This is a genomic window from Bacillus sp. AK25 (assembly GCF_048270685.1).
Classification (GTDB): Bacteria; Bacillota; Bacilli; order Bacillales; family Bacillaceae; genus Bacillus; species Bacillus altitudinis.
Genome location: NZ_JBLUWC010000001.1, coordinates 2,880,621 through 3,111,306 on the forward strand (window position 1 = coordinate 2,880,621; position 230,686 = coordinate 3,111,306).

General features: G+C 41.7%; 227 protein-coding genes, 1 tRNA gene, 1 other RNA gene and 2 riboswitches (2 of these 231 only partly in view). Of the genes, 54 read left to right on the top strand and 175 right to left on the bottom strand.

Annotated features, from left to right (window positions below; genetic code table 11):
- The 22 genes from ACNO7B_RS15050 to ACNO7B_RS15155 form a co-directional block, all read right to left on the bottom strand.
- Positions 1-842, bottom strand: the 5' end (the start) of a protein-coding gene (locus ACNO7B_RS15050) for an alpha/beta fold hydrolase (RefSeq protein ID WP_417901661.1). It extends 1,015 nt beyond the left edge of the window; the window shows 842 of its 1,857 coding nt (coding positions 1-842); its start codon is at positions 840-842; the stop codon falls past the left edge of the window.
- 57 nt (positions 843-899) lie between these two features.
- Positions 900-1,466: a TetR/AcrR family transcriptional regulator gene (locus ACNO7B_RS15055; RefSeq protein ID WP_414834929.1), complete on the bottom strand. Its 567-nt coding sequence runs from the start codon at positions 1,464-1,466 to the stop codon at positions 900-902.
- A 146-nt stretch (positions 1,467-1,612) separates the two neighbouring features.
- Positions 1,613-2,215, bottom strand: coding sequence for a DUF3885 domain-containing protein (locus tag ACNO7B_RS15060; RefSeq protein WP_035389337.1), 603 nt, complete (start codon positions 2,213-2,215; stop codon positions 1,613-1,615).
- A 406-nt stretch (positions 2,216-2,621) separates the two neighbouring features.
- Positions 2,622-4,019 (bottom strand): Fe-S cluster assembly protein SufB, encoded by a 1,398-nt coding sequence (gene sufB / locus ACNO7B_RS15065; RefSeq protein ID WP_007500362.1) that lies wholly within the window; start codon positions 4,017-4,019, stop codon positions 2,622-2,624.
- A gap of 17 nt (positions 4,020-4,036) precedes the next feature.
- A complete protein-coding gene (gene sufU / locus ACNO7B_RS15070; protein ID WP_046526626.1) occupies positions 4,037-4,483 on the bottom strand; it encodes a Fe-S cluster assembly sulfur transfer protein SufU in 447 nt (148 codons plus the stop codon).
- On the bottom strand, positions 4,473-5,693 hold the full coding sequence (locus ACNO7B_RS15075) for a cysteine desulfurase (protein ID WP_007500359.1): 1,221 nt from the start codon (positions 5,691-5,693) through the stop codon (positions 4,473-4,475). Before ACNO7B_RS15075 ends, sufU begins: the two co-directional genes overlap by 11 nt.
- Positions 5,693-7,006, bottom strand: a complete 1,314-nt coding sequence (gene sufD / locus ACNO7B_RS15080; RefSeq protein ID WP_046526628.1) for a Fe-S cluster assembly protein SufD — start codon at positions 7,004-7,006, stop codon at positions 5,693-5,695. Before sufD ends, ACNO7B_RS15075 begins: the two co-directional genes overlap by 1 nt.
- Before the next feature lie 18 nt (positions 7,007-7,024).
- Positions 7,025-7,810, bottom strand: coding sequence for a Fe-S cluster assembly ATPase SufC (sufC, locus tag ACNO7B_RS15085; RefSeq protein ID WP_007500355.1), 786 nt, complete (start codon positions 7,808-7,810; stop codon positions 7,025-7,027).
- A 211-nt stretch (positions 7,811-8,021) separates the two neighbouring features.
- Positions 8,022-8,159 carry a hypothetical protein gene (locus ACNO7B_RS15090; protein ID WP_162835676.1) on the bottom strand — a complete coding sequence of 46 codons (138 nt, stop codon included), beginning with the start codon at positions 8,157-8,159 and terminating at the stop codon, positions 8,022-8,024.
- Between the two features lie 215 nt (positions 8,160-8,374).
- Positions 8,375-8,743 (bottom strand): carboxymuconolactone decarboxylase family protein, encoded by a 369-nt coding sequence (locus tag ACNO7B_RS15095; RefSeq protein ID WP_024719777.1) that lies wholly within the window; start codon positions 8,741-8,743, stop codon positions 8,375-8,377.
- 103 nt (positions 8,744-8,846) lie between these two features.
- Complete coding sequence (gene metQ / locus ACNO7B_RS15100; protein ID WP_007500351.1) at positions 8,847-9,668, bottom strand: methionine ABC transporter substrate-binding lipoprotein MetQ; 822 nt, start codon at positions 9,666-9,668, stop codon at positions 8,847-8,849.
- Positions 9,669-9,682: 14 nt separating this feature from the next.
- Positions 9,683-10,351: a methionine ABC transporter permease gene (locus tag ACNO7B_RS15105; RefSeq protein ID WP_025207943.1), complete on the bottom strand. Its 669-nt coding sequence runs from the start codon at positions 10,349-10,351 to the stop codon at positions 9,683-9,685.
- On the bottom strand, positions 10,344-11,369 hold the full coding sequence (locus tag ACNO7B_RS15110; RefSeq protein ID WP_017359288.1) for a methionine ABC transporter ATP-binding protein: 1,026 nt from the start codon (positions 11,367-11,369) through the stop codon (positions 10,344-10,346). Before ACNO7B_RS15110 ends, ACNO7B_RS15105 begins: the two co-directional genes overlap by 8 nt.
- 155 nt (positions 11,370-11,524) lie before the next feature.
- A riboswitch (SAM riboswitch) is annotated at positions 11,525-11,633 on the bottom strand.
- 102 nt (positions 11,634-11,735) lie between these two features.
- Positions 11,736-12,077, bottom strand: coding sequence for an SCP2 sterol-binding domain-containing protein (locus ACNO7B_RS15115; protein WP_008347033.1), 342 nt, complete (start codon positions 12,075-12,077; stop codon positions 11,736-11,738).
- A 120-nt stretch (positions 12,078-12,197) separates the two neighbouring features.
- Positions 12,198-12,500, bottom strand: a complete 303-nt coding sequence (locus ACNO7B_RS15120; RefSeq protein ID WP_007500346.1) for a thioredoxin family protein — start codon at positions 12,498-12,500, stop codon at positions 12,198-12,200.
- 11 nt (positions 12,501-12,511) lie between these two features.
- Positions 12,512-12,856 (bottom strand): toprim domain-containing protein, encoded by a 345-nt coding sequence (locus tag ACNO7B_RS15125; protein ID WP_008347035.1) that lies wholly within the window; start codon positions 12,854-12,856, stop codon positions 12,512-12,514.
- Between the two features lie 131 nt (positions 12,857-12,987).
- Positions 12,988-13,224 (bottom strand): YusG family protein, encoded by a 237-nt coding sequence (locus ACNO7B_RS15130; RefSeq protein ID WP_008347037.1) that lies wholly within the window; start codon positions 13,222-13,224, stop codon positions 12,988-12,990.
- A gap of 44 nt (positions 13,225-13,268) precedes the next feature.
- Positions 13,269-13,652, bottom strand: a complete 384-nt coding sequence (gene gcvH, locus ACNO7B_RS15135) for a glycine cleavage system protein GcvH (RefSeq protein ID WP_008347039.1) — start codon at positions 13,650-13,652, stop codon at positions 13,269-13,271.
- A 66-nt stretch (positions 13,653-13,718) separates the two neighbouring features.
- Complete coding sequence (locus tag ACNO7B_RS15140; RefSeq protein WP_008356673.1) at positions 13,719-14,075, bottom strand: arsenate reductase family protein; 357 nt, start codon at positions 14,073-14,075, stop codon at positions 13,719-13,721.
- Positions 14,076-14,185: 110 nt separating this feature from the next.
- On the bottom strand, positions 14,186-15,967 hold the full coding sequence (locus tag ACNO7B_RS15145) for an acyl-CoA dehydrogenase family protein (RefSeq protein ID WP_017359285.1): 1,782 nt from the start codon (positions 15,965-15,967) through the stop codon (positions 14,186-14,188).
- Positions 15,968-15,981: 14 nt separating this feature from the next.
- Positions 15,982-17,157 carry an acetyl-CoA C-acetyltransferase gene (locus ACNO7B_RS15150; RefSeq protein WP_019743167.1) on the bottom strand — a complete coding sequence of 392 codons (1,176 nt, stop codon included), beginning with the start codon at positions 17,155-17,157 and terminating at the stop codon, positions 15,982-15,984.
- A 12-nt stretch (positions 17,158-17,169) separates the two neighbouring features.
- Positions 17,170-19,557: a 3-hydroxyacyl-CoA dehydrogenase/enoyl-CoA hydratase family protein gene (locus ACNO7B_RS15155; RefSeq protein WP_019743166.1), complete on the bottom strand. Its 2,388-nt coding sequence runs from the start codon at positions 19,555-19,557 to the stop codon at positions 17,170-17,172.
- Between the two features lie 199 nt (positions 19,558-19,756).
- Here ACNO7B_RS15155 and ACNO7B_RS15160 point away from each other — a divergent pair, with 199 nt between their 5' ends.
- The 3 genes from ACNO7B_RS15160 to ACNO7B_RS15170 are packed head-to-tail and all read left to right on the top strand — an operon-like array spanning position 19,757 to position 20,516.
- Complete coding sequence (locus ACNO7B_RS15160; protein WP_008347049.1) at positions 19,757-19,894, top strand: YuzL family protein; 138 nt, start codon at positions 19,757-19,759, stop codon at positions 19,892-19,894.
- A 10-nt stretch (positions 19,895-19,904) separates the two neighbouring features.
- A complete protein-coding gene (locus ACNO7B_RS15165) occupies positions 19,905-20,156 on the top strand; it encodes a hypothetical protein (RefSeq protein WP_060698253.1) in 252 nt (83 codons plus the stop codon).
- 12 nt (positions 20,157-20,168) lie between these two features.
- The gene (locus tag ACNO7B_RS15170; protein ID WP_417901662.1) at positions 20,169-20,516 is read left to right on the top strand and encodes a spore coat protein; all 348 of its coding nucleotides are present in this window, start codon (positions 20,169-20,171) and stop codon (positions 20,514-20,516) included.
- A gap of 31 nt (positions 20,517-20,547) precedes the next feature.
- Here the strand turns inward: ACNO7B_RS15170 and ACNO7B_RS15175 are convergent, their stop codons facing one another.
- The 3 genes from ACNO7B_RS15175 to ACNO7B_RS15185 all read right to left on the bottom strand — a co-directional run bounded on the left by ACNO7B_RS15175 (position 20,548) and on the right by ACNO7B_RS15185 (position 22,294).
- On the bottom strand, positions 20,548-20,799 hold the full coding sequence (locus tag ACNO7B_RS15175) for a YusU family protein (RefSeq protein WP_035389350.1): 252 nt from the start codon (positions 20,797-20,799) through the stop codon (positions 20,548-20,550).
- Positions 20,800-20,871: 72 nt separating this feature from the next.
- Positions 20,872-21,702 carry an ABC transporter ATP-binding protein gene (locus ACNO7B_RS15180; RefSeq protein ID WP_035389352.1) on the bottom strand — a complete coding sequence of 277 codons (831 nt, stop codon included), beginning with the start codon at positions 21,700-21,702 and terminating at the stop codon, positions 20,872-20,874.
- Between the two features lie 145 nt (positions 21,703-21,847).
- Positions 21,848-22,294: a YusW family protein gene (locus ACNO7B_RS15185; RefSeq protein ID WP_171465740.1), complete on the bottom strand. Its 447-nt coding sequence runs from the start codon at positions 22,292-22,294 to the stop codon at positions 21,848-21,850.
- A gap of 113 nt (positions 22,295-22,407) precedes the next feature.
- Between ACNO7B_RS15185 and ACNO7B_RS15190 the strand changes: the two genes are divergently transcribed.
- Entirely contained in the window at positions 22,408-23,250 is an 843-nt protein-coding gene (locus ACNO7B_RS15190; protein ID WP_057079106.1) for an oxidoreductase, read from the top strand.
- A gap of 243 nt (positions 23,251-23,493) precedes the next feature.
- On the opposite strand, the gene ACNO7B_RS15195 is transcribed toward ACNO7B_RS15190, so the two are convergent.
- The gene (locus ACNO7B_RS15195; protein WP_008347064.1) at positions 23,494-24,864 is read right to left on the bottom strand and encodes a S1C family serine protease; all 1,371 of its coding nucleotides are present in this window, start codon (positions 24,862-24,864) and stop codon (positions 23,494-23,496) included.
- A 337-nt stretch (positions 24,865-25,201) separates the two neighbouring features.
- Between ACNO7B_RS15195 and ACNO7B_RS15200 the strand changes: the two genes are divergently transcribed.
- The gene (locus ACNO7B_RS15200) at positions 25,202-25,876 is read left to right on the top strand and encodes a response regulator transcription factor (RefSeq protein WP_008347066.1); all 675 of its coding nucleotides are present in this window, start codon (positions 25,202-25,204) and stop codon (positions 25,874-25,876) included.
- Positions 25,873-27,204: a HAMP domain-containing sensor histidine kinase gene (locus tag ACNO7B_RS15205; protein WP_007500323.1), complete on the top strand. Its 1,332-nt coding sequence runs from the start codon at positions 25,873-25,875 to the stop codon at positions 27,202-27,204. The genes ACNO7B_RS15200 and ACNO7B_RS15205 overlap by 4 nt, the downstream gene beginning before the upstream one ends.
- Positions 27,205-27,225: 21 nt before the next feature.
- On the opposite strand, the gene spxO is transcribed toward ACNO7B_RS15205, so the two are convergent.
- A complete protein-coding gene (gene spxO / locus ACNO7B_RS15210) occupies positions 27,226-27,390 on the bottom strand; it encodes an anti-adapter protein SpxO (protein ID WP_008347070.1) in 165 nt (54 codons plus the stop codon).
- A 191-nt stretch (positions 27,391-27,581) separates the two neighbouring features.
- Here spxO and ACNO7B_RS15215 point away from each other — a divergent pair, with 191 nt between their 5' ends.
- Entirely contained in the window at positions 27,582-28,460 is an 879-nt protein-coding gene (locus ACNO7B_RS15215) for a TetR/AcrR family transcriptional regulator (RefSeq protein ID WP_017359276.1), read from the top strand.
- A gap of 113 nt (positions 28,461-28,573) precedes the next feature.
- Here the strand turns inward: ACNO7B_RS15215 and fumC are convergent, their stop codons facing one another.
- Positions 28,574-29,968, bottom strand: coding sequence for a class II fumarate hydratase (gene fumC / locus ACNO7B_RS15220; RefSeq protein WP_017359275.1), 1,395 nt, complete (start codon positions 29,966-29,968; stop codon positions 28,574-28,576).
- Between the two features lie 87 nt (positions 29,969-30,055).
- A complete protein-coding gene (locus tag ACNO7B_RS15225; protein WP_003213147.1) occupies positions 30,056-30,223 on the bottom strand; it encodes a YvzF family protein in 168 nt (55 codons plus the stop codon).
- A 115-nt stretch (positions 30,224-30,338) separates the two neighbouring features.
- Between ACNO7B_RS15225 and ACNO7B_RS15230 the strand changes: the two genes are divergently transcribed.
- From ACNO7B_RS15230 to ACNO7B_RS15245, 4 genes are read left to right on the top strand one after another with little or no spacing between them, the layout of a single operon-like run.
- Complete coding sequence (locus ACNO7B_RS15230) at positions 30,339-31,763, top strand: spore germination protein (RefSeq protein WP_417901663.1); 1,425 nt, start codon at positions 30,339-30,341, stop codon at positions 31,761-31,763.
- Entirely contained in the window at positions 31,750-32,844 is a 1,095-nt protein-coding gene (locus tag ACNO7B_RS15235; RefSeq protein WP_417901664.1) for a GerAB/ArcD/ProY family transporter, read from the top strand. The genes ACNO7B_RS15230 and ACNO7B_RS15235 overlap by 14 nt, the downstream gene beginning before the upstream one ends.
- Complete coding sequence (locus tag ACNO7B_RS15240; protein WP_394157042.1) at positions 32,841-33,959, top strand: Ger(x)C family spore germination protein; 1,119 nt, start codon at positions 32,841-32,843, stop codon at positions 33,957-33,959. The genes ACNO7B_RS15235 and ACNO7B_RS15240 overlap by 4 nt, the downstream gene beginning before the upstream one ends.
- A 40-nt stretch (positions 33,960-33,999) precedes the next feature.
- Entirely contained in the window at positions 34,000-34,368 is a 369-nt protein-coding gene (locus tag ACNO7B_RS15245) for a hypothetical protein (RefSeq protein ID WP_007500307.1), read from the top strand.
- A gap of 42 nt (positions 34,369-34,410) precedes the next feature.
- Here the strand turns inward: ACNO7B_RS15245 and ACNO7B_RS15250 are convergent, their stop codons facing one another.
- From ACNO7B_RS15250 to ACNO7B_RS15275, 6 genes are all read right to left on the bottom strand, one after another.
- On the bottom strand, positions 34,411-35,046 hold the full coding sequence (locus ACNO7B_RS15250; protein ID WP_007500305.1) for a response regulator: 636 nt from the start codon (positions 35,044-35,046) through the stop codon (positions 34,411-34,413).
- Positions 35,043-36,107: a two-component system sensor histidine kinase LiaS gene (liaS, locus tag ACNO7B_RS15255; RefSeq protein ID WP_060781391.1), complete on the bottom strand. Its 1,065-nt coding sequence runs from the start codon at positions 36,105-36,107 to the stop codon at positions 35,043-35,045. The genes ACNO7B_RS15250 and liaS overlap by 4 nt, the downstream gene beginning before the upstream one ends.
- Positions 36,104-36,868, bottom strand: a complete 765-nt coding sequence (gene liaF, locus ACNO7B_RS15260) for a cell wall-active antibiotics response protein LiaF (protein WP_224559410.1) — start codon at positions 36,866-36,868, stop codon at positions 36,104-36,106. Before liaF ends, liaS begins: the two co-directional genes overlap by 4 nt.
- A 30-nt stretch (positions 36,869-36,898) precedes the next feature.
- Positions 36,899-37,768 (bottom strand): DUF4097 domain-containing protein, encoded by an 870-nt coding sequence (locus tag ACNO7B_RS15265; RefSeq protein ID WP_108610962.1) that lies wholly within the window; start codon positions 37,766-37,768, stop codon positions 36,899-36,901.
- A 111-nt stretch (positions 37,769-37,879) separates the two neighbouring features.
- Positions 37,880-38,545, bottom strand: a complete 666-nt coding sequence (gene liaH / locus ACNO7B_RS15270; protein WP_255234048.1) for a stress responsive protein LiaH — start codon at positions 38,543-38,545, stop codon at positions 37,880-37,882.
- A 15-nt stretch (positions 38,546-38,560) separates the two neighbouring features.
- Positions 38,561-38,956, bottom strand: coding sequence for a membrane protein (locus ACNO7B_RS15275; RefSeq protein ID WP_008347092.1), 396 nt, complete (start codon positions 38,954-38,956; stop codon positions 38,561-38,563).
- A 277-nt stretch (positions 38,957-39,233) separates the two neighbouring features.
- On the opposite strand from ACNO7B_RS15275, the gene ACNO7B_RS15280 reads away from it, so the two are divergent.
- The 4 genes from ACNO7B_RS15280 to ACNO7B_RS15295 all read left to right on the top strand — a co-directional run bounded on the left by ACNO7B_RS15280 (position 39,234) and on the right by ACNO7B_RS15295 (position 43,764).
- Positions 39,234-40,028, top strand: a complete 795-nt coding sequence (locus ACNO7B_RS15280; RefSeq protein WP_342498635.1) for an AraC family transcriptional regulator — start codon at positions 39,234-39,236, stop codon at positions 40,026-40,028.
- A 263-nt stretch (positions 40,029-40,291) separates the two neighbouring features.
- Entirely contained in the window at positions 40,292-41,596 is a 1,305-nt protein-coding gene (locus ACNO7B_RS15285; RefSeq protein WP_417901665.1) for an NtaA/DmoA family FMN-dependent monooxygenase, read from the top strand.
- Positions 41,597-41,637: 41 nt separating this feature from the next.
- A complete protein-coding gene (locus tag ACNO7B_RS15290) occupies positions 41,638-42,624 on the top strand; it encodes an ABC transporter substrate-binding protein (protein ID WP_410684544.1) in 987 nt (328 codons plus the stop codon).
- Positions 42,625-42,714: 90 nt separating this feature from the next.
- Positions 42,715-43,764 (top strand): NAD(P)/FAD-dependent oxidoreductase, encoded by a 1,050-nt coding sequence (locus tag ACNO7B_RS15295; RefSeq protein ID WP_417901666.1) that lies wholly within the window; start codon positions 42,715-42,717, stop codon positions 43,762-43,764.
- A gap of 90 nt (positions 43,765-43,854) precedes the next feature.
- Here the strand turns inward: ACNO7B_RS15295 and ACNO7B_RS15300 are convergent, their stop codons facing one another.
- Entirely contained in the window at positions 43,855-44,424 is a 570-nt protein-coding gene (locus tag ACNO7B_RS15300; RefSeq protein ID WP_410684540.1) for a cob(I)yrinic acid a,c-diamide adenosyltransferase, read from the bottom strand.
- A 189-nt stretch (positions 44,425-44,613) separates the two neighbouring features.
- Here ACNO7B_RS15300 and ACNO7B_RS15305 point away from each other — a divergent pair, with 189 nt between their 5' ends.
- Positions 44,614-45,360, top strand: coding sequence for an SDR family NAD(P)-dependent oxidoreductase (locus ACNO7B_RS15305; RefSeq protein WP_410684538.1), 747 nt, complete (start codon positions 44,614-44,616; stop codon positions 45,358-45,360).
- Between the two features lie 36 nt (positions 45,361-45,396).
- On the opposite strand, the gene pdxA is transcribed toward ACNO7B_RS15305, so the two are convergent.
- The 20 genes from pdxA to ACNO7B_RS15405 form a co-directional block, all read right to left on the bottom strand.
- A complete protein-coding gene (gene pdxA, locus ACNO7B_RS15310) occupies positions 45,397-46,401 on the bottom strand; it encodes a 4-hydroxythreonine-4-phosphate dehydrogenase PdxA (RefSeq protein ID WP_417901667.1) in 1,005 nt (334 codons plus the stop codon).
- Entirely contained in the window at positions 46,377-47,723 is a 1,347-nt protein-coding gene (locus ACNO7B_RS15315) for a four-carbon acid sugar kinase family protein (RefSeq protein ID WP_417901668.1), read from the bottom strand. The genes pdxA and ACNO7B_RS15315 overlap by 25 nt, the downstream gene beginning before the upstream one ends.
- A gap of 25 nt (positions 47,724-47,748) precedes the next feature.
- The gene (locus ACNO7B_RS15320) at positions 47,749-49,533 is read right to left on the bottom strand and encodes a PrpR N-terminal domain-containing protein (protein WP_417901669.1); all 1,785 of its coding nucleotides are present in this window, start codon (positions 49,531-49,533) and stop codon (positions 47,749-47,751) included.
- Positions 49,534-49,679: 146 nt separating this feature from the next.
- Positions 49,680-50,855 (bottom strand): sialidase family protein, encoded by a 1,176-nt coding sequence (locus ACNO7B_RS15325; protein ID WP_417901670.1) that lies wholly within the window; start codon positions 50,853-50,855, stop codon positions 49,680-49,682.
- Positions 50,855-52,258: a sodium:solute symporter family protein gene (locus tag ACNO7B_RS15330; RefSeq protein ID WP_065461051.1), complete on the bottom strand. Its 1,404-nt coding sequence runs from the start codon at positions 52,256-52,258 to the stop codon at positions 50,855-50,857. The genes ACNO7B_RS15325 and ACNO7B_RS15330 overlap by 1 nt, the downstream gene beginning before the upstream one ends.
- Positions 52,259-52,329: 71 nt before the next feature.
- Positions 52,330-53,502, bottom strand: coding sequence for an iron-containing alcohol dehydrogenase (locus tag ACNO7B_RS15335; RefSeq protein ID WP_417901671.1), 1,173 nt, complete (start codon positions 53,500-53,502; stop codon positions 52,330-52,332).
- Positions 53,503-53,506: 4 nt separating this feature from the next.
- Positions 53,507-54,409, bottom strand: a complete 903-nt coding sequence (dapA, locus tag ACNO7B_RS15340; protein WP_417901672.1) for a 4-hydroxy-tetrahydrodipicolinate synthase — start codon at positions 54,407-54,409, stop codon at positions 53,507-53,509.
- 178 nt (positions 54,410-54,587) lie between these two features.
- Positions 54,588-55,874 carry a heme ABC transporter ATP-binding protein gene (locus ACNO7B_RS15345; protein ID WP_410684529.1) on the bottom strand — a complete coding sequence of 429 codons (1,287 nt, stop codon included), beginning with the start codon at positions 55,872-55,874 and terminating at the stop codon, positions 54,588-54,590.
- Complete coding sequence (locus ACNO7B_RS15350) at positions 55,871-56,929, bottom strand: FecCD family ABC transporter permease (protein WP_417901673.1); 1,059 nt, start codon at positions 56,927-56,929, stop codon at positions 55,871-55,873. Before ACNO7B_RS15350 ends, ACNO7B_RS15345 begins: the two co-directional genes overlap by 4 nt.
- Positions 56,895-57,845, bottom strand: coding sequence for an ABC transporter substrate-binding protein (locus tag ACNO7B_RS15355; RefSeq protein WP_417901674.1), 951 nt, complete (start codon positions 57,843-57,845; stop codon positions 56,895-56,897). The genes ACNO7B_RS15350 and ACNO7B_RS15355 overlap by 35 nt, the downstream gene beginning before the upstream one ends.
- A 171-nt stretch (positions 57,846-58,016) precedes the next feature.
- Positions 58,017-59,408 carry a glycoside hydrolase family 28 protein gene (locus ACNO7B_RS15360; RefSeq protein WP_417901675.1) on the bottom strand — a complete coding sequence of 464 codons (1,392 nt, stop codon included), beginning with the start codon at positions 59,406-59,408 and terminating at the stop codon, positions 58,017-58,019.
- A 20-nt stretch (positions 59,409-59,428) separates the two neighbouring features.
- Complete coding sequence (locus ACNO7B_RS15365; RefSeq protein ID WP_268449746.1) at positions 59,429-60,922, bottom strand: UxaA family hydrolase; 1,494 nt, start codon at positions 60,920-60,922, stop codon at positions 59,429-59,431.
- Positions 60,919-62,370, bottom strand: a complete 1,452-nt coding sequence (locus ACNO7B_RS15370; protein WP_417901676.1) for a tagaturonate reductase — start codon at positions 62,368-62,370, stop codon at positions 60,919-60,921. Before ACNO7B_RS15370 ends, ACNO7B_RS15365 begins: the two co-directional genes overlap by 4 nt.
- A 57-nt stretch (positions 62,371-62,427) precedes the next feature.
- Positions 62,428-63,438, bottom strand: a complete 1,011-nt coding sequence (locus ACNO7B_RS15375) for a substrate-binding domain-containing protein (protein WP_125589660.1) — start codon at positions 63,436-63,438, stop codon at positions 62,428-62,430.
- A gap of 67 nt (positions 63,439-63,505) precedes the next feature.
- Positions 63,506-64,942 (bottom strand): glucuronate isomerase, encoded by a 1,437-nt coding sequence (gene uxaC, locus ACNO7B_RS15380; protein ID WP_125589658.1) that lies wholly within the window; start codon positions 64,940-64,942, stop codon positions 63,506-63,508.
- 136 nt (positions 64,943-65,078) lie between these two features.
- Positions 65,079-66,833: a sensor histidine kinase gene (locus tag ACNO7B_RS15385; protein ID WP_417901677.1), complete on the bottom strand. Its 1,755-nt coding sequence runs from the start codon at positions 66,831-66,833 to the stop codon at positions 65,079-65,081.
- Positions 66,834-66,836: 3 nt separating this feature from the next.
- Positions 66,837-67,559, bottom strand: a complete 723-nt coding sequence (locus ACNO7B_RS15390; RefSeq protein ID WP_017359250.1) for a response regulator transcription factor — start codon at positions 67,557-67,559, stop codon at positions 66,837-66,839.
- 178 nt (positions 67,560-67,737) lie between these two features.
- On the bottom strand, positions 67,738-68,553 hold the full coding sequence (locus ACNO7B_RS15395; protein ID WP_007500265.1) for an ABC transporter ATP-binding protein: 816 nt from the start codon (positions 68,551-68,553) through the stop codon (positions 67,738-67,740).
- Positions 68,554-68,574: 21 nt separating this feature from the next.
- Positions 68,575-69,597: a FecCD family ABC transporter permease gene (locus tag ACNO7B_RS15400; RefSeq protein WP_142155976.1), complete on the bottom strand. Its 1,023-nt coding sequence runs from the start codon at positions 69,595-69,597 to the stop codon at positions 68,575-68,577.
- Positions 69,598-70,650: a FecCD family ABC transporter permease gene (locus ACNO7B_RS15405; RefSeq protein WP_008347113.1), complete on the bottom strand. Its 1,053-nt coding sequence runs from the start codon at positions 70,648-70,650 to the stop codon at positions 69,598-69,600.
- Positions 70,651-70,909: 259 nt separating this feature from the next.
- On the opposite strand from ACNO7B_RS15405, the gene ACNO7B_RS15410 reads away from it, so the two are divergent.
- Positions 70,910-71,848, top strand: a complete 939-nt coding sequence (locus ACNO7B_RS15410) for an ABC transporter substrate-binding protein (protein ID WP_058213612.1) — start codon at positions 70,910-70,912, stop codon at positions 71,846-71,848.
- A gap of 37 nt (positions 71,849-71,885) precedes the next feature.
- On the opposite strand, the gene ACNO7B_RS15415 is transcribed toward ACNO7B_RS15410, so the two are convergent.
- The 3 genes from ACNO7B_RS15415 to ACNO7B_RS15425 form a co-directional block, all read right to left on the bottom strand.
- On the bottom strand, positions 71,886-73,295 hold the full coding sequence (locus ACNO7B_RS15415; RefSeq protein WP_025207968.1) for an amino acid permease: 1,410 nt from the start codon (positions 73,293-73,295) through the stop codon (positions 71,886-71,888).
- 192 nt (positions 73,296-73,487) lie between these two features.
- Positions 73,488-73,666, bottom strand: a riboswitch (Lysine riboswitch).
- A 122-nt stretch (positions 73,667-73,788) separates the two neighbouring features.
- Positions 73,789-73,932: a small acid-soluble spore protein SspJ gene (sspJ, locus tag ACNO7B_RS15420; protein WP_008347117.1), complete on the bottom strand. Its 144-nt coding sequence runs from the start codon at positions 73,930-73,932 to the stop codon at positions 73,789-73,791.
- Positions 73,933-74,014: 82 nt separating this feature from the next.
- On the bottom strand, positions 74,015-74,443 hold the full coding sequence (locus ACNO7B_RS15425; RefSeq protein ID WP_410684516.1) for a MarR family winged helix-turn-helix transcriptional regulator: 429 nt from the start codon (positions 74,441-74,443) through the stop codon (positions 74,015-74,017).
- A gap of 171 nt (positions 74,444-74,614) precedes the next feature.
- Between ACNO7B_RS15425 and ACNO7B_RS15430 the strand changes: the two genes are divergently transcribed.
- The 4 genes from ACNO7B_RS15430 (at position 74,615) to modB (ending at position 78,637) form a co-directional block, all read left to right on the top strand.
- On the top strand, positions 74,615-75,106 hold the full coding sequence (locus ACNO7B_RS15430) for a metal-dependent hydrolase (RefSeq protein ID WP_417901678.1): 492 nt from the start codon (positions 74,615-74,617) through the stop codon (positions 75,104-75,106).
- Positions 75,107-75,229: 123 nt separating this feature from the next.
- A complete protein-coding gene (locus tag ACNO7B_RS15435; RefSeq protein ID WP_035389390.1) occupies positions 75,230-77,080 on the top strand; it encodes an LTA synthase family protein in 1,851 nt (616 codons plus the stop codon).
- A gap of 115 nt (positions 77,081-77,195) precedes the next feature.
- Positions 77,196-77,972, top strand: coding sequence for a molybdate ABC transporter substrate-binding protein (gene modA, locus ACNO7B_RS15440; protein ID WP_417901679.1), 777 nt, complete (start codon positions 77,196-77,198; stop codon positions 77,970-77,972).
- Positions 77,973-77,977: 5 nt separating this feature from the next.
- A complete protein-coding gene (gene modB / locus ACNO7B_RS15445) occupies positions 77,978-78,637 on the top strand; it encodes a molybdate ABC transporter permease subunit (protein ID WP_417901680.1) in 660 nt (219 codons plus the stop codon).
- A gap of 180 nt (positions 78,638-78,817) precedes the next feature.
- Here modB and ACNO7B_RS15450 read toward each other — a convergent pair whose 3' ends face one another.
- The 7 genes from ACNO7B_RS15450 to ACNO7B_RS15480 all read right to left on the bottom strand — a co-directional run bounded on the left by ACNO7B_RS15450 (position 78,818) and on the right by ACNO7B_RS15480 (position 87,296).
- On the bottom strand, positions 78,818-79,663 hold the full coding sequence (locus ACNO7B_RS15450; protein WP_017359243.1) for an aldo/keto reductase: 846 nt from the start codon (positions 79,661-79,663) through the stop codon (positions 78,818-78,820).
- A gap of 68 nt (positions 79,664-79,731) precedes the next feature.
- On the bottom strand, positions 79,732-80,601 hold the full coding sequence (locus tag ACNO7B_RS15455) for an ROK family protein (protein ID WP_224564130.1): 870 nt from the start codon (positions 80,599-80,601) through the stop codon (positions 79,732-79,734).
- Between the two features lie 63 nt (positions 80,602-80,664).
- Complete coding sequence (locus ACNO7B_RS15460; protein WP_039963778.1) at positions 80,665-82,680, bottom strand: Na+/H+ antiporter; 2,016 nt, start codon at positions 82,678-82,680, stop codon at positions 80,665-80,667.
- Between the two features lie 320 nt (positions 82,681-83,000).
- Positions 83,001-83,612 (bottom strand): trimeric intracellular cation channel family protein, encoded by a 612-nt coding sequence (locus tag ACNO7B_RS15465; RefSeq protein ID WP_410684509.1) that lies wholly within the window; start codon positions 83,610-83,612, stop codon positions 83,001-83,003.
- Positions 83,613-83,957: 345 nt separating this feature from the next.
- Complete coding sequence (locus ACNO7B_RS15470) at positions 83,958-84,371, bottom strand: disulfide oxidoreductase (RefSeq protein WP_007500241.1); 414 nt, start codon at positions 84,369-84,371, stop codon at positions 83,958-83,960.
- The gene (locus tag ACNO7B_RS15475; protein WP_410684507.1) at positions 84,368-85,054 is read right to left on the bottom strand and encodes a DsbA family protein; all 687 of its coding nucleotides are present in this window, start codon (positions 85,052-85,054) and stop codon (positions 84,368-84,370) included. Before ACNO7B_RS15475 ends, ACNO7B_RS15470 begins: the two co-directional genes overlap by 4 nt.
- Before the next feature lie 142 nt (positions 85,055-85,196).
- Positions 85,197-87,296: a heavy metal translocating P-type ATPase gene (locus tag ACNO7B_RS15480; protein WP_335352111.1), complete on the bottom strand. Its 2,100-nt coding sequence runs from the start codon at positions 87,294-87,296 to the stop codon at positions 85,197-85,199.
- Positions 87,297-87,719: 423 nt separating this feature from the next.
- Between ACNO7B_RS15480 and ACNO7B_RS15485 the strand changes: the two genes are divergently transcribed.
- Genes ACNO7B_RS15485 through ACNO7B_RS15495 form a run of 3 tightly spaced genes read left to right on the top strand, consistent with a single transcriptional unit; the run spans position 87,720 to position 90,287 of the window.
- The gene (locus ACNO7B_RS15485; protein ID WP_024719815.1) at positions 87,720-88,463 is read left to right on the top strand and encodes a metal ABC transporter ATP-binding protein; all 744 of its coding nucleotides are present in this window, start codon (positions 87,720-87,722) and stop codon (positions 88,461-88,463) included.
- Positions 88,463-89,335: a metal ABC transporter permease gene (locus ACNO7B_RS15490; RefSeq protein ID WP_007500236.1), complete on the top strand. Its 873-nt coding sequence runs from the start codon at positions 88,463-88,465 to the stop codon at positions 89,333-89,335. Before ACNO7B_RS15485 ends, ACNO7B_RS15490 begins: the two co-directional genes overlap by 1 nt.
- A 13-nt stretch (positions 89,336-89,348) precedes the next feature.
- Entirely contained in the window at positions 89,349-90,287 is a 939-nt protein-coding gene (locus ACNO7B_RS15495; RefSeq protein WP_025207974.1) for a metal ABC transporter substrate-binding protein, read from the top strand.
- Positions 90,288-90,325: 38 nt separating this feature from the next.
- Here ACNO7B_RS15495 and ACNO7B_RS15500 read toward each other — a convergent pair whose 3' ends face one another.
- A complete protein-coding gene (locus ACNO7B_RS15500; protein ID WP_025207975.1) occupies positions 90,326-90,874 on the bottom strand; it encodes a hypothetical protein in 549 nt (182 codons plus the stop codon).
- Positions 90,875-90,962: 88 nt separating this feature from the next.
- Here ACNO7B_RS15500 and ACNO7B_RS15505 point away from each other — a divergent pair, with 88 nt between their 5' ends.
- Positions 90,963-91,571 (top strand): TetR/AcrR family transcriptional regulator, encoded by a 609-nt coding sequence (locus ACNO7B_RS15505; RefSeq protein WP_025207976.1) that lies wholly within the window; start codon positions 90,963-90,965, stop codon positions 91,569-91,571.
- Positions 91,572-91,791: 220 nt separating this feature from the next.
- Here ACNO7B_RS15505 and ACNO7B_RS15510 read toward each other — a convergent pair whose 3' ends face one another.
- From ACNO7B_RS15510 to ACNO7B_RS15555, 10 genes are all read right to left on the bottom strand, one after another.
- On the bottom strand, positions 91,792-92,727 hold the full coding sequence (locus ACNO7B_RS15510) for a response regulator (protein WP_017359238.1): 936 nt from the start codon (positions 92,725-92,727) through the stop codon (positions 91,792-91,794).
- On the bottom strand, positions 92,724-94,040 hold the full coding sequence (locus tag ACNO7B_RS15515) for a sensor histidine kinase (RefSeq protein ID WP_417901681.1): 1,317 nt from the start codon (positions 94,038-94,040) through the stop codon (positions 92,724-92,726). The genes ACNO7B_RS15510 and ACNO7B_RS15515 overlap by 4 nt, the downstream gene beginning before the upstream one ends.
- Before the next feature lie 117 nt (positions 94,041-94,157).
- Complete coding sequence (gene aspA, locus ACNO7B_RS15520; protein ID WP_007500224.1) at positions 94,158-95,603, bottom strand: aspartate ammonia-lyase; 1,446 nt, start codon at positions 95,601-95,603, stop codon at positions 94,158-94,160.
- Between the two features lie 16 nt (positions 95,604-95,619).
- Positions 95,620-96,897, bottom strand: a complete 1,278-nt coding sequence (locus tag ACNO7B_RS15525; protein ID WP_007500222.1) for a cation:dicarboxylate symporter family transporter — start codon at positions 96,895-96,897, stop codon at positions 95,620-95,622.
- A gap of 256 nt (positions 96,898-97,153) precedes the next feature.
- The gene (locus ACNO7B_RS15530; RefSeq protein ID WP_144739553.1) at positions 97,154-97,351 is read right to left on the bottom strand and encodes a hypothetical protein; all 198 of its coding nucleotides are present in this window, start codon (positions 97,349-97,351) and stop codon (positions 97,154-97,156) included.
- Positions 97,348-99,783 carry a heavy metal translocating P-type ATPase gene (locus ACNO7B_RS15535; RefSeq protein WP_417901682.1) on the bottom strand — a complete coding sequence of 812 codons (2,436 nt, stop codon included), beginning with the start codon at positions 99,781-99,783 and terminating at the stop codon, positions 97,348-97,350. The genes ACNO7B_RS15530 and ACNO7B_RS15535 overlap by 4 nt, the downstream gene beginning before the upstream one ends.
- An 84-nt stretch (positions 99,784-99,867) precedes the next feature.
- Positions 99,868-100,074 (bottom strand): copper chaperone CopZ, encoded by a 207-nt coding sequence (gene copZ, locus ACNO7B_RS15540; RefSeq protein ID WP_017368060.1) that lies wholly within the window; start codon positions 100,072-100,074, stop codon positions 99,868-99,870.
- A gap of 82 nt (positions 100,075-100,156) precedes the next feature.
- On the bottom strand, positions 100,157-100,462 hold the full coding sequence (locus ACNO7B_RS15545; RefSeq protein ID WP_008358331.1) for a metal-sensing transcriptional repressor: 306 nt from the start codon (positions 100,460-100,462) through the stop codon (positions 100,157-100,159).
- A 97-nt stretch (positions 100,463-100,559) separates the two neighbouring features.
- The gene (locus tag ACNO7B_RS15550; RefSeq protein WP_410552041.1) at positions 100,560-101,015 is read right to left on the bottom strand and encodes a DUF6376 family protein; all 456 of its coding nucleotides are present in this window, start codon (positions 101,013-101,015) and stop codon (positions 100,560-100,562) included.
- Positions 101,016-101,269: 254 nt separating this feature from the next.
- Positions 101,270-102,868: a histidine kinase N-terminal 7TM domain-containing protein gene (locus tag ACNO7B_RS15555; protein WP_417901683.1), complete on the bottom strand. Its 1,599-nt coding sequence runs from the start codon at positions 102,866-102,868 to the stop codon at positions 101,270-101,272.
- A gap of 232 nt (positions 102,869-103,100) precedes the next feature.
- Between ACNO7B_RS15555 and ACNO7B_RS15560 the strand changes: the two genes are divergently transcribed.
- Positions 103,101-103,349, top strand: a complete 249-nt coding sequence (locus tag ACNO7B_RS15560) for a hypothetical protein (RefSeq protein WP_417901684.1) — start codon at positions 103,101-103,103, stop codon at positions 103,347-103,349.
- A gap of 47 nt (positions 103,350-103,396) precedes the next feature.
- Here ACNO7B_RS15560 and ACNO7B_RS15565 read toward each other — a convergent pair whose 3' ends face one another.
- From ACNO7B_RS15565 to ACNO7B_RS15600, 8 genes are all read right to left on the bottom strand, one after another.
- Entirely contained in the window at positions 103,397-105,670 is a 2,274-nt protein-coding gene (locus ACNO7B_RS15565; protein ID WP_417901685.1) for a CDP-glycerol glycerophosphotransferase family protein, read from the bottom strand.
- Positions 105,671-106,100: 430 nt separating this feature from the next.
- Positions 106,101-106,464, bottom strand: a transfer-messenger RNA (tmRNA) gene (gene ssrA / locus ACNO7B_RS15570).
- A 181-nt stretch (positions 106,465-106,645) separates the two neighbouring features.
- Entirely contained in the window at positions 106,646-107,116 is a 471-nt protein-coding gene (gene smpB / locus ACNO7B_RS15575) for an SsrA-binding protein SmpB (protein ID WP_008347658.1), read from the bottom strand.
- 139 nt (positions 107,117-107,255) lie between these two features.
- Positions 107,256-109,595: a ribonuclease R gene (gene rnr, locus ACNO7B_RS15580; RefSeq protein WP_017359227.1), complete on the bottom strand. Its 2,340-nt coding sequence runs from the start codon at positions 109,593-109,595 to the stop codon at positions 107,256-107,258.
- 19 nt (positions 109,596-109,614) lie between these two features.
- Positions 109,615-110,361 (bottom strand): alpha/beta hydrolase, encoded by a 747-nt coding sequence (locus tag ACNO7B_RS15585; RefSeq protein ID WP_008347663.1) that lies wholly within the window; start codon positions 110,359-110,361, stop codon positions 109,615-109,617.
- A gap of 123 nt (positions 110,362-110,484) precedes the next feature.
- Positions 110,485-110,718: a preprotein translocase subunit SecG gene (secG, locus tag ACNO7B_RS15590; protein WP_003212746.1), complete on the bottom strand. Its 234-nt coding sequence runs from the start codon at positions 110,716-110,718 to the stop codon at positions 110,485-110,487.
- Between the two features lie 187 nt (positions 110,719-110,905).
- Positions 110,906-111,196 (bottom strand): AbrB/MazE/SpoVT family DNA-binding domain-containing protein, encoded by a 291-nt coding sequence (locus tag ACNO7B_RS15595; protein ID WP_017359225.1) that lies wholly within the window; start codon positions 111,194-111,196, stop codon positions 110,906-110,908.
- A 37-nt stretch (positions 111,197-111,233) separates the two neighbouring features.
- Entirely contained in the window at positions 111,234-111,467 is a 234-nt protein-coding gene (locus ACNO7B_RS15600; RefSeq protein WP_008347669.1) for a helix-turn-helix domain-containing protein, read from the bottom strand.
- A gap of 155 nt (positions 111,468-111,622) precedes the next feature.
- Between ACNO7B_RS15600 and ACNO7B_RS15605 the strand changes: the two genes are divergently transcribed.
- The 3 genes from ACNO7B_RS15605 to ACNO7B_RS15615 all read left to right on the top strand — a co-directional run bounded on the left by ACNO7B_RS15605 (position 111,623) and on the right by ACNO7B_RS15615 (position 112,962).
- Positions 111,623-112,027, top strand: a complete 405-nt coding sequence (locus ACNO7B_RS15605) for a helix-turn-helix domain-containing protein (protein ID WP_007500204.1) — start codon at positions 111,623-111,625, stop codon at positions 112,025-112,027.
- 130 nt (positions 112,028-112,157) lie between these two features.
- A complete protein-coding gene (locus ACNO7B_RS15610) occupies positions 112,158-112,559 on the top strand; it encodes a helix-turn-helix domain-containing protein (RefSeq protein WP_008347673.1) in 402 nt (133 codons plus the stop codon).
- An 82-nt stretch (positions 112,560-112,641) separates the two neighbouring features.
- Complete coding sequence (locus ACNO7B_RS15615) at positions 112,642-112,962, top strand: winged helix-turn-helix transcriptional regulator (RefSeq protein WP_007500199.1); 321 nt, start codon at positions 112,642-112,644, stop codon at positions 112,960-112,962.
- Between the two features lie 81 nt (positions 112,963-113,043).
- Here the strand turns inward: ACNO7B_RS15615 and ACNO7B_RS15620 are convergent, their stop codons facing one another.
- From ACNO7B_RS15620 to ACNO7B_RS15635, 4 genes are read right to left on the bottom strand one after another with little or no spacing between them, the layout of a single operon-like run.
- The gene (locus ACNO7B_RS15620; protein WP_008347676.1) at positions 113,044-113,733 is read right to left on the bottom strand and encodes an ABC transporter permease; all 690 of its coding nucleotides are present in this window, start codon (positions 113,731-113,733) and stop codon (positions 113,044-113,046) included.
- A 21-nt stretch (positions 113,734-113,754) separates the two neighbouring features.
- Complete coding sequence (locus tag ACNO7B_RS15625; protein ID WP_008347678.1) at positions 113,755-114,672, bottom strand: osmoprotectant ABC transporter substrate-binding protein; 918 nt, start codon at positions 114,670-114,672, stop codon at positions 113,755-113,757.
- Positions 114,673-114,685: 13 nt separating this feature from the next.
- The gene (locus tag ACNO7B_RS15630; protein ID WP_410684449.1) at positions 114,686-115,339 is read right to left on the bottom strand and encodes an ABC transporter permease; all 654 of its coding nucleotides are present in this window, start codon (positions 115,337-115,339) and stop codon (positions 114,686-114,688) included.
- Positions 115,340-115,352: 13 nt separating this feature from the next.
- Positions 115,353-116,501 carry a betaine/proline/choline family ABC transporter ATP-binding protein gene (locus tag ACNO7B_RS15635; RefSeq protein WP_008347682.1) on the bottom strand — a complete coding sequence of 383 codons (1,149 nt, stop codon included), beginning with the start codon at positions 116,499-116,501 and terminating at the stop codon, positions 115,353-115,355.
- A 269-nt stretch (positions 116,502-116,770) separates the two neighbouring features.
- Between ACNO7B_RS15635 and ACNO7B_RS15640 the strand changes: the two genes are divergently transcribed.
- Positions 116,771-117,307 (top strand): GbsR/MarR family transcriptional regulator, encoded by a 537-nt coding sequence (locus tag ACNO7B_RS15640; RefSeq protein ID WP_017359221.1) that lies wholly within the window; start codon positions 116,771-116,773, stop codon positions 117,305-117,307.
- Positions 117,308-117,361: 54 nt separating this feature from the next.
- On the opposite strand, the gene ACNO7B_RS15645 is transcribed toward ACNO7B_RS15640, so the two are convergent.
- Positions 117,362-117,997: a MarC family protein gene (locus ACNO7B_RS15645; RefSeq protein WP_202734219.1), complete on the bottom strand. Its 636-nt coding sequence runs from the start codon at positions 117,995-117,997 to the stop codon at positions 117,362-117,364.
- 118 nt (positions 117,998-118,115) lie between these two features.
- Between ACNO7B_RS15645 and ACNO7B_RS15650 the strand changes: the two genes are divergently transcribed.
- Both ACNO7B_RS15650 and ACNO7B_RS15655 read left to right on the top strand, forming a co-directional pair.
- Positions 118,116-118,580 carry a hypothetical protein gene (locus ACNO7B_RS15650; protein WP_048001980.1) on the top strand — a complete coding sequence of 155 codons (465 nt, stop codon included), beginning with the start codon at positions 118,116-118,118 and terminating at the stop codon, positions 118,578-118,580.
- A 15-nt stretch (positions 118,581-118,595) separates the two neighbouring features.
- Positions 118,596-119,060, top strand: coding sequence for a GNAT family N-acetyltransferase (locus ACNO7B_RS15655; protein WP_017359218.1), 465 nt, complete (start codon positions 118,596-118,598; stop codon positions 119,058-119,060).
- A gap of 20 nt (positions 119,061-119,080) precedes the next feature.
- Here the strand turns inward: ACNO7B_RS15655 and ACNO7B_RS15660 are convergent, their stop codons facing one another.
- The 13 genes from ACNO7B_RS15660 to ACNO7B_RS15720 form a co-directional block, all read right to left on the bottom strand.
- A complete protein-coding gene (locus ACNO7B_RS15660) occupies positions 119,081-119,362 on the bottom strand; it encodes a hypothetical protein (RefSeq protein ID WP_410684445.1) in 282 nt (93 codons plus the stop codon).
- On the bottom strand, positions 119,363-119,728 hold the full coding sequence (locus ACNO7B_RS15665; protein WP_146270561.1) for a hypothetical protein: 366 nt from the start codon (positions 119,726-119,728) through the stop codon (positions 119,363-119,365). It lies immediately after the preceding gene.
- Entirely contained in the window at positions 119,725-121,122 is a 1,398-nt protein-coding gene (locus ACNO7B_RS15670) for a hypothetical protein (RefSeq protein ID WP_331832504.1), read from the bottom strand. Before ACNO7B_RS15670 ends, ACNO7B_RS15665 begins: the two co-directional genes overlap by 4 nt.
- Positions 121,094-121,861, bottom strand: a complete 768-nt coding sequence (locus ACNO7B_RS15675) for an ATP-binding cassette domain-containing protein (RefSeq protein ID WP_008347699.1) — start codon at positions 121,859-121,861, stop codon at positions 121,094-121,096. Before ACNO7B_RS15675 ends, ACNO7B_RS15670 begins: the two co-directional genes overlap by 29 nt.
- 59 nt (positions 121,862-121,920) lie before the next feature.
- Positions 121,921-122,190 carry a hypothetical protein gene (locus tag ACNO7B_RS15680; RefSeq protein ID WP_008347702.1) on the bottom strand — a complete coding sequence of 90 codons (270 nt, stop codon included), beginning with the start codon at positions 122,188-122,190 and terminating at the stop codon, positions 121,921-121,923.
- Between the two features lie 280 nt (positions 122,191-122,470).
- The gene (eno, locus tag ACNO7B_RS15685; RefSeq protein WP_003212752.1) at positions 122,471-123,763 is read right to left on the bottom strand and encodes a phosphopyruvate hydratase; all 1,293 of its coding nucleotides are present in this window, start codon (positions 123,761-123,763) and stop codon (positions 122,471-122,473) included.
- Positions 123,764-123,792: 29 nt separating this feature from the next.
- Positions 123,793-125,328 (bottom strand): 2,3-bisphosphoglycerate-independent phosphoglycerate mutase, encoded by a 1,536-nt coding sequence (gene gpmI / locus ACNO7B_RS15690; protein WP_017359214.1) that lies wholly within the window; start codon positions 125,326-125,328, stop codon positions 123,793-123,795.
- A complete protein-coding gene (gene tpiA, locus ACNO7B_RS15695; RefSeq protein WP_417901686.1) occupies positions 125,321-126,082 on the bottom strand; it encodes a triose-phosphate isomerase in 762 nt (253 codons plus the stop codon). The genes gpmI and tpiA overlap by 8 nt, the downstream gene beginning before the upstream one ends.
- 30 nt (positions 126,083-126,112) lie before the next feature.
- Complete coding sequence (locus ACNO7B_RS15700) at positions 126,113-127,297, bottom strand: phosphoglycerate kinase (RefSeq protein WP_017359212.1); 1,185 nt, start codon at positions 127,295-127,297, stop codon at positions 126,113-126,115.
- Between the two features lie 213 nt (positions 127,298-127,510).
- Entirely contained in the window at positions 127,511-128,518 is a 1,008-nt protein-coding gene (gap, locus tag ACNO7B_RS15705) for a type I glyceraldehyde-3-phosphate dehydrogenase (RefSeq protein ID WP_012011304.1), read from the bottom strand.
- Positions 128,519-128,549: 31 nt separating this feature from the next.
- Positions 128,550-129,587 (bottom strand): sugar-binding transcriptional regulator, encoded by a 1,038-nt coding sequence (locus ACNO7B_RS15710; RefSeq protein ID WP_008347711.1) that lies wholly within the window; start codon positions 129,585-129,587, stop codon positions 128,550-128,552.
- A gap of 288 nt (positions 129,588-129,875) precedes the next feature.
- On the bottom strand, positions 129,876-131,261 hold the full coding sequence (locus ACNO7B_RS15715; RefSeq protein WP_417901865.1) for an amino acid permease: 1,386 nt from the start codon (positions 131,259-131,261) through the stop codon (positions 129,876-129,878).
- A 137-nt stretch (positions 131,262-131,398) separates the two neighbouring features.
- A complete protein-coding gene (locus tag ACNO7B_RS15720) occupies positions 131,399-132,592 on the bottom strand; it encodes an ornithine--oxo-acid transaminase (protein WP_417901687.1) in 1,194 nt (397 codons plus the stop codon).
- 209 nt (positions 132,593-132,801) lie between these two features.
- Here ACNO7B_RS15720 and ACNO7B_RS15725 point away from each other — a divergent pair, with 209 nt between their 5' ends.
- The gene (locus ACNO7B_RS15725; protein ID WP_082114292.1) at positions 132,802-134,244 is read left to right on the top strand and encodes a sigma-54 interaction domain-containing protein; all 1,443 of its coding nucleotides are present in this window, start codon (positions 132,802-132,804) and stop codon (positions 134,242-134,244) included.
- Positions 134,245-134,271: 27 nt separating this feature from the next.
- On the opposite strand, the gene ACNO7B_RS15730 is transcribed toward ACNO7B_RS15725, so the two are convergent.
- Positions 134,272-135,009 carry a FadR/GntR family transcriptional regulator gene (locus ACNO7B_RS15730; RefSeq protein WP_410684439.1) on the bottom strand — a complete coding sequence of 246 codons (738 nt, stop codon included), beginning with the start codon at positions 135,007-135,009 and terminating at the stop codon, positions 134,272-134,274.
- 173 nt (positions 135,010-135,182) lie between these two features.
- Complete coding sequence (gene rpoN, locus ACNO7B_RS15735) at positions 135,183-136,481, bottom strand: RNA polymerase factor sigma-54 (protein WP_410684437.1); 1,299 nt, start codon at positions 136,479-136,481, stop codon at positions 135,183-135,185.
- 70 nt (positions 136,482-136,551) lie between these two features.
- On the opposite strand from rpoN, the gene yvfG reads away from it, so the two are divergent.
- Positions 136,552-136,767: a protein YvfG gene (yvfG, locus tag ACNO7B_RS15740; RefSeq protein WP_017359206.1), complete on the top strand. Its 216-nt coding sequence runs from the start codon at positions 136,552-136,554 to the stop codon at positions 136,765-136,767.
- A gap of 24 nt (positions 136,768-136,791) precedes the next feature.
- On the opposite strand, the gene ACNO7B_RS15745 is transcribed toward yvfG, so the two are convergent.
- The 19 genes from ACNO7B_RS15745 to ACNO7B_RS15835 all read right to left on the bottom strand — a co-directional run bounded on the left by ACNO7B_RS15745 (position 136,792) and on the right by ACNO7B_RS15835 (position 157,107).
- The gene (locus ACNO7B_RS15745) at positions 136,792-138,117 is read right to left on the bottom strand and encodes an MATE family efflux transporter (RefSeq protein ID WP_076821127.1); all 1,326 of its coding nucleotides are present in this window, start codon (positions 138,115-138,117) and stop codon (positions 136,792-136,794) included.
- 63 nt (positions 138,118-138,180) lie between these two features.
- Complete coding sequence (locus ACNO7B_RS15750) at positions 138,181-138,996, bottom strand: ABC transporter ATP-binding protein (protein ID WP_144739579.1); 816 nt, start codon at positions 138,994-138,996, stop codon at positions 138,181-138,183.
- A gap of 13 nt (positions 138,997-139,009) precedes the next feature.
- Positions 139,010-139,825, bottom strand: a complete 816-nt coding sequence (gene nikD, locus ACNO7B_RS15755) for a nickel import ATP-binding protein NikD (RefSeq protein ID WP_410684435.1) — start codon at positions 139,823-139,825, stop codon at positions 139,010-139,012.
- 4 nt (positions 139,826-139,829) lie between these two features.
- Positions 139,830-140,663, bottom strand: a complete 834-nt coding sequence (gene nikC / locus ACNO7B_RS15760) for a nickel ABC transporter permease subunit NikC (RefSeq protein WP_410684433.1) — start codon at positions 140,661-140,663, stop codon at positions 139,830-139,832.
- Positions 140,660-141,604, bottom strand: a complete 945-nt coding sequence (gene nikB / locus ACNO7B_RS15765) for a nickel ABC transporter permease subunit NikB (protein ID WP_410684432.1) — start codon at positions 141,602-141,604, stop codon at positions 140,660-140,662. Before nikB ends, nikC begins: the two co-directional genes overlap by 4 nt.
- An 18-nt stretch (positions 141,605-141,622) precedes the next feature.
- Positions 141,623-143,242, bottom strand: a complete 1,620-nt coding sequence (nikA, locus tag ACNO7B_RS15770; RefSeq protein WP_417901688.1) for a nickel ABC transporter substrate-binding protein — start codon at positions 143,240-143,242, stop codon at positions 141,623-141,625.
- Between the two features lie 164 nt (positions 143,243-143,406).
- Positions 143,407-144,570: a DegT/DnrJ/EryC1/StrS family aminotransferase gene (locus ACNO7B_RS15775; protein WP_410684428.1), complete on the bottom strand. Its 1,164-nt coding sequence runs from the start codon at positions 144,568-144,570 to the stop codon at positions 143,407-143,409.
- Positions 144,567-145,256: an acetyltransferase gene (locus ACNO7B_RS15780; protein WP_410684426.1), complete on the bottom strand. Its 690-nt coding sequence runs from the start codon at positions 145,254-145,256 to the stop codon at positions 144,567-144,569. Before ACNO7B_RS15780 ends, ACNO7B_RS15775 begins: the two co-directional genes overlap by 4 nt.
- Positions 145,219-145,812 (bottom strand): sugar transferase, encoded by a 594-nt coding sequence (locus ACNO7B_RS15785; protein WP_061420206.1) that lies wholly within the window; start codon positions 145,810-145,812, stop codon positions 145,219-145,221. Before ACNO7B_RS15785 ends, ACNO7B_RS15780 begins: the two co-directional genes overlap by 38 nt.
- A gap of 20 nt (positions 145,813-145,832) precedes the next feature.
- On the bottom strand, positions 145,833-147,362 hold the full coding sequence (locus tag ACNO7B_RS15790) for an MATE family efflux transporter (RefSeq protein ID WP_113746965.1): 1,530 nt from the start codon (positions 147,360-147,362) through the stop codon (positions 145,833-145,835).
- A gap of 28 nt (positions 147,363-147,390) precedes the next feature.
- Entirely contained in the window at positions 147,391-148,419 is a 1,029-nt protein-coding gene (locus tag ACNO7B_RS15795) for a polysaccharide pyruvyl transferase family protein (protein ID WP_410684422.1), read from the bottom strand.
- Positions 148,419-149,447 (bottom strand): glycosyltransferase family 2 protein, encoded by a 1,029-nt coding sequence (locus ACNO7B_RS15800; protein WP_410684420.1) that lies wholly within the window; start codon positions 149,445-149,447, stop codon positions 148,419-148,421. The genes ACNO7B_RS15795 and ACNO7B_RS15800 overlap by 1 nt, the downstream gene beginning before the upstream one ends.
- 27 nt (positions 149,448-149,474) lie before the next feature.
- A complete protein-coding gene (locus tag ACNO7B_RS15805; RefSeq protein WP_024719852.1) occupies positions 149,475-150,578 on the bottom strand; it encodes an EpsG family protein in 1,104 nt (367 codons plus the stop codon).
- Positions 150,579-150,592: 14 nt separating this feature from the next.
- A complete protein-coding gene (locus ACNO7B_RS15810; RefSeq protein ID WP_368004343.1) occupies positions 150,593-151,723 on the bottom strand; it encodes a glycosyltransferase family 1 protein in 1,131 nt (376 codons plus the stop codon).
- Entirely contained in the window at positions 151,716-152,555 is an 840-nt protein-coding gene (locus ACNO7B_RS15815; protein ID WP_017368088.1) for a glycosyltransferase family 2 protein, read from the bottom strand. The genes ACNO7B_RS15810 and ACNO7B_RS15815 overlap by 8 nt, the downstream gene beginning before the upstream one ends.
- A 2-nt stretch (positions 152,556-152,557) precedes the next feature.
- Entirely contained in the window at positions 152,558-153,697 is a 1,140-nt protein-coding gene (locus ACNO7B_RS15820; protein ID WP_410684418.1) for a glycosyltransferase family 4 protein, read from the bottom strand.
- On the bottom strand, positions 153,663-155,537 hold the full coding sequence (locus ACNO7B_RS15825; protein WP_417901689.1) for a polysaccharide biosynthesis protein: 1,875 nt from the start codon (positions 155,535-155,537) through the stop codon (positions 153,663-153,665). Before ACNO7B_RS15825 ends, ACNO7B_RS15820 begins: the two co-directional genes overlap by 35 nt.
- 165 nt (positions 155,538-155,702) lie before the next feature.
- Positions 155,703-156,386 (bottom strand): CpsD/CapB family tyrosine-protein kinase, encoded by a 684-nt coding sequence (locus ACNO7B_RS15830; RefSeq protein WP_008347761.1) that lies wholly within the window; start codon positions 156,384-156,386, stop codon positions 155,703-155,705.
- Positions 156,376-157,107: a YveK family protein gene (locus ACNO7B_RS15835; RefSeq protein WP_007500132.1), complete on the bottom strand. Its 732-nt coding sequence runs from the start codon at positions 157,105-157,107 to the stop codon at positions 156,376-156,378. Before ACNO7B_RS15835 ends, ACNO7B_RS15830 begins: the two co-directional genes overlap by 11 nt.
- A gap of 257 nt (positions 157,108-157,364) precedes the next feature.
- Between ACNO7B_RS15835 and slrR the strand changes: the two genes are divergently transcribed.
- Complete coding sequence (gene slrR / locus ACNO7B_RS15840) at positions 157,365-157,835, top strand: HTH-type transcriptional regulator SlrR (RefSeq protein WP_045034019.1); 471 nt, start codon at positions 157,365-157,367, stop codon at positions 157,833-157,835.
- 88 nt (positions 157,836-157,923) lie between these two features.
- On the opposite strand, the gene ACNO7B_RS15845 is transcribed toward slrR, so the two are convergent.
- The 4 genes from ACNO7B_RS15845 to ACNO7B_RS15860 all read right to left on the bottom strand — a co-directional run bounded on the left by ACNO7B_RS15845 (position 157,924) and on the right by ACNO7B_RS15860 (position 161,275).
- A complete protein-coding gene (locus ACNO7B_RS15845; RefSeq protein WP_008347764.1) occupies positions 157,924-158,148 on the bottom strand; it encodes a phage holin in 225 nt (74 codons plus the stop codon).
- Positions 158,149-158,293: 145 nt separating this feature from the next.
- On the bottom strand, positions 158,294-159,190 hold the full coding sequence (locus ACNO7B_RS15850) for an iron-hydroxamate ABC transporter substrate-binding protein (protein WP_007500130.1): 897 nt from the start codon (positions 159,188-159,190) through the stop codon (positions 158,294-158,296).
- Positions 159,191-159,206: 16 nt separating this feature from the next.
- Positions 159,207-160,208, bottom strand: coding sequence for a FecCD family ABC transporter permease (locus ACNO7B_RS15855; RefSeq protein ID WP_017368092.1), 1,002 nt, complete (start codon positions 160,206-160,208; stop codon positions 159,207-159,209).
- Positions 160,205-161,275 carry a FecCD family ABC transporter permease gene (locus ACNO7B_RS15860; protein WP_417901690.1) on the bottom strand — a complete coding sequence of 357 codons (1,071 nt, stop codon included), beginning with the start codon at positions 161,273-161,275 and terminating at the stop codon, positions 160,205-160,207. Before ACNO7B_RS15860 ends, ACNO7B_RS15855 begins: the two co-directional genes overlap by 4 nt.
- 310 nt (positions 161,276-161,585) lie before the next feature.
- On the opposite strand from ACNO7B_RS15860, the gene ACNO7B_RS15865 reads away from it, so the two are divergent.
- Positions 161,586-162,995 carry a polysaccharide deacetylase family protein gene (locus ACNO7B_RS15865; protein ID WP_417901691.1) on the top strand — a complete coding sequence of 470 codons (1,410 nt, stop codon included), beginning with the start codon at positions 161,586-161,588 and terminating at the stop codon, positions 162,993-162,995.
- Positions 162,996-163,011: 16 nt separating this feature from the next.
- Here ACNO7B_RS15865 and abc-f read toward each other — a convergent pair whose 3' ends face one another.
- From abc-f to ACNO7B_RS15905, 8 genes are all read right to left on the bottom strand, one after another.
- A complete protein-coding gene (gene abc-f / locus ACNO7B_RS15870; RefSeq protein ID WP_417901692.1) occupies positions 163,012-164,571 on the bottom strand; it encodes a ribosomal protection-like ABC-F family protein in 1,560 nt (519 codons plus the stop codon).
- 338 nt (positions 164,572-164,909) lie between these two features.
- The gene (locus ACNO7B_RS15875) at positions 164,910-165,680 is read right to left on the bottom strand and encodes an ABC transporter ATP-binding protein (protein ID WP_410684411.1); all 771 of its coding nucleotides are present in this window, start codon (positions 165,678-165,680) and stop codon (positions 164,910-164,912) included.
- Complete coding sequence (locus tag ACNO7B_RS15880; protein ID WP_410684409.1) at positions 165,674-166,492, bottom strand: ABC transporter ATP-binding protein; 819 nt, start codon at positions 166,490-166,492, stop codon at positions 165,674-165,676. The genes ACNO7B_RS15875 and ACNO7B_RS15880 overlap by 7 nt, the downstream gene beginning before the upstream one ends.
- Complete coding sequence (gene opp1C / locus ACNO7B_RS15885) at positions 166,455-167,342, bottom strand: nickel/cobalt ABC transporter permease (protein ID WP_046527393.1); 888 nt, start codon at positions 167,340-167,342, stop codon at positions 166,455-166,457. Before opp1C ends, ACNO7B_RS15880 begins: the two co-directional genes overlap by 38 nt.
- A 5-nt stretch (positions 167,343-167,347) precedes the next feature.
- Positions 167,348-168,277, bottom strand: a complete 930-nt coding sequence (gene opp1B / locus ACNO7B_RS15890) for a nickel/cobalt ABC transporter permease (protein WP_410684408.1) — start codon at positions 168,275-168,277, stop codon at positions 167,348-167,350.
- Positions 168,278-168,292: 15 nt separating this feature from the next.
- Entirely contained in the window at positions 168,293-169,936 is a 1,644-nt protein-coding gene (nikA, locus tag ACNO7B_RS15895; protein WP_417901693.1) for a nickel ABC transporter substrate-binding protein, read from the bottom strand.
- A 124-nt stretch (positions 169,937-170,060) separates the two neighbouring features.
- Complete coding sequence (locus ACNO7B_RS15900) at positions 170,061-171,230, bottom strand: macrolide family glycosyltransferase (protein WP_243824547.1); 1,170 nt, start codon at positions 171,228-171,230, stop codon at positions 170,061-170,063.
- 166 nt (positions 171,231-171,396) lie between these two features.
- Positions 171,397-172,287 (bottom strand): ABC transporter substrate-binding protein, encoded by an 891-nt coding sequence (locus ACNO7B_RS15905; RefSeq protein WP_410684634.1) that lies wholly within the window; start codon positions 172,285-172,287, stop codon positions 171,397-171,399.
- A 239-nt stretch (positions 172,288-172,526) separates the two neighbouring features.
- Between ACNO7B_RS15905 and ACNO7B_RS15910 the strand changes: the two genes are divergently transcribed.
- The gene (locus ACNO7B_RS15910) at positions 172,527-174,233 is read left to right on the top strand and encodes an alginate lyase family protein (RefSeq protein ID WP_148942776.1); all 1,707 of its coding nucleotides are present in this window, start codon (positions 172,527-172,529) and stop codon (positions 174,231-174,233) included.
- Positions 174,234-174,350: 117 nt separating this feature from the next.
- Here ACNO7B_RS15910 and ACNO7B_RS15915 read toward each other — a convergent pair.
- Positions 174,351-174,426 (bottom strand) — tRNA-Arg (locus ACNO7B_RS15915).
- A gap of 253 nt (positions 174,427-174,679) precedes the next feature.
- Here ACNO7B_RS15915 and clpP point away from each other — a divergent pair.
- Positions 174,680-175,276 carry an ATP-dependent Clp endopeptidase proteolytic subunit ClpP gene (gene clpP, locus ACNO7B_RS15920; RefSeq protein ID WP_007500118.1) on the top strand — a complete coding sequence of 199 codons (597 nt, stop codon included), beginning with the start codon at positions 174,680-174,682 and terminating at the stop codon, positions 175,274-175,276.
- A gap of 55 nt (positions 175,277-175,331) precedes the next feature.
- Here the strand turns inward: clpP and ACNO7B_RS15925 are convergent, their stop codons facing one another.
- The gene (locus ACNO7B_RS15925) at positions 175,332-175,910 is read right to left on the bottom strand and encodes a TIGR00730 family Rossman fold protein (protein WP_041091288.1); all 579 of its coding nucleotides are present in this window, start codon (positions 175,908-175,910) and stop codon (positions 175,332-175,334) included.
- Positions 175,911-176,046: 136 nt separating this feature from the next.
- Here ACNO7B_RS15925 and ACNO7B_RS15930 point away from each other — a divergent pair, with 136 nt between their 5' ends.
- Complete coding sequence (locus ACNO7B_RS15930; RefSeq protein ID WP_410684404.1) at positions 176,047-176,388, top strand: MazG nucleotide pyrophosphohydrolase domain-containing protein; 342 nt, start codon at positions 176,047-176,049, stop codon at positions 176,386-176,388.
- Positions 176,389-176,620: 232 nt separating this feature from the next.
- Here the strand turns inward: ACNO7B_RS15930 and ACNO7B_RS15935 are convergent, their stop codons facing one another.
- Positions 176,621-178,243 (bottom strand): SulP family inorganic anion transporter, encoded by a 1,623-nt coding sequence (locus ACNO7B_RS15935; RefSeq protein WP_410684402.1) that lies wholly within the window; start codon positions 178,241-178,243, stop codon positions 176,621-176,623.
- Positions 178,244-178,280: 37 nt separating this feature from the next.
- Positions 178,281-178,862, bottom strand: a complete 582-nt coding sequence (locus ACNO7B_RS15940) for a beta-class carbonic anhydrase (protein ID WP_116306263.1) — start codon at positions 178,860-178,862, stop codon at positions 178,281-178,283.
- An 87-nt stretch (positions 178,863-178,949) separates the two neighbouring features.
- On the opposite strand from ACNO7B_RS15940, the gene ACNO7B_RS15945 reads away from it, so the two are divergent.
- The 3 genes from ACNO7B_RS15945 to ACNO7B_RS15955 all read left to right on the top strand — a co-directional run bounded on the left by ACNO7B_RS15945 (position 178,950) and on the right by ACNO7B_RS15955 (position 181,071).
- Positions 178,950-179,105, top strand: a complete 156-nt coding sequence (locus ACNO7B_RS15945; RefSeq protein ID WP_193744063.1) for a hypothetical protein — start codon at positions 178,950-178,952, stop codon at positions 179,103-179,105.
- Positions 179,106-179,426: 321 nt separating this feature from the next.
- Entirely contained in the window at positions 179,427-180,404 is a 978-nt protein-coding gene (locus ACNO7B_RS15950; protein ID WP_410684400.1) for a 2-hydroxyacid dehydrogenase, read from the top strand.
- Between the two features lie 178 nt (positions 180,405-180,582).
- Positions 180,583-181,071, top strand: coding sequence for a ribonuclease (locus ACNO7B_RS15955; RefSeq protein ID WP_394157099.1), 489 nt, complete (start codon positions 180,583-180,585; stop codon positions 181,069-181,071).
- A 166-nt stretch (positions 181,072-181,237) separates the two neighbouring features.
- On the opposite strand, the gene ACNO7B_RS15960 is transcribed toward ACNO7B_RS15955, so the two are convergent.
- The 20 genes from ACNO7B_RS15960 to ACNO7B_RS16055 all read right to left on the bottom strand — a co-directional run bounded on the left by ACNO7B_RS15960 (position 181,238) and on the right by ACNO7B_RS16055 (position 201,201).
- Complete coding sequence (locus tag ACNO7B_RS15960) at positions 181,238-182,479, bottom strand: dicarboxylate/amino acid:cation symporter (RefSeq protein WP_136944568.1); 1,242 nt, start codon at positions 182,477-182,479, stop codon at positions 181,238-181,240.
- Between the two features lie 13 nt (positions 182,480-182,492).
- Positions 182,493-183,803, bottom strand: a complete 1,311-nt coding sequence (locus ACNO7B_RS15965; RefSeq protein WP_411230005.1) for an aminotransferase class V-fold PLP-dependent enzyme — start codon at positions 183,801-183,803, stop codon at positions 182,493-182,495.
- A gap of 576 nt (positions 183,804-184,379) precedes the next feature.
- Positions 184,380-185,252, bottom strand: coding sequence for a MurR/RpiR family transcriptional regulator (locus ACNO7B_RS15970; protein WP_171465798.1), 873 nt, complete (start codon positions 185,250-185,252; stop codon positions 184,380-184,382).
- A 248-nt stretch (positions 185,253-185,500) separates the two neighbouring features.
- Positions 185,501-186,253: an arylamine N-acetyltransferase family protein gene (locus tag ACNO7B_RS15975; protein WP_410684396.1), complete on the bottom strand. Its 753-nt coding sequence runs from the start codon at positions 186,251-186,253 to the stop codon at positions 185,501-185,503.
- 38 nt (positions 186,254-186,291) lie between these two features.
- Positions 186,292-186,549, bottom strand: a complete 258-nt coding sequence (locus ACNO7B_RS15980) for an HPr family phosphocarrier protein (RefSeq protein WP_008348124.1) — start codon at positions 186,547-186,549, stop codon at positions 186,292-186,294.
- A 26-nt stretch (positions 186,550-186,575) separates the two neighbouring features.
- Positions 186,576-187,526 (bottom strand): DNA-binding protein WhiA, encoded by a 951-nt coding sequence (whiA, locus tag ACNO7B_RS15985; protein WP_008348125.1) that lies wholly within the window; start codon positions 187,524-187,526, stop codon positions 186,576-186,578.
- 17 nt (positions 187,527-187,543) lie between these two features.
- Entirely contained in the window at positions 187,544-188,503 is a 960-nt protein-coding gene (locus ACNO7B_RS15990) for a gluconeogenesis factor YvcK family protein (RefSeq protein ID WP_410684394.1), read from the bottom strand.
- A complete protein-coding gene (gene rapZ, locus ACNO7B_RS15995; RefSeq protein WP_410684633.1) occupies positions 188,504-189,391 on the bottom strand; it encodes an RNase adapter RapZ in 888 nt (295 codons plus the stop codon).
- A gap of 39 nt (positions 189,392-189,430) precedes the next feature.
- Positions 189,431-189,895: an 8-oxo-dGTP diphosphatase gene (locus ACNO7B_RS16000; RefSeq protein WP_008348133.1), complete on the bottom strand. Its 465-nt coding sequence runs from the start codon at positions 189,893-189,895 to the stop codon at positions 189,431-189,433.
- A 356-nt stretch (positions 189,896-190,251) separates the two neighbouring features.
- Entirely contained in the window at positions 190,252-191,202 is a 951-nt protein-coding gene (gene trxB / locus ACNO7B_RS16005) for a thioredoxin-disulfide reductase (protein WP_024719880.1), read from the bottom strand.
- 234 nt (positions 191,203-191,436) lie between these two features.
- Positions 191,437-192,810: an NlpC/P60 family protein gene (locus ACNO7B_RS16010; RefSeq protein WP_171465800.1), complete on the bottom strand. Its 1,374-nt coding sequence runs from the start codon at positions 192,808-192,810 to the stop codon at positions 191,437-191,439.
- A gap of 364 nt (positions 192,811-193,174) precedes the next feature.
- Complete coding sequence (locus ACNO7B_RS16015; RefSeq protein WP_411230597.1) at positions 193,175-194,635, bottom strand: tetratricopeptide repeat protein; 1,461 nt, start codon at positions 194,633-194,635, stop codon at positions 193,175-193,177.
- A gap of 130 nt (positions 194,636-194,765) precedes the next feature.
- Positions 194,766-195,395: a bifunctional phosphoribosyl-AMP cyclohydrolase/phosphoribosyl-ATP diphosphatase HisIE gene (hisIE, locus tag ACNO7B_RS16020; RefSeq protein ID WP_411230596.1), complete on the bottom strand. Its 630-nt coding sequence runs from the start codon at positions 195,393-195,395 to the stop codon at positions 194,766-194,768.
- A complete protein-coding gene (gene hisF / locus ACNO7B_RS16025; protein ID WP_417901694.1) occupies positions 195,392-196,150 on the bottom strand; it encodes an imidazole glycerol phosphate synthase subunit HisF in 759 nt (252 codons plus the stop codon). The genes hisIE and hisF overlap by 4 nt, the downstream gene beginning before the upstream one ends.
- Positions 196,147-196,884 carry a 1-(5-phosphoribosyl)-5-[(5-phosphoribosylamino)methylideneamino]imidazole-4-carboxamide isomerase gene (gene hisA, locus ACNO7B_RS16030; protein ID WP_417901695.1) on the bottom strand — a complete coding sequence of 246 codons (738 nt, stop codon included), beginning with the start codon at positions 196,882-196,884 and terminating at the stop codon, positions 196,147-196,149. Before hisA ends, hisF begins: the two co-directional genes overlap by 4 nt.
- Positions 196,881-197,519 carry an imidazole glycerol phosphate synthase subunit HisH gene (hisH, locus tag ACNO7B_RS16035; protein WP_417901696.1) on the bottom strand — a complete coding sequence of 213 codons (639 nt, stop codon included), beginning with the start codon at positions 197,517-197,519 and terminating at the stop codon, positions 196,881-196,883. Before hisH ends, hisA begins: the two co-directional genes overlap by 4 nt.
- Complete coding sequence (hisB, locus tag ACNO7B_RS16040; protein WP_017357901.1) at positions 197,519-198,103, bottom strand: imidazoleglycerol-phosphate dehydratase HisB; 585 nt, start codon at positions 198,101-198,103, stop codon at positions 197,519-197,521. Before hisB ends, hisH begins: the two co-directional genes overlap by 1 nt.
- On the bottom strand, positions 198,100-199,389 hold the full coding sequence (hisD, locus tag ACNO7B_RS16045; protein ID WP_417901697.1) for a histidinol dehydrogenase: 1,290 nt from the start codon (positions 199,387-199,389) through the stop codon (positions 198,100-198,102). The genes hisB and hisD overlap by 4 nt, the downstream gene beginning before the upstream one ends.
- Positions 199,386-200,033 (bottom strand): ATP phosphoribosyltransferase, encoded by a 648-nt coding sequence (gene hisG, locus ACNO7B_RS16050; protein WP_007500071.1) that lies wholly within the window; start codon positions 200,031-200,033, stop codon positions 199,386-199,388. The genes hisD and hisG overlap by 4 nt, the downstream gene beginning before the upstream one ends.
- Positions 200,026-201,201: an ATP phosphoribosyltransferase regulatory subunit gene (locus ACNO7B_RS16055; protein WP_410684387.1), complete on the bottom strand. Its 1,176-nt coding sequence runs from the start codon at positions 201,199-201,201 to the stop codon at positions 200,026-200,028. Before ACNO7B_RS16055 ends, hisG begins: the two co-directional genes overlap by 8 nt.
- 230 nt (positions 201,202-201,431) lie before the next feature.
- On the opposite strand from ACNO7B_RS16055, the gene ACNO7B_RS16060 reads away from it, so the two are divergent.
- On the top strand, positions 201,432-202,223 hold the full coding sequence (locus tag ACNO7B_RS16060) for a C39 family peptidase (protein ID WP_017368114.1): 792 nt from the start codon (positions 201,432-201,434) through the stop codon (positions 202,221-202,223).
- Between the two features lie 31 nt (positions 202,224-202,254).
- On the opposite strand, the gene ACNO7B_RS16065 is transcribed toward ACNO7B_RS16060, so the two are convergent.
- The 7 genes from ACNO7B_RS16065 to hprK form a co-directional block, all read right to left on the bottom strand.
- Complete coding sequence (locus tag ACNO7B_RS16065) at positions 202,255-202,896, bottom strand: NAD(P)-dependent oxidoreductase (RefSeq protein WP_017357897.1); 642 nt, start codon at positions 202,894-202,896, stop codon at positions 202,255-202,257.
- A gap of 87 nt (positions 202,897-202,983) precedes the next feature.
- A complete protein-coding gene (locus ACNO7B_RS16070) occupies positions 202,984-203,412 on the bottom strand; it encodes an Rrf2 family transcriptional regulator (RefSeq protein WP_410684383.1) in 429 nt (142 codons plus the stop codon).
- Between the two features lie 69 nt (positions 203,413-203,481).
- The gene (locus tag ACNO7B_RS16075) at positions 203,482-204,000 is read right to left on the bottom strand and encodes an acyltransferase (RefSeq protein WP_035701530.1); all 519 of its coding nucleotides are present in this window, start codon (positions 203,998-204,000) and stop codon (positions 203,482-203,484) included.
- A gap of 1 nt (position 204,001) precedes the next feature.
- Entirely contained in the window at positions 204,002-204,652 is a 651-nt protein-coding gene (gene ppaX, locus ACNO7B_RS16080; RefSeq protein ID WP_181891316.1) for a pyrophosphatase PpaX, read from the bottom strand.
- A complete protein-coding gene (locus tag ACNO7B_RS16085) occupies positions 204,649-205,593 on the bottom strand; it encodes a nucleoside recognition domain-containing protein (protein WP_007500055.1) in 945 nt (314 codons plus the stop codon). Before ACNO7B_RS16085 ends, ppaX begins: the two co-directional genes overlap by 4 nt.
- 16 nt (positions 205,594-205,609) lie before the next feature.
- On the bottom strand, positions 205,610-206,434 hold the full coding sequence (lgt, locus tag ACNO7B_RS16090) for a prolipoprotein diacylglyceryl transferase (protein ID WP_007500053.1): 825 nt from the start codon (positions 206,432-206,434) through the stop codon (positions 205,610-205,612).
- 11 nt (positions 206,435-206,445) lie between these two features.
- Positions 206,446-207,378 (bottom strand): HPr(Ser) kinase/phosphatase, encoded by a 933-nt coding sequence (hprK, locus tag ACNO7B_RS16095; RefSeq protein WP_003212943.1) that lies wholly within the window; start codon positions 207,376-207,378, stop codon positions 206,446-206,448.
- Positions 207,379-207,554: 176 nt separating this feature from the next.
- Between hprK and nagA the strand changes: the two genes are divergently transcribed.
- The 3 genes from nagA to ACNO7B_RS16110 are packed head-to-tail and all read left to right on the top strand — an operon-like array spanning position 207,555 to position 210,214.
- The gene (gene nagA / locus ACNO7B_RS16100; protein ID WP_417901698.1) at positions 207,555-208,745 is read left to right on the top strand and encodes an N-acetylglucosamine-6-phosphate deacetylase; all 1,191 of its coding nucleotides are present in this window, start codon (positions 207,555-207,557) and stop codon (positions 208,743-208,745) included.
- Positions 208,745-209,470, top strand: a complete 726-nt coding sequence (nagB, locus tag ACNO7B_RS16105) for a glucosamine-6-phosphate deaminase (RefSeq protein WP_046527618.1) — start codon at positions 208,745-208,747, stop codon at positions 209,468-209,470. The genes nagA and nagB overlap by 1 nt, the downstream gene beginning before the upstream one ends.
- Positions 209,471-209,488: 18 nt before the next feature.
- Positions 209,489-210,214 (top strand): GntR family transcriptional regulator, encoded by a 726-nt coding sequence (locus tag ACNO7B_RS16110; protein ID WP_417901699.1) that lies wholly within the window; start codon positions 209,489-209,491, stop codon positions 210,212-210,214.
- A gap of 26 nt (positions 210,215-210,240) precedes the next feature.
- On the opposite strand, the gene ACNO7B_RS16115 is transcribed toward ACNO7B_RS16110, so the two are convergent.
- From ACNO7B_RS16115 to ACNO7B_RS16135, 5 genes are all read right to left on the bottom strand, one after another.
- A complete protein-coding gene (locus ACNO7B_RS16115; protein ID WP_417901700.1) occupies positions 210,241-214,095 on the bottom strand; it encodes a metallophosphoesterase in 3,855 nt (1,284 codons plus the stop codon).
- A 94-nt stretch (positions 214,096-214,189) separates the two neighbouring features.
- Positions 214,190-214,576, bottom strand: coding sequence for a phage holin family protein (locus ACNO7B_RS16120; RefSeq protein ID WP_007500042.1), 387 nt, complete (start codon positions 214,574-214,576; stop codon positions 214,190-214,192).
- The gene (locus ACNO7B_RS16125) at positions 214,577-214,771 is read right to left on the bottom strand and encodes a PspC domain-containing protein (protein WP_008348183.1); all 195 of its coding nucleotides are present in this window, start codon (positions 214,769-214,771) and stop codon (positions 214,577-214,579) included.
- A gap of 6 nt (positions 214,772-214,777) precedes the next feature.
- A complete protein-coding gene (locus ACNO7B_RS16130) occupies positions 214,778-215,869 on the bottom strand; it encodes a DUF4097 family beta strand repeat-containing protein (RefSeq protein ID WP_048003033.1) in 1,092 nt (363 codons plus the stop codon).
- An 11-nt stretch (positions 215,870-215,880) separates the two neighbouring features.
- Positions 215,881-216,216, bottom strand: a complete 336-nt coding sequence (locus ACNO7B_RS16135) for a hypothetical protein (RefSeq protein ID WP_008348186.1) — start codon at positions 216,214-216,216, stop codon at positions 215,881-215,883.
- A 197-nt stretch (positions 216,217-216,413) separates the two neighbouring features.
- On the opposite strand from ACNO7B_RS16135, the gene ACNO7B_RS16140 reads away from it, so the two are divergent.
- Entirely contained in the window at positions 216,414-216,644 is a 231-nt protein-coding gene (locus ACNO7B_RS16140; protein WP_008348188.1) for a hypothetical protein, read from the top strand.
- 32 nt (positions 216,645-216,676) lie between these two features.
- On the opposite strand, the gene uvrA is transcribed toward ACNO7B_RS16140, so the two are convergent.
- The 3 genes from uvrA to ACNO7B_RS16155 form a co-directional block, all read right to left on the bottom strand.
- Positions 216,677-219,553, bottom strand: coding sequence for an excinuclease ABC subunit UvrA (gene uvrA / locus ACNO7B_RS16145; RefSeq protein ID WP_048001943.1), 2,877 nt, complete (start codon positions 219,551-219,553; stop codon positions 216,677-216,679).
- Positions 219,554-219,560: 7 nt separating this feature from the next.
- Complete coding sequence (uvrB, locus tag ACNO7B_RS16150; RefSeq protein ID WP_113746940.1) at positions 219,561-221,546, bottom strand: excinuclease ABC subunit UvrB; 1,986 nt, start codon at positions 221,544-221,546, stop codon at positions 219,561-219,563.
- Positions 221,547-221,836: 290 nt separating this feature from the next.
- On the bottom strand, positions 221,837-222,082 hold the full coding sequence (locus ACNO7B_RS16155) for a CsbA family protein (protein ID WP_008348197.1): 246 nt from the start codon (positions 222,080-222,082) through the stop codon (positions 221,837-221,839).
- A gap of 284 nt (positions 222,083-222,366) precedes the next feature.
- Here ACNO7B_RS16155 and ACNO7B_RS16160 point away from each other — a divergent pair, with 284 nt between their 5' ends.
- From ACNO7B_RS16160 to ACNO7B_RS16190, 7 genes are all read left to right on the top strand, one after another.
- Entirely contained in the window at positions 222,367-224,898 is a 2,532-nt protein-coding gene (locus ACNO7B_RS16160) for a PEP/pyruvate-binding domain-containing protein (protein ID WP_417901701.1), read from the top strand.
- 90 nt (positions 224,899-224,988) lie between these two features.
- Complete coding sequence (locus ACNO7B_RS16165; protein WP_008348201.1) at positions 224,989-225,561, top strand: TetR/AcrR family transcriptional regulator; 573 nt, start codon at positions 224,989-224,991, stop codon at positions 225,559-225,561.
- Between the two features lie 40 nt (positions 225,562-225,601).
- Entirely contained in the window at positions 225,602-226,936 is a 1,335-nt protein-coding gene (locus ACNO7B_RS16170; RefSeq protein ID WP_410551871.1) for an MFS transporter, read from the top strand.
- Positions 226,937-227,204: 268 nt separating this feature from the next.
- Entirely contained in the window at positions 227,205-228,188 is a 984-nt protein-coding gene (locus ACNO7B_RS16175) for a YncE family protein (RefSeq protein ID WP_417901702.1), read from the top strand.
- Entirely contained in the window at positions 228,185-228,871 is a 687-nt protein-coding gene (locus ACNO7B_RS16180; protein ID WP_138826513.1) for a response regulator transcription factor, read from the top strand. The genes ACNO7B_RS16175 and ACNO7B_RS16180 overlap by 4 nt, the downstream gene beginning before the upstream one ends.
- On the top strand, positions 228,868-230,286 hold the full coding sequence (locus ACNO7B_RS16185; RefSeq protein WP_138826515.1) for a HAMP domain-containing sensor histidine kinase: 1,419 nt from the start codon (positions 228,868-228,870) through the stop codon (positions 230,284-230,286). Before ACNO7B_RS16180 ends, ACNO7B_RS16185 begins: the two co-directional genes overlap by 4 nt.
- A gap of 148 nt (positions 230,287-230,434) precedes the next feature.
- Positions 230,435-230,686 carry the start of an ArnT family glycosyltransferase gene (locus ACNO7B_RS16190; RefSeq protein ID WP_417901703.1) on the top strand. 1,872 nt of this gene lie beyond the right edge of the window, so only the first 252 of its 2,124 coding nucleotides appear in the window; it begins with the start codon at positions 230,435-230,437; the stop codon falls past the right edge of the window.

A 230,686-nucleotide genomic window follows, 5' to 3' on the forward strand; every position in this document is an offset into this window, starting at 1 on the left:
GGTGCCTTCATATTCATACTTTCTGACATCATACTTAATAGTCCAGCAACGTTCTGATCGTGCTCTTTGTCTTCAACAAGTGTATATGTTTGAATAGCCGGCTGCTCCAACTTGAAAACCTGTACAATACACTTCGAAAACTCATCGTTTGAAATAAGTGGTAACCGATAGTCCTTACCTCCAGGAATCACCGGCATGAGCCCTCTTCGCATACTCTTTACAAGCAAACCTAATCCTGCAATTTGCTCTGTACTCCCTGTTTGACTACTTCCAACGACAGTTGGCGGATTAATGATAGAAAGCGGATAACCTACTGCTGATGCCTGTTGACGAATATAAAGATCTGCTAAAAACTTTGTTCTCTCATAAGGATTTTTTATTTTCAAGTAATCGTTCCCTTCTTCGAACACGTCGATGGCAATCTTGCTATTTTGATCATCAAAGGGGCTCATATAACCGACAACATGAATAAATTGCTGTAAACCCTTCGATTGATGAATACTTTTAGCTAACTCACTAATGTGTTTGGCGCCATTCAAAAAGACAGAAGCTGCCTCTTTACTGGTTGCTTGAATATCCATCGGGCCTCCTGCGTGAATGATCACATCCGTTTTCAATACCCTCTCCTGATCTTCAGCACTTAGACCCAAATCGACTTTCGTCAAATCACCTTCAACAAAGTGCATCACTGACTCTTTTAAAATACCTCTTTCTTGAAAAATGCGTGTCGCTTTACTTTTCGACCTCACTAAAAGAAGAATCTTCACATCCTCTTTCGCTAATTCTTCGACTAATTGCTTTCCGATAAACCCTGTTCCACCCGTTAAAAATACTGTTTTCATGTGAAATCTCCTTTTTAGTACTATTCAGTACTAATTTGATGTAAAAAAAATGCTTCTTTATCGAAGCAAGTTAAATAAATGATCTGCTGTTTTTGTGATGACAGTTGCATCCTTCAATGTTTCTGAAATAAATAACGCTCCTTCAAGATTTGTCATAAAAAGTGATGCCACCTCATCAATCTGAATCGAATCTCTGAATTCCCCGTTCTCTACACCTTGTTTCAGTAACAGAGAAACTTTCTTTTGTAATCCTGTGAAAAAAAGGCCTATTTTTTCTTTTATTTGTGTGGCCTTTGCAGGACTTTGAATATAAAGAGTAATAAATGGACAGCTCCCCTTATACTCTCTCGACTGAACGCCTTGTGATAATTGCTTTAAAAACAGTTGAATACGATCTTCAACTGAAAATTGGGTCTGAGACAGTACGTCATCCATTGCAGCTTGATACATATCAATCCAATAATCAACGACCCCTTCTAATAATTCTTCCTTATTAGAAAAGTGATAATACACATTAGACTTTGACACTTTGCTTACACGAACTAATTCATCCATACTTGTATAAGCAAACCCTTTTTCTAAAAATAAAGTTGCAGCTACTTCAAGCACACGTTTTTGATTCATTAATTTTATCTTTGTCATGATTAGAACTATACAGTACTAAATTATATGTTGCAAGTATTTATGATCATTTAGAAAAGAGTTTGATGAAAAAGTTTTCTCAATGCGGTCAAACGCAAATGAGGAAACTAACAATAAGAGAGTTTCTTTTAATTATAATCTTCTCCTACCAGTAAAGTACTATACTTTGTTTTAAATTTTTCATGCTTTCTCTCATCTTTAAATAATAAGAATGCCCCTCTGTCATCATAAATATGATAAATAAAATCTTTATTTATAAAGAATATTTCAGGATAACTACTATATTTGTCATTGAACCTCGGAGCCATACTTTTAAAATCTTGATTACATATTGCCTTGATTATTTTCTTGTACTCTATATGCTGTTTTTTTGTTTCTAAAGAATATTGAATGACTTTTCCATTCTCATCTTTAGAATTTTTTACATTGAGTCTATATTTATTAATTTTTTTTGAATACTTACTATATACTCCTATCGGCCTCTGTAATGAATGCTCGCTTCGAACAATTGTGACGACGAACAATAAATCGTTCTCCCCAAAAAGTTCATCAAATATACTTATTGCAACATTATAAACCTTATTAAAATATTGAGGATTTAAATTGCCTTGATCATTAAACTGATACATTTCTTTTTCGAGTTGAATATGAAGGCTTAGAGGTAACTCGTCAAAGGAATCATTAATTAAATCAATATTGAATTCACTTTGTAAATAATCTAGGTGAACCATTTCTCATTCTCCTTTCATTCTTTTATGTACAATTTTTATTTTCTGAATACTCGACCACTTTTATTTAGTGTAGCTATACGCTCTCCGGATTTATTCATTAATTTGTAGTAACTTCCTCCATGAGCATTCCCTTTCCCAAGATCTCTTGAAATGGATCAACCAGATGTAGGATCTTTCCACTCTTGTTTACCTTTAACCTTCTTAATGAAAAGAGAAATCTTAACTCCAGTATCATTCAATAAAGATTTTTTTACATTTTTTTATTCATAGTCAACTTAGATGTAACCAATGAAATAGAAAAAGACGAACTTAAAAAGTTCGTCTCCTACACTAAAAGGTCTCTTGACCGGCACAAATTCGGCACGCTTCATCAACCTCTTATATCAATCATTTTCAATCCTCTGTATTAACCAATAGAACCTTCCATCTCAAACTTAATCAAACGGTTCATTTCAACGGCGTATTCCATTGGCAGTTCTTTTGTGAATGGTTCGATGAAGCCCATGACGATCATTTCTGTTGCTTCTTCTTCAGAAATTCCGCGGCTCATCAAGTAGAATAGCTGCTCTTCTGATACTTTTGATACCTTCGCTTCGTGCTCTAATGAAATGTTGTCGTTTAAGATTTCATTGTAAGGAATCGTATCAGATGTTGATTTATTATCCATGATGAGTGTGTCACACTCGATGTTTGAGCGTGCACCCTCTGCTTTGCGTCCGAAGTGTACGATTCCACGGTATGTGACTTTACCGCCTTGTTTGGAAATCGATTTCGATACGATCGTTGAAGATGTGTTTGGTGCAAGGTGAATCATTTTTGCACCTGCATCTTGGTGCTGACCTTTACCTGCTAGGGCAATACTTAATGTCATACCACGAGCGCCTTCACCTTTTAGGATGACCGCTGGGTATTTCATTGTCAGCTTAGAACCGATGTTTCCATCAATCCATTCCATTGTTGCATTTTCTTCACATACTGTACGTTTCGTCACAAGGTTGAAAACGTTGTTTGCCCAGTTTTGAATCGTTGTATAACGGCAGTAGCCGCCTTTTTTCACGATAATTTCAACAACCGCACTATGAAGTGAGTTTGTTGTGTAAACTGGAGCTGTACAACCTTCTACGTAATGCACATGTGCGCCTTCATCAACGATGATCAGTGTACGTTCGAACTGACCCATGTTCTCAGAGTTGATTCGGAAGTATGCTTGAAGTGGTGTATCTACTTTTACGCCTTTTGGTACGTAGATGAATGAACCACCAGACCATACAGCCGAGTTAAGCGCAGCAAATTTGTTGTCAGTCGGAGGAATGACTTTTGCCCAGTGCTCACGGAAGATGTCTTCGTTCTCTTTTAATGCACTGTCTGTATCTTTAAACACAATGCCTAAATCTTCAAGGTCTTGCTTCATGTTGTGATACACAACTTCAGATTCGTACTGAGCAGATACACCTGCTAAGTACTTTTGCTCTGCTTCAGGGATTCCAAGCTTATCAAAGGTTTGTTTGATTTCTTCTGGTACTTCATCCCAAGAACGCTCAGAGCGTTCTGATGGTTTTACGTAGTACGTAATTTCATCAAAGTTTAATGCATTTAAATCTCCGCCCCATTGTGGCATCGGCATGTTGTAAAAGTGCTCAAGAGATTTCAAACGGAAGTCGAGCATCCACTGAGGCTCTTCTTTCATACGAGAAATTTCTTCAACGATCTCTTTTGTCAGTCCGCGCTCTGAACGGAAAATGGAAACGTCTTTATCAGAAAAGCCGTATTTATATTCACCAACATCTGGCATTTTTTTAGCCATCCATTTTCACTCCAATCTTATGATTTGCCGTTATTTTCGGCAGATGCGCCTTTTTCAAGCGCCTTCCAGGATAATGTTGCACATTTGATGCGCGCTGGGAATTTTGCGACTCCCTGCAGCGCCTCAATGTCACCAAGATCAATGGAATCGTCGTATTCTTTTCCTAGCATCATATCGGAGAAAATCTGAGACATTTTCAAAGCTGTTTCAATATCTTTCCCTTTAATCGCCTGCGTCATCATAGAGGCAGATGCCATCGAAATCGAGCATCCTTCTCCTTCAAATTTCGCATCGATGACTTTTTCGTCTTCGATTTTCATCGTGAGACGAATGCGGTCACCACACGTTGGGTTGTTCATATCGACGACAATGCTGTCGTTTAACACACCTTTGTTCCTCGGATTTTTATAATGATCCATAATCACTTGTCTGTACAGTGTGTCTAAGTTTACATTAAAAGACATTCGTAAAATACTCCTTTGTCTTACGGAGCGCTGCCATGAGCTCGTCAATCTCCTCTTCTGTGTTGTACAGATAGAAGCTTGCTCTTGCAGTCGCTGATACACCAAGCCATTTCATGAGCGGCTGTGCACAGTGATGTCCAGCACGAATGGCGACACCTTCCGTATCTAGAACAGTTGAGGCATCATGAGGATGGACGTCGTCTAAGTTAAACGTCACAAGTCCAGCTCGGTGCTGCGGTCCGTAAACCGTGGCACCTTCAAGCTCCTTAAAGCGCTCAAGTGCGTAAGTCGCAAGCTGATGCTCGTAACGGCTGACTTCCTCCATACCGATGTCATTTAAGAAATCAATCGCTTTTCCGAGTCCAACTGCTCCTGCAATAATCGGTGTTCCCGCTTCAAATTTCCACGGCAGCTCTTTCCATGTAGAATCATATAGATCCACAAAGTCGATCATTTCACCGCCAAACTCAGCAGGCTCCATATTATTCAAAAGGTCCTTCTTCCCGTAAAGAACACCAATGCCAGTCGGTCCACACATTTTATGCCCAGAGAAGGCGAAAAAGTCGCAATCCAAGTCCTGAACATCAATTTGCATGTGCGGGGTGCTCTGGGCACCATCGACGACGATAATTGCACCGTGATCGTGAGCAATCTTTGCGATGTCTTTAATTGGGTTGATGGTTCCTAATACGTTTGAGACATGTGTGACAGCAACGATTTTCGTTTGATGTGTGATGGTTTGCTTCACATCTTCAAGCGACAGCGTGCCGTCTTCCTGTAACGGAATATATTTCAATGTGGCGCCAGTTGCTTTTGCTGCCTGCTGCCAAGGGATGATATTCGCATGATGTTCCATATGCGTAATGACGATCTCATCGCCTTCTTTAAGGTTTGCTCTAGCATAGCTGATTGCCACTGTGTTCAGTGCTGTTGTTGTACCTCTAGTAAAAATAATCTCCTGGACAGAAGAAGCGCCAATGAATGCTCGAACTTTTTCTCTTGCACCCTCGTATGCGTCCGTTGCTTTTGTGCCAAGGGTATGAACACCCCGGTGGACGTTCGAGTTGTAAGACCGGTAATACTCATTCATTGCATCAATGACAACTCGTGGTTTTTGAGATGTCGCTGCACTGTCCAAATACACCAAATCATGTCCGTTCACTTGCTGATGAAGGATTGGAAACTGCTCACGAACGTCTTTGATATTCATTATTTTACTTTCCTTTCAATCACAGAAACGAGCTGCTTTTTAACTCCTTCAATCGGCAGTTCTTTGACGACTGGATTTAAGAAGCCATAAATGACAAGTCTTTCTGCATCTTCTTTGGAAATCCCACGGCTCATGAGGTAATAGAGTTGAATTGGATCCACACGCCCAACAGACGCAGCGTGTCCTGCTGTTACATCATCTTCATCGATTAAAAGAATTGGGTTAGCGTCACCGCGTGCTTTCTCACTCAGCATGAGAACACGAGATTCTTGCTCTGCATTTGACTTCGTTGCGCCATGCTCGATTTTACCAATTCCGTTAAAGATAGAGGATGCTTGATCCTTCATGACACCATGCTTCAAGATATACCCTTCAGAGTTTTTACCGAAGTGGATGATGCTTGTTGTGAAGTTTTCCGTTTGATTCCCGCGGCCAACAACAACTGATTTTGTATCACCGAATGTACCGTCGCCCATAAGCTTTGTGATGTTTTCAGACACGACGTCTCCATCATTCATCAGGCCAAGCGCCCATTCGATTTTACTGTCACGACCATTTGCCATACCACGTCTATTCACATAGACTGTCACACCTTCTGCAAGGTTATCCACTGCACCGTAAGTGACGCGGGCATTTGCACCTGTGAAGACTTCAGACACGATATTGAAGATCGCTTCTTCTGGTGTTGCCGTACTGATGTAGTTTTCTACATATGTCACAGCACTATGATCGTCTGCTACAACGATGACATGGTTAAACAACGTTGTTTCGTCATTTTCATGAAGATAAACGGCTTGGATTGGTGCTTCTAGCTCTACGTTTTTCGGTACATAGAGGAAAGCTCCGCCATTCACTAAAGCAGCATGTAAAGCTGTTAGTTTGTGCTCATCCACTTTCACTGCATCAGTCATGAAATATTTCTTCACTAGCTCTCCATGTTCGCGAATCGCTGTATGGATATCAGTGAAGATCACGCCTTTGTCTTTTGCTTCAGTAGAAAGAGACAAGTATGCTGGCGTTTGATCACGCTGAATATAGACTGTCTTATCTGTGTCCTCTAAATCAATAAGAGACTTCACTTCTTCAGGAAGCTCTTCTAAAGATCCAAATGGCGCACTTTCGACTGTATGCTGTTTGAAATTGGTTAAATTCCATTTAGAAATATTCGTTTTGTCAGGCTTTGGCATTGGAAGGTCTTCTGCTTTTTCAAGAGCCTGTAAGCGAAGGGAACTCATCCATGCCGGTTCCTGATGCTTCTCGGAGAAGCTTTTGACATAATCTTGATCTACTGATAATTTCGTTTCTAATGTCATCAATAATCCTCCTAACGCTTACGCTTCTTGACCAACAGTTTCGTCTTCAATTCCTAACTCTTTTTTAATCCAGTCATAACCTTCTGCTTCTAGACGCTGTGCGAGTTCTGGTCCGCCAGATTTCACAATACGTCCTTGCATCATGACATGAACGTGATCTGGTGTGATGTAGTTCAATAGACGCTGATAGTGAGTGATCATTAAGCAGCCGAAGCTTTCGCCGCGCATTTTATTAATTCCTTTAGAAACAACTTTCAGCGCATCGATATCAAGACCAGAATCGATTTCGTCAAGGATGGCGATTTTTGGTTCAATCATCATTAATTGAAGAATTTCGTTACGTTTTTTCTCCCCGCCTGAGAAACCTTCGTTTAGGTAGCGCTGTGCCATATCTGGGTCCATTTCAAGGAATTCCATGTTTTCGTCCATTTTGCGGATGAATTTCATGAGAGAGATTTCATCGCCTTCTTCTCTGCGTGCGTTAATAGCCGAACGAAGGAAGTCTGCATTTGTTACACCACTAATTTCAGATGGATATTGCATTGCAAGGAAAAGACCCGCTTGAGCGCGCTCATCTACTTCCATTTCAAGAACATCTTCGCCATCAAGCAAGATACTGCCTTTTGTCACTTCATACTTAGGGTGGCCCATGATAGCAGCAGATAAAGTAGATTTACCTGTACCGTTTGGTCCCATTACTGCGTGGAATTCTCCACCTTTTATTTCTAGGTTTACACCTTTTAAGATTTCTTTCCCTTCAATCTCAACGTGCAAGTCCTTAATTGTTAATGTCGAAGCAGTCATATATCGATACCTCCAAAATAATCATTATTCTCAATTTATTCTCATTCTAATTTTATAACAAATTAAAAGTGAATACAACACATTCACGACAAGCGTGAGAGGATGCTCTCAAAATTCTAACAAAAAATACAGGTAGATAAAAGGATTTATGTCGAAAAGACTGTTTTCATAAAGAAAGGACGGGAAACTATTCTCCCCGTCCCTTAGCTATTTAATAGCCTTGTATATTCATTTTTGCGAGCTGTCTTTTCTCATCTCGATAGGACTGCTCTCGTTTATATTCCACTTTCATCCTTAAGTCATGGTCTCTTTCGTACTCTGCATAGCTCATGCCATGAGCCTTATGCATGGCCTTTTCCATCTCGGCGGTATAATCCAATCCCAGTGTACTATGGTCCGAACAAATAATAAACCATTCCCTTCTCTGAGTGTAGCTCCATTGTATCAAAGGCATGCTGCTTCACTCAAAAGGGATATAACACGCTATGCTGGCATATTTTCTCACACAACCGGCTGAGAACGACTCAACTCCCTGATATGGAAAAATACCATCTTATCCTTCCCTTAATGCGTCTGTCCTCCAAATTCATCGATACATTGCTGAACAACTGTGATGCCTTGACTTAGCGCAGCACCGCCGCCAAACGCTGTCGCCACACTGACGACCTCTAGCAAATTCTCTTCGGTTGCGCCTTGATCGAGCGCTCCCTTTGTATGATAGATCATGCAATATTCATCCTGTGCATGAATGCTGATGCCGAGGGCAATCATTTGTTTTTCTTTTTGTGTTAATGAATCACTCTGAAAGCACTGCTCCGTAAATTCATTAAATTTCTTGCCAAACACCGGCATTTTCTTCTGAAATTCACCCATTGCCGTTTTATAATCCGTCAGTGATTGTTGCATCGATCCGCTCATATGTTGTTCATTCATCTTCATTCCATCCCTTCAAGTCATTTGTTCGTTTTTATTATGAGCGAGATTTGAAAAAATACACAAAAAAACCTCGCTTTCATGAAGCGAGGTTTACAAGTTGTTATTCAGATACAGGCAATACTGCACCATCATACTTTTTGTCGATGAATTCTTTGATTTTATCAGAGTGAAGAACTTCCATTAATACCTTGATCTTCTCTGATTTTTCGTCACCTTTGCGAACAGCGACGATGTTTGCATACGGGTTATTTTTCGTTTGCTCAAGTTCGATTGAATCTTTTTTCGGATTCAATTTATTTTGGATCGCATAGTTAACGTTGATAAATACTGCATCGCCTTCACTGTTTTCATAAGCTTTCGCTGTTAGTTCAGGAGCGATTTTTTTGAATTTTAGGTTCTTCGGGTTTTCTTTGATGTTTTTGACTGTTGCGTTGATTGTATCTACTTTTGGATCAAGCTTGATCACACCAGCATTTTGTAATAGGGCAAGCATACGTCCTTGCTCAGCTACGTTGTTTGTCATGATGATCGTGCCGCCGTTTGGAATATCTTTTACTGATTTGTATTTCTTAGAGTAGATACCGAAAGGCTCAAGGTGAACGGCACCAGCACTCACTAAGTTGTAATCTTTGTTTGATTTATTTTCTTCGTTCAAGTAAGGGATATGTTGGAAAAAGTTCGCATCCACTTCTTTTTCAGCTAATGCTTTGTTGTACATTTTATAATCGCTCAGTACTTTCACTTTTAGATCGTAGCCTTTTTCTTTTAGAAGTGGTTTTGCTTCTTCAAGAATCTCGGCATGTGGTGTTTTTGAAGCGGCAACCGTGATGGTTTTGTTATCGCTTGCGTTATTTGATGAACCGCAAGCAGCTAAAATGCCTGCAAATGCTAGAAATAGTGCACTTAAAATCAATTTCTTCATGAATAATTCCTCCCTTAACGTTTATCAATTTTATTTGTAATCAAATCACCGATTATTTGAATGATAAAGACGATGATCAGAATAAACACAGTGGCTACAAGTGTGACATCTGTATTACCAGATTGGTATCCTTCTACATAAGCAAGGTCACCAAGTCCGCCTGCTCCAATTGCTCCTGCAATCGCAGTAGAGCCAATCAGAGCAATCGCTGTTACAGTAATTCCTGAAATAAGGGCTGGCAGTGATTCTGGAAGCAATACTTTGAAAATAATGGTCGACGTTTTTGCTCCCATAGATCGTGCTGCTTCAATGACTCCTTTGTCTACTTCACGCAGTGCAATTTCGACAAGACGTGCGTAGAAAGGGGCTGAGCCAATGACAAGGGCTGGTAATGCTGCATTTGGACCTAATATCGTGCCCATAATTAGTTTAGTAAATCCTAATAATAGAATGATTAATATGATAAAGGGAATCGATCTGAAAATGTTGACTACTGCGCCGATGACAGCATTAATTGGTTTGTTTTCCCACAAACCGCCTTTACTTGTCAAAAAGAGCAACAGCCCAAGGATGATGCCGATAGCAAAAGCAAACGCTAATGCAATGAGTGTCATATAGACCGTTTCACCCGTCGCGTTCCAAATAACCTCTAGATCAACGTTCGGAAACCATTTCTCAAACATGTGTCATCACCTCGATTTCAACCTGTTTGCTTTGGATATAGGCGATGGCTTTTTCAACTTCGTTCTCGTCTCCATTAATATGGATAAAGAGTGTTCCAAACGCGCCTTCCTGCGTTTGAGAAATCTTTCCTTGCAGGATGTTCACATCGACCTTGAAGGATCGAATAATTTCCGTGATCAGCGGCTGTTCGGCAGAATCTCCAATAAAGGACAACCTGACGACCTGACCTTCTTTTACTCTCTCTAGGACGTGCTCGATCGTTTCTTTTGCTTCTTCTGGTTCAGCAAGCTGTTTCACGAATCGCTTCGTCATTTCTTCTTTCGGCTGTCTGAAGACACGTAATACTTCGCCTTCTTCGACAATACGGCCATTCTCCATCACTGCCACACGGTGACAAATTTTGCGAATGACGTGCATTTCGTGTGTGATCAATACAATGGTGAGTCCTAGTCGTTTATTAATATCGGCTAAAAGCTCAAGGATGGAATCCGTTGTTTGTGGATCAAGCGCAGAAGTGGCTTCGTCACATAGCAGAACTTTTGGGTCATTTGCTAATGCTCTCGCAATCCCTACACGCTGCTTTTGCCCGCCGCTGAGCTGAGAAGGATATGCATTTTCTTTTCCTTCTAAACCGACCAATTTAATCAGTTCGTTTGCACGAGCTCTCCGTTTTGACGTTGGTACACCTGCGATCTCGAGCGGGAACATAATATTTTGTCTCACTGTTCTTGACCAGAGCAAGTTAAAGTGCTGGAAAATCATGCTGATTTCTTGTCTTGCTTTCCGAAGTTTCGCATTCGATACTTCATTGATCCGGTTGCCTGCCACTTCAACGATTCCTTCTGTTGGCAACTCCAGACCGTTTAATAGGCGAATCAGGGAGCTTTTCCCAGCGCCGCTATACCCGATAATTCCGAATATTTCACCTTTATCGATATCCAAGTTGACGTCTTTCACGGCATCAACATTTCCGCTTTTTGAAAGATACGTTTTTGATACATTCTGTAAATGGATCACAGTCTGTTCACCTGCTTTCTTGCTGAATCTATAGGTTGCCATCACATACGTTCAATTATTCTTCCGACTGTTATGACGCTAGCCTGACGCAAGGTCAGTAAAAAAGACCTAACTGCAACGCAAGCAGAAAGGCCTTTTATATCAAATACGCCTTTCTCTCATCTTTCAAAGCGTTGCGGCTTTGAGTGAATTGGCACCAATTTCAGCTATGCTGACGGTTGCCGGGTTTCATAGGGCACGTCCCTCCACCTCTCTTAATAAGAGAAAATATGTTGTTTTATGTGATGTTCATGTTTTTACTAACGTAGAATATCATGCTATCTGAGATATGTCAACGCTGTAAATCGCTAATTTCCAAGTAAACGACTACGTTATCATTTTTCGAAAAAAACCGTTCGTCAGCCAAAGTACCGCTTCTAGTCTTAGAAGAGCTCGAAATGAGCCTTTCACTTTCACTTGTCCTCTGCTGATCAGCTGCTGTAAGGACATGTCTCCATCTAATAATTGCAAAATCTCTTTTCGCTCACCATAAAAGATGAGATCCGATAACTCAATTGCAGGTAGTTTCTTCACTTCACCACGTTCATCCACAATCAATGTACAAGAGTCCGTTTCCGCCTCAAATGTAATCTTCAAGGATGATGATGAGAGCAACGGCTTTAACAATAATCGCTGCCCTGCACTTCCATGGGCTTTCACATTTTCCACATGTATAACCTCCCTGTCATTTGGTTATACATAACATTTCTCTACAAACATCGGCTTGTCCTTTATAAATAGCTCGACAAATTTTCAAATGAATTGCTTGAAATATGACAAAAAACCGCTTTATTTAGCGGTTTCAATCATTTCGTGAAGATATGGAACGGAGTGAAAGGCATAGCCTTTTTGCACGATTTCACCCTTTTTAAACAGGAGAAAGCAAGGGACACTTTCGATCTCAAATGCTTTTGCAAAACTTGGCGAGTAATTTAAGTTATTTTCATAAAAAGGAACTTCCGGCTGCATGGCATCAACCACTGCCAGCATCTTCTTTGCCAGCTGGCATGTTCCGCAAAATGGTGTATATAAGTACAAAAGAAATAAATCGTCCTCTATCTCCTTGAATTCATGCTCTTCAATCTCTTTCATATACGTCACCCTTATAAATATTTCGAATGAACATCAATGTTTGCAGCTAATAGAATAGATGCAATGTGGGCTGACGGTGAAGCGGCCACTTCGCGGTACGTTCTGTCGACAAAAAGATGCAGTGCTTCAGGGAATTCTTTTCGGAATTGCTTCCGCAGTTTGTCGCCAGCATCGTCACTGTCTGCTAATATGTAAACGTCTTTCCCGAATAAATCGTCCACAAGCTGATCCAGCTTCGATGTACTGATCGTGCCATTGGTGCAAATGATGGTAACAGGTTCACTTATGACTTCTTTTAGCTTCTGTTTATCTGATTTACCTTCTACAATGATGACCTTTTCTATCTCGACATTCATCACGATCACCTGGCCCTTTTGACGTTGATTCACTTCTTCCTTAGATTACAATCTTTCATTCGGGTTGTAAAGATTGGGCACTTGATCAACAAAAAGGCTGTAGCATTCACTCACTACAGCCTTATCTGTGATTAGCACCAGCCATTTTCATCGTCACAGTCTACATATTTTTCAGTCCCATGGGTCAACGTATCTGACAGACGATAAAAACGGTTTTGATCATAGGAATAACCTGATTTTAATTCATATTGATTTTCACTAATCATCGTGCCAATCTCTTCGTTTTGATGGTAAAGCACCATGCCGCTCTCTTTGAATCGTCCAGTGACATGCTCTGTTATATCCACCTGTTCTTTTTGAAAAGACAAATTGGACACCCCCCATAAAGGTAGAGTGTCCAATTTCACATGAATTAGTCTTCTTTTGTCATTTCTTCATATTGCTCAGCTGTCATTAAGTTCTCGATTTCAGACGCATCCGCTGGCTCTACTACGATCATCCAAGCTTTTTCGTATGGAGAGTCGTTGACGAACTCTGGACTGTCATCAAGCTCATCGTTCACTTCAACGATTGTGCCGTTAATCGGTGCGTATAGTTCAGAAACTGTTTTGACTGATTCTACACTTCCGAAAGGCTCGTCCGCTGTGATTTTGTCTCCTACTTCAGGAAGCTCAACGAACACGATATCCCCTAGCTCAGATTGAGCAAAATGCGTAATACCGATACGCACCTTATCTCCTTCTACTTTGACCCATTCATGTTCTTCTGAATAACGTAAATCTTTTGGTGTGCTCATTTCATACCCCTCCAGTCTTTTCTTACAATCTATATTGAAGATACCACAATCTGAATGAAAGTTACATCATTTCCAGACGCTTTTAAATGTATCTTCATTAAATCCAACTGTCACTCGTTTGCCGTCTGTTGTAATTGGACGCTTGATTAGCATTCCGTTAGACGCAAGTAATTCAAGCTGCTCGTCCTCTGACATTGCAGGAAGTTTATCTTTCAGCTGCAGCTCTCTGTATTTCTGACCGCTCGTATTAAAAAATTTCTTCAGCTCTAAACCGCTTTTTTCGTAAAGGGCTTTTAATGTTTCTTTATCAGGCGTCTCTTCGACGATATGTATGCTGTTGATGTCTTTATTGTGTTCTTCCAGCCATTTCTTTGCTTTTCGGCATGTACCGCAAGATGGGTATTCGTAAAAATCTAAAGCCACCATTTTCACCTCCTGCAAATAGTGACAACATTTTATCACAAAACATATGAAAAACCTAAATGTATGCTTACAAAAAGGTGCGGCATGATATCCGCACCTTTTCAGCCGTCTTATACGATATATTTCTCTGCTTCAAAGATTCGTTTCGCCACCTCACGCTTTTTCGCAATGACATTCATTGGCGTGAATCTTGTCAGCTTGCGAAGGGCTGACAGACTCATACGGAGTGAATCTCCTTCTTCCATGGCAATCAATGATTCTTTCGCATGAGCTTCAATTTTTAAAAAGGCTTCCTGCGTGAAAATTTGTGTATACGCAAGCTTTTGTGCATTTTTTTCTGTGCCTGATGCTGCGATTGCTTTTTCCGTACGCAAGACCGCCGACTCAGCAGCAAAGAGTTCATTGACGATATCTGCTATATTCACAAGGATTTCTTGCTCTTTGTCTAATGCTTTCCCATATTTCATGGCGGCCATACCTGCCACCATCAAGGCGATCTTTTTCGCATGGGCAAGTAAGTATTTCTCTTGATCAAGCGGCTGATCACCCGGCTCTTCCGGCATCATCATCATTAGCTCTTCCTGTAGGGTTTGCGCTTTTTGAAGAAGCGGAAGCTCTCCTTTCATCGCTTTCTTCAAGAAGGTGCCTGGCACAAGCAATCGGTTAATTTCGTTCGTTCCTTCAAAAATACGGTTAATTCGTGAGTCGCGATAGGCTCTTTCGACTTCGTATTCTTGCATGAAACCATATCCGCCGTGAATCTGCACACCTTCATCCACAATATAATCGAGCGTTTCAGAGCCAAGCACTTTACAAAGAGAGCATTCAATCGCATATTCTGCAATGGATTGCGCAATTTGTTTCCCATCCTTTTGCTCCTCGTCACTTAACAGACCCATTCTTTGTTCAAATAACCCGACTGTGCGGTATACAGCACTTTCCATGGCATAAAGCTTTGCCGACATGTTGGCTGCTTTTTCGCCAATTAAGCTAAATTGAGAAATTGGTGTTTTAAACTGCTTGCGCTGATTGGCATACTCTGCCGATAATTGAATGACTCGTTTTGATGCTCCGATTGTCCCTACAGCCAGCTTATAGCGTCCAATGTTCAAAATGTTAAAGGCAATGACATGACCTCTGCCTGCTTCACCAAGCAAATTCTCCTTTGGCACTTCGGCATCTTCAAGGATTAACGTTCTCGTCGATGACCCTTTAATGCCCATCTTTTTCTCTTCAGGTCCTGTTTTGACTCCAGGAAAATCCTTTTCTACGATGAAAGCAGAGAAGTGTTCACCATCAATCTTCGCATACACGACAAACACATCGGCAAATGCGGAGTTTGTGATCCATTGTTTTTCCCCATTGAGGACATAATGTGTTCCAGCTTCATTCAGGACTGCCGTTGTTTTCGCACCTAGCGCATCAGAACCTGACCCTGGCTCTGTTAGGGCATAGGCCGCAATTGTTTCTCCAGAGGCGAGTCCTGGCAGGTACTTTTCCTTTTGCGCTTGATTGCCGAACAGCACGATCGGCAAAGAACCGATCCCAACATGGGCGCCGTAAGAAAGAGAGAAGCTGCCTGCTCTTGCAAATTTTTCAGTAATGATGGCTGAGCTGATTTTATCTAGCCCAAGCCCGCCAAATTCCTCAGGAACATCAGCACCAAGCAGGCCAAGCTCTCCAGCCTTTTTCAAGAGACGAACAGAATGCTCGAATTCATGATTTTCAATTTGATCGATGTGCGGAACGACATCTTGTAAAATGTAATCTTCTGTTGTTTTCCCGATCATTTGATGTTCATCAGAGAAATCCTCTGGTGTAAAGATATGCTCATAATTCGTCTCATCAATTAAGAAACTGCCACCCTTTTTTACTTCTTCCATTGCTTTCATCCTGTTTTCCCCCTTTAGATCAATTCAAAAATGCCTGCTGCTCCCATGCCCCCGCCGATACACATCGTCACAATACCAAATTGTTCATTTCGCCGTTTCATTTCATGAATGAGGGACAGCGTGAGTTTCGTTCCTGTACAGCCTAGCGGATGTCCTAATGCAATGGCGCCGCCGTTGACATTTACCTTCTCTTCATCGATCCCTAAATGACGAATGACTTGAATCGCCTGAGAAGCAAATGCTTCATTTAATTCAAACAGCCCGATGTCCTTCAGCTCTAGACCAGCGATTTTCAGCGCACGCGGAATGGCTTCAACCGGCCCAATTCCCATGACTTCAGGTGGTACACCACCAACAGCAAACGCTCTGAACTTGGCGAGCGGCTGAAGAGAAAGAGAAGATGCTTTTTCGCGATCCATCATCATGACACATGCCGCTCCATCACTCGTCTGCGAAGAGTTTCCTGCAGTCACTGTGCCTTTTGTTGAGAAGGCAGGTCGTAACGTTGAGAGAACCTCCTCTGTTGTGCCCGCTCTGACACCTTCATCTTGTGAGAACGTAAATTGGCGTTCTTCTAGTTGATTCTGCTCTCCTACCCGTCTTTCTGTCACATCAACGGGAACAATTTCATCTGAAAATTTCCCTTCTTGAAGTGCCTTTGCTGCCTTTTGATGGCTCCTCACCGCAAAAGCATCTTGATCTTGCCTTGTGACCTGATACTTTTGCGCCACTTGCTCCGCTGTGTGGCCCATGCTCATATAGTATTCAGGCGCTTGCTCTGTCAAAAGAGCGTTTGGACGAATGGAGTGACCCATCATTGGGACTTGCGACATCGATTCGACGCCTCCGGCCAAAATGGTTTCTGCCTGCCCAAGCATAATTCGTTCACCTGCATAAGCAATTGACTGCAGACCAGAAGAGCAATAGCGGTTAATGGTAATAGCAGGTACTGTATATGGCAAACCTGCTAATGCCCCAATATTCCGGGCCACATTCAGCCCTTGCTCTGCTTCTGGTGTCGCACATCCGATGATTAAATCATCGATTGTTCCATCATAATCACCGGCACGCTTTAGCGTTTCTTTTACACACAATGCGCCCATATCATCAGGTCTGACATGTTTTAATGATCCCTTTTTGGCTTTCCCTACTGGTGTTCTTGCGCCAGCTACAATCACTGCTTCTCTCATTTTGACTCCCCCCTAGTTACGTAAAGGTTTTCCTTTAACGAGCATGTGCTGCATGCGTGCCTGAGATTTGACTTCCCCTACAAGACTTAAAAAGGCTTCTCTTTCAAGCTCTAATAAGTATTGTTCATCCACCTCTGTACCAAATGGCAATTTGCCGCCAGAAATGACATGTGCTAGTTTTTTCGCAATGGTCATGTCATGGTCTGAAATGTATCCAGACAATCTCATGTTTTCAGCAGCCAGCACCATTGCTGCGTAGCCTGTTTCCCCCATCACGGGCACCTTTCGCTTCAGAGGTGCACGATAACCCGCTTCATCAAGAGAAAGAACGAGTTGTTTCGCATCATGGATTAAATGATCACCATTCATGCTGATCCGGTCATTCACTCGGAGCATCTTCATATCACGCGCTTCCTCTGCTGATGTAGATACCTTTGCCATCGCAATGGCTTCAAAGGTTTGTAGCGTAGCATCTTGGATCGCAGTTGCTGATGGCTTTTCCGCTCCTTGCAGATGGCGAATATAGAGTTCTTTGTTTCCGCCTCCGCCCGGTATGAGTCCGACCCCCGCTTCGACAAGCCCCATATACGTTTCACTGGACGCTTGGATAGCGGCTGCTGGTAGACAAAGCTCCGTCCCTCCGCCAAGTGTCATACCAAATGGTGCAGCCACAACTGGACGGTCACTATACTTCACCTTCATCATCGCCTGCTGGAACCTGCGAATGACAAAATCAATTTCAAAGAAGTTGTCGTCCTGTGCTTCCATTAAAATTAAGGCGAGATTCGCACCAACACAGAAGTTCTTTCCTTGGTTACCGATGACCAGCCCTTTATAATTCTTTTCCGTTTCATCTACAGCACGATTGATCATATCAATGACATCAAGCCCAATGGCATTACTTTTCGAATGAAATTCAAGCAAGACAACATCATCCCCGATATCGATCAAGCTTGCACCTGTATTTTTAAAAATGACATCGTGTTTCTTTTTCAATCTAGCTAACGAAATATTCTTGTCGTTTCCCTTTTCCTGTTCATAAGCACCATTCTGATAAAATGCACGGTCTCCTTCGGCATTTTCTTGATAGAATGTGTCATGTCCTTGTGAAAGCATATCTCGCACCCAGGTCGGGATGCTGTGCCCTTCCGCTTCCATTCGACTGACGGCTTTTTTCACGCCAATCGCATCCCACAGCTCGAACGGGCCATGCTGCCAGCCAAATCCCCATTTCATGGCGTTATCGATGGACTGAATATCATCCGCAATGTCGCCTTTTAGTTGAGCTGAATAAAGAAGAACAGGTGCGGTCATATTCCAAAGCAATTGCCCAGCACGGCCGTCTTGATAAATAAGCGCTTTCAATTTCGCTTTTGTCCCCTTTTGCTGCTTGGCAATGTCAATGCCCGGATCCTTCAGCTTTGTCCGTTCTCCGTATGTGAGTGTGACAGGATCAAGCTCTAAAATGCTCTTTCCGTTTTTTTGATAAAATCCTTGCCCTGCTTTGCTGCCGATCCACCCTTTTTCGAGCATTCTTTCCATAAACTCAGGCAGCTGAAAAATATCTTTTTCCTTTCCTTCTACCTGTTCATACACATTGCGGGCTACATGAGAAAATGTGTCGAGTCCCACCACATCAAGTGTGCGGAAGGTCGCACTTTTCGGTCTGCCAATGAGTGGACCTGTAACAGAATCGACCTCTCCGATCGTGTATTTGTTCTCAAGCATTTCACGCACTGTGACAAGAAGCCCATAAGTGCCAATTCGGTTGGCAATAAAGTTCGGTGTATCTTTTGCTTCGACCACACCCTTGCCAAGTACATCTTCACCAAATGTTTTCATATATGAGAGTACTTCTGGATCTGTTTCTTGAATAGGAATTACTTCTAACAGCTTTAAATAACGAGCTGGGTTAAAAAAGTGAGTGCCTAAAAAGTGGCGTTTAAAATCAGCTGATCGGCCTTCTGCCATTTTTTCAACAGAAATACCGGATGTATTGCTGGATACGATGCTGCCTTCTTTGCGGTGTTCGTCGATGAGAGAGAATACGTGTTGTTTAATGCTGAGCTTTTCAGTGACGACTTCAATGATCCAGTCAGCATCGTGTAATAAGGAAAGGTGATCTGTGAGATTTCCGGGTGTGATGTATGATAGGTTTTTGGCTGAAGTAAGAGGTGCTGGCTTTTGCTTTAACAATTTTTTCATTGCGTCTTGGCTTAATCTATTCCGAACACTAGGGTGATCAAGCGTTAGCTTTTTTGCCGTTTCTTCCTTTGTCAGTTCATGTGGCACAATATCTAGCAATGTTACTGGTATCCCGATATTGGCTAGATGTGCAGCAATGCCTGAGCCCATGACACCTGAACCAATGACAGCCGCCTTGCGAATATGTTTGCCCATAAATATCCCCCTAAACATTTTGAATGAACAGTCATTCATTTTTTGTCCAAAAAAAAGCAATGCCTCTTTCTTTATCTTAAAAGATTTTCCGAAACAGTTCAATAGCAGATTTCAAAAATTTACACATTCTCATGCGACTTTCTTTACAGCGTATGAATTAAAGACGAGGGGGAATTGTAAGAATGGAGGTGATGTCCACATGTCTCGTTTGCAAAAGAACCCATCAAAAGCAGGCGTAAGTGCTGCAAGTGTGAAAGGAAACGCAGGTCCATCACAAGAAGCAGACCTAGGTGGTAAAAAGACCAGTCAAAATCAGCAATATAAAAAGAAATCGTAAGGAGGAACACATCTTGAACAACCAGCAAATGAATATGCCCCCACAGGTGATTTCAGTAAAAGATTCCTTGTACCTAGAGGATATGCTGAACTGGAATTTGATCGCCATGAAAAAGGCTCATTTTATGGCCGAGCATTGTCAGGATCAAACATTGAAACAAGAACTCAATCAAGTTGGCCAAATGCATCATCAGCATTACACACAAATTCTTCAGCATTTAGGCAGCTCAGGGCAAGGCCAGTCTTCTGGCTTTATGCAATAGGAGGTAACAGACATGGAACAGCAAAACCAACAAAAAATCGGGAATCCACAAACGCCGGTTCCAACAACGACAAACATGAACGATCGCGACTTTGTCACAGACCTTTTGTCGACTGAAAAATATATGACAAGCGGATATAACACAGCGCTCAATGAATTCAGCCATGAATCTCTTTACCAAGATATTCAGCGAATTGCGCTAGAAACACAAAAAACGCAAAGACATTTATATGATGTCATGTTCAAATATGGCTGGTACTCTGTCCAAGCCGCTGACCAGCAGAAGCTCCAGCAGGCACATCAAAAGTTCCAGCAAACACTGACAGATCAATCACCGTACGGATCATCACCCATGTCATAAAGAAAAACTGCCAGTTTGAGCTGGCAGTTTTTTAACGGTCTTTATTCGCACGATGAGCTTCATTTAATTGCTTGATCCGCTGAATCATTTCTTTGATGTCTTCTTTTGCCTCTGGATACATGTCATTAAAATGCTTGGCTAAAGGCGGCATGCTTTTGGCAATATGAGAATAGATGATCCACTGCGTGACCTCTCTTTTCAGTTCCTCATTCGTTTCACCAAGCAGCAGCTCTGTATATTTATCAAGCAGGCCTTCGAGCTTTTCATCTAATTCATTTCCCATTGGTATTCCGCTCCTTTTTTCAGAAAAAAGCCTGACTCTGCATGTAACAGATGTCAGGCTTTTCACATACGATTATCTTGCAGCAAGAAATGTCTCAGCTTGTGCCTGTTGGACAATACAGCGTCCTCTGCCGTGCGGAATACATAACGGCGTTCCGAATAAAGGATCTGTTGTGACTTGGCAGTTCATATCAAAAACATTTTTCACAAGATCACAGTTAATGACAGTTTCCGGTCTTCCTTCTGCATAAATCGCCTTGTCTTTAATGGCCACAAGGTGATGCGCATATCTGCAAGCGAGATTGAGGTCATGCAGAACCATGACAATCGTGCGCTGCTCTTTTTCATTTAAATCAAAAAGAAGATCCAGGATTTCAATTTGGTGCGTCATGTCTAAATACGTTGTTGGCTCATCTAATAGAATAATATCCGTCTCCTGAGCCAGTGTCATCGCAATCCATGCACGCTGCCTTTGTCCACCTGATAATGAATCAACCGTTCGATCAGCAAGGTCTTCCATCTTCGTTGACTTTAGTGCGCGATTAACCGCTTCTTCATCTTGCTTTGACCATTGCTTCAGCCAATTTTGATAAGGATATCGCCCTTGCTTGACGAGCTGATGCACCGTTAATCCTTCTGGCGCTTCTGGTCCTTGCGGAAGAATGGCGAGCTGTTTCGCCACTTCCTTTGTTGGTAATTTTGCAATGGAATGACCTTCAAGAAGGACAGAACCACCCATTGGCTTCATGAGACGGGCCAAAGAGCGAAGTAGCGTGGATTTACCGCATCCATTGCTGCCAATAAATACTGTGATTTCACCCTTAGGGATTGACACATTTAGTTCGTCTATGATCATTGTTTCTCCGTAACCTAAGCTTAAACCTTCAGTAGAAATGGCACTCATTCCGCTCAAACGCTCCTTTTCTCATCCAAATTTTTTATATTGAATATCGTCTATGTAGACGTCAAAGATCACTTATCTCAATTTAGTGTATCAGATTTAAGTGATCTTGAAAATCATTTTCAATTAAAAAATGAGAAAGTCTCGTTTACTTTTTCTTTTCGAATGCACGTTTTGTCCCATCTTCGAGCTTGATATCGACTCGTATCCGCTGATAATCATCATCTAAATTAAAAGCAGATAATAACTCATTGACATATGTTTCATTCAGCTTTGCACTAGGAATCGACATATCATTGAGCTTCATTTTCATTTCACGTAAAGCTTCTTCCCCTTCATAGCGGACACCATTCATATGATCTCGAATCAGTGCTTCTTCTCTTCCACCAGCTTGACGATAGGTAGCTTCATATAATTCGCTTTTTTGTCCATATTGTACGTGCAATTGCAAATGCTGAAATGGCAATTCCTTCATTTGAACAGCTGACAGACTTTCAGCTTCTGCTTCATGTGGATGTTGTATTGGTTCGATTGAACGACAGCCAGACAGCATAAAGAACAGCACTCCTAGCAGTCCCGCCTTCTTCCAGCACATCATGTGTTTCCTCCTATTTCATAGCATCGTTTTTTATTCTTCTCCAAGCCCCTTTTGGTTATTCAATAAAACAGCAGACTATGGTAGATTAAAACAAAAAGGAGAACCGGAAGATGAATAAAACAGCCATTGTGACTGGTGCCAACAGCGGTTTCGGAAAGCTCATCACACTGCGTCTCGCTCAGCAAGGGTACACTGTGATTGCTGGCGTAAGACAGGAAACCAATGCGAAAAAGCTTGCCGAAGAAGTAAAGAACGCCGCTTTATCCGAATCAATACATATTGAAGCATTAGATGTGACAGATACACAGTCCATTCAAGCATTTCAAAAAAGGCTTAATGCCTATGCTCCCATTCACCTGCTTGTGAACAATGCGGGAACGGCCTATGCTGGTTTTGCTGAAGAGGTGCCTGTTGATCAGTACCGAGAGCAATTCGAAGTGAATGTCTTTGGTGTGATAGAAATGACACAAGCAGTCCTTCCGTTGATGACGAGCGGTGCAAAAATATTGAATATGAGCAGTATCAGCGGACTCATGGGAATGCCCGCACTCTCTCCATATGTATCGTCAAAGTTTGCGCTAGAGGGCTATACAGAGAGTTTGCGAATTGAGCTGGCTGCGTTTGGCATTCAGGCCGCTTTGATTGAGCCGGGTTCTTTCCAAACGAACATTTGGAACACCTCCATGAATGAGCAAATGACGCCGCCTGCAGAAGGTTCTAAATACACAGCTATTTATCAAAAGATGATGTCCTATATAGAGGCTCAAAAAAACAACTATGGAGATCCCGGCGAAGTTGCAGAGCTTGTGGTTTCGCTTGCAGAGAAGAAGCGGCTAAAGAAGCTAAGGTATCTTGTCGGGAAAGGTGTTCGTCTTTCATTCATAGCAAAGCAGCTCCTGCCTTGGAATGTATGGGAAAACATTATTTTACGGACACTATCCTCAAAAAAATAGGCACAAAAAAACAGGTGGATCGCTTATCCACCTGTCAGCGTGTAGACAAACCTTCGCATTCTTTGTCATCCTGCGTGCTGGTGCTCACGAATGTCAAATTCGCTCCGCGCCAGTACTCGTCCTTCCTAGACTTCAAAGGTTTTCTATCACGCTGAAAAAAAGAAGACAAAGGGCTAAAATCAAGTTCATTTTAGCCCTTTGTCAACAATCTAACAGGTGGATCTTTTATCCACCTGTTTTCTTTTATTCGTTATCAGACTGCCCAAGGGTAATATCAAGATTTTTATTCTTTCCATCACGAATGACAGTCATTGTCGTTTTATCGCCAATTTTTGTTTCTTTATAAAGGATTTCTTTCAGCTGTGAGCTGTTCGCTACATCTTTTCCTTTGAACTTGATGATGACATCTCCAGACTTCAAGCCTGCTTTTTGTGCAGGAGATCCTTTTGAAACATCTTTTACATAGATGCCTTTACCGATTTGTTTATCAAATAGGCCAAGTGTATTTTCCTGATACGTTTCAGGCACTTGCTCAAGGTCAATCATTTGTACGCCAAGGTAAGGACGTTCGACTTTTCCATTTTTCAACAGCTGATCTACGATCGGTTTTACATCGTTACTTGGGATCGCAAATCCGAGTGATTCTACTCCGCTTTCGCTAATTTTCAAGCTGTTGATGCCGATGACTTGACCGTCTGTATTGATCAGCGGACCGCCACTGTTTCCAGGGTTAATGGCTGCATCTGTTTGAAGTACATTCATCTCAACAGTTCCAGATGATGTATTGGCTTCAACGGTACGATCGAGACCACTAATAATCCCTTCTGTTACTGTACCAGAGAACTGCGCACCGAGCGGGTTCCCGATTGCAATGACTTTGTCTCCAGCACGTAGCTTAGAAGAATCTCCAAAACTTGCAACTTTATCAATGCCGTCAGCATTTATTTCCACGACAGCTAAATCTGTCATTACGTCACTGCCGACAAGCTTCGCATCTTTTGTTTTCCCATCGTATAGTGTGACCTTTAATTTATTGGCACCCTCGACTACATGGTTATTTGTGATAATGTATGCTTTTTTTCCATCTTTTTTGAAGATGACACCAGAACCCGTTCCAGCTTCTGCTTCAGTTGAATCACCGCTAAGACCGAACGAGTTTTGTGTAGATTGATAGTTTGAGACCCCTACAATCGTCGGCTCTAAATCTTCTACCATATCAGCAACATTCGTCGCATTGGTGATTTGTTTTGTTGAGAAATTTTCAGATGAAGCCGGTTCGCTTGATGCTGTTTGGGTTTGAGTGTTTGCCGCTGTATCTTGTGACTGCGGTAAAAGCGGTGTAATGCCAAGCACAAGACCGCCACCAATAATCCCTCCAAGAATCGGACTTAGCCATGCAGCCTTTCGTTTTTTCTCCTTTTTAGACGAACGGTCATCAATCACTTGAGGAGACCCATTTGTCACCCTCTCCTGAGAGGCAGATGCTTCGTTTTCATGATGGTGAAAAACGAGTTCTTTCTCTTTTTCTGGTTCTTCTATTTGTTTCTCATTCTCTTGATGTGTGTGTTCTTGATCATTCATTTTTTTCTCTTCATCTTCTCTTCGAAAATCCATCGCTTGCACTCCTTTGCATCATTTTCATGAAATGCTTCATTCATATGTCTAGACAGGACTCATGTCCTCTTAATGGCAATATCATTGAAAAATTCTTTATGACAATATGTCAAATTATATAATACTTATTCATAGAAAAAAAGCAAGGTGTGCACATTGGTGAAAAGCACCTATTCATTAGCCTTTTGTCTATGCCCTTTTTTCCCTTGAGCTTATCATAAACAAACATTATGGGATAATAATGAGAAGAATATGTGAAATTGTGAAAAAAGCGTGTGATTGTTGACATGCCGCCTTTGTATCCCGTTATAATGACGTTGAGAGGATGTGGAAGACTTTGTCGTACACCATTTATTTAGTTGAAGATGAGCAGAATTTAAATGAACTGTTAACCAAATATTTAGAGAGTGAAAATTGGAATGTGTCCTCTTTTTTAACCGGAGAAGCGGCACGCGCGGCCATGAACAAGCCACCGCATCTATGGATTTTAGATATTATGCTGCCTGATACGGACGGCTACACACTCATTAAAGAAATCAAAGCAGCCTCGCCTGACGTACCGGTCATTTTTATTTCGGCACGTGATGCAGATATTGATCGTGTGCTTGGCTTAGAACTCGGGAGCAGTGATTATATTGCGAAACCCTTTCTTCCGCGCGAGCTGATCATCCGCGTGCAAAAGCTGCTGGAGCTTGTATATAAAAACAGTGACACACCTCAGCAAAGCGTCACACCCGTTTCTTCCTATATCATTCACGAGGACGTAAGAGAGGTGTATGAAGGAGATCAGCTGATTAACTTAACGTCTAAGGAATTTGATTTGCTGCTCTTATTTACCCATCATCAAGGACATGCCTTTTCCCGGGAAGATATCCTCGTCAAGATCTGGGGGCACGATTACTTCGGGACAGATCGTGTGGTCGATGATCTTGTCAGACGGCTGCGAAAAAAAATGCCTGACTTAAAAGTCGAGACCATTTATGGATTTGGCTATAGGATGCTAAAAGGATGAAGAACAAACCACTCGCTTTTCAAATTTGGGTTGTCATCTCTGGCATTTTACTCACCATCTCGATTGTCCTGATCATTTTATTTTCAAATACATTACGCAGCTTCTTTACGAATGAAATTTATAAAAACATCGAAAACGAGCAGCAAGTGTTAACAGAATACCCTCTGAATCGAGACGGCTCACCAAAGTCGACACCAGAAAACCGCTCGGTTCAGCACATTCTGATTCCGTCAGATGAATTAAATCAAATGGCTCAGTTTTTCCCGCATGCCTTTATTGAAAAAGTGCAGTCCTTTGTTAAAAAACAAAAAAGCGCAACAAAACGCTATTCTGAAGAAGTGAATGGCCAGCATATCTTTTTTGTGATCAAAAAAGTCTCAACTGGCAATACACAATATATTCTCTTGTCATATGCACCCGATTCTTATCGAGATGACTTGTCCTTTACACTGTTTAAACAGCTGATTTTCATCTTAGGAACTGTTATTTTACTAAGCTGGATTCCATCGATTTGGCTCGCCCGCTACTTATCACGTCCAATCGTCGCGTTTGAAAAGCACGTCAAGCGCATTGCACAAGAAGACTGGGACGATCCTGTGATGGTTGACCGGCAAGATGAAATTGGCAAGCTGGGGCATACGATTGAAGAAATGAGACAAAAGCTCATTCAAAAGGATGAAACAGAACGAACGCTTTTGCAAAATATATCACACGACTTAAAAACACCTGTGATGGTCATCCGCGGTTATACGCAGTCTATTAAAGATGGAATTTTCCCTAAAGGAGATCTTGAACAAACGGTGGAAGTGATTGAAGGCGAAGCGGAAAAGCTTGAGAAGAAAATCAAAGATTTGCTGTATTTAACAAAGCTTGATTATTTATCAAAACAACATCCGGCGCATTCTCCCTTCCTTGTGAGTAATACAATGCTGGAAGTGGTTGACCGTTTACGCTGGTCGAAAAATGAATTGCAGTGGAACGTGGACTTAGATGATGAGGCTGCACTTGAAGGCGATCCAGAACAATGGAGCAAATTATTTGAAAATGTATTAGAAAATCAACTTCGCTACGCAAAAAATAAAATTGATATTCATATGAAGCAGGAAGAGGATCAAATTCGCATCGTCATTCGTAATGATGGCCCTCCAATTGAAGAACACATGCTATCCAGCCTATACGAACCTTTTAGTAAGGGAAAAAAGGGCGAATTCGGCATTGGATTAAGCATTGTCAAACGAATTCTTTCGATGCATCAAGCGTCCATATCAATTGAAAATGATGAACTAGGTGTACGCTATACGATCACTGTTCCAAAGAAGAGGCTGTAGGTTTTACACCGCAGTCTTTTTTTAGATGAATGAATACCCATTGAAATCACGGTATGTGGCTTTGATCTTCTTGCCAGCTTGATACATCCATTTCTTTTCAATGGTTGTCTCTTTCGGCATTTTGACTTTTTCTACTTGAATTCCTTTTGCTTTCAAGCGTCTAATCATATCATCAATTTCTCTCATGGAACATCATCCTTTCACATTTTTGACCGGTTGGTCACCTTACTTTATAATATAAAGAATTACACTGTAAAAAACAAGTTACAATCTGATTAATTTTTGAAAAGTTTTGTCGTTTATGACCGATAAGTCACATCTCTTTGCGCACGTTTCCTAAGACATTTGTCGCTCGGTAAGAAAGGATGACATTCATATTGAAAAAGAAAGAAAAAATGATTATTGAGGCTGGTATGAAGTTATTTGCCAGCAAAGGCTATAATACAACGTCTGTTCAGGAAATTGCGGATGAATGCCACATGTCAAAGGGTGCGTTTTACCTTTATTTCAAATCGAAGGAAGCACTACTTATTTCGATCTTGCATTACTATTACGATAAGGTATTTACCCGGATTCATGAGGTTCAAACAGAGGGCGGCACACCAAAAGAGGCCTACCGGAAACAGCTCACTGTCTATTACGATAATATTTTGCAGCAAAAAGATTTTATTAAAATGCAGCTAAGCGACAGGGCGCTCCCATTGAACGAAGAAACGCAACAGCTCGCAAAGCAAATTCGACTTGCGACGATTCAGTTGCACATTGATAACATTAAGCAAGTGTATGGAGATGCGGCCATTCCTTATATGGCTGATCTATGTTTAACGATTGAGGGCATGAGTCACGTTTACTTTGAGCTTGCCATTTTATATGATTTTCAGCTCGAAGCAGAGGAGCTTGCCGCAACAATGATTCACCGTATCGATGATCTAATGGGCGGTATGATGAAGCGCAATGACCATCCACTCATTTCTGTGGACCAAGCAAGCGACTGGTTCGGCCCGATTTATGAACGATCATTTGACCCGCTCACAGAATCTCTATTAAAAGAATTAAGAGAGCTGGCAGAAGCACATTATGAAGTGAAAGACGAGCCAGATTTATTTGAAGCGCTTGGCATTTTAGAAAACGAGTTAAACAAACAAAAACCAAGACAAGTCATCGTCAAAGGCATGCTTTATCAATTGAAATTATACACACCGCTTCAGCCGGTCTCCGGCTCCTTATTACGCATTCTAAAAGAAGATCATTTATAAAACCCAGGGCTTGCTTGCCCTGGGTTTATGATTGTGACAAACAATCAAACTTCTTTTCTGTGATTTCAGGAAGTTTCCATAAAAAAACCAGAGGCACAGAGGCCTCTGGTGTCTTATTTTGCTTTCGGTGTCACCATTTCTTCTGGTTTCACAAACTCTTCAAACTGCTCTTCTGTTAATAATTCTAATTGAAGGGCAGCTTCTTTTAGCGTTAATCCTTCTTTGTGCGCAAGCTTCGCAATTTTCGCTGCATTTTCATATCCGATGTGCGGGTTGAGTGCCGTCACAAGCATCAATGAATTGTTTAGGTTTTTCTCGATCGTTTCTAGGTTTGGTTCAATTCCAACGGCACACTTGTCATGGAATGAGTTCATACCATCAGCAAGCAATTCAACTGACTGCAAGAAGTTATAGATGATGACCGGCTTAAATACGTTCAGCTCGAAGTTTCCTTGGCTTGCGGCAAAACCGATTGTTGCATCATTCCCCATGATTTGTGCGGCAATCATTGTTAAAGCTTCACTTTGAGTTGGGTTGACTTTTCCTGGCATAATGGAGCTGCCTGGCTCATTTTCAGGAATGATCAATTCACCAATTCCGCAACGAGGACCACTTGCAAGCCATCTCACATCATTGGCAATTTTCATTAAGTCAGCTGCAAGTGCTTTAAGCGCACCGTGTGCATATGTGATTTCATCATGGCTTGTCAGCGCATGGAATTTGTTTGGTGAAGAATTGAACGTTTGACCTGTTAACTGGCTGATTTCTTCTGCCACGTATTTACCAAACTCAGGATGTGCGTTAATTCCCGTACCAACAGCTGTTCCGCCAATGGCAAGTTCTCTCATTTTTTCAGTAGATTCTAAAATCATTTCTTTTGAACGATCAAGCATGTACACCCAGCCGCTAATCTCTTGGCCCACTGTAAGAGGTGTTGCATCTTGCAAATGCGTACGGCCAATTTTCACGATCTCTTGGTATGCTTTTGCTTTCTCATCAAGCGTCGCTCTTAACTGGTCAATCGCAGGCAATAGCTTTTTGTACACAGCTAAAACAGCTGCCACGTGCATAGCCGTTGGGAATGTATCATTTGAGCTTTGGCTACGGTTGACATCGTCATTCGGGTGAATGCTGAATTCACTATTTTTATCTTTCAAGTAAGCAGTTGCTCTATTTGCGACGACTTCGTTCATGTTCATGTTACTTTGTGTTCCACTTCCTGTTTGCCATACAACAAGCGGGAAATGCTCGTCATACTTACCACTGATGATGTCATCACATACAGCAGCAATCGCTTCAGCTTTTTCACTTTCTAAGTTGCCAAGACGTTCGTTCGCAATCGCTGTGCTACGTTTCAAAATTGCAAACGCATTCACAACTTCCTTTGGCATTTTCTCAGAACCGATTTTGAAATTTTCTTTACTTCGTTGTGTTTGTGCACCCCAGAACTTGTCCTGTGGCACCTTGATTTCGCCCATTGTATCTTTTTCGATTCTAAATTCTGTCATTATGTATCCCTCCATAGCTTCATCACTCAACTCTATTCTATACAAAAAACGAAAATCCTTTAAGCGTTTTCAATTAAAATTTTATCTTTATTTTAATTTTAGTTCAATATAAACACGAACATCTTTGGAATATTTGTATTTCGGATTTGTTTTTCCGTAATCTTTTGACGTATAAGTCACCTCATAATGCTTGTCAAACGACTGTAGAATACGGTCGATCTCCTCTTTTGTTCCTGCTAAACGAATTTGCGCCATCTTCTCTTTCCTCCAACACCGTGATTCTTTCATATACCACAAAATAATGTAACACAGAATATTGTTTTTTCAAGCAGGTAATGCTAAGAAAAAGAAATTGAGGCGGGTGATCCTTTTGAATCAAACTCCATTGAAAGAGCACTTATACGATAATCTCTCTGTCATTCTCCCTCAGTTAAAGGACATGGATGATTTGATCCATGAGAAAAAAACATTGCCTCATGGACAGGTTGTTTATTATTTATACATTAAAGAAATGAACGAAGCGATGCAGATTCAAACCTTCTTAAAGCTGCTATTGCAAGATCATGCCTCTCTGACAAAAGAGAAGCTAGAATCCAATTTATCAATGATGACAACTCGTACGGTGAAAACCTCTGAAGAGCTGGTAGATGCCATTTTTCAAGGACATTGTGTCGTACTGATTAATGGATTTCAGCATGCTTATATTTTAGAAACACACGGAACGAAGAAACGTAATTTAGGAGATGCTACATCTGAAACCGTCGTAAGAGGACCAAAAATTGGTTTCATTGAAGATATCAACACGAACTTAGCTCTCGTCAGACAGCGTTTGAAAAACCCTGATCTCAAAACAGTAGATATGAAAATCGGCGAAAAGAAATACACCCAAGTATCGATCATGTACATTGATGGTATCGTTGAGCCCTCTGTTTTAAAAGAGGTAAAAAAGCGTCTCAAACAAGTCACCATAGATGATATTCAAGACTCAGGCGTTCTTGAGGAGCTGATTGAAGACAATGTGTATTCTCCTTTTCCGCAAATTCAAAACACAGAACGGCCTGATAAAGTGGCATCTGCTTTAAACAATGGACGCGTCGCCATCTTTGTTGATCATTCACCTTTTATCTTAATTGTCCCTGCTTCCCTCGCGACGATTATGCAATCACCTGATGATTATTATGAAAGATGGGTCGCCGCCTCTCTGATTCGTTTGCTGCGTTTTACGTCCATCTTTCTCACATTGTTTTTATCAGCCATTTATATTGCCCTTGTGTCCTTCCATCAAGGTCTTTTGCCCACAACTTTAGCTATTTCCATCTCAAGCACACGTGAGAATGTCCCCTTTCCTCCTATTGTGGAAGCACTCATCATGGAAATGACCATTGAACTGCTGCGAGAGGCTGGGTTAAGGCTTCCTAATCCACTTGGACAAACAATCGGACTTGTGGGCGGTGTTGTCATTGGGCAGGCAGCCGTACAAGCCCATATCGTCAGCTCCATTATGGTCATTATTGTCAGCGTCATTGCACTTGCATCCTTTACCTTTCCTCAATATGGGATGGGGATATCATTTCGTGTCCTTCGCTTTGTGTCCATGTTTGCTGCAGCTGCATTCGGTTTATATGGACTTGTCCTGTTTATGCTCGTCTTACTCACTCATTTGACAAGACAAAAAAGCTTTGGCACCCCATATTTTTCACCAGATTTTGTGTTCAGCTATAAAAATGAGGACAATTCCATCATCAGATTGCCTTTGAAAAATCAAAAGAAAGGGGAACGACATGGTCAATCATAAAGAGTCGATCTCAAGCTATCAGGCAAGTGCCATTATCGCCAATACCACGCTAGGCGCAAGTATGATGATTCTGCCAAGATCAATGGCTCAAGCTGCGCCTACACCTGACGGCTGGATTGCACTCTTACTTATGAGTGTAATATACATTGTGTTCATTTTTGTCAATGTGCTCATGATGAAAAAGGTCTCCTTTTCTTCCTACTATGACTATACAAAAGAAGGACTTGGGAAATGGATTGGCTCACTTGCCAACCTGTTGATTATTATTTACTTTCTCGGCGTTGCCAGCTATGAAGTACGAGCCATGTCTGAGATGGTGAAATTCTTTCTACTTCAAAACACCCCTGTAGCCGTGACGATGATCAGTTTTATTTTGGTTGGTTTTTATCTCGTAGTTGGCGGAATTGGTGATTTTGCCAGACTGTGCCCATTTTTCCTCATTGTCACCCTAATTATCTTATTTCTTGCATACGGACTCAGTGTGCAAGAATTTAAATTAGATAACTTAAGGCCTGTATTAGGAGAGGGATTCTCCCCTGTCTTCAAATCCTTGAACGCATCAGCCATTTCATTTGTAGGTATTGAAATGATGCTGTTTATGCCTGCCTACATGAAAACGCAAAAACACACTTTTGCTTATGGCGCAATCGGCTTTTTGGTTCCTGCGATCATCTATATTTTCACCTATATTCTTGTGGTTGGTGCGTTCACGGTGAAAGAAACAGCGACTTTGACTTGGCCGACGATTGCCTTATTTCAATCGTTTGATATACAAGGGATTTTTATTGAACGGATTGAATCCTTTTTGCTCATCGTTTGGCTTGTCCAGCTTTATACGAGCTTTGTAGGATATACGTTTTTTGCTGCAATGGGCGTATCCAAACTGACTAAATTCCCTAAAAAGGTCGTGCTCGCGTTGATGGGAATTGTCATCTACATTGCCGCAAGTTTCCCAAAGGATGTTGATACAGTACGTGATTATTTAACCTATGTGAACCATTTATTTTTCCTTTTATTCGGTATTCTCCCGTTTCTCTTATTTATCATCGTGTTTTTGAAAAGGAGGCGGAAAGCTGCATGAAAAAGCACGCAGCCTTTGCAATTATGACCCTTGTTCTATTAAGTGGATGCTGGGATAGTACTAATATTGAGGAGCTCAACATGGCGATTGGTTACGGCTTAGATAAAGGCGATGACGGTCATAAACTTAAAATATCTATGCAGGTCCTTGTCCCACAAAAAATTGAACAAGAATCCAGCGTGAAAGACCCAACAAAGATTATTGAAACTAGTGGAGATTCCGTGCATCAAATTTTCCGAACAACGACACTGAAAAGTCACCGTATTTTCGCCCAGCAGTTGAGGGTGTATTTATTTTCTGAGGAGCTCATCAATGAGAATAATTTCGACTTGGTCATTAATCAATTCATTCGAGACAATGAAACACGGAGAGGAAGCCTCGTCTTTATGACCTCTGAGAAGCCAGGGGACTTGCTGAAAATCAATGACGATGGACAGCCAGCTTCTTCTACATTATATGATATTTCTGGGAATACAAAATCAACCATACGTATGTTAAAGCCCGTTTCATTAGGAGACATTTCTTCTGCTATGCAAAACAATGTATCTTTTGCTGTTCCGAAAGTCAGTGTAGATCAAGGGAAATTAATGCTCGACGGTGCCTCTATTATTAAAAACAAACGATTTCTCACCAACATCTCTCCGTTAGCCGTGCAGTCATACAACCTGTTGACTGGGGACGGAAAAGGCGGAGTCGTTGAATTTAAATATGATCACAGTATCTATTCTTTTGAGATATTTAAACTGAAACACAACATTGAAACAAATAAAACAGCCAGCGGAAGATATCAATTTAATGTGTCAGTGGAGCTTGATGGAAGATTGTCTGAGGATTGGAATGAGCGGGAGAACTCATTTAATGAAAAGTATCTTCAAGAAATTGAGCGTGCAGTGGAGCGTCGATTAGAGAAAGATGCAAAAGATTTCATTGAGGAATTACAGCACGAGATCAAAGCAGATATTTGTGGGTTTTATCAAAAAGCAAGCATTGCATATCCGAAGGACTATCGAAAAGAAGCAAAACATTGGGATGACATTTTTAGTGAATCGGATATTCGTTACAAAGTAAATGTGAAAATCCGTGACTTCGGGACTAAGGGCGCAACACAATCCTAATAGAGTATGTTAAAATGGTAAGAAAAAAAGGGTGTCAATCATGAAACGAGCTTTACTTTCGGCCGGCATTCTATTTTTGATTCTAGGAATACTTCTGTTAGTCGTGGTATTCATGCAATCAAAAGAAGATTTCTTCATTGAAGCCGACAGCTTTTCAAGCACATTTTTGATCGTGATTTATTATGGACAAACCCCTGCGCTCCTTCTGATTGGAGGCGGTTTATTTGTTGGACTTTCACAGATCATTGATTTGCAAGAGAAAAAAGCGGCAGTGGCAAAGGAAAGCGTCAAGCTGCTTTCCGAGATGAAGAAAACCCTGGAAGACAAATCGGCCGAGGAGCAGGAGGCTTTTCCAGTTCCTGAGCTCCATCAACTATCCGAACGTCCAATCACAGGACAGAAGGACTAAATTTGCGCATGTTCCAGCAGCTTTCATTTGAAAGCTGTTTTTTTATTGAATCAGCTTATGGCGATGTGCATACACGGCCGCTTGTGTGCGGTCTTCTACATCAAGCTTGGAAAGAATGTTAGTAATATGCGTCTTGACGGTTTTGATGGTAATAAACAATTCCTCAGCAATGACCTTATTCGATTTTCCATCGGCAATCAGCTTTAATATTTCCATTTCTCTTGCGGTTAACGAATCGTGCAGAATGGACCCATTTGATGAATGGCGGAGTTTGTTCATGACCTTTCCAGCTACTTTTGATTCAAGTCTTGGTTCGCCGATACTCGCAGACCTGATGGCATCAGCAATTTCTCCTGCTTTCGATGTTTTTAAAAGATAGCTTAAAGCACCAGCCTCAATCACTGGATACACTTTATCATCATCAATAAAGCTCGTCAGTACAATAATTCGGGCATCCTCTATTTCCTGACAAATTCTTTTCGTTGCTTCAATGCCATCCATGCCTTCCATAACAAGGTCCATTAAAATCACGTCTGGCTTTAATTCAACCGCTAGTTCTACACCTTTTTGTCCATCTGACGCTTCACCGATGACTTCAATATCCGCCTGTGCCTCTAAAAAAGCAGCAAGACCCATTCTCACCATTTCGTGATCGTCAATTAAAAGCACTCGAATCATCGAACGTTCTCTCCTTTTCCTTCATCAAAAATGGGAACCTTCACATCAATTTGTGTGCCTTTTCCCTCAAATGACATAATCTCTGCGACACCGCCTACTTCACTTGTTCTTTCTCGTATCGATTCAAGTCCGTAGGAAGCAGTCTTCACATGATCTGTTTGAAAACCAATCCCGTTGTCGATAATTTTCAACTGAACTTGACGGTTCCGAATAAGCAGACGTACTGTCACCTTTGTCGCCTTTGCATGCCTAAACACATTGGAAAGGGCTTCTTGCACAATTCGGAACAGATGGTCCTCCACCCCTTTAGACAGCGGAACATCATCTTCTATTTCCCAATCAATATCAATTGGCTGCTTTGCCTGAAATTCATTGAGTAGCTCAATCAAGCCTTTTTTCAAGTCTTTTCCTTCAAGGGTGATCGGTCTTAAATGCAGAAGGAGTGCACGCATCTCATTTTGTGCATCGCCAGCCATTCGTTCCACAAGACGCATTTGCTTTAAAATCTTTTCATCCTTTTCCTTCATCCCTTCAAGAATCGCAGACGTCATCATCGAAATGGCGAATAGCTGCTGGCTGACTGCATCATGCAGCTCACGCGCTAGACGCTGACGCTCTTCTGAGACAACCGATTTTTTCATTTGAACCTGCCATTCAGCTCGCTCATTTGAGAGCTTTTGTAAGGAGGCTACTTGCCCTTCCACTCGTTTCGCCATTTCATTTAATTGATCTGCCGCCAAACCAATTTCATCATCACCTAGAGAAGGCAGTCTATAGGCAAAATTCCCATTTTCAAACTTCAAAATCGACTCTACAAGCTGATCTAGCCGCTTCTTATGCTGATAGCCAAACACATGCCCCGCTGATACACCAATGGCGAGACTAATAATGAGTAAAATACAAAAAAACGGGATGCCGAACCACCGCGTAGACAGCAAAATCATGGGATCAAGCTGGTAATAAAAAAACATCGGGAGTGTCGTCATGATGACAACACCAAGCGAGATACCGACTGCAAGACGAACAGATTGCCACTGGATGCCTAAATGCAGTTTCCTCATAAGTACCTCACATCCACATCCCCAATCAGGAGAGAAATGGAGATTTTCACTTTTCGCTTGCTTTCGTCATAATCATTTGTCATGACATACACTTTACTGCCGAACCCGCTTCTTTTTTCATCAATGATTTTCATATCACCAATCGCGGCCGAAGCACTCACACATACTTCAATATCCTGAGGTACATAAATATCGACATCTCCGATGAGTCCACTAATGACGATCGTACTCTCTTCCTCTGCAATGATGGCCTTTGATAAGTCGATTTTGACATCGCCAATAAAACCTGAAATGGTCAAATCGCTTAATTGAAATGGTTTTTTCATCAGCCTGACTTCACCGATAAAGAAATCATGTTCTTTGCGCGGCTTTGTCTGGCTTTTTGTTTTCTTCTGATCGCCCTCTTTTTCAAGATTGACTTTCAGTGAAGGCTTTCCATCGTCTGATGATTCCTTTTTATCGACATCAAAAACAGGTTTGTTTTTCAATAAACGATAGCCCGCATAGATCAAAAAGGCAGCAAATAAATACCCAGTCAAACTAAACGTGATATTTAGTAGAAACTTCAAGAAGAGAAAGCCTGCAAAAATATAGGAAACCGAACCGAGCCAACGTTTAGATCGAGAGTGCAGCCAATAACCAAATAGAGCAAAAAACACTGGCCAAAATAGGTCTGCCCCAATCCCAATAATTTTGAGAAAAAGATTAATACCAAAAATCACCACAATGATGCCTAAAATTTGATTTCTAGAAAAACGCAGTTGACTCGCCTCCTTCCTTTTTACGTTTGTTTACCGCAATTTTAAGTTTCCGCTTGTCATCTCAATATCGACTAAGTGTGTCCCTTTCCCATGCGTGCCTGTAAAACCTCGGCCTTCACTATCCGCTTGGTCAAAATCATACGAATGATCAATACTTCCACTCGTTTTTTTCACTTGGACTTTGAAATCTCCCTCATCTGGCAAGTTCAATTTCGCACTGCCTGATGTCATGTGAAAGTCGACTGGTGAATCAATTGTATCAAAGCTTGCTGTCAGCCTGCCGCTTGTCATGCCTAATTGCAGCTTTCCTTTTACATCTTGAATATCAGCACGACCAGAAGTGGCACCAATATCACTTTCCTTCGCATCAATATGAGACACTGAGAGTCTGCCAGAAGTCGCCTTGATTTCCACTCGATTTGCTGAGAAGTTCTCAGCTGTGAGGTTTCCGCTCGTTGATTTGAGCGTCACATCTTGAAGAGACAGCTTTCCTTCGCCATTTACTTCGCTCACGCCGATTCCACCTGTTATTTTCACATCTTTATGATAATCTGTTGGAATTTTGACTAAGAGTTCTCCTTTTTCAAATGCAGAGAAAAACAAAAATCCTTTATTTTCAGCACGGACTTTGAATGTTCCGCCTGTTTGTTCCGCATACATTTTCCCTTTTCCATTCACAACCATCACAGAAATATCCGAACGATCTTCCGGCTCCACCTTGATGCGAAATCCAGAAAGAGAGATATCTAATTGTTCAACCTCATCCTTTTTCGCTGAAGCTGTTGTGACCGCTTTATCACGAGAAAAGCTCAAATGAAAGAGATCTCCATTTTTGAAAAGCATCCCAATCATCAAAAAAACACCAACAAGTATACAAATTAGACCAATGAACCGTTTCATTTATATCATCCCTTTATCCTTTGACCTTTTTATTATAAGGAAAAGCGAAACAGAAAGAAATCAAATAACGGAAGAAAAATCCTGTTTTTCTTCCGATTTGACACATTTCCATTAGTTTGCCGGCTGTTTCTCAGGCTTCTTTGATAGTTGAAGCTTTTGCCATTCCTTTTCAACCTCATCAGCGTAATCAAGATGAGCATAAGCACCCTGATCGGCAAATTGTGCATAACTACCCGCTTTTGTCTCCATTTCCTCTATACGATTCTCCATGCGTAGAAATTCTTTATAAGCACTTTCACTATCAACCTTATTCATAGATTCATTCATATGCTGCTTTGCCTGTGCGGCATTGGCTCTTGCAATCAGCGCTTGCTTCTTGTCTTTAACATCACGCAGCTTTGTTTCTAGATGCTGCAACTGTTCTTTCAGCTCTTTCAACTGTTTAACAGATTGCTGGTAGGCTTCTTGATATTCGTTGTGCTTTTCTTCAAAATACTTCATTTCAGTCAGTGCTTTCCGTGCAAGTTCTTCTTCTCCTGCATGAAACGCCAGCTCCGCCTGTTTCTTTCGCTTATCAGCAAATTCTTCTGTTTCTTCTGCTTTTCTCAAGAAACCTTGCTGAATGGTTTGCTGTTTGATAATCGCATGCTTCGCTTTGGCAATATCGTCCTCCATATCACGAACATATTGATTCAGCATGACACGCGGATTCTCCAATTTATCTAAACCTTCATTGACTGTTGCAACAAACATATCACGTACTCTTCTTAATACCATTTCATATTCCTCCCTTTATTTTTTCTTTAAAAAGTCTTCCCATTCTTGATCAAATGACGTGTGCATCGGTTCTTCCATGTTCGGTGCCGTGTTTGGCTCCATATAGGATGATCTGCCGGATGATTCCTTTGCAGATTCACCATTGATCATCTTCCAGCCAAAGTAGAGAAGTACTCCAGCAAATGCGATTCCGAGTAAAAATGGCAGCGACTGCACGACGAGCAATACACCGATAATAGAGAGAATGACCCCTGTTGTCTTACTGCCTTTATCATATTTTTTGACACCTACATAAATGAGCCACGCCCCAATCAAAGTCGGGATCAGCCCGCCCAATGAACCACCAAAGAAGATGGATAAACCGATAAACATCAGGATTGAACCGATGATGGTTTTACTTGTTATTTTCATCTTCATGCCTCCTTTCTTGCTCCTTGCTTTAACTATAGTCAAAAAAGGAAGCCGGCAAAACGTGTCGTAGATTGATCTTTGGTTGCGACCAGAGTCGTAACATGGCTCAGACTGAACGGTTGAATCAAACAAAAAACACTCTTCGAAAAGAAGAACATCAACATGAAGACAAAGCCGCTCACTTATTTACCATTTCTAGCTCTTGTGGGTGCTAAACGTATGGTAAAATCACAAAATAAGTAGTATATAGATTAAATAAATAGGCAGGTGTCGTACATTGATCAATAGAGATCAACTAGCTGATCTATTTGCTAGTCATTCTTTTCACATACAAGAAATCTATCGTTTAGTCATCCAGCCCCATAGTACATTAAGTGAATTTAAGACAGAAAGTGCTGGCTTTCTTTTCAGCATTCGTGGAGAAGCTAGACTGAATATCAATGGAAAAATTTACAATTTGCAGCCAGGATCTGTCATGCATGTAACACCGGGATGCCAGCTTGCCTTGCAGGTAATCAGTCAATCAGAATACGAATACCATTCACTTTTTTATCATTTGAATTGTGATAAAGAATCTGACTTTGACAATACTTTCAAGCTGGAAACGGGAGCAAATCCGAGAATCATAGAAATACTCACCATGCTCCATCAAAATATCCATACACCTGGTGGGATGGGAAAACTTCGAGTCAAAGAATTATTTTTGCGTCTCCTATATCAAATTCTAATGGGCTGTAAGCAGAAAGATAGCTCTCCTAATGAAAGGGTCATCGAGGAAGCTGTCGCTTATATTAGAGGACAATATATGAATCCATTAACACTTCAGGATCTCGCTGAATTGTGCGATATGAATCCCAAAAGCTTCTCATATTTTTTTCACAAATATACCGGACTTCACCCAATTGACTATGTGATCCAGTATCGTATGGAAAGAGCGCGTGAAATACTTAAGACAGGCAATATTCCGATAAGTGATGTTGCTATGACTGTCGGTTACCCTAATCCGCTCTATTTTAGCAGAGTATTTAAAAAGAAATTCGGAGTGCCACCTAGCGCATATACCGTTAGATAAATCTGTCGTATTTCTTCTCAAAACGATGGATGTCAGCCTCATTCCTTAGAGGGTTTCTACAGCTCTCTATGAAACAACCAGCCTAACTGCCTCAGAAATAGATCATCTCTCTTCTGTCAGCCCTGATTAGATAATAATGCATGTGATATTCGTTATTTGTGTATTCGCATTTCACGAGGTCCTTGCTATACTATTCGATGATAATGATTATCAATATCAATTATTGCTGAGTGATATTCAGCAACGACAGGGAGGCAGATGATGTGAACAAAAAAAGGCAGCTTTGTATCGGATTGTCCTTGTCAGCGACCTGGCTGAAGGGAAAAGGCTGGCAGCATCCAAACAGCATGGTAGAACACTTATTCTCAACCAACTTCTACGTCGAGCTTGCAAAGAGAGCAGAGATGGCCAAGCTTGACTTTCTTTTTAAGCCGGATGCGCTGGTCCTCCACATAGAGTCTTTGGATCATTCCCCTGGCTTTGGAGGTCTTGATCCAACGGTTCTACTTGCTTCGATTGCACATGAGACGAATCAAATTGGACTTGTTTCAACCGCTTCGACTACGTTCAATCCTCCATATGTAGTGGCAAGACAGATTCAATCCTTGCACTCGATCAGCAATGGACGTGCCGGCTGGAATATTGTCACTTCGATCGACGGAGCCGATCATTTTAGCCATTCACCCATGCCATCATCAGAGGAACGATATAAGAAAGCGATGGAATTTACGGATGTTGTACGCAAGCTTTGGGAGAGCTATCCAAACGAGGCGCTACTCATCAATCGGACGACAGGACAATTTGCTGACAAGAAGAGAATTTCTTCTATTCAACATGAGGGGCATTTCTTTCATGTTAAGGGTCCGCTCAATGTGCCGGCCCATCCGTCAGGAACCATTCCTTTGTTTCAGGCAGGTGCTTCGGAAAAGGGGCGTGATTTTGCCGCTTCAACTGCAGATGCGATGTTTGCATCCACCCCTGATATGGCCTCAGCTATTCAATTACGGAAAGACATGAGGAGAAGAGCATGCAAGCATGGCCGCCAGCCGGATGACATCCGTGTGCTGCCTGGCTTGTACTTTTTTTTAGGAAAAACACGTGACGAGGCGCATGAAATGTATAGAGAGGCACATTCCCATCTAAGCACTGCACAAGGTTATGCAGCAATTCAATCGATTCTAGGTCTCGATATTCGCCATCTCCCTTTAGATCAACCCGTTCCTGCCGATATGCTACAAGGATTGGATGAGCAGGTACGCAGTCAGACCCATGCTGATTTGCTGCGCAGGTTGATTGTACAAACGCAGCCTACCGTAAGAGAACTACTCTCTAGGCCTGAGGTCATTGGATCGGCACACTGGGTAATCGTGGGAACAGCTGAGGATGCACAGAAAGAAATAACCAGATGGTTTGAAACAGGTGCTTTAGACGGATTCATTGCACTTCCGGGCTCAGTACAATCACTAGAACTATTTTTTAACGAATTGGTCCCTTTACTTGTCCAGCATGGCTTGTTTAGGAGTGAATATACAGGATCCACCTTGCGTGAACATTTGGGGATGAAATAAAGCACGACCACAATAGACAGTTTGAGAGGAGTTTTGAAAAGATGAATAAAAAATTAATGATCATCGGCTTCATTTCCTTACTGATGCTGATCATGGCGGCTTGCGGTGGCGGAGACAAACCTAAGCAATCAACTATGGCCTCCGAAAGCAAAAATATCGGAATTGAAGATTCAGGAGATGCTGCTACGAAAACAATAGAGTATCTTGGGAAAACGTATACTATCCCGAAAAAAACCGAAAAAATCGTCATTACTGGGGCGATGGAAGCGATGGAAGATGCACTTGTACTTGATGTTCATCCAACAGGGGCAATATCAGTAGGAGGAAAGTTTCCGAAAATATTTGCTTCGATCACAGGCGATTCCGAATCAATTGGGGAAAAACAGCAGCCGAATTTTGAGAAAATATTGAAATTGAAACCTGACGTTATTTTAGGTTCCTCTAAATTTCAACAAGTCGTACTAAACAAGTTAGAGAAAATTGCTCCGACCATTCCAATATCCCATATCGCGACAAATTGGGAGGCTAATTTAGAGCTAATGGCCGATTTAACAGGGAAACAGACGAAAGCAGACAAAATCCTCACTCAATACAAAACAGATGTCAAAGACGCAAAAGCCTCGTTAAAGGAGAAGCTCAAGAATAAAAAAGTAGCCATCATTCGAATTCGGGGAGCACAAGCCTACGTATATCCAGAAGATGTGTATTTCAATCCTGTCTTGTATAACGAATTGGGTCTTGCCGTTCCTGAACCGATTAAGTTGGCAAAGACGCAAGAAGCAATCTCTGTCGAGCAACTAGGGGAAATGAATCCTGATTATCTATTTGTACAATTTTCTACGGATGAAAATCAAGAGGCACAACATGCATTTGATGACATGAAAAAGAATCCTGTTATTCAAAATATGACTGCCTTTAAAAAGGATCAGGTCTATATCAATGTAGTGAATCCACTTCTTGAAGGAGGACCTGCTTATAGTCGCATCCATTTTTTAGAAGTCTTGCAGCAGCAATTAGAAAATAGATGAGACTGGATCATAGGAATTCAAAGCATTTGACTAGGCATGGATCAGGTATGAAATCATTTTTAAAGCAAAAGAAGTGAGGCGACGTGTGCGATGAAAGACATGGAAGTATATGATGTAACAATTATTGGCGGTGGACCTGCTGGATTGTTTTCCGCCTTTTATAGTGGATTGCGTGAAATGAAAACGAAGTTGATTGAATTCCAGCCAGTCCTCGGGGGAAAGGTTCATGTTTATCCAGAAAAAATGATCTGGGATATAGGAGGATTAACGCCTGTTCCAGGCTCACAGCTAATTGAACAGATTGTTACTCAAGGACTGACCTTTGAACCAAAGGTCGTACTCGGAGAAAAGGTTACCTCTATTTCTCAAGATGAAACAGGTCACTTTGTTCTTCACACCGCCTCCAATCAAAAACATTACTCTAAAACCGTCATTTTAGCTGTTGGAGGAGGGATTCTCAAGCCGATTAAATTAGATATTGAGGGTGCAGAACGATTCGAGGTTCAAAATTTGCATTATACGGTCAAATCCCTTGAACGCTTTAAAGATAAAACCGTGTTGATCTCAGGAGGTGGGAATTCAGCCATTGATTGGGCAAATGAGCTGGAGCCAATTGCCAAACAAGTGTATTTGACCTATCGGAAAGATGCCTTGAAAGGACATGAAGCTGAAATATCGCGCCTGAAAAACAGCTCTGTCCAATGTTTGCTTCATACCTCGATTGAAAAGCTCATTGCAGCAGACGATCATGAGCGGATTGAAACGGTTGTCCTCAAAGAGCATCAGGACGAGACTTTATTTGAGCTAGCAACAGATGAAGTTATTATCAATCATGGATACGAGCGAGACAAAGAATTACTTACGAATAGTACCATTAAGCTAGAACAGAAAGATTATTGGATTGCAGGAACTCCACTGAGTGAGACGTCAGTTCAGGGCATTTATGCAGCAGGCGATATTTTGCATCATGAAGGAAAATTGCATTTGATTGCTGGGGCTTTTCAGGATGCCGCAAATGCGGTAAACCAAGCCAAACAATACGTAATGCCCGATGCAGGTGCTCATGGGATGGTATCTTCGCACAATGACATATTTATTCAAAAAAATAAAGAGCTGATGAAGCATTTGTATACGAAATAAAGTGTTCATTGAAAAAAAGTGACTTAGAATTCCTTCTCTACTTACAGAAGGAGGACGTTTAGCACTCTTCCATTTGAAGAGTGCTTTTCCTCATTTAGACCGAAACACAAGCGCACTTCGTTCATATTCAACATCCGCTTCACCAAGCCGATGATTCACAATACGGGCGGCAGCAAATAAATAATCGGATAGACGGTTCACATATGTGAGCGTAACTGCTGGAATCTCCTCCTGCTTTGCGAGTGTCACAATATGCCGCTCGGCTCTCCTGACGACTGTTCGCGCTACATGTAAGAGGGCAGCACCTTCCTGGCCGCCAGGTAAAATAAATTTAGTCAGCGGCGTGGCTTCTTCTACATACACGTCCATTCGCTTTTCAAGGACTGTGACAGATTCTTCTTTTAACTTGCCTTCTTTCGGTGGTTTCACCGCTGCTAAATCACCGCCGCAGTCAAACAGTTCATGCTGAATGACCATCAGCTCAGATAGAATATCTTGAAACAATTCGCCATGCTGCCTTAAGTTTGCATGGGCTAGTCCAATCAAACTATTCGCCTCATCTAATGTACCGTACGCTTCTACTCTTGCGTCATCTTTATCAGCTCGCCCGCCAATCAAGCCTGTTTGACCTTGATCTCCGGTTTTTGTATAAAGTTTCAATGAGGTTCCCCCTTATCCATTGCTTGTTCCTTTTAGTATACCCTGAAGTGGAAAAGATGTATTTGTTTTATTATGAAACACTTTTATTCAAAACCTATTCATCCCCACTTTATATGTTGAATGATGAAACATCACATTTTATAATAAATGAAAGCGCTTTTTAATTATGACAGATGGGTGGGATGATAGATGACTTTACAAAACAAAGTAGCAATCATTACAGGTGCAAGCAGAGGGATTGGCTGCGCCATTGCGGAGGCATTTGTCTTTGAAGGAGCTAAAGTGGTGCTGAACGGAACGAATGAAGTGCTATTGCAAGACGTTTGCTCCTCTCTGAATAAAGAAGAGACACGCGCTGTTTCTGTCGCTGGTGATGCTAGTTTACCAGCGACAGCTGCCTCCCTCGTTGAGAAGGCAAAAAACCATTTCGGACAGATTGATATATTGGTCAACAATGCTGGGATCAATTTGCGGAAATCAACAGTCGATACATCTGTTGATGAATGGAAAAGACTAATTGATATTAATTTGACGGGTACGTTTCTCATGTGTCAAGCAGTCATTCCTGACATGATCAAACAGCAAGGCGGGAAGATTGTCAACATGAGTTCAACTACTGGCAAAACCCCTCATCACAATGCATCACCTGCTTACGGCGTTTCAAAGGCAGGTATCAATTACTTAACGATGCATCTTGCCAAAGAATTAGCAGCACATCACATTCATGTAAATGCTGTCTGTCCTGGGCCAATTGAGACAGACATGAGCAAACAGTGGAGTGATGAATACCGTAGATCTGTTTTAGAAAGAATTCCTCTGAAAACAATTGGAACACCGCAGCAAGTCGCAAACGCCGTTACCTTTTTAGCCTCTGATCAGTCAGATTTCATCACAGGGGAAACCATCAATATGAATGGCGGAACGTATATGAACTAAAGAAAGAGCCTCCATTGGAAGGCTCTTTCTCTTTTACTATCGGTTCTCTCTCGTACCAGAAAGCATGATTGCCTGCCGAATGGCTTCTTCCATACTCGCAGAATCAGCCTTTCCTGTTCCTGCAATATCAAATGCCGTCCCATGATCGACACTTGTACGGATTATAGGCAATCCAACTGTAATGTTCACGCCTGATTCTAAGCCAAGCACCTTGATTGGTCCATGCCCTTGATCATGATACATCGCCACAACGATATCAAAGTCGCCTCTTGTCGCCCTAAAGAACAGTGTATCAGCTGGTAGCGGGCCAAATACTTGAACCCCTTCATCCTGTGCTCGTTCTACCGCTGGAATGATCTTCTCCTCTTCTTCTCCGTTTCCAAACAGACCATTCTCCCCGGCATGTGGATTAATCCCGCACACAGCAATTCTAGGTGCAGGGATACCAGACCGAACGAGGGTATCATGAGCCAGTTTAATCGTTGTGTATACACGCTCAGGATTGATTTTTAAGATGGCATCCATTAATCCGATATGTGTCGTCACATGCACCACTTTTAAATTAGGAGCTGCCAGCATCATGGCATAATCGTCCGTACCTGTCAGGTCAGCTAAAATTTCTGTATGCCCTGGATACATATGACCAGCCTTATGAAGTGCTTCCTTGTTTAACGGTGCTGTACAAATGCCGTCAATTCTACGGTCATTCGCAAGTGTAATGGCTTTTTCAAGATATCGAAAAGCGGCATTCCCTGCTTCTTTTGAAATCTCTCCTACTGGAATATCACTTGTTAATAGATGAAGATCAAGACAAGGAACGGTACCAGCTTTTACTTGTTCCGCTTCCTCCGGTTCTTTAATACTGACAATCTCCACATCTGTATTCACAAAATCTTTCGCCCTATTTAATATATAGGTGTCTCCAATGACAAATAGAACGGCTTCTTCATGTAAACGGCTTTGCTGGAAGGCTTTTAAAATAATTTCAGGACCAATCCCAGAAGCATCTCCCATCGTTACAGCAATGATTGGTTTTGCCATTCGTCTACCTCCTCTATGTTTTTCAACACTTCAACCGCATGGAGCACAGAATCTTTTTGACCATATGCCCCTGCTTTTGTGACCGCATATACACTCGTATCAACGAGCCGCCCAAGCGGGATGCCGGGTTCAATTTCTTTCAACAGCTGAATCCCGCCTGCTCCAAGCTCATGGCATATCGCACGCGCCGTATCTCCACCAGTTAAAAAAAGGCGTTTCACCCCTGTTAATTCAACAATGTCTTTTGTGATCTTACCAAGACAGACAGATAAGGTACTTCCTACTTCTTGTCTTGTCATGCCATTCGCTTCACCGTATGCCAACATCTGTTCAACCATTTCTGGCCTTGCGTCTGTATAAAGGAGAATATCTTCATCCTGACGCATGAGCAGCTGATCCATGACTGATTTCCTTTCCCATGCTTCACGGCCGTTTAATACATTCAACGGGTTCACTTTCACCTCGAGACAATCGTGCTTTTCTCTTAAAAAAGCAAACTGCTCAATTGTTTTTTGAGAAGCACTTCCTGAAACGATGAGAACAGATTCATGCTTTTTTGCATGAGAAAGATTGCGGTGTTTCGCAACATAGGATGATAATGCGCCAGCAAGTCCAGCTGACCCGACCCAAAGCACTCTTTGATTGATCTTCATAAACAAATCAACGATCTGTGTTAAATCATTGTTCGTTTCTGCATCACACACAAACCATTGATGACCATGTTTTAATAAAGATGAAACGTCATGACTCGTTTCGTTTAGCTCTGAATAGACCGCTTGCTTCGAAAGATGTTTTGGCTTGATGTTTGTCTGCTCGTCAATTAAGTCTGAAATACTGGATGTCAGGACAGGCGTTTTTGGGTCCTTCGCTGCTTCTGATAGATGAACAGGCACACCCTCCACATAATGAATCCCATAGGCCGTAGATCTATTCGCATCGGGGTAAGCGGGGGCAATGACTGCCGCATCAAACCGGCCAAGATCCATTAGTGCCTGAAGCTCTATTCCTATATTTCCTCTTAACGTTGAATCTATTTTTTTAAAGAAAAGGTGTGAATCTCCTTGTAGAAACGGCTGAACCATTTGACTGACCTCATTATACGCTCTTTCAGAAGACATACTTCGCGAGTCTGTATCGACAATCAGTACATCTTCCTCCTTGTACCGGCTCATATCCTCAAATGACGGCTGGAACAGCACAGAGGCTTTTAAACCGGCCTTCACAAATTGAACACCTGTATCACTTGCGCCTGTTAAATCATCAGCCACAATGATCACCTTTTGCTCTAAGTTCGCTCCTTTTTTTAATAGATCGTTTGTCATTTAGACACCTCGGTCTCATTGCATATTATTCCTTTAACTTTCTCCACAGCGTCGTGCGGTTAATATTCAGCCGCTTTGCTGCTTTTGATTGATTCATATTTTCTTCTTCCAGTACCGTCCGAATGATTCGTCTTTCAATCTCGTCAAGCGTGCCATGTAAATAGCTGGACAGCTGTTTTTCTTCATTCTCAGAAGCAAGTTGCTCAATTGCCGGCTTTGCTTTACTCAACGTGATATATCCACTTTTTGTTGTCAGCACCAGTTCCTCCATAATCCGCTTGAACTGCCGGACATTTTCTCTAAATCGCTCGTTTTGAAAGGCTGCAATCACATCTGCTGACAGCCCAACAACCTGAGTCCCATAAAGAGAATTTAATTCAGCTATAAATAACCGGCTCATATCCTCAATATCTTCTGCCCGTTCAGATAACGGCGGGACATGAATGACGAGCTCCTGCAAACACGTATATAGGTCTTCATGAAACGCCCCAGATTGCATCAATTTGAACAAATCAACCGTAGATGCAGCCATCCAGCGAATGTTCTGCTGATGATGAATAAGCTGCTCGGCCATAATGGGCTGCATAGCCATTGGGACACGATCAATATCCTTCAGAAAGATCGTCCCTTTTTGATGCACCGGAATTATGTTTACATCATCTAATTCAGTCAAACGGCTGCAATGCACCGTCATAAAGCTCTCATTTTTCCTCTCGCTCATTTGGTGAATAGCAAAAGCAAGGCTTGATTTACCAGTTCCTTGTTCACCATAGAGACAAATCGATCGATCTGTTTGGCTGAACGCCTTTGCCCTTTTAATCACATCTTTCATATTTGAACTCTGCTCAGTAAAAAGAGCAAATGGATGTGCTGAATGAACAGGTGCAGCCAGCGTCCATATACGCTGCCCCTCCCTATTAATCACAGCAGAAGGCTTCTCAATCGTCAAAAGTAGCTCACCTTTAGATAATAAGCTTCCTTTGACATGCCACACTTGCTGCTGAAAGGAGATTTGAGAATATCCATTTTGTTTTCCTTCTCGAACTGCTTTTACTGCTGGTTCAAGCGCCGGGCACCAATCCATCACATCAACATGAGACGTAAACGGTGCAAATAACCCTTTTTCTGTCCATTCTTTCATTTGCTGATTGATAAAATAAAGCTGATTGTGCTGATCAATGATCAGCATCCCTTTTGACTCTTGGTCAATCATTTCACGAAAGAGGCGCTGCTCAGCTGTCGCCTCTTTATATAAACGGTACATTTGTTTTGCTTGATGAAACGCTTCTTTGACAGATTCACGTCCTGAGGTAATGAGCATGCTTTGCATCCCCAACTCCTTGGCCGCTTTATCTGTAATCACATCACCCAGTACAACCTGTGTCCCTTGCTCCTGTAACTGCTGTAATAGATCCCACACTTCTTCCTCTTGCTGTATCGTATAAATATCAATTTTGATCCCGTATAACTCTCCAATAGTGCGTACACCTTGTGTAATATTTTCAAATCCAACTACTGCTTTTTTCCCTTGGTAATCTTTAATCAGCGTGAGGGCACGAAGCAAGTCGTAGCCTGACACAGGGATATCCACCACTGGAATGTTGACATGTTTTTGAATAAGCGCAGCTGTCCCCCCGCGGCTCATAATAATATCCATTCCTTGAGCCTCGGCCTGTTCTGCCAGTGCAACACCAGACCTAAGATCTCCGACTTCAAGCTGGAATGTGATGCTTTTTTCGTCTTTGGCAAGGTCGATTAATACATCGCCTAATCCTTTATACGGCGCAATACCTAATACTTTTATATTCATGAAAAGGACCCCCATTTTTTATCTCTTCATCGTGAGACATACGTTGAGGGAGTCCAAATGTTAGCAAATTGAGACAACCCTCCAAACATCAATTATAAATGAAGAAAATGAGGGTTACAATTCACGGAAACACTGATCCCTTGCGGTTAAGACGTGTGATGAGTCCATTCTTCACACACACACACATACTTGATGGCCTGCCGGTAAAAAGTAAACGCAATGTGCAGACTACCATCTTTTCCTTCTGTGATGGATGGATAGGAATACTCTCGATTCAATTTGTCCTTTGAGTTGTTTGTCATGGCATATCCATCGCCAATTTCAAGGTTACGTCTGACGGGCCATGTCGCACCGTCATCCGTCGAGATGGCAAGTGTCATTGGCGCACGCGGTGTTCCCCAAAAGGCTGGACGCGCCTCTGTATCAACAGCCGTTCGTGTATCGCCTTCATCCTCAATTTCATCATACAAGGACGCTCTTCTTTCTGTTTGATCATCCGCGTTGATATGGTTATAAACGAGGGCAAGATGACCATTATGGAGCACCGTAAATTGAATGGATGAGTTATTGTTTGGCAGCTCTGTTGCTCTTGGCTCAGACCATGTCCGTCCATGATCCACTGAACGGCTCATATAAATCGAATCAGCAAACCGGCTTCTAAAGAGGGCAAGCAGGGAACCATCCGCACATTTTCCGATATTCATATGAACACAGCCAGTACTGTTGGGCACAGTGACCTCTTCCCAGGTCTTCCCTTGATCTGAGGAAATCTTCACAGCACTGACATCACGGTTTCCTGTCCATTTTACACCAGGAATCGTTTTACAATAGAACACCGGAAGGAGCCAATCATCATTATCCAATACAACAATAGGCTGTCGTATAAACGTCCCCGGCTGATCAAATAAAGTACCAATCTCTCCCCAAGTCTCTCCTCTATCCTCCGATAAACGATATCTCACAAGAGCTGTATCTTGATTGCCAGAAAGTTGTGCGGTATAAAGCAGCCACAGCCTGCCATCTTTCTCTTGAAAAAGAACTGGATTTTGTTCAGATCTTGTAGAATCATCAGACAGCTTCACAGCCTTCGTCCATTGATTACTTCCTTGCTTGAGCCTTGACATATAGATAGAGATATCAGGAATTCCTTCTTGCGTACCGCCAAACCATACACACAGCAAATCTCCATTATCCAGCTCGATGAGATTAGCCGCATGGTTTTGCACGCAATCTGTTGGTAGAAAGGCTTCTTTTCTTGCTGCGTCTTGTTCATTTTGTCGCAATTTTCCATCTATTTTGATCATGATGTCTTCATTTGTCATCATAATTCTCCTTTCAATGATTGATCCTTTTTAGCTGGCGGGCTGATCCATCGATCCATCACCAGAACTAGGAAAGGAATGATAATGGCCACATACATATTATCGATTCCAAATGGATTATCGAGTAAATACCACACCGTCGTGGCGATGCCTGAAGCGGCAAGACCAATGGTTGCTCCTCTATTTGAATTAAAGTATGGCAAGTAAAAGCCCATTGCTGCTACAACTGCAATCGATGTTCGAAGTGCTCGTGTAAAAAAGGAAAGTGACAGCAACTCTGGTGCAAGTGCGACCCCCACAAGCGGCACAATCCCAACCATGACAGCTACATACCGAGTCACCTTCATACGCTGCTCTGGTGATGGTTTCTTTTTCGGTACATAAAAGTCATCAATAATCAACGTGGTTGTAGCAAGTGCAACCGTCGAGACACCAACAAAAATGGATGCGACAAGCGATGTTGCCACAATAGCGCTCAAAATCGGATTCATATGCTGTAAAAAGACAGGGAAAGCATAAATAGGGTCAATGTCTGGATACAAATAACGGGCTGAGACACCGATGATCCCGATCGCAATGGCAAGCGGCAAACAAAGGAGTGCTGCATACAGGGTCGATTTTTTCGCTTCTCGCTCACTTTTCGACGAGGTGATCGCTTGAATGATAAACTGCGTCGCAAAAATGGCCCCCATGTTTCCTATAAACCAAGCTCCAATCGTTCCCCAACCGATGGTCCCATCCCATGTAAAGAAATGGTCGGGTAATGTTTGTTTCATTGGCTCAAAGCCTTTTGTTAAATAAAGGGCTACCCCTAGTGTAATTAAAATCCCCGCATACTTCACAATTGAATGAAGGATCGTGACCCATGCAACCCCCTTCATTCCTCCGAAAGTAAAATAAAATGTACTCACAACCGCCGTGATGATGGCACAGGTCATTAAAGGAAGGCCAAGAATGGATGCAATGGCAGCTGAACCACTTAAATAGTTTCCTAGATTCACTAAGAGCAGGGCTGCAATCATAATGACAGAGACAACAAGCTTTGTTGATTTCCCAAATTTTTGATCAATAATACCTGAAATCGTGTATTGTCCTGTTCGATAAAACTTTCCCACTAAGAAAAAGGAAAAAATAAAAAAGGCAATAGCAACTGTGATAATAGACCATGAAGCGGAAAGCCCATGTGTAAAAGCAGATTCAGCTGTTCCGACAGTTGACTTCGTCCCAATGAATTCACTCATTAACAAAATACCGACCACAATAGCTGGAAGTGACTTAGCGGCATTGTTAAATTCTGAGTTAGACTTACTGCGGAAACGCATCGTCAGCCAGGTCGTAAACAGAATATAGAGAATAATGACGATTAAAATAAATGTGATGACAGAACTGCTTAAGACATTCACTTAAAATCCCCCTTTGTGTGCAAGCCGTATGAAGCAACTTCTCATGTCCCATCCCAGTGACGTATGAAGTGTTAAACGTGGAGCAGTTTCATGTAGATCTGTTCAATATCAGAGACAGACATCGGCTTCGGGTTGTTATCCATTAATCTTTTCACCTCCGAAGCAGCTTCAGCAAGTGCCGGCACATCTTCTTTTGACACACCGAAGGCTTTGAGTTGTTGAGGAATGTGTAAATCCGCTGTCCACACTTCAATTTGACGAATCACTTGCTCTGCAAGCGTATGCTTTGAGCCTTTCTCTTCGATCCCTATCACTCTAGCAATATCTTCAAGACAATCTTTGATATGGTCTGCATTAAACGCCGTAACATGAGGAAGCAGCATGGAATTAGCGACACCGTGTGAAATCTTGTATTTCCCCCCTAACGGATAAGCCATTGCATGAACAGCAGCGGTTCCAGCACTTGTGAGCGCCATCCCGCCATACATGGCACCAACCAGCATATCTTCCCTTGCTGTCATGTTATCCCCGTGATGATAGGCCTCCTGAATACTTCCTGAAATGAGCCTCATCGATTCGAGTGCAAACATATCACTAAATGGATTGGCTTTATTTGAAATATACGATTCAAGCGCATGCGTAAAAGCATCCATCCCTGTAGCTGCGGTAATGGCTTTTGGCAATTTGAGTGTCAGTGCGGGATCTAAGATCACAAGATCAGGCAAAAGGTATGGGCTGACCATGCCAATTTTTAATTCTTTTTCCGGAAAGGTAACAATCGCGTTTGGTGTCACTTCTGATCCCGTACCTGAGGTTGTTGGAATGAGAATCGTTGGAACTCCTCTTTTTTTAACAAGGTTCGTGCCAACGAGATCAGAAATTGGCTGATCATTCGTCTTTAGAACAGCTAATATTTTAGCCGCATCCAGCACACTCCCGCCACCAATCCCAATAATGGCTTCATGCTCCCCTTTTAAAAATATCTGGAATACGTCCTCGATATTTTCTTCCGTTGGTTCAGGCTTAATCTCTGTGCTGATCTCACTCGCAATCCCTTTTTTTGCAAGTTCTGTTTTGATTTGATCTGCGTAACCAAGAGATACGATGGATGGCTGCGTTAAAATAAAGATCGATCTCAACTTACTTAGTCCTAATAGCTCTAGTTTCTCCCCAAGGAGCTCTAGAGAGTGGGCGCCAGAAACAATGTGTGATGCCGTTTGAAAGTGATAATGTGATATTGTCATCTCTTCACGACTCCTTTGCTGCTTTTGCTTGTATCCGATAATTCTCCATCATGTTCGCCACAGCTTCTAAAGCCTCGCCGGATAATGCTTTGACCGGGCTTTTTGGCGGACCTACAGGAATCCCTGAAAGTTCAGCTGCTTTTTTCAAAGGTGCTGGTAACGTTCCTAATGTGAATGTCGCTCTTAACGGCTGCAGCTGCTGCTGACATTGCTCACTTTGGTCAAGATTTCCTTGCTGAAACGATTCATAAATGCCAACGACGGTTTTGGGAAGCACATTTGCCGTTGCCGCCACTGCACCTGTTCCGCCTAACTTCAATGTCTCTAAAATGAGGGAATCCGTTCCTGCAAGCACGACAAACTCTTCATCCTTTGTGACATCGAGATACGCTTTGATATTGGCAATATCTCCACTACTGTCTTTAATACCTAACACATTCGGTAGGACGCTGAGCCTTGCAACCGTCTCTGGCGCAAGTGACACACCTGTTCTTGATGGAATGTTATAAAGTAAGATGGGGATGGTCACATTTTCTGAAATATCACGAAAATGCTCATACAGCTCCTCTTGTGATGGCGCAACAAAATAAGGGGTGATAACCGACAAGACATCTACGCCTAAATCTGCGAACTTGTTTGACAGCTTAATGGTTGCATCAGTGCTATTCTCACCTGCTCCCATGTATACAGGCACCCTGCCGCCCGCAGCCTTTACAACAGTTTCAGCAATTTGAAGCTTTTCTTCCTCTGAAAACAAATGAAATTCGCCGTTTGTCCCTAAAGCAAAGATGCCGTGCACACCTGAGTCGATTAAATGATCAATAAGTTGCTTTGTCACTTCTGGATGAAAATGCTCTTCTTCTGTAAGCGGTGTCAAAATAGCTGGAATGATTCCTTGAATGTTCAAATGATCCTCCCCTTCCGATTGTTGCATTTTTAAACAATTAATTATTAAAACGCTTTCATTATTCTTATTATAAAAGCAATATGATTTATTTAGCAACATATTTTTCGTTTTTTTCAAATATTCAGTGGATGACATAAGTAGATGTTGATGTTTTCAACAAAAAAGTGAACCAGCCGGTTCACTTTTTCATTGCATTTAATGTATGAAGAAGATGCTTCACTTTCAGTCTGACTCTTTCATGTAAATGAGCAGTATGCTCCTTTTCTTCTGCATTGGCAGCAGCGATACAAAGATGATGTACCTGGATACTTATCTCTTGTTTGATGAAGTGCATCAGCTCGCCCATTAGCTGGACAGACGCACCATCTGATATCGTTCCTTTCAGCACAAGCCAAACGGACAGCTCTCCTTCTTGATGCATCCCATAAAGAAGGACATCTTCCTCGTCATCTTCAGCGGCGTATTGCTTCGGCCCATCAGATTGACCAAGAAAGAAGTACCCTTCCTCATCATCCAGCATGTCATGGAGTGCTTCAGTTCCCGTTCCAAGGGACCGTGTCCAAAAGAAACCCCCACTTTTCTCATGTGATGAAAGGATACGCAATGGCTGATGAGTAGAAAATGTCATTCCGTTTGCGCCATATGTTTTCCACCCATCTGCTAAGTTCAACCTTGAATGTTCAGAGATGGACGCAGGTTCAATTACCAGCTGAGGGTTTGCCCGCAGTGGATGTTGGAGAGGTGTTACATTTGTTTCATACACCCGGTTCACCCGTTCGGTGGTCAACACATGATGCGGTTCTCCCAGCATGTCCGTCTTTCCTTCATTCAGCAAAAGCAAACGGTCACAATACAAGCTGGCAATGTTCACATCATGAAACACACCGATCACCGTTAAGTTAGAGGAAGTGGTCTCTTGTTTAATCAAATCGAGTAACTCTTTTTGATAAGCTAAATCAAGAAAACTGGTTGGTTCATCCAGCAATAAATAGTCAGGGCACTGAGCCAGCGCTTGAGCTAAGTAAACCCGCTGCTGTTCTCCACCGCTTAACTCATGGATGGATTGATTCTTAAATTGAGCAATATCTGTTTGGTCCATCACCTTGCTGACAATCTCGATATCTCCTTTTGTAACAGATTGTAGCCACCCTTTCTGATAGGGATAACGCCCAAACTGGACCGTTTCTTCCACTGTAAATGAAAAGGCTTGATCGGTCTTCTGGGGGAGAACCGCCAATTTTTGCGCAAGTGCCTTTGCCCGGTAGGATTGAACTGGATGACCACTTAGTGTTACTTGGCCGCTCTCAGGTGCTAAAATACCTGCGATCATTTTAAGCAGTGTCGTCTTACCGCTCCCATTTGGACCAAGAATGCCGAGGAATTCCCCTCGCTCCACTTCAAAACTCACGCCGTGAATGACCTCTTTTTCACCATATCCTCCTCTAACTTCCTTCACTTGAATCATAGATGCGTCCCTCCTCTATATCTGCGGATGAGGATGATGCCAAAGACAGGAGCACCAATTAACGCCGTAATGATGCCAATAGGCAATTCAGTCGGTTCAATGATCGTACGGGAGAGCACATCTGCTAAAACGAGAAAGGAAGCACCATTCAGCATCGACAAAGGCAGCAAATGACGATGATCCGTAATGGATAAAAGACGGATAAAATGTGGAATCACCAGTCCTACAAATCCGATCGTTCCTGACACAGCCACCGCACTGCCAGTCAGAATCGAACCAGCAAGCAACACCACATATTTGCTCCGTTTCACATGCACCCCTAACAGTTTTGCCTTTTCTTCGCCATATGTCATCACATTTAAATCTCTTCCCATCAAGATCAGTGCAAATGTACCAATGAGGAAAAAAGGAAGGAAAAGAGCAATATATCGCCAACCTCTCATAGACACACTGCCTAGAAGCCAATGAATAATCTCTTTTAAATCATCACCTGTTAACGCAATCATTAATGAAATGAGGGCTCCTAAAAAAGAGCTAAAGATGACCCCCGTCAAAATTAAAGAAGAAATGCTCATTCCTCGGTGAACCATACGGGCAAAAAAGAGGACGAGACATAGTGTGACAAGCGCTGTTGTCATACTCAAAAAAGGCAGTGTAAAACTGCCAAGCAAGGGAAACTGCAAACTGAAAAACAATGTGGCTACAGCCCCCACAGATGCCCCTTGAGATACCCCAAGTGTATAAGGGTCAGCGAGAGGATTTTTTAATAAACCTTGAAAGGCTGCACCAGATAACGCCAGAGCTGCTCCGACTAACGCCGCTAATATCACTCTCGGCAGCCGGATATTCATCATAATATTGCGGTCAATTGGATCAATCGTTCCGGCCTGAATTCCAAATACTTCATGAACAAAGATCCGAAGTATAGAAGGAATGGGAACCCCTAAGCTGCCAAATGAGATTCCCATTCCAATGCTCACGACAAGAAGTAAAGCGCTTGCTGTGTATGCGATGATGATTTTATTTGAACGTGTCAGGATAGATGCTTTTCGCAAGAGCCTCCACTCCTTCAACCAATCGCGGTCCCGGTCGTGATGCCAGATCCGTATTCAATTGAAAGACTTGTTTTTCTTTGACTGCTTTGACCGCCTTCCAGCCGTCTCTTTTTTTCAGATCAGCTAAACTTGCGCCATCAATCGTAACGATGGCATCAGGATTTCGTTTAATAATTGATTCTTCCGTCATTTGCACCCAGCCTGTTTGGTCGCCAGCAGCATTTTTTGCATGAATGACAGACAACATTTCGTCCATAAACGTTTGTTTACCTGTTGTATAAATTTCAGGCGCACCTGATACTTCGACAAAAACTGTTTTTTGTTTGTCTTTGGAGATGGATTCTGCTTGTTTTTTGATGTCATTCAGTTTTGATTTCATCTCATCTACAAGCTTCGTTGATGCCTCTTTTACGCCAGCTGCTTCACCAATCATATGGATAGACTTATACACATCTTTGAAAGAGGCTGCATCATTAACAGTCAGCACTTGAATACCTGCATCTTCAAGCTGTTTAAATCCGTCTTTTGAGCTCATTTGTGATGCATGTGCTAAGACAAGATCAGGTTTTAAGGAAATAACCTTCTCTACATTGAAATCAAGACCGCCAATCTTCTCGACCTTTTCTACTTCCTTTGGATAGTTGTCAAAGTCTGATCTACCAACGATTTTATCTCCAAGACCAAGGGCATAGGCAACCTCTGTATTACTTGGAATTAACGAAACAATTCGTTTAGGCTGTTCTTTGATTTCAACTGTTTTACCAGCTGCATCTTTGATGGATACAGGAAATGCCGCAGCCGCTGTCTCTTTAGGCTTTGAACTGTTTGTTTTTTGGTCCGTTTCCGCACCTGCACACCCTGCTAAAACACCGATCACAAGTAACAATGATAGCCAAATACCAGTTAACTTCTTCATCAATAAACCCCCTGCTTTATGTACTGCTTGACGTCATCTCTTTCGTCAATTCTTTTCTAATTTCGGGAATATTATACTACAGTGCAGATAGGTTGTATATGTGATTCCGAATACGTCTTGTCTGTCCTTATAAAAGAAAAACAGCCTTTGACGTGGCTGTTTTCACTTCCGCTATTGGTTGATATGTTCACCATTAATGACAACTTTCTGAAATGAAGGAGATACTGCATGTTCTAATGAAAGAGGGTACGTGACATCGTCAATGACACAGTCTTTCATTTTAAAGTGTGTGACCGGGGAATGTGAGTATGCGGCGATCTTGACACCATATCGCCCTCCGCTGCTTTTTAACCCTTCTACTTCAATATGACGAACTACAGGCCTATGCGGACCGGCATCCCCTTCCTCATACATCATGTCGATACAGACCACCTCATGCTTTAAGCTTTTCACTAGATTGTTTTTAAAATAGATGTGTTCAATGGTACCGCCCCTGACAGAGTTGGTCTTAATGCGCAATGCCCTGTCGAGGTTCGGACTGTCCATGACATTATCCTCTGCATATACATACTTGACGCCTCCAGAGATTTCACTCCCGATCGTTACTCCGCCATGACCATCACGCATCGTATTTCTACGAATGACGATGTTTTCAGATGGAACACCGATTCTCCGGCCGTCCTCATTTCTGCCCGATTTAATCGCAATACAATCATCGCCATTATCAAAATAACAATCTTCAATGAGCACATGTCGGCACGACTCTGGATTCACACCATCTGTATTTGGGCCATGACCGATGATATTCACCCCGCGGACGATGACGTTTTCACTTAACACCGGATGGACTTGCCACATCGGTGAATCCTTTACGGTTACTCCTTCAATGAGAATGTTTTGGCAATTGTATGGCTGGATAAAGCTTGATCTTAAATAATGTCCTTCGCCAAACACTCTTTCTTCCACTGGTATTCTTTTTTCAGCCATTTCAAAAAGAAGCTGACGATCCCGATCTTGAGAGGGTTGACCATTTGTTCCATACTTCCAAGGCCACCAGTGGTGTTCATCCCCTCTCCCGTCCAGCGTGCCTGCTCCTGTAATCGCGATGTTTTCTGCATGATGGGCATAAATAAGTGGTGAATAATTATAGAGCTCAATGCCTTCATATCTTGTTAGAACAAGCGGGAGATAATCACGTGTATCTTGGCTAAAGGCCACATAGGCGTTTTCATGAAGATGAAGCTCTACATTGCTTTTCAATTCTAAAGCGCCTGTCAAAAATGTCCCTTCAGGAATCAGCACACGCCCTCCTTTCAAACGATGTGCATCATCGATGGCAGACTGAATAGCATTTGTCGAAAGCTCTATCCCTTTGTTATCTGCACCATAATGAATGACATTGAATTCACGATCTGGGAACTTTGGTGCTTTTATCTGCTTTAACACCTGATCTATGCCATTTGTTTCTTTGTCTTTTTTCCCTTGCTTTGCTAAACGTGCGAGTCCAATTCCTGTTAGTACTGTTCCTGCTGTCACATACATCAAATTCCGTTTTTTAGACATTTCCTTATCCCCCAGACGCCTTAAAGTGTCACACCTGTTTTAAAAATAGCCAACTCTCTAAAATTGTTTTTTTCATGATTTAACAGCTTTCCACTCGCCACATCAATCACCGTGGCAATGAATTTCTCTAGCACCACATCTTCTGGTACATCTTCAAGCAATTCCCCCGCATTAAAGTCGATCCAATGTTTTTTTGTTTCATATAAAGCGGTATTGGTCGATACCTTCATCGTTGGAACAAATGTGCCAAACGGTGTGCCTCTGCCTGTTGTAAAGAGGACGAGCTGACAGCCAGACGCTGCGAGAGCAGATGAAGCAACCAAATCATTCCCAGGCGCACTTAATAAATTCAATCCTTTTCGTTTTAGCAGCTCCCCGTATGTTAAAACATCCTTTATAACGGAAGTACCCGCTTTTTGTGTGCAGCCGAGTGATTTATCTTCTAATGTCGAAATTCCTCCTGCTTTATTTCCCGGGGAAGGATTTTCATATACTGGCTGTCGATGATCCATAAAGTATTGTTTAAAATCATTGATCATCTGCACAATATTGTCGAATGTCGCTTTTGATTCCGCTCTCTCCATTAAGATCGTTTCAGCCCCGAACATTTCCGGCACTTCTGTTAAGACGGTGGTCCCTCCTTGAGCCACAATAAAATCGGACAGTCTGCCTAAAAGTGGATTTGCGGTAATGCCTGAAAACCCATCTGATCCTCCGCATTTCAAGCCAATTTTCAGCTCAGATAACGGAATGTCTTCACGCTGATCTTCTTTCGCTGCGTCATAAATTTCCTTGAGCAAAGCAACACCTGTCTCAATCTCATCCCCTACTTCTTGGCTTCTTAAAAATTTCACCCTCGTCTGGTCATACTCCCCTAATGTAGCTTTAAAATCCTCAATGTCATTGTTTTCACAGCCGAGACCTAGAACGAGAACCCCTCCAGCATTTGGGTGCTTTACGGCATTTTGAAGAATGGTTTTTGTGTTTTCATGATCATCCCCAAGCTGTGAGCACCCATAATTGTGCTTTAATACGAGAGCCGTTTCAAAAGGATGGATGTCTCCACCCATTTCAGCGGTAAATATTTGAATGATTTGATCGGCAATGCCATTGACACACCCAACTGTTGGGACAATCCAAAGCTCATTTCGTATACCACTTGCGCCATTTTTTCTTTTATACCCTTTGAATGTCAGATTCGTTTTTTCATAGGGGTTTTCTGTTAAAGAAGGTCGGTATTCGTAATCGAGCTTACCTGATAAATTCGTTTTGATATTGTGCGTATGCACCCATTCTCCAGCAGAAATCTTAGTGGCTGCATGACCAATGGGGTAGCCATATTTGATGATATTCTCTTTTTCTTTGATCTCAACCAATGCAAATTTATGACCTTTAGCAACGGTTTCTTTTAAAATGATTGTATGACCTTGGTGCTGAAGCTCTTCGCCTTGCTCAAGCACTTTTAAAGCGATACCAACATTATCTGAAGGATGAATCACAACAAAGTCCCTCATGCCTTCTCCCCCTGACTTTCATATTGAAGTATTTGGTGAACAGCAGCTCTCATGCCATTTTCATGTATGCAGGTGAGTTGCTCGGCTACTGCATCCTTCAGCCCTACGATCTTCGTCAAATCCATCCCCCATAAAACTTCGTTTGAAAGAAGTTGATCGACCCTTAATTCATAGGAATGGTCCACTTCCTCCCATGCTTCCTTCATGAATGTCATCACAGACTCATCATCCTTTATTTGATCTGCATGGACTTGATAAAAATAAATCAAACTGCTCAGTGAGAACATAAGCTTCGTAGGCAACTGTTTTTTTAGCTCTATATAATCTAGAAGAGACGGGAGAATACGCGCCCGAAATTTAGATACACCATTTAAGGCAATATCGAGTAATTGATGTTTGACAAAAGGGTTGCAGAATCGATCCCAAACGGATTGTGTATAAAGAAGAAGCTCTTCTTCAGGAAGTGGCAAACTTGGTAGCACTTCCTCCTCAAGCATGCGGCGAATGAACACACCAACATGCTCATCATCCACCGCTTTTTTGACAGTATCCAAGCCACATGCATATGCAATCGGCACCATCGCTGTATGCGCACCGTTTAAAATGCGAACCTTGCTCATACGATAGGGAGCGATATCATCCACAAAAAGTACGTTTAACCCTGCTTCTTGAAAAGGAAGCTCTTTTTGAACAAACGCAGGTGCTTCAATGACAAACAGGTGATAATATTCTGCCGTGACAAGCAATTCATCGATATACCCCTCTTCTTTTTGAACAGTCTCCGCTGCTTTCTGAGAAAATCCTGGGACAATCCGATCAACTAACGTATTACAGAACGTGTTGGCTTCCTTGACCCAAGCCACAAAATCAGGCGGAAGATTCCACTCAGCTGCCATTGTGATCACATATTCTCTTAATCGATCACCGTTTTGTTCAATCAATTCACAAGGTAAAATGATCAAGCCCTTTTTCTCATCTCCAGAAAAAGCTTTGAAGCGGTGATACAAGAAGGCTGTCAGCTTTCCTGGAAAACTTACTTGCGGCCGATCTTCTAATCGGTCCTCTTTTCTTAACACAAGTCCTGCCTCTGTTGTATTAGAAAAGACAAAGCGCACATCAGGACTTTCCGCTACATGTAAAAAGGCTTCATAATCTGTATATGTGCTGATTCCCCTGCTGATGGATTGAATGACGATCCGTTCGTTCATTTCTTTTTGGTCATGAAATCCTTGAATACATAAAGTGTACAAACCATCTTGTTCATTTAGAGCAGTCACTGATCCTTTTCGAGGAGGAACAACCACTGCTCTTCCTTTAAAATCTGTACAGTCGTTTAGCTTCTGGATCTGCCAATTTATAAATCCCCGCATAAAGTTCCCTTCGCCAATTTGTAGAATGGTTTCAGGATATTCAGCCACTGGGTACACATCTTTGGATAATCGTCTCAAACGCTTTTCCTCCTCGCATTTTTGCACACGTGAACATTTTTATTTAAAAGATGCTGATTACTGCACCTTTTTTACTGAATCTCTAATCATCAGCTCTGTGTGGACATACACTTTTTCCAGATGATCGTCTTCTTGCTTTTCACCGTTGATGACTGAAAGAATGGCTTCTGCTCCAAGCGCACACATTTTTTCAATTGGCTTTTTGACTGTTGTAAGGGCAGGCGTTGTATAAGATGAAAATGAAATATCATCAAAACCAATAATAGAGAGATCATCAGGACACCTTTTACCTTTTGCAAACAATGCATTCATCGCACCAATCGCCATATCATCGTTTGAGCAAAAAAGGGCAGTTGGCGGAACATCAAGAGTGAGTAAGGCTTCCATTGATTCATAGCCGCTCTTCATATGATAGTCGCCTGTGATCATGTATTCTTTCTTCATGGGTACATGATGGTCAATGAGTGCTTGCAGAAAACCAGCTTTTCTTTCTTGTGTGGATTTAAATCCTTCTTTCCCTTCAATAATGGCAATTTGTTTATGCCCCTGCTGAATGAAATAGTGTGCAGCTTGGTATGCCCCTTCACCATCATCCGCTAATATATTCATCACTTGATTACTTTCTACACGGCGATTCAGTACAATAATGGGAATGCCCTGTTTTTTCACATGATGGATAAACGCTTCATCATGCTCGCTTTGGCTCATGAGCAAAATACCATCATACCGCTGTTTATGAATGGTTGTGTAATCATGAAAATCGTCAATTCCTCTTACAACCAAATGATAGTTTTCTGTTATCACACTGTTGACGCCTTTTAATGCATCAACAAAGAAACTTGAGGATGTGCCTTCTGTTAAACTCGTAAAAAACAGACCAATTGTAAATGATTTTTGCGAGACAAGGCCTCTGGCATGGACATTCGGTGAGTAATTCAGCTGTTTTGCAATCGACAAGATGTTTTGTTTTGTTTTCTCTTTAATAAAAGGACTGTTATTCAAAGCCCTTGATACTGTGGTATGAGAAACGTTTGCCAATTTTGCTATATCTTTGATTGTGACTGTCATGCTATTCCGCCTTTTATGATTTTTTATCATCTTATCATAAAAACGCTTTCATATTCTTGCTTTTTGTTCATATCATCTTGCTTTTATGCGATAGCTCATTTGCCCGTTCAAATTGAAAATACTGCTTTGCATTTTCATAGCTGATTCCTTTTACCATTCCCCCTAGCAAATTGAGATCATTAGGCGCTTCACCTTTTTCCACCCAATCTCCAATGATGTCACATAACAGTCTACGGAAATATTCATGTCTTGTGTAAGACAGGAAGCTTCGTGAATCTGTCAGCATCCCAATAAATCGGCTGATCAGTCCGATACTGGAAAGTGCCATCATCTGCTCTGTCATTCCCTGCTTTGTATCATTAAACCACCAAGCGGTTCCATGCTGCATTTTCCCAGGAGTCTTTCCATCTTGAAAACTTCCAGCTATCGTTGAAATCACCACATTGTCCCTTGGATTCAAGGAATAGAGGATGGTTTTTGGCAATGCATGTGCTTGTTCTAACCGATCTAATACGCGGCAAAGAGGTTTTGCAATGTCTTCATCATTCATTGCATCATATCCGGTATCTGGTCCAAGTCGCTTAAACATTTTCGAGTTGTTGTTTCTGAGCGCATTGATATGAAGCTGCATCGCCCATCCCCGCTGAGCATATGCCTGACCTAGTTCAATGAATGTGTGCGTTTTAAATTGAACCTTCTCCTTTTCCGTCAATGGATGTCCAGACATTCTTTTATGAAAAATGATCGTAGCTTCTTCTTCCGTCGTGTCTTCGTACGTCATTTCGTTGATGGCATGATCTGAAATCAAACAGCCCTGTTCATGAAAGAAATCGATTCGCATATGAAGTGCTTTTATGAAGTCTTGATAGGATTCAATCGGGATAGATGAAACCTCCGCCAGCTGATGAACATACTCGATAAACAAGTCATTTGTGACATCTAATGCCTTATCTGGCCGAAACCCAGGCAGCACTTGCACAGAAAAGCCTTCTTCCCGCAGTTGTTGGTGATAAATCAACGAATCAACCGGATCGTCTGTCGTCACAACCGTTTCAACATTTGATTTCACAATGAAATCTCTCGCACCAAATCCGTCTCCTTGCAACTTTTCATTTACTTTTTTCCAGATGATGTCTGCGCTTTCTTCATTCAAAAGTTCTTCGACATCAAAATATCGTCTTAGCTCTAGATGGGTCCAGTGATAGAGAGGATTTCCAATCGTCATCGGAACGGTTTTCGCCCATGCTAAAAATTTCTCATAATCTGAGGCATCTCCTGTGATATGTGTTTCAGGTATCCCATTTGCTCTCATGGCGCGCCATTTGTAATGATCTCCGTAAAGCCATGCTTCGGTTATATTTTGGAACGTTTTATTTTCATAGATTTCTTTTGGACTTAAATGACAATGGTAATCAATAATCGGAAGGTTCTTTGCAAACTCATGGTATAGCTTTTCCGCCGTTTGACTGTTTAATAAAAACTGCTCATCTAAAAAGGCTTTCATCAAACTCCCCCATCTCTTATAATGATGAAAATCAATTTGTTCACGTTAACAATTTTATTGTAATCGTTTACAAAATTGATTTCAATCCTAAAACAAGAAAAAACGATCTCCTTTAGAAAAGAAAATCGTTTTTTGGTTATTTTACAGATGGTGTTTTCTTTAGGATAATCGCAATAGTTGTTCCTTGACCTAATTCACTTTCTACTTGAATATCGCCATCGTGCAGCAAGACAAGCTCTTTTGCAATCGCCAGTCCTAATCCTGTTCCATTTGTTGGATCATTCGTATTTGTCCCTCTATAGTAACGATTAAATAAATGATCCACCGTTTCTTGCGCCATTCCGCGTCCGTTATCTTTCATTTCGATTCGAACTTCATCATTTGTTTCAGATAGAACAGCTTGAATAAGAGTACCTTTCTGGTTATGCTTCACTGCGTTCGCCAGCAGGTTCTCAATGACTCGTCTAAACCAGGCTTTATCGATCTCAAACATGACACCCTCTGTTTGATTTTCAAAGGATGATAAATAATCTTCTGAAAGCGTGCTTCTTGAAAACTCGTCCATAATGGAGGCTAAAAATTCACCAAGTTCAACAGGTTTTCGATTAATAGGCAATGCACCATTTTTCAATCGATACGTGAGGTTTAAATCCTCAATCAATGTCGACATGTATTCTGATTTCTCACGAATGACTTGTCCCATTTCCATGACTTCTTCCTTGGACCATTGGTATTGATCTGATTCTAGCATTAATCCATAGCCGTAAATCGTGCTAAGAGGCGTTTTTAGATCATGAGACAGCCCTGCGATCCATTCTTCCCTTGTGGTTTGAATTTTTCTTCGGTTTGCTTCATTCTCTTTTAACGTATTGGTGAGCTGATCCATTGTTTTGAGGATATCCTCAAACAGCCTGTACTCCCGCTTAATACGGCCCTTTTTATTTTTACTTACTGGAATACCTTTTCTATTTGTTGGCTCCTGCAATTTATTTCTTGATAAGAAAATCAGCCAGCGGATAATGTGATAGATTGGTAGCCCATAGCGATACGAGTACCATAAAGTCATAACGATAATAATCGTGAGCGCAAGACCTGCAATCAAGAGCGTTGTATATTGGTTTAAAGCCTCTGTCTCCTTATCATAAAGCTCGTCTGGGCTGTATACTTTGTTTGGCACCGAAACAATCATATACAGATCCTTATTCACTTTGATATAAGACAGGTCGCTTCTAAACTCCCAAGGCTTCGATTGATACTTGAGCAGTTCAACATCCGTTACGTTATTTTTCAAATTACTTTTGGCTCGGATACCTTTTAAGTATTTTCCTTCTTCATTAAACAGATGCACCGATCCATTCATTCTTTTCAAAAATTCTTTTGTTTCAACCGAATATTGAGACAATGCAGCTAGATTTTTCTCATGCTGCTTGAGATAATTGGCTACCTTTGTGCTGTTCGTTTTAAATCCATATAAGACGATAAAGCTTTCTTGATCAATCTCAATTGGCCAGAAGTACATCTTGTAATCTTTAAATTGTCTTTTTTCAAAGATTTTGATCATTTCATCCTTTTGATAAGATGTTGGAATGTTTTTAGGGAGTTGATAGCTATAGACGTTGTGTTTTTTGGAATCAATCACTTGTAGCCAGCCATCACGTTTTTCCACTGCTTGTTTGAGCTGATCATCGGCTTCCATTTTTCCATCCTCGTTAAAATAAAGCCAGCTCATGAGTGTATCTCCATCTGCCTTCGTTAAACCAGTTTCAGTCATATTCTCATAGCGCTTTTGAAAATAAAGATTTTCAGAGAATGTTTGCCCGATCGTCAGAATGACGATGACAATAAACATTTGTCCGACAAAGTGAAAGAAAAGTTTTGTTCGTAAATTCATAAACTATTGAAGAACCTTCACAGGTTGGGGAATGAACTTATAGCCCATACCACGGATCGTCACAATATATTCAGGCTGACTTGGATCTAACTCTATTTTTTCTCTCAGCTTTCGGATATGAACCATGACGGTGTTGTTGTCACCATATGACGGTACACCCCATACTTTCTCATAGATTTGATCTTTTGAAAGTACCACATTCGGATGATCACAAAAATACTTCAGCAAGGACAAAAGTTGAGCTGAGCAAGCCGTCACCTTTCCCCTTACTTTCAACTCTGCTGCATGAGGATGGTACGAGAAATGAGCATATTCATATTGACTGTGCGCTTCTTCCTGCTCCTCCTGTAAGGAGATATATGTTCGGTTTAAGTGCGCCTTAATTCTAGCTACTAGCTCTAACGGATTAAATGGCTTTGTGATGTAATCGTCTGCACCTTGTGCAAATCCAGTCAATTTGTCTACATCAGACGTTCTTGCTGTTAAATAGAAAATTGGTGCCTTCGTCATTTTCCTGATGTCAGGCAGAACATCAAAGCCAGACTTACCGGGCATCATCACATCTAGAAGTAAGAGGTGGATGTCCTCGTTTTTGACAATATCTAATGCTTCATCTGCATGATAGGCCTTATAAATATGTTGAAACCCTTCTTTTTTTAATACGCGTTCAACCATTTTTACAATTGCTTCTTCGTCATCTGCAATCAATATTTTTGCTGTTTCCACGCATCTCTTTCCTTTCTAGCTATGATCTCTAACCGTATATTACCATTGTCCAAAGTAAAAAAGTACCTCTTTTCTGCATAAAAGCGAAAAAAGATCAACTGGAGAAAATGGCATAACAAGGTAATATCAAAAAATGCAAAAAAACCCGGTCATACATACCGAGTTTTTTGTCCATCTATTATCCGTTCACAGCTTCAAGTTTTCTTTCATGATTCATTAAGTCATATGTTAAACAGATCGGCTTATTCGTTCTCGGATCAAGAACAATTTCTGCATCGATGTGGAACACCTGACTGAGTACCTCTTTTGTCATGACCTCATGAGGTGTACCCTCTTTAATGACTTTCCCTTGATTGAGGGCAATCATGTAATGCGAAAAGCGTGCAGCATGATTCAGGTCATGAATCACCATCAGCACCGTTCTGCCCTGCTCTCTGTTTAAGCGTTCTAATAGCTGAAGGATCTCCAGCTGATGAGCAAGATCTAAATACGTCGTTGGTTCGTCTAATAAAAGCAGCTCTGTTTCCTGAGCGAGTGCCATCGCAATCCATACCCGCTGACGCTGTCCACCGGAGAGTGCTTCAATTGGCCGGTCATGAAATGCAATCATTCCCGTCTCCTCAAGTGCCCATCTGATGATTCGTTTGTCCTCATTTGATAAACGGCCAAATCCATTTTGATGCGGGAAACGTCCATATGACACAAGCTCATAAACGGTCAGACCACTTGGTGCCTCAGGCGTCTGCGGTAAAATGGCCATTTGTTTTGAAATTTCTTTTGTTGGTGTTTGATGGATCGCCTGGCCATTTAAATAAACAGCACCTTGATGGGACTTCATAATACGAGACATTGTTTTTAAAATCGTTGACTTCCCGCACCCATTCGGTCCAATTAATGTCGTCACCTTGCCTTTTGGGATGCTGATATTTAAATCGTCTACAATCAAACGGTCATGATAGCCAATACAAAGCTTTTCTGTTTCTAGTGAATTCATCTGTTATACTCTCCTTCCTCATTAGTTCGTTTTCATCAATAAGTAAATGAAGTAAGGTGCGCCTAAAGCAGAAACGACAAGTCCAACGGGCACCTCTGATGGAGCAAGTATGACACGCCCAAGTGTATCTGCAAGTAATAACAGCAGTGCACCAATCATAGCGGACGCCGGGATCATTCCTTGATGTTTCGGACCAACTAGCTTTCTTGCGAGGTGTGGTGCCGCTAATCCTAGGAACGATATACTCCCTGCAACAGCGACACTTGCACCGGCTAATGCAACTGCAATCAGCATGAGAAAACTTCTTTCTTTATGAACTGAAATCCCTAAGCCATAAGATATCTGATCACCCAAATTCATGATATTTAAGTAGCGTGCCCTCACCATCGCTAATACAAGAAAAATCAGCATCCACGGCACGACTGATAAGACATATGTCCAACTTGAGCCCCAAATACTTCCTGACAGCCATACAATGGCTTGGTTAAAATCATTTGGGCTCATCTTTAATTGAATAACCACAATCGCTGCTGAAAATGCAGCATTGATCCCAATACCAGTTAAAATCAATCGAACAGGTGTAATGCCCTTTTTCCACGCTAGCACATAAATGAGAAATGCAGCAAAGGCGGCACCTACGAAAGCGAAAAGCGGCAGTACAAATATCGAAAAATCACCTAAGTTCGACATCGAGCCCTGAAAGGCAAAGATAAACAAAACCACCGCAAAGCCTGCACCCGCATTTACACCTAAAATGCCGGGATCAGCTAAACCATTTTGAGAAACACCTTGCCAAATGGCACCTGATACAGCGATAGAAGCGCCAACAAGTAAAGCGATGACCATCCTTGGTAGTCTGAACTCGAATAATACAAGCTCATCCATTTCACTTCCGAGTCCAAAAAATGTTTTGAATGTATCCATTGGAGAAATCCGAATCTCTCCGGTATTTAAACTAATCATGAACACAGCCACGATCGCTAAAAAGATCATGAGCATCGTTCGTTTGTATTTCTTTTTCTTTGCCTGCTGCACCATTTCCATTTAAATTCCGCTCCTTTCACGTCTCGCTAAATATAAGAAGAAAGGAACGCCTATAATGGCTGTAATGGCACCAACTGGCGTTTCAAACGGCGCATTGACAAGCCTTGCCGCAATGTCTGCATAAATGAGCAAAATAGCCCCTAAAATAGCTGAGCAAGGAATAATCCAGCGATAGTCAACGCCGACCAAGAAACGCGTAACATGAGGAATCACAAGCCCGATAAAGCCAATAGAACCTGCAACTGACACGGCTGCACCTGTTAAAAGGATCACGACCAATATGCCAAGTACCTTGACTGTTCGTGTATATTGTCCAAGCCCTTTTGCTAATTCATCACCTAAGCTTAAAACCGTGATGGAGCGGGCAAGAATCATTGCGATGATCAGTCCTACAGCCGCAACTGGAATGATGATCTTAATATTGCTCCAATTCACACCAGCCACACCACCTGCGTACCAAAAACTCATATCTTGCGCGACGTCAAATCGAATGGCAATCGCTGAGGAGATTGAGCTTAAAAGTGCGCCAACAGCCGTACCGGCTAATGCGAGCTTCACAGGAGTAAGTCCTCCTTTTGAAAGGGTTCCAACCCCAAATACAATAGAGGCGCCAAGTGCTGCACCCAAAAATGACCAAAGAATTAATGTAAAAGAAGATTGGCCTGGGAAAAAAGCAAATGCAATGGCAATCGCAAATGCAGAGCCATTTGTCACACCCATGATTTCAGGAGACGCAAGCGCATTTCTTGTCATGCCTTGCATGATGGCACCCGATACTGCTAAAAAGGCACCAACAAGTGCGGCACCAACTGTACGCGGTAACCTCAGTTCCCTAATGATTTGATGTGAGGTTTGTTGTGAATCAAAATGAAAGACGGCTTCCCATACCGTGTGTAAATGAATGTTTGCCGCTCCTAGCGATACTGATAAAAAAAGACCAAATGCTAAAGCAATGATTCCTATGATGACAACAGCTGCTGTACCAAAAGGCTTTGTCACAATATCTATCGCATCATCTTTAGCTGACAGCTGTTTATTCGATTGTGAGCCCAAAACCAGTCTCTTCCTTTCCGTTCATATCTATTCGTTATTAGTGATAATGATTATCAATCTCGGAGTCTAGTATATCACTTTCTTCACGTTTTGAAATCCTTGTTCTGATAAATTTCTTTATTTTCATCAAAAAACCGGGAGAATTTCACCATTTTCATTTTGGTCATAAAATAGCCGATGCATTTTTTCTTCTATCATGTTAAGATATAATCGCGAATGAGAATCATTATCATAAGCAATTGAATAGGAGCGAACTTTTGTGAAAAAACGAACTGGACTTCTTTTGATTTTCTTCATGACCCTTATGATTTTTACTGCTGCTTGCGGCAGCACTTCCAATAAAGAATCGGGAGCCAAAAAAAATGCCACGATCACCTATCAAGATGTAAAGGGTGAAGTGAAACTGCCTCAAAACCCACAACGAATTGTGCTTCTGGCGGAAAGCTATTACGGGGATCTCGTCACACTCGGCAAAACCCCAATTGCTGCCACTGCGCCCATCTTTAAAAACCCTTTCTATAAAGGAAAAACAGACGGAGTGAAAAATATTGGAAAATCCCCCTCTGTTGAGAAAGTAGCCTCTTTGAAGCCGGATATGATCATTGCTTGGGGAGAAGATGAGAAATTTGATCAATACAAAAAAATTGCCCCTACAGTTGCCATTCAATACAATCAATATTCGTTTAAAGACCAGCTAAAAGAATTCGGTAAAATGACAGGCACATCAAAAAAAGCAACGGATTGGATCACAAAATGGGATGCCAAAATTGCTGAAGTGAAACCAAAAGTAACAAAAGCTGTAGGAAACAAAACCGTTTCGATCGTATCACCATTCGATAAGGGCATTTACATTTTCGGTAACACTTTTGCACGCGGTGGTGAAATCATTTATGACGAGCTGAAATTAAAAGCTCCGAAGGCTGTCCAAAAAGAAGCCATCGACAGTGGTGTCGGTTATGCAAACATTTCTCTTGAAAAGCTTCCAGAATTTGCAGGCGATTATATTTTCACAAGCCCATGGAGCGGTTCAAAAAGTAATGGCGATCAAGTGTATAAAAGCAGCATCTGGGCATCACTTCCTGCTGTGCAAAACAAACGCGTATTTGAAACAGATACAGTCGGTTACTTCTTTAATGACCCTGTGTCACTAGAAGGTCAGCTCGAATTTATTGTGGATCGATTAACATCTGCCTCATAAAAAAATACGTTTCTCCAATGCTGGAGAAACGTATTTTTTAAACTGTACCTTTGGCAAATTTTTTGGACATGAATGGGTAGAGTAAAATGCCAACTAAGAACAATCCAATACCAAGACCAAATGTTTTTAAATCAGCTGTACCTGAAATAATGACCCAAGCAGAATACCCCATAGCCACAAGCGCAATGATCCCGTCTCTTGTCCGGTTTCCTTTTTGGAGCTCATATGTGTCACCTTGCATGATGACCTTAAAGCTGTAGATCGACGACACGATATACGGAATGAGATACGCAAGTGTCGCTGATGTTGTTAAGAAAGTAAAGGCTTCATTAATCGTACGTGACATGACTGAGAAAATAAACAGCTGTGACATGATATTTGTGACAGTCAAAGCAAAAACAGGACTGCCTTTTTTGTTTGTTTTCGCAAACACTGCTGGGAAATCGCCAGCTTTTGCTGCTTGATAAGGGACTTCAGAACCAAGCAAAATCCAGCCAAGCATCGAACCAAATAAACAAATGATCGCAAGAAGTGCCATGACAATGCCGCCAGCCGGTCCGATAATGAGCTGAAGCACGTCTACGAATGGTTTATCAGAACCTTGCAATTGATCATGCGGCAGAACGCCCATTGTAATCAAGGTAATAATCATATAAATAGACAGTGCTATTAAAAGTCCTGTAATCGTCGCACGTTTGACATCACGCTGCGAGGAAGCTCTTCCTGATAAAATGACAGCAGATTCGATGCCGATAAATGCCCATAGTGTGGAAATGGCTGCATGATGAATTTGGCCTCCAAGTCCGAGCACTCCTTCACCACTTGCTGCTTCAACAGGGAAGTAATAATGTTCAAATAATGCTGTTTGGAATGCAAATAAGCCTGCGACAATAAAAAGGACGAATCCAAGCACCTTTGAAAAGGTCGTAATAAAGTTCAGCTTACTTGCTGCGCTTAAGCTTGTAATTAAAATCGTATGAGTCCCCCATAGAAGGATTGTACATACGATAAACGTTGTGAGCTGACCAAGTGTGATCGCTTCTTTTCCAAAAGTAAAGACCTCCGTTTTCACGGTTAAAATTGGGAAAAAGGTTGTTAAATAACCAGCTAGGCTTGTGATAATGGCGACATTACTAATCCAGCTTGCCACCCAATATCCCCAAACCATTGTAAAACCGGCTGCTTTTCCTTTTTTCGGATCTTTAAAAAGCGCTCTTGCATAGCTTTGTGGTCCAGCTGTTAGCTGCGGTTTATGAATGGACAAATGTCCAAACACAAAGGCAATCATCAGTACGCCGCCACCTGTGACAAGCCATGCCATCGTCACACCTAAAGGACTTGCATGCTGGGCAAGTGTACTAGGCAGCATAAAGATGCCTGAACCTACCATATTTCCGACGACAAAAGCCGTCAATAACCAAAAACCCCATTTTTTTGTCTGTTCCATTTTCGTACCTCCGTTATATTCACTTTGGACCAGACCCGGCAGTATCTTCATTGATATATTTGTGAAGCAATGACTTGCATTCTTTATGTTCATGTTGGGTCACTTTCTTACCAGCATACCCTTTTCTTAGGCAATCAGAACATAAAAAAAAGCCTGAACAAAAGTCCATGCTTTTCAAAACATACACCTTGATCTCCGGATAGCCCTCCACGCTTCAAAGACGTGGCAGTCCTGCATTTGTTCAATGCAGACCCAGCATAAAGAAAGTTGGAGCTCTCTCTACACTTCGGCGCTGATGCCTTTTTTCTCATGATCAACGATTCCATCTCTCCCATGAGTGACTCATCATCCGCGCAACCTCTACCTCACTGAGACATAGCGTGAGGATTTCTATTCATTTTTACTACACGAAGGTTATCAAACATTCTCATATCTGTCAAAGGGAAAAACATAGAAAAAAGGCAGAGAAATGATTCTCCGCCTTTTTGTCAGCTTATTGATGGTTGTTTTTCTTCTTTTGGACAGCTTCTTGAAGCGGATCGCCTGCTAGTTCTTTACTTGCTTCTTCTAACAGCTGATCTACCTGCTGATGGTCTTTCTCGCTTTTCGCCTTTTTATCCTTTTGGAAAAATGACATCGCTATTTCCCCCCTTTTCATAAAATGCCTTTGCCTGTTTAATTTGTGCTACAGCGCTCAGCATTATACAAAGAGGAGCGGTTCATTCATCGTGAAAGGTCTGTCTCATTTTTTGCAAATACGTTAGAAAGGTCTTTAAGTCTTCCTCTGTGAAGTCTGACATCATATGCTGAATCACCTTTCCAAAAAGACGTGTATGCTTTTCGTAAATAGCCACCCCTTTTTCCGTGGCTTCTAGCCGGACAAGGGAATGATCGTCCTTGTCCCTCTCTCTCTGAATGTAGCCTTGCTCACATAATTTATTGAGGGCAATGGAAGCGGCACCTGGGTTGAGAGAGAGTCTTTGTTTGAGATCTTCAGCATGTGATACTTTTCCTTGTATCAATATAGAAAGAGCATATATCTGTGGAGGCGTGATGTCTTTTTCTAACTCAAGTAACTTGCGGTTTAATTTACGGCTGACTTCATAATGTACAAGAACAATTTCTTTTAAAATGTCTGCATTACTCATCCGAATCGCATCCTTATCGTTAGTGTCAACATGACTTCCTTCTTATTATAGAATGTTTTTCTAAACAGCCAACTATTTTATCCCATTTTTCTTTAGAAATAAGCCTTGCTGAATGAATTCACCCTTGATATAGTGAGTACTTGAACAAAAAACAGAACAGGAGTACGCATCATGACAGGAAAAACACATATTATGGGCGGAATTGCCGCCTCCACAGCCGTCGCCTATTATTACGGATTCGAACCAGTGACGATGGCTGCTGCTGGATCAGTAGGTGCCCTCATCCCAGATCTATGTCATACGAAAAGCAAAATCGGCAGGAAATTCCCGCTCCTTTCCACACTGATCAGTAGTCTATTCGGGCACCGCACCTTTACACATAGTTTATTATTTCTGCTGATCATTTATTTTATTGCGACAACATACATTCCAAATGACAGCCTCAGTACCGGGTTACTAGTTGGGATGGCAAGCCACCTCATCCTTGATGCAGGCACAGTGAACGGTATTAAATTTTTGTTCCCTGCAACCATGAAAGTACGTCTCCCCTTTTATGTCAAAACAGGCAGCACAGGAGAACAAGTCGTACTAGCTGCTCTCACCATTGTCACCTGCTATTACATGGCTGTCATTTGCGGAATATCCATCCCATTGCCGTTTTAGAAAAAGAAAAAAGAGTTTTGCAAAAAAGCAGGATATGAATTGATCATTCCTCATTTTTTTAGTAGTTTTAAGATAAGTGTTTTTGCCTTGCAGCTGAATACAGAATGGTGAGGAGTTACATAAATGAAAGCGTTTTTCAAAAATCACTGGTTTTTAGTGTACTCCATCCTCTTTATGTGGATGAAAACATACATCATTTATCAATTCGGATTTCATATACGAACGGCCAATCTGTTTCACGAATGGCTGCTTTTGATCAATCCACTTAGCTTTTTGCTCCCTTTGTTTGGGATTGCTCTTTTCTTAAATGAAACGAAACAAAAGGTCTTTTTATTGACCACAAATTTTATTTTGACAGCCATTTTGATATCGAATACGATCTTTTACGGTTTTTATATTGATTTCATTACCATTCCTGTCTTATTTCAAGCAAAGAACATGGGAGATATGGGCAGCAGTATGACTGAATTGTTTCATCCGCTATTTATACTCATGCTGATTGATTTTGTGGTGCTGGCATGGCTCTTAAAACGGAAACCGCTATCACCAAAAGCGTCTTTTAAGACGATCAAAACATACTATGTGGTTTGCTGCAGCTTGCTATTGTTCCATGTCAGCTCAGCTTTGATGGACCACCCTCGATTTTTGACAAGCTCATATGATCGAGAAGTCATTGTACGAAACCTTGGGCTGTTTCAATTCCATTTGTATGACGGTGCCGCTCAAACAGCACGAATTGGACAAAAAGCCTTTGCTGACGAAGATACACTTTCAACAGTGGCAAACTACACAAAAGCTGATTACAGTGCACCGAATGAAGACTACTTTGGACTTGCTAAAGGCAAAAATGTCGTGTTCATTTCACTTGAATCAACGCAGCAATTTGTCATGAATCAAAAGGTGAATGGACAATACATCACACCATTTTTAAATCAACTTGCCAAAAAAAGCTTCTATTTTGATGAATTTTATCAGCAGACAGAGCAAGGCAAAACGTCGGACTCAGAGTTTATCGTCGCAAACTCCCTCTATCCATCTAGCAGTGGCGCTGTCTTTTTCACAGCGAGTGACAACGAATATGACACACTGTACAAGCAATTGAAAAAAGAGAATTATCAATCCGTCCAATTTCATGCGAATAATAAAACGTTCTGGAATCGTGATGTGATGTATGAATCTCTTGGGATTGACCGCTTTTATGATGTCGATTCATTTGATGTCAATGAACAGAATTCGACTGGCTGGGGCTTAAAGGATATCGACTTTTTTGACCAATCCATTGATTATTTAAAAAAGCTGAAGACGCCTTATTACAGCACGTTTATTACCTTAACCAATCACTTCCCATTTGAAATTGATCCAAAGGATCAGTTCATTGATGAATACGATTCGACTAGCACCATTTTAAACCGATATGTGACCACCGTCCGCTATCAAGATGAAGCCATCAAAAGGTTCTTTGAACGAATGAAAGAAGAAGGACTATATGAAAATACAATGTTTGTCCTCATGGGAGACCACTATGGCATTTCAGAAGCACATCATGAGGCAATGGCAGAACTGCTGAAGCAGGATGAAATCACACCGTTTGATGCAGTTAAACTGCAGCGGGTCCCTTTTTTGATTTATATTCCTGGGGTGACAGACGCGGCCCCTCAAACCATTTCTGAAACAGCCGGTCAAATGGATGTCAAACCAACACTTCTTCATTTACTCGGCATTGAATCAAAAGATGCCATTCAATTTGGGAATGATCTTTTCTCCAATGAACGGACGCCGTTCGCTGTGCTGAGAAACGGAAACTTTATTACGGATGATTATCTTTATACGAAAAACACGTGCTATGATCAAAAAACAAAACAGCCTGTTGAACAAGACGAAGTATGTCAGCCTTATATAGAAAAAGCCAATAAAGAGCTGTCTCTATCAGATAAAGTAATCAACGGGAACTTACTACGTTTTTATCAGCACTAAAAGCTGCCCTCTGGCGGCTTTTTCTTTTCTCTTTTCCTGAAAGCCTATGAATGGTCAAATAAGTTTGATTATAATAAAGGATACACATGATGTTGAATGATAAAGAGGTGTGATCATGAAATATTTATTCTTAACCTTCGTCGCCATCTGTTTGCTCCTGACTGGGTGTCAAACGGAGTCGACGTCACCAGATCAAAGCAAAAAGACAGAACTTGTGATTTCAGCGGCGGCAAGCCTGCAGGATGCTTTGAAAGAGATTGAATCGGCCTATGAAGATGATCATCCAAACGTGACACTCACGAATAATTTCGGATCATCCGGCGCATTGAAGCAGCAAATCGCTCAAGGAGCAAAAGCGGATCTCTTCTTCTCAGCAGCTGAAGAGCCTTTTGATGACCTTGTTCAATCCGGCGACATCGATCAGGATCATACAAAGGATGTCATACAAAATGAGCTTGTCCTCATCGTGCCAAAAGAAGGTTCTTCTGCTATCAAAACCTTTCGCGATGTTCAGCACATAAAAGGAAAGTTAGCGCTTGGCACACCTGAATCTGTTCCTGCTGGTACATATGCAAAAGAGATTTTCACAAAACTGAATATATGGGACCAAGTGAAACAAAACGCTGTCTATGGCAAGGATGTTCGTCAAGTATTAAACTATGTCGAAACAGGAAATGTGGAAGCTGGTGTCGTGTATAAGACGGACGCGCTCGTTTCTCGCAAAGTAAAGATAGTAGATGAGGCAAATCAAGACATGCATTCCCCCATCATTTATCCTGTTGGCATCGTCAAACAGACCGAACATATGAAGGAAGCGAAAGCATTTTTTCAATATCTCCAATCAGATCCAGCCGCAGCGATTTTTAAAAAGTACGGCTTTCAAGTGAAATAAAGCCGATGCTGACCGAAGATTTTCTTTCACCTATCTGGCTGTCCGTACAAGTGGCTGCTTTCAGCGGATTATTGGCTGTCGTTTTAGGAACGTCCATTGGTTTTTGGATGGCCCGTACATCTTTCAAAGGGAAAATGATCGTGGAAACGCTCCTCATGATGCCGCTTGTCCTTCCGCCAACGGTCGTAGGATTTCTGCTGCTCGTTGCGTTCGGGAAGAACAGCGTGATTGGACAAGCCATTGAATGGATCTTCCATCAGCCTGTCATCTTCACTTATTGGGCAGCGGTCATTGCATCGACGGTTGTCGCATTCCCACTCATGTATCAATCAGCGAAAGCTGGTTTTTCTACGATTGAGTCAGACATTGAAGGTGCTGCAAAAGTTGATGGTGCGCATTCTTTCCAGGTCTTTGCCTATATTACCGTCCCACTCGCACTGCCATCTCTTCTCTCTGGTGCAGTTTTAAGTTTCGCAAGGGCCTTAGGAGAATTTGGAGCGACTTTAATGTTCGCTGGCAACATTCCTGGGAAAACGCAAACCCTCCCAACAGCCATCTATGTGGCGATTGATTCTGGACGAATGGAACTTGCGTGGGCTTGGACGATTTGTATTGTGATCCTGTCTTTCCTCATGCTGTTGGCTGTGCGCCGAAACAGGAATTAAAAATCCCCTTCTCAAAAAGAGAAAGGGGATTCAGATTGTTGACAAAGGGCTAAAATGAACTTGATTTTAACCCTTTGTCTTCTTTTCAGCGTGATAGAAAACCTTTGCTAGTCTAGGAAGCACCAGTACTCACTGACAAAATATGCGAGGGTTTGTCTACACGCTGAGGGAATTTTATATTTATTCAAACCCAACCGTCATCGTTTCTGGATTAGACCCGACACGTTCGTTATTATTAAGTGCATTGATTTTTTCCATGTCTTCTTGTGAAAGCTCGAAGTCAAAAATGTCGGCATTTTGTTTAATGCGTTCTTCATTGATTGATTTTGGAATAGTGACAACGCCGCTTTGCAGATCCCAACGCAAGATCACTTGAGCCACAGATTTGTTGTATTGTGCTGCAATTTCCTTTAATACGTCATGATCCAAAAGCTTCCCTTGCATCAGCGGAGACCATGCTTCAATTTGAATGCCTTTTTCTTTCGCATATTGTCGTAATTCGACAAGTGTCAGTTTTGGATGAAACTCTACTTGGTTCACCGCTGGAACAACCTCTGCATCTTTTAACAGCTCTTCTAAATGCTGCACGTAGAAGTTGCTGACACCAATCGCTCTTACTTTTCCATCTTTATAAAGCTTCTCAAGCGCACGCCATGTCTCTTTAAACGTGTCTGCATTTGGTCCAGGCCAATGAATCAAATAGAGGTCTAAGTAATCAAGACCGAGCCTGTTTAAGCTTGCATCGAATGCAGCGAGTGCTTTGTCATATCCTTGATCTGTGTTCCATACTTTTGACGTAATGAACAATTCTTCTCTTTTGACGCCAGATTCTTTAATGGCTTTCCCTACGCCTGTCTCGTTTTTATAAACGGCAGCCGTATCAATGCTGCGATAACCGTTTCGTATGGCTGCTTTGACGGCATCAACCACTTGGTTGCCGTCCTCCACTTTGAATACACCTAAACCAAACCATGGCATTTCTACTCCGTTATTTAGTGTTACGGTATCATTCAAGCTTTTGACCATGTTAACAACCACCTTTTCATAGATTCCATCTTTTTCATTATCTCATGTTGCGTTTGAAAACTCTATTATCAGGCGTTTCTCTTCGCTTCAATCGCTAGTAGCAAAGCACCTGTCATACCTGCCTTGTCCTCAAGTCCAGGAGAGACAATGTATGTATCAAGCGGCGGCATGTCGACATAATCATTGACATACGCAGCCAGCTTCTCTCGAATGAGCGGAAATAGCTGTTTTTGCTTCATGACGCCTCCACCCATTATGATGCGTTCTGGGCTTAATATCAGCGTGTATTGCATTAATGCCTGTGCTAAATAATCTGCTTCAAGAGACCAAACTGCTTCTTCTTCGGTAAGCTCTTTAGCCGGCTTTCCCCACCTTGCCTCAATAGCTGGTCCTGCCGCCAGTCCTTCTAAGCAAGTACCATGCGCTGGGCAGACACCTGCAAACTGATCTGATTCATGCTGCCTGACCAGGATGTGTCCCATTTCTGGATGTGAGTGACCGTGGAGAAGCTCATGTTTCACAACAGCCCCGGCACCAATCCCCGTACCGACCGTGATATACAGACAGCTGCTTAGCCCTTTGGCGGCCCCTTTTGTCAGTTCACCTAATGCTGCGGCATTGACATCTGTCGTAAAGGACACCGGTACGCCTAATTGTTTCTCCAGCTCAGGTATCAACGGGTAATGCTTCCATTCAACTTTCGGCGTATTCATGATGTAACCGTAAGAAGGATCGTCTTTCTGGACACAAATCGGTCCAAAGGAACCGACCCCTAATGCTGCAATTTCATGTTGCTGAAAAAATGGAATAAGTGATTGGATGGTTTTTTCCGGGTGCTCTGTTGGAATGGTTAATTCCTCTATGATATCCCCATGCTCATTGCCAATGGCACAGCAGAACTTTGTCCCACCAGCTTCAATCGCTCCGTAATATGTCATCCTGCATCTCCCCCTGCTCGTCTCTTTTTTTCATCATAAAACATAGGGGAGAAGATGACAACATCATGTATTGGTCAGTAAGACTGCTTCCATGTCATTGATATACTCCCTTAAATGATGGGCAATATCACGATTGATTTCGCCATTTTCATATAAGGTTTGGATTTCATTACGAATCGTCTGTACGGCTTGGAAGTTAAGCTCTTTCTTCTTCCGGTCAAACGTACGATCCTTTTGCTGGAAGAAAGAAGGACCATGTTCACAGCGGAAAATTACTTGATTGTAAAACCCAATGACTTGATGACACGTTTGTTGATTGTCTTCGGTCATATGGTGCTTAATAGAATCCACCGCAGCTTCAGCCGTTTTCTTACGGATTTGTTTATACGATTCCTCGTTTTCTAATATGCCGCTTGAAATACGCTGATGCGGACGCCACAATTGAAGCCATTGTAGTAAGCGCAGAAACTTCACTTTTGAGAAACGAATTTTAAAGGAGTTGGAATAGAGCATTTCCAGCTCATGAAATCTCTCTTGCAGCTCATATGCTTCTTCTTTGTCAATTTTCTCTTCCTCGATCAACTGCTGAAGTTTCATCTGTTCTGCTTTAATGCCGTGCAGTCTGATTTTTCTCTCTTGTTTTCTCATACCAAACTGGTACGGTTCCCGCTGAATATTTCTCAGCTTCATTCGGTAATCATTGATGAGTGCAAGGGAGACTTCTCGATTGTCTTCATTCATTCCTTCTTTTAGGGTTTTAATGGCACTTCTCAGCAGCTTCCGTTTCGCGTGCTGAATCTTTGTATCTAAGTCCACATCCACTTGCTTATCTTTTTTCTCCGATAAAATAGGCAGTAGCACACTCGCTAAAATGAGTGTACATAAAATGACGCCTGCTGCGAGGAAAATAATTAAATGGCGCTCAGGAAATGGTGACCCGTCGGCAAGCGTAAACGGGATGGAGAAAGCACCCGCTAATGTAACAGCACCACGAACACCAGAGAATGTCATCAGCATAGAAGCACGCAGCTTCGGTTTTTTCGCATTCTTCTTTTTCGATACACTCCAGTTTCCTGCCCAGAACAGCCAAACCCATAGGAATCTGAGAATCATTAGACAGAATGTAATGATTAAAATGTAACTGATGACCTGCATATTATTAAAGGCTTCATCTTGGAAAATGACAGTCGATACATCAGGAATTTGTAACCCAAGTAAAACGAAAACAAGGCCATTTAAAATAAATAAAATAATATTCCACGTGTTTGAAGAAGCAATTTGCAGTTTTGCTAAATTCGCTTCCATTCGGTCTTGCTCGATGGCATGTGTCACACCACCGGCAACAACGGCTAAAATGCCGGATACGCCAATTTCTTCCGCTGCTAAATAAATCACAAACGGCGTGAGGATTTGCAGGATGATGTGCATTGTGACATCGTCCATGCCTAAACGGCGGAGAAAATAGCGGAAACGAATGATAAAAAACGACAGAATAAATCCAGTCAATAATCCGCCAGCAGCAATCAGAACAAAGCTAAAGGATGCCTCAGCAATGGAAAATGCCCCTGTAACCGTTGCAGCAATAGCAAATTTAAAGGCAACAAGTCCTGACGCATCGTTCATCAGCCCTTCGCCTTCCAGCAGTCTCATGATCCCCTTCGGCATATTCACACGGCTGGAAAGGGCACTTACAGCAACGACATCTGTCGGTGATAAAATCGCTGCAAGCGCAAATGCAGCTGGAAGTGGTATGCTTGGAATCATCCAATGGATGGTATATCCTGCGACAATGACTGTCGCAAATACGAGCCCTAAAGCTAATAGAAGAATGGGCGCTCTTAATTTCCACAGCTCGTCCCTAGGGGTACGCTTCCCATCATTAAATAACAGCGGTGCAATGAATAAAACGAAGAATAGCTCAGGATTTAAAGAAATATGTAAACCTGAAGGAAAAGCTGCGACCAATATCCCTAAACCCACTTGGATTAATGGAACTGGAATAAAGGGCAGAAAACGATTGATAATATTAGATGATGCAATGAGTGCTAGTAGTACGAGCACTGCCAAAAAAATCTCCAAGTACATGTCCCTCCCATTTCATTTTTTCCGTCATGTTTTGCTTACATGCAAAGATGTGTTCATTTCTTTCTGATCCATCCGTTCGGTCATGAGCATTTCTTTAGTATCCCGCAAAAAGCGAAACCAACACATAACAATCCATCTAGGCAAAAAAAGACTGAATCTACATATTCAGTAAAATGACAACATTTTCATCTCATGTATTGTTCCAATGATGAATAAAGAACCTACTTTTATTTTACACGAAAACAGCTTGACCTGCTGACATCAAGCTCGAATAACACATAAAAAAAAGAGCGACACATCGCCCTCTTTTCGTTTTACCCTTTATTTAAAAAATAAGACCTAGCGGGAAGCCGCCATTTGAATAAGTAGGAACAAACCCTGCATATAACGAGGATGACAAACAGCAGATATAAAGCAAGCTCTCCTTGCGCTAAGCCGACTCCGACGAGTAAGCCGCCAAGGGCTGCCCATACTGCGTAAATCTCTGCTTTTAGCACAAGTGGCTTTCGTCCTGCTAATAAATCACGCACAATGCCGCCGCCGCTTCCAGTCAAAATGGCTGCCACAATGACCGCACTGAGCGGGAGCTCTCTTTGTACAGCAAATAATGCACCTTGAATCGCAAAGGCTGCTAAACCGATCGCATCCGAGAAATTCCCCCACGTGCTCCAGTGCTTGAGCAAAAGCTTTGGAAATAGAAACACGATCGTAATGGATACAAGGGCAATGGTAAACATTTTGCCCTGCGACCATAAAGCAGACACCGGAAGACCAATTAATAGATTCCGAATCGCTCCCCCGCCAAATGCTGTGACAATCCCTAAAATGTACACACCAAGAATATCGTACTCTTCTTCCATTGCGACAATCGCACCACTAATGGCGAATGCCACAATGCCAATAATACTTAACACTTCCCATGCCATTTTCCGCTTATCTCCTTACCATTGTCTGATCATCTAACACTCTCCCCTTAATGTATATCTGACACAAATGAAAAGCAATACAAATTTTCTTTAAATTTTATCTTTTTGCAAAAATAAAAAACAGCCTGCTTAAAAGCAGGCTCAGATTGTTGACAAAGGGCTAAAATGAACTTGATTTTATCCCTTTGTCTTCATTTCAGCGTGATAGAAAACCTTTGCAGTCTAGGAAGGACGAGTACTGGCGCGGAGCGAATTTGACATTCGTGAGCACCAGCACGCAGGACTGACAAAGAATGCGAGGGTTTGTCTACACGCTGATAGCCTGCTTAAAAGCAGGCTATCTCCTCAATCTTCTTTTGCATTTAAAAGCAGCATACTAATGATGATCAGAATAAATGCAATGAGAGCTAAGAGTGGAATGGTGATAAAACCAAACCAGTTCAGATAATCAACGGAACAAGGAATACCGCTTAGACAAGGACGAATCGATGCAAAGCCTGGAATCTTTTGTTCCATATAATGATAGATGGAAAAGCAAGCACCAATCCCGGCCAAAGGGAGAACGTAGTACTTCACTTTGACATCGCCACGGAATGTAGCAATTCCAAGTAAAAGCACAAGCGGATACATGAAAATGCGCTGAAACCAGCACATATCACATGGAATAAACTTCTTTACTTCGCTTAAATACAGGCTGCTCATCGTCGCCACAATCGAGACGATCCAAGCGCTGTATAAGTAAATCAGTTTATTCTTCATGATTTTTTCCCTTTCAGCTCTTGATCAATTAATTCTTTGATTTCATCATAGTCATAAAAGTTTTGGACTTGTTTATTGTTAATGAAAATAGTTGGTGTTGCATTTACTTTGTATTGATTCACCAGCTGATCATCTGTGTTCAACTGTGGCTGATATGTTTTCTTTGATAGGTTATCTTTCAGCTTGTCCGTATCAATTTTCGTTGTCTTCTTCGCCAATTCGGTGAGCTTTGCTGGCGTTACCCATTCTGCTTCACTATCTGGTTGTGCGTTGTAGACCGCTTCATGAAATGCCCAGAAGTTTTTCGGATCTTCTTTCCACACTTCTTCAGAAGCCAGTGCTGCTAATACCGCACCGTCCCCATGAACAGGCAGTGGTAAGTTAATAAATGAGAAGGATACATCGCCTTTATCTATGTAGTCTGCTTTCAATTTTGGGAAAATGTCTGTCTCAAATGATTTACATGATGGACATTTGTAGTCCCCAAACTCGACAACTTGCACTTTTGCCTTTTGATCTCCCATGAAAGGCTGTCCTTTAATAGACGGCTTACTGTCGACTGTTTGTGCTTCTTGGCTGTTGTTGTTACCGATCACAACGAAAATACCGATGAGAAGAGCTGCAATGATGGTTAATATAACTGCAAACTTGATGGATGAAGATTGATTATTTTTTTTACTCACAAAAGCACCTACCTTATCTTTTTCATTCCTTCACAAAGAAAAAGGATAACAGCTCAGGAAAATGCCATTATCCAACTTCTTCTATTTTAACAACTGGGGGTCTATTATGAAAGACGCTATTCATGAATTTTTCCTTACAATTTTATTTCATGACCCTCATCGCATTTAAAACAGCCAGTACAGTGACACCAACATCCGAGAAGACGGCTTCCCACATCGTGGCAATACCGAATGCACCAAGTATGAGAAAGACGGCTTTCACCCCAAGAGCAAACGCAATATTCTGCCATACGATGGCTCTCGTTCTTTTAGCGACAGCAATAGCTTCCGCTACCTTCGATGGCTGATCTGTCATAATCACAATATCAGCTGCTTCAACTGCTGCATCTGAACCAAGCCCACCCATGGCAATACCTATATCCGCTCTTGCCAAAACCGGTGTATCGTTTATGCCATCACCAACAAACAATAATTTGTCTTGAGATGCTTTTTTCTCATACATGTCTTCGATTTTGGCGACTTTATCCTGTGGCAATAATTCAGTGTGAACTTCGTCAATGCCGATCTGCTGTGCGACTGCATTTCCTACTTGCGAAGCATCTCCTGTAAGCATCACGGTTTGAATGCCCGCAGCTTTTAGAGAAGATATCGCTTCAACTGCATCGTCTTTTACTTCATCTGCAATCAAGATCGATCCCGCAAACTCACCGTCTATTGCTAAATACACAACCGTTCCGCTTCGTTTTTCTTTTTCAAAAGCAATGCCCTCTCGTTCCATCAGGCGATGGTTACCTGCCAATACATGAGCTCCGCGAATTGTCGCTTTGATCCCATGACCCGCAATATCCTCGTAAGATTCGATCTGGCTCTCATCAAGAGACGCTCCGTAAGCCGCCTTAATCGATTCTGCAATCGGATGCGAAGAATGCGCTTCTGCCAGCGCTGCAAAAGAAAGCAATTCCTCTTCTGACCATTTCTCATTTGCTGCTTCGATATGAGTAACTGTAAAGTTCCCTTTTGTCAAAGTACCTGTTTTATCAAACACCGCATAGCGAACAGAGTTCAAGGCTTCTAAGTAATTACTGCCTTTCACTAAAATGCCTCGTTTTGATGCGGCACCAATTCCGCCAAAGAAACCTAATGGAATGGACACAACGAGAGCACATGGACACGAAATGACAAGAAAGACAAGTGCCCGGTACACCCAATCAGACAATTGAGCTGATGGGATGAGAAGCGGTGGTACAAAGGCAAGCAATAAAGCTAGCACGACCACAGCAGGTGTATAATATTTAGCGAACTTTGTGATAAAGTTTTCTGTCTGCGCTTTACGGCTGCTTGCATTTTCCACTAAATCCAAAATCTTCGTAACCGCTGACTCACTGAGCTCTTTTTGCACTTCAATTTCAAGAATGCCGTTTTGGTTCACAAATCCAGCAAGCACATCTTTTCCTGCTTCCACATCTCTTGGAACAGACTCCCCAGTTAGTGCAGAGGTATCCACAAGAGAATAACCGTCTATCACGCGTCCATCTAAAGGAATTTTTTCACCTGGTTTGACGACAATACGGTCACCAGCTTTGACTTCTTCCGGCTTTACCTTTTTTGTTTCTTGCCCCACTTTGAGGTTTGCGTATTCTGGACGGATATTCATTAATTCGCTAATTGATTTTCTAGAGCGATTCACAGCTGCCCCTTGGAACAGTTCTCCAATTTGGTAAAACAGCATGACTGCCAGTGCCTCAGGATACTGCTGAATCACAAAAGCACCAACTGTAGCTATGGTCATTAAGAAGTTCTCATCAAATACTTGACCGCGCACAATATTTTTCAGTGCTTTCAAGACAACATCTCCGCCAACTAGTAAATACGCGGCGAAAAACATGATGAACTTCAGTAAGCCATTGTCAGGTATAAAATAAGCCGCCGTTCCAATGACTGCACCACCAATTAATTTCAGTACAATCGTTTTTAAATTCTTTGTTCCATGATCGTGATCGTGGTGATGTCCTTCTTCTTTTGGTGATACACTCACATGAGGTTCAATGGACTGAACGGTTTTTTCAATACGCTTTGACATCGTTTCTTGTGCATCAGCATGTGTCACAGTTAATGTACCCGTCGCAAAATTAATTGAGCAAGCTTCCACTCCTTCGAGTTTGCTGACACCTGTTTCAATTTTACGTGCACAGTTTCCACAATCGAGACCGCTTAATACGTATTCATCCTTCATCTTTTTCATGTTCTCACCTTTTTCTATATAAGTAGCCTTCCCTGATTCAATCAAACCTATCAGCTGCTGTAGATATTATATATGAGCACATATTCATATATTGAATTACCCTTATTATATGAGGAGTTCTTACAAACTGTCAATCATTTATAAGCAAATGTTTGAGATTTTTCGTATTCAAGGATGTCACGTGAATTTTCAATAATCCATGCTCATGTCCCCTCTTCGTTGCATAACATAAAAACGATCGCTTGATGGGAATATTTCAGCATTTCTCTTTACAAAAGAAGGACATACGATTAGAATAAGATAAAAGTTTCCTTAAGGAAACAAATTAGCGTTAGAGAATCATTTAATCCTTTAGTCAAAATTATTAAATGTATGCATATATTTTTAGGAAACGCAATTGATGATCGAAAGGGGCCTTAAGAGATGTCATATGCTTTAACAATCGACCGCCTGTATGTCTCATACCACGGACAGGATGCACTAGAAAACGTCTCTCTTTCCATACAGGAAGGAACAATGACTGGAATCATTGGTCCAAATGGTGCTGGTAAATCGACTTTATTGAAAGCATGTTTGGATTTAATTGAAAAGGATCAAGGCGACATTCGTTTTTTTGAACAACCCTTTAAACAAGTGAGAAAACAGATCGCCTATGTACCGCAAAGAAATGATCTAGACTGGACGTTTCCTATCCATGTACTGGATACCGTACTGCTTGGCACATACCCAAAGCTCGGATTGATCAAACGACCGAAAAAAGAGGACCGTGCCTATGCGTACCATTGCTTAGAAAAGGTCGGGATGCAGGACTTTGCCAAAAGACAGATTGGGGAATTATCCGGCGGTCAGCAGCAGCGTGTCTTCCTTGCGCGAGCACTCGCTCAAAACGCACAGCTCTTTTGTTTAGATGAACCATTTGTCGGAATTGATATGGCAAGTGAAGAAACGATGATCGGCATTTTGAAGGAATTACGAGATGAAGGAAAAACCATTCTGGTCGTCCACCATGACTTAAGTAAAGCCGATGATTACTTCAGCCATCTCGTTCTTCTAAATAAGAAGCTGGTCAAAGCAGGGCCTGTCCATGATATTCTTCGTCCTGAGGTCATGCTCCAAGCATATGAAACACAGCTGCCATTTTTAAAATCAGCAGGAGGAGACGCGTAATGGAATTCTTAACCGGACTTTTTGAATATGCGTTTTTACAAAAAGCGTTATTTACATCCGTGATGGTAGGGATCATCTGTGGCGTCATCGGCTGCTTCATCATTTTACGGGGAATGGCTTTGATGGGAGATGCGATTTCACACGCTGTACTTCCAGGTGTCGCCATCTCTTATATGCTCGGCATTAACTTTTTCTTTGGTGCGGTTCTAACTGGTGTACTAACAGCCATCGGCATCGGATATGTCAGTCAAAACAGCCGCATTAAAAATGATTCTGCCATCGGGATCGTATTCACTGCTTTTTTTTCCATTGGGATCATTTTGATTACATTTTTGAAAAGTTCCAGCGATTTATATCATATCTTGTTTGGAAACGTACTAGCCGTTCGTTCATCTGATATGTGGATCACGCTTGGCATCGGCATTTTCATTTTGCTGGCTGTCATCGTTTTCTACAAAGAACTGCTCATTAGTTCATTTGATCCAGTGATTTCTTCGGTTTACGGTTTACCGAACCGCATGATCCATTATTTCCTCATGACCTTATTGACCTTAGTGACCGTGGCATCCCTGCAAACTGTAGGTATTATTCTTGTTGTTGCAATGCTTATTACACCAGCTGCCACCGCTTATTTACTGACAGACCGGCTATGGATCATGATTTATTTATCTGCTTTTTTTGGAGCAGTTTCAGCCGTCGTAGGACTTGGGCTCAGCTTTACGTATAACTTGTCGTCTGGTGCTTCCATTGTACTGGTCGCGACCATATTATTCGGCAGTGCCTTTATCTTTTCACCGAAACAAGGGATATTGTGGAGATCCTTAAAATCGAAGCGAAAACGAACACAGCTAAAAAAGGAAGCGTCTATGTAAAAGGAGGACATATATGAAGAAGGTATTAGCAATCCGTTTGACCGCAGTATGTATTGCCCTTTTGGTCATCGCAGGCTGTTCTACTCAGCAAAAAAGTTCCGGAAAAGATGACGGTACATTAAAAGTTGTCACGACCTACTCCATTCTTTATGACATTGTGAAGGAAGTAGGAGGACAGCATGTCTCTATTCACAGCATTGTTCCCATTGGTACAGACCCACATGAATTCGACCCACTGCCAAAGGATGTTCAGTATACGACGGATGCAGACCTTGTTCTATCTAATGGCTTGAACCTTGAAACAGGGAATGGCTGGTTTCAAAAACTGCTTGAATCGAGCGGCAAGGACGGAGATGATGCACCTGTAGCCGAGCTGAGTAAAGGCGTCAAAGTGAAGCATTTGTCTTCAAAAGGGCTTGAAAGCCAGCAGGACCCACACGCATGGCTGAATGTCGAGAATGGGATTCTTTATGCGCAAAATGCCAGAGATGCGCTCATTCAAGCAGATCCTGAGCATAAAGAGGATTACGAGAAAAATGCTGAAACCTATATCAAAAAACTTCAAACGCTTCACGATGAAGCAAAAGACAAGTTTGATCAACTCCCAAAAGACAAAAAACTCCTTGTCACAAGCGAAGGGGCATTCAAATATTTTGCGGATGCGTATGGACTGAAAGCCGGCTACATTTGGGAGATCAACACAGAAAGTGAAGGAACTCCTGGACAAATGAAGCGCATCATTCATTTTGTTAAAGACCATCAAGTTCCTGCCCTTTTTCTTGAAACAAGTGTAGATAAGCGCAGCCTTGAAAGCCTATCTGAGGAAACCGGAGTTCCGATTAAGGGGAAAGTATTTACGGACTCTATTGGCAAAGAAGGTGAAGATGGGGACAGCTACTATAAGATGATGAAATGGAATATTGACACCATTTACAAAGGATTGTCCTCATAGCAAAAAGACAGGTGGAATGAGTCCGCCTGTCTTTTTTGTCAACCTGCTATATTTTCCGGGTGTTTTTTCGGCCAAATGACGTAGCTGATGCTAATGATGAAATCAATGGTTAAGACCATCCCCCACACACTGACAAGCTGCATCAGAGATTCCGTTCGTTCTGGTGCTTGGATGAGATAGGTCAATCCATATAACAGCCCCGCTCCGATGACATAAGAGATGAAATGACGCGTCCAGCCCACCATCTCATACAAAGACCGCTCCTTCCCGTACTTTGGTTTTCCCTTCGGCTTAGGGCCTCCTGCAAAACGATAAGCAAACTTAGCATCCGCCCATTTCACCATTTGATGTCCAAAGGCAAGGCTCACACCAATATAAACAGCCGCAAGCCCGTGAATGACGTTCGCCACAGCCCCTTGCTTTAAATCTATATAAGTAGCCGCAAGAAGGATGAGATCTAAAACCGGCGTACAGACAAGAAAGAAAGCACCCCATTTTTTCTGTTTAAACACATAACGCAGTGTTAAGCCCATAAGAATAAACAGCCAAAAACCAATTTCACATGCCACAATCAATAAACCGACCAATTTCCCCACATCCTTTTTAACACGATTGTATTAAATAAAAAATAACACAACTGTGTTAAAAAAACAATAGCTGTGCTAAAATCAAGGTATGCCAAAAATCGTCGATCACCATAAACAAAAACAAAAGGTCGCTCAAGCTGCTATGAGAGTGATTAAACAAGAGGGATTGGAAAGCGCTTCTGTACGAAAAATAGCCGTTGAAGCTGGCATTTCAGCCGGCTCTATGCGTCATTATTTTTCCACACAGCAAGAATTATTTCTATTCTCCATGAATTTAATTCAGGAAAGAGTGAAGGAGCGAATTGCTAAGCTTCCATTAAACGGTTCAACAGAGGAAAATGTATTCACTTTATTGGAGCAGGTTCTTCCACTAGACGAAGAACGAATATTTGAAATGGAGGTGTGGCAGGCTTTTACAGTCAAGGCACTGACTGAACCAGATTTACAGCCGCTCAATGCAAAGATGTATGACGAGCTTTTTCAAACCGTTCAATTTTGCTTAATGAAATTGAAAGAGGATGAGCTACTGCTAGATCATCTCGATCTTTTATTAGAAACTGAGCGGCTTTATGCGGTCATCAATGGGCTTGCGTTGAATGGAATCGTACAGCCCCATCGTTTACCGCCTCAGCTCATGCGCTCCGTGCTGCAGATGCATCTTCAATCCATCACAAAAAAAGACATGCCCTCCTTATAGAGAGCATGTCTTCAGATTGTTGACAAAGGGCTAAAATGAACTTTATTTTGGCTCTTTGTCTTCTTTTCAGCGTGATAGAAAACCTTTGCAGTCTAGGAAGGACGAGCATCGGCGCGGAGCGAATTTGACATTCGTGAGCACCGAAGCGCAGGACTGACACCGAATGCGAGGGTTTGTCTACACGCTGAGACATGCCCTCCTTATAGAGAGCATGTCTTTTTTAATCTTCCATGAAAATACGTTTCGCCTCGTAATAGAGCACCTGCACAAATTTCTTCACATTGATACGTGTGTGCTCTTCTCTTCCACTTGTCTCTTTTGTGAGTTCACTCATTTTCTTACGCACAATGGTAAAATCGAAAAATTTTGATGCATAGTTTTCAAAGGTTGGGTGAGAAAAATCGGTTAACCCGAGCGAGGCGATGTGTTTCAATGATTGGTTGATCGCACGTCTTACCCGCTGTTCCGCTGCTTTTGCTTCTCTTGCGATGTCTGCTGATGTAAAAGGTTCGTTTAATTTATCCTCTGTGATGCCAGTGAAAATCACTTTTAATGAAGGAAAAGAGTCGTGCTGATCGGCATGTAACGCTAAATACTGATCTGTGAAAAGAATCATATCTAGTAAATCCTTAGACCCTTTTTCGCCGACAATCCCTAGCTCCGCCAGCAAAAACTGACCTGCCTCTGCAAGACTTTTCCCACGCTGCTTCGTTTTCGTGGTCTGTCCGCGCTGCTGGAACTGCATGACCGATTTGAGCGAATGCTGAATATTTTCAATTGAGTGCTCTAAATGCAGACGTTCAATCATGAGATGGAGCACACTTAAGACCTCTACCCGATTGATCGGCTTTGTCACATAATACTCGACACCGAGCGTATATGCCTGGCCGATGAGTTCCTTTGTTTCTACCTGTGACAGCATTAAATATTTCCCGTGAAATTCATCCTTGATCGCTCGAATCGTCTCAAGCCCGTCCCTTTCCGGCATCAGAAGATCAATACACAAGATATCAATATGCAAATCATTTAAATAGCTCGCTGTTACTTCAGCACCATCCTCTGCTTCCCCTGCCACAATGCCAAGCTCTTCATCTTCAATGAGCTGTGCCAGTGAAGAACGAACAGCTTCATCATCATCAACAATAAAAAATCTCATCTCCCATTCCCCTCTTTTCTGCTGACTTGATCAATTGGTATCGTTAAAGTGAATATCGTTTGTTGATTTGGGATACTCTTCATTTCAACACTTCCGCCAAGCTTTTCGGCTGTGTCTTTCACATAGGAAAGACCGATGCCGCTTGATGGGTTCCCGGCTTGGTCGTATTTTAAAGTGAAGCCCGGTTTAAAGATCACATGATGGTTGCGCTCTTTAATGCCTGGCCCGTTGTCACTGACTTGAAAGATCACATCATTCTCTTTCCGTGAAATGGATAGTGATACCTCTCCATTCACCGGAATGGCTTCAACGGCATTGGATACAATGTTATTTAATAAAGATAGAATGGTATACACATGATAAGTAGGGTGCTGTCCTTCTTCATCATAATGAAAAACGATGTGTTTTTTAAGAGATTCCGCGTAATTTTCATGGATACGAATCACAAGTCCAGCGATATGAGCAGGACTTGCATACTCCTGAAAGTTTTCCTCATGAATCAGTTTTGATAAGGCAGAAAAAATCCGCTGATTATCCTTTTTGATTTCGTGTACCTCACCTGCAATTTGCAGGGCTGTTTTTCCGAGTTTTTTCAAATCTAATGATTCCGTATCCTTTGCATGATGCAGAGATTGATACAATTGATATGAAGTAGCTGTAATGTGCTCAGCATGTGCAAGGGTTTTATAAAAATATGTAGATTCCGTATAAAGATTCGACAGCAGCATCAACAGGTGTTCCTTTTCCTTTTTCATTTGGCGTTCTCTCGCCTGTTCTTCGTATAATCGAATCATCGTGTAACAAGCCAATACGAAAAAGCTTCTGAAAATCGCCAATACAAATAGTTGAAACAGCGTTCTCACTGTTAAAATTTCATCAATGTCTCCCCTGAGTGCAATCATTTCGACTACACTTGCACATAGTTCCATGATAATCCCTGTCGCTCCAATGAGCCAAGGCTTATCACGGAAACGTCTGACCTGTAATACATAAAAAAGCGTACCATAGACGACGTAATACAGCAGGGAAGGAAATCTTAAAGAAACGGCCTCTTCCAGCGCTAAGTGACCTGACACAGCGGTATCAAGAAGCACCCGGAATGCAAACACTGATCCCCCCGCAATGATGCCGCTGGCCCATGCCGGGAATTTTTTCATTTGAAGCAGGATAAAGAAAAAGACAACGGTTCCAAAGCTGACCCGAAAGCTATCCTCAAATGGATAAAATTTCAGCTCTCCCCCAATCGGAGTCAGAACAATGAGCATGATAATTAAATAAGGCTCTGTATTCAACCATTTTTTCAGTAGATTCAAACGCAGTCACATCCCTAATAATTGACGATAGTATACTATGTGAGCTTCAGAAAAACAAACAGTCCATGAAAAAACGCACACCGGACATTTGTCGGTGTGCGCTTCTCATGATGCCGCTTAATCTTCTAAACGATCCTTTTCTAAAAGTGATGCACCAGCAATACCTGGTTTCGTCATTTCAAAAGGATTTAAGATGATATCAAGCTCTTCCTCTGATAACACATCATTTTGCAGACAAAGCTCACGTACAGATACGCCTGTAAGGATCGCTTCTCTCGCAATTCGTGCAGCAGCTTCATAACCAATATGCGGATTGACCGCCGTCATGACACCAGCACTCTTTTCTACATATTCTTTTAATCTAGATTCATCTGCTTTTAGGTCACGCAAGCAGTTATCGACAAAGGATTCAAATACATTTTTCATCATGCTGAGTGACTGTAGTAAGTTGAATATTAAAACGGGCTCCATAACGTTCAGTTCAAGCTGACCAGCCTCTGATGCAAGACAGATCGTGTGGTCATTTCCAATGACTTGGAATGCCACTTGGTTCATGACCTCAGGCATCACTGGGTTGACTTTCCCTGGCATGATAGATGAACCTGGCTGTCTCGGTGGCAAGTGCAGCTCACCAAATCCTGCTCTTGGACCTGAAGCCATCAAACGAATATCGTTTGCCATTTTGGACATATTCATCATACATACTTTCAGTGCAGCTGATACTTCTGTATAAGCATCTGTATTTTGCGTAGCATCGACTAAATCTTCTGCTCCAACTAACGGCAATCCGCTAATGTCAGCTAGATAACCAACTACCTGGCGAATATATTTTGGATCAGCATTCAGTCCTGTTCCAACTGCGGTTGCGCCCATATTGACTTCATATAAATGCTGTCTAGACTGCTTGATTCGTTTAATATCACGAGCAAGAACCTTTGCATATGCACTAAACTCTTGACCAAGTCTGATTGGAACAGCGTCCTGAAGATGCGTACGTCCCATTTTGATGACATGATCGAATTCTTGCGCTTTTTCTGTCATGACTTGATGCATGTTTTCCATCGTATAAAGTAGTTTTTCAATCATATTCAATGTTGAAATATGAATCGCTGTTGGGAAAACGTCGTTTGTTGACTGCGACATGTTCACATGCGTGTTTGGACTTAGCTCAGTATAAGCGCCTTTTTCCTTTCCTAGTAGTTCAAGCGCTCTGTTTGCAATGACTTCATTGGCATTCATATTCATTGAAGTGCCAGCCCCGCCTTGAATTGGATCGACAATAAATTGATTGTTCCATTTTCCTTCAATCACTTCATCTGCGGCTTGAACAATTTTTTCTCCAAGACCAGCATATAGTCGCTTTGTATCCATATTTGCAAGTGCGGCTGCCTTTTTGACAATCCCTAGTGCTTTGATGAGTTCCTCATGAACATGGTAGCCAGTAATTGGAAAGTTCTCTACTGCACGTAATGTTTGAATTCCATAATACGCTTGAGTGTCTACTTCCTTTTCACCTAGAAAGTCTCGTTCGATTCGAACTTGCTTGTCCTGTAGCTTCGTCATTTGAAAAGATCTCCTTTTACGCTGCTTTTGTTTGTTGTTTTAATTCCTCAATATACTTCTTCGATTTCTCTTGATCAAACACTTTTTCCCACTTAGACATGACAATGGCTGCAAGTGAGTTACCAAATACGTTAACAGTTGTACGAACCATGTCAAGGATACGGTCGATCCCAACGATGAAGGCAAGTCCTTCAAGCGGAAGTCCCATTGCTCCAAGTGTTGTGATGACAACAACGATCGATGCACCTGGTACACCAGCCATTCCTTTTGATGTGAGCATTAAGATTAATAGTAACGTAATTTGCTCATAGATGGAAAGAGGCATGCCGTACATTTGTGCAACAAATATGGCGGCAATGGATTGATAAATGGCACTTCCATCTAAGTTAAAGGTATAGCCTGTTGGGATAACGAACGACGTGATCGCTTTCGGGCATCCGAACTTCTCCATTTTGTCCATTAATCTAGGCAATACAGCTTCTGAACTTGCTGTTGAGAATGCAAGAATGATTTCTTCTTTTAACACTCTAAATAGTGTAAAGACGCTTGTTCCAGCTAATTTTGCGATAATGCCAAGTACGACAATCACGAAGAATGCCATTGTGCCGTAAACGACAAGTACCAGTTTACCTAGCGGGAGAAGCGCTCCGACCCCGAATTTGATCACCGTCACACTGATGAGCGCGAATACACCAAATGGTGCAAACTTCATCACTTTATTGGTCACCCAGAACATTGCTTCGAGTATCCCCTCAAAGAATCCTAACACTGGTTTTCCTTTGTCTCCAACTGCTGCAATTCCTAATCCGAATAACACTGTAAAGAAGATTGTTGGTAATAGATCACCTTCTGCAATGGATTGGAACACGTTTGTTGGCACAAGATGCACAATCGTTTCAGAGAAACTAGCTTTTTCGGCAGAAGACTTAGATGTCTCTTCATATTTAGAGATATCTCCTTTCTCCATGTTACTCATATCAATTCCTGTACCTGGATGGAAAACGTTTGCTGCAAGCAGTCCAACTGCTAATGCAATCGTTGTCACAATTTCGAAGTAAAGAATCGTTTTCCCACCGAGTCTTCCGATGGTTTTCATATCGCCTACACCTGCAACGGCTACAATCAATGCAGCAATAACAATTGGAAGAACGATCATTTTAATTAAGTGGATGAATATATCGCCAATCGGCGTTAACACATTAATAACGGTTTCATTTTGATAAAATAGTGCTCCTACGACAACACCCAAAACAAGTGCGATGAGTATTTGAGAAGCTAACCCTAACTTTTTCATACGTGGACCCCCTTTTTTTGATAACGCTTTCTTTGTTGCCTAATCGCATCTTAACGATGAACCTACAAAAAACGACAAAAAGGAACAAAAAGAAGTGAATTTTTTATGAAAAATCTTTTAAAAGGTGGGTTTTTCCACAAAATTGTTAAAAAAAGACTTCGCTTATGGCGAAGTCTCAGATTATTGACAAAGGGCTAAAATGAACTTTATTTTAGCCCTTTGTCTTCTTTTCAGTGTGATAGAAAACCTTTGCAGTCTAGGAAGGACGAGCACCGAAGTGCAGGACTGACACCGAATGCGAGGACTTCGCTTCTGATGAAGTCTCATGTTGCATATGATCAGCTGGCGGCTCTTGAAGAGGAGAAAGTTCGACATAAACCGCATAGCCTATCAGTACAATGGCTACATAAATCACAGCACTCAACGTCCACACCCATTTGACATTCAGCTTCATTTTGCTACACCCTCTCTGACAGGTTTCAATCGCTGTAATCTTAGTGCGTTCAGCACAACCGATACAGAACTAAAGGCCATTGCCGCTCCTGCAAGCCATGGTGCCAGGAACCCAAATGCGGCGACTGGTATACCAATACAATTGTAAGCAAGTGCCCAAAATAGATTCTGTTTAATGTTTCTCATCGTTTTTCTGCTAAATTCAAGTGCATCTGCAATGGCATGGAGATCTCCTGTCATGAGCGTAATATCTGCCGCTTCCATGGCAACATCTGTACCTGTTCCGACGGCCATCCCGATATTTGCTGTTGCAAGGGCAGGGGCATCATTGATGCCGTCTCCAACCATCGCCACTTTGTTTCCTTGTTTCTGAAGCGCTGCAATATGAGCCGCTTTTTCCTCTGGAAGAACTTCAGCGATGACATGATCTATGCCTGCCTCACTCGCAATCGCTTCTGCTGTGCGTTTGTTATCTCCTGTCATCATCACAACGTGAATCCCTTGCTCTTTGAGACGAGCGACCGCTTGAGAAGAAGACGATTTGATTGTATCAGCAACGGCGACAATACCTGCTGGCTCGCCGTCAATGGCAATGAGCATCGCCGTTTTCCCTTGTTCTTCAAGCTCAGTCACAACTGTTTCTAGTTCTTCGCAGCTGATATGATGTTTCTTTAGGAGTTTCCGTGTGCCAATCAAAAGCTCATGTCCGGCAGCCCTTGCTTCAATTCCATGACCAGGATCTGCTTGAAAAGCTTCTACCTCGACCGCTTGGAGACCCCGAGTCTTCATGCCATCTGTAATCGCTCTGGCAAGTGGATGCTCTGACTGCTGTTCTGCCGATCCTGCTAACTGAAGCAGCTTATCTTCTGTCCAATTGGCAGATCCAATCACATCTGTAAGACTCGGCTCCCCTTTTGTCACAGTCCCTGTTTTATCTAGCACTACTGTATCTAGTGATTGGGTTATCTCTAAATGCTCTCCGCCTTTAAACAGAATCCCTGATTCAGCTGCACGGCCGCTGCCTGCCATAATAGAGGTCGGTGTAGCAAGGCCAAGAGCACAAGGACATGCGATGACGATGACCGCTATAAAGGTTTCAAGGGCTGCTGTCACATTTCCTGGATCAACAAAGATATACCAAATCAGAAAAGTGAGCACAGCCAATCCTACAACAATGGGGACAAATATCCCTGAAATTTGATCTGCCATTCTTTGAATTGGTGCTTTTGAGCCTTGCGCTTGTTCGACGACTCGAATGATTTGTGAAAGAGCCGTTTCTTTTCCTACTTTTGTTGCTTTCACTTTCACAAATCCATTTTTATTGATGGTTGCCCCGATGACTGTATCTCCTGTGGTTTTATCAACTGGCAGACTTTCACCTGTAATCATGGATTCGTCGATCGCTGTTGTTCCTTCGATGATTTCTCCGTCTACCGGGACTTTTTCACCCGGCTTGACGAACACAAGATCATTCACTTTCACTTCAGAAATAGGAACGGTCATTTCTTTCCCATCTCGCTCTATCACAGCTTCTTTCGCTTGTAAGCCCATCAGTTTTTGAATCGCTTCTGATGATCTCCCTTTCGCTCTTGCTTCCATTAACTTTCCGAGCACAATTAGCGTAATGAGCACAGCACTCGTTTCATAATAGAGGGCCGCTTCATGTGTGCCTTGAACCGCTGATTGAATACTTTCATATAAACTATAGAAAAAAGCAGCCGATGTCCCTAGTGCCACAAGGACATCCATATTGGCACTTTTATTTTTCAACGCTTTATAAGCACCTACATAAAAAGGCCAGCCGACAATGAACTGGACGGGCGCTGCTAATGCGAGCTGAACCCATGGATTCATAAACGCTTCTGGCAACCAAATAAACGATGTGAAAGAAAAATGACTGACCATTGCCCAAAGAAGAGGCAATGACAAAATCATCGAGAACAAAAAGCGTGCCGTTTGTTTCTCAATCGCTACTTGGCGATGGTCTTTTTTCCCTTCATCCGCATGCTCTTCGGCTGGTTCGGTTAATGAATATCCAATGGATTTCACAGCCTCTTTTATGTCACTTGGAGATATTTTCCCTGGATGATACGTCACCTGAAGTGACTCAAGCGCAAAGTTCACTGATCCTTGATCAATACCATCCATCCGGTTGACTTTTTTCTCAATTCGGTTTGCACAAGCCGCACATGTCATTCCCTCTATATTAAATTCAGCTTGCTCCACCACCACATCATAGCCAAGAGATTGAATTTTTTGTTTTAGATCCTCTGCTGTGAGTTGTTCTGTTTCATAGACAATGTGGGATGTTTCAAGCGCAAAGTTCACACTGGCGTCGTCCACACCTTCCAACCTGTTCAAGCCCTTTTCAATGCGGCCTGCACAGGCGGCGCAAGTCATTCCCGTAATTTGAAAATCAATTTCTTTTTTCATTTATCTCACCTCTCTACATACTCCATGGGGGTATTGTTATTTTTAAAAAAATACGTGCTGTCTTATGCAGCACGTATGCTCATTTTATACGACATCATATCCCTGTTCTTCAATGACATCAGAGATCTGGTGTAACGTGATTTGATCTGGGTGAAAGGAAACCTCCACCTGACCCTTATCTAAATGGACTTTCACAGATTCAACACCTGCTAATTCTCCTACATTTCCTTCGACTGCTTTCACACAATGTCCGCAAGACATGCCTTGCACTTGTAGTGTTGCTTGTTCCACTTCTCATCGCCTCCATCAATCATTTATATTTTTACTATACCCTAGTAGGGTATCATTGTAAACATAAATGATCCGCTTTTTGCTACGATTTTGTCAGCTTCGTGAAGACATTCATTAACTCCTCAATCGCTTCATCCCCATTACCGCTCTTAATGGCATCCGCTACGCAGTGGTGTGTATGCTTTTCCATTAATTGAAGACTCACTTTTTTTAAAGCTGCATTGACTGCAGAAATTTGATTCACGACATCTATGCAGTAGCGATCGTTTTCAATCATTTGCTGAATCCCTCGCACTTGACCTTCCACTCGTTTTAAGCGATTGATTAATTGATCTTTTTCCTTCTCAGCTCTAGGCGAAGCGATATGTCTTTCTTCATGTTCTGTCATCTGATCACCTTTTTTCTATCATACTTGTGTTACATTCAATTAAAGCATATCTTCACCTGAAAAGGCAAAGATATGCTGTGATCACCGTTTGCTTATCCTAGTTTGTTAGTTGTTCAATATCTTGCAAAAGGCTGACCGATTGCTGAAGCTGCTTCATGAGCCCTTGTTGATCCTCTAAAATAGCTGCAGCATCTAAGTTGTCCATTTTCAATTGCTGTAAATAGGTTTGAATCTCCTCTGACAGCACTTTATTTTTCTCTATGATTTGTGCATGCAGGTCTTCTGCTATTGATGGGGCTGTGAGTTCATTAAATTCTTGAATGTCTGCTTTCAATAATTCCAGTTGCTGCGTCAAATCTGCTCTTTTGGCAGCATCTTGTACAGCTTCTTCCGCAAGCTGTGGAAAATCCTCTGTGAACTGCTGAATATCCGTCACATACTCATTTGCCTCTGTGACATATGTCGTTGTATCGTTTACTTGGTCTAACAGTCCTGAACATCCACTTAACAAAAACGTACCGGTAAATAGAAACGCCATCACATATTGTTTCAAGATCCATCATCCTTTCATCTATATGTTGAAACCCCTCATTTGTCCAGCTCCCAACCACACAGATGCAAAAAGACCTTAAAAAAAGCCAGACCTTTGCCTCATGTGTGATAGGCAAAGGTCTGGCTAACATGTTCATGCCGGAATGGCCGAGAAACAACGGATGTTTCTGTAATGACGACCAAACCGTAAAAGCTACTCCCCTTTAGGAAACCGTTCAAATGTTATGTTTATCATATCTAAATGAAGGACATCAGTCAATGAGAAGCAGGCGGAAGATCCTGCTTTTGGTACAGCATATAGTCCGAACCAGTTGATGCATAAATCCGATTACGTCCTTGGCGTTTTGACATATACAAGGCTTGATCTGCCTCAAATAGAAGCGTTTCTAATATAGAGGGATCATTCGCTGTATGGGCGACGCCAAAGCTTGCTGTCACTCTTACTTTTTTCTCATCTGTCTGAAAGAAACTCACTTCAAATGAATGTCTCATCTGTTCCGCAATATGACATGCCTCTTCAAATGAATGATGCGGGAGACAAATGGCGAACTCTTCTCCACCATATCGGCCAAATAAATCATCCATATTCAAATGCTGCTGACAAATGGACACAACATGACGCAACGCCGCGTCTCCAATATGATGTCCGTGCGTATCATTGATTTGTTTAAAGAAATCAATATCAAATAGCAATATCGCAGTATCCTGCGCATCCTCTTCCAATAACATCTGCGTTCGTTCAATAAAGGAAGACCGATTGAAGATATTCGTCAAACCATCAATATATGCTCGGCGCTCCAGCTCTTCCTGCAATAGTCGCTGCTCCGTAACATCGCTGATCACAATTTGCCTGCCCTCGACTTCGCCTCTTCTATTAAAAAGAGAAGAAGCAGTGAGATGATAATAGAAGGGCTGCTCTTTTTCCCACATTAAATCATACTGTGAATGATCCTGCGGGGAACGCAGCCACTGTATAAACGCTGGTTCTTTGATGATCCCTGAGAATATATCATCGATTTTATAGCCGATTCCCTTTTTAGCGAGCACAGGAATGATCAATGCAGCCGCAGGGTTATAATCAATCAATGTTCGGTATCGATCCAATAGAAGAACACCTTCTGACATATGTTCAAACACACGCTCCATGGCAATGGGAGAGAGCTTAAAGAGATGAAAAGACATAATCGCCCATAAGTAGAGTGCGTTGGTTAAAAACATCACCACTGGTACTGGGTCAATGTGAAAAGGCGTGACACCTAACAAATAGATAAAAGAGGTCGTGATCGGCAATAGTATTCCAACGAGCAAGATCAGAACCTGTTTCAAATATTCTTTCTTCACACGTAAAAACCAAAGCAGCATAAAAATAGCGAGCATAGAACAGCCAAATGTATAGACCCCATGAATGATATACCAATAACCAATGGTGAAATCAGCTAATAAAAACCCGTCTACTGTATTCATCGTGATGCTTCGGTAAAAGAGTGAATGAAAAGAGTTGGTGAATACCAGAATGGTGGTTAAAATTGGAATCAGCAAGAAGAGAAGCACGCGGCGCTTTGTTACATATTGATGGAAACCAGTAAACTGCAGCACAATCATCAGGCTGAACGGTGCAATAAACGGAAGACCTATGTATTGAAAACTAACCCAAAATGTAATTTCTTGAGGGGTGCGCGCCAATAATTCAAATGTATGTCCAAAAATATAAATCGCAGTTGCTCCAGACATATACATAAACAATTGACAGCCAATATACCGATGGCGATTTGCATGAGCAATGATTGATAATATTACGGACAGAATGCCAGAAACACTCATGATCACAATAAAATGTAAAACAATCGAATCCATGTAAACGCCCCAATTTCAGTTATTTAGAACTAGTCTAATCTTACTATATATGAGGAAGTCTCAAATGGGAAGATGTGATTTTGATTTGGTTGGCGGTTTTTTGGAAAGCGTTCGTCATTTTACTAGTCGTGGTGCCCCATCTATTCATTACTTCTTACTTAATTTAAGGATAAAGCATATTGTAGCCAGTGAAATATCTGTACAATGTGGAGATGAATGAAAAGGAGGCTTGATGGGAGATGACTTTTTTGATCATCATGGCAGGTTTGTTTATGCTGATTCTTTTAGAAAAGCCATTTCAGAAGAAACGATCTGGGCTGTTATTTTTAATGAGTTATTTGCTGCTGATTGCGGTTTATGTGATTCAGACAACATTTGTGGAGATCATGCCGGATGGGCTTTTGATGATGATGGCGGTGATTGTGGTTTGTCCTTTGTTTGTTCGAATGATCCAGTCTTTTCAGAGGAACGTTTGACTTAGTAATAGAAAAAACCTCTACTTGTACCCTCGCAAGTAGAGGTTTAACTTTAATGATTACGAGTAAATACTTCCTTCACCACTCGTTCACTTGCTTTTCCATCTTCAAGCGAACAGAATCTGTCATGGAATACATCGTATTTTTCCTTGTAAGCATCTTTTACGCTTTCAATGTTCTGAATGCTATGAAGCACTTCTTCAGACGTATACAATAACGGACCTGGCAGATCTTTTTCGACATCAATATAAAAACCTCTCAGCACATCTTTGTATTTATCAATATCATACGTAAAGAAAAGAATCGGCTGCCTTAGGTTTGCAAAATCAAAGAATACAGACGAGTAATCCGTGATAAGGATATCACTTGAAATATATAAATCATTGATATCATTATATTTAGAATAGTCAAAGGCAAACCCTTCAAACCCTGTTAAATCAATATTATCCGAAATGAAATAATGCATTCGTAAAATGATGACATATTCTTCGCCTAACTTTTCTTTTAACAAATTTAAATCTAAAGTGAGATTAAATTTGTATTGCCCTGCTTTATGAAATTCGTCATCTCTCCATGTTGGAGCATATAAAATGACTTTTTTATCAGCAGGTATACCAAGCTTCGATTTAATCTTTACTTTATCTGCTTCTGTGAAGTTTTTCAGAATATCATTTCTTGGATAGCCATATGTTAATATTTTTTCTTTCGGATACATAAATGCACTTTCGAAGATTTTTTCAGAATATGAGTTTGCTGCAATTAGGTAATCCCATTTTCGAGATTGTAAATAAAATTCTTTTTTATAATCGGGATTTGCAGATACTACATTATCCATATCAAATACTAATTTCTTAAGTGGTGTACCATGCCATGTAGATAAGATAATTTGTTCATCTTTTTTATAAAGCGACTTGGGCTGTCTCATGTTTAAAACAAAATATTTTGCCACTGTGACATAGTAAAAATAGCTCCAGCTAAATCGCTTAATTACTTTAACGTTCTTGTGCTGAAATTCTTCTTCATTTGCCACCATTTCTTTATCATTCAGAATCCAAACATGCTTCCATTGATTTGGCTCATGCTCAAGAAGATATTTAAATATAGCCTTTGGGCTATCCGAATAGTTTCTACCTAAAAAGCTTTCATAGACAATGGTGTTAGGTTTAATAGGTAATCTTGAGAAGAACAACTGTTGAACGATTCTTTGTCTTGCTCTCTTCTTTTTCGGCTTTATGCCCTGATACAGATTATAATAGAGAACTCTCTTTTTACTCAGACGATATGCCTTATGATAATTCCCAACCTTAATTGCATCAATTTCTTTTAAATGTCTTCTCTTTAGTTTGATTGGATTTGACTCTGTATTCAAAATGGTTTGACAGGACTGATAAATAGGCGTTAAACGTTGAATGCCCTCTTTAAACACTGGGCTTTTTACAACCTTATATAAATATTGGCTGATCGCTTCAAGCTTCACTTGTTTCACTAAAGCCAAATCGTCACATTGTTCGATTGATTTGCTTAATGTTCGGAACATTTCTTCAAATCGATGATCCTGTTCTTCCTGGGAAAGTGAAGGGAAATTGATAGGATCGTTATGGATCAGCTTATAGTATAGACAAATTGATGTTTCCAAAATAGAGAATGCATCTTGATAAATTTTCATTAAGAACGGAATATCACTATACAATGGTGCGCCTTCATCAAACTGTATTTGATTGTTCAACAAATATTTCTTTTGAACAACGAACCCATGTGATTTTAATTGATAAGAAATCTTCTTAAAGAATTTTTCTTTTGCAATTTCATGATAATGAGCTGATACAACATTCTCCTCAAAAAGCATCTGCATGACTTCGTTTTCATTTGCATCAACATTTAATTTTTTCAAAACATGACTTAAGTTATCCAACGTATCATGCTGATACAAAGCCTGCTTCTTTTCCTTTAATGTTGTGTTTCTGTCTACAATTGTCTTTTTCACTTTCAGCTTAAACACATTCAATTGTTCTTGATCAATGATCTGCTTCGCATATATCAGCGCATTTGGATGTAAGAAATCATCAGCATCTAAAAATAAGATGTACTCTCCTTGAGCTTCTTCTATGCCTTTATTTCTACTAATGCCTGCATTTGTATGAGGTCCCATATTGATTGTTCTATAATTAAAAGTATAAGGCGCTAAAATTTCTTCTAGGTGTTGACTATCTTGATGGACCAAAAGTACTTCGAAATCTTTAAAAATTTGATCATCTAAACTTTTCATGCAGTTATCAGTATACTTTTTATTGGTATCCTTATAAGGAATAACAATAGTAAATAACATAAGATCCCTCTTCCAAATTTTATATAAACAACAATGTTTGATCTTTTCATCACTTAATATGATTTAAAAAACAATAAATATTATAACAAAAACGTGTTTTTATTCAAAAAAAAGATTCGTCTAAAAAGACGACTCACTAGAAATTCGTTTATCCAAAATGTTTTCATCTATACTTCTATGATACAACAATTTATCATACTTAACATAAAAAAACCACTGTTCTAGCAGACTTGAAATAAAAATAATAAGAACGTATTTTGTCTGTATGATAACATCCAGTTTTGTTTAAGTTTCAGCTTGTTTAAGTTTCTAATAGCAAAGAAAAATGACGCTGTGATAGCGTCATTTCATATAACCATTCATTTTTTAAAGATGCCAGACCCGCACCAAGGGCTTTCAAACCCTTGATACGACTGCATTCTAAAAGTTTTGATGGAGACGGTGGGAGTCGAACCCACGTCCAGAGACATCGATTACTTAAGCGTCTACGAGCGTAGTCAACATATTTACGTGTTCACTCATCCTCATGCCTGCTGACGGGCGCTTGGAGAGCTAGTCTGATGGATCTCTTCTTACGTCCTCAGACGAAAACGTAAGCGTAGCCTACTTCATTGGGCTCCTCACAGACACATAGGCGATGTCAGGAAGAGCTCGCTGCGCTTATTAGGCAGCTAGTGCTAAGTTTTGGTTAAAACTTTTAGTTTTGCCAGTTACATTTAGGTGCGTGTTAACGAGATCGCCTCTCGGCTCGCAGCCTAAGCTCGAACCATCCCTGTCGAATCCGTAACGTCCCCTTGTAAAAGGGATATACGGGATGGAAACGTTCTTTCGCTTAACTGCTTCCGTATATGACTATTATAACAATCTCATCGCTCGAAACAACTGGTGGTTTCTGTAAAAAGACGACGATGATTGTTTACTGCATAACATATTGTAGCATAATGCTTCCGCTCTCAGCAAGCCATCTGCATGCGTCTAGAATTGCTTTTGCCGGTCACGGAAAGCACGCTCGATTTCACGTTTCGCATCTTTTTTCTTCAGATCTTCACGTTTATCATATTTCTTCTTCCCTTTACCGACTCCAATTAGCACTTTGGCAAAGCCATTTTTCAAATAGAGTTTAATGGGAACAAGTGAGTAGCCCTCTTCCTTTGTCGCACCAATCAATTTACTGATTTGTTTGCGGTGGAGCAGCAGCTTTCTCGTTCTGAGCGGATCATGGTTATAACGGTTCCCCTGCTCGTATGGGCTCACGTGCATATTGTGAAGAAACACTTCTCCTCGTTCGATTTTGGCAAAGGAATCTTTTAAATTCACTTTTCCTGCTCGAATGGATTTGATTTCAGTTCCTTGTAATACAAGGCCGGCTTCGTATGTTTCTTCTATAAAATAATCATGGTTGGCTTTTTTGTTTTGGGAAACAACCTTTCCCTCTCCCTTTGGCATTGGCGTACACCCTCCTTTTGGCACAGACACGGTCCAAATCGTACGGATTATTTTATCAAACAATCCAGCTTTCGACAATGATGCTGCCACGTTGTCAAAAAGCAAATAGAGCATGATGCCCTATTTGCTTTTTGTCACGTTACTTTTTCTTTTTGCGCTTTTGTTTCGGTGCGTTATCAAATACGCGTTTTTTCTTTTTCTTCTTTTTACGACCTGTAAACCAGTCGCCGCCTTTATCCTCTTTGCCTTTTTCCCCAGAGGCCTTTTGACCTCCGCGTCCTTTTTTGGCTGGCGGATCTGTCCGTTTTTTGAACTTGAAGTCTTTTGGTGATTTACGGCGAGTGCCTTTCATCCCAACGATTTCAAAATCAATGGAATGCTCATCTTTATTCACACTCACCACTTTGACAGTAATTTCGTCACCGATACGGTAGACATTCCCTGTACGTTCACCGATCATGGCAAAGTGCTGTTCATCAAAACGATAGTAATCGTCTGTCATGTAGCTCACATGGACAAGACCTTCTATCGTATTCGGCAGTTCAACGAATAGTCCGAAATTCGTGACGGAACTAATCATACCATCAAACTCTTCACCGATTTTATCAAGCATAAACTCTGCCTTTTTCAGGTCATCTGTTTCGCGCTCAGCATCAACAGAGCGGCGCTCCATTGTAGATGCATGATCTGCGATTTCTGGCAGCAGTTGGCCCCACTTTTCAAGGGTCGCTTCGTCTGTCTTTTTCTCTATTAAATAGGTTCTGATCAGCCTATGCACGATTAAATCCGGGTAACGGCGGATCGGCGATGTGAAGTGTGTATAGAATTCCGTTGATAATCCAAAATGGCCAATGCTTTCTGGATCATACTTCGCCTGTTTCATCGAGCGAAGCATCACAGTTTGAATGACGACTTCTTCTGGTTGATCTCTGACAGCATCGAGGACACTTTGAAGTGCGCGCGGGTGAATGTTCGTTGACGTCCCTTTCACAATGTAACCAAACGTCGTCACGAACTCTAAAAAGCGCTGAAGCTTCTCAGGATTTGGTTCTTCGTGAATTCGGTAAATGAACGGAACATTCATCCAGTGGAAATGCTCGGCAACTGTTTCGTTTGCCACCAGCATGAATTCTTCAATTAGTTTTTCGGCAACAGAACGCTCACGAATGACTACGTCTTTTGCTGCGCCTTCATCATCTACAAGCACCTTTGCTTCCTTGAAGTCAAAGTCGACTGCTCCACGCTCCATTCGCTTGTCACGCAGAATTTCTGCAAGCTTCTCCATCTCTTGGAACATTGGTACTAACGGCTCGTATTTGTCTAAAAGCTCTTCATCTTGATCAACTAAAATCTTATTCACATCGGAATAGGTCATTCTTTCCGTCGTTTTGATCACACTTTGGAAAATTTCGTGTTTGACGACTTTCCCACTTCGATCAATGATCATTTCACAAGATAGTGTGAGACGATCAACCTTCGGATTCAATGAGCAAATGCCATTTGACAGGCGATGAGGAATCATCGGAATGACACGGTCGACAAGATACACACTCGTTCCGCGCTCATAGGCTTCCTGATCAATCGGCGAATTCTCTGTAACATAATGAGAAACGTCTGCAATGTGCACGCCGAGCTTATATTTGCCATCATCGAGCTTTTGCACGGTTACGGCATCATCCAAGTCCTTTGCATCTGCACCATCAATCGTCACGATCGTTTCATTGCGCAGATCACGTCTACCTTCAAGGTCCTTTTCATCGATCGTTTCAGGTGTGTCTACTGCCTGCTGAAGCGCTTCTTCCGGAAACTCACCTGGTAGACCGTGTTTATGAATAATCGACAAAATATCGATGCCAGGGTCATTTTTGTGACCGAGAATTTCCGTCACTTCACCCTCTGCGCTCATTCTTCCTTCTGGATAGCTTGTCAGCGTGACAACGACTTTATGACCTTCAACCGCTCCGTTTTTAGCGGATTTTGGAATGAAGATATCGTTTGTGATTTTTTTATCATCAGGAATGACAAAACCAAAACTTTTCGTTTCTGTATAGGTACCGACAACCGTCTGAGTATTACGCTCCAGAATGCGGATGACCGTTCCTTCTTTTTTGGTGCCATTTGATTTGTGGCTGACACGAACCATGACGGTGTCGCCATTCATTGCTGTGCCTAGCTCATTTGGCGGAATGAAAATATCATCCTGTCCAAACTCTTCTGGTGTCACAAATGCAAATCCTTTTGCATGCGCAGACAGCTTCCCTTTTACCAAGTTCATTTTTTCCGGTACACCATAGCGGTCGCTGCGGGTACGGACGATAAGTCCCTGATCCTCTAATATCACAAGTGCTTTGACGAGCTCTTTATAATCATCTGGATTGGTAATTTCCATCATGACTTCTAATTCTTGTACCGTTAATGGTTTGTAAGCCTCTTCTTGCATAAACGCAAGTAATTCATCCATAAATTCTTCTTTTTGCACACTCTAACCCCCTATATATTTAAATTGACCAATCGAGTGATTCTAAGAATGCATATACATCCTGATGAACCTTCTCCCGCTCTTTATCAAGCGTGATAACATGGCCCGATTCTTCATACCACTTTAAATGTTTTTCATCTGTCTCTACTTCGTTATAAATAATGTTTGCACTGTCTGTATTAATCATATGATCATGACGTGCCTGAACAACAAAAGTAGGTGAATAAATCATGTCAACATTGTTTCTGACATCTGCAATGAGTTCTTGAAGAGCCTTGAGTGTACCCATTGGTGTTTTCTTGAACTCTTCCATCTCTTGCTCAATTTGATCCTCTGACTTACCCTCGAATTTTTTATAGTTACGGGCATAATCTAGTACACCCTGGTACATGACTTCTTCACTTTTTATGTACATAGGTGCACACATAGGTACAATTCCCTTTACAGGTACAGTGTAACCTAATTTTAATGAAAAAACTCCTCCGAGGGATAGTCCGCAGACCGCAATTTCCTCATAGCCTTCGTCTTTTAAAAATTGATAGCCTTCTTCTACATCTTTCCACCAATCTGTAGGACCTGTATGAACAAGCTCCTCTGGCGGTACACCGTGTCCTTTGTATTGAGGTGCATGGCACGTATAGCCTCTTTCATTCAAATAACGCCCAAGCATACGAACATCGGCTGTATTCCCAGTAAAACCGTGAAGAAGAAGCACCGCCTTTTCTCCACCTTTAAACGTAAATGGTTTTGGTGTAACAACTTTCATGATGTGACTTCCTTTCCTTCTGATATGGTTTATATTTTCCACTTGTATGTATGAAACAAACACAAAAGAGTGCTGATAATAAAAAAAGGTCTGAAAAAAGATCAGACCTTCTGTTACTCGCGCCTACACGCCTAAATATGCCAATGCAAGTGTTAAGATGAAGAAAAGCACTGACAAAATGACAGTTAATCGGTGAAGAATCAAGTCAAGACCTCTCGCTTTTTGCTTACCGAAAAGCTGCTCGGCTCCACCTGAAATAGCGCCTGACAGTCCTGCACTTTTACTTGATTGTAATAATACAACGATGATAAGTGCGATACTGACAATTACGAGTAATGTGATAACAAATGCGTGCATGAAAACACCTCCAGACAAACTGGTACACATAACTTTATTTTACATGAAAACAAGGTGCATGTCACGAAACATCAAAATAAAGATTTCCTATATATTGTCGACTTTATTTGTCATTTTGATTCAATTTCGCTCCAATGGATTGTATGCAGCATTTTTTATATGCAATTTTTGAGGTTAAAAAACGTTTTTAGCGAGTTGCTTCTTCTTTTAAGAGCTGTTTTAATTCTACTAACAGCCGTTCAGCTCCTTCAGGACTCAGTATGACATTGCCGTTTCCATAGCTTTTGTTGTATTTCGTTATTTGGCCAGTTAATAAGCAGCTCTTATCTGCATCATATTTTTTCAGCATAATGGTTTGATCTTCGATGAAAATTTCTAACAGCTGCTCTTCTTTTATATTGAGTACCTTCCGCATTTCTGAAGGCAGAACAATTCTGCCGAGCGAATCGATGTGTCTTACCATTCCAGTTCTTTTCAATGAAGCCGCCTCCTTAATGATCATACAATGATTTCATTCATTGACTTTTGTCAACATCTTCATAGTAAAATAAATCTTCAAATTTTTTATCAAAGTAATGAATCATTTTGCCAATGACAAGCTGTCCTGGCTTCCGGTGACCATTCAATACCCTGCTGAGTGTGGCAGGAGAGATGCCAATTTCATCTGCGAGCTGATTTAAAGACATATCGTTTTCAATCATATACTGCATCACAAAAGCCCGCCTGATCTGAATCTTTTCGACCATCATTACAACCTCCCTATAGGATCAATATGTACAACATGTAGGACTCTCATATCTCCTGGATTCATTAACTTATGTCAACACTTTTACACCCTTTCTATTTCCTTTGGTCAATGATCGTACTAAAATAAGTCATATACTGAAATGTGAGGTTCGATGACATGAATCACTTTGGTGAACAATTACGCATTTTAAGAGAGAATAGAAAGATGTCTGTCAATCAACTCGCCATGTATTCAGGCGTAAGCGCTGCCGGTATTTCTCGGATTGAGAATGGAAAGCGTGGTGTGCCAAAGCCTTTAACCATAAAAAAATTAGCACGCGCTTTGAAGGTGCCTTATGAGGATTTAATGCTGCTTGCCGGTTATATTGAACAGGAAAAAGTGCATGAAATGAAACCGAAATATGAATCCATATTAAAAATCTATCAAACGGCGCTTCAAAAGGATGTAGAACATCTCCCTATTTTCGATGGAGACCAATGGGAAACACTCACCGCACAAGACATCAGCCAGCTGAATCAATACTTTCTCACGCTCATTAACCAAAAAAAGGCGAACAAATAGCGGGGCATAAACTTAAGATACATCCACCATTAACTAATGTCAATATTTTCATGGTACACTTATTGCCAATAGTCAACAAGTCGAGTACACTAGAGATAACTAATCTTTAACCATGTGAGGTTTTGAGTTGATGAACTTCGGGGCATATTTAAGAGCATTACGTGAGAAAAGGAAACTATCGGTGAACCAATTAGCGATGTATTCAGAGGTCAGCGCTGCTGGTATTTCTCGGATTGAAAACGGGAAACGCGGCATTCCGAAACCTCCTACAATTAAAAAACTAGCAGGTGCATTAAAAGTACCTTATGAGGACATGATGCAGGCTGCAGGGTATATTGAAGAAGCTTCTTCTGCCTATGTCATAAAGGAAGAAGAAACGGCTTTTACCCAAATAAAAGAAGCGGCAGAGCAATATGAACTTGATGATCTTGAAATATTTAATGGGGACATATGGTCCACCCTTTCAAAACATGAAATAGAGGATTTAAACCGCTATTTGTTATTTCTACTAAACAGCCGTTCGTCATCGTAAAATGTTTTGATCATTGACAAGCTTTTTGCGCCGATTTTTGACAGAATTACGGTATAATGGGTTCAGATTGGAGTGAAGAAAGATGAATCAATCTGATATGTGCCCGCGGTTTGAAAAAGCAGTTGAGTTATTAAGTAAACGCTGGGTGGCACTGATTGTTTTTCAGCTTCTCTCAGGTTCACAGCGCTTTAGTGAAATCGAAGCAGCTCTGACCAATTTAAGCGGAAGGGTTTTATCTGAGAGATTAAAAGAGCTGGAAGCAGCAGGCATTGTAAAACGGGAGGTTTTTGCTGAAACACCCGTGCGTATTGAGTATTCATTAACTGATATGGGGCGTTCACTTGCACCCGTTTTTGAGGAAATTGCGAAGTGGTCCTCTGAATGGATCACACTTGAATCATAAATGTATCCTGATGTGAGCCGCCTAATCATGATAAAAAAACCTCCCCTACAGATGTAGAGGAGGTTTTGTCTTTTCAAGCATTTATGCGGACGTCATGTTTTTTTCAGCTAATGCCTTGCTTTCTTTTTTCTTGTTGGTTGGGCTTAAATAGCGTTCAAGCCAGCCCATGACAAGGTCGGCAATAATGGCCATGAGCGCAGTTGGAATAGCACCTGCTAAAATAATGGCTGTTCCGTTTGTCGCGTTTGATCCTCTGATGATAATATCCCCAAGTCCTCCAGCACCAACAAATGTCCCAATCGCTGTAATACCGATTGCGATCACAAGTGCGGTTCTTAAACCAGCCATAATGACAGATAAAGCAAGCGGTAATTCAACCATTCTCAGCACTTGCCATTTCGTCATGCCCATCGCTTTCCCCGATTCTAAATAGGCATGCTCAATGCTGACAATACCTGTGTACGTGTTACGGATAATCGGCAGAAGCGAATATAAAAAGAGTGATAAGATGACTGTATTTGCCCCAAGTCCTAATACAAGCATCAACACAGAAAGCATCGCTAACGCTGGAATGGTTTGAATGACATTGGTTATCGCGAACACCCAATTGCTCAGTTTGCGGTAATGCGCCACAAAGATGCCGACTGGTATTCCGACAATTGCCGCAAACAATACCCCATACGCTGACATGAGGAAATGCCGGTAAAATTCTTCTAACACATATGAACCGTTCTGTTGATAATACGCCCATAATTGCTGCAGTGTGTCCATCAGCTCTGACACCTCCCAATCTTACTCAAAGTAATTGTGTTTCTTTAGAAAATCTCTCGCAACAGTCGCTGGTTCTTTTAGTTCTCCATCGACTTGATAATTGAGCTCTTGCATTTGTTCGGTATCGATTTTTCCAATCAACCTGTTGATTACCTTGTCCAGTCCTGGATTTTCTTTTAATACCTTCTCAGGGACAACTGGTGATGCATCGTATGGTGGGAAGAATCGTTTATCATCTTTTAAGATTTTGAGATTATACGCTTTGATCCGGCCATCTGTTGAATAGGCAAGCACAATATCCATTTTTTCATTTTTCAATGCGTCATAGACTAGACCGATCTGCATCGGAAAAGTGCTTCCAAATTCAATTCCGTATGTTTTCACAAACCCTTCGTAACCGTCACCTTTCTTTTTCAGCCAAATATTATCCACACCGAAGCGATAATTTTTGGCATTCTTTTTTAAATCAGAGACTGTTTCTAGGTTGTTTTCCTTCGCCATCTTCTGCGTCACAGCAAAGGCATACGTATTATCAAACCCATAGGAATCAAACCATTTGTAATCATAGCGTTTTTTGAATTCTTTCTGGACGATTTCCATTGCACGCTTTGGATCTTTTTCTGCATCCATTCCTAGCGTACTTGTTAAATCCGTGCCTGTATATCGTGTTGCCGAAATGTCGACATCCCCGTTTTCCATTGCTTTTTGCTGTACGGTATTTGAGCCTAAATTCTTCACAATGGTTGTCTTTTTATCTGTGTAATGCTCAATGATGTCTCCCACCATATAGGCCATAATTTCTGATTCTGTAAAGTTTTGTGCACCAATTCGCAGCGTGCTCCCTGAAGAGCCGGCTAGTCCAGGAAGTGAACAGCCACTTATGAATAGCAAGCATCCGGCAAGCAGTGCACTGATCCATTTTGTTTTTCGATTCTTCACATGAGCCAACTCCTTATGAAACTTCCTTCAATCCTTTTAAGCCTTCTGGTGTTACTTTTTTCTCAAGCTTCATCAATATAAGGTCAATGATGACCGCTAAAATAGTGACAGGGATTGCACCCGCAATAATGTATTCCGGCTGGTAAAGCTGAAGCCCAATTAAAATGTAGTCACCAAGACCGCCTCCACCGATAAAAGCAGCAAGTGTTGTCCACCCAATTAAATAAATCGTTGAGGTTCTGACCCCTGCCATAATGACCGGAACAGCAAGCGGCAGTTCAACAAGACGAATTTGTTCCCATGTCGTCATGCCAATCCCTTTACCAGATTCAAGCAAGTTTTTGTTCACACCTTGAACACCGGCATACGTATTTCTTAAAATAGGCAAAACGGAATAGAAAAATAGCGCAACGATCGCAGGTATTTTTCCAACTCCCAAAATAGGAATAAAAAATGCAAGAATCGCTAAACTAGGGAGTGTTTGAAAGATATTCACGACGCCGATGACAAAACCGGCGCCTCTTTTCATTCGTGTAAGAATGACGCCTAAAGGAACGGCCACGACAATGCCTAACACAACGGCAATTAAAGAAATGTATAAATGCTCCCACATTTTTGTGAGGAGTTCCCCACCATTTTTCTCAAGAAAATCGATGATTTGATCCATGTGTACACCTCCCTTAGTTCATTTCAGTGACAGCCTCCGGGGTATCTTCTCCCCAAATGGAGTCATATACGACATCTACAAGACTTGCACGTGTGACGATGCCTTTTAAGTGCCCTTTTGCATCGACAACCGGTACATATTTAATGCCACGTATTAAGATCTTTCGGACAGTATCTCTAAGAAGTGCACCTTCTTGTACTGTATAAAATTCTGTATTTAAAATATCGCCAACGAAGGCTGCTTTTCTACGGTTTGCATCGATGGTTTCAATGTCGATATAGCCTTTCAGCACATGATTTTCATCAACGACAAGCAGGGAATCAACCCGCTTTTCTCTCATAATAAAGATGGCATCTGTCAATGTTTTTTCGACGGTAATTGTGACTGGGGACGTGTTCATCATTTGTTCCACACGTTCCATATTCGGGTTTGACTGAAGTAGACGTTCTTTCCCGATGAATTCTTCTACGAATTCGTTCGCAGGGTTACGTAAAATGTCATCTGGTGTGCCCACTTGGACAATCTCTCCATCTTTTAAAATGACAATGCGGTCTGCAAGTTTAATCGCTTCATCCATGTCATGTGTGACGAATACGATTGTTTTATTTAACGTTTTTTGCAGTTTCTTAAATTCTTCTTGCAATGAATCTCTTGTAATTGGGTCAAGTGCTCCAAATGGTTCATCCATCAGGATTAAAGGGGGTTCTGCTGCGAGTGCGCGAAGAACGCCGATACGCTGCTGCTGTCCTCCACTGAGTTCATGAGGGTAACGCTCTAAGTATTCCGGCCCCATGTCGACGAGTTTGAGCAATTCACGCGCTCGTTCTTTTCGTTTTTCTTCCGGCCACTTCAGCAGCTTCGGCACAAGGGAAATGTTTTGTGCGATGGTCATATGAGGGAAAAGTCCAATTTGCTGAATCACATAACCAATTTCTCTTCTTAATTGGACTGGATCTTTTTTCATAATGTTTTCTCCCTCGATCAATATGTTTCCTGAGGAAGGTTCAATCAGTCGGTTAATCATCTTCATGGTTGTCGTTTTTCCACAGCCACTCGGTCCAATAAAACAAATAAATTCTCCTTTTGCTATTTCTAAATCAATATTTTTGACAGCTTTTTTTCCGCCTTTATACGTCTTAGATACATTCTCTAGTTTCAGCAAATGAGACACCTCCAATTAGTCGGATATATATTTTCAGAAAATTTACACCTTATTTATTATAGTGCAAACTTTATAAAATAAAAAGTTTACAATGTGTTTGTATTGCATAAGATTTATTTAAAATTTTCAGTTAACGGCCTGATATGTACCGATCCCTCCTTTTTCCTCCAACTTACGAGCAAATACTCAATATTTATTGTTTTCATGAACAAACAGGTATATGATATATTGTGTTACAAATTGTCAGTCGTGAAGGGATGAAGCGGGGAATGGACAAGCAAGCGTTAGGCGCCATTCAAAAAGCACAGGATCATTATATTGAAAAAGCTGCCGAGAACATGAATGCCTTTGGTCTTTCTGCCACAGTGGGTAGAGTGCTTGGTATCATTCATATGAACCGTAAACCAATGACGCTCGGTGAGCTCTCAGAGGCGACCGGCATGAGCAAAACAAGAATGAGTCAAGTCGTTCGAGAAATGCTTGATCTGAATATTGCTGAAAAGGTTTATGAAAAAGGAATACGCAAAGATTTATATGACGTTGAGCAAGATCAATATCAAACCTTTATTTCATTGTTTGCAGCCAATTGGTCACGTGTTGTCAGCAAAAATCGCAAGGCACATAAGAAGACATGCAAGGAATTGCTGGAGCTGCTTGAACAAGATGACCTGCCAGAAGAAACAGTAGATAAAATCAATCTTCTTCTTTCAGAAATCAAGGAAAGTCTCGATTATTATGACTGGATTAGCCGTTTAATTGAGTTCTTTGAAAGTGAAGAAGTATTTCAACATGTGCCAAAACCTTAAAAAAGCTGTTTTATTTTACAATTTTGTAGAAAAAAACAGCTTTTTTATATACACTTATGACATCAGCATTGGGAACATCCCTTTGATCCCTGCGCCAATCATCTCTACTGCCACAACAGCTAGAATCAATCCCATTAATCGTGTCACGACATTCATCTCTGTTTTCCCCATTTTTCGCATAATGAAACTTGAATAATGAAATGCATAATAGGTCATGGCAAGTACGACTACAATGCCAATAAGAATCGCAAGCAGATGAAGCGTTACTTGGTGGCTTCCTGGCGTTAAGCTCATGACGGTCGCAATTGTACCAGGTCCGGCAATGATCGGAATGGCGAGCGGGGTCACTGAAACATCGGCCTTCTCTTTGCTTTCTGCCTTTTCATCCGAATGAGGGTTTTGAACATGTGACTCTTTTGCATTCAGTAAATTGTAAGCGATACCAAAAATAAAAATACCTCCGGCGATACGGAGTGCATGGATATCAATGCCAAACAATTTGAAAATGAGCCTGCCTGCCAAAAGAAAGGCAATTAAAATCATAAAAGACACAATAATCGCTTTTTTGGCCGTCTGGGCGCGTTCTTTTTCTGAGTAGCCTTCTGTTAAAGTGATGAAAAGAGGCACGTTTCCAATGGGGTTTGAGACAGCAAATAGTGACACAATGACATGAATCATAAAGGAAATCAACAGACACCCTCCTTTTTTCATAGTGTCTGCTAATCTGATGCGAATATTCCCTTGTTCTGTTAAAACCTGGTTTGTTTTAACCGATGATAATAGAGGTTTAACGAAAGGGGAATAGAACATGAAAAAAAACATCACGATCATTGTCTTGTCTGTGATCATCCTAGGTACAACTGGATGGATTGTGTGGCAGCAGCAGTCGCTCACCGCAGCAGAGAATAAACACCAGCAAGAAATGAGAAAGAATGATGAGCAGCTGACACAATTAAAGTCAGAAGGAACGGATATGAAAGATGAAATGGATGGTCAAAAAAAGGAATTGTCCACCGTCACAAACAAGCTGAAGAAAGAAAAGAAGGCGCATCAAAAAGAAACCAAACAGCGTAAAGCGCTTGAATTGAAAATAGACCAGCTTCAAAAAGAACTGGCATCAGCGAAAGCAACGGCTCAAGCGAATAAGCAGGCAGCACAAACGACTAGGAAAGCAACTGTCAAAAAAGACCCAAATGTCACCCATCATCCCCCTTCTCAATGGGTACAGGATCAATATGATTGGGGTGTTAAACAAGGGTATATCAAAGAATAGAGAGGATGAAATGATTTGATACAGATTCGGCCATTGTCTCATGATCAATCTGTCCCTATGGATCTTTTACTATTAGCTGACCCTTCAACTGAAAAAGTCCTTGCCTATGTACAATCTGGTTCTTGTTATGTTGCTTTTCATAAACAGGACATGATTGGTGTGTATGTTCTGACGCCTCTGTCTCAGCAGACAGTGGAAATCATGAATGTCGCCGTGAAAGAGTCATGGCAAGGTAGAGGAATTGGGAAGCAGCTGATCCGCCATGCTATTTCAGAAGCCAAGGCAGCTGGCTTTCATACAATTGAAATTGGCACAGGCAACTCTAGTATTCAGCAGCTCGCCCTTTATCAAAAATGCGGTTTTCGCATGGCGTCTATCGATCACGATTTCTTTCTGAAGCACTATGATGAACCGATTTATGAGAACGGTATTCAGTGTATGGATATGGTGCGGTTGTCACTCGTTCTTCAAGCAGACTGACTTCATTCAGCCTGCTTTTTTTATGTTCTGCTCTTTTTCACTGCATAAATCACATATTGAATCAAGAAGTAGAGAGCGGCGCCCGCTAAAAAACAGACCACGCATCCAAAGAGCGTTGCCTCTGAGCTGAATTGATACTGTTCAATTTTCATGATATAAAATGGCATACCAAATAGAGTTGGACTTGATTCAACATGATGAACCTCTAGCAGCATTAAAAATACTGGTGTCATAAACACAGCAAACACATAAAGCATCGCAAGCGTTAAGCCGCTAGAAAACGAATGAAATACTTTAACCATTTAGTTCTCTCCTTTCATCTCTTTTAAACTGGCGATGATATTTTTCCCGTCTGGGCAAGCTGGATGCAGCATTACTGTATTTAATAAAGAAAATAGCAGCAATGGATGCGTCAATGGATGCCTCCACATGAAGAAAAGCACACCCGAGCAGATCACTGGAAACACAGGACCTGCAAGTGCGACCATCATATTAAAACCCGGCCGTGAAAATTTCTCATGGACAATCGACACGTGCTTCCAATCGATCATCACCACATAATCAAAGATGGGTCTTTTTTCGATTTTGTTGCACACCATCACCATCAGGATATGACCGAGTTCATGAATGAGCACAACGGCTATTAAGCAAAATAAAAGCGTCATCATCGCACAATCGGCCTCTTTAGCATGGCAGCATATATGAAGATGAAGAATGCGGCTGAACAAGCCATATAGGCAGTTGAGAGCAGCTGGGTATTTGCTGAAAGCCACTGGACTAAAAGCATATCCAACATACTAAACACAGCAATCATCATCACGATCACAAACAGTTTATTAAAATCACTAATCTTCACGACAAACCCGACACATGCCGCCATGACAGTGATCAATAAAATGGACAAACTCGCCAAACCGTGCCCTTCACTTTCAACCCCAATCATGAAATAAGCAAGCCCGATATAGACAAAATAAATCAATATATTCATTGTGTAATAAAATAAAATTCTTGATAATAAATAGGCACCCTTTGATGTATTTAACATAAAAATGGCTCGCTGATGGAGATGATATTCCCTGCCAATCATCAGGGGAAGCATAATAAGTATTTCCTTTAAGGCAAACTGCACAATAAAAGCATACAGCCAGCCAGTCTCTGCCGGAGTAAAGATGAATGGGAGACCTATCGTGAAACAGACAAGAAACAGGAACAAAATACCTTGTTCTTTAAACACAGCTGATCGGCTAAAATAAACAAGCTCCTGCCGCAGATGTGTGAAAAATGAAGAATCCGATCTGATTTTTTGGTAAGAAAACGACTTCACCTCTACCTTTAGCTGCAAAAACATCCGATTGACATAACAAGCCGCCAAGCCTTTCAGCCAAAACCACCCTGCACATAGAAAGATCATCAGAAATACAAGATAGATAGACGGCCATACGTGAATCATCTCAACCGCTTTTTGAAAAAGGAGAAACACGAAAGCACCGAGCGTCACAAATCCAATCGTTTGCAGCAGTAAATGCTCTTTTGTTTTTGATATAAAATGGCTCACACCAATGCGTATCAGCATCCAAGAAGCAAGCGTATACAGCGCCAATCCACAGCAAGTGATCCCTACCACAATGATCCAATACAAAGATAGTGTAACGCCGCTAATGATCAGTCCTAATAGGATGGGTAAAAAAAGCAGACCAAGCATGATGAAACAAAACAGCACTGGAAAGAAATACACACAAAGGACAAATGAGACACTTTGCATCGCACTATTCAAAAAGAAGAACTGATACTCTTGACGCTTCATTTTATGACGGGAAAAGACAATACCTGCTCCCAAAAGCAGCAGGGTCATTTTCACAAATTGAAGGTATAAAGCAACTGGTTCGCTCTCCCCTACTTGCATAAAAAAACGCAGGCTCATGACAACGTATATGGCGTAGATCAGCAATAAAAAAACGGCTGCGGCGAGAAGCTGCAAAGGATATTTTTTGCCGAGCTGCTTGATTTTCGTTGTGAGCATGCCCCATTCTATTTTATGAAGAACGTGTCGTGTCCAAGTCATTGAGCAACCTCTCCACCTGCATATAGTAATCTTGATTCACTTCTTTATAAATATCCTCAAGTGCTTGATGAGGGAATGTTTTGTTTGTTTCTTGACGTGACATATCCAGCTTGATATCACCGTTTCTTAAGATCATAAGGTGGTCATACAATGTCTCACCAAAGCCCAAATGATGGGTAGAAATGAGAATGCCTGCACCTTGATTTCTCAGCTTCATGAGCACCTTTTTTAAGATGATCATCATATCTGGATCAAGTCCATTTGTAGGCTCGTCGAATACATAATAATCACAAGACCTAAGGAGCTGTGAAATGATTTGGGTTTTCTTTTGATTGCCATGAGACAGCTGGGCAATTGGCTGATCCATATAAGGTCTCAGCTCAAACAGATCGACGAAGGCCTCTTCTCGAGGTCCATTTCGTTTGTCTGGAAGCTGGAGTAAATGAAAATATTCTCTCGGCGTTAAATAATCAAACAAAGCATGATCATCAGGAATATAGGAAACATGTTCTTTCAAAAAGGAGATATGTGCTGAGGATTGAAAATTCAGCTGTTTACCATCTAAAGAGACAACACCCGTAAATGGTGTCAGGCCAAACATAGACTGAATCATCGTGGTTTTTCCTGCCCCATTATGCCCCAAAAGCAGAAGCATACGTCCTTTCTCTACATTTAACTGAATATCGCGGAGAGAAAAGGTGCGGCTATACGTTTTTTCTGTTAAGTGTAATGTCAGCATCATGTCCCTCCATTTATTTCAGATAGAACAGATGACCTCGCATCTGTTCTCACCATTTGTTAGAAGCCGCATTTGATTTTAATATACAGGCCTAAAAACTTGAACTCTCCTAAAAATTTCGAGCCTTTTCCAAATGTTTTGCATGCCCAAATCAAAGCTGCAGCTGTCACAATGCCTAAGATAGCGGCAAGGACATAAATCCAAAATGCATTTTTCTGTACGTTCTTAGAAGTTAGAATTCGTTGCTTCCTTTCATCATATGCCGCCAGTAGGTGAAGGACATACATGTACACGCCTACTGGAAAACGAAGGCTAAAAGGATTCAGCATCTCATCACCCCCTAATATATGTAAAATGATACCACCCCCATGCAAATAGCATAAGTTCAATTCAGATCATATTTTTAGAAGAGTTTTCATGATTTATTGCTTATAAATCGTCAAGCTCATCGTTTCACCTCTGACTGAAGGATGATTTTTTACAAAAATAGGATATGACAAAGGAAGCAGAGCCTATTCGCTTGAGCCAGCTTTGCGTCTTTATTTCAACATAAAAAAAGCGCTGCGATACGCTCTTTTCAAAAGAGCGCACGCAGCGCGTTGCTTTACATTACTTATTCAAGTTGTAGAATGTAGCAATGCCGTGGTATTGAGCTGTTTCAGCCAATTGATCTTCGATGCGAAGTAATTGGTTGTATTTCGCCACACGGTCCGTACGAGATGGAGCACCTGTTTTGATTTGTCCAGCGTTAGTTGCAACTGCAATGTCTGCAATTGTGCTGTCTTCTGTTTCACCAGAACGGTGAGAGATAACAGCTGTATAGCCTGCACGTTTCGCCATTTCGATTGCATCAAATGTTTCAGTTAATGTACCGATTTGGTTTACTTTGATGAGGATTGAGTTACCAACGCCGTTTTTGATTCCTTCAGAAAGCTTCTTCGTATTTGTTACGAACAAGTCGTCTCCTACTAGCTGAACCTTGCTGCCAAGACGCTCAGTTAATAGTTTGTGACCTTCCCAGTCGTTTTCATCAAGGCCGTCTTCGATTGAGATGATTGGGTATTTCGATACCATATCTTCATACCAGTCAACCATTTCAGCAGATGTTTTCACAACACCTTCGCCTGATAAATGATATTTACCGTCTTCTTTGTTATAGAACTCAGAAGATGCAGCATCCATCGCAAGTTTCACTTCTTCACCTGGTTTGAAACCAGCTTTTTCAATCGCTTCTACGATTGTTTGAAGTGCTTCTTCGTTAGAACCAAGGTTTGGAGCGAATCCACCTTCGTCACCTACAGCTGTGTTTAAGCCTTTTGCGCTTAATACAGATTTCAGGCTATGGAAGATTTGAGCGCCCATGCGAAGTGCTTCACGGAAGTTTGGAGCACCTACAGGCATAATCATGAATTCTTGAATGTCTACGTTGTTATCCGCATGCTCTCCACCGTTGACGATGTTCATCATCGGCACTGGAAGCGTTTTGGAGTTGAATCCACCAAGGTATTGATAAAGTGGAATTTGTAAGAAATCAGCAGCCGCACGTGCTACAGCGATAGATACGCCAAGGATTGCGTTTGCACCTAATTTCCCTTTGTTTTCTGTTCCGTCAAGTTCGATTAACATTTTGTCAATTGCTACTTGTTCAGTGACATCAAAGCCTAAAAGCTCTGGTGCAATGATTTCGTTTACGTTGTTTACAGCTGTCAAAACACCTTTTCCAAGGTAACGGTCTTTGTCTCCGTCACGTAGTTCTACTGCTTCATATTCACCAGTAGAAGCACCACTTGGTACTAGTGCACGGCCAAAGCCGCCAGATTCTGTGTAAACTTCTACTTCAACTGTTGGGTTACCGCGAGAGTCTAATACTTCGCGTGCATATACGTCAACAATGTATGGCATCGTTATTTCTCTCCTTTTGAATCAATTTGTTATTTCTGAATCAATGATGTTCCTGTCATCTCTTTTGGTTTTTCAAGTCCAAGTAAGTCTAAAAGCGTTGGAGATAGATCAGCTAAAATGCCGCCTTCTCTAAGCGTCGCACCTTTTTTCGTTACGATGACTGGCACAGGATTCGTTGTATGTGCAGTATGCGGCTTTCCTTCTTCGGTAATGAGCACGTCTGCGTTACCGTGGTCTGCCGTGATGATGGCGTGTCCGCCTTTTGCAAGGATTGCGTCGACTACAGCTCCTAAGCACTCATCTACTGCTTCAATGGCTTTGATTGTTGGCTCAAGCATACCTGAATGCCCCACCATATCTGGGTTAGCAAAGTTCAGAATGATCGCATCATGCTTATCAGCATTGATGTCTGCAACAAGTGCATCCTTTACCTCATAAGCGCTCATTTCTGGCTTGAGGTCATAGGTTGCGACATCTGGTGAATTGATTAAGATGCGGTCTTCTCCAGGAAATTCTTCTTCACGTCCACCGCTCATAAAGAACGTCACGTGAGGATATTTCTCTGTTTCAGCAATCCGCAGCTGCTTCAATCCATTTTGAGAAAGTACTTCTCCTACTGTGTTATCCAAATTCACTGGTTTGAAAGCCACATAGCCATCTACCGTTTCACTGAAGTGTGTGAAGCAGACGAAGTGTAAATCCTTCGGATGTGCTTCCCCGCGGTCAAACGAGCGGAAATCTTCATTTGTGAATGTGTTTGAAATTTGAATCGCACGGTCTGGACGGAAGTTATAGAAAATCACAGAGTCGCCGTCGTTTACTTTTGCAACCGGCTCACCATTTTCTCTCGTAATGACAGATGGAATAACGAACTCATCGTAGATTCCATTTTCATAGGAGTCATCAACGACATCATAGATGTTTTGATAACTTGGGCCTTCACCATACGCCATCGCGCGATATGCTTTCTCCACACGATCCCAGCGCTTGTCACGGTCCATTGAGTAATAGCGTCCAGAAAGTGTTGCGACTTCTCCGACACCGATTTCTTTGATTTGTTCTTCAAGCTGTTTTAAGTACACTTTCGCTGTCTTCTGACCAACATCGCGTCCGTCTAAGAAGCCGTGAATGTATACTTTTGTTAAGCCTTCTTTTTTCGCTAGTTTCAGCAAGGCAAAAAGATGCTGGATGTGGCTATGCACACCGCCGTCTGACAAGAGACCGAATAGATGAAGGGCCTTGTCATTTTCTTTTGCATAAGTCATTGCATCTAGGAACGTTTCGTTTTTCTCAAATTCCCCATCACGAATGGCAACATTCACTCTTGTTAAGCTTTGGTACACGATGCGTCCTGCACCGATGTTCAAATGCCCAACTTCAGAGTTCCCCATTTGACCTTCTGGGAGGCCCACTGCCTCACCTGAAGCCGTTAAGGTTTGATGCGGGAATTCGTTCCAGTAGCGGTCGAAGTTCGGTTTCTTTGCTTGGGCAACAGCGTTACCGACTGTTTCGCCTCTTAAACCGAATCCATCTAAGATGATTAATGCAGCTGGTTTCTTACTCATATTGACCTTCCTCCAATAATTGAACGAAAGACTGAGGTTCTAAGCTTGCGCCGCCTACCAAAGCACCGTCAATATCGGATTCTGCCATATATTCTTTAATATTCGCAGGTTTCACGCTTCCGCCATATTGAATGCGAAGGCTGTCTGCCGCTTCTTGACCAAATTCGCTTGCAACCGTTTGGCGAATGTGCGCACAAACATCGTTTGCATCTTTCGCTGTAGAAGATTTACCTGTACCGATCGCCCAGATTGGCTCATAGGCAATGACAGATTCAGCGACTTGTTGCTTCGTTAAACCAGCTAGTGCTTTCTTCACTTGATCAGCGACAAGTTCGTTTGTTTTGCCTGCTTCACGCTCTTCAAGCGTTTCACCTACACAGATGATTGGAACGATGCCATACTTGAATGCAGCATGTGCTTTTTTGTTCACTGTTTCATCTGTTTCAGCGAAGAATTCGCGGCGCTCTGAATGACCGATCACTGAGTAGCCGATGCCAAGATCTTTAAGCGCAGCAGGGCTGATTTCACCAGTGAATGCACCATTTTCTTCAAAGTGCATGTTTTGCGCACCAATTTTAAGGTCTGTTCCGTTAGAAAGCCTGTTCAGCTTTTCAAGGAAAAGGGCTGGTGCACAGACAATAGATTCCACTTTGTCAGGAGATGGAATAGATGACTTGACTTCTTCAACGAAGCTTACAGCTTCACCAAGTGTTTTGTTCATCTTCCAGTTCCCAGCTATAATTGGTTTTCTCATGATTGACACTTCCTTATAGCAGTTTTGGTCTTATTTATCGTTTAATGCAGTCACACCTGGAAGTTCTTTGCCTTCCATAAATTCAAGTGAAGCGCCGCCGCCTGTAGAAATATGGCTCATCTGATCGGCAAGACCAAATTTCTCAACAGCTGCTGCTGAATCTCCACCACCAATGACAGAATATGTATCTTTTGCTTCTGCCAGTGCTTCTGCGATTGCTTTTGTTCCTTTAGCGAATGCATCGATTTCAAATACACCCATTGGTCCGTTCCAGACAACAAGTTTGCTGTTTTTAATGACATCAGCATACTTCTCTCTTGTCTCTGTTCCAATATCAAGTGCTTCTAGATCACTTGGAATTTCAGAGATTGGCACAATGCTTGTATTCGCATCATTTGAAAAGTCGTCGGCTACCAGAACATCTGTTGGAATCAGGAAGTTCACGCCTTTTTCTTTTGCACGGTCCATAAAGGATTTCGCTAAATCTACTTTGTCTTCTTCTAATAGAGATTTCCCTACTTCGTGGCCAAGTGCTTTGACAAATGTATAAGCAAGTCCGCCGCCGATGATCAGGTTGTCCACTTTATCAAGAAGACTTTCAATTACACCGATTTTATCCTTTACTTTTGCGCCACCGATAATCGCTGTAAATGGGCGATCAGGGTTTGAAATGGCTTTTCCTAGAACCTCAAGCTCTTTTTGCATGAGGAAGCCTGAAACAGCCGGAAGATACGCTGCAATACCAGCTGTGGATGCATGTGCACGGTGTGCAGCACCGAACGCATCATTGACATACACATCGGCTAAATCAGCAAACGCTTTTGATAATTCAGGATCGTTCTTTTCTTCACCAGGATAGAAACGAACGTTTTCAAGCACTAGCACATCTCCTTCTTTTAAGTCAGAGATTTGCTTTTTCACGTTGTCGCCGTAAGCTTCATCTGCTTTTTTCACTTCTTGTCCAAGAAGCTCTTGCAGACGTTTTGCTACAGGTGTCAGACGCAGTTCTTCAGTAACTTGACCTTTCGGACGACCCAAATGACTAGCTAGTAGTACCTTTGCGCCTTGTCCTGTTAAATACTCAATCGTTGGTAATGCTGCGCGAATACGAGTATCATCCGTCACTTTTCCGTCCTTCATTGGAACGTTAAAATCTACGCGGCAGAACACAACTTTACCTTTTACGTCAATGTCTTTTACTGATTTCTTATTCATGCTCGTCAGGAGATCCTCCTTTATTCTGGTTTCCTTACGCATTGGACAAGTCTCTCTTTATCCTTTTCCCATTTTGCCCTCATCAAAACGAGAAATCGTGCAGAACGGATAAATACAGAGAAAAAGGGAAAGGGATGCTTCCCCTTCCCTTGTCCGTCTTCATTATATCGTGTCTCTAGGAAAGAACCAAGTGAGTTCCTTCAGTGTGAGAAATTAAAGACCCTGTTTTGCAATGTAAGCTGCAAGGTCAACAACGCGGTGAGAATATCCACTCTCGTTATCGTACCAAGAAATGACTTTCACCATGCTGCCTTCCATTACCATTGTAGAAAGAGCATCGATTGTTGAAGAGTTTGCATTACCATTGTAGTCACCAGATACTAATGGCTCTTCGCTGTAGCCAAGGATTCCATTAAGTTCTCCTTCAGCTGCTTCTTTAAGTGCTGCATTTACATCTTCAGCCGTTACATCTTGATTTAATTCAGCAACAAGATCAACTAAAGAAACGTTAGGTGTTGGAACACGCATAGCGCCACCGTTTAATTTACCTTTAAGTTCAGGCAATACAAGTGAAACAGCTTTCGCAGCACCTGTAGAAGTTGGGATGATGTTTTCCGCAGCTGCACGAGCACGACGGTAGTCTTTGTGCGGAAGATCAAGAATTTGTTGGTCATTTGTGTATGAGTGAACAGTTGTCATCATACCGCGTTTGATACCAAATTTATCGTTAAGTACTTTTGCAAATGGAGCTAAGCAGTTTGTTGTACAAGATGCATTAGAGATGACATCGTGGCTAGCTGCATCGTATTTGTCTTCGTTTACACCCATAACGATTGTGATATCTTCTTCGTTAGCAGGAGCAGAGATGATGACTTTTTTAGCGCCAGCTTCTAAGTGTTTAGCAGCGTCTGCACGTTTTGTGAAGAATCCAGTAGATTCAACAACGATTTCTACGCCTTGTTTACCCCAGCTTAATTTCGCAGGGTCACGCTCAGCTGATACTTCGATTGTTTTACCGTTCACTACTAAGTTCGTACCGTCTACAGAAACCTCTGCATCTAGTTTTCCGTGAACAGAGTCATATTGTAAAAGGTGTGCAAGCATGTTAGCGTCTGTTAGATCGTTAACCGCTACTACCTCAACTTCAGGATTGTTTAATGCTGCACGAAATACGTTACGTCCAATACGTCCAAATCCGTTAATACCGACTTTTACTGCCATGATGTTTCCTCCTTTTATAGGTCACAATGTTTTATATTGAGGGATCAATTGACTCCCTTAATAACTCTTTTGCGGCTCCTTCGTCTGTGACGAGAACCGTTCGGCGGGGTTTTTTGAAATAAGCTTCAATGGCCCCTGCCTTTGATGATCCACCTGCAACAGCAATAATGTGTGGAATGCTTTCTAAATCATCTAGCTGCATGCCGACGGAGTGCACTTTGTGGACGACCTCGCCATCACGATTAAAGTAATAGCCAAAAGCCTCTGTCACTGCGTCATGCTCATCAATCTTTTTTAAATCTTCAGCGGGTGTGTTTCGTCTCATCGCCATTGTTTTTGCTTCACCGATTCCATGAATAAGCATCGTGGATGATTTAATCGTTTGAAGCACTTCTTTGACGGACGGCTCTTCAATAATGGAAGAGTAAGCACCTTCTGACAGCTGTCCTGGAACAAACAGCAGTTTGTAAGTACCGGAAGCTTTTTCAGCCATGTGGGCACAAATGGTGTTTGCCTGATTTTTTACATTCTCCCCAAGACCGCCTCTCGCAGGGACAAACATCATGTCGCGATTTTTGGCATCAGGGGTCATCATTTCGGCAACAGCTTCCATCGTCGTTCCGCCAGTAACGGCGACGATATTATTTCCAGTAAACCTTTTTTTCATACATTGGACAGCAGCTCTTCCCATTTCTTGCTTCACCCACGGGGATTCATCGCTGTCACCAGAAACAATGATGACTTCTTCCAGGCCTAATTTCCTCTTTAATGTATTTTCCAAAAAGGTTAAACCTAAAACGTCCTTCATCATTCCTTCAAGCATTTCAAGCAAAGCATGACCTTCAGTCGTCAGCATCATACCGCTCGTTTTGACATCCAGCAGATTTTGTTCCTTTAAGAACTGAACCTCAGCTCTTAAGATACGTTCACTCAGACCAAGACTTGTCGCAAGACTTCTGCGACCAATTGGTTCAGCTAATCTGATGTACTGCAAAATGTCGTAGCGTTTTTGCATAACTGTGAGAAGATCTGGTAATAATTTTTTTTGAGCTTCCAATAAACGATTCATGGCTAACGACCCTTTCTTTTCACGTTGGACTAAAAATGTCCCACTGTGACAAAAAACGTCCCGCCACAGCCAAAAAAAATCAACCCCTGCTTTCTTTAATTATTTTAACAGGATAATCTTGCATTTTCAACTCTTACAAACACATTTAGACAAAAAATAGACACATTTTGACCGATAACCTGCTTGTCATCTAGCTTTCCGCTATTTTATTTTTTTCAAACTATTTATTTTCTTCTATATTGAATGCATTTGTCTTTGAAAAGGTGCAGGCGGTCAAAAGCCGCCTGCTTATGTTTTCGGTATCGTTTCTTTCTCTTCATTAAACCGTTTCGCATCTTCCTTCGGTTTAATCTTGAGGTAGTAAATGATGTAGCAGGCGGCCATAAATGGAACTCCGCAATAAAGACCAATCCGCTGATCCTCAATAAAGAATAAACTGATAAGAACAATGCCAAATGCGATAAAGCCTGCTAATGGCACAAATGGATAGAAAGGCGTTCGGAAGACCAGATCCTTTACATCTCCGCCCTCTTTTATGAATTGTCTCCTAAAGAAGTATTGGGATAAACAAATAGACATCCAAACAACGACAAGCACCATACCCGAAATGGATATGAGCCAGACATATACCGTTTTTGGTGCTACAACACTCGTGAGCAGTGATAGAGCGGATACACCCATTGTCACCAATAAGGCATTGATCGGGATTTTACGTTTGGATAATTTTTTCGTGAAAACAGGTCCTTTCCCGTCTTTTGAAAGCGCCCATAGCATACGTGATGATGCATATAATCCAGAGTTCGCTACAGATAAGACGGCTGTAATGATGATAAAATTCATGATATCTGCAGCGTATGGTATGCCGACCTTGTCCAACACCACAACAAACGGACTATCCACTGCGCCGGCAGTCTGCCATGGAAGAAGCGCTGCAAGAACCGCAATCGATAAAACAAAAAAGACCATCGTCCGCCAAATAATATTCCGAATAGAACGCGGGAGTGTTTTTTCTGGACTTTCACTCTCCCCTGCTGCAATCCCTACAAGCTCTGTTCCTTGGAAGGAGAAATTGACTGTGACCATGGTTAATAAAATCGCAAAAAGACCATTAGGAAAAAGTCCGCCATGATCGGTCAAATGGCGAAATAGGGGGGCAGGTTCCCCACCTTTCAAATGAATCATTCCGAAAATTGCGCCAATTCCAATGATAATAAACAATAAGATCGCAGCAACCTTGATGGCTGAAAACCAAAACTCGGTTTCAGCAAAGCTACGAGCTGAGATGGCATTCACGGCAAATAAAATCACGCTAAATGCAAGACACCAAAGCCAAACAGGGATATCTGGGAACCACCTTTGGAGCAAAATGCCTGCTGACGTAAACTCCAGTCCAATTGTACATGCCCAGCTAAACCAATAAAGCCAGCCGATCATAAAGCCTGTGGATGGACCAATATACTTCGTAGCATACTCCTGAAAGGAACCAGCTGACGGCATCGCCACTGCTAATTCACCAAGACAGAGCATCACCAAATACATGAGCAACCCGCCAATGATAAACGAAAGAATGGCTCCCCCTGGGCCTGCCTGATGAATAATGATTCCTGATCCAAGGAAAAGGCCTGTTCCGATGACCCCACCTAAGGCAATCATAAAGAGATGTCTGCTTTTCATGGAACGCTCTAGTTCATTATGCTGTTCTGGCTTCAAATCCGTTTCCCCACTTTCACTCTTCTATTCATCAACCTTTGACAAAATTCGCCCTTCATTGAAAGAGAAAGGGAGAATTTGAAGGCTTCTCCCTTGATCATTTATGCTTGAAATAACGCTTGGATATGAGCAATTGCCCAATCCAAGTCTTCTTTTGAAATGGTAAGCGGCGGTGCAAATCGAATTACTGTCTCATGGGTTTCTTTGCATAACAGCCCCGCTTGCTTGAGCTTCTCACAATAAGGTCTAGCTGCCTCAGTCAGTTCCACCCCAATAAATAGTCCACGCCCGCGTACTTCCTTAATGACAGGACTTTGAATGCGTGACAGTTTATCTTTGAAATATTGCCCAAGCTCTAATGAGCGCTCGGCAAGCTTCTCGTCGATTAAAACATCTAGTGCAGCAAGTGATACTGCGCACGCAAGAGGATTCCCGCCGAAGGTAGACCCGTGAGACCCTGGATTAAATACACCTAAAATATCACGGTTTGCGACAACACATGAGATCGGGAATACCCCACCGCCAAGTGCTTTACCAAGAATCAGCATATCCGGCTCAATGTCTTCCCAGTCGCATGCAAACATCTTGCCGGTCCGTGCTAATCCCACTTGAATTTCATCTGCGATCAATAACACATGTTCCTTCTCACAGATCGCTTTTGCCTCTTTTATAAAGCCCTCAGGCGGCATGACAATGCCCGCTTCTCCTTGAATCGGTTCAAAGAGAAAAGCTGCTGTTTGCGGAGTGATTGCTTCGCATAACGCTTCAATATCTCCATAAGGGATGAGCTTTATACCTGGGAGCATCGGACCGAAACCTCTTTGATATTCTGCTTCCGAAGAAAGTGACACAGCCGTCATTGTACGACCATGAAAATTCCCGGTACATGCAATGATTTCTGCTCGATTCTCTTCGATTCCCTTGACATCATAGCCCCATCGTCTCGCTGCCTTTATCGCCGTTTCCACAGCCTCGGCACCTGTATTCATCGGCAATGCCATCTCTTTATTCGTTAATTTGCAGATCTTCTCATACCATGGGCCAAGCTGATCATTATGGAAGGCCCTTGATGTGAGTGTCACGCGGTCAGCTTGTGTTTTAAGCGCTTCAATAATGCGGGGATGGCGATGTCCTTGGTTGACTGCAGAATATGCACTGAGCATATCCATGTAGCGGTTGCCCTCAGGATCAGTCACCCACACTCCCTCAGCCTCTGAAATCACAATTGGCAACGGATGATAGTTCGCCGCACCGTATTGTTCTGTTTGATGAATCAATGCTTTTGTCTGTGTCATCTTGTATTCCTCCTTCTATAAGCTTGCCTCTTTTGATTGGGTTCATCTTCACTCTTATGTTATGCAAGGATCATGCCAACTTAGTGATCGCTCTGTGCCTAGGATTGTTCTCACCTTTAACGCAAAATAATTTTGCATATGCAAAATTTTTTAGAAGAAATCGCAAAATTTTTCATGTAAAATAGAGATAATGTCTGGAGGTGGCGCAAGTGAAAAAAGATCAGCATACCGCAAAGTTCGAAAATGAGATTGATCTATATAAACAAATGCTCGATTTAATTGATGTTGGGGTTCACGCCATTGACGAAAATGGCAATACCATTGTTTATAATAAAAAAATGATGGAGATCGAATCTTTAAAACGTTCTGATGTCCTTTATAAAAATGTCTTAGACCTCTTTGTGTTTCAGGACGAGATGCACAGTACACTTGTCCAAGCGCTGCGAACCGGGAAACAGACGGTTCATGCAAAGCAGACGTATCACAACTACAATGGAAAAGAAATCACAACGATTAACCATACATACCCGCTCGTACGAGACGGTTTGATTCAAGGGGCGGTTGAAATTTCGAATGATGTCACGAAACTGGAACGGCTCATTCATCACAATATGAAGAAAAAAGGAAACACACGCTTTACATTTGATTCAATCATTGGGGAGAGTCCTGCCTTTTTAGAAGTGATTGAACATGCGAAACGAGCCACACGTACCTCTTCTTATGTGCTGATTGTTGGTGAGACAGGGACGGGGAAAGAGCTATTTGCACAAAGCATTCATAATGGCAGCAGCCGTTCATCTGGACCATTTATTACGCAGAATTGTGCAGCACTGCCTGATAACCTGATTGAAAGTCTGCTATTTGGAACACAAAAAGGGGCTTTTACAGGGGCAACAGATCAGCCCGGTCTATTCGAACAAGCACAAGGGGGTACACTGCTTTTAGATGAGATCAACTCATTACATCCAGCTCTTCAAGCAAAACTATTGCGCGTCTTGCAAGAGAAACGTGTAAGAAGGTTAGGCAGTACAAAGGAAATCGCCATTGATGTGAGAGTGATTGCTAATATGAATGAGGACCCTGTAGATGCGATCGCAGGTGGACGGATGCGAAAGGATTTATTTTACCGGCTTGGCATTGTCACCTTGTTTATCCCGCCACTCTCTGAGCGAAAAGAAGACATCCCCACATTTGTCATGCATTTTATTCAAAAATATAATGAACTGTTTCAAATGAATGTGAAGGCGGCTGATGAAGAGGTACTTGCCCTGTTCCAAACGTATCATTGGCCGGGCAATGTAAGAGAACTGGAGCATGTGATTGAAGCTGGGATGAATATGATGATGGACGAAACATACTTAAGCATGCATCACCTTCCTTACCATTTCCGTTTCAAGCAAGGAGAAGGACGTCCTAGTGAACACATGCAGATGAGTCCGCTTAATCTATCAGCTGCAGCTGATACGTTTGTCTACACAAGCTCAGATCATACAACTGACTTCCAAACCCAAATGGAACGATTTGAAAAACAATACATCGTCCATTACTTAAATAAAATGGACGACAATATTTCACAGACTGCAAAGATATTGGGCATGAGCAGGCAAAGTTTGCAATATCGAATGAAAAAGCTGCATATTTCTCTTCAATAATAGAGCTGTGCCCTTATGCGGCACAGCTTATTGTATATCTGGCTTTCCTTCTTGTTCTTGCAGCACATCACCAAGAAGTTGTTCTACTTTTTCCAAATGTGTAAGCATCGCCCTCTCCGCTTCTTCTGGCTGCTTGTCCATGACAGCTTGATAAATACGTTCATGGTCTTTGTAAAGCTGACGTATGGACGCTTTTCTTGAAAATAACACGATTTTTCTCGTTTCCCGCATCGTTTCCATTAATAAGGATGAGACCTGATTCATTAACGCCGCCAGTAAATGATTCTTTGAGGCTTTAGCGATGGCAAGATGAAATGTGAGGTCTGCCTCCTCACCAATTTCTTTATGCGCTTCTGCACGCTTCATTTGTTCTAGTGCCTCATGTAGTCGATGGAGGTCCTCGTCTGTCCGCAGCAATGCTGCCTTTTTGACAGCACCTGATTCAATGATTGATCTCACTTCAAGAAGCTGCACGATATCCTGCTGCTTCATCAAAAAAGCAGGAGATAAACAAAATGTGAGCTGCTCAGGATCGAACTGCTTCACATATGTGCCTTCTCCTTGCTTCATCTCTATTAATCCGATCGCTTTCAGAGCGGACAGCGCCTCTCTCACAGCGGAACGGCTGACTTGAAAGTTTTCAGAAAGTGCTTGAACCGAGTCTAATTTTTCGCCCGGAAGAAGCTCCCCCGTTCGAATGGATTCGACTAATGCGTCCGCAATCTCTTCATATATTTTTTTCGTTTTGATTTGTTTATATTTCAATTGGTCTCACCTCATCACTGTTGTCTACCCTATCGGCTCATGCCCTATCTTATACTTTACCCCAAAATTCAGATCACACGTCTTCCCTTTTTTCAATTCTCAAGAAATCTTCTATCACTCTTCCACTCATCAAAAAAGAAGCACGTGCCATTGTTTCTGGCATGTGCTTCTTTTTAATCATATCGCTTCCGCAGCGTAGAAGACGGAAGGTTCATTTGTTCACGATATTTAGCAATGGTTCTGCGAGAGACACGGATACCAAAGGTTTGCTGAAGATGCGTCATGATTTGCTGATCCGAATACGGTTTTTTCTTATTTTCTGATTGAATCAGCTCCGCAATGTGGGTCTTCACTGTGTAGCTGGATGCTTCTTCTAGCGAATGCCCTTCTAGTTTCGCTTGGAAAAACTGTTTCATTTCCATTAATCCGTAAGGGGTCTGCACCATTTTCCCTTTGACTGTTCGACTCACTGTCGACTCATGCACTTGTAATATATCTGCAATCTGCTTCATCGTAAGCGGTTTCATTTTATGCTTCCCTGTCAGGAAGAAATCAGTCTGTTGTAAGATAATCTCACGAACGACATTTGTCATCGTTTGTTTTCTCTGCTTCAGCGCTTGAACAAGCCAATTGTACTGCTGCTGCTTTTCCTTTAAATACGTGTATGCTTCATGCCGCTTTTGATCTTGAATCATAGCGAAATACCCTTCATTCATTTCAATGTCCGGAAAAGCACGCTGGTTCAGCTCGAATGTGATGTGACCTCCCGCAGCTGTAATCAACACATCTGGTTCTATATACACATCCTGGTCTTCATAAGAGAAATGAAGGCCTGGTCTTGGTTCGAGAAGCGACACCTCATCTTGGATGGCCTGCAGGGTTTTCAACGGCATACCTGTTTTAGCTGCGATTTCCTTCCAAGCCTTCCTTGCGAAAAGAAAGAAATGCCCTTCGATGATCAGCTCTGCTTCATACCAGCGATCCTTTTTTCGTCTAAGCTGGAGCAGGATGCATTCTTGCAATGATCTAGCGCCAATACCGGCAGGCTCTAATGATTGAAGCTGATGAAGAACGGCCTCTACTTCTTCTGCTGAAGCCTGTAACACAGCGGCCATTTGGTCAACCGGTTCATTTAAATAGCCATTGGAATCAATGGACTCAATCATGAATTGAAAAATCCTTTGATTCTTTTCACTTAAATTCAAATCAATGGCCTGTCTCTTTAAATACATTTGCAGGCTTTCTTTTTGATGCGTACGATACGGCTCTGTCATTCGATCTTGCATTCTTTTATGATAAACTGGTTGATAGCTGTCCGTGTCTTTCCGCTCAATCAGAGGGTTCTCAAGCGCTAACTGATCAAGATACTCACCCAGCTCTGCACAATTCAGTTGCAGCAGCGTAATCGCCTGCCTGAGTTCTTGTGTGAGTACCTGCTTTAATACTAGTTCTTGTTGCAGTTTAAGGCTCATTGTCTCCCCTCCCTCTCATCATTTTACATGAAGATTGACGGACCGTATATACGAAATAGGAGTGATTTCCATGTCTGAACTTTTTTCCGTTCCATACTTTATTGATAACTTAAAACAGCACATTGCCATGAATCAACATGAAGACAAGATTCATGCCATGAACGCTTATTATCGTTCAGTGGTTTCTACACTTGTGCAGGACCAATTGACGAAAAATGCTGTTGTCTTGAAGCGAATTCAGCATCTCGATGAAGCGTACCAAAAGGTGAAAAAAGAAAGCGAATAAATGGACGAAAAACAACACCCTTTCTCATGATTGCAAAGGGTGTTTTTCATGCAGGAAAAGCTTTTGATCCAGCTTCGATTTGTACATCATCAAAAAGCCGGACCGCCCTACAGTATAAATGATAAAGGCAAACCATAGTCCGTGATTGTGCCATATCGGAATGACTGCCGCCTGAACAGCCACAAACAAAATCATCGCAAACAGCATTGAATTCCTAACAGGAGCAATTTCTGTAGCACCTGTGAATACACCATAAATCACCAAACCAAAGCAAGCAGCAAACGGATAAAGAACGAGCCAATCGGCATATTGCAGTGTCACATCAAGAAGCTGAGGCAAATTTGTAAACAGGCTCAAAATCGGTACTTTAAAGAAAAAGTAACCTGTCGCAATGACACATGCCATTACAACTGCCCATTGTCTCGAAAGGGTTAAAGTTTTATCATAAAGCGCTCGGTCGTTCGCACCTACTGATCTACCGACAAGGATGCTGGACGCATTGGCAAATCCATCGAACAAATAGGCCATGATGTAGTGAATTTGAAATAAAATGGCATTCGCCGCCAATTGCTCCGTTCCGAAAGAAGCTCCCTTTGCTGTAAACATGTTGATCACAACAAGCAGACAGATCGTTCGGATAAATAAGTCTTTATTCACATGAAACATTTTCTTTACTGCACGTGTGTCCATCACCTGCTGGATAGACGGCATCCGAAAACCGTTTGACGTATGCTTCAAGATGATCCAGGCCCCTAACACAAAAGCAGTGAGTTCAGAGATCAATGTCGCCGCTGCCACACCTTTGACGGCAAAAGAAAACGCATGAACTAAGATCAATGCCAAGATCATATTCATGACATTGATCAAAATTTGTAAAGAAAGGGCTTCTTTCATTTTTGCCATCCCCATCAGCCAGCCGAGTATGACGTAATTCATCAAGGTAAATGGCGCTCCCCAGATCCGAATATGAAAATAGTCCGCTGCATATTCGCGCACATCAGCAGCAGGAGAGATGATCCATAATGCGGATTGAATAATGGGCCATTGAAGAGCAATAAAACAAAGCCCCACGATAATAGCCAGCAAAAAAGGCCTTAGAAAAGCAAGAACACCCTGCTCCTCGTTCTGCGCTCCGTTTGCTTGGGCGGCAAAAGCAGATGTACTTACCCGTAAAAAGCCAAACAGCCAGTACAATGTACTAAAAATGAGACTGCCGACTGCGACGCCCCCTATATAAGCGGGGTTGGCAAGCTGGCCAACAACTGCTGTATCGACAGCTCCAAGTAATGGCGTGGTCATCGTTGAAATGGTTAAAGGGATCGCCAAAGCTAAATATGCACGATGGTTCACGATGCCACCTGCCTTTCATGAAAAATAGCCTCTCTTAAAAGAGGCATTGAGGGAATGAAAAAGTTAACGAACCGGCCTACCAATCGTTCGAGACAAAGGGTGGCTGGCGAGCGTTGCCTCCTTCATTTTCAGCACAGCTTCGTGCTCTGATATAAAGAAATCATCCTTCGATTGAAACTGAGCCACAAGCTCACCCTGATCAAGAATCGCTAATTGATCACTTAAATGATAGGCCGCTGTTAAATCATGTGTAATAAATAAGTATGCAAGCTTCAGCTCTTTCTTTAAATCGACTAACAAATCTAAAATGACTGCCTGCGTAACCATATCTAAGCTACTGACTGATTCATCCAGCACAATGAGCTTTGGCTGAAGCACCAGTGCTCTGGCGATGTTGATCCGCTGTAGCTGGCCACCGCTAAATTGGTATGGGTACTTGGACAAATCCTGCTCACTGAGCCCTACTCTTTCTAACCAGTGAATCAGTATATGCTGACGTTTTTTACAGTTCATTGGTTCATAGTTTTCAAGCGGCTCAGATAGAATTTGTTCCACTGTCCATCTTGGATTCACCGCTGAATATGAATCTTGAAATACCGCTTGTACATGTCGGCGGAAATGCTGATGTGTCCGCTGATCTGCACGAATGATATCCTGACCTTCAAACAGAACTTGTCCGCTACTCGGCTTCTCTAGTCCAAGGATGATGCGGCCGAGTGTACTTTTCCCTGCACCACTTTGACCTAATAACCCAAGACAAGTGCCTTCTTCAATGGTCAAATGAACGTTTTTCAGGACAGGGGTTCTCCCTTTTGTCCTCATCAGAAACGATCGGTTGCCATATGAATGACTCACTGCTTTCACTTCTATTAAATGCAACGGTCTTCTCACCTCAAATCGGGCAAACAGCTGGAATGGATGGACGAGCTGCTAAAAGTTTCTTTGTATAATCATGCTTTGGGTGTTCAAAAAGCTCAAGAACTTCAGCCTTTTCAACGATTTTTCCTTGTTTCATCACCACGACCTCGTCTGCCATTTCCGCAATCACACTAAGATCGTGGGTAATGAGCAAAGTCGCCGTTCCGTATTCATGACGAATTTGATTCAAGTGCTCAAGCACCAGCTTCTGATTGTGTACATCTAATGCGGTTGTCGGTTCATCTGCGATGATCAGAGGCGGATGCATACAGGCAGCCATAGCAATCATGACACGCTGGAGCATCCCCCCGCTTAATTCAAAAGGGTACTTACTCAGTAATTGATCTGGATGCGGCAGGTTCATTTTCTCTAAGGCTTTAATTGCCTGGACCCGTGCCTGCCTTTTACTGACAGCTGTATGCCGGCGGATTGTTTCAATCAATTGATGTCCAATTGTCCATACAGGCGTAAAGCTATTCATTGGATTTTGCATAATATATGAGAGATCTTTGCCACGAATAGACCGCATATGCTGTTCACTTAAACCGATCAATTCTCGACCTTGTAGAGTGATACTGCCAGTCACTTCCGTTGTTTTTCGATCAAGCATGTTTAAGATCGACATACTTGTCACCGTTTTTCCGCATCCGCTCTCACCAATTAATCCAACAATTTGACCGCGCTTTACCTCAAATGCTATTTCTTGAACAAGAGAAATGGTTCCTTGCGGCGTTTTCGTATGCACATGCAGGTTCTCTATGTTTAAAATAGACTCTTCCAACTGACTCATTCCTTTACACACGACGTTTGATGCCATATTTCTCTGAAAGGGCTTCTCCCAGTAAGTTGAATAGAATGACCACAGCCATAATCACAAGACCCGGATAAAGCATCAGCTGAGGATTTGTTTGAATATAAGATTTTCCTTCATGGATCATCGCTCCCCATTCAGGCGTAGGCGGCTGAACCCCTAAGCCTAGAAAAGACATGGCGGAAATGTCCATAATCGCCCAGCCCATTTCAAGTGTGCCCACAACCGCGAGTGGCGGCAGTACATTCGGAATCATATGCTTTCTCATGATATTCCAATGGGAAGTACCACTAATCTTCGCAGCTGCAATAAAGTTTTGTTCTTTTAAACTAAGGACCATCCCTCGAAAGACGCGAGCGTAATACACCCACTGCACAAGCATCAAAGCCAGCACCACTTGAGAAAGCCCTGGTCCAAAAATACCGACTAATCCGAGGATCAGTACCAAATTCGGAAATGCCATGAACCCGTCGCACAATCTCATCAATACGTGATCGATCCAGCCGCCTTTATATCCAGATATCAGCCCTACGATTAAACCGATAGATAGAGAGGAAACAAATATTAACAACGCACAGCCTAGTGAAATACGAGCACCATATAGAATACGAGATAAATTGCATCTTCCCAATTGATCGGTGCCTAGAGGATACTCCCATGAAGATCCCTTTAGTTTCATTGCAAGATTAACAGCCGCCGGGTCATGCGGAGCGATCCATGGTGCACATATCGTCACAATGAGCAGGAGACCGAGCAGCACCACACAGATCGAGATCATCTTTTGATGATAGAAGAGGTGTTTTACTTTTGTCATCATGGCTGGCGGCCTTCCTTTCTAGAAATACGGGGGTCAATGAGCAGCTGAAGAAGATCCACTATCAAACTGCTTAAGATAAAGATACACGCCGCCATCAACACATAAAATTGAATGACCGGCAGATCCCGGTTAAAGATCGCTTCAATAAAAAATCGTCCAAATCCAGGCCATGAAAAAACAGCCTCTACAATAATAGTCCCTGTGAGCAGCTTGCCAAGATTCACGCCAAGTCCTGTCAGCATCGGTGATATCGCCATTCTGAAGACATGTTTGAACATAATCGATTGTTCCTTTAACCCTCTCATTCTCGCATATTGAACAAAAGGCTCGTGAAGCGTCTCACTCACACTCGCTCGCAATAATCTCGTATACATCGCAATTAACGGCACAGCCAGTGTAATGGATGGCAGTACAAGATGTTCCCATGTACCAACACCTTCAACAGGTAAAAGATCGAGTTTCACTGAAAAAAAGAAGATGAGCAAATACCCCAAAACAAAGGTCGGGATAGATGCTCCTAGGAAAGAAATCATCCGGCTCACATGATCTACAACGCCATTTTTTCTCACCCCGCTGAAAAAGCCCAGTGGAATACTGACACAAATTGCGATCAGCAGACTAGTGAACGCCAATTGAATCGTCGCAGGTATTCGATAGATCACCTCATCAAGCACAGGCTGATTGGTCATATACGACCGCCCAAAATCAAGACGGACGACTTTTTCAATCGTATGAAGGTACTGCACGTAAAAAGGTTCATCTAAACCAAATTCACTTCGTTTTTGGGCTAATACCTCATCAGTAGGCTGAATATGAGCCGCTGCTAAATATGCCTCCGCTGGATCAACTGGTGACAGATGAATCATGCCAGTTGTGAACAGTGTGGCTAGTAGAAATACAGGAATGATAGATAACATTCGTTTGATGATATAGCGGCTCATTTGCTTACCTTCCTTCTGTTACTTCAGCTTGATGCCTGTGAAAGGATGTTCATCTCGATTCGCAGGGAAATCAAAGTCCTTCACATCTTTTTGATAAACAGCTGTCTTTTTAAAATAAGAGATTGGCACAATCGCCCCTTGATCTTGCAAGGAAGATAAGACGGACGAATAAAGTGCTTTGCGTTTGTTTTCATTTGTTGTCGATGGAATCTCCGTCATTTCTTTGATCAGCTTATCTTTATTCGGATACGCTGAGATCGCCTCTTTGAATCCAAAACCATCTGATGAGACAACGTTCATAAATGTATGCGGATCATACGGCGCTCCGTAATTGCTAAAGAAGTTCATATCAAATTTGTTCGCTTTAAACCGCTGAACCTGCGTCGCCAGCTCGACACCTTCAAGTTTGACGCCGACCCCAATGGCTGCCCATTCTGCCTGCAGTGTTTCAGCCATTGTTTTTTGAATCGATTCTGCTGAGTCATACATCATACTAAACTCAAGCGTTTTTCCGTCTTTTTCGCGTATGGTTTTTCCTTTCGGAAGCGTCCAGCCCGCTTCATCCAGTAAAGCCTTCGCTTTGTCCACATCATACTGGAAAGATTTCACCCGGATGCCTGACGTATATGGCATGTTTGTCGGCAAGATGTGATCTGCTACATCCTCTAAGCCAGAGGTCACACCTTCCACCAATGATGTTTTATTGATCGCATACTGAAGGGCGTGACGCACTTTCTCATCTGACAGCTGATCGACTTTTGTGTTCATGACAAGCTGTCTTGTGGCTACAGGCTCTGACATCTTCGTTTCATACTTGCCGCTCGCCTCTAGTTGTTTAAAAGCATCAAGGCTAATCGTTCCTTCTCCATAAAGTAAATCTACATCGCCTTTTTCAAATGCCATCACTCTTGTTTCGGCATCTGGAATGACCTTCACTTTGATTTCTTTGACCTTTGGTTTCTCTCCCCAGTAGTGGTCATTTCGTTCAAAAATTGCGTAATCATCTTTTTTGTACGTCTTTAATACCCAAGGACCTGTCCCCACTGGTTTTTCAATTCCTTTTGACGTATCTCCGTTTTTCGGAAAACCTGCTTCGCCTAGGAAACGAACGGGGCGCACAACAGCTAACTCTTGAACAGTTGGATAATAAGGCTCAGTTAATGTGAGTTTAAACGTTTGCTTGTCCACTGCTTCTGTCTTTTTAATTTTCTTTATGACACCTAACCAGCTATGTACTTCTTTGTTTTTTAAAATCTTATCAAAATTCTTTTTCACAATGTTCGCATTAAATTTAGATCCATCTGAGAATGTGACATTGTCTCTAAGATGGAACGTATACACCTTGCCATCCTTTGAAACATCCCATGATTTTGCCAATTCAGGTTTAAGTTTTCCATTTTTTTGATAGCTCACCAATGGTTCGTAAATCATGGATTGGGCAAACAATTGTGATGGATTGTATATGTGCGGATTCATTTCGCCAATATCTCTTGGCCATGCCATGGTGATCGTATCGGGATGATCCTTGTCTCCACCCGCTCCATTATTTGCTTGAGAACAGCCTACTAGTAAGAAGATCAGTAGGATAGGTAATATTTTATTTATTTTAATTTTCGGAAAATTACTCCAAATAGACATAAGTTGCTCCTCCTAATTGATGCTGATAATCATTTTCATTTTAAGGAGGAAGGACTCTGTTGTCAATATCATATTTGAAATGAAATGACAATATATATTCCTTATTATTCCACAAATTAAGGGATTTGTTAAAAAGAGAGGCAGGCTGCTGATGAACGAGCAGCCTATGAGGAGGGTAATGCTTTCTTTTGCAGGGCGTTGTACAGTGTATCAATGACAAGCTCCTGTTCCGCGTCTGTCATGCTTGTACCAGATGGCAGGCAAAGACCTGTCTCAAATAACAACTCAGATGCAGGGACTTCATCGGCTGTTGTATAAAAAGGATAACCATGAAAGAGCGGCTGCTGGTGCAGCGGCTTCCATACACGTCTTGCTTCGATCTGCTTTTGTTCTAAAGAATCTATCATCTCTACTGGAGACATCTGCACATGATGATCAATGGTGAATGTGGTCAGCCAGCGGTTTGATGTGGTTTCTTGATATTCTGGCATAAATTGAAGGCCTTCAATATCGGCTAAAGCATCTTGATAACGCTCGAAAATGCGGCGTTTTTGCTGAACACGCTCCTCTAACACTTCCATTTGTGCAATTCCTACACCTGCGAGCAGGTTGCTCATCCGATAGTTATATCCCTCCTCTTGATGCTCATAGTGTAGGGCATGTTCTCTTGCCTGTGACGCAAGAAATCGGCAGCGGTCGATGGCTGATTCATCATCACTGACAAGCATTCCGCCTCCTGATGTTGTAATGATTTTATTTCCGTTAAAAGAGTACACACCGAACCTGCCCATTGAACCGCTTTTTCTTCCTTTATATATACTGCCTAACGATTCAGCCGCATCTTCAATGATTGGCACATCATATGCCTCACACACCGCTATGATTTCATCCATTTTTGCACTTTGTCCGTATAAATGAACGACAATGACCGCTCGGGGTCTTTTCCCAAGTCGTTTTGTTTCAACAAAGGCTTTCTCTAACGCCAGCGGACACATATTCCATGTCTCTTTTTCTGAATCAATAAAAACAGGCGTCGCTTGTTCATATAAAATAGGATTTGCACTGGCAACAAATGTGAGCGTGGAACAAAAGACCATATCTCCCTTTTGAACGCCAAGGAGTTTTAAGGCAAGGTGAATGGCTGCTGTTCCTGAAGATAATGCTGCTCCTCTCTTCACCCCTGCATAATCCGCGACCACTTGCTCAAATTCATTTACAAGCGGTCCTAATGGTGCAATCCAATTGCTTTTAAATGCCTCCTCTATTTTCTTCTGTTCTTTTCCACTCATATGAGGAGGAGATAAGTAGATTCGTTTCCTGTCTCTCATGATTTCCCACCTTCTCTTCGATCTTTGATCTCAATTGCAGGAACGCCTACGGCGACTTTCTGATCATGTATATCTCGGGTCACTGCCGCTCCTGCGCCGATCACTGCCCAGTTTCCAATGGTTCTGCCAGGTATGACAGCAGCCCCAGCTCCAATATGAGCACCCTCTCGCACAGAGACACAACCGGTGAGCACGGCTCCCGGGGATAGGTGCGTAAAGGATTCAAGAAAGCAATCATGCTCCACGATAGAACCGGTGTTGATAATGGCATGCTCACCAATCACTGCATCTGCTTGCACAACAGCCATTGCCATCACAACCGTTCCCCGGCCAACCTTCGTTGACGAGCTCACAACTGCCTCTGGATGAATCAGTGTGGCAAATGCCCTCTCTTCAAATGCGAGACGTTCTTTGACCCTCTGTCTGATTTCGTTTTGCCCAATGGCAATCAGCCATTGCATATCAGGTATTTCATCTCTTACCTTTTGACTCATAGAAATCGGACCATACAGAATGCCGGTTTGAGTGTCAGCTTCCTCAAATCGATCGTCTAATACCGCACACAATGAGTAATCAGGATGCAAAAAAATCAACTCCTGAATGACCTTACTGTGTCCGCCAGCCCCTATTAAGCCAATGGGCTGCTCTTTACGTATCGGTTCCTTTGAATTTTTCAGCTGTTGCATGATTTGGCTGCTGCACCCCTTCTGTTTTGATGACTTTCAGTAAGGTCATCCATAAGATTTTCATATCGAGCCAAAACGATTGGTGCTCTACATACCAGAGGTCATAGGTGAATTTCTCCTCCCAAGAGAGAGTATTTCTCCCATTCACCTGGGCCCATCCAGTGATACCAGGCTTCACAAGATGACGCTTCGCTTGCTCCTCTGTGTACATTTGTAAATACTCCATTAAAAGCGGTCTTGGTCCAACGAGACTGATTTCCCCTTTGAGTACATTGACAAGCTGCGGCAATTCATCAAGACTGAGCTTGCGAATAAAGGCGCCGGTTTTTGTTAATCGAAGATGGTCTGGAAGCAGTACGCCATGTTCATCGCATTCCTCGGTCATCGTCCGAAATTTATAAAGCATAAACGGCTGTCCGTACAGACCAGGCCGCTCTTGTCGAAACACCACAGGAGCTCCGATTTTCCACCGAATGAGTCCATAGATGAGAAGGAAAAGAGGACTCCCTGCGATGAGCAGTGTCAGTGCCACGACCACATCTATTATTCTTTTCATCATTGCTTCTCCTTTCCACACTAGCGGGAGACAGTTCGTTCAATAGCAGCTTGTTTCACCTTACGCATGAGCTGTATCCGCTCTTGTTTTGTTCCTGCAAATTGATACAAATAACCTAAGTAGAGAACGAAACATATTCCGCCAATACAAAATAGCTCCCACCATCTCGTCACATCATACACAGCCTGAATGCCGGCACAGACCCCCCATATGAACAAAGCCCCAAACAGCGGAACGACTGTATGTTTATAAAAGATGGTACTTTTCTGTTTCGTGATCTTGGCTGTATACAATGGGAGAAAGACGATATTTTTCATCAATAAAACAACGGCCCCTGCTGATGCAATGCCATATAACCCGAGCTGAAGTAGGTGAGTCAGTCCATAGGCGAACAGGACATTGGAACCGCCTAATATGAGTGTCACAACCGCCGGCACTTTAAATCGGTTAAAGGCAGTCGGTACATAGGTCAGCGGTAAAAACATCAACGTGAAACACAAATAAGCCGCATGAATCATCAGCAGCCATTTCAGCTCCTCAAAGGCTGGTCCAAGCCATAACAGCATGAGCGGACCGGCAAGACCTCCTAACAGAGCCGCGGGGAATGCCACAAATAAACCACTCCATTTCATGGCATTGGCGGCGTATTGAATGAGCCCCTGCTCGTCTTGATTTGAATATAATTTTGTGATCGTTGGCGCAAACACAATCGCAAGTGTCCCTGCAAGGGTGCGCAATAATAATGGAAATTGTAAAATGGCGGCATACTGTCCAGTCGCTTCTGCCCCAATCAGTAAGTTGGTCATCAATAAATCGATTTGTAAAAACAACAAAATGCCCATTTGCTCAAATGAATGCCACACCCCTGATCGAACCAGCGTGAGACTTGAAGATAAAGAAACGTACCGCCACTTAAACGAAAACCAAGGAATGAGTTTCTTAAAATAATAGAGACCCATTCCCAAAGCGGCGAAACTCCCCATAACAGCTGCAAGCGGAATATGCCAAATGGCTGGTGTTGTCACGGTAAATAACAGCACAATCACAAGCGCCCTGCCAAACATCTGAATGGCCTGTCCAACACTCGATACATATAATTTGTTCGCATAAAACGGTGCCGCCCCAATACCAGACATGACGAAATTGAGCATAAATAAAAGACCCCCTAACACAAAGGCGATCTGTGTATCTTTTGCAAGATGAGCAGGCACATGGAGCCAGTCAACCAGCTGTTGAGACATGAATAGACAAAGTAAAAAAAGACAGATGGATAAAAAGAGAGAACTGACAAAATAGGAAGCGAGATAGCGCTGCGCTTGTTCCATCTCTCCTTTATGAGCCGCAACAGAAAAAAAACGCACTACCACAGCACTTAATGAAGCCGTAATGACCGATAAATAATTGATCATATTTTGCGTCAGATGAATCAGACCAAACGCTTCCACTCCAAGTGTATGAACAATGTAAGGCGTTAAACAAACAGACATCAGCATCATCAAGATAAACGTCATCACATTTGCACTGACATTGTAAAGAAACGCACGGTTCATGGTGATTTCACGCAGTGTTTAAGGGCCTTCATCCAACTTCCTCTCCCTTTTGTCCGCTTGTTTTCATATGCTGATGAATGGCCTTTTTCACCGCTTCCTCCGTTGGTTCCTTCAAAAGGGTCATAAACGGCAAGTGCGCTACCCATTCATATCCTTCCATGACTTTATGATCAAACGACCTGATGACAACACACGGTGTATGTGTGATCGCACAAAAGATCATGCCATGCAGTCGATCTGTCACGACGACTTGTGCCTGTCTCAACTGCGTCCATAACGTGGATAATTCCTCTAAACGAGTCGTTCGATTCACTCGCTTCCCAATGGTTGTTGTGATAAAACCAACTTGATCATACGTTTCTTTGATATGCTCCTGCAGTTGTTCTCGTTTCTCTTTCGTGAGATATGCCTCCTTATCCTCACGCAGACAAAGCAGCACACCTTTACGGGTTTGACTCTTTGATGTTTCGTCTAATGTCAGGACCATATCAGGCTGTTTCCACACCTCTTTATTAGGAAAATGCTGCTTCATCCATTGATAGGTGGTTTGATCTCTTGCCATCATGAGAAGCCTCGGGTGTTGCTGATATGCTTGAATAGCGCGGCGTTCTTCTCTTTTCCCTCTCTTTGTTTCTGTAAAATGAGCAGTAGCGGGCAGCTGAATGACGGGATAGGACTTAAAGGCGTTCATGATAAATTGTCTTGTCCATTCTTCATATCGATATAAATCGCCCATGTTGCCCCCACCGATGATACAGACAATGTCCTCTGGGTGCCGTGCGTGCTTCAGTGGACGTGCTAGACGATACATCTCCTGCATGTCTACTTCTATGATTTGATAGTCTGGAAAGTGCTTTTGTAAAAAGCAGTAGCTGGCATAGGCAATCGCGTGATCACCTAAGTTGTCATGTGCCGGCAGCAGCGTGAGAATGATTTTCTTCTGATGACGCAGCTCTGGCAGTCTTTGGCGGCTCAACCTATATTGAAGTGGATACTTGACCTTTAAGAGCAGCCACTCTGCGGCATGTGCTTTTAATTGCTGCAATGTCACACTCATCACCCCGATTTTCTCGTTTGATATTCAATCCATTTTTGATAGCTTGAAGCTGCGGCAGAGAGCGGATACACCCACTGCAGCCTAGCAAGGAATAAGATCATTCGCTTTCGAACAGTCAGCTTCGATGGTTCCACTTGTTTCACAGCCTTCCGAAAAGCTTCATGTGTCACCATTTCACGCATATGACCAAGCTTTTTTTGAAAGGACAGGGAATTTTGGCTCTTCCATTCATTGAGCATACAATGCAGCGTATGATTCACGATAAAAAAACAAAAAGCCTTCTCATATGGTGTCAGCTCATCATGCTCTTTTAAAAACAAACGCTGCGCGTCATAAAACGCCAGTCCATGCTGAAAATACTGCTTTTGATATCGCTGGACAATGGATGACAAATGAACCCGGTAATAATAAAGCGGCTCATGAACAAAGGCAATGACACGTGATAAAGAAAAACAGCGCAGCGTGACATATTGATCTTCAATATTCTCAAGCTCACCTCTCAACGGAAAACGGATATGATGCTTTTCGATAAATGCCCGCCGATACAGCTTATTCCATGAGAACCCCGTGATCTCACCATGTAATAACGATTCTATTAAACTTGTCTTATCGGCTTCCTGCTGAGCTAACAGCGTCGTCGGTATGATCCGTTTTGACTGTTCAAACTGAATCCAATATTCACTGACAACAAGATCGGCACCGGTATTTTCGGCTTCTTGATATAAAGCCTCACAGTATTGAGGAGCGAGAACATCGTCTGAATCAACAAAGGCAAGATACGTTCCTGTTGCTTCTTCTATGCCCCTGTTCCTCACCGCTCCCAGCCCTTGATTGATTTGGTGAATCACCCGAAATCGCTCATCACGCGCAGCAAACGCTTCAAGGATGTCTCCACTGTGATCGGTAGATCCATCGTTAATGAGGATGACCTCTATATCTGAAAAGCTTTGGTCTGCAATCGATTGAAGACACTGCTCCACATATTGACTAGTATTATAGACTGCGACCAATAGACTGATAGCTGGCATGACAGCAAGCCCCACCTTTCTTCAAATCTACTTTGTAAAAATTGTTCGGTACGGTAAAACAGAAGAATCAAACGGCATCAGCATGATGCTGTACAAAATATAGCAAACCGCAATTCCGATATACATAAAGAAATTGGTTCGCTGATCAAAAATCCGTGTGAAATAAGGCAGTAAAATGAGCTGATACAGACCAAAGTAAATATGAAATCTTGCATAAATGACATCCTTCGTTGCAAGGATGCCAAACAAAAATCCAAGCAAGCAAAAATTCACAATATAATCACTCTCTGGCGTCAGCTCACGAAGTCGTTTTCGACAAAAGAACGCAAGCAATAATGGCAAAATCAAGACACCAATTTTCGTCACATTCATTCCATTCGTATTCGTTGTCAGCCACTCCTCGTAATGACCATAAGAACTCCCTTGCAGCATCACGACAAACACGGAGACAAAGCGGTCATACAGAGCGGTTAAGCCTAGAAAAATCATACATAACACAAGCATCATCCAAGACCATGCCTTTGTTCTGACGATGAAATAGACTGGAATCATAATGAGTGCCGAGGAATGAAATAGCGCGCATACAAGTACGAGCGGAAAATACCATTTCCACTGACCTTTGATGACAAACTGGATGGCATAAAAAAGAATCGCTGCCACCATATACTGTCGCATGCCATTAAAGGAAGCGTAATAATGAAATGTGCCGAGAAATAGCAGCATACTAAGCTCAAATGGCCGTCCATATCGCACAAGTGTTTTGATAATAAAAAAATAGGTGATGATCCCAACTGTGATATACATGATTTGCGGCTCATGTGATAGTTGATTGAGCATCCATAAGATCAATGTAAAGCCCGGATCAGTGGCGGCCTTGTCTACACCGAATCCGAAAATATGCCAAGGCTTGTCATAGTTGACGGAGAACTCATACATTTGTCCATAGGTGACGAAATCAGTTCCTACTTTGTAGCGTATGCCCGCCACAATACAAAGAAATAAAAACGGAAAAAACACCAGAAGCTTGTTCGGCCGCCAGCCGCTTTGTATGGTATCATCACGTCTGCCATAAAATGCAGCAAAGCTCGACCATAAATAGACCATGATCATGTTCACCAAATAAACCGCCATCTGCCAAACCTTCCTTACAATCCATACACATTCATCACACGGGTGATGTTCTGTTTCACATCAAATCCTCTAAGGCCAAGCTGAGAAATAATCGTCTCCTGAAGAGGAGGGTCTGCATGGTAGGCTTCTAGTATGGCTTTCATCCACTCATGTGCTGAATCTTGCAAGGATTTCCGTTTCACAAGCCCACAACCTAAATCGACTTCCTTTGTGATATGATCTGAAATCACACATGGGAGTCCAGATGCCTGCGCTTCCACTAATACGAGCGGAAGACCTTCAAACAAAGACGGCATCACAAACACATCAAATGCTTTCATATACTGCGGAACCTCTGAGACAACGCCCGTAAACACAATGTCTTCCATTAGTCCTGCTTTCACTGCATACGATTCAACCACTGGCCGGAGCGGCCCATCTCCTATGAGAACTAGCTGAAAGGAGACCCCTTGTTTTTTCAGTGTCTGCGCTAATTCGATGAAAAAAACATGGTTTTTCTGCTCATGAAATCGGCCAATATGTCCAATGATCAGTTTTCTCTCGTGAAGATGGAGGTCTTTTTTCATCTTCACCTTCGCTTCTGGCTCCAACTGAAAAAAAAGGTCCAAATCAATCCCATTTGGCAAAATGTCCACTCGTCCATCGTGCATTCTTTTTTGTCCAAATAAAAAGACACCGGCATCTTCACCGCATGCAACGAGCTGCGTAGAAAAGGCAAAGATCAGCTGACGAAATCCTTTGAGCATCAAATGATCAACCCGGCTAGGAGACTGTTTCCAAGCCGTATTATGTGAATGGCAAATGCGTATCTTCACACCTGCCAGTTTCGCAGCAAGGGCAGAAAAGCCCGTTTGAAAATCTGTATGTGCATGCACCGCCTGATAAGGTCCCGTTTGCTTGATCGTCTTCGTCAACGTTTGGACAAACGTCCATGGAGAGGACGATCCAATACTTGGGACATAAAAAATCCGCCCGCCAAGCTGACGAATTTCCTCATCGTAATCACAAACATCCTCCCGGTGGGTAATGAAATCAAATTGAAGAACATTCCGGTCGATTGCACGATAGATATTCATGATCATCGTTTCTGCTCCGCCTCTGTTCATTCCGCCCACAACATGAAGTACACGCTTTGGCTCACTCATCCCGAATCGTCCTCCTTTTCACCATAGATCCTCCAAGTTTCCGCTGATGATAAAACCTCATGATCTTTGGTGACATACAGGCACGGATGACCGGCTTAAGCGCAAAGAGATAATCAAACGGCGACAATTTTAATTGCTTGCATGCTTTTAACACAAGCCAGGCATTGTCCATTGAGTATCGGAATTTCCGGCGCTGAAAGGCCGCTTCATCCTCCCTTACAAGGTATAAGGGCTCTTGCAGATTAAAGCCTTTTCTCCCCGCAGCAAAAAAACGAATCCAAAGATCGATATCTTCCATCCGTCTAGTTGTTTTGACAGAACGATAGCCATTTAAAGCCTTGTAGGCAGACGCTCTCATCATAATCGTTCCATGACAAAAAGGCGTTCCTCTTGCTAGCACCCTTCGATCAGGCTCTGAGACAAGTGCTCGAACACCCTTCGTCCCTGACTCATCAAACACCGTCATCGCCGTACCAACTACATCATATTCCGGATGTGCATCAAGGAAACGAACCTGTTTTTCTAATCGTGTAGACACCGATATATCGTCGCCATCCTGTCTTGCAATCAGTTCTCCATTCGTTTCAGTGAGACAACGATTTAAACTGGCGGCAAGTCTTTGATTGTGTTCATTTCGGATGAGGCGAATTCTATCGGGTTCACGCATGGTATAGTGCAGCACTTTTTCATAGGTGCCATCTGTTGATGCATCATCACATATGATGAGCTCCCAGTTTTCATAGGTTTGACGGAGAATCGATTCAATGCTTTCTTCTACTGTCTCTTGGCAATTGTAAACACCCATGATAATCGATACTTTCGGCTGACGCATGCTCACATCACCTTCTCTTTTTGATCCATATAAGCTGTGTAAATTTCCTCCATTGCACTTACCGTCTGCTCCTGTGCAAATGCGTGAGCCATAGAACGTCCCGCTTTCCCCATTAGGTGAAGCTGGTCCTTTTTATGATAGAGCTGCTGTAAATAAACGGCTAAACCATTCACATCATGCGGTTTGACTAAAAAGCCGTTCACTCCATGTTTGACAAGCTCACAATGCCCTCTATTTTCTGTTGCAATCACCGGCTTTTCAGCAGACATCGCTTCAAGCAGATTCATCCCAAGTCCTTCTCTCAAGCTGGTTGATACACATACATCGCTCATATGCATCCAATCTTCGATATGTTTGCAAAATCCCGCAAACTGTACATGTTCCTCAAGATTCAGCTGACAGACCAGCTTTTCATAGGACGACCGACTTGTCCCTTCTCCAGCAAATACAATTTTCACTTGTGGTATATTCCGATACACCTGCGCGCAAGCTTTGATGAGCATTCCTTGATTTTTATTGTCATTTAATTCACCCGCACACAGCACGATAAAATCTTGCGTGGTAAAACCATATGCTTTGCGAAGGCGGTCTTTTTCTTTGCCATCAACTGGTGCAAATCGCTTCATATCGACACCCATACCGGGAACATAATGCACAGCCGCCTTCTCTTTTGACAGACGATCGGCTCTTTCATAGTCTTCTCCATTAATGGTGATGAGTGCATCTGTATATTGAACGAGCCATCTCTCAACTGGATAATAAAGCAGCCAATTTTGAAGCGGTGCCCCCTTCCAAAAGTGAAAGCCATGCGCTGTGTAAAGAACTTTCGTCCCTTTTTTGCGCGTCTCTTTGGCTGCTAGCCTGCCAATGACACTCCCCATCGGTGTGTGACAATGGATGAACTGATAATGCTCTTTTTCTAACAGCTTTTTCAGCTCCACATAAGCAAGCCGGTTGTGCAGATGAAAAGGGGAACGCTGAATCGGAATGGAATGCGCTTGATCCACATACGGCAGCTCCAGCTGGCCATTTGCCGCTGTATGCACTTCCCATCCTTGTTCCTGAAACCACCTGAAATACGGGAGATGGAACGCCTTAAAATGATAATCAACCGTTGCGCAAAACAAGACTTTTTTCTTCATTAGCAAGTGGCTCCTCCTCTCGTTGCATCGGTTCAGGCAATACATCATGCGACTCAATGGCGGCAAATAAGGCCTGTCTTAATTGATCGTCACTCATCATGTTAAATTCGTGAATAAAGCGGTTCAGCACATACGGATCTCCATCCAAGGCATGGCCGATATGGATTTTTGGGAAAATTTGCTCCTGTGCTTTTTCATGCTGGTTGAGTAACTCCTCGTACATTTTCTCTCCGGGACGAATACCCGTAAATGTGATTGGAATCTGGTCTGTGGTGTAGCCTGAGAGGTGAATGAGGTTTTCTGCGAGGTCGACAATTTTGACTGGCTCCCCCATATCTAAAACAAAAATCTGCCTTCCTTCTGCTAGTGCACCAGCTTGAATAACAAGCCTTGATGCTTCTGGTATCGTCATAAAATATCTTGTCATGGCTGGGTGCGTGACAGTCACTGGCCCACCTTTTTCAATTTGTTTTTTAAAGATCGGAATGACACTGCCCCGGCTTCCGAGTACATTCCCAAACCGGACGGCGACAAATTTCGTTTCACTGCTTGCCCCCATTTGCATAATCACCATTTCAGCAAACCGCTTTGTCGCTCCCATCACATTGGCAGGGTTGACCGCTTTGTCAGATGAGATGAGGACAAATGTTTCAACTCCGTGCTCATGTGCAGCTTCTGCCACATTTTTTGTCCCGATAATATTGTTTTTCACCGCTTCTTTCGGGCTGATTTCCATGAGCGGGACATGTTTATGCGCGGCGGCATGATAAATCATATCCGGCTGAAAATGCCCAACGATTTCACTCATTTTTTGTTTATCTTGAATATCCGCAATTTGTGGATATAGGCTAATGCTGTCTCCATACAATTCTTTCAGCTCTAGTAAAATAGAATGAATGCTAAATTCTCCATGTCCCACAAGCACAATCGCCCGAGGGGAAAATACACAAATTTGACGACAGATTTCTGACCCGATGGACCCGCCAGCTCCTGTCACCATAATCGTTTTTCCTTTTAGGTGAACGGATAGACGGCTTGTATCTAATTGAATCGGCTCTCTTCCAAGCAAATCCTCTGGCTGAACATCCCGCAATTGATTGAGCGCATGGGTTCCTTTTAAAATCTGTTCCATTTCCGGCATAATCTGTGTTTTGATTCCAGTCGCTACACATTCCTTATATAGTCCTTTTAATGTGTGACTGCTTTTGGATGGAATGGCGATAATGATTTTTTGAATATCCATCATCGCAACAGCCGTTTGAATATGTTCTTTTCCCCCAAGAACAGGCAGCCCCATAATTTCAAGCTTATGCTTTGTTTTGTCATCATCAATGAAAGCGACCGGCTCAATATGTACATCACTCGACTGCTGAAGCTGACGAACGATAATGGTCCCGGCTGATCCAGCGCCAATGATTAGTGCCCGCTCCTTTTCAACTTGATACCGCTTCGCACCATCATGAAACAGCCTGGATGCCATACGAGATGCACCGATGAATAACACATGGAAAAGCCAGACAATAAATAAAAAGCGAAATGGCCATGTCTGCACAAAAATGTACAGCATCGTCATGGAAAATAAAAATGAACACGCAAAGGTCTTCATTAAAGAAAATAGCTCTCTAACCCCTGTATAGGCCCATACTTGCTTGTACACGTGAAAAATATACGAAAACAAATGGTGCCCGATCAGTAGACTGAGCGAAGAAATGACGAGCATTTCAAATGTATATACTGTTAACGCTGCCTCTTGGACAAATTGAAAGCCAAAAAAGACGGCAACTAAAATGAGATATGAATCTAGTGCCACGATGATTGATAATCTTTGGGCGTAAGTCAACGCTCCTCCCCCTTTTTAAAGCATCACTATTCTTACGTAAAATGGGCATCAAACCCGTCCTCACATCCCACTACCGATGACGAGCATCTAAGGCATATGTCATGCCCACAGCAGGATCGAGTGCCTCCGTTGTTAAAGATTAGGAGACATCACCTATCAATCTCTTTAATACATATAGTGCCTTCCCTTTTTCACTTTCTTGCCATTTAGCATCGCCCCAAGCAGTTTCCCTGTCGTCCCCTCTAATACTTCTTTTGATTTCTTCACAGCGGCAATCTTCGTTTTACCGCTTAAAACCACAAGAATGCTTCCATCCGTTCGGTTCGCTAATATTTTGGCATCGGCTACAGGCAGAAGCGGTGTGGAATCCACAATCACCATGTCATACTGCTGCTCAATCTCGTAAAATAGCTGCTTCATCACAGAGGAGGAAAGCAGCTCAGCGGGATTTGGCGGAATGGTCCCACTCGGAAGCAGCTCTAAATGCTCAATCGGAGTAGGCAAAATGGCTTCCTCCAAACTGCAATTATTTAATAGCACATTGGTCAATCCGGTGTGCGGGCTTAGATCAAAATATTCATGAATGGCTGGTTTACGTAAATCAGCATCCATGAGCAAAACCCGTTTTTTCTGCTGTGCAAAAACAGCTGCCAAGTTTGCAGCCGTAAATGATTTTCCTTCCTTCGGCAAGGAGGATGTAACCAATATCGACTTCAGCCTCGTTTGAATCGACGTGAATTCGATGTTCGTTCGGATCGTTCGGAATTGTTCCGCAATGACAGAGTGAGGATTTAATACAGAAATACAGGATAAATCTCTTTTTTCTCGTTTTTTCCTCTTAAAAATCAATGTTCTGTCCTCCCGTTATGACGGACTGCTTGTCTTTTTTTGCCCTCCTGTCTGCATGCATCTGATAGACACTGCCGAGCGACGGCAATCCGATCTCTTCTCTTATTTGATGTGTTCGTTTTACCGTATCATCGAGTAAATTCATTAAGAAAATGAGTGTCATTCCCCCTAATACAGAGGCGCCTAGTGCCAGAACGATGTGAACGAATTTACGTGAGTTCATCAGTATCGTGTTGGACAGCTTGGCTTCAGACAAAACATTAATGCGATCCATATTCATGGTTTTTTTGATTTCTTCTTGCAGCACCTCTGTGGCTGTATTCGCAATGGCTACTGCCTTCGCTCGGTCCTCATCTTGTACAGAAATATTTATGACCTCTGACTCATTTTCTGTACTTGTGGCAATTTTGTGTTTTAATCCTTCAGCCGATTCTGTAAGATTGAGTGTTTCTTTTACTTTTTCAATGACGATTGGACTTTTTAATAGGACTTGAAAGGTACGTGTATATTGAAGGTTCATCTGAATATCGTTTAAATTCGCTTGTGCATCACTGCTTCGTTTATGAACAAGAATTTGAGTGGTTGCCTGATATACAGGAGTCGAGACATAGAACTGATAGTAGGCTGAAATGCCCGTTACGATCAGGACAATCAGGATCAGAAGGGCCATTTTCTCTTTTATGACAGAAAACAGCTGCTTAAAACCTATATTCTCATTCATAGATACCTCCCGATTTCATCATAAAAAGGTTATATATGGTTTCTTTTTGTTAATGATTGGATTATAAAAGATAATACCCGCAAAGAAAAATGTCATAATAGGTCTTATAGTTCTTTTTAAAGAACGAAATCGTTCGTTTTCTTTTGTTTACTTCCTGTTTCTTACGTTTTTGAATTTTATAAAGAACAATTTATTTCTTATAATGAACGAAAAGGTCGCAGAACGATTCGCCGGGGAGAAGGGAGATCATATATCGAATGATTGGAAAGGTGATACGCATTTACCGAAAGAGGAAAGGATACTCAATCCAGCAGTTGGCTGAAGATGCCCATGTCTCTAAATCGTATTTGAGTAAAATTGAGCGTGGTGTCCACCGAAATCCATCTGTCCAGTTTTTAAAAAAGGTATCCTCATCACTAGACATTGATTTACAAGAGCTGTTTGATGCAGAAACGATGATGTTTCATTACGCTGAGGGCGGTGAACAGGAGTGGCGGGATCATATCGTTCATGCCGTCCAATCCGGCATGCCTAAAGAAGAACTGTATCAGCTGCTCCAAACCTACAGAAAGGAGCAGGAAGGAAAGACGTTACATGTCCATCAGAGAAAGCTGACCGACTCAAATATGTCAGAATGGAAGCGTCTCATGAGTGAAGCAAAGGCCATTGGCTTAACCATCGAGGAAGTGAAAGCGTTTCTTACCAATATGGGAGAACACCGGGCGTAAGCCACTGAGATCAAACCAATTTGCGGGGAGAGGCGCTTGTCGCTTCGATGAAATAGAGCCTTTTTGCATGAAAAGGCTCTGTTTTCTATTATTCTTCTTTTTTGGTTCGTGCTTTTTTCGTAATATCATTGTTCTTCCAATAGGCCCATAGTGATGTGATGCCAAGAAAGGCTAACGTAATGAATTGTTGCACACCTTCTTCATCAATTGGAATTGGGCTTTTTCCTGCAGCAGTGAGAGCGCTGTTCACAAGTGCCAATAAAAGCAGCACAAGCCTCGCAATAGTGCCTGCACTAATTTTTTGAACCTTCAACTGTAACCCCTCCCCTTATCCTTTCATACGGGCGATACTGCTCGTTCCCTCTCATATGTATGCAAAAAGCGAATGAATAGAAGAACGAATCAAAAAAAGAGACATCATTCCTATATGCGGAATGATGCCTTGATTTATGTGCTGTTTATTTAGAGAACATCTTTTTTGCTTCATCCATTGCCATTTTGTTGCCTAGAGCTGAATAATCAAGCCATGGCTGATCGGCAATCGGATAGACTTGGTTTTTCTTCACGGCTTTTAGGCCTTTCCAAATCGGTGTCTGCTCTAACTGTTTGAATGCCTGCTGCGCCTTATCATCACGGTTCACGACGACAAAAATAGCATCTGCATCAAAGTCAGGAAGCACTTCTTGAGAAATGACTTCAAATGGACGTTTGCTGTCCAGTTTTTTCACACCATCTACAGGTGTCAGTCCTAAATCATCGTATAAAATTGGCCCCATCGGACGTTTCATACTAAATACTCGAAGCTCTTTTGCTGTTACACGAATTGCCATCACTTTTCCATTTCCAATCTTTTTCTGGATGAGTGATTTGACTTCTTTTGCTTCTTGATTGTAGTCCTTAATATATTGATCGGCTTCTTTTTCTTTATTGACGAGCTTGCCGATTTTTTTCAAATGATCACGCCATGTGCCATCATTTAAATTAAACACTTCGGTTTTGGCGATTTTCTTGTATTTTGATAAGTCTTGTCCAGCCAGTTCTTCATCGACGTAAATGACATCTGGTTTTAAAGCAAGCAATGACTCCATATCAGGATCTGCTGCAATGCCTAGCTTTTTCGTCTGGCTGAGTTGCTTTTTCGCATGTGGAAGGAAATCTTTTAAGTCTCCCCCTACAACAGAGCCAGCAGGTTTTATCCCGAGTGCTAATAAGTCATTTGTTAAATGAATCGACAAGGACGCAATCTTAGGTGTTCCGTTTTCATCTTGATTTGTTGTCTTCTTTGTTTCCTGTTGACCACAAGCGGCCAGAATCAAGAAACAGAGCGTTAAACCAAACACAAGTACTTTTTTCATGATGAGTTCCTCTTTCTTATTTTGTTTTTGTTAGTAAATAGAGAAAATAAGGTGCTCCGATAAAAGCCACAACCACACCCGCTGGGATGGCATTTGGGGCAAATATGGAACGTCCGAGTGTATCAGCACTGACCAAAATCAACAGCCCAAGCAAGGCGCTTACTGGTAAAAAATATTGGTGCAGTGAGCCGACAAGACGCCTCGCCAAATGAGGTGCAACAAGGCCAATAAAACCAATTCCGCCTGTCATCGATACACTTGCACTCGCTAGACCAACAGCTAAGGTGAGTAGCAACAGACGTTTACGCTGTACACGTACGCCAACACTTGAGGCGACGGCATCACCTAACGTTAACGCATTGAGTGTGCTGGACTGCATGAGCGTAAGCGGGACAAGACATACGATCCAAGGCAGGAGCGCAAGTACATGAATCCAGTCTCTTCCCCATACATTTCCCACAAGCCACCTTGAAGCGAAGGTGTATGTATCTTCATCCAGTTTCAATGACAAATATAAAGTCAATGCACTAAACCCCGCAGCTACGGCAATTCCGACAAGGATCAGCCGGATAGGCACAAGCCCTTCATGCCTGTCGTACGCAAGAAGAACGATGACTGCCGCCGCAAGAAGACCTCCACCAAACGTAAAGAGCGGAATGAGTAAAGATGGATTTCCTTCTAGTACGTGAAAATACGTCACAAAGATGATTAAGCCGAATGCGGCTCCTGCATTCAGACCAATAATCCCAGGATCGGCAAGTGGATTGCGGGATAAACTCTGCAAAATGCCACCTGCGATACCTAGACCTATTCCAGCTAGTATCGTCACGACGATTCGAGGCAGACGATAATCAAACAGCACCGTCTCACTTTGGAAATCTCCAAAGCCAAATAACGTTTTGACGACAACGAGAGGACTGAGTTTCAGCGTGCCGGTATTTAAACTATACAGCACGACAGCCGCACTCAGACAAAGCAAAACGGCTGTCACGACAAGAGCACGCCGTTTCTCTTTCATGACAGGTTCCTCCCTTCTTTTCTGGCAATATATAAGAAGAAAGGAACACCAACAAGTGCCACCATGACGCCAATTGCAAGCTCTCTTGGCGGATTTACTGTCCGGCTGGCAAGATCAGCGAAGACGAGAAGCATTGCGCCTAAAATCGCTGACATCGGAATGACGAAACGATAATTGACCCCGACCAGCTTTCGTGCAATATGCGGAATGACAAGCCCGACAAACCCAATAGACCCAACCGCCGATACAGACACGCCTGCCAGCAGAACCGCAGCTGCCATACCTAGTATTCGCACTTGCCGGGTTTTCACCCCTAAATTCGCAGCTACATCTTCACCAAGTGATAATAACGAGAGGGATCGTCCTAATAACATCGCCCAAACGATGACAATGAGAATGACTGGAGCAAGGATCATCAGCTGCGGCCATTTGACACCTGCCACACCCCCTGCATACCAAAAAGCCAGATCCTGACTGAGATCAAAGTAAATGGCGATACCCGAGCTTAGCGCATGCAGCAATGCGGCAACAACAGCTCCAGCTACAGTGAGCCGAAGTGGGGTCAGCACGCCGCCAGCCGCCCCAATGGCAAAGATCAGCAGTGTACTGAGAACGGCACCAAAAAAAGAAAATAACATCAATGCCGAATAAGGCATTCCTGGAAAAAAAGCAAAACAGAGAGCGACTACAAACATCGCACCGCCGTTAATGCCTAATATCCCCGCATCTGCCAGCGGATTTCTTGTAATGCCTTGCATCAGCGCACCTGCCACAGCAAACGCCGCTCCAACAAGCGCCGCTCCTAGCACACGAGGAAGCCTTAATTCATGAATGATCTGCTGCTCTGTCACATGAGACTGATAGTCAAACACAGCTGTCCAGACCGTTTGCAAAGACAATGACTTTGCACCGTAGGAAACAGCCAAAAACATAGCCGCCAATAAACCAATGACAGCGAGAAAAAACAATAAAAAGAACAAAATAGGTGATGATCGTTTTTGTTGAGATGATCGTTTTTGTTGAGATGTTCGCTTATCCGGCAAAATCGGTGTCATCCTTTTCTTCATTAAAAGTCAGTTTGAAAATGAGAATCATAATCATCAAAATTATAGCCGTCAGCCTCTGAAAAATCAATGTACGGCTCAATTTTTTAATTATTGAAGGTATTGGTAGACGGCAAATAAGAGAATTCTTTCCTTCTGCTTTTTCTCGTTCTGAAAGACCCATCATTTTTTACAGTAGTTTAATAGGAAAATAGTTGACATTCCGCATGAAAATCCCCTAAAATTACAAAAGTAAGTCAAATGTTATAAAAATATTACAAACAGATGTCAAAGGAATAAAGAATGACCCGTCATGAGAGGAGAATTGAAAGTTGTGTCAGTAAAGGGAAAATGGAGTATCATCCTAGTTGCGCTTGCCATCGTCATTGGAGCAGTTGCATTCTTTCAAAATCAGCAAGCAAGCGGTACAGAGAAGAAAAATGTGAAGCAGGATACGAATTATAAAAATGTTGAAATTGTCACTCTTGTAAATGACGGGAAGTTTATGAGATATGCGGTGAACTATCCACTTTTTCATCAAAAAAAGCTAGATGACAAGATTCAAAGCTATGCGAATTCAGCATTAGAGCATTTCAAAAAGACATTTAGTGAAGCAAAGGACATTGATGAAAACAAACGGTTTGAACTGAATATTGACTATGACATGGTGCACTATGCAAAACAATCTGCGGCCATTTATTTTACGACCTACACATATACAGGTCAGCAAAATGGGACCACTCATCACGTCACAATCAATTTCGATTTTCAGAAAAAAGACTTTCTTGACACAAAAGATTTATTTCAACCAAAAAAGGACTATTTGAAAAAATTATCCTATATTACATACACGGAGCTTAAAAAAGATAAAACCTTGTCTAAGGATCTATCACTCCTTCAAAAAGGAACAGCCCCTACTGATCAAAACTTCAGTCAATTCGCCTTAAAAGAGAAATATATAGAGTTCTATTTCCCAGCTTCTCAAGTAGCTGCAAAGGACTTAGGTCCGCAAACGCTGGCGATCAAAAAGACGCTGCTAAAAGATATCTTGAAGCCGGAATACATGAATAAGACCAAAAATCAGAATGAAATCAAAGAACCGAATCCAAAAAGAAAAGCCGTCAAGCTGCCGCAAAAACCAAATCTTAATCCGAATAAAAAAGCCATCGCACTCACATTCGATGATGGTCCAAACCCAGCCACAACTTCAACCATTTTAGCAGCGCTGAAGGAAAATAAAGGACACGCCACCTTTTTCGTATTAGGAAGCAGGGTTCAGTATTATCCTGGAATGCTTGCCGACATTTTAAAGGGCGGAAATGAGATCGGAAACCATTCATATAACCATCCTTTATTAACGAGACTCCCTCTAAAAGAAGCGGTCAAACAAGTAAAAGACACGCAGAAACTGATTGAAAAGGCCAGCGGTTATACTCCTACGCACTTTAGACCGCCATATGGAGGAACAAATCCCGACATCAATCAAGCGGTGGGCATGAACGTTTCATTGTGGGATGTCGATCCTGAAGACTGGAAAATTCGCAACAGCCAGCAGATCACAAACCATGTTCTCTCACATGCAGCAGATGGCAAAACCGTACTCATGCACGATATTTATGACAGCTCTGCTCGAGCAGCAGTGAAGATCATACATGAACTCACCAAACAAGGCTACCAGCTTGTCACAGTCAGCGAACTTGAACAATTGAAAAAAGAACGAAACGAACAGACCCCTGTGCAGTAGACACAGGGGCTTTTTTTTATGACTCTAACAACTTCTTTCTTTTTAACAATGCTTGAAACGTCTCTTCAAGCTCATGAGAAGGCTCGATGCTTAAACGACTGAGCACTTCAGACAGCTGCATATCAATCAGCAGGAGCTCTTCTTCTTTCTTTGTAGCAGCTGGCTTTTCTTCCTTTTGTTTATATTCTTCATAGGTGCCATCAAACCGTTCAATGGTACCCTCGTGCACATGAAGAATACGAGTAGCCACCTGCTCAATGAGCCTCCTGTCGTGGGAGACAAACACAACTGTGCCCGGGTAATCTTTTAAAAGTCCTTCAAGCGCTTCTACTGCCGCAAGGTCTAAAAAGTTCGTCGGTTCATCAAGCATCAGAACATTGGCATCACTGACAAGCAACTTTGCAAGCATCGTCTTCACCCGTTCCCCGCCGCTTAATACGTTCGTCAGCTTATACACATCGTCTCCCCGAAACCCAAGTCTCGCTAAAACGGTGCGAACGATCGTCTCATCTTGAATCGCCTGTTCCAGTGCATTTTGTAAGATCGATTCATCTAGATTCAGTCCTGAAAGATCTTGGCTGAAATAATCAATCTTCACGGCTTCTGAACGAAAAATCCCGGGATGTCCTTTTACAAGCATTCGGAGAAATGTCGTTTTACCGCTCCCATTCTTCCCAATGATCGCGACTTTGTCTCCGCCTCTCACTTCTACATTCGCCTTTTTCCAAAGGACTTTATCTCCTGCCTTGCCATCTACATGTTCGACACGAAAAATGGTGCGGCTTGCCACTTCCTTCATGGTGTGCTGCGTCATTTGAAGAGGCTGGGCTTCCTTTACCTTCTCCACCTTTTCTAATTTCTCCATTCTTGTTTCAATAGATTTGGCTGTTTTTTGAAGCTTTTTTTGCTTGTTTGCATAATAAGGCTTTGCAATTTTAGGCCCCGAGGATTTCAGCTTTGGAGATGGCTTTGTCGCTTTGTCGGCTTTTTTCATTTTCTTTTGCAGTGCATGTTCTAACTGTTTTTTCTTCTGGGTATACGCCTCGTACGCCTCCACTTGCTGGCGATGTTCGAGTTCTTTTTGCCGGGCAAAATCGCTGTAGTTGCCTTTGTATAGTTTGAGTTTCCCATCCTCCAATTCCCAAATGTCTGTACATAACGCATCTAAAAAAGCACGGTCATGCGAGACGACAATCAGAGCACCTTGATGATAACGAAGCTTTTCTTCTAGCCACTCAATATGCTCCGTATCTAAGTGAGTCGAGGGTTCATCGGCTAATAAAAGGGCAGAAGGCCGGCTTAAAGCTCTTTCAATATAAGCTTGTGTCATCTCTCCGCCACTTTGTCTGCCATCTCCTGTCTTTAGTTGAGGAAGCAGCGTACAAGTTGTAGTGTGTGCAAATGTGCCGCTGTCTGGTTTTTCCCTCCCCGCCAGTACATGGAGCAATGTCGTTTTCCCACTGCCATTCGTTCCCACAAGGCCGATTCGGTCCCCTTGATGAATGGCCAGCTCCTCTATATCAAATAACAAGCGATCCTTTCTAAATACTTTTAATTGGTGGGCTCTCAGTAACATACAACCCTCTCCTTTCGTATCAGGAGACATGAAAAAGCCTCCCATTCTCAGAATAGGAGGCAAAATGGTGTACAAAAATAAGCGTATCGATACAGAAAGAATAACATGTGGTTCATCAAATGAGCACACATATCCCCCGTATCCATCACTTCAATCTTTGATTCCCAAGCTGTACCATCCTATTCCGAAGCTAAAAAATGAAAACGCAGCAAACATAGCAACACATATCGTTTGCTCACTGCCTTCGTTCTTTCATTTTGCTTACAGGTCATAGGATTAGTACTTCATTGCATTGGGTCACCCTTCCGTCGTTTGTTACGTATACGATAAAAGATTGGTTATTTTTTGTCAAGTTGAAAAGGCATGAGTGAGTCTATTAGCTTGAGCGTAAATGGATGAGTCGCTTCAAACAGCTGGTCACTTTTACATTCTTCCACAAGTTTTCCCTCATGTAAAAAAAGAAGTCGATCACATAAAAAAACGGCTGCCTCTATATCATGGGTAATCATGAGTATGGTCATATCTAACTCTTGCTTTAATGTCTCAAGAAGCTCCAATATTTGAACTTGGACAGAAACGTCAAGTGAGCTAAGGACTTCATCTAAGATGAGAATGGCTGGATTCGTCGATATGGCTCTTGCTATGCATACACGCTGGAGCTGACCGCCGCTTAGCTGATGAGCATATTGATTTAGCAAAGACGATGGAAGTCTTACTTGCTTGAGCAGGGACAACACTTTTTGGTTCACATCCATGTTTCGCTTTATTATTTGCATGGGTTCTGCTATGATCTCTTTCACTGTAAAGGAAGGATGGACAGAAGATAGATAATCCTGAAAAACAACACTCATTTTCCCCCGGTTCATCTTACGCCATGTATGAGCTGGCCATCCATCTATCTTTATCTCTCCGCTGTCTAATGTTTCTAAACCAAGCAGTGTACGTGCTATTGTACTTTTACCACTGCCACTCTCACCGACTAACCCGACACATTCACCCTCTCCAATCTGAAATGAAACCTGAGCTATGCGTGCTATGGATTCCTCTTTATGAAAAAAGCGTCCTTTATCTTCTCCATGTTTAAGTAGTTGATTTGCTGTGATCAGCATGGGAATACCCTCACTCTCTTCTGCTGCCTCAGTGCTTCAAGGGGTGCCGATAAGCGAAGCCTCGTTTCTAGTAAATGCCTCGTTTGAGGATGCTCAGGTGATGTAAATATCTCTTTTGCATGACGATGCTCAAGCATCTTCCCTTGGTGCATCACCAACAATTCATCAGCGATTGCCTGAACGACGCCTAAATCATGCGAAATGATGATCAAGGCAGCTCCTGTTTCTTCTTTCAGCCTCTGTAATTGTGTGATGACTTCGCGCCGGTTATATGCATCTAATGATGCTGTAGGCTCATCGGCAATGATCACGTCAGGAGAAAGCATGATCGTAATGGCAATCACGACACGTTGAAGCATTCCTCCCGACAGCTCATGAGGATATTTTTTCATTAACATATGCGGATTGTTTAAATGGACACGTTCTAGCCCAGTGATCGCATGTGCTGTCCCTTCTTTTCCACGTAAACCCAAATGCCGCTGGAACGTTTCAAGTATTTGATGACCAATTGTTTCAATTGGATTGAACGCATTCATAGCATCTTGTGGAATGTAGCCAATTCGCTTTCCTCTCCACTGCTGTGAAGTCTGACTTGTCAATTTTTCACCGTCAAACAAAATGGTCCCAATCATCTCTAGCGAAGGAGGGATAAGGCCAATTAATGCTTTTGCAACGGTTGATTTTCCGCTTCCACTTTCTCCAATAACGCCTAAACAACGTTGTCTATGTAATGTAAACGTGATATTTGCCGCCAAATCCTTTTGTTGAATCGGATCATGTACGGACAGGTTTTTTATCTCGATGAAAGGCAAACCGTCTCCCCCTTTTTTTGTTGCTAAGATGCATGGCAGGGTTCATGACCTGCTGAAGACTGTCTCCTAAAAAATTCAGTGCCATGACCACAAATAAGATCGCAAGTCCAGGCGGGAGCATATGAGCCGGGTGCGTCACCATGACATTCTTCGCCTCGTTGAGCATCATGCCCCATTCCGGTGTAGGTGCACTCACACCTAATCCAAGAAAAGACAGAGCAGAAATATTTAAAATGACCCAGCCTGCGTCAAGTGTAGCAAAGACAGCAATCTCTCCTGAGATGCGAGGAAATAGATGTTTTCGAAGGATATAAAAAGGTGAACCCCCAGATACTTTCGCAAACTGAACAGATGGTTCATTCGTATATTGCAGGACTGACGAACGAATCATCCTTGTATACCAAGCCCATTTTGCAAGGACATTGGCCAAAATAATATTGAAAAGCCCAGGTCCCATAATGCCCACAACGGCCAAAATCATCACCTCTGCTGGAAATGACAGCATGACATCACATATTCTCATTAGAGCTCCATCAACTTTCCCTCTAAAAAAGCCAGCTACAAGTCCAAGTATCGTGCCAATGAACATCGTGATACACATTGTCAGCACGGCAGCAAGCATCGTTGTCCGAATACCATATAAGAGCCGGGACAATACGCATCTCCCCAGCTGATCGGTTCCGAGGGGATATGTTAGACTCACACCAGCATATTTTTGAAGAATGTTCGTGTCAGTTGGGTCATGCGGCGCTAGAAACGGTGCAAACAGCCCAGCTAATGTGACAAGTACCAAAAGCCAGATAGACAGAATAGCCATTCGATCTTTTCTTAATTGATTCCATACGATCAAATTTTTTAGACCTCCTTTCTTAACTGCGGGTTCATGATCATTTGTATGACATCAGCAACGAGGTTGCACACAACGAACAGGCATCCCATCACAAACAAATAGGCTTGAATAATAGGGAAATCGGCATGAAAAATAGCTGTTACACACAAACGGCCAACCCCTGGCCAAGCAAAGAGATTTTCAATAATGACGGTTCCTGCAATGAGCTTTGGTACTGACATACCGAGTGCTGTTACTGCTAGTTGAAGGGCATGTCTCATCACCTTCAATTGAATGGTTCGTTCCTTTAAACCACGAGCTCTTGCATAAAAAACAAAGGGCTCGTGCTGAAACTTTAGGATTTGATTTCGAATGAGTCTCACATAGGTCGATAAGTAGCCAAGTGATAAAGTCATCGCTGGCAAAAGAATCGATTTAAATCCTTCCATTCCACTCGTGTTGACCCAGTTAAATTTGACTGAAAAAAGCCAGATAAACAAAATGCCCAACCAAAAACTAGGCATGGAAGCTGCAATAAACACAAATGCTCTCACGATTCGATCCAACCATGTATGTGCCGCATATGCACACAGCATTCCGAATAACAAACTCAGCACAATAATAAACAAAAGGGACATCCCTGCAAGCTGTAAAGTCGCAGGAAGTGCTTCCATCATCAGGTCAAGTACAGGCTCATGTGTGACATAACTACTGCCAAAATCACCTGTTAATCCGTCTTTAAGCCATGTGACATAGCGTATGAAAAACGGTTGATCTAAGCCTAGCTCTTGACGCATAGATTCAATCATCTCTTCCGTTGGGGTTACTTGGTTCACACGTAAAGCGACCTCAGCTGGATCACTCGCACGCATCGCAAGTAGCACAAACGCAAAAAACGTAATGAATACAATGAGCGGCAAAAGAAGGAATAATCGTTTTATGATATAGCGTGTCATGTCTCAGCCTCCGATTTATGACGAAAAATACATTCGATCAAAGGGAATTTCATACTGAGATACATGAAAATCTACACCTTTGAGGCGCTTATTATAAACGGCCTTTGTCACAGAATAGGAAATAGGGATATACACATTTTCATCATGAATATACGTCAAAATATCTCGGTACATTTGTGCCCTCTTTTGCTCACCCGGCTCCACCAATACTTTCGTAATGGTCTCATCCAGCCACTTTTTCTTTTTCAATCCTAACTGAGCTTGATAATCAGCATGGGATGCAACACGGAATGAAGAGACGTATGTTTGAGGGTCATAAGGAAGTCCCCAAGATAGAGAGTACATAAGATCAAACTTTCCTGTTTTTTGACGATCTAAAAATGCCTGTTTTTCTTCACCTCTAATATCCAGCTTGATTCCAACCTGCTTGAAGTCCTGCTGAATCGATTCACTAATCGTTCTTTCACCTGCATTATCCGAATTATAATAAATGGTCACGCTGAGCGGCTTGTCTTTTTGATAGCGATAGCCGTCTTCTTTTAGCTTCCAGCCTCCCTCATCTAATAATGCCTCTGCTTTCTTTTTTTGATAGGTTTTCTTTTTAAGCGGAATATTTGCGTAAGGGACTGATGGGGCGAGCAGTGTATGTGCCACCTGTTCAGTTCCATTTAAAATCCCTTCTGTAATCATCTCTTTTTGAATGGCATATTGAAATGCTTCTCTTACTTTTGGATCTTGTGTTATTGGTTGATTGGAGTTGATCACAATAGATCTTGATCCAACAGGAGGACTCACGGTTACCCCATATTGACCAGCTTCTTTTAAAGCCTGAAATGAATCTCCGTCGATCATGTCACCATCAGCTCCAAATAAGAGGTCGATCTCCCCTTTTTGCAGAGCGAGTAAAATCGTTTGGTGATCCGGCATGACCTTCCATTTCACTGTTGAAATCTTTGGCTTCTTTCCCCAATAGTGATGATTTACTTCAAAAATGGCATATTGATTTTTCTTATGTTCCTTTAACACATAAGGACCTGTACCTGCATAACCTTTGACGCCTTTTGATGTGGTGCCATCAATAAAGCTTTTGGGAGAAATAAAACGGAATGGACGTGTTAAACCAAGTTCTTCTAATGTTGGATAATAGGGCTCCTTCAATGTGAGAACAAATGTATGTTCATCTACAGCCTTTGTGGATTTAATTTCTGACACGAGATTGAGCCAAGCATTTTTTTCAATATTTTTGACAACTGCATCAATATTCATTTTGACAGCCTTCGCATTAAATGGCTCACCATCTGAAAAAGTCACGTTTTCTCGAAGATGAAATGTGTAGGTTCTTCCATCTTTAGAAATATCCCAGCTTTGGGCCAGGGCAGGTTGAATGCCTTTTTCCGTATTCACAACAAGCGATTCAAACACCATATTTTGAGCGGCCATCTCCCCGCCATATAGATGGGGATTAATGTCTCTTATATCTTTTGTACTTGCATACACCAGTTCATCATCTTCTCTTCCACTTAAACTGGAAGAGGTCTTATTTTCAGAACAAGATGCCAATAGAAAACAAGCCATGACTGAAAACAGCATCAAGGTATATGTCACAAAGGACTGCTTTTTCTCGTCCTTTTTCTTTATGTAAACAGGTTGATGATTCATATGTACTTCCCCCAAATGTTCATTTTATCGTAATCATTACGATTATTAATCGAAATGATTACGAATTGAATATTAGCATACAGATCTGGGAAATACAATGTCTTTTTTCACCGAAAAAACAGACTCATGATTGAGTCTGTTTCGCTTGCATAAACTGATCAATGACACGTAATGCTTTTTCTGTTCCACCTGCTGTTTGGAAACTTTCTTCAATCTTTTCAATCCCAGCACGATATGTGTCACTTCCGAGTACACTCTCTACAGTATCTCTCAACTGCTTTGCTGTCAGCTGGTCTTTATCGAGTGCACGAGCAGCAGAGAGATCCGTCAATCTTTTTGCCACCATCGGCTGATCTTTGTCAACCGGGATGACAACCATTGGAACATGATAATGAATACCTTCATTGACACTGTTCATCCCGCCGTGGGTCACAAACACATCTGTCAGTTCAAGGACTTCAAGCTGCGGCACATAAGGCTCGATAAGAAAATGAGATGGCGCTTCTTTTAGGAGAGACATGTCGATTTTTTCACCAGTTGCGAGAATCACTTTTCCATCAAAGTCGGCAAAAGCATCAATACACATGTTAAAGAATGCTTCAGTATCTCCAAGAACCGTTCCCATTGAAATAAAGACAACCTTCTCCCGCTCAAGCGCTTCTAATGGGAAATCGTGCTGGTCAGCACGTTTTAGAAAGCTCGGTCCAATGAAGACAAACGAATCATCCAATGCATCAACAGACGGCTGAAAATATTCACTTGTATACACCATATTCAGTTCTCCGCGGTTTTTCATGAATTGCATCAAATGGGTTGGCTGAACGCCAAAACGTTCATGTATTTCTTCTAACAGATGAGCCGCCTTCTCATCTTTTCTGTATAGAGGTGTATCAAAATGTGCCTCTTGCAGCACAAAAGAAGGATTCGAACCGATGCCTGGAATCTGTAAGTAATCCCGCACAAGCTCACCTGCTCCAAACATATCAAAATAGACCAAATCAAACGAATGCTGTTGAGAAAGAGTTTCCACTACTTCTAAAATGTCTAATGACGTTTGTAGCATGGCATGAAAAAATGGCTGCATGGATTCCAAATTGTCTTCTTCCACACTTAATGTTCGAATATAATCTGGATGTATATGTATGTGAGCGCCTAAGCGTTTGATCCGTTTTTGATAATGTTCAGTTGTGACCACATGCACTTCATCACCTCGATCAACAAATGCTCTTATCATCCCTAACATTGGGTTCACATGTCCTTCAGCTGGGAACGTAATCATTAAAACCTTCGCCACAAGAATCCTCTCCTTATTGTAAATTCTCTTCCATGTTAATCTTATACAGTGATCGGGCTCAACAAATACGCCTGAAAAGGGCAGAAATGAGTCTTATGGCTAGTAATTTTAAGAGGTTATCAAAAAAAGACAAAGCCCTCTCTTCAAGGGCTTTGTCTTTTTTCTATTAATTTTTGAGCAGCATTTGTTTAAACGCAGCAGACTGTTTTTCTATTGAAATCGGATCAGCATAGATAAATTCATTGATTGAATAGGTTAGAACATGTCCTTGTTTCACTGCTTTATTTTTCTTCCATACACCGCTGCTTGTGATATCAAAATTTGGTGCTTTTCCATCCTTTGTTGGTACAAGTAAATAGTCGCCAGTATACTCGTTCATCTCTTCTAATGAAATGCCGAGATACCCTTCTTTTGGAAGAGCTTTTTCTGCCTTTTCAGGCAAGCTGAACCCATAGCCTTGATAGATGACTGCCCCGCCGCGGCCAAAGTCTGTACCAAATAAGTATACTTGCTTTGGTTCGACGTCCATAATAGAGAACGTCTTGTCATCACCAATTTTTGCTTTAATCTCTTTGCCATCTTTCTTCAGCTGCTCGTCCATTTGTTGTACTTGTTTTTTCGCTAACGCTTCTTTTCCAAGAATCTTTCCGATTTCAATATGCATCTCTTTGAAGCTATGTTCACTTGTTGTGAAAGTAATTGTTTTTGCGATCTTTTTATATTTTTCAACTTGATCATTTTGTGAATAAGCAATGATGAGATCAGGCTTCAGTTTGGCGATTGCCTCCACATTTTCTATCGGCACCCTCTTCACACCTGTTTCATCTAAAAAGGATGATTTAGGATAAACATCTGTCATGCCAACAGGTGTCACACCTAACTTTTTAAAGTTTCCAAGCTGTGCTGTTAACACAACAATTCGTTTCGGCTTGTCAGGAATGGTGATCTTTTCACCCGTTTCAGTTGTATATGTACGAGTATTTGATTCTTGTTCTTTATTGTCTTTCTGCCCGCAAGCCACCAACAATACTGCCAGCAGACTCATAAGCCACATCATTTTTTTCACTTGCGAAACCACCTTTAATTGATAATGATTATTAATTATAGCATAAATAGTGTGGTGTAAATGACCGCTAAAAAACACTTTCTATAGATAGTTTTTATCATGCATTCAGATTTCAGAGAATTGAATAGAATATCTTTAAAAGAATTTCTCCGTAATATCTTGAAAATTTGATAGATATCTCCTTTTTTACTGTATAATTAGTTCTAGTCTTAAAGGAAGGTGACTAAACCGTGATTTTCAAAAGAAGTAAGCAAACCAAAAATACAATCGCTAACGCTGACAAAATAGTAGAAAATTATTTATATGTACACTCCGCTTGGCCTGCTGTAAATGTAACTGAAATCACTTGGGAAGAGAATCCTTATCAAAATGTGACTTGGTGTTTTTATTTACATAGTTTGGATATTGTAGCATATTTAATGCACGCATATGAACTAGATTCCGACTTGAAATACCTTAAAAAAGCAAAAGAGATCATTCATAGTTGGATAGTAAAAAACCCTTCTAAAGAACAACAAGCAAGTGTCTATGCTTGGAAGGATCACAGTGTGGCTAATAGAATTGTGAATATCATTCATTTTTGGGATAACTACAAAGACTCACCTATCTATGAAGAGACCTTTACTGAAGTAATCACACAAACATTAATAAAACACGGCAATTATCTTGAAGATGATAAGAACCATACTTTCATTAATAATCATGGCATTTTCCAAGATCGCTCATTGATTGAATTATCCCTAGTTTTTCCTCATCTAGCTAATGCGGATAGATGGTATGATAAAGCCATTAATAGATTTATGGATCATGCTAGAAAGGATGTCGCTCAAAGCGGTGTTCATCTTGAACATAGTGCAGAATACCACATCGTTGTATTAAATCTTTTTAGAAGTATCAATGATTTCTTAAATTATCATGGAAAAGAAGTTCCTGAATTATCTTTTTTAATCTATAAGATGGAAGAATATTTAGCGTATTTGTTTAAGCCAGATGGAAAAATTCCTCTAACAGGTGATTCAAATCCCCTAGATATGTCCCATTTTTCAGAAGAAATGATTTCGAATCCAAACTTCCTCTTTACATTTTCAAGCGGACTTTTGGGGAAACAACCTGAAATTGATAAAGTATACAAAGATGCTGGAGTTGCGATTTTCAGAAACAATTGGACATTTAATAGTGCCCAGCTTTACTTAAAATTTACTGCTGGCTTTCATTCAAGAGTTCATAAACACGCTGATGATTTATCCATTCTACTATCTATTGGGCAAACTGATTTTTTTGTAGACTCAGGTAAGTATAACTATCAAGAAAAAGATAGTTATCGTCAGTATTTTAGAAGCACAAAAGCACACAATACTGTTACCGTAAATCGCAAATCGTATGAGATAACCGATGAGCAAATTGGAAAATCAAATATACAGAATTATGGTTTTCACCAGGATTACAGTTTTGTTACCGGCATACACTCTCTATATCCGGGGAACATTGTCAAACGTACACTTTTATATCTAAAGAAAATGGAGTCTATTATCATTTTTGATGAGTTAACTAGTAATAAAGAGTGTACGTACAGCCAAATATTCAATATTGGCGAACATGTGAATACAACTGTAGAAACAAAAAAGAAAATTATTTTGGAAAGCACACTGGACGGCAGAACAATTGAGCTGCTTCAAATGAATCATGTGACAGAGTTCAAAAGATACGAAGGTCATACTCAGCCGATTGGAGGATGGCAATCATCGGTTTTTAATAAAAAACATCCAATCACTCAAATTCAATTCTCAAATAAAGGAAACGGCCTAGAATACAAAACCATTATAAATACTCATAAGGATATCGGCATTAAATACTTCTCTACAAAAAAAGTCGATGATCAGAAAACAATTTACTCCATCACAGATAAGTACAATGAGAAGCTATATATTAAAATTTAAAAGACACGTTAATTATCATCAAAGGAACACGCCTTACGTTTTTGCAATTTATTTCTATATAAAAAACCTCTCGATAGATATTTTCATCGAGAGGTTTTTTATTCTACTAATTAAGTACGCGCTCGGAGGGATTCGAACCCCCGGCAGACGTGGTACCGGAAACCACCGCTCTATCCAACTGAGCTACGAGCGCACGATATGTTTTTTAAACGTCAGCATATCAAATTATAAGGGAAATGCTGCAAGAAAGCAATGATTAATCGCCAGCCCTGTCGATGCATTTTCTTCATTCCCATACATATACTCATATGATGGTTTGAAGTGGAAGAGTTTTGGGGAAAATGGATAGGGGTATTTGATTTTAGGTCAGCATTTTGTTTGACCTTTATTGACCAAAAATGTATCATTGAATTACATACTTACCTAAAAGGTGAAGGAGGAACATTATGAATTTAATACCTACAGTCATTGAGCAAACAAATCGTGGGGAAAGAGCTTACGACATTTATTCTCGTCTTTTAAAAGACCGTATTATCATGCTTGGTTCTGCGATCGATGACAATGTTGCCAACTCCATCGTATCACAGCTTCTCTTCTTAGAAGCCGAGGATCCAGAAAAAGATATCTCTATCTACATTAACAGCCCTGGCGGTTCGATCACAGCTGGTATGGCCATTTATGATACGATGCAATTTATTAAACCAAAGGTATCAACTATTTGTATTGGTATGGCTGCATCTATGGGTGCGTTCCTGCTTGCTGCTGGTGAAAAAGGTAAGCGTTATGCCCTTCCAAATAGTGAAGTGATGATTCACCAACCACTAGGTGGTGCGCAAGGTCAAGCAACAGAAATTGAAATTGCGGCAAAACGAATCCTTTCTTTACGCGATAAACTGAACCAAGTACTTGCTGAACGTACTGGTCAGCCAATTGAAGTCATTGAGCGCGATACAGATCGTGACAACTTCAAAACAGCGGAAGAAGCACTTCAATACGGACTCATTGACAAAGTCTTGACCCGTAATACAGAAGAACAAAAATAATCACAAAACAAACCGTCTGCTCTTTGAACAGACGGTTTTTTGTTATGCATCTATTTTAAGACAGCTCCGTCCATTTCTGCTGAAGAGTTGGTGTTTGATAGGAAGCCATCTGTGAAATCAATTCTTCCGGTTCTCCAGAGGCATGCAGCAATTGAAGGTGTGATTCATTCGAAAAACCTTCCTGTACACTAAACTTCACCATGTCTATGAGTGGATTGAAATAGTCATTCACTTGATACAATCCGATTGGCTTTTGATGGATGCCAATTTGCGCCCAGCATAGCACCTCAAATAATTCTTCATATGTACCAAAACCACCTGGCATGGCAATAAACCCATCGGCCAGCTCGCTCATTTTCGCTTTTCGTTCATGCATCCCTTTGACTTCAATGAGTTCAGTGAGCTCTTGATGCACAACTTCTCCTCTAAAAAGCCCTTTTGGCATGACTCCGATCACTTGCCCGCCGTTTTTCAATACCTCATCCGCTATAGCTCCCATTAAGCCAATTCGTGAGCCGCCGTATACAAGACGGATTCCTTGCTCTGCCATATAAGCCCCTAGCTCGACAGCTTTTTGTTTGTAGATGTCATTCACACCTGGATTCGAACCAGCAAACACACAAATCGTTTTCATCAAAACAGCTCCATCTCTCTCTATGATTTCTTCACCCACTCATTCTACTATAATTCATTGTAAAGAAACAGCCGCTCCATCTATATATAGTGTAAAATTAGAAGGTGAACACCATATAAGGAGCTGTATAAAGAGAATGCAAACAACTGAAATGGAAAAATGGATCAAAGATTTCTACAAAATGAGAAATTGGACAGAATACGGGCCGTTTATCAGGTTAGGTTTCCTGATGGAAGAAACAGGTGAACTCGCTCGTGCAGTCAGGGCGGTCGAAATTGGACGCGATCGACCTGATGAGAAAACACAGGAGGACGCTACGTTAAGAAAGGACCTTATTGAAGAAATGGGAGATGTCTTAGGAAATCTACTTGTTCTAGCTGATCTCTATGATGTAACAGTAGAAGAGGTCTTCTCTTCCCATCAACAGAAACTCACACAACGGTTTTCTAGTGAAAAAGAGCAGGTGAAAAGCCCGTGACCGACATGTCACGGGCTTCAGATTGTTGACAAAGGGCTAAAATGAACTTGATTTTAGCCCTTTGTCTTCTTTTCAGGGTGATAGAAAACCTTTGCAGTCTAGGAAGGACGAGTACCGGCGCGGAGCGAATTTGACATTCGTGAGCACCGGCACGCAGAACTGACAAAGAATGCGAGGGTTTGTCTACACGCTGAAGCACGTGACCGACATGTCACGTGCTTTTTTTAGCCTTTTATAGCTGCTGTGGTGAAATATCATCCGTTCGTTCAAAGAAATGCTGCTTTCCAATGTGATGGAAAAGACCGGTACGATGTAAAAGCTCTTTTGGCTGTGATTGAAGCCCTACAATCATCAATTTTCCATTGTGATGCTTTAATCGATTGGAAATGTTCATCAGAACCGCTTCTGCTGAGGTGTCCATATAATTCACTTTGTTCATAAGCAAAATGAGTGTTTTCGGCTTTGTCTGAACATGATCCAAAATCGAATTTTCCAATGAATCGGTTGTACCGAAAAAGAGTGGCCCTTCAATCGAATACATACTAACCCCTTTCTGATCGGTCTCCCTTTCTAAGGCAGCTGCGGTTTCGATTTGAGGAACAGCGACATTTGTGTGGATATTCGTTGTCTGACTCATTTTCTTGATAAAGGCGATAAACGCTAAAATGAGACCTGCAGTCACGCCAATAATCAAATCACCGATGACCGTCAGCAGGAAGGTCACGACAAGCACAAGGGAATCCGCATTTTTGACTTTGACAATATTGATAAACTCTTTTTTCTCACTCATATTCCACGCCACAAACATCAAAATCGGTGCCATGGCAGCAAGTGGAATCATCGATGCATATGGTGCAAATAACATTAAGATGAGCAAAACAACGACACCATGCACGACTCCTGAAATGGGGCTTGCTCCACCATTTTTAATGTTTGTTGCCGTACGAGCAATCGCTCCAGTCGCTGGGATCCCTCCAAAAAGCGGTGCCGCCATATTGGCAATTCCTTGTCCGACGAGTTCTTTATTGCTGTCATGTTTAGAACCTTTCATATTATCAGCTACCATCGCAGACAAGATAGACTCCACGCCGCCCAAAAGCGCAATGACAATAGCCGGCGGCAGCAAATAAATCATTTTTTCAATCGTCAATTCAGGAAAAGCGAAAGTTGGTAGCTGACGAGGGATTTCGCCATATGCAGAGCCGATGGTTTCAACTTGTCCTTGAAAAAAGAGAACAGCTATAAATGTTGAAACGAGTAGACCTAATAGAGCACCAGGTATTTTGGGAATGTATTTTTGTGCCGCCAAAATCACGATGAGCCCAACAATCGCTGTGAGAATGGCGAGACTGTTTGCGGTACCGAGATGGACCACAATTTCTCTCATATTGAGGAAAAAGCTTTCATGCTTTTCAACACCCTTTAATCCGAGGAAGTTGGCAATCTGTCCTGAAAAAATAATGACAGCAATGCCGGCAGTAAAGCCGATGATAACCGGACGAGGAATAAATTTCATGAGCTTTCCTAGTTTGAATATTCCGAATAAGACAAGCATACAGCCTGCCATAAAACCAGCAATGAGTAAGTTTTCAATACCGTACTGGCTGACGATGCCGAATAAAATTGGAACAAATGCCCCGGTCGGTCCGCCGATCTGATACTTTGAACCACCAAACAATGAAATCAAAATGCCGGCAACGATGACTGTGTATAATCCGTATTCTGGTCCGACACCAGATGCAATGGCAAAAGCCATGCCTAAAGGAATTGCCACAACGCCCACGACAAGCCCAGCGATTAAATCGCGCCTAAACTTTGATGAATCATAACCGTCAAATCTTCCATAAAAACGCATGGTATGTGTTGGCCTCCTTCAAGTATGTGTAGATGATTTAGGTATATTGCGGGTCGATCTGTTTATCTTTTATAACGACATCCAGCTTTCCTGTTGCCGGATGAATCACTAGTCCATGAACAGCTACATCACTTGGCATGAGCGGGTGCTCTTTGACTAATTTCACACTTTGGGATACGCTCTCTTCCACTGAATCAAAGCCTGTCAGCCAGCCCTTTAAATCGACACCTGCGCTTTTCACAATGCTCAAACACTTTTCCTCAATTCCCCGTGCTTTTACCTTTTCAAGTAAAGGGTCTGCCGCAAGGCCTGCCATTCCGCATTCATGATGGCCGACAATGCATACTTCCTCTGCTTTCAGCTCATAAATGGCTAGTAAAATACTCCGCATGACACTACCAAATGGATGTGTGACGATGGCTCCTGCATTTTTAATGATTTTCGCATCACCGTTACGAAGCCCCATGGATTGCGGTAATAATTCCAACAGGCGTGTATCCATACAAGTTAATATAACCAATTTCTTCTCAGGAAATTTTCCCGCCTTGAAAGGCTCATACTGTCGCTCTTTCACAAAATCTGCATTGTGCTGAAGAATCTGTTCTAATGTTGATTCCATCCTGTCATCTCCTATCTTTTTTAAGTGATTGTAACGCCTTACCTGGCCTCCTTTTCCCTTGTGTGTTCTCAAGCATAGAGAAGAAAAATGATAGAAAAAAAAGAAAAAAATGAGAAAACGATGAGAGAATATGTAAGCATTTTCTCTATTTTGCTCTTTGTTCCGCTTCAGCACAGGGGATATGCCGGCTTTTGCTTACAAACGATGGCTCTCATTTCACCAAAAGACGATGAAATGGTTTAGTAGAAAATGACCATCCCGTTTAATACACTGCAAATATAATAAATTTTCTATCAAAAATTCTCGATCTATTTTCCAGTTTGTCAGATTATCTCTCGAAACATATAGCATTTTTCTATGACTCATCTACTATTCTCTCGTTTTTCTACATCGTAAAAAGACATCAGAAGACCATGTCATTTACTCTTTCACTATAAAAATCTCTTCTTTTCCGTTATTTCAGTATATTAAATATTGAGCAGCTCATATTCAAACGTGTACTGCCAAAATGGTTGCTTTATAATAAAAAGAGAAAGATGACCATGTGAAAGGAGCGAGTTGATGATGAAACCACATATTTTTGTCGCCAAACCCTTACCTGCCTCTTTTGAAGACATGTTAAAAGAACATTGTACATATGAGGTATGGCAGTCAAAGGATCCGATCCCAAGAGATCTGTTATTTGAGAAGCTGCAGAAGGCTGATGGCCTTTTAACATCTGGTACGAAAATTGATCAAGATTTATTAGATCATGCACCCCATCTCAAGGTGGTGAGCAATAATTCAGTCGGCTATGACAATTTTGATCTAGAAGCCATGAGACAAAGAGGCGTGATTGGTACGCACACGCCTTATACACTCGATCATACCGTTGCTGATCTTGCCTTTTCACTCATTCTCTCTTCTGCGAGGAGAATTGCCGAGCTTGATCGTTTTATCCGCAAGGGAGAATGGACAAAATTTGTTCAAGAGGAAGATATATTCGGCATTGATGTCCATCATCAAACGCTTGGGATCATTGGAATGGGACGAATCGGTGAGCAAGTAGCCAAACGAGCCGCTCATGGTTTTGATATGAACGTCCTCTATCACAACCGGAGCCGGAACGAGAAAGCCGAATCGGCCTACGGCGCTGTATATTGCGCACTGGATGACTTGCTGAAGCAAGCTGATATCATTGTGTTAATCACACCACTGACGAGTGAGACGTACCATATGATAGGAGAGCGGGAATTGAAATTAATGAAGCCGACAGCTTTATTCGTGAACATCTCCCGCGGAAAAACCGTCGATGAGAAAAGCCTCATTCAAGCACTGCAGGAAGGGTGGATTAAAGGAGCTGGTCTGGATGTGTATGACCAAGAACCGCTTCAGGAAAATCATCCTTTCAAAGAGATGGACAATGTCACACTTGCCCCGCATATTGGTTCCGCTACTGAAACAACAAGAGATCTTATGCTGAAACGAGCCATTCATAATGTGATTCATGGAATTGACGGCAAAGCCTCTGTTGATATTGTGAAGGAGCTTGCCTCATCTTAATTGAAAAGGCGCAGGGAACTGCGTCTTTTTGTTTACGTCATCTAGAGACAGTAGGTCAAAAAGCCTCATTTTCACCAATCTCCTGATTCTTTACATTCTCTTCATATGCCGGTGCTATAATATGAGGTAGACAAGCATCAAGAGGACAGCATCCCATTTCCTTTTGAGGAGGATCAAGATGAAAAAAATAAGTTCGATTTTTACTCTGTTCGCTCTGATTGCTGCCATTCTGTTTTCTGGATTTATCCCGCAGCAAGTCCATGCAGAAACACCACTTACATCCACAGCCACAAATGAGACTGCTTCCGTACAGCTTGCACCAGACCTTCGTACCCTTGCCGTCATTAATACCTTTGATGGTGTAGCAGATTACTTAATCCGCTATAAAAGACTACCTGATAATTACATCACCAAATCACAAGCGAGCGCCCTCGGATGGGTGGCATCAAAAGGAAATTTAGCTGAAGTCGCGCCGGGCAAAAGCATCGGTGGAGACGTATTCTCTAATCGGGAGGGACGCCTTCCATCCGCTAGTGGCCGTACATGGCGTGAAGCCGACATCAACTACGTCTCCGGCTTCCGTAATGCTGACCGCCTAGTATACTCAAGTGACTGGCTCATTTATAAAACAACCGATCACTATGCGACATTTACGAGGATTCGTTAATCAATGAAAAAGACAGCCCTTTGATGAGCTGTCTTTTTTATAATGTTTGCTTGCGGGCTGCAAACGTTGTGTCAATTGATATTGCTACATGAGATTTATCACTAGGCAATCATGTTATTTATAATAGACAGAATATTAAGTTAATTATACCTTTACATCAACTCTTTTAATATTTTATATCGTTTATTTTATTCACATTTAGTTGTTCATCTTCAATCATATTTTCACTACGCGCAATACACAGTGTACTGACTACGTCACCTGTCACGTTAAGTGAGGTGTGTCCCATATCGATGATTCTATAGATCCCTGCAATCATTCCAACTATCTCCATAGGGAGTCCTAATGTAGTTAACAGCATAATGGTCATAACGATACCACCTCCAGGAATGCCGGGCGATCCAACTGATATTAAAGTTGTCATTAATATGACTAGTAATTGCTGGCTAATTGGCATGTCAATCCCATATATTTGGGAGACAAATATGATGGCAGCAGAGTAATACACAACGGCACCATTCATGTTCATCGTTGCTCCAATAGGAAGGGTAAATTGCGCTAGTTCCTCTTTCACCTTAAAATCTTCTTTCGTCACAGAAATAGTAACAGGTAATGTTCCAGAACTGCTTGTCGTACTCGCAGTCACTACCCAAATTTTACCGATTGACTTAAAGAACTTGGATAAGGGAATTTTCGCTATGAATTTTAACATAAACAAGTACATCAAAATGATGACAGAAATCAAACCGATATAATCAACTAAAATAAATTTGCCCAAAGGCCCAAATATTTTCAAACCGTATTCCCCAATCGTACAAGCCATTAAAGCAGCCACACCTATAGGTGAAAATGCCATGATGATTCCTGTCATTTTATACATTACCTGTGTACCTTCTTCAAAAAAATGTCTAAGGGTGACTGATTTGTTTCCTATTAAAACGATGGATATCCCCAAGAAAATAGAAAAAATGATAATTTGCATGAGATTTCCTTCTGCTAGAGCCTGAACAGGATTTGATGGAAATAGACCTAATATCGTCTCTCCAAAAGTAGGAATATTGGCAGCTTTATATTCAGACGATGTCTTGATACTATCAATATCAATTCCATTCCCCGGTTTAAATATATGCGCAACCAAAAGACCGATTCCACCTGCTATTAAAGTCGTTCCAATATAATAAATCAGCGTCTTTGTTCCGATTTTCTTTAATTTTTGAACATCACCAATACTAAAGATTCCAGAAGTGATGGAGAAAAAAATGAGCGGAACCACGATCATTTTAATGAGTGTTAAGAATATATCCCCAATAGGTTTAATGATTAATATTTTTTCTTTAAAGATTAAACCTAGCAATATACCGATGACAAACCCAATAAATACTTTTGTACCGAGACCTAATTTCTTCATTAGTAGTTCCCCCCTAGTTGATGAGTTTGCTCATTCTCTTCGTTTCAGATAACTCTTTGGTTACAAATAAAAATTGATCGATGTCCTCTTCTGTATGACAATGGAACGGTGAAACCCTTATCGCACCAGTTAATCCAATGGCTTCGAGTATACGTTTTGAGTAGACACTAGTATTCACTCGTTCATAAACGGTAATGCCTCGATCTTGATAGTCCTTTCTTAGTTGTTCATCATCTATCCCTTGAATTCCCATCGCAACGATGAGATCTCTTTTCGTTAAATCAGGGTCATCCGCAAAAACTTTTACGTTCTTCATATATCTCAATCCCTCGATCTGATCACTGCCTTCAAGAAGTCTATGGAGTAGTGCTCTTTCGTGAAGAACTATTTTTTTCATACCCTTTAGATACTTCTCTCTTCTAGACATTTCTCCAATACTGTCATACGAACCCAACCAGCATACATAGTCGATAACAGCTGACATAGATGCAAATAGCGAAGGTGTTGGTGAACCGAGTTCCCATTCACGATCATCCTTTGCTATTAATTTTTGATGTGGAAGTTTCGATAATCTGTCTGAAACATAGGCGAATCCAATACCTCTTGACGCCATAAATTTATATGGTGCAAAGTTTGCTCCATCTATACCAAGCTTTTCTACATGAAGAGTCCCATGCGGCATATGCTGGACTGCATCAACAATAATATATAAATCTGGTTTTTTCTTTCTAGCAGCTTTTATTATACCTTCAAGATCCATGATATTTCCTGAAATATTACTGGAAGCAATGACGCTTAACAAAATCGTATTCTCGTCAATTTTATCAGCGATCGCTTCGGGATCAACAAAGCCTGTATTCACATTTGCTTGAGCAACTCTAAATTCTTTATTGTTCTTTTGACAGTAAAATTCTAATGAGTCATACGCAGAAGGATGTTCAATATTAGTCGTGACGGCATTCGTTCCCTCAACATTTTCAATAATAGTTGAGACCATTTTAAACATTGCTTGAGAAGCTGTTAAATCTGTTATTAAAGAACCTGACTCATCTCCGAACATGACACTCAATACATCATTCTTACATTTGTCCATCATATCATTCAGATCTGTTGCTCTTTGATGGTACCTTTCTGGACAATCCGGTAACAAATCAATCTTTTCTTTCACCTTAATGGCTTCCTTTAACCTTAAAGAGCCTCCTGAATTATCAAAAAAAAGTCTTTCCCCATAGTCTGGGTCAAAGGATAGAAACGAAAATTTTTCACGTAATTCCTTTAATAGCTGCTGATCCATTAATTTCCCTACTTTATAATCATTCAACATACTTCCTCCTCTACAACACAGAAAATGTTTTTTGAAATTCTTCAAAATAATATTAATGAATAATTTTCTTCATAATTATGATGATATAAGCTTCTTTTTCTGTCAGTTATCTTGTTAAAAAACATGACGGTTTTTTTCATACTAAACATTTCTTCCAAATTACTTGAATTAATACACTTTATAGAAATCAGCATGAAGAGCCAGTCACACAAGCAAACGTTTTCATTTATTCTTTTTTAAAAAAATATGAAGAATTTATTTCATTTCGATTTTATCATATACATTTTGTTAATAACAATATTTTTTTGAAATTTTCAAAAAATATAAGTTTATCATTTCCTAGTCTTGTTCCATTTTTTATCTTCTCAACACATGCACAGTTTCTCAGAATTTCTCCATTAGTCATGTAAAGTAAACAAACAATAACCCACCAATTAGAAAAACTGGTGGGTCGTTTTTTGCGAATTTACTTTATTGGAGTCATACATGATTGTAGTAATACAAGCTTGACCTCCCTTAAAGAATTCAAATACACCTGCAAAGATCAGATCATATTTATATCAACTATACTTTTTATTAATACATACCAAACTGGCTAATATGTTTATTAATTCTTTCTAATTTTTCCTCACTATGAGCGACTGTCGCTCGACTGACATGTGTACATATTAACTCAGCTAAAAATAATACAGGTGTGTAAGAATTGAAGAATGCATTACTATCCACTGAAACTAAAAGTAGGACATCAGCAAAATGTGCTATAGGTGCTGTGGCTTTATCAGTAATGATGACAACTTTCGCATTGATTTCTTTTGCCATTTTGGCTGCTGCAAAGTCTACTTCCGAGTATCTTGGGAATGAAAAAATAAGGACACAATCATCCTGACTACATGAAGCTAAGGAATCAAACGGAGTAAACGATTGTTGACTATTAATCACTACATGATCAATGATCTGATTTAGGAAAACACCCATTATTTCGGTTAACCCAGTTCTAGCTCTACTACCTAAAATATAAACTCTTCTAGCGTCAATGATATAATTGATTGCCTTGTTAAACTCTTCAGGTGAATTTTTCTCTGAAATAGAATATATATTTTTTTCAAGAATTTTTAAATTGTCATTCAGTAAATCTGACTGTATCACTTTATCATAACTTAATTTTAATCTTTCAGAGGGAATGGTCACATCATCAGAAATGGCTAAGCTTTTGTCATAGTACTGTTCTCTAAGATATTTTTGAAAGTCACTATATCCAGAAAAGCCTAACTTTTTCGGGAATCGAACAACTGTAGCATTACTCACTTTTAATCTATGAGCTAGTTCTATTGAAGTAACAAGACATGCTTCTCTTACATTATTTAAAATGTATTCCGCTATTTCTTCTTCCTTTTTTGTTAGTTTAGTGTTGCTTATCATTGTTTTCAACGATTTTTGCGATACATCCATTTGGCATCCCTCCATGTTCACTTATATTGATTCATTATATTAGGGGAATAGAATGATGAAAAGCACTTGATAAAGTACGATACTAACCCCGGCTTTTTTGACAGCAATTATGAGCGGTGAGTCATACGCCTAAAGGGGGATGAGCGATTCAGCTAGGGAAGCCGGGGTGCACATTTAACATTCGTGAGTGCGACAGTGGGTACAAGTGTTTGCCTATCCGCAAAGACAACCATTCAAGCAAACTGTCTCTATGATTTAGGCGCAAGATGTGTTTGTACATATACTTCAAAAGGTTGAGGAAGCAAGTTTTTCGATACTTCTTCCTGTTCATGTATCGTGACATGATCCTCTGTCACGATCACACGACCTGTTGGTGTCAGTTTGGATGCAAGCGGTCTTTTGTTAAAAGGAGAGGCTTCATTTTCATAAATCTCATGCCGCAATTGCACAAGTGTATCTTCACCTACTTCTTTCAATGTAAAAGCATAACCTGTTTCAGCACCCGCTCCCCTATCCAATTGGAGTAGATGGGTTCCTTTTTCTGTTTCCTCTGCGTTCACGCGAAAACGAAGGGACGGTGCTTCCACCCATTCACCTGTAAAAGGGACGGGCTGAAGGGGTAAATTCACACCAAATCCTGCATCAATGAGGTAGCGCTCATGGTGATGTTGAAGGACGATGGCTACATGCGTCCCATCCAGTGCCCACTTCTCCGCTTCTTTGTTATATACGGTCCCTTGAACGAGCTGTACAGCGAGACCCGCCTCTTTTAAGACATAATATAAGAGCGGATTGAGGTCATAGCAAAGACCACCTCTGCTGCCTTCCAGAAGATGATGCTTCAAACCTTCTTGATCCAAAGCATAGGCGTGTTTACCCACCACAGATCTATTTTCAAAAGGAAAGGTATAAGCCATCTTCCTTAGTAAATCTGGCAATTGATCAAACGTAATAGACGCGGCTTCGCATCCAATTTTCTGTAAAAAGGCTGATTGAATCACAACTTTCCCTCCTAAAAAAACTGAGCCCTTGAAGAGACTCAGTTTTCTTGATTGATAAAATCCGTTAACGCATCGATGGCTTCTTGTTCATCTGCTCCATCAGCTATTAGTTTGACGGTGACCCCAGAGCTGATCGCAAGACTCATCAGTCCCATAATACTCTTCGCATTGACCTTTTTTCCATCTTTCTCTAGAAAAATATCAGCACCAAAACGATTGGCTTCTTGAACGAACAAAGCAGCCGGACGTGCCTGCAAACCCGTTTTCAGCTGAATTGTGACCGTTTTTTCCACCATATGATCTGCCTCCCTTTTTTATTTCCCTATTTGAGTGTAACAGCTTGTCCGTTTCTTAATTGTTCTGCAATTTGATCTAGCTTTCTTAAACGGTGATTAATGCCTGATTTGCTGATCTTGCCGCTTTCCACCATTTCGCCAAGTTCCTTTAATGTGACTTCTTGGTAGTCAATACGCAGTTGCGCAATTTCACGCAGCTTATCTGGCAGGGCGTCTAGTCCAATCTTTTCGTCAATGAATTGAATATTTTCAACCTGGCGCAGTGAGGCACCGATCGTTTTATTCAAGTTTGCTGTTTCACAATTGACGAGCCGGTTCACTGAATTCCTCATATCTCGGACGATGCGCACGTCTTCAAAACGAAGCAATGAGTTATGAGCACCCACAACACTTAAGAATTCCGTAATTTTCTCCGCTTCCTTCATGTATGTGATAAAGCCTTTTTTGCGTTCAAGTGTTTTACTATTAAGATGGAATTGATTCATGAGCTCACAAAGTGCATCATTATGTTCTTTGTATAGTGAAAAAATCTCAAGGTGATACGAAGAGGTTTCTGGATTATTCACAGAACCTCCTGCTAAAAAAGCACCTCTCATATAGGAACGTTTGCAGCATCTTTTCTTCACAAGTTCTTCTGAAATGTTGCGTTCAAATACAAATTGTTCTCCTAATATCTTTAGGTCCTCTAAAATGGTTTTCGCTCGTTCTACCAGTCTGACAATATACACATTATTCTTTTTTAATCTCATTTTTTTACGAACGAGCAGCTCGACAGTCACATCGTATTTCTTTTTCAAAAGGGTATAAATACGTCTTGCAATGGCTGCGTTCTCTGTCTGTATATCTAAAATCAATTTTCGATTAGAAAAAGATAATGAACCGTTCATACGGATGAGGGCAGAAAGCTCTGCTTTTGTGCAGCAGTCCTTCACTTCCAGATTTGTCAGCTCTTTTTTTGTTTCGGATGCAAATGACATCCTTGCCACCCCCATTCCTATTTTTTCTGATGCAGCAAATCGACAAGCAGCGCAGCTACTTTCAACGTATCATGACGAATCACATGCTGGTCATATGTAATGATTTCCCCAGGGATGACTTCTAGTCCCATAGTTTTGAGTACATCTGTGTCGAATTGTACAGGCTGCGCCTGTTCTTCTGCATATTTTGCTTTGATTTCTTCTGGAATTTCTTTATTGTTCACAAATATCGTATCGATAAATGGTCGGTCCATATGATCGTTTAGTGCCTGCACATGATCAGCTGCACTGTAGGAAAGCGTTTCCCCCGGCTGCGTCATGACATTGCAAATATAGACTTTTTTCGCCTTAGAACGAATCACTTCTTCGCCAATATGCGGTACAAGCAAGTTTGGCAAGATACTTGTATACAAGCTACCAGGTCCAAGGACGATCAAGTCGGCTTCACGAATGACTTGAATCGATTCTGGGAGCGGCTCAATCGTATCGGGTGTGAGAAACACTCGTTTAATTCGCTCACCATAGGTTGGGATTTTTGATTCTCCTGTTACCACTTGCCCATTTTCTAATTCAGCATGAAGAACAACACTTGAATTCGCTGCTGGCAATACTTTTCCTCTCACATTTAAGACCTTACTCATTTCTGTGACGGCATGAAAAAAATCACCGGTTATATTCGTCATAGCCGCAAGAATGAGGTTGCCGAGAGAGTGGCCTGTTAAGTCATTCCCTTTATTAAAACGGTGCTGAAATAAATCTTCTACAAGCGGTTCGACATCAGAAAGTGCCGCAAGGACATTCCGAATATCGCCTGGAGGCGGAATATTCAAATCATGTCGCAGTCTGCCTGAGCTGCCTCCATCATCAGCAACCGTTACAATAGCGGTAATATCCACTGGCTTTGTTTTTAGCCCTCTGAGCAAAACAGATAAGCCAGTGCCCCCGCCAAGAATGACCACCTTTGGAAGTGTCGTCATCTATTTTCTGCTTCTCTTTTCAATGTCCCGGTGAGTGACATGAGTATAGTAGTCATTTTTAAAATACTCCGATAAGTAGTTCGCTAGCGTCACTGATCGGTGCTGTCCACCTGTACAGCCAATAGCGATCACCAGCTGACTTTTCCCTTCTCGTTTATAGGACGGAAGCATAAAGCTGAGAAGGTCGATTAATTTCTCTGTGAACTTTTGCGTTTCACTCCACTTCATGACATAGGAGCGTACTTCTTCATCATTTCCAGTCTGTGGACGCATGCTCTCAATATAGTAAGGATTCGGCAGAAATCTCACATCAAATACAAGATCAGCATCAATTGGCAAGCCGTACTTAAAGCCAAATGACATCACATTCACTGTAAACACTTGCCCCTGATTCGTAGCAAAGTGTGTGACAATCTTTTCTCGAAGCTGTTTCGGTTTCAAATCCGATGTATCAAAAATCATTTGAGCTCGGCCTTTTAACTCTTCTAACAGATCGCGTTCCATCGCGATTCCTTCGAGCGGCAAACCTGTTGTCGCAAGAGGATGCGAACGTCTCGTTTCTTTATATCTTGAGACAAGCACCTTATCGTTTGCATCTAAAAATAGAATCCTTGGTGTGATCCAGCCGATATCACTCATCTCATCTAAGGCAGCAATTAAGCTATCAAAGAATTCGCGTCCGCGCAAATCCATCACAAGGGCCACCTTGCTCATCTTTGAATTGGATTCCTTCATGAGCTCTAGAAACTTCGGTAAAAGTGATGGCGGTAAGTTATCCACACAAAAGTAACCTAAGTCTTCAAAGCTTTGGATGGCAACGGTTTTCCCCGCACCTGACATCCCTGTAATAATCACAAGCTGAATATCATCTTGTTTGTGCGTATTCATGCCTGCTCCCTCTCCTTCTTTATGAAAACGGTTCATTTATTAGTCTCCTTGAGGATCTAATCGATAAGCAATCAGCTCAAAATCTGGTGTATACGTAAAAGTGCCGTGGAGAAGTCCTTTCCCCTTCAACATGAAGTCAAGAATATGGGAATCTCCTGGAGCCATCGGCAAGCTAGGCACATCTTTTACATCATGCCATTTTAAAATGCCTTCCTCCGACTCTGATACGTTTTTTCCTGTAAAGGAATCTGCCATAAAGGTGAACATCATCCACTCTTGAACGATTTGATCGCCTTCTTTTATGATAAAGGTAAACACGCCTTTTAGCTGCGGATTTAAAATATAAATGCCTGTTTCTTCTCTAAATTCTCGAACGACTGAATCCTTGACCGATTCTCCGCTCTCCATTTTGCCGCCAGGTGCTACCCACCAGCCTCGTCTTGGCTTTTGCAGCAAGAGAACTTGATCTTCGTGATGCAGCACACAATTGGTTACTCGTTGCATCAGCTGTCACCTACTCTTTTATGTCTTTTTCTTATTATACAGGTTCATCATGACTCCCACAATGAACATGCCCGTTCTTCACTGAAAACAGACAGGTTTCCGTATGAATATGGTGACGGGCACTTTCTCTATTCTTTATTTTACAACATCTAACGGTTCTCCATGCGTCATTTGTGAACATCTCGTGAATTTCTGATTTTAAGCAAAAAAAGGACACGGATTCACATCCGTGCCAAACATGTATTCCTTATAAAAGGGGGTCAATTACTAGTTTCATCATAACGGATAATTGTTTCACCCGTGTTACATTCCAGTTAAAAGCCCGTGACGCAATATTAAGGATTTACGACATCTGTTTATTTCATTGCTTTTAGCTTTTCAGCAAGCTCTTCTACATAATGCTGTGCACTCTGTGCTGCAATACTTCCATCACCTGTTGCTGTGACGATTTGACGAAGTGTTTTCTCACGAATGTCTCCAGCTGCGAAGATTCCTTCAACTTTTGTTTCCATTCTTTCATTAGTCTCAATGTAGCCCTCTGCATTTGTAATCCCCAGATTTTCAAATGGTTTAGACAGCGGCAGCATACCGATGTAGATAAAGACGCCATCTGTTTTGAAGTCTTCTTCCTCACCTGTCACGGTATCAATTAATGTCACACTGCCGACTTTCCCGTTCTCTTCATTGATTTCTTTGACGGTTTTGTTCCACATAAAGTCGATTTTTTCATTATCAAATGCACGTGCTTGTAAGATGCTTTGGGCACGAAGTTTGTCGCGTCTATGGACAATTGTGACTTTAGATGCAAAGCGAGTGAGGTAAACACCCTCTTCTACTGCTGAGTCTCCTCCGCCAATCACGACAAGCTCTTTGTTTTTAAAGAAGGCACCGTCACATACAGCGCAGTATGATACGCCGCGGCCGCCAAGTTCTTTTTCGCCTGGTGCACCGATTTTTTTGTATTCAGCACCTGCCGCAATAATGACAGAGCGTCCTTTGTATTCTTTTGAACCAGCTTTGACGATTTTGTACTCTTCACCATCTACAATTTCTTTAATATCTCCATACGCATACTCGGCACCGAATTTTTTTGCATGCTCAAACATTTTATTTGAAAGTTCCGGTCCTAAGATGCTTTCAAAGCCCGGATAGTTCTCGACATCTTCCGTATTCGCCATTTGGCCGCCTGGAATTCCTCTTTCAATCATCAGTGTTGAAAGATTTCCCCGTGATGTATAAACAGCGGCTGTCATTCCGGCAGGACCCGCTCCAATGATGATCGTATCGTAGATTTTTTCTTCTGACACAACTGTCACTCCCTCTTCAATTGCTGCTAGCATTTCTTATTAGAATGCCCTTGGGTGATGCTTCCATTCATGACAGAGAGCATCATTTCCACTCTTAGCTTTTATTCCTTACCCATATCCTATTAAATCTGCGGATAATAAGCGAATCATTTGCTCATATCTTCAAAAAAAGAAAAAGCTTCCTTAAACTGCTGTTTAAGGAAGCCTGTTTACGGTTATATAGTAAGTAATGATTTATTCAACGACTCTTCTTACAACGCCTTTGAATGCTTTTTTCCAGTAAACGTTGCTCATAGAGTCAACTGAAACACCGCGAGAGCTGTTATCGTTCAAGAATGTACCGTTTCCTAAGTAAATACCAACGTGGCCATTTACTTTGTACGTATCAAAGAACACAAGGTCTCCACGTTTCATGTCAGATGCACTTACAGCTCTTCCTTTACCTACAAGCGTATCTGTTGTTGTACCGCCAACTGGTCCAAGGTTGATGCCTGCTGATGCAAATGCCCAGCGAACGAATGAAGAACAGTCAAAACGACGTGCGTCAATATCGGCTTGTGATCTGCCGCCGCCCCATTTATATGGAGATTGTCCTACAATCGTAGAACCTGTGCTGATCGCACCTTCGATTCCGCCTACGTTATTGCTGACAGGTGATCCACCGCCAGAAGATGGCTTTTTGCTTGGTGAACTGCTGTTATTGTTATTTGAAGATCCACTGTTATTTGAAGAAGAACCGCTGTCGTTATTAGAGCTGTTGTCTTCTGCTTGAACACTAGCTTGACGTTGCTGTTGTCTTTGTGCTTTTTCTTCTTTTGCTTGTTGAGCAGCTTCTCTTGCTTCTTTTTCAGCTTGTTTTTGAGCAGCGATTGTTGCGTCTTTTTCAGATGCAATGCTGTTTGCCTCAGTGTTTAACTCGCTGATTTGAGAAGAAGCACTTCCTTTTTGCTTTTTCACTTGCTTGAATAGCTTGTCTTTCTCATCAAGCTGTTTATTTAAGTCTGTTTGAAGTGTTTCAAGTTTTGCAAGCGTCTTTTGAACATCTTCAAGCTTTGTGTTTAATTCGTTTTCAGACTTTTGTAATTCCGCTTTGTCTCTTTCTTGTTCTTTAATGATTTCGCTGTCTGCGTTGATTAATGTAGATACAGCACCTGCACGGCTGATGAAATCGCTAAAGCTTTTTGCTCCTAGTAATACATCTATGTATTTCGTAGAACCACCGCTTTCTTGAAGCGCACGTACACGCTTTTTCAAGAATTCGTTTCTTTCTTCGATACGTTTTTCTGTATCAGCAATTTCTTTTTTCAGTGCTTTGATTTCTTTTTTTGTTTTTTCGTTTTCTTTTTGTTTTTCTTCGATTTGATCACTTGTTTTTAAAGCTTTTTCGTCAATTTCTTTTAGCTTTAGCGCAAGTGCCTCTTGTTTTGCCTCAAGCTTTGAAAGCTCTTCTTTTTTCTTTTGAAGATTCTTGTTTACCTCTGACTGCTTGCTGTCTAGTTCTTGTTTCTTTTGTTCAAAGTTCTGTGCATTTGCTTCATGAGTAAATGGAATAAATAAACCGCTCGCTCCAATCACCGAAGCTAAACCGAAAGTAATAAACTTTTTCACGTATAGTTCCTCCTTTGACAATTTCCCAAGCGACATGAGAAAGCAGCAAATTCTCTGCGACCAATCTGTGCTTCCTGTGTCTTTCTTCCTGATGATTCAGTCAGATGTTGACCAGATTGTTTCTATCACTAGGTGTTGCATTATGTATAGTAAAATATTTAAATATATATCTTTGTTTTAATCCACGAGTTTCATTATACATGACACATCGACAAAATGAGCTAATATTTTTATTACATTTATGTTTCAAATAGATGTCGAGATTGTCATACTTCGCCAAATCCTAGCAAATCCCACCTTTTTATCCAAGAAAAAAGCATGACCTTTTCGGCCATGCTGCTGTTATCTGAATCTATTTACCTATTCAAACCATGAACGCACAAATAATATTCTCATATTTTGATAGCGTTTGAACGCTGATCTGAAAAGAAGCTGCGATCTCTTTTTTGCTGACAGCTGATTCTTCTTGTTCATTCATCCATAGATAATAAGAAGCTGCTGCCCATGCAATGGCATTTTTCTTCTCTACGCCTGAAGCGCGTGCTTGCTGAATAATATGGAATAACCAAAAATATGGCATGTGGCTATCAGGCTGTACCGCTTCTTCCAAAGCAGATGCCGCCTGTTTTGCGAAGATCGCATCTTCTGAAAACGATCTTTCTTCCATTTGATCTTCAAATAAAAGTAACTCAATAAACTGCTGTTCAAAGGCCGTTTTCGCAGCGCGGGAATCAAGAACAGATTGCAAGACGTCACGTTCACCTTTTTGTTTGCTGACATAGTAGGCAGTGAGTCGTTCCTCAATTGAAACCATTGGCTCAGACTCCTCTGGTTTGTCTTGCCACGGCTTGATTTCATCTGCATCAATATCTTCTTCCACCATCTTATCCCAGACGGTTTGCGCCAGCGTTTTGTGGCCCGTATAATAGGCTGCACTTGCCAGCCAGTATAAAAACGTACTATCACCCTGGAAACCTGTTTTATACAAAGAATAAAGCCATTTAAATGCCCATTCAAATTCTCCAACAAGGGCAAATGTCGCGCCAAGCTTATAACGCTGTTCACTTAATATTGGATACACGTGCGTTAATTGCTTCGCTAACAAATTGACCTTTTCTTCTTCTTTTTCATAATGATAGAAAACAAGCTGATTACAAAGGGCATGCAGATTACCGGGATTTTCATGAAGGACCCGGTTCAACATTTCTTTTGCCTGATCGATTTGGCCAGAATAAAAATAGGCCAAAGCGAGATTATTATACGCTGACCAAAACTCTGGATACTCAACAATCATCTGTTCCAGCATTTCGATTGCTTCATCCAGCCTGCCGCTTTCTAGCAAATGGTTGGCTTGATCCTGCTTTACAATCAGATCATCCTGATCATAAGGAAAATCTTCATCAACATCGTCACTCATATCAAGCAGATCGAGGAGATCGTCATTTTCATCTGCAAATTCCCCGTCTTCTTCCAGCGCAGCATAAGCAGTAGCGGACTTATATGCTTCTTGAAACAGTCCAAGATTCGCATAATTATTGGCTTTAAAGTAGTGACACTCTGACATGTTCTCATCCAAGTGTTCAAGGATAAAATCAAGCAGTTCATTAGATTGTTGGTAATGACCCATTTCAGTATAAATGATGGCAAGCTGCGACAGCATTTCTACATTTTCAGGCTCAAGTACGATGGCCCGCTGTATCAGCTTACTTGCCCTAGACAGATTTCTTTCTCTATATGCTTTTAGACCTTTATGAAAAAAGTAATGCCCATCTTGGAATAGCTGGACGACTTGTGTGTGATTATTTTGAGAAGTGTATTTACTCACCGATACCCTCCATTTCGAACAGTGTACCGTGTGTAGTATAACATACTTCATGAGTCGTCACATAGAACAAAAGGAAAGGAAGGATTTGTTTTTCATTTAAAAGCAAAAAGCCGGGGGTACCCCCAGCTTTTCATTCCCCTTGATGGCGCTTTTTCAATACCTTTAATACATCATCAAGAGGCAGCTGCTGTTCACGTAATAACACAAGAAGGTGATACAGGAGATCTGCTGTTTCCCATTTCAATTCTTCTTGATCACGGTTCTTCGCTGCAATGATGACTTCAGAAGCTTCTTCCCCTACCTTTTTCAGGATTTTGTCGACTCCTTTTTCAAATAAATAGGTTGTATAAGCTCCTTCTGGCATTTCCATCTGCCGTTTCGCAATGACCTGTTCCAGTTCATTTAAAATGGCAAAGCGGTCTTGTTCTCCCCTTTGCTGTTTCACGCCCTCTTCTGAAAAACAGCTATAGCTGCCTGTATGGCAGGCTGGGCCGCTTGGTGTCACTAGAACAAGCATGGCATCTTGATCACAGTCATAGCGAATAGATGTAACACGCTGGGTGTGTCCAGATGTGGCTCCTTTGTGCCAAAGCTCATTTCTCGACCGGCTAAAAAACCATGTTTCCCCTGTCTCTAATGTTTTTTCATAGGATTCTTGATTCATATACGCCAAAGTAAGAACTTCCTTGCTTTGAGCATCCTGTACAATGGCAGGAATGAGACCTGCATCATTAAAGGTTAATTCGTTTGCCTGTTTCATCTTACCTTCACCCCGTGTTCTCTCAAAAATGTCTTCACCTCTTGAATAGAGGTTTCTTTATAATGGAAAATAGAGGCTGCGAGTGCGGCATCAGCTTTACCTTTTGTAAAAGCCTCCAGCATATGCTGCGCATTGCCAGCACCTCCTGAAGCAATAACTGGCACTGTGACTGCTTCTGATACAAGCTTCGTCAAACGATGCTCAAAGCCCGTTTTCTCACCATCGGCATCCATGCTAGTCAGCAAGATCTCGCCTGCTCCTCTTTGCACGGCTTCTTTCGCCCAGTCACTCACTTCTAAATCCGTTTGACGGCGTCCTCCGTGCGTATAGACCATGTATGCTTGTTTCTCTTCATCGTATTTCGCATCAATCGCAACAACGATGCACTGTGAACCAAAAAAGTCGGCTCCTTCTGTTATTAGCTCCGGTCTTAAAACAGCCGCTGTGTTCACAGACACCTTGTCTGCCCCCGCTCTTAATATACGCTTCATGTCATCAAGGTGGTTAATCCCGCCGCCCACCGTGAACGGGATAGCGAGAGTGGATGCCACTTGTTTGACCACATCCACCATCGTTTTTCGGCCTTCATGAGAGGCAGATATATCAAGAAAGACGAGTTCATCCGCACCTTCCTCGTCATAGATCTGCGCTAATTCGACCGGATCACCAGCATCCTTCAACCCTAGAAATTGGATCCCTTTGACCACACGCCCTTCCTTTACATCAAGACATGGAATGATCCGTTTTGTCATCATATGCTGTCAAGCCCTTCAAACGCTTCTGCTAAAGTAAATTGCTTTGTGTACAGCGCCTTGCCAATGATTGCACCAGACACACCTGTCTGCTTTTGTGCTGACAGCTTTTGCAGATCACCTACTGCACTGACACCACCTGAGGCAATGACTTGTTTGCCAGTTGCTTCTGCTAATCGAACCGTACTTTCCACATTTGGACCAGACAGCATGCCGTCCATTTGAATATCCGTGAAAATGAAGACCTCTGCGCCTTCCTTTGCCAGTTCCTGACCAAGTTCCTCCGCCTTCACTTCCGACGTTTCAAGCCAGCCTTCAGTCGATACAAAACCGTTTCGTGCATCAATGCCAATGGCGATTTTCTCCCCATATTGCGCCAACATTTTTTTCACAAAAACCGGGTTTGACACCGCTGAACTGCCAAGAATGACTCTCGATACGCCATTGTTTAAATAAAATGCAACATCTTCTTCTGTCCGAATGCCGCCGCCAATTTGGACATTCACATCTAATGAGGAAGCAATCGCCAGCACATGCTCATGATTCACGCGTTTTCCTGCTTTTGCGCCATCTAAATCAACGAGATGTATCCATTTCGCTCCATCATTTGCAAACAGTCTCGCCATGTCTAACGGTGAATCTCCATAAATGGTTTCTTGGTCATAGTCTCCTTGCACAAGTCGTACACATTTGCCATTTCTCATATCAATTGCTGGATATAATGTAAAATCACTCATTTGCTCACCCTCTGTTCGTTTGCTAATTGAATAAACTGTTTGAGCAGTGCCATTCCTGTTGTACTGCTTTTTTCAGGGTGAAACTGCGTTCCAAACACATTCCCCTTTCCAACAACGGCAGGTACTTGAACGCCATAGGGCGCACTTGCCAATAGGTCTTCTGGATTCATGCCGCTCACATAATAAGAGTGAACAAAGTATGCAAATCCTTCTGTCACACCGTCAAATAACGGAGAGGGTTGATGAAATGTGAGCTCATTCCAGCCCATATGAGGCACCTTCAGCCTTTGTCCATCCTGATCACGATCCTTCAAAAGAACGACACGTCCTTTTAAAAGGCCTAACCCTTTTGTTTTTCCTGCTTCTTCACTTTCTTCAAACAACAACTGCATGCCAAGGCAAATGCCAAATAACAGCTTTCCTTCCTGCACGACTTGGTGGATAAACGCCTCAAGTCCTGTCTGTCTTAATAGCTGCATCGCATCACGAAACGAACCGACCCCTGGCAAAATGTACGCATCTGCCTTTTTCAGCTCCTCTGCTTCAGAAGACACGATATAAGACGCTCCTGCTCGTTCCAGTGCTTTTGATACGCTAAACAAATTTCCCATTCCATAGTCAATGACGCCAATCATTAGAGCATCCCCTTTGTCGACGGAATCCCTTTCACACGCGGATCAATGGTTGTTGCTTCATCTAAGGCGCGTGCCATCGCTTTAAAAATGGCTTCAATCATATGGTGGGTATTGGTTCCATAGTGAACGATCACATGCAGATTGATTCGTGCTTCAAGGGCAAATTTCCAAAGAAACTCATGAACCAGCTCCGTATCAAAGGTGCCGACCTTCTGACTCGGGAAATCCGCTCTCATTTCCAAATGAGGACGATTACTTAAATCCACGACGACTTGGGCGAGAGTTTCATCCATTGGAACAAAACTAGAGCCGTAGCGCTTAATTCCTTTCTTATCCCCGAGCGCTTCTTTCAACATCTGCCCAAGCACAATGCCAATATCTTCTGTTGTGTGGTGATCATCGACATCTGTGTCTCCTTTTGCATCTACAGTTAAGTTAAAGTGTCCGTGCTTCGTGAATAAGTCGAGCATGTGCGTCATAAAAGGGACATCTGTCTGAATATCCGCTTTTCCTTCACCATCAATCTCTAGCGCTAACGAAATGTTCGTTTCATTTGTCTGTCTCGCTGTTTCCGCCTGTCTCATTTTGATTCCTCCCGCTTTCTCGCTTCAATCGATCTTGCATGTGCTTCAAGCCCTTCTAACCTTGCAAAAGCTGCAATGCTTTCCCTATGTGTTTCAAAGGCTTCTTTGCTATATGAAATGATGCTCGTTTTCTTTTGGAAATCCGTAACGCTGAGCGGACTAGAAAATCTTGCCGTCCCGTTTGTTGGTAGCACATGGTTCGGTCCTGCGAAGTAATCCCCTACCGGCTCTGGGCTGTAACGCCCTAAGAAAATTGCTCCAGCATGCTTGATTTGACCAAGTAGTGATTCTGGATACGCCGTCAGCACTTCTAAATGCTCTGGGGCTAACTGGTTCACGATATCAACTGCACGATCCAAAGATTCTGTTACGTAAATATAACCATGGTCTTGAATAGATTGTGCTGCAATTGATTTCCTTGGCAAAGTATCAAGCTGCGCTTGCACCTCCGCTTGCACTGCTTCAGCCAATCCTTTAGATGGTGTCACCAAAATACTAGATGCCAATGCATCATGCTCTGCCTGTGAAAGCAAATCAGCTGCCACCTCATGTGCAGTTGCCGTTTCATCTGCTAAAACAGCAATTTCACTTGGGCCCGCAATCATATCAATGTCTACTTGACCAAATACTTCCCGTTTGGCAAGTGCTACATAAATGTTTCCTGGACCGGTGATTTTATCAACAGGCTGGATACTGTCCGTTCCATATGCAAGAGCGGCTATCGCCTGAGCACCGCCCATTTTGTACATTTCTGAAATGCCCAGCTCCTTCGCTGCTACTAGTACAGCGTCAGACAGACGGCCGTCATTTCCTGGCGGTGTCACAAGGACAATTCGCTCAACGCCGGCAACAAGTGCCGGGATCACATTCATTAAAACAGATGATGGATAGGCGGCCGTTCCGCCTGGGACATATACACCGACCGCATCAAGCGGCGTTACTTTCTGACCTAGCATTGAGCCGTCCTTTTGGTGATAAAACCAAGAGGAGGTTAGCTGACGCTCGTGGTATGTTCGAATATTCCGGATCGCCGTTTTGATGATTTGGATCATCTCCGGGTCCAAACGTTCGTAGGCTTTTGTCTTTTCATCCTCCGTCACAAGTGGCTGTTCAATAGAGACACCGTCAAATTGCTTCGTGAAAGACCGTACAGCTTCGTCACCACTTTTTCTCACTTCTTCGATTATTCGCTGAACAGCCAATCGCTGCTCTTCCGTTCCTGTATCTAGAGAACGCTTGAGTGAGAGAGTGTCTGTCTCACCTTCTTGTATGTAGGTGATGTTCATGATGTTTCCTCCCCTTCTCCTTCGATGATTCTTGCCAGACGCTGCGCCATTTCATCGATTACCGCATCCTTCATTCGATAGCTCACGGGATTGACAATAAAACGTGACGTAATGTCACAAATATGTTCCGTTTCGACAAGCCCATTTTCCTTAAGTGTTTGACCGGTGGAGACAATGTCAACAATTCGATCGGCAAGTCCGATGAGCGGTGCTAATTCAATGGAACCATTTAGCTTAATGATCTCCACCTGCTCACCTTGTTCTCTAAAATAAGAAGAAGCGACATTTGGGTACTTTGTAGCCACACGCGGTGCGACACCGCCCCAGCTGGCTCCCGGCAAGCCCGCTACAGCTAAATGACATTTGCTAATGTTTAAATCGAGCACTTCGTACACATCCCGTGCTTCTTCAAGCATGACGTCTTTGCCTGCAATGCCCACATCCGCTACACCGTGCTCTACATATGTCGTCACATCCATTGGCTTCGCTAAAATAAAGCGGAGATTTTCTTCCGGTACATCAATGATTAATTTTCTTGAATCTTCGAATTCCTCCGGCAGTTGATATCCAGCCTGTCTTAATAGCCCTGCTGCTTCTTCAAATATCCGCCCCTTTGGCATTGCCATTGTCAACACTTTACCCATTTTGCTCTTCCTTTCTAGCGCCGATAAAATAAGTCACTTGCTCAAATGCCTTGGTCATGGCATCGATATTTTCAATACCTGCTAAGTCTTGGAGAACAATCCTTTTGCCCTTTGTCCGCTCTTTTTCTGCAAAATCAAATGCTTCAAGCCGCTGTTCTTTACTAAAAATCACAGCCTCTTGGGGCTCATTTATTTCTTTTGCGTCGAGTGCCTCAAGAAGACGGTCTAATCGAAGTCCGAAGCCTGTAGCAGGTGCGGGTGCATCAAAGTGAGCAAGCAATTGATCATACCTTCCTCCACTTCCGATCACAGACCCAACATGATCTGCAAATACTTCAAACAAAATCCCAGTATAGTAGCTCATATGACTAACCATGCTTAAATCCAAACGGATATATTCTGTACAGCCGTAATCTTCAAGTGTCTCCCACAGCTCCTTTAACTCCGCCAGCACTTCTTTGCCCTCTTGTGACACCACAATTTCTTCAGCCTGCTGGGTCACTTCTTGACCGCCGCGCAGCTCTAAAAGCTGGAGCAGCCTTGTTTTATCGATGGATGAGAGCGGCAATTGTTTGACATGCTGCCTGTATCCCACATAATTCTTTTCATATAAAAATCGGCGCAATACGTTGGCCCGCTCTGTATTCCCTAGTACATCTAAAAACAAGGTCTCAGCCAAAGCCACATGACCGATCGCAATTTTGAAGGATTGAAGTCCAGCATTTTTTAATGCAAACACGACAAGCGCTATGACTTCAGCATCTGCACTAATCGAACCATCACCGATCAATTCAATACCGACCTGCTCAAATTCAGAAGGTCTTCCGCCTTCTCTTTCCTGTGCCCGAAACACGTTGGCTGCATAACCGACTCGAAGCGGATATGCCTGTTCGTGAAGCTTTGAGGCCGCCACTCTCGCAATTGGTCCCGTCATATCAGGTCTAAGCACAAGGGTTTGACCATTTTGATCAAGAAGCTTAAACAGCTGCGTATCTGTAATCGCCGATTGAACACCGACTGTATCGTAAAATTCAAGCGTTGGCGTTTCCATTAAACGATAACCCCAACCATTCATGACCTCTGTTAAAGAATGCCTAACTCTTTTCTTCGTCTCATACAATCCTGGTAATGAATCTCGCATACCATATGGTTTTTCAAACATGAACATGTTCCGCACCTCCAACACATTAAAACAAAAAATTCCGAATCCTTTAGTTCGCTAATATGATAATATGCTAACAAAATAAAGTGATTAAATCAATCATTTTTATTTTCCCCTTTTTTTCCTTAATCATTTGTTCATATATTACATTAAAATGACACCTAATCCTTTTTGATCTCTTTGCTTTAGGAACATGCTATAATACTTAAAAATATTGAATAACACAGGAGATTACAGTGAAATTCATCCAGACATTAATCTTAACTTTGTTGTGCGCATGTCTTGTTTATTTCGGCTTTATTTTCATTTCACAATTCGACCAAGTCAAGAAAACAACGTCACCGCAAGAAGCCAAAGAAAAAGAAAATGATACCGCACTAGCAGCAGAAGAAACACGTTCTACGAAAAAAACAGAAACGACACATTCTAGTTTAAAAGGAAATAAAAAAGCCATGGACGTCATCCTCTTTAATCAAATGGATGCACCAAAGCTTTATAACGGATGCGAAGTCACGAGCTTAGCCATGCTTCTTCATTACAGCGGATATGAGCATATAACGAAAAACGCATTGGCAAACGAGATTAAGCGTGTCCCGCTCAATTATGAGAATGGCTTAAAAGGAGACCCTCATGACGGGTTTGTAGGCGATATGGAGAATGGGCCAGGTCTTGGTGTGTACCATGAACCCATTTATCAGCTTGCGAAAAAATATGTAGGTAATCAAGCGGTGGACTTGACCGGCAAGCCAGTCAAAAAGGCCATCTATCAATCACTTGAAAAAGGCTATCCTGTCTGGGTCATTACCACTTCGACCTTTGCCAAAACAGATAACATTGAAACATGGAATACACCAAATGGGAAAATAGATATCAGCTTTAATATGCACAGCGTGGTCATCACAGGCTATGACAAAGATCATGTCTACTTAAATAACCCATACGGAGAGAAGAATCAAAAAGTCGATCGTGAACAGTTTGAGGATTCTTGGAAACAGATGGGCAGCCAGGCGATTATCATTAAAGCATAAAACCCCGCTAAATAGCGGGGTTTTTATATTCTTATTCTGCTTCAGAAACCACAGTAAAACGTTCTCCAACATGAGCAGCTTGTTCTATCTCATCGACAAGTGCAACGGCGTAGTCAGCATAACTCACATAGCTGTCACCCTTTGAATTGACGATAAGATGGTCTTTGCCTTTCACATAAGCACCTGTCCGTTTGCCTGCTGGATTAAAGAAGGCTGCTGGACTTAAAAATGTCCATTTTAATCCTTCGGTCTTTTGAAGATCTATTAAATTTTCTCCTTGCTGTGAAGCAGTAGCAAAGTATTCCTTTGGAAACTCCGGTGTGTCCATCAGTCTAGTTGTTTTCGCCTCATCTACAAATAAACTTCCAGCGCCTCCCACAACGATTAAACGCGTTTCTGGTGTCTCTTTTAAGAGATGAATGAGTTTTTTTCCTGCTTCTACATGAAGGTGCTCTTGTCCTGCTGGGGCACCAAATGCATTTACGATCACATCAAAACCTTTGACGTCTCCTGTCTCTAAGTGAAAAACATCCTTTTCTAAAACAGCTGCTGATGAATTAGTCACTTTTTGTGCATCTCGAACGATTGCCGTTACTTCGTGCCCTCTCGATTGAGCTTCTTTTAAAATGTGTTGTCCTGCTTTACCTGTTGCGCCAATGATTCCAATGTTCATGTAAATTCCTCCTACAATATATTGTTATTTTGATCACTTAAGATGTAACCACTATAGTTACAACAGAGGTAAAAAAAATTGAATAGATCATCCAATTTTTTTGATTAAAACCTGCGTTAGTTCACTTAATTTGATCTCAGCAAGCACTTGCTCCATCGCACTTTGAGCACGGCACAAAATTAATTCTAGTACAGCTTGAATATTGGCACCGATCGGACAGTCAGGGTTTGGGCTTTCATGAATTTGAAACAACTCTCCCTCATCCACAACTTCAACCGCTTTATACACATCGAGCAGTGTGATGTCATTCTCACTTCGGTTCAATTGAGAACCGCCTTTGCCAAGACTCGTTGAGATTAGGCCTGCTTTTTTGAGCTTACTCATGATACGGCGAATCACCACTGGATTTGTATTGACACTTCCTGCGATATCCTCCGATGTCTGTAAAGAACCTTTTTCAAGTGATAGCAAGGCCAGAATATGGACAGCGACAGTAAATCTGCTGCTGATTTTCATGTTTTCTCACCTCTGTTGTAATCATTATAGTTACACCATGTTAGAATGTCAACAAAAAAGTCTGCCGAGCTACTCAGCAGACGAAGATTGACGTGCTTCCATTTCCTCTTTCGTATAAATCATCCGCATTGGATTTCCTCCAACAAAGGAGCCTGCCGGAACATCTTTGTTCACAAGAGTTCCTGCCGATACAATCGCACCATCACCAATTGTCACTCCAGGTAGGATCGTTGAATTTGCTCCAATTAACACTTCATCACCAATATAGACTTCCCCAAGCCTATACTCTTTAATCAAATACTCATGGGACAGAATGGTTGTGTTATAGCCAATCACACTATTTCGACCGACAGTGATTTTCTCAGGAAACATGAGATCGACCATCACCATTAAAGCAAACGCCGTATCCTCCCCGACTTTCATTCGAAGGAAGGTGCGATAAATCCAATTTTTCATTCCCATAAAAGGCGTATACCTTGCCAGTTGAATAAAGATAAAGTTTTTCACAACCTTGAGAAAGGGGACCGTCCGATAGACTTGTCTAAGCGAATTGACCCCTTTGACAGGATAACGATCTGTTTTTCTCAACTTAATCAGCTCCAACAATCGACAAGAGATCACTCATTTTCTGCAGCATATAATCAGGGCGATGCTTTAACAGGGCTTCTTCTCCCTTAATAGACCAAGCAACACCTGCTGTTTTCGTCCCTGCCGCTTGACCCGATAAAATGTCGTGATAATTATCACCAACCATGATCGCCTCATGCGGATCACTGCCGAGCTTGGATAATGCCAGTTGAACTGGTTCTGGATGCGGCTTTTCATTTTGTACATCATCAAGTGTGACAATGACCTCAAAAAATGGCTCCAATCCAGTCAGCTTTAATCCCATTAAGACCGTATCACGGATTTTTGTTGTCACAATTCCGAGCTTAAATCCCTGATCCTGAAGAATTTTCAACGTGTCTAACACCGTCTCATACTCCGTCACAAGCAGATCATGCTGTTCATGATTAAACGTTCGATACATCTGGATCATATCATCTGTCAGATTCGGATCCATTGCAGAGAATGTATCAAATAATGATGGACCAATGAAATGAAGGATATCCTCACGGCTGTATTGACCAGGGTAATAATGATCAAGCGTATGCTGAAATGAAGCAATAATTAATTCATTTGTATTGATTAATGTGCCATCTAAATCAAATAGCACTGTGTTAATAGTTGATTGGTTCATATAGCTTCCTTTCTAACAGCTGCATGTTCCCGCCTCCGCCAAATATAGCTGATGGCAGCTGTCAATAAAATAGCAGAAATAAGGCGAATAAGAAGAAGCGGCCAGACTGGAATACCTAAAGGAATGAAAATGAGTGTATCTTCGACCACCGCATGACACGCCACAAGGAAAATGAAAGCAAGCGTTAAATCCTTTTTGCTGACACCGTCCTCTTCCACTGCCTTCATCATGACGCCTGCCCCGTAGGCAAGACCAATGGTTAAACCAGCCACCATCGTCATAGACGTATTTTCTTTCATTCCAAGCATTCTCGTAAAAGGAGACAGCCACTTAGACAGCGTATGGAGCCACCCTAAGTCTCTCATGAATTGAATGATGATCATGAGAGGAATGACAATACAAGCCAGCTGCAGCACACCAAGAACAGCTTTCTGTAAAGCAAGAAGTACGATCATATACCAGCTAGAAGGCACATCAGCCGACTGAGCAGCTGTCAGCAAACCATATTGCGCCGGCTCCTCGCCTCCCTGCCAAACGAGGTGAATGACAATTGCTGACACGACGGCAAGACTGATTCTGACTAGCAAAATGATAGACACCCGCAGCCCAACCTTCGCCGCCACTGTTGATTCGATGATCAAGTTGTGACAAAAAGAGAGCATGACCGCTAAAATGAACACTTCCTTCACAGGCAGCTCTAATGTCAAAATGGCTGCAATACCCGCATACAAGTTCAGCATATTTCCTAAAACAAGCGGAATGGCCGCTTCCCCTGAAAGACCAAACAGACCCATAAATGGACGGATGAATTGTATCATCCAATCCATCACAGGTGTATGCTGCAAGATACTAACGAGAATGGTAACCGGAAAAATGACTTTTCCAAGTGTCCAAGTTGTCGATAACCCTGCTTTCAAGCCGTTTTTCCATGTCTCCCTCATCTTTTATCCCCCTTGCTTAATTTGATGAGTTGTTCTCTTTATACGGTATAGATGCATATCCTTTGATTCTTCTAAACACAATCAACAAGATAGCTACTGCAAATATAGCAATTGAAATCATCTGTGCAATTCGAAGATGCTCAGTCAGCATTAAGCTGTCTGTTCTCATTCCCTCAATGAAGAAACGGCCGATTGAATACCAGATTAAATACGACAAGAACATTTCGCCTCGACGCAATGATGTTCTACGTAATAAGATTAATATTAAAACGCCTGCGATATTCCATAATGATTCATATAAGAACGTAGGGTGATAGTAGGTCCCGTCAATGTACATCTGATTAATAATAAACTCAGGCAGGTGCAAATTTTCTAAAAAGGCTCTTGAAACAGCCTCACCATGCGCTTCCTGATTAATAAAGTTCCCCCAGCGCCCGATGGCTTGCCCTAGTAAAATACTAGGCGCTGCGACATCGGCGATTTTCCAAAAGGACACCTTTCTCACTTTAGTAAAGACAATCGCTGTCAGCACCGCCCCTATCAGTCCACCATGTATGGCAATTCCGCCATTCCAAATCTTGATGATTTCATTTGGGTGCTGCTGATAATAATCCCATTCAAAGGATACATAATAAATTCGTGCACAAATAATGGCGATAGGAATGGCAAATAAGATGAGGTCAATAAACATATCTTTATTGATGCCTCTTTTTTCACACTCCCTTAATGCGAGCCAGAGTCCAAGCAGGGCTCCGACACCAATAATCACACCATACCAATGAACCGAAATAGGTCCGAGCTGAAAAGCAATCGGATCAATTGGTTGAATTGCTTCATTCATATAGACAGCTCCTATTCATCCTGGCCATTGTCTTCAATGACATCGGCAAGTTTACTTGTAAATTGTTCCGCTGCATTATGTCCCATTCGTTTCAATCTGAAATTCATTGCAGCTACCTCGATGATGACCGCTAAATTTCGTCCCGGACGTACAGGGATGGTCAGCTTTGGTACATCTGTATCGATGATCCGCATTTTTTCTTCCTCAAGTCCTAAACGGTCATACTGTTTGCCTTGTTCCCAAAGCTCAAGGTTCATAACAATCGTAATTCTCTTATAGCTTCTGACAGCGCCCGCTCCAAATAAGGTCATTACATTAATAATGCCTAATCCACGAATTTCTAGAAGGTGCTCAATCAGCTCTGGTGCGCTTCCAACTAACGTATCCTGATCCTCTTGCCTAATTTCCACGCAATCGTCTGCAACCAGCCTGTGTCCTCTCTTCACTAATTCTAAAGCCGTTTCACTTTTTCCTACGCCACTTTTTCCAATTAACAGTACACCTACACCATATACATCTACGAGTACGCCATGAATCGCAGTCGTTGGTGCAAGCTTGCTTTCTAAGAAGTTCGTTAATCGACTCGAAAGTCTTGTCGTCTTTAAGCTTGAGCGTAAAACCGGCACTCCATTTTCATTTGAAGCTTCGATCAATTCCTTTGGTACTTCACGATCTCGTGACAAAATGATGGCAGGGGTAATATCTGTACAAAGAGACATCATTCTCTGCTTTCGTTCGCGTTCTGGGAGCTGTTCAAAAAAAGAAAGCTCTGTCTTCCCTAAAAGTTGAACTCTTTCTTTTGGGTAATATGTAAAATATCCAGCCATTTCAATACCTGGTCTGGAAAGATCACTGATTGTAATGGGACGATTAATCCCTTCCTCCCCACTTACCAGTTCAAGATGAAATTGTTCCATTATGTCCTTCGTACGAACTTTCGGCACGCTTCTTCCTCCTTTTATCGCAGGCGTTTCAGAAATACAGCTCTATTTTATCACTTTCAATGATGAACCCAAAATAGTATTTTATCCTGATCCTGTTTCATCACATTTACTGGTATAGACAACTATACTTAAAAAAGGTAAACTGAATCTAACGACGAGAATAAGGGGGCACAATCATGAGCAGTTCTTTATTGCTCTCCAATATTCATATTGTGACAAAGACAGAAATCATTGAAAACGGTTTTGTCGGTTTACGCGATGGCAAGATCGACTATATTTCAACATCACCGCCGACAGGAAATTATGAAAAAGTATATATTTCCCGGGAAAACTTTTATTTACTCCCCGGAATGATTGATATTCACATCCATGGGGGATATGGTGCAGATATGATGGATGCGACACCAGAAGCCATGAATACACTTGCTGATCACTTACCCGCAGAAGGAACGACAAGCTTTTTAGCAACAACCATTACACAAAATCATCAAGAGATTGAGCAAGCACTTAAAAATGTCGTACAGTGGAGACCCTATAATGAAAAGCAGGCTGGAAGTCAGGCACAATGTTTAGGCATTCATCTAGAAGGTCCTTTTATTTCTAAAGATAAAGCTGGTGCGCAGCCAGCTCAATGGATTACACAGGCTAACCTTCCTCTTTTTGAGAAATGGCTGAGTGCATCTGATCAGCTGATTCGAATTGTCACTTTTGCACCTGAGGAAGATACTGATTTTGCATTTCTTTCCTTACTAAAAGAAAAAAATATCATTCCTTCTATTGGACATACAAATGCTCATCATGACATGATTGAACTAGCAGCAAAGCACGGTGCGCGTCATGTCACGCATCTTTATAATGCGATGAGTTCATTTCAGCATCGTGAGCCCAATGTTGAAGGGGCTGCGCTTACAAACGAAAAGCTTTTGACTGAGCTGATTACAGATGGCATTCATTCACATCCTCTTTCCGTAAAGCTTGCGTATTTGGCAAAGGGAAGTGAACGTTTGATCATGATTACAGACTCAATGCGTGCAAAAGGACTTGGAGAGGGAACCTACGAATTTGGTGGGCAGACAGTGACAGTCAGCGGTGAAAAAGCATTGCTGGCAGATGGAACACTTGCAGGATCGATTTTACAAATGAAAGATGGGGTCAAACGTATGAGACAGATCACACAATGCGGATGGACAGAAATTGCTCAAATGACCTCAACAAATGCAGCCACTCAGCTCGGGATCGATCATCAGCTCGGTTCGATCGAAGTTGGAAAACTGGCAGACTTGGTCATTTGGGATGAAACTGGCGAACTCATGATGACGATCTGCCATGGACAAATCGCTTATGAAAAAAAGGAGGCCACACACTGATGAACATCATCGAATTTGCAGATAAAGATCAATTAGGAAAAGCAGCTGCTGCTTTCATTGCACGTACCATTGAATCAAAAACAGATGCGGTTCTCGGTCTGGCAACTGGCGGTACACCAATTGACACTTATAAAGAGTTAATTCAGTTGCATCAAACAGAACAATTGTCTTTCAAACAAGCAAGAACAGTGAATCTGGATGAGTACGTGGGAATTGATCCAAATCATGAAAATAGTTATATGACTTACATGAAGCGTCATTTATTCGACCATATTGATCTCCCGTCAGATCAATATTTCCTTCCCAATGGTGCTGCTTCTCACTTGGAAGAAGAGTGCTTAAGGTATGATCAGCTCATTGAAGATTTAGGGGGCATTGATCTTCAGCTACTTGGTATCGGACAAAATGGACATATCGGGTTTAATGAACCTGGTACTCCCTTTGACTCAAAGACGCATGTCGTTCAATTAGATGAACACACTCGCCAGGCCAATGCAAGATACTTTTCTTCTATTGATGAGGTGCCTACACATGCCATTACAATGGGAATTGCAAGCATTCTTTCAAGTAAAAAAATTCTCCTTCTCGCATCAGGAAAATCAAAAGCGGACGTGATACAATATTTAGAACGAACAGAGATTCACCCAGACTTCCCTGCATCTGCTCTGAAACTTCATGAAGATGTGACGATTTTTATTGATCGAGAAGCTGGTTCACTACGCTAAACACGAGAGGATTTTCACATGTTTATTGATAAGCAGTCACCTATCCCCATGTACCATCAGATTATGGAGAACTTGAAAAAGCAGATTGAGGATGGAACGTTAACACCTGATACACTCATTCCTTCTGAAAGAGAATATGCCGAACGCTTTGGTATTAGCCGAATGACTGTCAGACAAGCCTTATCGAACCTTGTGAACGAAGGATATTTATACCGGCAAAAAGGAAAAGGAACATTTGTTAGCCGGAAAAAATTTGAACAACCGCTTCAGGGCTTAACAAGCTTTACAGAAGATATGCGTCAACGTGGGCTCAAAGCTTCAAGTCAGTTGATTGATTTCAAAAAAGTCGCATGCCCAGAGCACTTGCTGCAATCATTACAGCTGTCGAACAGTGAAAATGTCTATGAATTAAAACGAATCCGCCTTGCAAACGATGAACCAATGGCTATTGAAACGAGTTATATTCCTGAAAAATTTGCTGGCGAGCTCACAAAGGAGCATTTAACTGGATCTTTATATGAATATATAGAAGCGAACACAGGTCTAACCATCGCCCATGCCAAGCAGGAGCTTGAAGCCAATGTTGCATCAAAGGAAGAAGCTAACGTGCTGTCTATTTCATTAGGGGACCCTGTTCTCTCCATTGCAAGAACAACTTATTTTCAAAATGACCTTCCATTCGAGTATGTCATGTCCGTTTATAGAGGGGATCGATACAAGCTCACTCACACAATGGAAAGATAAAACTGTGCTCCTGAAAGCACAGTTTTTTATTTCCTAAGAAATGTTGATTGATCATCATTTTTTGTATGAATTTTCCATATAGGCGAGATCGCTTTCCCTTCGAAACGGTCTTTTGCGACAGTGTACCAATAATATTCTTGATTTGGCTTTAACCCTTTCCATTCAAAGGTTGCTTTTTTACCACTTTTCACACCTTTGACTTCTCCAAGAAGAACGTTTGTGTAGACATTCAATTCAAAATAATTGGTTTTAACGGATTTCATTTTAGGTGTTAAATCGACATCAATTGAAAATTCATCTTGATCTCCATACGTTTTTGGATCATAAAAATGTTCTTGATTCAAGTAGGGTGAGTATGTGGTGAAATGAAGCTGATTTTTTTCTTGATCCGCAGTGATCAGCCGCATAAAACCTTGACCGCCTTCAGGACCTGACTGGTAATCTGCAAGGATTTGATATACTTTTCTGTCCACTTTTCCATCATGATCATCGTCAATCTCATCTACTTTTCGACTGGCTCCGTGGTAGTGGCCACTAAATACTGCGACAATATTCGGGTGACGCTTTACCACTTGATGGAAGATCAAATCTCCAATTGGGCTTCGATTGCCGCTCACTAACAAATACTCATGGAAATTTAAAATGACAATTCGATCTGGATGTTCAGAAATGACTCGATTTAACCAGTCAATCTCATTTTGCTTAATCCCCCAGCCCATATACACCATCATATAATCATTGCCACCAGTAGAGATAAGATCATAATGACCTCGATTGTTTTGATAGGACTCACCGTAATACGGCTTGTCTTCAAAGCGTTTCGCTCCAAAGTATCTCCCATATTCCCTATAATGGCCGTCTTTGTGTCTGACATCATGATTACCAGCTAATACACCGTAAGGAATCTGATGCTGATCTAACACACGCATAAATGTATCGGCACGATTCCACTGCTTATCCTTTGAATCATCCACAATATCACCTGTATGGAACACATATTGAATATTTAATGGGTCCCTTTGATCTCTGATCCACTCGACCATTTTTTTGAAGATATGAGGATAACTTCTGGCATAATATTGAGTATCAGACATCCACACCATCTTATAAGGCTTTAACGCCTTACTGATTTCATCTTGTACAAGCAAATCAAACGTTTGATTTTTCATATACTGTCTGACTGACAGCAGCCCTTTCAGGTAAAATTCCTTTTCATCCTTGGCAAAGTGATGAGTGATTTTATCCCACTTTTCTTGCTGATGATTCCAAGCGTACATCGTTACCTTTCTCCCTGATAATGAGCTTCCTTTCCATACAGCCTCGACTACATCCTTTTCACGTACATCGTGATGAACCTTGATTTGAAAGCGATGATAAGGAAAATGCTGTAGATCTTTCGTTTCCACTGATTTACCATCAGCAAATGCAATGCGATTTCTTTCTCGATCAGAAAAAATCATTTCCCCTGTTTCATTTAAATGTTTTGGCGGCTCTGTTTCCGCTGCATATTTGAAAATCTTCATGGACGGATGCAGCGATGTATATTGATAGGCACGGTAAAAGGAGTAATCTAACTGATCATTAGTAGGATCATTGGTTAGCACTGTTTGCTTAGATGATTCCTTTTTTGTCCTATCTGACACTCTCTCTGGCGTTTCAGGGTGTTCATGTACCGTCTTAAAAACCTTTTTCAAAGTTGATTTGTTTCCAGCGGCATCTTTTGCTTTTATCTTCAATGTGTGCTCCCCAGGTTCTAATTCGCTAGAGGACGTCTGATAAGGCAAAGAGATCTGTTTTCCATCTAAATATGCCTTCATCTCCGCTATGTCACTCCAACGATCCGTCACCTTTGCCTTTAACGTAAAGACGCCTTTATATTGGTCATTTGCCTTTATATTACTCTTGATTTTCGGACCCGTGTTATCGACTTTCACACGTACAGATTGAGATTCGTCTGCGGTTTTAGCCTGAACAACATGTACTCCTTCTTTCAGCCTTCTTGTATCCCACTGAATATAGCTTGAAGCATATGCTTGCTTCGGGATTTGAAACTGAAATGCTCTTACTTTCTTAGCGCTTCCACCGTCGCCCATTTTCCATTCCTCATGCTGGCTCGCATTTAGAGGCAGAATTTGAGTGCCATTCGATAAAATCATCTGGACATTTTTCAATTCAAAATCATCGTGATTTTCTCCAGGAAATCGGTCAAACGGCGATGACTTCGTCCCAGCATGGAATGATATCGTTTGTGGACCTGCCTTTTCTAAGTGTTTTTCTGGTATTGGTATCGTATAGGTGCGATACACTTTTGTCGAATCATCAAAAATGGAAAGTAAGTGCTTACCTATAGACACACCATTCTTAAAATATAAATTTGTCCCTTTGACATCAAATGCAAGATATGGATCTGCTTCAAGTGCAGGGAATACTTGTCGAATCGGTTTTCCATCTATCATTAATTGTATGCTTTTTTTCTGATCTGCTGTTGCTTTTAAGTGAAATACGCCAGAAACCGTATCTCCTTCTTCTACATTCAATCGAAGGCCGTGAGCTTTGCTTACTTGTTCCACATCAATTGTTTTTTTCATTGTCATTGCTTGATTTTCGCCGTCTGACGCTTCAATCTGATATTCCAATCGTTCTTTACCGATGAGCTCAGGTGAATAAATAATATGGTGAAACAGCCGATCATTATGATCCTTTTGAAGCAGCACCTCTTTAAAATCTTCATGACGATTGGTTCGATATCGCAATTTGACCGTTTTGACGGACTGATCATCCTGCACATCTGCTCTCATTTCAATGCCTTCAGTTGGTTTTATCGGTTGATTGTCTGTCATATCTTCGATCACAGGTTTATGCACATCTTGTGATATTTCTTTTTTTTCAGTTGGAATTTGTGCTTTTAACACTTTTCCGGGTGTTGGCTCTTCCTCCACTTTCGAGATCAGCTTCATTTGTGTCGTACCATCCATTGGATACTTGAACAGTAACGATCTGTGCTCGCTAAACAATGAAGGCTTTAAACGATAGGATGCCGACGATACCTCTTCTCCTATATTTGTTGTGATAGAAACAAGGCGGGATTTAGAATTGGACAATCCTTTACTCTCAATGACCGATAGTTGCTCGCCCTCTTTTAAATGGCTTTTGTACATCGCATTAAAGTCCGCTACCGTTAAATGCTCCTGCCCTTTTTTTCTAAGCCAAAATACATACGGTTTTCCAGGAGAAATGGTGATCGGACTTGTGTGAAATGAATATATATCATCCATCTCCACGCCTTGCGCTGGATTGCGATAGCGAAGCTGGTAATGTCGAAGTGAAATGGGTGCATGTGTTGTGTTATACACCTCGATGAATTCAAAAGCATCCTTGCCTTTGCGGTTTTTTGAATTCACGACGATTTCTGTCATCAATAGCTCAGGAATCTGTGAGAGATCCTCTTCAAATCCATTTAAGTGAACTGCTTGTTCGGTTGTTTTGATGACAGACTTCTGCGTCAAGAATTCTGTATAGTAATGAACTGTTGGATTCCACAATTGATCTGTCGGGATTTTCGCTGTGAATTCTGGTTTCATCCCCGGCAATCGTTCCATTGGGATCAATCGATATCCTAGTTCATCACTCTGTTTATAGTACAAGTTTGCAGACAAAATTTGCTCTGACTGACTAATAGATGCCCGAAATTGAAGATCACGTTTTTTTCCTTGAACCGGACGGACATCTACTTGAAATTGATCAAAGATAAAAGGTGAAAAGGGCTTATTTCGTATGTTCACTTGTGTTTGTGTCAAAGATCCTGCTGAAGCAGGCTGACTGAAACAAAAAAGAATGCTCAAAAAAAGCAAAAGAATGATTTGTCTGCTCACATTCACCATCGTGCACCGCCTCCCTTCGGATATTGTGTCTCCTGAAGACGGTTTTTATGACAGATGGAACGGGGAAACGATATAAATTCACACAAAAAAACCGTTAGCTTTTTTTCGCTAACGGTTCCACGATTCCTTTCTGTATGAGCAGATGGAAAATGGATAAAATGACAGCCATCCAAATGGCCGTTCCAAACCCATCAATGTTAAAACTATCTCCCATAAAGCTTGAGGTCATCATCAGTGTGATGGCATTAATGACAAAGAGGAACAATCCTAGTGAAAGTACTGTCACTGGCAGCGTTAAAATGATCAAAAACGGCTTCACTAAAATATTGAGCAAGGACAAAATAATACTTGCTACAATCGCTGCGCCAAAGCCTTCAATATACACACTACCAAGGCCTGGCAGAATGCCTGAATCAAAATATCCAGCAATGACGATTAAAAGTAATGCATTGACGAAAATACTTACGATCCATCTAAGCATTTAGTTAGTGCCTTCTTCCGGAACAACAAAATACCAGATGAAGTAGATCAAGAAGATCGGCATAAATGCTGTCATAAATCCGATGATCACCGTTAAAATACGAAGCAGGGATGCATCGACACTTAAGTATTCAGCAAGTCCACCGACAACACCCGCTATTTTTTTATCTGTCGCTGAACGATAAAGCTTCTTCATGTAGAATCACTCCTTGTCTGATTGGTGCTTTACTTGGATTGAGCCTGTTTTTGTTTCTGCAAAAATGGATATATTGTGCTCAGCCTGTTGATTGGCTTTGATCATTTTCTCTTTTTGCAGCGTTTCATTTTTCTCTTTAATCATATTTGCATCAAGCAGCTCATGAGAGATCGACCCGAGATTGCTTTTCAGCTCCGCAGTCACTGCACAAGCACGCGGAATCTGAACGTCCACACTGCCTGTTGTCGTTTTTGCATAGATCGAACGGCATTTCTCATCTGACAGCTGAACAGCAATGTTCCCATTGAAGCTCTGTGCATCAATTGATTCACTTTTCCCGCGCAGGTCAATGAGCCCATTAATGGTTTCTACTTCAATCATACCACACTCGTGATCAGCCAGTTTGATTTGCCCATTTGCTGTTTCAATTCCGACTTTTTCTGCTTGTAAAGAGGCAAAAGAGACGACGCCATTTGTTGTTTTTGCAGCCAGTTCTTTTGTCTTTAGCTTTTCCCCGCGAATCGGTCCATTAAACAGTTTGACTTTGATCTTATCGTATTGGATACGTGGTACATACAGGGTGACATTGACCTTCATGGTCTTCTTTTCAGTTCGGATAAAAAATTTGTCCCCTTCAAGCCCGCAATCCAGATGTTGAAGAAATTGCTGTCTGGCCTGCTCTCCATCCTCTGCACGGTAAATTTTCGCATGACACTCTGCCCGAACATCCCCATCATCCCAAGGCATCAAATTGAGACTGCCGTTTGCCAATTGAAAATCTAAATGAGATAGTGCAGCGTCTTTGAATTGAAAAATGTGTTCAACGTCAACGGACTGTCCAAAGTTCAAATCAAGATCGACATCTTTGACCTTTTTCACCGCCGAATCTAACCATCCAAACAGCTTTGCACCGAGGTTTTCAGTACCAGTTCCTTTATTCTCTGTGCCAGCTTTTTCTTCATGAAAGGTATGATCAGCCGTTGATTTTTCTAGTGAAATGGACTGATTTTCTTCTAATTTTTCAAGTAGCGTAATTGCTTCTTTTGCAGATAATGTCCCGTCTTCTACTAATTTTAAAATGCGTTCTTTTTCATTCATACAAAGCCCTCCTACGATTTGATGGATTGAAGCACTTTAATACCTTGAATGATATTCCAAATGACAGAGATCAAAAAGCCAATGGCGACTAAAAAGGACAAGATAAGTACGGTGAACACTGGAACGAGTGAGTCGCTTGCCTGTGTCGTCAATAAAAAGGGGATAGCTCCAAAAACCAGCAGCACACACGCTGCGACTGGCAAAACATGTGACCACAATGCACGCAGCGAATGCCGTTTCGTTTCCTTTTGATCCACTACAAAATATGCCACGATCGGCACAATAAACGGCATGAAAAATACACTAAAATAACAAATAGATGCAATGATCGACTGATCTCTGTTCATATATATTCGCTCCTTCATGATGAAAATTCCTTTCTAACTCATACGTTTATGGCGTATAAAAAGTTTCAAACTCATTCGATTTACATATGACCTTAGACACAAATTATTTCTTTTTGCACCTAAGTGTAGATTCTTCATGGATTACCCTTTAAAATATGTTGAAAAGATGGTGATTATCATTATAGGGGGTAATTATTTTGACAGATCATCATAATGCTAACCACACGGCACAAACGCTTTTAGACCTTATACAGAAACAGAAAAGCATGAACAGCGATATGATCAAGGAGCTAGAGGCCATTCATCCGTCTCATCCGAAGTATGGTGATATCCGTTATTTAAAAGTACTGCTCGATAGTAGCAGCACTCATATTTTAAAGGATTTAACGCACCTCAGTAACTTAATGCCAAAGGAAGATGTGCAATAAAAGGAAAACCCCTCTTTCGGAGGGGTTTTTCTTTATGAGGATGTCACACTTTCTGTTTCTTTGACTAACTGTTTCATTCGCTCACGATCACGCTCTAAAATCGGTTTTAAGTATCGACCGGTGTAAGAAGCTTCTTCTTTAGCAATGTGTTCAGGTGTTCCTGAAGCAATAATCGTTCCTCCACCAGCACCGCCTTCTGGTCCTAGATCAACAAGGTAATCGGCAGCCTTAATAATATCAAGGTTGTGCTCAATGACCAATACCGTATCCCCGTTTTCGACCAAGCGCTGGAGCACTTTTAACAACCTAGCAATATCATCCACATGAAGACCGGTTGTCGGTTCATCTAAAATATACAAGGATCTTCCGTTTGAACGGCGATGAAGCTCAGATGCCAATTTCACACGCTGCGCCTCTCCACCAGACAATGTCGTGGCAGGTTGCCCAAGTGTAATGTATCCTAATCCAACATCAAAGATCGTTTGCAGCTTCCGCTTAATTTTCGGGATATTCTCGAAAAATTGAAGTGCGTCCTCTACCGTCATTTCAAGAACATCGGAAATATTTTTCCCTTTATACGTGACCTCTAACGTCTCACGGTTATAACGTTTCCCGTGACACACTTCACAAGGCACGTATACATCAGGTAAAAAGTGCATTTCAATTTTAATAATGCCATCTCCACGACACGCTTCGCAGCGTCCACCTTTCACGTTAAAGCTGAATCGCCCTTTTTTATAGCCTCGTACCTTCGCTTCATTGGTTTGCGCAAAGACATCCCGCACGTCATCAAATACACCTGTATACGTAGCAGGATTGGATCTTGGTGTACGGCCAATTGGAGATTGATCAATATCAATGACTTTGTCTAAGTGATCCATTCCTTTGATTTCTTTGTGCTGTCCTGGCTTCGCTTTTGCTCTGTGCAGTTTTTGGGCGAGGGATTTCAATAAAATTTCATTCACAAGTGTACTTTTCCCTGATCCTGACACACCTGTCACAGCGGTAAAAACACCTAAAGGAAACTTCGCATTCACGTTTTTAAGGTTGTTTTCTTTTGCCCCCTTAATTTCAATGAAGCGGCCGTCAGGCTTTCGTCTCTCAATCGGAAGCGGAATGAATTTCTCACCAGATAAATATTGTCCAGTCAACGATTTTGGGTCATTCATGACTTCTTCTGGCGTTCCAGCTGAAATCACTTCTCCTCCATGAACCCCTGCACCTGGTCCAATATCAATGAGATAATCAGCGGCAAGCATCGTATCTTCATCATGTTCTACGACAATCAGTGTGTTTCCGATATCTCGCATGTTTTTCAATGTTCCAATCAACCGGTCATTATCCCGTTGATGCAGACCAATCGATGGTTCATCTAAAATATAAAGAACGCCTGTCAGTCTTGATCCGATTTGTGTCGCCAAACGAATCCGCTGCGCCTCCCCGCCTGATAATGTGCCAGCAGACCGGCTTAATGTCAGATAATCTAACCCCACATTATTCAAGAAGGACAAGCGCTCTTTGATTTCACGTAAAATGAGCTGGGCAATCTGCAAATCTTTCTCAGACAACTCAATTTTCTCATAGAAATCAAGGGCATCAGATACAGACAAATCGGTCATTTCTCCGATATGTTTGCCATTGATGAGAACCGCAAGCGTTTCTTTTTTCAGGCGATATCCTTTACAGGTCGGGCATGGCTGATTGGCCATATATTTTTCCATTTGCTCCCGAATATAATCGGAGCTCGTTTCCTTGTAGCGTCGTTCAATGTTACGAAGCACACCTTCAAACTCGATTTCATTTTCACGGACCTGGCCAAAATCATTTTCATATTTAAAATAAATCAGCTCAGAGCCGCTACCATATAAAATTTTATCAAATAAATGCGGCGGGATATCTTTTACCGGAATATCCATGTCAATTCCATAATGTGTACATACCGCCTCAAGAAGCTGCGGGTAATATTGTGAGCTTTGAGGCTCCCATGGGGCAATGGCATGCTGACGTAAAGTCAAATCCTTATTCGGAATCACAAGCTCTGGATCTACTTCTAGTTTAGAACCAAGCCCATCACAGCTTGGGCATGCACCGAAAGGGCTATTAAACGAGAACATTCTTGGTTCAAGTTCCCCAATAGAGAATCCGCAGTGCGGACAAGCATGATGCTCACTAAATAACAGCTCCTCTTGTCCAATCACATCAATCATCACACGACCTTCACCAAGTCGGAGTGCCGTTTCAAGAGAATCAGACAACCGTGCCGCCACGCCTTCTTTCACGACAATTCGATCAATCACCACTTCAATGGAATGCTTTTTATTCTTTTCAAGCTCAATCTCTTCTGACAGGTCCTCCATCTCGCCATCAACTCTGACTCGAACGTAGCCCTGCTTCCGAATTTGATCAAGTACTTTCACGTGTGTTCCCTTACGTCCAGATACGATCGGAGCAAGCACTTGTAGTTTCGTTCGTTCTGGATACTCTAAAATGCGGTCTGTCATTTGCTCAATCGTCTGTGATGTAATTTCGATCCCATGAATAGGACAAATCGGTTTTCCGACTCGAGCATATAATAGACGCAAGTAATCATAAATTTCTGTAACAGTCCCAACGGTTGATCGAGGGTTCCTGCTTGTCGTTTTCTGGTCAATACTAATCGCTGGAGAAAGCCCTTCAATCGCATCTACATCTGGTTTGTCCATTTGACCGAGAAATTGACGTGCATAGGCTGACAGTGATTCAACATACCTGCGCTGACCTTCTGCATAAATGGTATCGAAGGCAAGCGACGATTTTCCCGAACCAGATAAACCCGTAATGACCACTAGCTGATCGCGCGGGATATTGACATCAATATTTTTAAGGTTGTGGGCTCTTGCCCCTTTCACCTCTATTCGTTCCATAGCCATCTGGCATTCATCCTTCCGCTTTTAGCTCTAGCAATAGATCTCTTAATTCTGCTGCTTTTTCAAAATCAAGCGCTTTTGCTGCATCTTTCATTTCCATCTCGATGTTTTCGATCACTTTTTCTCGTTCTTTTTTGCTCATTTTTGACAACTTTGGTGCTGCTTTTGTTTCGTATTCTTCTGAATCCTCATGTACTTTTGTTGCCTTGATCACATCTCGAATCTTCTTATGGATCGTTTGCGGAGTGATACCAAATTTCTCATTATACGCTTCTTGCTGCTCACGTCTCCGCTTTGTTTCTTGTATGGCAATGTCCATTGATTTCGTCATATTGTCTGCATACATAATAACCCGGCCTTCTGCATTTCTTGCAGCACGGCCAATCGTCTGGATGAGGGATCTTTCTGAACGTAAAAAGCCTTCTTTATCCGCATCTAAAATCGCCACGAGCGACACCTCTGGAATATCCAAACCTTCTCGAAGAAGGTTGATCCCAACAAGCACATCATATTTTCCGAGACGTAAATCACGAATAATCTCAATCCGCTCTAGTGTCTTAATTTCTGAGTGCAGATAATTGACCTTGATTCCGATTTCTTTCAGATAATCTGTCAGATCCTCAGACATTTTCTTCGTTAAAGTCGTCACAAGCACACGCTCATTTTTCTCAACTCTTGCATGAATTTCCCCAATTAAGTCATCGATTTGTCCTTCAATCGGACGAACTTCAATGATTGGATCAAGCAAACCGGTTGGACGAATAATTTGTTCCACGACCTCTGGCGTTTTATCAAGCTCGTATGGGCCCGGTGTTGCGGATACATGCACAATATGGTTAATGTGCTTTTCAAACTCATCAAATGTGAGTGGTCTATTATCAAGTGCTGACGGCAGACGGAATCCGTGATCAACAAGCACTTGTTTTCTTGCCTGGTCCCCATTGTACATGGCGCGAATTTGCGGGATGGTCACGTGTGACTCATCGACAACAATCATAAAATCATCCGGAAAATAATCAAGCAATGTGTAAGGTGTAGAACCAGGCGGACGTAAGGTGAGATGTCTTGAGTAGTTCTCAATCCCTGAACAAAAGCCCATCTCTCTCATCATCTCTAGGTCATACCTTGTCCGCTGCTCAAGACGCTGTGCTTCAAGCAATTTTCCGTTTTCACGAAGCTTTTCCAACTGTTCCTCAAGCTCTTTTTCAATATTAATAATCGCTTTTTCCATCTTTTCTTCTCTTGTGACGAAGTGAGATGCTGGGAAAATAGCAACGTGGTCACGATCACCGAGAATTTCTCCAGTGAGAGCATCTACTTCACGAATACGTTCAATTTCATCACCGAAAAACTCCACTCTGATACAATGCTCATCTCGTGAAGCAGGAAAAATTTCAACGACGTCTCCTCGAACTCTGAAGGTTCCGCGCTGAAAATCTATATCATTACGAGAATACTGAATATCCACCAGCTTACGAAGAAGCTGATTGCGTTCAATTTCCATTTCAGTTCGTAAAGACAGCACAAGCTCTCTGTATTCTTCAGGAGAACCTAAGCCATAAATACAGGACACACTGGCAATGATGATGACATCTCTCCGCTCAAATAATGAGGATGTGGCGGAGTGCCTTAGCTTATCGATCTCATCATTAATGCTGGCATCCTTTTCAATAAATGTATCAGTTTGAGGCACATACGCCTCAGGCTGGTAATAATCATAATAACTCACAAAATATTCAACAGCATTATTTGGAAAAAATTCCTTGAACTCGCTGTATAATTGTCCGGCAAGTGTCTTGTTATGCGCAATGACAAGGGTTGGTTTGTTCACTTCTTTGATCAGGTTGGATACAGTAAAGGTCTTTCCCGTACCTGTAGCACCTAACAGCGTTTGATGCTGTTTCCCCTGATGGATGCCCTCCACAAGCTTTTCAATGGCTTTTGGCTGATCCCCTTGGGGCTGATAGTTAGAAACTAATTCAAAGCGGTCACTCACATCAAAGCCTCCGTTTCGTTACGAAATCTATCTAATGAATATATTATCATAAAAGAACACAAAAATACGAACTAAAGTTCGTGTCTGACTTGATTTTTATTTCCAATACAACCATACCCTCTCTGCCGTGGCTCATAACCCTCTAAAGAAACCTTCCTTTCAGTATGGAACATTTTGGAGTGAGATATTCGATCAGCAGAAAAACCACAAAAAAGAAAGCTGCACTCACTAGAAATCGTAAGCACAGCTCCTGTATCAAAAACATTTTCTTTTCATCAAGAGGGATCACATCAATGATGTTTTTCAGCCTTCTCTCTTTTTTCGACTTCTTTCTTGGCCATAAACAATGCCCCGGCCACTAAAGAAATAATATCTAATCCTACGATAAAGTAGGTTTCTGTATAGCCTTTCATATACGAAGCAAATAAAAGCGCTGCTGTTAATGCAATGCCAACGTAATGATTATAAGTAACCTTTGAAAATAAAATAACGAGCAAGAAAGGAAAAACAAGTGCAAATATGGCTTTTGTAATCACAAAAACCCTCCCTCTACATGGTCTACTCCCTTGATTATAGTAAAGATTGGCATAATGAACAATTCACAGTTTTCAATTTCAGCTTTTTTCTTCTCGGTTGAAGACTTTTGATATAGATGAGGAGGAAAATTAGTGAAAACGTCCCCTTTCTAAAGATAGGTCTTTACGTCTTTGACAGTTACATCCAATAAATTCTATGATGAAAATGATAGTGCGCACTATCATTTTAAAAAACAAAAAGAGACAAATGAAACCATTGGCTATTTGGATAAGGGGGCATTCCCATGTATTCAGTATTATTTCATGCGGCTGAAGAATCCGCATCACTCGCAGGGGCAAAAGGCGTGAATTTAATTAAATTAAACAATCACGGACTGCCAGTTCCAGATGGATTTATTATCAAAACGAACAGCTTTGCAAGCTTTCTTTCATATCACAATTTCCATCCAACTGATCAAAACCTTGCCCGAAAAATCACAGAAGCTTCGTTTCCTTCACAAATGGAGACAGAATTACTTTCATCCTTTCAATCATTGTTGAAAACATATCCATCCGTTGCAGTGCGATCCTCTTCTGTTGCGGAAGATCTCGAAGGCGCCTCCTTTGCAGGTCAATACGAGACCTATTTAAATATCAAAACAAATGAAGAATTCTTGCAAGCCGTCAAAGAATGTTGGTCGTCTTACTTCGCAGCAAGAGTCACAGAATATAAGGAAGAAATGATTGAGAACGAGGAAGAGATGCCGCTCATGGCTGTTGTTGTACAAGGATTGATCCATTCTGACATCTCTGGTGTCATCTTTAGTGAGAATCCTGTATCAGGAAAAACAAACGAAGTCATGATGACTGCAAGCTATGGACTAGGAGAAGCCATCGTCTCCGGCCTTGTGACGCCAGATACATTTATTGTAAACAAAGAAACGTACTCTATTGAAAAATCACTAGGAACAAAAGAAGTGCAAATTGTCCCCTGTCAAGAGGGCGTCATTGAACAACCCGTAGGTGAAGAGATGGCTGGCCAATTTTGTCTTCGAGATGATCAATTGATCCAAATCACGAAAATGACAAAACAAGTAGAAGAACTTTATGGACATGGAGTAGATATCGAATTCGGCATGTCAGATGGTACTTTTTATTTACTTCAAGCAAGACCGATTACTGCTGCTTTTACCAATACAGCAAATGGCTCCTCAGGTGCATCCTTTCAAATGAAACCTGAAGAGCTGCAAGACTTCTGGATTTCAATGGACGATCATATGCCTGGACCCACAAGTCCTCTTTTTTCAAGTTTGATCATACCTGCTTTAAAAAACGGGATGAAGAAAAACGGAGAGAAGTATCAAGTACCAGACCTTAATATTAAAGATATCAAGCTTTATAGAGGCCATTTGTATTCTTCACCGTCTATGCCAGAAGCAGAAGTGGCAGCCGAACCAGTTTTTGACGAGAGCCTATTCGAACTGTTTCCTCGTTTAAGCGAAAGAATGTATCGCATTTTAGAGCAAAACTTGTTCCCATTATACGAAAAACTTGATCGGCAAATCACTCAACCGCTAACAATTGATGAAGCCATCAGCGGCTTTCAAGAATTAAAGGAAATTTATCTAAGAGCGTATGACGACCATTTTGACATTGTCATACCTCAAGTCATTCTATCAGCGATCATTGAAGACATGCTTGTCACATATACTGGGGATCAAACACAAGTCGTTCTGCTGCATGAAATGATGATAGGTGTGATGAACAAGTCTCTTGAAACAGATCAAAAGCTATCTCACTTGGCAAAAGACGTTCTTCAAGATTCCGAGCTTCTTCAGGCATTTAAAGATCATTCAACGAATGCTGAACTATTATATGCCCTCAATCACACAGATAAAGGAAAAAACTTCATTTCCAACGTAGAAGCTTTTCTCCAAGTCTACGGTTGGCGGTCTGTTAAAAGCCATGATTTCACAGAGGAAACATGGGTGGAGAACCCTGAATTTGTCTTGGACATCATTAGAAACAACATTCGGTACCAATCTGATTTTGATGAAGAATTTGCACAAGCCGTGATCAAAAGGCAAGAAACGTATGAACAGTTTATCAGTCAAGTGACAGATGAAGCGTTTAAAACAAAATTTGAGGAACTTTATCATTTTGCGCTCCATGCAGCCAATATTCGAGATGATCATCACTTTTACATTGATGCCATGTTAGATGCAAAAGCGAGACTCTATCTCTTAAAAATTGGTGAACTTCTTGTTCAAAAAGGAGCGATCCCTCATCAAGAAGATCTTTGGTATCTTTACGATGATGAAGTACTCAACGCGCTCACAACTTCGACCACATACGATTCGATCATTCAGCAAAGAAAAATTGAAATGAAGGAAAATGAATCCATCCAACCACCAGCTTATACAGGAACGCCTTCTGAAGCTGAATTACAGCAAGTAGAAAGAATGCTCGGTTCGCTAAGGGAAAATGCAAACAACACAGACGATGCAATCTATGGAATTGGTGCATCTAGCGGCATTACTTCTGGAAGAGTCAGAGTCATTACATCTGCTGATGAATTTTCACAATTTGAAAAAGATGACATTTTAGTTTGTAAAACAACGACACCTTTATGGACCAGCTTATTTAGAGATGCAAAAGCAGTCATCACCGATTCTGGCGGCATTTTGTCCCATTCCGCTATTATCGCTAGAGAATATATGATACCTGCTGTCTTAGGTACACGGATCGCAACTGAAAAACTAAAATCCGGTGACCTCGTGACAGTAGATGGAGCCAATGGGCGTATCCAGTTATTGAATCAGCATTCACGGGCATAGTCGTCACTGTTTGGATCATATTGGCGGTCACAGATTTTATCGGTATACTTACTTTGTTGCAAACACATTCATAACCTGAGGTGAGTATGCTTGTTAAAATCAACAAATCAGCGGATCATTCGCGCAACAATGGAATTATTGTCTGAAAAGGGCTATCAAAAAACAACGACAAAAGAAATTGCAACAAAAGCGAATGTAAGTGAAGCGACAATTTTTCGTAACTTTAAAAACAAACGCGGCGTGATTGCTGCCATTATGAAAATGAAATCAACACCGACCAAAACCCTTGAAGCTGAATTTAAAGACGATTTATACACCGATTTAAAATTTCTCGGTAGCTATTTCCTTGAAGATTTGACTTCAAAAAAAGAATTTATCTATATCAGCATGAGAGAACCGGCTATGTTTAAAGATTTAACAGACCATGAAAAAATTTATCCTCAAGAATTGAGAGACATGCTGATTCATTATTTCAAAAAAATGAGTGCTCAGCATCGTGTATTAGAGGGAAAAGAAGACATCTATGCAGATATATTTATTAGCACGTATTTTGGCTTTTTCATTCAACAGCTAGAGCAAGACATTCAGCTTGTTTTAACACAAAAAGAAGACTTTATTGAGACATGCACACACATTTTCATGAGAGGAATTTCCCCCACTTAATTGGGTGAAATTCTTCTTTTTTACAAAGGTGGTAAACACATTGAATCTTAAAAAAGAGAACTTGATCATTTATTCTTTGCTGCTTGGAGCTATTTTAGTTCCAGTCAATTCAACCATGATCGCAGTCGCTCTATCATCCATATCAACTTATTACGATCAATCCATATCAAACATTACTTGGGTGGTCACGATTTATCTAATTGTCATGGCAGTCACTCAACCTATTGCGGGTAAGCTGGGAGATATATACGGCCACCGCAGCATGTATTTAGCTGGTGTGATACTTTTTTTGATTGGCTCCATTGGATGTGCTTTCGCACCTAATCTTGCTTTTCTTATTAGCTTCCGATCAATTCAAGCGGCAGGCGGAGCTATATTAACGCCGAACAGCATTGCTTTAATTCGAGCAACAGTATCACATGAAAAGCTTTCTAAAACTATGGGCTTTTTCGGTTTTGGAGCGGGAATTGGTGCCGCACTTGGACCTTTTATCGGCTCTATTCTCATTCAGAGCTTTGACTGGCATTCCATTTTCATAGTGAATATACCATTTTTGATTCTCACACTTGTGACAGGCGTTTTTATGATTCCGAAGATGAAACATACGCGTTTACAAGCCAATGTAGATATCATCGGTTCGTTATACTTAACAATCGGGATCGCTACACTCATTTTGTTTACTAAAAGCCAATTATTAAACGAATACATGATCTATGGCGTTCTAGCGGTCATTTCCATTCCTTTATTTTTCAAACACGTACGGAAAGTTACAAATCCCATCATTGATTTGACATTATTTAAAAACAGTACCTTTACGAACGCTAACCTTTCTATCATGCTTAGTAATTTTGTGATGTACGCGATTCTTCTCATTATGCCGCTGTTTATGGAGCAAAAACTCGCACTTTCTCATACACAAAGCGGGATTTTCCTTTCGATCTTTTCACTCTGTATGTCGATTAGTGGATTACTCGGGGCAAAGCTCCATCCAATAAAAGGTGCCAAAAAAATGATTCGATTTTCATTTCTCTGTCTTACTTTATCCGGTGTTATGCTGATCACACTAAGCAGCTACCCAAATTTACCACTCCTTATCATCACATTAGTCGCTGGGGGGATCTCATCAGGTATTGGCATGACTAGCATGCAGATGGCTTCTTTAACATCTGTTGATCAGAGTTTATCCGGCTCTGCATCTGGGATTTTTTCTACCTTTAGATATTTCGGAAGTATCATTTCATCTACTTTAATTGGTATATTAAGTGGTTTTCAATCTTTATTTATCGTATTAATGGGCGCAGGTATTCTTGGTTTCCTCCTCTCTCATCGTCTAAAAACGAAATCCACTTCTCATTCATCTGAACACTCTGCTTAACGACTCCCTTCGCTCTATTTAGGGCGGGGGAGCTATGATTATTTGTTACTGTAACCGATTATGGATACAATGATCAAACTGTGAAAATGATCTTTTACTCATGAAAAAATGTCATATAAATAGACGAAAAAGAAATTTCAGCTTTCATTTACCTCTACTTCCCCACCTAAAAACTCCTTTTCATATCTTCCAGCATTCATAACTTCGATTTTTTTTCACAATTTTTGTGTTATGCTTTTTGAAAATAGAGCACCAAAGGAGCAGAAGGATGAAACGAGTGAAATATTTTTTAATATGCTTGTCAGCTCTACTATTTTTCCTAGCAGGCTGCGGAAAAGACCAGCAATTTACGCCCCCTGGCAGCTCTCAATCAATTGCTGTCATTTCTCAACTAAAAAAAGCCTCCTTTTCAATCGTTGATTTACAAAAAAATAAAATTGTCTCTTCCGTTGATTTAAAACATCCTCTCACTGATCTTGTTCACATCAACAAAGACGTGATCATTGCATCAAATAAGGAAGGACAATCTCTTATAGAAATCAATTTAAAAAAAGGAACAGCAGCGGACTATATGGATGTGAATAAAGGTCTGACTTCACTTGCGTATGATGCGGATACCAACACTTTACTTGTGACCGATTCAGAGAAAAATGTCGTTTATTTTATCGATACAGTGCACAAGAAAATAAAAGCAACTGTGAAGACCGGGACATTACCCTCTTCTATGGCGTTGTCTTCTTCAGGAACGTTGTTTGTTTTAAATGCAAAAAGTCATTCTGTTTCAGTCATTGATATTGAAAAGAAAAAAAAGATACGAACGATTTCCGTCCTAGAACGGCCATCTGGCATTCATTTTGATGGGCATTCCATTTGGGTTGGAGGACACGGTAAACCGGGCACATTAAATAAGAGCATTTTTGCTTACGATCCTAAAACAGGTAAAAAACAGCGAGAAATCAAACTAGGTGTTATGCCAGTCGCATTTTTTTCAGAAAAAAACTCTTCTACTTTATATGTATTATGTCATGGAGACCATACACTATATAAAGTAAATACCAAGAAAAACAAACTACTTTCCTCTGTTGAGACCGGTCAAAATCCGAATTATATCACTGCTGATTCCTCATCTATATATGTCAGTAACTTAGACGACAATTCAGTATCCGTCATCGACAAACATACATTTATGTTGAAGAACCGACTGAACATCCCAGCAGGACCTTATGCTATCATGTTGGAGGAAAAGAAATGAAAGAACAGATGAATATTTTAATAGTAGATGATGAATTAGATATGCTTGAGTTAATCGGATCCTTTTTGCAAAGACAAGGCTTTCACGTGATAACTGCAAATAATGGCACGGGCGCCTTACATCAGCTTGAAAAAGAGGCCATTGACCTTGTTGTATTGGATATTATGATGCCAGATATGGATGGATTCGAAGTCTGCCAGCGCATCAGGCAAACCTCTCAAATCCCCATTTTATTTTTAACAGCTAGAAGTTATGAAGAGGATCGCATTAAGGGGCTGGAAATTGGCGCAGACGACTACATCATGAAGCCTTTTAGTCTACGTGAGCTTGCAGCTAGAATTGAAACGACATTAAGACGAATTAGAGGTCTTTCTTTAAAGCGCAGTCGAATCATGATTGATGACTTGGAGATCGATCATGATGGCAGACAAGTCTATCTCAAGCAAGAGCCCATCAATTTAACAAGAAGAGAATTTGATTTACTTATGTTTCTTCTGCTCAATCAAGGCCAAGTCTTTTCCCGTGAACAGCTCTATCAAAAATTGTGGGAATCACACTCACCTAGTGGCTCTTTAAGAACAGTCGATACACATATTAAAACACTAAGACTGAAATTAAAGGAAGCGGAACGGTATATTAAGACCGTTTGGGGTGTCGGCTATAAGTTTGAGGAGGACAAATGAAGCCATTATCTATTAAAAGGAAAGTGCTTTTCTTAATCCTTTCCGTTATAGGCATCGTTGCTGCCTCAGCTCTTGCCCTGACTTATTACTTATACCAGCACTTATATATAGATAAACAGATTGACTCTTTAAGTTTACAAGGAAAGAAGCTGGCAGAAATCTATCACAAACACGGGAAAGACACATATTTTACTGACAGAATGAAGTGGGCAAATGACTCAAGTCAGGCAAGTGTTATTTTTACTGATGATCCTATGGAGCTTTCAAGCGGTATCCCTTTCGATACGAATACAAACGATAACCTCATTACGTTTAAAGAACGCCAAAAGCTTCTTCAGGGGGAAACAGTTGTGTTAATTAGAGAACACCCCCAGTTTCATCAAGATATTCTCGGGATTGCCATCCCTGTGTTCTCAAACAAAAATGATTTATCAGGAACCATTTTCCTCTCTATGCCTTTATCTGATGTGTATGAACCGTTTGTTCAAATTCGATTAACGCTTGGCATCTCTATTTTAATTATCCTGCTTTTGATTTTCTTTATTGGATATAAAAGTTCTAATAAAGTCGTAAGGACGATCAATCAAATGAAAGAAATTGCAATGGAAATGGAATCTGGTGATTTTTCAAAACGCATGGCTGTGACCAAAAAAGGGGATGAGTTAAATCAGCTGAGCCGTTCCTTTAATAAACTGTCCTCTACCTTAGAAAAAGTTGAACAACATCGCAGAGAGTTCCTTGCCAATGTCTCCCACGAACTGAGAACGCCTTTAAGTTATATGAAAGGCTATGCTGAAGGAATTGAAGAAGGCATTATTGATCAAAAGAAAGGCATGCAGATTATTCAAGACGAATCCACACGATTAAGCCGGCTCGTCCATGACCTTCTTGATCTCGCACAGTTAGAGGGGGAATCTTACCCACTAACGATGGAGCCGATCGTCTTTGCGCAGCTTATTCATGATGTTCTTGATCAAATGACATTCATTGCTAGTCAAAAGAGAATCTCGTTCAACCGAGAACTTGAAGAGGACTGTATTATTTATGGTGATAGCGATCGACTTGAGCAAGTCATTCGTAATTTATTGGACAATGCCATCCATTACACGCCTTCAGGAAAATCGATTTCGATTGAATTATTCGTTCACCAACAAACTGCTGAATTGAGAATTACAGATGAAGGCAGCGGAATTCCAAAAGGAGATCTCCCTCATGTCTCTGAGCGTTTTTATCGAGTGAATAAAGCCCGCACAAGAAAAGATGGCGGCTCTGGTCTTGGACTAGCCATTGTTTATCAAATTATAAAAAAACATCGTGGCACGTTCGTTCTTCAATCTGAACAAGGCCTAGGTACGACCGCTATTATACAATTACCAAGTGCAGAGACCTCTGAAACTCCACCTGTCTCCTCATAAAATAAGATGACATCTTAAACAAAACAGCTCTTTCCTAGAGCTGTTTTTATTCAACAGAAAAATAAAGAATTGGCCTTTTTTTATTAACAATTTATTCATATTTGCTTGTTACACTTTTTTCAAGTTAAGAAAAAGGAGTGACAAGCTTTTGATTAGACGCTTTCAGAAATTTGATCTTTATTTATTTTTCATATTGATTTTATCTGCCATTTTAAACATTTATAACATTTGGAACGACGATACGGTGAACGCTTATTATACAGCGGCGGTTACAAGTATGATGCAAAGCTGGCATAATTTCTTCTTTGCTTCGTTCGATCCCTCAGGTTATGTCACGGTGGATAAACCACCGCTCGCCTTCTGGCTGCAAACGATCAGTGCCAAAATTTTCGGCTTGCAT

Bases quoted from the DNA above. Each gene is read 5' to 3' on its own strand.
- ACNO7B_RS15155 (WP_019743166.1), bottom strand. From the start codon at position 19,557: ATGGGCAAACATATTCGCAAGGCGGCTGTCATTGGTTCAGGTGTCATG.
- ACNO7B_RS16120 (WP_007500042.1), bottom strand. From the start codon at position 214,576: ATGCTTAGATGGATCGTAAGTATTTTCGTCAATGCATTACTTTTAATC.
- ACNO7B_RS15295 (WP_417901666.1), top strand. From the start codon at position 42,715: ATGAAAGACATGGAAGTATATGATGTAACAATTATTGGCGGTGGACCT.
- ACNO7B_RS15245 (WP_007500307.1), top strand. From the start codon at position 34,000: ATGAAACGAGCTTTACTTTCGGCCGGCATTCTATTTTTGATTCTAGGA.
- ACNO7B_RS15490 (WP_007500236.1), top strand. From the start codon at position 88,463: ATGGAATTCTTAACCGGACTTTTTGAATATGCGTTTTTACAAAAAGCG.
- ACNO7B_RS15060 (WP_035389337.1), bottom strand. From the start codon at position 2,215: ATGGTTCACCTAGATTATTTACAAAGTGAATTCAATATTGATTTAATT.
- nikC (WP_410684433.1), bottom strand. From the start codon at position 140,663: ATGATGACAAAAGTAAAACACCTCTTCTATCATCAAAAGATGATCTCG.
- ACNO7B_RS15095 (WP_024719777.1), bottom strand. From the start codon at position 8,743: ATGAATGAACAACATATGAGCGGATCGATGCAACAATCACTGACGGAT.
- ACNO7B_RS16125 (WP_008348183.1), bottom strand. From the start codon at position 214,771: ATGAAGAAGCTTTATCGTTCAGCGACAGATAAAAAAATAGCGGGTGTT.
- ACNO7B_RS15235 (WP_417901664.1), top strand. From the start codon at position 31,750: ATGGTCAATCATAAAGAGTCGATCTCAAGCTATCAGGCAAGTGCCATT.
- ACNO7B_RS15665 (WP_146270561.1), bottom strand. From the start codon at position 119,728: ATGATGACGCTTTTATTTTGCTTAATAGCCGTTGTGCTCATTCATGAA.
- slrR (WP_045034019.1), top strand. From the start codon at position 157,365: ATGATTGGAAAGGTGATACGCATTTACCGAAAGAGGAAAGGATACTCA.
- ACNO7B_RS15715 (WP_417901865.1), bottom strand. From the start codon at position 131,261: ATGAAAAGCAGACATCTCTTTATGATTGCCTTAGGTGGGGTCATCGGA.
- ACNO7B_RS15485 (WP_024719815.1), top strand. From the start codon at position 87,720: ATGTCATATGCTTTAACAATCGACCGCCTGTATGTCTCATACCACGGA.
- sufB (WP_007500362.1), bottom strand. From the start codon at position 4,019: ATGGCTAAAAAAATGCCAGATGTTGGTGAATATAAATACGGCTTTTCT.
- ACNO7B_RS15465 (WP_410684509.1), bottom strand. From the start codon at position 83,612: ATGGCATGGGAAGTGTTAAGTATTATTGGCATTGTGGCATTCGCCATT.
- lgt (WP_007500053.1), bottom strand. From the start codon at position 206,434: ATGAATGAAGCAATTCAACCAATTGATCCGATTGCTTTTCAGCTCGGA.
- ACNO7B_RS15615 (WP_007500199.1), top strand. From the start codon at position 112,642: ATGAATCAATCTGATATGTGCCCGCGGTTTGAAAAAGCAGTTGAGTTA.
- ACNO7B_RS15545 (WP_008358331.1), bottom strand. From the start codon at position 100,462: ATGACAGAACATGAAGAAAGACATATCGCTTCGCCTAGAGCTGAGAAG.
- ACNO7B_RS15055 (WP_414834929.1), bottom strand. From the start codon at position 1,466: ATGAATCAAAAACGTGTGCTTGAAGTAGCTGCAACTTTATTTTTAGAA.
- ACNO7B_RS16070 (WP_410684383.1), bottom strand. From the start codon at position 203,412: ATGAAAATCAGCAGCAGATTTACTGTCGCTGTCCATATTCTGGCCTTG.
- uxaC (WP_125589658.1), bottom strand. From the start codon at position 64,942: ATGAAAGCCTTTTTAGATGAGCAGTTTTTATTAAACAGTCAAACGGCG.
- ACNO7B_RS15585 (WP_008347663.1), bottom strand. From the start codon at position 110,361: ATGAAAGTTGTTACACCAAAACCATTTACGTTTAAAGGTGGAGAAAAG.
- ACNO7B_RS15190 (WP_057079106.1), top strand. From the start codon at position 22,408: ATGAATAAAACAGCCATTGTGACTGGTGCCAACAGCGGTTTCGGAAAG.
- ACNO7B_RS16130 (WP_048003033.1), bottom strand. From the start codon at position 215,869: ATGAATGAAAAAGAACGCATTTTAAAATTAGTAGAAGACGGGACATTA.
- hisF (WP_417901694.1), bottom strand. From the start codon at position 196,150: ATGATGACAAAACGGATCATTCCATGTCTTGATGTAAAGGAAGGGCGT.
- ACNO7B_RS15935 (WP_410684402.1), bottom strand. From the start codon at position 178,243: ATGCGTTTTTATGGAAGATTTGACGGTTATGATTCATCAAAGTTTAGG.
- ACNO7B_RS15680 (WP_008347702.1), bottom strand. From the start codon at position 122,190: ATGCTGAATCCTTTTAGCCTTCGTTTTCCAGTAGGCGTGTACATGTAT.
- ACNO7B_RS15800 (WP_410684420.1), bottom strand. From the start codon at position 149,447: ATGCCAGCTATCAGTCTATTGGTCGCAGTCTATAATACTAGTCAATAT.
- ACNO7B_RS15120 (WP_007500346.1), bottom strand. From the start codon at position 12,500: ATGAAAGAGATTGAAGAGCATGAATTCAAGGAGATAGAGGACGATTTA.
- ACNO7B_RS15790 (WP_113746965.1), bottom strand. From the start codon at position 147,362: ATGAACCGTGCGTTTCTTTACAATGTCAGTGCAAATGTGATGACGTTT.
- ppaX (WP_181891316.1), bottom strand. From the start codon at position 204,652: ATGAACCAATCAACTATTAACACAGTGCTATTTGATTTAGATGGCACA.
- nikA (WP_417901693.1), bottom strand. From the start codon at position 169,936: ATGAATCATCAACCTGTTTACATAAAGAAAAAGGACGAGAAAAAGCAG.
- ACNO7B_RS15455 (WP_224564130.1), bottom strand. From the start codon at position 80,601: ATGACATATTACGGAGCGATTGAAGCTGGTGGGACAAAGTTCTGCTGT.
- ACNO7B_RS15990 (WP_410684394.1), bottom strand. From the start codon at position 188,503: ATGACGACACTTCCAAAGGTGGTCATTCTTGGCGGGGGCACTGGCTTA.
- ACNO7B_RS15415 (WP_025207968.1), bottom strand. From the start codon at position 73,295: ATGGAACAGACAAAAAAATGGGGTTTTTGGTTATTGACGGCTTTTGTC.
- sspJ (WP_008347117.1), bottom strand. From the start codon at position 73,932: ATGTCATTTTTCCAAAAGGATAAAAAGGCGAAAAGCGAGAAAGACCAT.
- pdxA (WP_417901667.1), bottom strand. From the start codon at position 46,401: ATGGCAAAACCAATCATTGCTGTAACGATGGGAGATGCTTCTGGGATT.
- liaS (WP_060781391.1), bottom strand. From the start codon at position 36,107: ATGAGGAAACTGCATTTAGGCATCCAGTGGCAATCTGTTCGTCTTGCA.
- ACNO7B_RS15175 (WP_035389350.1), bottom strand. From the start codon at position 20,799: ATGGGAAATGAATTAGATGAAAAGCTCGAAGGCCTGCTTGATAAATAT.
- hisA (WP_417901695.1), bottom strand. From the start codon at position 196,884: ATGAGTGATTTTACATTATATCCAGCAATTGATATGAGAAATGGCAAA.
- ACNO7B_RS15365 (WP_268449746.1), bottom strand. From the start codon at position 60,922: ATGAGGGACTTTGTTGTGATTCATCCTTCAGATAATGTTGGTATCGCT.
- gcvH (WP_008347039.1), bottom strand. From the start codon at position 13,652: ATGAGCACACCAAAAGATTTACGTTATTCAGAAGAACATGAATGGGTC.
- ACNO7B_RS15960 (WP_136944568.1), bottom strand. From the start codon at position 182,479: ATGAAGAAATTAGGTCTCGGTACAAAAGTATTTATTGGGTTTGTCATC.
- hisH (WP_417901696.1), bottom strand. From the start codon at position 197,519: ATGATTGGCGTCATTGACTATGGAATGGGAAATTTGTTTAGCGTATCA.
- ACNO7B_RS15780 (WP_410684426.1), bottom strand. From the start codon at position 145,256: ATGCAACAGCTGAAAAATTCAAAGGAACCGATACGTAAAGAGCAGCCC.
- ACNO7B_RS15835 (WP_007500132.1), bottom strand. From the start codon at position 157,107: ATGAATGAGAATATAGGTTTTAAGCAGCTGTTTTCTGTCATAAAAGAG.
- yvfG (WP_017359206.1), top strand. From the start codon at position 136,552: ATGTCTGAACTTTTTTCCGTTCCATACTTTATTGATAACTTAAAACAG.
- ACNO7B_RS15775 (WP_410684428.1), bottom strand. From the start codon at position 144,570: ATGAGAGACAGGAAACGAATCTACTTATCTCCTCCTCATATGAGTGGA.
- ACNO7B_RS15150 (WP_019743167.1), bottom strand. From the start codon at position 17,157: ATGAGAGAAGCAGTGATTGTAGCTGGCGCAAGAACACCAGTAGGGAAA.
- ACNO7B_RS15850 (WP_007500130.1), bottom strand. From the start codon at position 159,190: ATGAAAAAAGTACTTGTGTTTGGTTTAACGCTCTGTTTCTTGATTCTG.
- ACNO7B_RS15535 (WP_417901682.1), bottom strand. From the start codon at position 99,783: ATGAAAAAAGAAATTGATTTTCAAATTACGGGAATGACTTGCGCCGCC.
- ACNO7B_RS15355 (WP_417901674.1), bottom strand. From the start codon at position 57,845: ATGAAGAAGTTAACTGGTATTTGGCTATCATTGTTACTTGTGATCGGT.
- smpB (WP_008347658.1), bottom strand. From the start codon at position 107,116: ATGCCAAAGGGAGAGGGAAAGGTTGTTTCCCAAAACAAAAAAGCCAAC.
- whiA (WP_008348125.1), bottom strand. From the start codon at position 187,526: ATGTCATTTGCATCCGAAACAAAAAAAGAGCTGACAAATCTGGAAGTG.
- ACNO7B_RS15945 (WP_193744063.1), top strand. From the start codon at position 178,950: ATGATAGAAAAAAAAGAAAAAAATGAGAAAACGATGAGAGAATATGTA.
- hisD (WP_417901697.1), bottom strand. From the start codon at position 199,389: ATGAACATCACCTACATACAAGAAGGTGAGACAGACACTCTCTCACTC.
- ACNO7B_RS15160 (WP_008347049.1), top strand. From the start codon at position 19,757: ATGTCTCGTTTGCAAAAGAACCCATCAAAAGCAGGCGTAAGTGCTGCA.
- ACNO7B_RS16175 (WP_417901702.1), top strand. From the start codon at position 227,205: ATGAAACGAGTGAAATATTTTTTAATATGCTTGTCAGCTCTACTATTT.
- uvrA (WP_048001943.1), bottom strand. From the start codon at position 219,553: ATGGCTATGGAACGAATAGAGGTGAAAGGGGCAAGAGCCCACAACCTT.
- ACNO7B_RS15450 (WP_017359243.1), bottom strand. From the start codon at position 79,663: ATGGTCAAAAGCTTGAATGATACCGTAACACTAAATAACGGAGTAGAA.
- ACNO7B_RS15805 (WP_024719852.1), bottom strand. From the start codon at position 150,578: ATGGCGGTTTATTTGGTGAACATGATCATGGTCTATTTATGGTCGAGC.
- abc-f (WP_417901692.1), bottom strand. From the start codon at position 164,571: ATGTTACTGAGAGCCCACCAATTAAAAGTATTTAGAAAGGATCGCTTG.
- ACNO7B_RS16185 (WP_138826515.1), top strand. From the start codon at position 228,868: ATGAAGCCATTATCTATTAAAAGGAAAGTGCTTTTCTTAATCCTTTCC.
- ACNO7B_RS15205 (WP_007500323.1), top strand. From the start codon at position 25,873: ATGAAGAACAAACCACTCGCTTTTCAAATTTGGGTTGTCATCTCTGGC.
- ACNO7B_RS15965 (WP_411230005.1), bottom strand. From the start codon at position 183,803: ATGTTGAATGATTATAAAGTAGGGAAATTAATGGATCAGCAGCTATTA.
- hisG (WP_007500071.1), bottom strand. From the start codon at position 200,033: ATGGGTAAAGTGTTGACAATGGCAATGCCAAAGGGGCGGATATTTGAA.
- ACNO7B_RS15345 (WP_410684529.1), bottom strand. From the start codon at position 55,874: ATGATTCAAGTGAAGGAAGTTAGAGGAGGATATGGTGAAAAAGAGGTC.
- sufC (WP_007500355.1), bottom strand. From the start codon at position 7,810: ATGACTGCTTCGACATTAACAATTAAGGACTTGCACGTTGAGATTGAA.
- ACNO7B_RS15090 (WP_162835676.1), bottom strand. From the start codon at position 8,159: ATGCATAAGGCTCATGGCATGAGCTATGCAGAGTACGAAAGAGACCAT.
- ACNO7B_RS15815 (WP_017368088.1), bottom strand. From the start codon at position 152,555: ATGCGTCAGCCGAAAGTATCGATTATCATGGGTGTTTACAATTGCCAA.
- ACNO7B_RS15275 (WP_008347092.1), bottom strand. From the start codon at position 38,956: ATGAAAATAACAAGTAAAACCATCATCGGTTCAATCCTGATGTTTATC.
- ACNO7B_RS16135 (WP_008348186.1), bottom strand. From the start codon at position 216,216: ATGAACAGAGATCAGTCGATCATTGCATCTATTTGTTATTTTAGTGTA.
- ACNO7B_RS15970 (WP_171465798.1), bottom strand. From the start codon at position 185,252: ATGGATGTATCGCAAAAATCGTTGAAAACAATGATAAGCAACACTAAA.
- ACNO7B_RS15675 (WP_008347699.1), bottom strand. From the start codon at position 121,861: ATGCTGACATTACACTTAACAGAAAAAACGTATAGCCGCACCTTTTCT.
- ACNO7B_RS15610 (WP_008347673.1), top strand. From the start codon at position 112,158: ATGAACTTCGGGGCATATTTAAGAGCATTACGTGAGAAAAGGAAACTA.
- ACNO7B_RS15640 (WP_017359221.1), top strand. From the start codon at position 116,771: ATGGACAAGCAAGCGTTAGGCGCCATTCAAAAAGCACAGGATCATTAT.
- ACNO7B_RS15525 (WP_007500222.1), bottom strand. From the start codon at position 96,897: ATGAAAAAGTTAGGGTTAGCTTCTCAAATACTCATCGCACTTGTTTTG.
- ACNO7B_RS15710 (WP_008347711.1), bottom strand. From the start codon at position 129,587: ATGAATCGTTTATTGGAAGCTCAAAAAAAATTATTACCAGATCTTCTC.
- ACNO7B_RS15075 (WP_007500359.1), bottom strand. From the start codon at position 5,693: ATGAATATCAAAGACGTTCGTGAGCAGTTTCCAATCCTTCATCAGCAA.
- ACNO7B_RS15105 (WP_025207943.1), bottom strand. From the start codon at position 10,351: ATGTTTGAGAAATGGTTTCCGAACGTTGATCTAGAGGTTATTTGGAAC.
- ACNO7B_RS15955 (WP_394157099.1), top strand. From the start codon at position 180,583: ATGAAAAAAATAAGTTCGATTTTTACTCTGTTCGCTCTGATTGCTGCC.
- ACNO7B_RS15180 (WP_035389352.1), bottom strand. From the start codon at position 21,702: ATGAGTGCCATTTCTACTGAAGGTTTAAGCTTAGGTTACGGAGAAACA.
- ACNO7B_RS15560 (WP_417901684.1), top strand. From the start codon at position 103,101: ATGGGAGATGACTTTTTTGATCATCATGGCAGGTTTGTTTATGCTGAT.
- ACNO7B_RS15125 (WP_008347035.1), bottom strand. From the start codon at position 12,856: ATGAATGTCGAGATAGAAAAGGTCATCATTGTAGAAGGTAAATCAGAT.
- nikA (WP_417901688.1), bottom strand. From the start codon at position 143,242: ATGTCTATTTGGAGTAATTTTCCGAAAATTAAAATAAATAAAATATTA.
- ACNO7B_RS15360 (WP_417901675.1), bottom strand. From the start codon at position 59,408: ATGTCTAAAAAACGGAATTTGATGTATGTGACAGCAGGAACAGTACTA.
- secG (WP_003212746.1), bottom strand. From the start codon at position 110,718: ATGCACGCATTTGTTATCACATTACTCGTAATTGTCAGTATCGCACTT.
- ACNO7B_RS15530 (WP_144739553.1), bottom strand. From the start codon at position 97,351: ATGAAGCTGAATGTCAAATGGGTGTGGACGTTGAGTGCTGTGATTTAT.
- ACNO7B_RS15600 (WP_008347669.1), bottom strand. From the start codon at position 111,467: ATGATGGTCGAAAAGATTCAGATCAGGCGGGCTTTTGTGATGCAGTAT.
- ACNO7B_RS16000 (WP_008348133.1), bottom strand. From the start codon at position 189,895: ATGCAACGAGTAACCAATTGTGTGCTGCATCACGAAGATCAAGTTCTC.
- ACNO7B_RS15980 (WP_008348124.1), bottom strand. From the start codon at position 186,549: ATGGTGGAAAAAACGGTCACAATTCAGCTGAAAACGGGTTTGCAGGCA.
- ACNO7B_RS15650 (WP_048001980.1), top strand. From the start codon at position 118,116: ATGAAAAAAAACATCACGATCATTGTCTTGTCTGTGATCATCCTAGGT.
- ACNO7B_RS15470 (WP_007500241.1), bottom strand. From the start codon at position 84,371: ATGAAGAATAAACTGATTTACTTATACAGCGCTTGGATCGTCTCGATT.
- ACNO7B_RS15810 (WP_368004343.1), bottom strand. From the start codon at position 151,723: ATGAGTGAGCCAAAGCGTGTACTTCATGTTGTGGGCGGAATGAACAGA.
- ACNO7B_RS15905 (WP_410684634.1), bottom strand. From the start codon at position 172,287: ATGATGTGGCTTATGAGTCTGCTGGCAGTATTGTTGGTGGCTTGCGGG.
- ACNO7B_RS15950 (WP_410684400.1), top strand. From the start codon at position 179,427: ATGAAACCACATATTTTTGTCGCCAAACCCTTACCTGCCTCTTTTGAA.
- ACNO7B_RS15320 (WP_417901669.1), bottom strand. From the start codon at position 49,533: ATGAATATAAAAGTATTAGGTATTGCGCCGTATAAAGGATTAGGCGAT.
- ACNO7B_RS15425 (WP_410684516.1), bottom strand. From the start codon at position 74,443: ATGAGTAATGCAGACATTTTAAAAGAAATTGTTCTTGTACATTATGAA.
- hisIE (WP_411230596.1), bottom strand. From the start codon at position 195,395: ATGAAACAGGCAAACGAATTAACCTTTAATGATGCAGGTCTCATTCCT.
- modB (WP_417901680.1), top strand. From the start codon at position 77,978: ATGCTGACCGAAGATTTTCTTTCACCTATCTGGCTGTCCGTACAAGTG.
- gap (WP_012011304.1), bottom strand. From the start codon at position 128,518: ATGGCAGTAAAAGTCGGTATTAACGGATTTGGACGTATTGGACGTAAC.
- nikD (WP_410684435.1), bottom strand. From the start codon at position 139,825: ATGAGTCAGTTGGAAGAGTCTATTTTAAACATAGAGAACCTGCATGTG.
- ACNO7B_RS15820 (WP_410684418.1), bottom strand. From the start codon at position 153,697: ATGAAGAAAAAAGTCTTGTTTTGCGCAACGGTTGATTATCATTTTAAG.
- ACNO7B_RS15395 (WP_007500265.1), bottom strand. From the start codon at position 68,553: ATGAATTCACTAGAAACAGAAAAGCTTTGTATTGGCTATCATGACCGT.
- ACNO7B_RS15240 (WP_394157042.1), top strand. From the start codon at position 32,841: ATGAAAAAGCACGCAGCCTTTGCAATTATGACCCTTGTTCTATTAAGT.
- liaH (WP_255234048.1), bottom strand. From the start codon at position 38,545: ATGGTATTAAGAAGAGTACGTGATATGTTTGTTGCAACAGTCAATGAA.
- sufU (WP_046526626.1), bottom strand. From the start codon at position 4,483: ATGTCTTTTAATGTAAACTTAGACACACTGTACAGACAAGTGATTATG.
- ACNO7B_RS15925 (WP_041091288.1), bottom strand. From the start codon at position 175,910: ATGAAAACGATTTGTGTGTTTGCTGGTTCGAATCCAGGTGTGAATGAC.
- fumC (WP_017359275.1), bottom strand. From the start codon at position 29,968: ATGACAGAATTTAGAATCGAAAAAGATACAATGGGCGAAATCAAGGTG.
- ACNO7B_RS15620 (WP_008347676.1), bottom strand. From the start codon at position 113,733: ATGGACACACTGCAGCAATTATGGGCGTATTATCAACAGAACGGTTCA.
- ACNO7B_RS15250 (WP_007500305.1), bottom strand. From the start codon at position 35,046: ATGATTCGAGTGCTTTTAATTGACGATCACGAAATGGTGAGAATGGGT.
- nagA (WP_417901698.1), top strand. From the start codon at position 207,555: ATGAGCAGTTCTTTATTGCTCTCCAATATTCATATTGTGACAAAGACA.
- eno (WP_003212752.1), bottom strand. From the start codon at position 123,763: ATGCCATACATTGTTGACGTATATGCACGCGAAGTATTAGACTCTCGC.
- ACNO7B_RS15480 (WP_335352111.1), bottom strand. From the start codon at position 87,296: ATGAAAAAGATGAAGGATGAATACGTATTAAGCGGTCTCGATTGTGGA.
- clpP (WP_007500118.1), top strand. From the start codon at position 174,680: ATGAATTTAATACCTACAGTCATTGAGCAAACAAATCGTGGGGAAAGA.
- ACNO7B_RS16115 (WP_417901700.1), bottom strand. From the start codon at position 214,095: ATGGTGAATGTGAGCAGACAAATCATTCTTTTGCTTTTTTTGAGCATT.
- ACNO7B_RS15290 (WP_410684544.1), top strand. From the start codon at position 41,638: ATGAATAAAAAATTAATGATCATCGGCTTCATTTCCTTACTGATGCTG.
- nagB (WP_046527618.1), top strand. From the start codon at position 208,745: ATGAACATCATCGAATTTGCAGATAAAGATCAATTAGGAAAAGCAGCT.
- ACNO7B_RS16160 (WP_417901701.1), top strand. From the start codon at position 222,367: ATGTATTCAGTATTATTTCATGCGGCTGAAGAATCCGCATCACTCGCA.
- ACNO7B_RS15660 (WP_410684445.1), bottom strand. From the start codon at position 119,362: ATGGTTAAAGTATTTCATTCGTTTTCTAGCGGCTTAACGCTTGCGATG.
- ACNO7B_RS15605 (WP_007500204.1), top strand. From the start codon at position 111,623: ATGAATCACTTTGGTGAACAATTACGCATTTTAAGAGAGAATAGAAAG.
- ACNO7B_RS16055 (WP_410684387.1), bottom strand. From the start codon at position 201,201: ATGTTCATGTTTGAAAAACCATATGGTATGCGAGATTCATTACCAGGA.
- ACNO7B_RS15225 (WP_003213147.1), bottom strand. From the start codon at position 30,223: ATGGCGCAAATTCGTTTAGCAGGAACAAAAGAGGAGATCGACCGTATT.
- ACNO7B_RS15795 (WP_410684422.1), bottom strand. From the start codon at position 148,419: ATGAGTGTGACATTGCAGCAATTAAAAGCACATGCCGCAGAGTGGCTG.
- ACNO7B_RS15375 (WP_125589660.1), bottom strand. From the start codon at position 63,438: ATGACAGTCACAATCAAAGATATAGCAAAATTGGCAAACGTTTCTCAT.
- opp1B (WP_410684408.1), bottom strand. From the start codon at position 168,277: ATGACACGCTATATCATAAAACGATTATTCCTTCTTTTGCCGCTCATT.
- ACNO7B_RS15785 (WP_061420206.1), bottom strand. From the start codon at position 145,812: ATGAAAAGAATAATAGATGTGGTCGTGGCACTGACACTGCTCATCGCA.
- gpmI (WP_017359214.1), bottom strand. From the start codon at position 125,328: ATGAGTAAGAAACCAGCTGCATTAATCATCTTAGATGGATTCGGTTTA.
- ACNO7B_RS16085 (WP_007500055.1), bottom strand. From the start codon at position 205,593: ATGAGGGAGACATGGAAAAACGGCTTGAAAGCAGGGTTATCGACAACT.
- ACNO7B_RS15335 (WP_417901671.1), bottom strand. From the start codon at position 53,502: ATGACAATATCACATTATCACTTTCAAACGGCATCACACATTGTTTCT.
- ACNO7B_RS15305 (WP_410684538.1), top strand. From the start codon at position 44,614: ATGACTTTACAAAACAAAGTAGCAATCATTACAGGTGCAAGCAGAGGG.
- aspA (WP_007500224.1), bottom strand. From the start codon at position 95,603: ATGACGAAGCTACAGGACAAGCAAGTTCGAATCGAACGAGACTTTCTA.
- nikB (WP_410684432.1), bottom strand. From the start codon at position 141,604: ATGAGCCGCTATATCATCAAACGAATGTTATCTATCATTCCTGTATTT.
- ACNO7B_RS15265 (WP_108610962.1), bottom strand. From the start codon at position 37,768: ATGAAACGGTTCATTGGTCTAATTTGTATACTTGTTGGTGTTTTTTTG.
- ACNO7B_RS16180 (WP_138826513.1), top strand. From the start codon at position 228,185: ATGAAAGAACAGATGAATATTTTAATAGTAGATGATGAATTAGATATG.
- rapZ (WP_410684633.1), bottom strand. From the start codon at position 189,391: ATGAATACGCACAAACAAGATGATATTCAGCTTGTGATTATTACAGGG.
- ACNO7B_RS15670 (WP_331832504.1), bottom strand. From the start codon at position 121,122: ATGACTTGGACACGACACGTTCTTCATAAAATAGAATGGGGCATGCTC.
- ACNO7B_RS15435 (WP_035389390.1), top strand. From the start codon at position 75,230: ATGAAAGCGTTTTTCAAAAATCACTGGTTTTTAGTGTACTCCATCCTC.
- ACNO7B_RS16110 (WP_417901699.1), top strand. From the start codon at position 209,489: ATGTTTATTGATAAGCAGTCACCTATCCCCATGTACCATCAGATTATG.
- ACNO7B_RS15505 (WP_025207976.1), top strand. From the start codon at position 90,963: ATGCCAAAAATCGTCGATCACCATAAACAAAAACAAAAGGTCGCTCAA.
- ACNO7B_RS15400 (WP_142155976.1), bottom strand. From the start codon at position 69,597: ATGGAAATGGTGCAGCAGGCAAAGAAAAAGAAATACAAACGAACGATG.
- ACNO7B_RS15555 (WP_417901683.1), bottom strand. From the start codon at position 102,868: ATGGATTCGATTGTTTTACATTTTATTGTGATCATGAGTGTTTCTGGC.
- ACNO7B_RS15385 (WP_417901677.1), bottom strand. From the start codon at position 66,833: ATGAATTTACGAACAAAACTTTTCTTTCACTTTGTCGGACAAATGTTT.
- rpoN (WP_410684437.1), bottom strand. From the start codon at position 136,481: ATGAGCCTTAAACTGCAACAAGAACTAGTATTAAAGCAGGTACTCACA.
- ACNO7B_RS15940 (WP_116306263.1), bottom strand. From the start codon at position 178,862: ATGGAATCAACATTAGAACAGATTCTTCAGCACAATGCAGATTTTGTG.
- ACNO7B_RS15875 (WP_410684411.1), bottom strand. From the start codon at position 165,680: ATGCTGATCACAGCAAATCAACTACTTAAACATGGAGAAGATAAAGGA.
- ACNO7B_RS15170 (WP_417901662.1), top strand. From the start codon at position 20,169: ATGGAACAGCAAAACCAACAAAAAATCGGGAATCCACAAACGCCGGTT.
- ACNO7B_RS15510 (WP_017359238.1), bottom strand. From the start codon at position 92,727: ATGAGATTTTTTATTGTTGATGATGATGAAGCTGTTCGTTCTTCACTG.
- metQ (WP_007500351.1), bottom strand. From the start codon at position 9,668: ATGAAGAAATTGATTTTAAGTGCACTATTTCTAGCATTTGCAGGCATT.
- ACNO7B_RS15315 (WP_417901668.1), bottom strand. From the start codon at position 47,723: ATGACAAACGATCTATTAAAAAAAGGAGCGAACTTAGAGCAAAAGGTG.
- ACNO7B_RS15700 (WP_017359212.1), bottom strand. From the start codon at position 127,297: ATGAATAAGAAATCAGTAAAAGACATTGACGTAAAAGGTAAAGTTGTG.
- ACNO7B_RS15855 (WP_017368092.1), bottom strand. From the start codon at position 160,208: ATGAAAGAGAAACGGCGTGCTCTTGTCGTGACAGCCGTTTTGCTTTGT.
- sufD (WP_046526628.1), bottom strand. From the start codon at position 7,006: ATGACATTAGAAACGAAATTATCAGTAGATCAAGATTATGTCAAAAGC.
- ACNO7B_RS15630 (WP_410684449.1), bottom strand. From the start codon at position 115,339: ATGGATCAAATCATCGATTTTCTTGAGAAAAATGGTGGGGAACTCCTC.
- ACNO7B_RS15930 (WP_410684404.1), top strand. From the start codon at position 176,047: ATGCAAACAACTGAAATGGAAAAATGGATCAAAGATTTCTACAAAATG.
- ACNO7B_RS15430 (WP_417901678.1), top strand. From the start codon at position 74,615: ATGACAGGAAAAACACATATTATGGGCGGAATTGCCGCCTCCACAGCC.
- spxO (WP_008347070.1), bottom strand. From the start codon at position 27,390: ATGAGAGAAATTGATGATATGATTAGACGCTTGAAAGCAAAAGGAATT.
- ACNO7B_RS16065 (WP_017357897.1), bottom strand. From the start codon at position 202,896: ATGAACATTGGAATCATTGGCGCAACAGGTAAAGCAGGACAACACATT.
- ACNO7B_RS15195 (WP_008347064.1), bottom strand. From the start codon at position 24,864: ATGGATTTTCGAAGAGAAGATGAAGAGAAAAAAATGAATGATCAAGAA.
- ACNO7B_RS15495 (WP_025207974.1), top strand. From the start codon at position 89,349: ATGAAGAAGGTATTAGCAATCCGTTTGACCGCAGTATGTATTGCCCTT.
- tpiA (WP_417901686.1), bottom strand. From the start codon at position 126,082: ATGAGAAAACCAATTATAGCTGGGAACTGGAAGATGAACAAAACACTT.
- ACNO7B_RS15565 (WP_417901685.1), bottom strand. From the start codon at position 105,670: ATGTTATTTACTATTGTTATTCCTTATAAGGATACCAATAAAAAGTAT.
- ACNO7B_RS15145 (WP_017359285.1), bottom strand. From the start codon at position 15,967: ATGAAAGCAATGGAAGAAGTAAAAAAGGGTGGCAGTTTCTTAATTGAT.
- hisB (WP_017357901.1), bottom strand. From the start codon at position 198,103: ATGAGACAGGCGGAAACAGCGAGACAGACAAATGAAACGAACATTTCG.
- modA (WP_417901679.1), top strand. From the start codon at position 77,196: ATGAAATATTTATTCTTAACCTTCGTCGCCATCTGTTTGCTCCTGACT.
- ACNO7B_RS15860 (WP_417901690.1), bottom strand. From the start codon at position 161,275: ATGAAGAAAAGGATGACACCGATTTTGCCGGATAAGCGAACATCTCAA.
- ACNO7B_RS15185 (WP_171465740.1), bottom strand. From the start codon at position 22,294: ATGTGCTGGAAGAAGGCGGGACTGCTAGGAGTGCTGTTCTTTATGCTG.
- ACNO7B_RS15325 (WP_417901670.1), bottom strand. From the start codon at position 50,855: ATGACAAATGAAGACATCATGATCAAAATAGATGGAAAATTGCGACAA.
- ACNO7B_RS15720 (WP_417901687.1), bottom strand. From the start codon at position 132,592: ATGACACAGACAAAAGCATTGATTCATCAAACAGAACAATACGGTGCG.